189 protein-coding genes and 1 riboswitch (2 of these 190 only partly in view) are annotated in these 230,686 nt (G+C 34.9%); of the genes, 87 read left to right on the top strand and 102 right to left on the bottom strand.

The window, feature by feature from the left end; translation table 11 throughout:
* Positions 1-889, top strand: the 3' portion of a protein-coding gene (locus HYN56_RS15295; protein ID WP_109192968.1) for an efflux RND transporter periplasmic adaptor subunit. The gene continues 383 nt to the left of window position 1, outside the view; the window shows 889 of its 1,272 coding nt (coding positions 384-1,272); the start codon falls outside the window, past its left edge; the stop codon is at positions 887-889.
* A gap of 278 nt (positions 890-1,167) precedes the next feature.
* Here HYN56_RS15295 and HYN56_RS15300 read toward each other — a convergent pair whose 3' ends face one another.
* From HYN56_RS15300 to HYN56_RS15310, 3 genes are all read right to left on the bottom strand, one after another.
* Positions 1,168-2,229, bottom strand: a complete 1,062-nt coding sequence (locus tag HYN56_RS15300) for a hypothetical protein (protein ID WP_109192969.1) — start codon at positions 2,227-2,229, stop codon at positions 1,168-1,170.
* Between the two features lie 64 nt (positions 2,230-2,293).
* On the bottom strand, positions 2,294-3,370 hold the full coding sequence (locus HYN56_RS15305; protein WP_146194596.1) for a hypothetical protein: 1,077 nt from the start codon (positions 3,368-3,370) through the stop codon (positions 2,294-2,296).
* 50 nt (positions 3,371-3,420) lie between these two features.
* A complete protein-coding gene (locus HYN56_RS15310) occupies positions 3,421-4,485 on the bottom strand; it encodes a hypothetical protein (RefSeq protein ID WP_109192971.1) in 1,065 nt (354 codons plus the stop codon).
* 581 nt (positions 4,486-5,066) lie between these two features.
* Here HYN56_RS15310 and HYN56_RS15315 point away from each other — a divergent pair.
* On the top strand, positions 5,067-7,064 hold the full coding sequence (locus tag HYN56_RS15315; protein WP_109192972.1) for a heavy metal translocating P-type ATPase: 1,998 nt from the start codon (positions 5,067-5,069) through the stop codon (positions 7,062-7,064).
* Between the two features lie 54 nt (positions 7,065-7,118).
* Here HYN56_RS15315 and HYN56_RS15320 read toward each other — a convergent pair whose 3' ends face one another.
* From HYN56_RS15320 to HYN56_RS15385, 14 genes are all read right to left on the bottom strand, one after another.
* Positions 7,119-7,517: a tautomerase family protein gene (locus HYN56_RS15320; RefSeq protein ID WP_109192973.1), complete on the bottom strand. Its 399-nt coding sequence runs from the start codon at positions 7,515-7,517 to the stop codon at positions 7,119-7,121.
* 61 nt (positions 7,518-7,578) lie between these two features.
* Entirely contained in the window at positions 7,579-8,229 is a 651-nt protein-coding gene (locus HYN56_RS15325; RefSeq protein ID WP_109194822.1) for a VOC family protein, read from the bottom strand.
* A gap of 223 nt (positions 8,230-8,452) precedes the next feature.
* On the bottom strand, positions 8,453-9,595 hold the full coding sequence (locus HYN56_RS15330) for a cytochrome-c peroxidase (RefSeq protein WP_109192974.1): 1,143 nt from the start codon (positions 9,593-9,595) through the stop codon (positions 8,453-8,455).
* Between the two features lie 209 nt (positions 9,596-9,804).
* A complete protein-coding gene (locus HYN56_RS15335; RefSeq protein ID WP_109192975.1) occupies positions 9,805-11,289 on the bottom strand; it encodes a hypothetical protein in 1,485 nt (494 codons plus the stop codon).
* Positions 11,258-12,715, bottom strand: a complete 1,458-nt coding sequence (locus HYN56_RS15340; RefSeq protein WP_240622562.1) for a RagB/SusD family nutrient uptake outer membrane protein — start codon at positions 12,713-12,715, stop codon at positions 11,258-11,260. The genes HYN56_RS15335 and HYN56_RS15340 overlap by 32 nt, the downstream gene beginning before the upstream one ends.
* Positions 12,716-12,719: 4 nt before the next feature.
* The gene (locus HYN56_RS15345) at positions 12,720-16,073 is read right to left on the bottom strand and encodes a SusC/RagA family TonB-linked outer membrane protein (RefSeq protein ID WP_240622563.1); all 3,354 of its coding nucleotides are present in this window, start codon (positions 16,071-16,073) and stop codon (positions 12,720-12,722) included.
* A 16-nt stretch (positions 16,074-16,089) separates the two neighbouring features.
* Positions 16,090-17,196, bottom strand: coding sequence for a FecR family protein (locus HYN56_RS15350; protein ID WP_109192978.1), 1,107 nt, complete (start codon positions 17,194-17,196; stop codon positions 16,090-16,092).
* Between the two features lie 67 nt (positions 17,197-17,263).
* The gene (locus tag HYN56_RS15355) at positions 17,264-17,863 is read right to left on the bottom strand and encodes an RNA polymerase sigma-70 factor (protein ID WP_109192979.1); all 600 of its coding nucleotides are present in this window, start codon (positions 17,861-17,863) and stop codon (positions 17,264-17,266) included.
* 855 nt (positions 17,864-18,718) lie between these two features.
* Positions 18,719-20,071, bottom strand: a complete 1,353-nt coding sequence (locus HYN56_RS15360; RefSeq protein WP_109192980.1) for a DUF3526 domain-containing protein — start codon at positions 20,069-20,071, stop codon at positions 18,719-18,721.
* A gap of 2 nt (positions 20,072-20,073) precedes the next feature.
* Positions 20,074-21,516 (bottom strand): ABC transporter permease, encoded by a 1,443-nt coding sequence (locus HYN56_RS15365; RefSeq protein ID WP_109192981.1) that lies wholly within the window; start codon positions 21,514-21,516, stop codon positions 20,074-20,076.
* A gap of 5 nt (positions 21,517-21,521) precedes the next feature.
* On the bottom strand, positions 21,522-23,819 hold the full coding sequence (locus HYN56_RS15370) for a TonB-dependent siderophore receptor (protein WP_109192982.1): 2,298 nt from the start codon (positions 23,817-23,819) through the stop codon (positions 21,522-21,524).
* A gap of 6 nt (positions 23,820-23,825) precedes the next feature.
* On the bottom strand, positions 23,826-24,521 hold the full coding sequence (locus tag HYN56_RS15375; RefSeq protein ID WP_109192983.1) for an ABC transporter ATP-binding protein: 696 nt from the start codon (positions 24,519-24,521) through the stop codon (positions 23,826-23,828).
* 186 nt (positions 24,522-24,707) lie between these two features.
* Complete coding sequence (locus tag HYN56_RS15380) at positions 24,708-25,025, bottom strand: hypothetical protein (RefSeq protein ID WP_240622564.1); 318 nt, start codon at positions 25,023-25,025, stop codon at positions 24,708-24,710.
* 171 nt (positions 25,026-25,196) lie between these two features.
* Positions 25,197-25,628, bottom strand: a complete 432-nt coding sequence (locus tag HYN56_RS15385; protein ID WP_109192985.1) for a DUF1810 domain-containing protein — start codon at positions 25,626-25,628, stop codon at positions 25,197-25,199.
* Positions 25,629-26,023: 395 nt separating this feature from the next.
* Between HYN56_RS15385 and HYN56_RS15390 the strand changes: the two genes are divergently transcribed.
* Entirely contained in the window at positions 26,024-26,773 is a 750-nt protein-coding gene (locus HYN56_RS15390; RefSeq protein ID WP_109194823.1) for a 4-hydroxy-tetrahydrodipicolinate reductase, read from the top strand.
* Between the two features lie 257 nt (positions 26,774-27,030).
* Here HYN56_RS15390 and HYN56_RS15395 read toward each other — a convergent pair whose 3' ends face one another.
* From HYN56_RS15395 to HYN56_RS15405, 3 genes are all read right to left on the bottom strand, one after another.
* Complete coding sequence (locus HYN56_RS15395) at positions 27,031-27,777, bottom strand: succinate dehydrogenase/fumarate reductase iron-sulfur subunit (RefSeq protein ID WP_109192986.1); 747 nt, start codon at positions 27,775-27,777, stop codon at positions 27,031-27,033.
* Positions 27,778-27,836: 59 nt separating this feature from the next.
* Complete coding sequence (locus tag HYN56_RS15400) at positions 27,837-29,747, bottom strand: fumarate reductase/succinate dehydrogenase flavoprotein subunit (protein WP_109192987.1); 1,911 nt, start codon at positions 29,745-29,747, stop codon at positions 27,837-27,839.
* Positions 29,748-30,022: 275 nt separating this feature from the next.
* Positions 30,023-31,300, bottom strand: coding sequence for an acetyl-CoA C-acetyltransferase (locus HYN56_RS15405; RefSeq protein WP_109192988.1), 1,278 nt, complete (start codon positions 31,298-31,300; stop codon positions 30,023-30,025).
* Positions 31,301-31,542: 242 nt separating this feature from the next.
* On the opposite strand from HYN56_RS15405, the gene HYN56_RS15410 reads away from it, so the two are divergent.
* The gene (locus HYN56_RS15410) at positions 31,543-33,942 is read left to right on the top strand and encodes a TonB-dependent receptor (RefSeq protein WP_109192989.1); all 2,400 of its coding nucleotides are present in this window, start codon (positions 31,543-31,545) and stop codon (positions 33,940-33,942) included.
* A 300-nt stretch (positions 33,943-34,242) separates the two neighbouring features.
* Here the strand turns inward: HYN56_RS15410 and HYN56_RS15415 are convergent, their stop codons facing one another.
* The 8 genes from HYN56_RS15415 to HYN56_RS15450 all read right to left on the bottom strand — a co-directional run bounded on the left by HYN56_RS15415 (position 34,243) and on the right by HYN56_RS15450 (position 40,862).
* Positions 34,243-35,265, bottom strand: coding sequence for an LLM class flavin-dependent oxidoreductase (locus HYN56_RS15415; RefSeq protein ID WP_109192990.1), 1,023 nt, complete (start codon positions 35,263-35,265; stop codon positions 34,243-34,245).
* 77 nt (positions 35,266-35,342) lie between these two features.
* Positions 35,343-35,750, bottom strand: a complete 408-nt coding sequence (locus HYN56_RS15420; RefSeq protein ID WP_109192991.1) for a DUF1634 domain-containing protein — start codon at positions 35,748-35,750, stop codon at positions 35,343-35,345.
* Entirely contained in the window at positions 35,737-36,573 is an 837-nt protein-coding gene (locus tag HYN56_RS15425; RefSeq protein ID WP_109192992.1) for a sulfite exporter TauE/SafE family protein, read from the bottom strand. Before HYN56_RS15425 ends, HYN56_RS15420 begins: the two co-directional genes overlap by 14 nt.
* Before the next feature lie 169 nt (positions 36,574-36,742).
* A complete protein-coding gene (locus HYN56_RS15430) occupies positions 36,743-37,177 on the bottom strand; it encodes a DoxX family membrane protein (RefSeq protein ID WP_109192993.1) in 435 nt (144 codons plus the stop codon).
* Between the two features lie 626 nt (positions 37,178-37,803).
* Positions 37,804-38,853: an alpha/beta hydrolase gene (locus tag HYN56_RS15435; RefSeq protein ID WP_109192994.1), complete on the bottom strand. Its 1,050-nt coding sequence runs from the start codon at positions 38,851-38,853 to the stop codon at positions 37,804-37,806.
* A 32-nt stretch (positions 38,854-38,885) separates the two neighbouring features.
* On the bottom strand, positions 38,886-39,299 hold the full coding sequence (locus HYN56_RS15440) for an OsmC family protein (RefSeq protein WP_109192995.1): 414 nt from the start codon (positions 39,297-39,299) through the stop codon (positions 38,886-38,888).
* A 77-nt stretch (positions 39,300-39,376) separates the two neighbouring features.
* Positions 39,377-40,249: a helix-turn-helix domain-containing protein gene (locus HYN56_RS15445; protein ID WP_109192996.1), complete on the bottom strand. Its 873-nt coding sequence runs from the start codon at positions 40,247-40,249 to the stop codon at positions 39,377-39,379.
* 52 nt (positions 40,250-40,301) lie between these two features.
* Positions 40,302-40,862 (bottom strand): GNAT family N-acetyltransferase, encoded by a 561-nt coding sequence (locus HYN56_RS15450; RefSeq protein ID WP_109192997.1) that lies wholly within the window; start codon positions 40,860-40,862, stop codon positions 40,302-40,304.
* 446 nt (positions 40,863-41,308) lie between these two features.
* Between HYN56_RS15450 and HYN56_RS15455 the strand changes: the two genes are divergently transcribed.
* The 5 genes from HYN56_RS15455 to HYN56_RS15475 all read left to right on the top strand — a co-directional run bounded on the left by HYN56_RS15455 (position 41,309) and on the right by HYN56_RS15475 (position 46,245).
* Positions 41,309-42,322 carry a zinc-binding alcohol dehydrogenase family protein gene (locus HYN56_RS15455; RefSeq protein ID WP_109192998.1) on the top strand — a complete coding sequence of 338 codons (1,014 nt, stop codon included), beginning with the start codon at positions 41,309-41,311 and terminating at the stop codon, positions 42,320-42,322.
* A 330-nt stretch (positions 42,323-42,652) separates the two neighbouring features.
* On the top strand, positions 42,653-43,039 hold the full coding sequence (locus HYN56_RS15460) for a DoxX family protein (protein ID WP_109192999.1): 387 nt from the start codon (positions 42,653-42,655) through the stop codon (positions 43,037-43,039).
* A gap of 312 nt (positions 43,040-43,351) precedes the next feature.
* Positions 43,352-44,089, top strand: coding sequence for a CPBP family intramembrane glutamic endopeptidase (locus tag HYN56_RS15465; RefSeq protein WP_109193000.1), 738 nt, complete (start codon positions 43,352-43,354; stop codon positions 44,087-44,089).
* Positions 44,090-44,368: 279 nt separating this feature from the next.
* Positions 44,369-45,538, top strand: coding sequence for a sensor histidine kinase (locus tag HYN56_RS15470; protein WP_109193001.1), 1,170 nt, complete (start codon positions 44,369-44,371; stop codon positions 45,536-45,538).
* Positions 45,538-46,245: a LytR/AlgR family response regulator transcription factor gene (locus HYN56_RS15475; protein WP_109193002.1), complete on the top strand. Its 708-nt coding sequence runs from the start codon at positions 45,538-45,540 to the stop codon at positions 46,243-46,245. The genes HYN56_RS15470 and HYN56_RS15475 overlap by 1 nt, the downstream gene beginning before the upstream one ends.
* Before the next feature lie 288 nt (positions 46,246-46,533).
* Here HYN56_RS15475 and HYN56_RS15480 read toward each other — a convergent pair whose 3' ends face one another.
* Positions 46,534-50,460 carry a hybrid sensor histidine kinase/response regulator transcription factor gene (locus tag HYN56_RS15480; protein WP_109193003.1) on the bottom strand — a complete coding sequence of 1,309 codons (3,927 nt, stop codon included), beginning with the start codon at positions 50,458-50,460 and terminating at the stop codon, positions 46,534-46,536.
* Positions 50,461-50,852: 392 nt separating this feature from the next.
* On the opposite strand from HYN56_RS15480, the gene HYN56_RS15485 reads away from it, so the two are divergent.
* From HYN56_RS15485 to HYN56_RS15535, 11 genes are all read left to right on the top strand, one after another.
* Entirely contained in the window at positions 50,853-53,858 is a 3,006-nt protein-coding gene (locus HYN56_RS15485; RefSeq protein WP_109194824.1) for a SusC/RagA family TonB-linked outer membrane protein, read from the top strand.
* Between the two features lie 16 nt (positions 53,859-53,874).
* The gene (locus HYN56_RS15490; protein ID WP_109193004.1) at positions 53,875-55,398 is read left to right on the top strand and encodes a RagB/SusD family nutrient uptake outer membrane protein; all 1,524 of its coding nucleotides are present in this window, start codon (positions 53,875-53,877) and stop codon (positions 55,396-55,398) included.
* Between the two features lie 82 nt (positions 55,399-55,480).
* Positions 55,481-56,653 (top strand): glycoside hydrolase 5 family protein, encoded by a 1,173-nt coding sequence (locus HYN56_RS15495; protein ID WP_109194825.1) that lies wholly within the window; start codon positions 55,481-55,483, stop codon positions 56,651-56,653.
* 445 nt (positions 56,654-57,098) lie between these two features.
* Positions 57,099-58,073 (top strand): IS110 family RNA-guided transposase, encoded by a 975-nt coding sequence (locus HYN56_RS15500; RefSeq protein WP_240622557.1) that lies wholly within the window; start codon positions 57,099-57,101, stop codon positions 58,071-58,073.
* Positions 58,074-58,238: 165 nt separating this feature from the next.
* Entirely contained in the window at positions 58,239-59,279 is a 1,041-nt protein-coding gene (locus HYN56_RS15505; RefSeq protein WP_109193005.1) for a glycoside hydrolase family 43 protein, read from the top strand.
* Positions 59,280-59,553: 274 nt separating this feature from the next.
* Positions 59,554-61,368, top strand: coding sequence for a glycoside hydrolase family 2 protein (locus tag HYN56_RS15510; protein WP_109193006.1), 1,815 nt, complete (start codon positions 59,554-59,556; stop codon positions 61,366-61,368).
* 93 nt (positions 61,369-61,461) lie between these two features.
* A complete protein-coding gene (locus HYN56_RS15515) occupies positions 61,462-62,484 on the top strand; it encodes a glycoside hydrolase family 43 protein (RefSeq protein WP_109194826.1) in 1,023 nt (340 codons plus the stop codon).
* Between the two features lie 24 nt (positions 62,485-62,508).
* Positions 62,509-63,687 (top strand): aldose epimerase family protein, encoded by a 1,179-nt coding sequence (locus HYN56_RS15520; protein WP_109193007.1) that lies wholly within the window; start codon positions 62,509-62,511, stop codon positions 63,685-63,687.
* Between the two features lie 204 nt (positions 63,688-63,891).
* Positions 63,892-64,875: a glycoside hydrolase family 43 protein gene (locus HYN56_RS15525; RefSeq protein WP_109193008.1), complete on the top strand. Its 984-nt coding sequence runs from the start codon at positions 63,892-63,894 to the stop codon at positions 64,873-64,875.
* A gap of 148 nt (positions 64,876-65,023) precedes the next feature.
* On the top strand, positions 65,024-65,437 hold the full coding sequence (locus HYN56_RS15530; protein ID WP_091495036.1) for a 3-hydroxyacyl-ACP dehydratase FabZ family protein: 414 nt from the start codon (positions 65,024-65,026) through the stop codon (positions 65,435-65,437).
* An 8-nt stretch (positions 65,438-65,445) separates the two neighbouring features.
* Positions 65,446-65,871, top strand: coding sequence for an MgtC/SapB family protein (locus HYN56_RS15535; protein ID WP_109193009.1), 426 nt, complete (start codon positions 65,446-65,448; stop codon positions 65,869-65,871).
* A gap of 108 nt (positions 65,872-65,979) precedes the next feature.
* On the opposite strand, the gene HYN56_RS15540 is transcribed toward HYN56_RS15535, so the two are convergent.
* From HYN56_RS15540 to HYN56_RS15550, 3 genes are read right to left on the bottom strand one after another with little or no spacing between them, the layout of a single operon-like run.
* Complete coding sequence (locus HYN56_RS15540) at positions 65,980-67,908, bottom strand: OmpA family protein (RefSeq protein ID WP_109193010.1); 1,929 nt, start codon at positions 67,906-67,908, stop codon at positions 65,980-65,982.
* A gap of 12 nt (positions 67,909-67,920) precedes the next feature.
* Positions 67,921-68,844: a PorP/SprF family type IX secretion system membrane protein gene (locus HYN56_RS15545; protein WP_109193011.1), complete on the bottom strand. Its 924-nt coding sequence runs from the start codon at positions 68,842-68,844 to the stop codon at positions 67,921-67,923.
* Between the two features lie 54 nt (positions 68,845-68,898).
* The gene (locus HYN56_RS15550; RefSeq protein ID WP_109193012.1) at positions 68,899-80,478 is read right to left on the bottom strand and encodes a PKD domain-containing protein; all 11,580 of its coding nucleotides are present in this window, start codon (positions 80,476-80,478) and stop codon (positions 68,899-68,901) included.
* 370 nt (positions 80,479-80,848) lie between these two features.
* Between HYN56_RS15550 and HYN56_RS15555 the strand changes: the two genes are divergently transcribed.
* On the top strand, positions 80,849-81,235 hold the full coding sequence (locus HYN56_RS15555; protein ID WP_109193013.1) for a DoxX family protein: 387 nt from the start codon (positions 80,849-80,851) through the stop codon (positions 81,233-81,235).
* A 168-nt stretch (positions 81,236-81,403) separates the two neighbouring features.
* Here the strand turns inward: HYN56_RS15555 and HYN56_RS15560 are convergent, their stop codons facing one another.
* The 3 genes from HYN56_RS15560 to HYN56_RS15570 form a co-directional block, all read right to left on the bottom strand.
* Positions 81,404-82,468 (bottom strand): BamA/TamA family outer membrane protein, encoded by a 1,065-nt coding sequence (locus HYN56_RS15560; RefSeq protein ID WP_109193014.1) that lies wholly within the window; start codon positions 82,466-82,468, stop codon positions 81,404-81,406.
* Positions 82,469-82,582: 114 nt separating this feature from the next.
* Positions 82,583-83,785 (bottom strand): FAD-dependent oxidoreductase, encoded by a 1,203-nt coding sequence (locus HYN56_RS15565; RefSeq protein ID WP_109193015.1) that lies wholly within the window; start codon positions 83,783-83,785, stop codon positions 82,583-82,585.
* Positions 83,786-83,815: 30 nt separating this feature from the next.
* A complete protein-coding gene (locus tag HYN56_RS15570; protein WP_109193016.1) occupies positions 83,816-84,574 on the bottom strand; it encodes a DUF6597 domain-containing transcriptional factor in 759 nt (252 codons plus the stop codon).
* A 310-nt stretch (positions 84,575-84,884) separates the two neighbouring features.
* Here HYN56_RS15570 and HYN56_RS25165 point away from each other — a divergent pair, with 310 nt between their 5' ends.
* Positions 84,885-85,424 (top strand): hypothetical protein, encoded by a 540-nt coding sequence (locus tag HYN56_RS25165; protein ID WP_205727617.1) that lies wholly within the window; start codon positions 84,885-84,887, stop codon positions 85,422-85,424.
* A 46-nt stretch (positions 85,425-85,470) separates the two neighbouring features.
* On the opposite strand, the gene HYN56_RS15585 is transcribed toward HYN56_RS25165, so the two are convergent.
* The 3 genes from HYN56_RS15585 to HYN56_RS15595 form a co-directional block, all read right to left on the bottom strand.
* Positions 85,471-85,935, bottom strand: coding sequence for a transposase (locus tag HYN56_RS15585; RefSeq protein ID WP_109193018.1), 465 nt, complete (start codon positions 85,933-85,935; stop codon positions 85,471-85,473).
* 126 nt (positions 85,936-86,061) lie between these two features.
* Entirely contained in the window at positions 86,062-86,439 is a 378-nt protein-coding gene (locus HYN56_RS15590) for a hypothetical protein (RefSeq protein ID WP_109193019.1), read from the bottom strand.
* 270 nt (positions 86,440-86,709) lie between these two features.
* Positions 86,710-87,342 carry an NAD(P)H-dependent oxidoreductase gene (locus tag HYN56_RS15595; RefSeq protein WP_109193020.1) on the bottom strand — a complete coding sequence of 211 codons (633 nt, stop codon included), beginning with the start codon at positions 87,340-87,342 and terminating at the stop codon, positions 86,710-86,712.
* Positions 87,343-87,450: 108 nt separating this feature from the next.
* On the opposite strand from HYN56_RS15595, the gene HYN56_RS15600 reads away from it, so the two are divergent.
* On the top strand, positions 87,451-87,807 hold the full coding sequence (locus HYN56_RS15600; protein WP_167398319.1) for a winged helix-turn-helix transcriptional regulator: 357 nt from the start codon (positions 87,451-87,453) through the stop codon (positions 87,805-87,807).
* A 136-nt stretch (positions 87,808-87,943) separates the two neighbouring features.
* On the opposite strand, the gene HYN56_RS15605 is transcribed toward HYN56_RS15600, so the two are convergent.
* From HYN56_RS15605 to HYN56_RS15615, 3 genes are all read right to left on the bottom strand, one after another.
* Positions 87,944-88,417 carry a MarR family winged helix-turn-helix transcriptional regulator gene (locus HYN56_RS15605; protein ID WP_109193021.1) on the bottom strand — a complete coding sequence of 158 codons (474 nt, stop codon included), beginning with the start codon at positions 88,415-88,417 and terminating at the stop codon, positions 87,944-87,946.
* On the bottom strand, positions 88,414-88,905 hold the full coding sequence (locus HYN56_RS15610; protein WP_109193022.1) for a GNAT family N-acetyltransferase: 492 nt from the start codon (positions 88,903-88,905) through the stop codon (positions 88,414-88,416). The genes HYN56_RS15605 and HYN56_RS15610 overlap by 4 nt, the downstream gene beginning before the upstream one ends.
* A gap of 188 nt (positions 88,906-89,093) precedes the next feature.
* Positions 89,094-89,687, bottom strand: coding sequence for a hypothetical protein (locus tag HYN56_RS15615; RefSeq protein WP_109193023.1), 594 nt, complete (start codon positions 89,685-89,687; stop codon positions 89,094-89,096).
* A 219-nt stretch (positions 89,688-89,906) separates the two neighbouring features.
* On the opposite strand from HYN56_RS15615, the gene HYN56_RS15620 reads away from it, so the two are divergent.
* Positions 89,907-90,800 (top strand): YybH family protein, encoded by an 894-nt coding sequence (locus tag HYN56_RS15620; protein WP_109193024.1) that lies wholly within the window; start codon positions 89,907-89,909, stop codon positions 90,798-90,800.
* A gap of 308 nt (positions 90,801-91,108) precedes the next feature.
* Here the strand turns inward: HYN56_RS15620 and HYN56_RS15625 are convergent, their stop codons facing one another.
* From HYN56_RS15625 to HYN56_RS15650, 6 genes are all read right to left on the bottom strand, one after another.
* Entirely contained in the window at positions 91,109-92,125 is a 1,017-nt protein-coding gene (locus tag HYN56_RS15625) for a toll/interleukin-1 receptor domain-containing protein (protein WP_109193025.1), read from the bottom strand.
* 22 nt (positions 92,126-92,147) lie between these two features.
* Positions 92,148-92,654, bottom strand: coding sequence for a hypothetical protein (locus HYN56_RS15630; protein ID WP_109193026.1), 507 nt, complete (start codon positions 92,652-92,654; stop codon positions 92,148-92,150).
* Complete coding sequence (locus HYN56_RS15635) at positions 92,651-92,905, bottom strand: hypothetical protein (RefSeq protein ID WP_109193027.1); 255 nt, start codon at positions 92,903-92,905, stop codon at positions 92,651-92,653. Before HYN56_RS15635 ends, HYN56_RS15630 begins: the two co-directional genes overlap by 4 nt.
* A 384-nt stretch (positions 92,906-93,289) precedes the next feature.
* A complete protein-coding gene (locus tag HYN56_RS15640; RefSeq protein WP_109193028.1) occupies positions 93,290-93,709 on the bottom strand; it encodes an arsenate reductase ArsC in 420 nt (139 codons plus the stop codon).
* A gap of 132 nt (positions 93,710-93,841) precedes the next feature.
* Positions 93,842-94,312, bottom strand: coding sequence for a DUF6428 family protein (locus tag HYN56_RS15645; protein ID WP_109193029.1), 471 nt, complete (start codon positions 94,310-94,312; stop codon positions 93,842-93,844).
* Between the two features lie 58 nt (positions 94,313-94,370).
* Entirely contained in the window at positions 94,371-94,697 is a 327-nt protein-coding gene (locus tag HYN56_RS15650; protein WP_109193030.1) for an ArsR/SmtB family transcription factor, read from the bottom strand.
* A gap of 134 nt (positions 94,698-94,831) precedes the next feature.
* On the opposite strand from HYN56_RS15650, the gene HYN56_RS15655 reads away from it, so the two are divergent.
* The 15 genes from HYN56_RS15655 to HYN56_RS15725 all read left to right on the top strand — a co-directional run bounded on the left by HYN56_RS15655 (position 94,832) and on the right by HYN56_RS15725 (position 111,367).
* Positions 94,832-95,017: a hypothetical protein gene (locus HYN56_RS15655; protein WP_109193031.1), complete on the top strand. Its 186-nt coding sequence runs from the start codon at positions 94,832-94,834 to the stop codon at positions 95,015-95,017.
* Positions 95,007-96,137: a hypothetical protein gene (locus tag HYN56_RS15660; RefSeq protein ID WP_109193032.1), complete on the top strand. Its 1,131-nt coding sequence runs from the start codon at positions 95,007-95,009 to the stop codon at positions 96,135-96,137. Before HYN56_RS15655 ends, HYN56_RS15660 begins: the two co-directional genes overlap by 11 nt.
* An 85-nt stretch (positions 96,138-96,222) precedes the next feature.
* A riboswitch (cobalamin riboswitch) is annotated at positions 96,223-96,424 on the top strand.
* 114 nt (positions 96,425-96,538) lie between these two features.
* The gene (locus tag HYN56_RS15665) at positions 96,539-98,587 is read left to right on the top strand and encodes a TonB-dependent receptor (RefSeq protein ID WP_109193033.1); all 2,049 of its coding nucleotides are present in this window, start codon (positions 96,539-96,541) and stop codon (positions 98,585-98,587) included.
* On the top strand, positions 98,584-99,729 hold the full coding sequence (locus HYN56_RS15670; protein ID WP_109193034.1) for a YncE family protein: 1,146 nt from the start codon (positions 98,584-98,586) through the stop codon (positions 99,727-99,729). The genes HYN56_RS15665 and HYN56_RS15670 overlap by 4 nt, the downstream gene beginning before the upstream one ends.
* 4 nt (positions 99,730-99,733) lie before the next feature.
* The gene (locus tag HYN56_RS15675) at positions 99,734-101,017 is read left to right on the top strand and encodes a cell surface protein (RefSeq protein ID WP_109193035.1); all 1,284 of its coding nucleotides are present in this window, start codon (positions 99,734-99,736) and stop codon (positions 101,015-101,017) included.
* A gap of 38 nt (positions 101,018-101,055) precedes the next feature.
* A complete protein-coding gene (locus HYN56_RS15680) occupies positions 101,056-102,294 on the top strand; it encodes a PKD domain-containing protein (protein WP_109193036.1) in 1,239 nt (412 codons plus the stop codon).
* A 4-nt stretch (positions 102,295-102,298) separates the two neighbouring features.
* Complete coding sequence (locus HYN56_RS15685) at positions 102,299-103,510, top strand: hypothetical protein (protein WP_109193037.1); 1,212 nt, start codon at positions 102,299-102,301, stop codon at positions 103,508-103,510.
* A gap of 34 nt (positions 103,511-103,544) precedes the next feature.
* Complete coding sequence (locus HYN56_RS15690; protein ID WP_109193038.1) at positions 103,545-103,937, top strand: hypothetical protein; 393 nt, start codon at positions 103,545-103,547, stop codon at positions 103,935-103,937.
* Positions 103,938-104,492: a DUF4465 domain-containing protein gene (locus HYN56_RS15695; protein ID WP_109193039.1), complete on the top strand. Its 555-nt coding sequence runs from the start codon at positions 103,938-103,940 to the stop codon at positions 104,490-104,492.
* 97 nt (positions 104,493-104,589) lie between these two features.
* On the top strand, positions 104,590-105,228 hold the full coding sequence (locus HYN56_RS15700; protein WP_109193040.1) for an NAD(P)H-binding protein: 639 nt from the start codon (positions 104,590-104,592) through the stop codon (positions 105,226-105,228).
* 233 nt (positions 105,229-105,461) lie between these two features.
* The gene (locus HYN56_RS15705; RefSeq protein ID WP_109193041.1) at positions 105,462-107,444 is read left to right on the top strand and encodes a GAF domain-containing hybrid sensor histidine kinase/response regulator; all 1,983 of its coding nucleotides are present in this window, start codon (positions 105,462-105,464) and stop codon (positions 107,442-107,444) included.
* A gap of 78 nt (positions 107,445-107,522) precedes the next feature.
* Positions 107,523-107,888 (top strand): response regulator transcription factor, encoded by a 366-nt coding sequence (locus tag HYN56_RS15710; RefSeq protein WP_109193042.1) that lies wholly within the window; start codon positions 107,523-107,525, stop codon positions 107,886-107,888.
* Positions 107,888-109,102, top strand: coding sequence for a YaiO family outer membrane beta-barrel protein (locus tag HYN56_RS15715; protein WP_109193043.1), 1,215 nt, complete (start codon positions 107,888-107,890; stop codon positions 109,100-109,102). Before HYN56_RS15710 ends, HYN56_RS15715 begins: the two co-directional genes overlap by 1 nt.
* A gap of 1 nt (position 109,103) precedes the next feature.
* Positions 109,104-109,925 carry a hypothetical protein gene (locus HYN56_RS15720; RefSeq protein ID WP_109193044.1) on the top strand — a complete coding sequence of 274 codons (822 nt, stop codon included), beginning with the start codon at positions 109,104-109,106 and terminating at the stop codon, positions 109,923-109,925.
* An 11-nt stretch (positions 109,926-109,936) separates the two neighbouring features.
* Positions 109,937-111,367: a glycosyltransferase family 2 protein gene (locus HYN56_RS15725; RefSeq protein ID WP_109193045.1), complete on the top strand. Its 1,431-nt coding sequence runs from the start codon at positions 109,937-109,939 to the stop codon at positions 111,365-111,367.
* Between the two features lie 334 nt (positions 111,368-111,701).
* On the opposite strand, the gene HYN56_RS15730 is transcribed toward HYN56_RS15725, so the two are convergent.
* From HYN56_RS15730 to HYN56_RS15740, 3 genes are read right to left on the bottom strand one after another with little or no spacing between them, the layout of a single operon-like run.
* On the bottom strand, positions 111,702-114,125 hold the full coding sequence (locus HYN56_RS15730; protein ID WP_109193046.1) for an ABC transporter permease: 2,424 nt from the start codon (positions 114,123-114,125) through the stop codon (positions 111,702-111,704).
* 1 nt (position 114,126) lies between these two features.
* Positions 114,127-116,562, bottom strand: coding sequence for an ABC transporter permease (locus tag HYN56_RS15735; RefSeq protein WP_109193047.1), 2,436 nt, complete (start codon positions 116,560-116,562; stop codon positions 114,127-114,129).
* Between the two features lie 4 nt (positions 116,563-116,566).
* Positions 116,567-117,277, bottom strand: a complete 711-nt coding sequence (locus tag HYN56_RS15740) for an ABC transporter ATP-binding protein (protein WP_109193048.1) — start codon at positions 117,275-117,277, stop codon at positions 116,567-116,569.
* Between the two features lie 284 nt (positions 117,278-117,561).
* Here HYN56_RS15740 and HYN56_RS15745 point away from each other — a divergent pair, with 284 nt between their 5' ends.
* Together HYN56_RS15745 and HYN56_RS15750 are read left to right on the top strand one after the other, a co-directional pair.
* Entirely contained in the window at positions 117,562-118,911 is a 1,350-nt protein-coding gene (locus HYN56_RS15745; protein WP_109193049.1) for a sigma-54-dependent transcriptional regulator, read from the top strand.
* A 1-nt stretch (position 118,912) separates the two neighbouring features.
* Positions 118,913-120,253: a sensor histidine kinase gene (locus HYN56_RS15750; RefSeq protein ID WP_109193050.1), complete on the top strand. Its 1,341-nt coding sequence runs from the start codon at positions 118,913-118,915 to the stop codon at positions 120,251-120,253.
* A gap of 169 nt (positions 120,254-120,422) precedes the next feature.
* On the opposite strand, the gene ilvD is transcribed toward HYN56_RS15750, so the two are convergent.
* Positions 120,423-122,114: a dihydroxy-acid dehydratase gene (gene ilvD / locus HYN56_RS15755; protein ID WP_109193051.1), complete on the bottom strand. Its 1,692-nt coding sequence runs from the start codon at positions 122,112-122,114 to the stop codon at positions 120,423-120,425.
* A 53-nt stretch (positions 122,115-122,167) separates the two neighbouring features.
* Positions 122,168-122,737 (bottom strand): Crp/Fnr family transcriptional regulator, encoded by a 570-nt coding sequence (locus HYN56_RS15760; protein WP_109193052.1) that lies wholly within the window; start codon positions 122,735-122,737, stop codon positions 122,168-122,170.
* 197 nt (positions 122,738-122,934) lie between these two features.
* On the opposite strand from HYN56_RS15760, the gene HYN56_RS15765 reads away from it, so the two are divergent.
* Positions 122,935-123,531: a biliverdin-producing heme oxygenase gene (locus tag HYN56_RS15765; protein WP_109193053.1), complete on the top strand. Its 597-nt coding sequence runs from the start codon at positions 122,935-122,937 to the stop codon at positions 123,529-123,531.
* Positions 123,532-123,536: 5 nt separating this feature from the next.
* Positions 123,537-125,813 (top strand): ATP-binding protein, encoded by a 2,277-nt coding sequence (locus HYN56_RS15770; protein ID WP_109193054.1) that lies wholly within the window; start codon positions 123,537-123,539, stop codon positions 125,811-125,813.
* A 108-nt stretch (positions 125,814-125,921) separates the two neighbouring features.
* Here HYN56_RS15770 and HYN56_RS15775 read toward each other — a convergent pair whose 3' ends face one another.
* Both HYN56_RS15775 and HYN56_RS15780 read right to left on the bottom strand, forming a co-directional pair.
* Complete coding sequence (locus HYN56_RS15775) at positions 125,922-126,809, bottom strand: DMT family transporter (RefSeq protein WP_109193055.1); 888 nt, start codon at positions 126,807-126,809, stop codon at positions 125,922-125,924.
* A 275-nt stretch (positions 126,810-127,084) separates the two neighbouring features.
* A complete protein-coding gene (locus tag HYN56_RS15780; RefSeq protein WP_109193056.1) occupies positions 127,085-127,603 on the bottom strand; it encodes a GNAT family N-acetyltransferase in 519 nt (172 codons plus the stop codon).
* A gap of 256 nt (positions 127,604-127,859) precedes the next feature.
* Between HYN56_RS15780 and HYN56_RS15785 the strand changes: the two genes are divergently transcribed.
* On the top strand, positions 127,860-128,723 hold the full coding sequence (locus tag HYN56_RS15785; protein WP_109193057.1) for a LysR family transcriptional regulator: 864 nt from the start codon (positions 127,860-127,862) through the stop codon (positions 128,721-128,723).
* A 3-nt stretch (positions 128,724-128,726) separates the two neighbouring features.
* Here HYN56_RS15785 and HYN56_RS15790 read toward each other — a convergent pair whose 3' ends face one another.
* From HYN56_RS15790 to HYN56_RS15825, 9 genes are all read right to left on the bottom strand, one after another.
* On the bottom strand, positions 128,727-129,173 hold the full coding sequence (locus HYN56_RS15790; protein ID WP_109193058.1) for a GNAT family N-acetyltransferase: 447 nt from the start codon (positions 129,171-129,173) through the stop codon (positions 128,727-128,729).
* A gap of 382 nt (positions 129,174-129,555) precedes the next feature.
* A complete protein-coding gene (locus HYN56_RS15795; protein WP_109193059.1) occupies positions 129,556-129,882 on the bottom strand; it encodes a DMT family transporter in 327 nt (108 codons plus the stop codon).
* A 254-nt stretch (positions 129,883-130,136) separates the two neighbouring features.
* Positions 130,137-130,697 carry a Crp/Fnr family transcriptional regulator gene (locus HYN56_RS15800; protein ID WP_109193060.1) on the bottom strand — a complete coding sequence of 187 codons (561 nt, stop codon included), beginning with the start codon at positions 130,695-130,697 and terminating at the stop codon, positions 130,137-130,139.
* A 163-nt stretch (positions 130,698-130,860) separates the two neighbouring features.
* Positions 130,861-132,339 (bottom strand): TolC family protein, encoded by a 1,479-nt coding sequence (locus tag HYN56_RS15805; protein WP_109193061.1) that lies wholly within the window; start codon positions 132,337-132,339, stop codon positions 130,861-130,863.
* A 154-nt stretch (positions 132,340-132,493) separates the two neighbouring features.
* Positions 132,494-135,610: an efflux RND transporter permease subunit gene (locus HYN56_RS15810; protein WP_109193062.1), complete on the bottom strand. Its 3,117-nt coding sequence runs from the start codon at positions 135,608-135,610 to the stop codon at positions 132,494-132,496.
* A gap of 49 nt (positions 135,611-135,659) precedes the next feature.
* Positions 135,660-136,751, bottom strand: a complete 1,092-nt coding sequence (locus tag HYN56_RS15815) for an efflux RND transporter periplasmic adaptor subunit (RefSeq protein ID WP_109193063.1) — start codon at positions 136,749-136,751, stop codon at positions 135,660-135,662.
* Positions 136,738-136,893 carry a hypothetical protein gene (locus HYN56_RS25085; protein WP_167398320.1) on the bottom strand — a complete coding sequence of 52 codons (156 nt, stop codon included), beginning with the start codon at positions 136,891-136,893 and terminating at the stop codon, positions 136,738-136,740. The genes HYN56_RS15815 and HYN56_RS25085 overlap by 14 nt, the downstream gene beginning before the upstream one ends.
* 79 nt (positions 136,894-136,972) lie before the next feature.
* Entirely contained in the window at positions 136,973-137,332 is a 360-nt protein-coding gene (locus HYN56_RS15820) for a hypothetical protein (protein WP_109193064.1), read from the bottom strand.
* Positions 137,333-137,568: 236 nt separating this feature from the next.
* Positions 137,569-137,880, bottom strand: a complete 312-nt coding sequence (locus tag HYN56_RS15825; protein WP_167398321.1) for a helix-turn-helix domain-containing protein — start codon at positions 137,878-137,880, stop codon at positions 137,569-137,571.
* A 161-nt stretch (positions 137,881-138,041) separates the two neighbouring features.
* On the opposite strand from HYN56_RS15825, the gene HYN56_RS15830 reads away from it, so the two are divergent.
* The 13 genes from HYN56_RS15830 (at position 138,042) to HYN56_RS15890 (ending at position 151,967) form a co-directional block, all read left to right on the top strand.
* Positions 138,042-138,491: a T9SS type A sorting domain-containing protein gene (locus tag HYN56_RS15830; protein ID WP_109193066.1), complete on the top strand. Its 450-nt coding sequence runs from the start codon at positions 138,042-138,044 to the stop codon at positions 138,489-138,491.
* 5 nt (positions 138,492-138,496) lie between these two features.
* Complete coding sequence (locus HYN56_RS15835) at positions 138,497-145,294, top strand: RHS repeat-associated core domain-containing protein (protein WP_109193067.1); 6,798 nt, start codon at positions 138,497-138,499, stop codon at positions 145,292-145,294.
* Positions 145,295-145,305: 11 nt separating this feature from the next.
* Positions 145,306-145,968, top strand: coding sequence for a hypothetical protein (locus HYN56_RS15840; RefSeq protein ID WP_109193068.1), 663 nt, complete (start codon positions 145,306-145,308; stop codon positions 145,966-145,968).
* A gap of 305 nt (positions 145,969-146,273) precedes the next feature.
* Positions 146,274-146,744 (top strand): hypothetical protein, encoded by a 471-nt coding sequence (locus HYN56_RS15845; protein ID WP_146194597.1) that lies wholly within the window; start codon positions 146,274-146,276, stop codon positions 146,742-146,744.
* A 9-nt stretch (positions 146,745-146,753) separates the two neighbouring features.
* Entirely contained in the window at positions 146,754-147,599 is an 846-nt protein-coding gene (locus HYN56_RS15850) for a hypothetical protein (RefSeq protein WP_109193070.1), read from the top strand.
* Entirely contained in the window at positions 147,596-148,084 is a 489-nt protein-coding gene (locus tag HYN56_RS15855) for a hypothetical protein (RefSeq protein ID WP_109193071.1), read from the top strand. The genes HYN56_RS15850 and HYN56_RS15855 overlap by 4 nt, the downstream gene beginning before the upstream one ends.
* Positions 148,085-148,343: 259 nt before the next feature.
* Entirely contained in the window at positions 148,344-148,667 is a 324-nt protein-coding gene (locus HYN56_RS15860) for a hypothetical protein (RefSeq protein ID WP_109193072.1), read from the top strand.
* A gap of 70 nt (positions 148,668-148,737) precedes the next feature.
* Positions 148,738-148,965, top strand: coding sequence for a hypothetical protein (locus tag HYN56_RS15865; protein WP_109193073.1), 228 nt, complete (start codon positions 148,738-148,740; stop codon positions 148,963-148,965).
* 19 nt (positions 148,966-148,984) lie between these two features.
* Positions 148,985-149,410, top strand: a complete 426-nt coding sequence (locus HYN56_RS15870; protein WP_109193074.1) for a hypothetical protein — start codon at positions 148,985-148,987, stop codon at positions 149,408-149,410.
* Between the two features lie 77 nt (positions 149,411-149,487).
* Positions 149,488-150,015, top strand: coding sequence for a hypothetical protein (locus tag HYN56_RS15875; protein ID WP_146194598.1), 528 nt, complete (start codon positions 149,488-149,490; stop codon positions 150,013-150,015).
* A 456-nt stretch (positions 150,016-150,471) separates the two neighbouring features.
* Positions 150,472-150,936: a hypothetical protein gene (locus tag HYN56_RS15880; RefSeq protein WP_109193076.1), complete on the top strand. Its 465-nt coding sequence runs from the start codon at positions 150,472-150,474 to the stop codon at positions 150,934-150,936.
* Between the two features lie 89 nt (positions 150,937-151,025).
* The gene (locus HYN56_RS15885) at positions 151,026-151,457 is read left to right on the top strand and encodes a guanylate kinase (RefSeq protein WP_109193077.1); all 432 of its coding nucleotides are present in this window, start codon (positions 151,026-151,028) and stop codon (positions 151,455-151,457) included.
* Positions 151,458-151,607: 150 nt separating this feature from the next.
* On the top strand, positions 151,608-151,967 hold the full coding sequence (locus HYN56_RS15890; RefSeq protein WP_109193078.1) for a nuclear transport factor 2 family protein: 360 nt from the start codon (positions 151,608-151,610) through the stop codon (positions 151,965-151,967).
* A gap of 30 nt (positions 151,968-151,997) precedes the next feature.
* Here the strand turns inward: HYN56_RS15890 and HYN56_RS15895 are convergent, their stop codons facing one another.
* From HYN56_RS15895 to kaiC, 11 genes are all read right to left on the bottom strand, one after another.
* A complete protein-coding gene (locus HYN56_RS15895) occupies positions 151,998-153,725 on the bottom strand; it encodes a tetratricopeptide repeat protein (protein WP_109193079.1) in 1,728 nt (575 codons plus the stop codon).
* Between the two features lie 331 nt (positions 153,726-154,056).
* Positions 154,057-154,773, bottom strand: a complete 717-nt coding sequence (pgl, locus tag HYN56_RS15900) for a 6-phosphogluconolactonase (RefSeq protein WP_109193080.1) — start codon at positions 154,771-154,773, stop codon at positions 154,057-154,059.
* The gene (gene zwf, locus HYN56_RS15905) at positions 154,754-156,292 is read right to left on the bottom strand and encodes a glucose-6-phosphate dehydrogenase (RefSeq protein ID WP_109193081.1); all 1,539 of its coding nucleotides are present in this window, start codon (positions 156,290-156,292) and stop codon (positions 154,754-154,756) included. Before zwf ends, pgl begins: the two co-directional genes overlap by 20 nt.
* Positions 156,293-156,324: 32 nt before the next feature.
* Positions 156,325-157,734: an NADP-dependent phosphogluconate dehydrogenase gene (gndA, locus tag HYN56_RS15910; protein WP_109194829.1), complete on the bottom strand. Its 1,410-nt coding sequence runs from the start codon at positions 157,732-157,734 to the stop codon at positions 156,325-156,327.
* Positions 157,735-158,311: 577 nt separating this feature from the next.
* A complete protein-coding gene (locus HYN56_RS15915) occupies positions 158,312-159,388 on the bottom strand; it encodes a calcium:proton antiporter (protein WP_109193082.1) in 1,077 nt (358 codons plus the stop codon).
* A 321-nt stretch (positions 159,389-159,709) separates the two neighbouring features.
* On the bottom strand, positions 159,710-160,045 hold the full coding sequence (locus HYN56_RS15920; protein WP_109193083.1) for a winged helix-turn-helix transcriptional regulator: 336 nt from the start codon (positions 160,043-160,045) through the stop codon (positions 159,710-159,712).
* Between the two features lie 94 nt (positions 160,046-160,139).
* Positions 160,140-160,544: a response regulator gene (locus HYN56_RS15925; RefSeq protein ID WP_109193084.1), complete on the bottom strand. Its 405-nt coding sequence runs from the start codon at positions 160,542-160,544 to the stop codon at positions 160,140-160,142.
* Between the two features lies 1 nt (position 160,545).
* Entirely contained in the window at positions 160,546-161,802 is a 1,257-nt protein-coding gene (locus HYN56_RS15930) for a sensor histidine kinase (RefSeq protein ID WP_109193085.1), read from the bottom strand.
* 1 nt (position 161,803) lies between these two features.
* Complete coding sequence (locus HYN56_RS15935; protein WP_109193086.1) at positions 161,804-162,103, bottom strand: circadian clock KaiB family protein; 300 nt, start codon at positions 162,101-162,103, stop codon at positions 161,804-161,806.
* 2 nt (positions 162,104-162,105) lie between these two features.
* The gene (locus HYN56_RS15940) at positions 162,106-162,399 is read right to left on the bottom strand and encodes a circadian clock KaiB family protein (RefSeq protein WP_095927489.1); all 294 of its coding nucleotides are present in this window, start codon (positions 162,397-162,399) and stop codon (positions 162,106-162,108) included.
* A gap of 5 nt (positions 162,400-162,404) precedes the next feature.
* The gene (kaiC, locus tag HYN56_RS15945) at positions 162,405-164,078 is read right to left on the bottom strand and encodes a circadian clock protein KaiC (RefSeq protein ID WP_109193087.1); all 1,674 of its coding nucleotides are present in this window, start codon (positions 164,076-164,078) and stop codon (positions 162,405-162,407) included.
* A 326-nt stretch (positions 164,079-164,404) separates the two neighbouring features.
* Between kaiC and HYN56_RS15950 the strand changes: the two genes are divergently transcribed.
* Positions 164,405-165,148 (top strand): SDR family oxidoreductase, encoded by a 744-nt coding sequence (locus tag HYN56_RS15950; protein WP_109193088.1) that lies wholly within the window; start codon positions 164,405-164,407, stop codon positions 165,146-165,148.
* Positions 165,149-165,501: 353 nt separating this feature from the next.
* A complete protein-coding gene (locus HYN56_RS15955; RefSeq protein WP_109193089.1) occupies positions 165,502-166,470 on the top strand; it encodes a hydrogen peroxide-inducible genes activator in 969 nt (322 codons plus the stop codon).
* A 112-nt stretch (positions 166,471-166,582) separates the two neighbouring features.
* Here the strand turns inward: HYN56_RS15955 and HYN56_RS15960 are convergent, their stop codons facing one another.
* The 5 genes from HYN56_RS15960 to HYN56_RS15985 form a co-directional block, all read right to left on the bottom strand.
* Positions 166,583-167,356 carry an alpha/beta hydrolase gene (locus tag HYN56_RS15960; protein WP_109193090.1) on the bottom strand — a complete coding sequence of 258 codons (774 nt, stop codon included), beginning with the start codon at positions 167,354-167,356 and terminating at the stop codon, positions 166,583-166,585.
* 181 nt (positions 167,357-167,537) lie between these two features.
* Complete coding sequence (locus tag HYN56_RS15965; RefSeq protein WP_109194830.1) at positions 167,538-167,954, bottom strand: OsmC family protein; 417 nt, start codon at positions 167,952-167,954, stop codon at positions 167,538-167,540.
* Positions 167,955-168,317: 363 nt separating this feature from the next.
* Positions 168,318-169,121 (bottom strand): ImmA/IrrE family metallo-endopeptidase, encoded by an 804-nt coding sequence (locus tag HYN56_RS15975; RefSeq protein WP_109193092.1) that lies wholly within the window; start codon positions 169,119-169,121, stop codon positions 168,318-168,320.
* Positions 169,114-169,410, bottom strand: a complete 297-nt coding sequence (locus HYN56_RS15980; RefSeq protein ID WP_109193093.1) for a hypothetical protein — start codon at positions 169,408-169,410, stop codon at positions 169,114-169,116. The genes HYN56_RS15975 and HYN56_RS15980 overlap by 8 nt, the downstream gene beginning before the upstream one ends.
* A complete protein-coding gene (locus HYN56_RS15985; protein WP_109193094.1) occupies positions 169,407-170,066 on the bottom strand; it encodes an RNA polymerase sigma factor in 660 nt (219 codons plus the stop codon). The genes HYN56_RS15980 and HYN56_RS15985 overlap by 4 nt, the downstream gene beginning before the upstream one ends.
* A gap of 146 nt (positions 170,067-170,212) precedes the next feature.
* On the opposite strand from HYN56_RS15985, the gene HYN56_RS25245 reads away from it, so the two are divergent.
* On the top strand, positions 170,213-170,341 hold the full coding sequence (locus tag HYN56_RS25245) for a hypothetical protein (RefSeq protein WP_262510123.1): 129 nt from the start codon (positions 170,213-170,215) through the stop codon (positions 170,339-170,341).
* Between the two features lie 69 nt (positions 170,342-170,410).
* Positions 170,411-171,331, top strand: coding sequence for a hypothetical protein (locus tag HYN56_RS15990; protein ID WP_109193095.1), 921 nt, complete (start codon positions 170,411-170,413; stop codon positions 171,329-171,331).
* Positions 171,332-171,392: 61 nt separating this feature from the next.
* Here HYN56_RS15990 and HYN56_RS15995 read toward each other — a convergent pair whose 3' ends face one another.
* The 4 genes from HYN56_RS15995 to HYN56_RS16010 form a co-directional block, all read right to left on the bottom strand.
* Positions 171,393-172,004: a dual OB domain-containing protein gene (locus HYN56_RS15995; RefSeq protein ID WP_109193096.1), complete on the bottom strand. Its 612-nt coding sequence runs from the start codon at positions 172,002-172,004 to the stop codon at positions 171,393-171,395.
* Between the two features lie 3 nt (positions 172,005-172,007).
* Positions 172,008-172,487: a DUF488 domain-containing protein gene (locus HYN56_RS16000; protein WP_109193097.1), complete on the bottom strand. Its 480-nt coding sequence runs from the start codon at positions 172,485-172,487 to the stop codon at positions 172,008-172,010.
* Between the two features lie 5 nt (positions 172,488-172,492).
* Positions 172,493-173,038 carry a DUF488 domain-containing protein gene (locus HYN56_RS16005; RefSeq protein ID WP_167398322.1) on the bottom strand — a complete coding sequence of 182 codons (546 nt, stop codon included), beginning with the start codon at positions 173,036-173,038 and terminating at the stop codon, positions 172,493-172,495.
* Positions 173,039-173,326: 288 nt separating this feature from the next.
* The gene (locus tag HYN56_RS16010; protein WP_095931884.1) at positions 173,327-173,560 is read right to left on the bottom strand and encodes a hypothetical protein; all 234 of its coding nucleotides are present in this window, start codon (positions 173,558-173,560) and stop codon (positions 173,327-173,329) included.
* A 520-nt stretch (positions 173,561-174,080) separates the two neighbouring features.
* Between HYN56_RS16010 and HYN56_RS16015 the strand changes: the two genes are divergently transcribed.
* From HYN56_RS16015 to HYN56_RS16045, 7 genes are all read left to right on the top strand, one after another.
* Positions 174,081-176,597 (top strand): hypothetical protein, encoded by a 2,517-nt coding sequence (locus HYN56_RS16015; protein WP_109193099.1) that lies wholly within the window; start codon positions 174,081-174,083, stop codon positions 176,595-176,597.
* Between the two features lie 427 nt (positions 176,598-177,024).
* Entirely contained in the window at positions 177,025-177,435 is a 411-nt protein-coding gene (locus HYN56_RS16020) for a cupin domain-containing protein (protein ID WP_109194831.1), read from the top strand.
* Between the two features lie 396 nt (positions 177,436-177,831).
* Entirely contained in the window at positions 177,832-178,818 is a 987-nt protein-coding gene (locus HYN56_RS16025) for an alpha/beta fold hydrolase (protein WP_109193100.1), read from the top strand.
* Positions 178,819-178,936: 118 nt separating this feature from the next.
* The gene (locus tag HYN56_RS16030; RefSeq protein ID WP_109193101.1) at positions 178,937-179,347 is read left to right on the top strand and encodes an organic hydroperoxide resistance protein; all 411 of its coding nucleotides are present in this window, start codon (positions 178,937-178,939) and stop codon (positions 179,345-179,347) included.
* 118 nt (positions 179,348-179,465) lie between these two features.
* Positions 179,466-180,203 (top strand): DUF1223 domain-containing protein, encoded by a 738-nt coding sequence (locus tag HYN56_RS16035; protein ID WP_109193102.1) that lies wholly within the window; start codon positions 179,466-179,468, stop codon positions 180,201-180,203.
* Between the two features lie 323 nt (positions 180,204-180,526).
* Complete coding sequence (locus HYN56_RS16040) at positions 180,527-181,546, top strand: sensor histidine kinase (protein WP_109193103.1); 1,020 nt, start codon at positions 180,527-180,529, stop codon at positions 181,544-181,546.
* Positions 181,527-182,294, top strand: a complete 768-nt coding sequence (locus HYN56_RS16045) for a LytR/AlgR family response regulator transcription factor (RefSeq protein ID WP_109193104.1) — start codon at positions 181,527-181,529, stop codon at positions 182,292-182,294. The genes HYN56_RS16040 and HYN56_RS16045 overlap by 20 nt, the downstream gene beginning before the upstream one ends.
* A gap of 439 nt (positions 182,295-182,733) precedes the next feature.
* Here the strand turns inward: HYN56_RS16045 and HYN56_RS16050 are convergent, their stop codons facing one another.
* The 7 genes from HYN56_RS16050 to HYN56_RS16080 all read right to left on the bottom strand — a co-directional run bounded on the left by HYN56_RS16050 (position 182,734) and on the right by HYN56_RS16080 (position 187,243).
* Complete coding sequence (locus HYN56_RS16050) at positions 182,734-183,123, bottom strand: DoxX family protein (RefSeq protein ID WP_109193105.1); 390 nt, start codon at positions 183,121-183,123, stop codon at positions 182,734-182,736.
* Between the two features lie 460 nt (positions 183,124-183,583).
* Positions 183,584-184,645, bottom strand: coding sequence for an NAD(P)H-dependent flavin oxidoreductase (locus tag HYN56_RS16055; RefSeq protein WP_109193106.1), 1,062 nt, complete (start codon positions 184,643-184,645; stop codon positions 183,584-183,586).
* A gap of 6 nt (positions 184,646-184,651) precedes the next feature.
* A complete protein-coding gene (locus HYN56_RS16060) occupies positions 184,652-185,026 on the bottom strand; it encodes a nuclear transport factor 2 family protein (protein ID WP_109193107.1) in 375 nt (124 codons plus the stop codon).
* 18 nt (positions 185,027-185,044) lie between these two features.
* Positions 185,045-185,785: an SDR family NAD(P)-dependent oxidoreductase gene (locus HYN56_RS16065; protein ID WP_109193108.1), complete on the bottom strand. Its 741-nt coding sequence runs from the start codon at positions 185,783-185,785 to the stop codon at positions 185,045-185,047.
* Between the two features lie 19 nt (positions 185,786-185,804).
* A complete protein-coding gene (locus HYN56_RS16070) occupies positions 185,805-186,026 on the bottom strand; it encodes a tautomerase family protein (protein WP_109193109.1) in 222 nt (73 codons plus the stop codon).
* Positions 186,027-186,038: 12 nt separating this feature from the next.
* Positions 186,039-186,572, bottom strand: a complete 534-nt coding sequence (locus tag HYN56_RS16075; RefSeq protein ID WP_109193110.1) for a YceI family protein — start codon at positions 186,570-186,572, stop codon at positions 186,039-186,041.
* An 86-nt stretch (positions 186,573-186,658) separates the two neighbouring features.
* Positions 186,659-187,243, bottom strand: coding sequence for a Crp/Fnr family transcriptional regulator (locus HYN56_RS16080; protein WP_109193111.1), 585 nt, complete (start codon positions 187,241-187,243; stop codon positions 186,659-186,661).
* Positions 187,244-187,463: 220 nt separating this feature from the next.
* Here HYN56_RS16080 and HYN56_RS16085 point away from each other — a divergent pair, with 220 nt between their 5' ends.
* From HYN56_RS16085 to HYN56_RS16130, 10 genes are all read left to right on the top strand, one after another.
* Positions 187,464-188,297 carry a universal stress protein gene (locus HYN56_RS16085; protein WP_109193112.1) on the top strand — a complete coding sequence of 278 codons (834 nt, stop codon included), beginning with the start codon at positions 187,464-187,466 and terminating at the stop codon, positions 188,295-188,297.
* A 621-nt stretch (positions 188,298-188,918) separates the two neighbouring features.
* On the top strand, positions 188,919-189,962 hold the full coding sequence (locus HYN56_RS16090) for a beta-ketoacyl-ACP synthase III (protein WP_109193113.1): 1,044 nt from the start codon (positions 188,919-188,921) through the stop codon (positions 189,960-189,962).
* A 41-nt stretch (positions 189,963-190,003) separates the two neighbouring features.
* Positions 190,004-191,107: a sensor histidine kinase gene (locus tag HYN56_RS16095; protein WP_109193114.1), complete on the top strand. Its 1,104-nt coding sequence runs from the start codon at positions 190,004-190,006 to the stop codon at positions 191,105-191,107.
* Positions 191,104-191,865 (top strand): LytR/AlgR family response regulator transcription factor, encoded by a 762-nt coding sequence (locus HYN56_RS16100; protein ID WP_109193115.1) that lies wholly within the window; start codon positions 191,104-191,106, stop codon positions 191,863-191,865. Before HYN56_RS16095 ends, HYN56_RS16100 begins: the two co-directional genes overlap by 4 nt.
* Positions 191,866-192,325: 460 nt before the next feature.
* Positions 192,326-193,300, top strand: a complete 975-nt coding sequence (locus tag HYN56_RS16105) for an IS110 family RNA-guided transposase (protein ID WP_240622557.1) — start codon at positions 192,326-192,328, stop codon at positions 193,298-193,300.
* Positions 193,301-193,804: 504 nt separating this feature from the next.
* Positions 193,805-194,950, top strand: a complete 1,146-nt coding sequence (locus tag HYN56_RS16110) for an efflux RND transporter periplasmic adaptor subunit (RefSeq protein ID WP_240622565.1) — start codon at positions 193,805-193,807, stop codon at positions 194,948-194,950.
* Positions 194,951-194,981: 31 nt separating this feature from the next.
* Positions 194,982-198,137, top strand: a complete 3,156-nt coding sequence (locus HYN56_RS16115; RefSeq protein ID WP_109193116.1) for an efflux RND transporter permease subunit — start codon at positions 194,982-194,984, stop codon at positions 198,135-198,137.
* A 2-nt stretch (positions 198,138-198,139) separates the two neighbouring features.
* The gene (locus HYN56_RS16120; RefSeq protein WP_109193117.1) at positions 198,140-199,549 is read left to right on the top strand and encodes an efflux transporter outer membrane subunit; all 1,410 of its coding nucleotides are present in this window, start codon (positions 198,140-198,142) and stop codon (positions 199,547-199,549) included.
* A gap of 88 nt (positions 199,550-199,637) precedes the next feature.
* Positions 199,638-199,940, top strand: a complete 303-nt coding sequence (locus tag HYN56_RS16125; RefSeq protein ID WP_109193118.1) for a hypothetical protein — start codon at positions 199,638-199,640, stop codon at positions 199,938-199,940.
* 35 nt (positions 199,941-199,975) lie between these two features.
* Complete coding sequence (locus HYN56_RS16130; protein WP_109193119.1) at positions 199,976-200,419, top strand: hypothetical protein; 444 nt, start codon at positions 199,976-199,978, stop codon at positions 200,417-200,419.
* Positions 200,420-200,461: 42 nt separating this feature from the next.
* Here HYN56_RS16130 and HYN56_RS16135 read toward each other — a convergent pair whose 3' ends face one another.
* The 10 genes from HYN56_RS16135 to HYN56_RS16185 form a co-directional block, all read right to left on the bottom strand.
* A complete protein-coding gene (locus HYN56_RS16135; RefSeq protein WP_109193120.1) occupies positions 200,462-200,968 on the bottom strand; it encodes a hypothetical protein in 507 nt (168 codons plus the stop codon).
* Between the two features lie 94 nt (positions 200,969-201,062).
* Complete coding sequence (locus HYN56_RS16140; protein ID WP_109193121.1) at positions 201,063-201,920, bottom strand: helix-turn-helix domain-containing protein; 858 nt, start codon at positions 201,918-201,920, stop codon at positions 201,063-201,065.
* 989 nt (positions 201,921-202,909) lie between these two features.
* Positions 202,910-205,705 carry a M16 family metallopeptidase gene (locus tag HYN56_RS16150; protein ID WP_109193123.1) on the bottom strand — a complete coding sequence of 932 codons (2,796 nt, stop codon included), beginning with the start codon at positions 205,703-205,705 and terminating at the stop codon, positions 202,910-202,912.
* 226 nt (positions 205,706-205,931) lie between these two features.
* Positions 205,932-208,529 carry an alpha/beta hydrolase family protein gene (locus HYN56_RS16155; RefSeq protein ID WP_146194599.1) on the bottom strand — a complete coding sequence of 866 codons (2,598 nt, stop codon included), beginning with the start codon at positions 208,527-208,529 and terminating at the stop codon, positions 205,932-205,934.
* Between the two features lie 24 nt (positions 208,530-208,553).
* Positions 208,554-210,530: a TlpA family protein disulfide reductase gene (locus HYN56_RS16160; RefSeq protein WP_109193125.1), complete on the bottom strand. Its 1,977-nt coding sequence runs from the start codon at positions 210,528-210,530 to the stop codon at positions 208,554-208,556.
* A gap of 12 nt (positions 210,531-210,542) precedes the next feature.
* Complete coding sequence (locus HYN56_RS16165; protein WP_146194600.1) at positions 210,543-211,898, bottom strand: RagB/SusD family nutrient uptake outer membrane protein; 1,356 nt, start codon at positions 211,896-211,898, stop codon at positions 210,543-210,545.
* A gap of 17 nt (positions 211,899-211,915) precedes the next feature.
* The gene (locus tag HYN56_RS16170; RefSeq protein ID WP_167398323.1) at positions 211,916-215,416 is read right to left on the bottom strand and encodes a SusC/RagA family TonB-linked outer membrane protein; all 3,501 of its coding nucleotides are present in this window, start codon (positions 215,414-215,416) and stop codon (positions 211,916-211,918) included.
* A gap of 245 nt (positions 215,417-215,661) precedes the next feature.
* A complete protein-coding gene (locus HYN56_RS16175; RefSeq protein ID WP_109193128.1) occupies positions 215,662-216,714 on the bottom strand; it encodes a FecR family protein in 1,053 nt (350 codons plus the stop codon).
* A 75-nt stretch (positions 216,715-216,789) separates the two neighbouring features.
* Positions 216,790-217,335: an RNA polymerase sigma factor gene (locus HYN56_RS16180; RefSeq protein WP_109193129.1), complete on the bottom strand. Its 546-nt coding sequence runs from the start codon at positions 217,333-217,335 to the stop codon at positions 216,790-216,792.
* Positions 217,336-217,629: 294 nt separating this feature from the next.
* On the bottom strand, positions 217,630-219,168 hold the full coding sequence (locus HYN56_RS16185; RefSeq protein ID WP_109193130.1) for a tetratricopeptide repeat protein: 1,539 nt from the start codon (positions 219,166-219,168) through the stop codon (positions 217,630-217,632).
* Positions 219,169-219,772: 604 nt separating this feature from the next.
* Here HYN56_RS16185 and HYN56_RS16190 point away from each other — a divergent pair.
* Entirely contained in the window at positions 219,773-220,228 is a 456-nt protein-coding gene (locus HYN56_RS16190; protein ID WP_109193131.1) for an isochorismatase family protein, read from the top strand.
* 48 nt (positions 220,229-220,276) lie between these two features.
* On the opposite strand, the gene HYN56_RS16195 is transcribed toward HYN56_RS16190, so the two are convergent.
* Positions 220,277-220,465 carry a hypothetical protein gene (locus HYN56_RS16195; protein WP_109193132.1) on the bottom strand — a complete coding sequence of 63 codons (189 nt, stop codon included), beginning with the start codon at positions 220,463-220,465 and terminating at the stop codon, positions 220,277-220,279.
* A gap of 263 nt (positions 220,466-220,728) precedes the next feature.
* Here HYN56_RS16195 and HYN56_RS16200 point away from each other — a divergent pair, with 263 nt between their 5' ends.
* The 8 genes from HYN56_RS16200 to HYN56_RS16235 all read left to right on the top strand — a co-directional run bounded on the left by HYN56_RS16200 (position 220,729) and on the right by HYN56_RS16235 (position 230,243).
* Complete coding sequence (locus HYN56_RS16200; protein ID WP_240622566.1) at positions 220,729-221,100, top strand: hypothetical protein; 372 nt, start codon at positions 220,729-220,731, stop codon at positions 221,098-221,100.
* Between the two features lie 305 nt (positions 221,101-221,405).
* The gene (locus HYN56_RS16205; protein WP_109193134.1) at positions 221,406-222,326 is read left to right on the top strand and encodes a hypothetical protein; all 921 of its coding nucleotides are present in this window, start codon (positions 221,406-221,408) and stop codon (positions 222,324-222,326) included.
* Between the two features lie 4 nt (positions 222,327-222,330).
* Positions 222,331-224,310, top strand: a complete 1,980-nt coding sequence (locus HYN56_RS16210) for a TonB-dependent receptor plug domain-containing protein (RefSeq protein WP_109194833.1) — start codon at positions 222,331-222,333, stop codon at positions 224,308-224,310.
* A gap of 4 nt (positions 224,311-224,314) precedes the next feature.
* Positions 224,315-224,752 carry a hypothetical protein gene (locus HYN56_RS16215; RefSeq protein ID WP_109193135.1) on the top strand — a complete coding sequence of 146 codons (438 nt, stop codon included), beginning with the start codon at positions 224,315-224,317 and terminating at the stop codon, positions 224,750-224,752.
* A gap of 34 nt (positions 224,753-224,786) precedes the next feature.
* Positions 224,787-225,662, top strand: coding sequence for an MbnP family protein (locus tag HYN56_RS16220; RefSeq protein ID WP_109193136.1), 876 nt, complete (start codon positions 224,787-224,789; stop codon positions 225,660-225,662).
* Between the two features lie 162 nt (positions 225,663-225,824).
* Positions 225,825-226,841, top strand: a complete 1,017-nt coding sequence (locus tag HYN56_RS16225; RefSeq protein WP_109193137.1) for a cytochrome-c peroxidase — start codon at positions 225,825-225,827, stop codon at positions 226,839-226,841.
* A 193-nt stretch (positions 226,842-227,034) separates the two neighbouring features.
* Positions 227,035-228,519 carry a DUF1254 domain-containing protein gene (locus HYN56_RS16230; RefSeq protein WP_109193138.1) on the top strand — a complete coding sequence of 495 codons (1,485 nt, stop codon included), beginning with the start codon at positions 227,035-227,037 and terminating at the stop codon, positions 228,517-228,519.
* Positions 228,520-228,623: 104 nt separating this feature from the next.
* A complete protein-coding gene (locus HYN56_RS16235) occupies positions 228,624-230,243 on the top strand; it encodes an arylsulfatase (protein ID WP_109193139.1) in 1,620 nt (539 codons plus the stop codon).
* Positions 230,244-230,314: 71 nt separating this feature from the next.
* On the opposite strand, the gene HYN56_RS16240 is transcribed toward HYN56_RS16235, so the two are convergent.
* Positions 230,315-230,686: the final stretch of a class I SAM-dependent methyltransferase gene (locus HYN56_RS16240; protein ID WP_109193140.1), read on the bottom strand. Its footprint extends 1,233 nt past the window's final position; only the last 372 of its 1,605 coding nucleotides appear in the window; the start codon falls outside the window, past its right edge — the gene reads right to left on this strand; the stop codon is at positions 230,315-230,317.

The raw sequence follows: 230,686 nt of genomic DNA on the forward strand, positions 1-230,686 counted from the left end.
AGTTTTGGCAACAATCCAAAATCTGGAAGTGATCGAAATGCAGGAAGAATATCAGTCGGCAACGGCCAATGTTGAATATTTGCAGTTGGAATACAATCGCCAAAAGACGCTGAGCGACGAAAATGTAAATCCAAGAAAGATATTTCAGGAGGTAAAAGCCAAGTTAGCAGCCGAAAGAGCACGTGCTCAGGCAGCAAAAAATAAACTCGATGCTTTGCATGTTCCGGCAAAAGGGAAAACATCTTTGGTTCCAATTGTAGCACCTATAAATGGTTATGTAGGGAAAATAAATATTGCCAAAGGCGCTTTTGCCAATACGGGAGTTTCTTTGTTTGAAGTGGTTGACAACAGTCAGATGCATTTGGATTTAAATGTCTATGAAAAAGATCTGGCATCTATTTCTATTGGTCAGGTAATTGATTTTGTATTGACGAATCAGTCCAATAAATCCATTAAAGGAAAGATTTTCGGAATCAATAAATCTTTTTCTAACGAAAGTAAAACGGTAGCCGTACACGCCAAAATTGACCCAGCCGATGCCAAAGGACTAATTCCAGGAATGTATGTTTCGGCCAATATTAATATTACCAATGCAACAGTTCCGGCACTTCCTAAAGATGCCGTTGTAAAAAATGCCGATAAATATTTTGTTTTTGTTCAGGAAGAAGGACACGCAGAAGAAAAACACGAACATAAGGAAGGCGAAAAAGAAGAAGCCCACGAAAAAGAAATTCATTTTAAAGCTGTTGAAATAATTCCGGGAACTACAGATTTAGGTTTTACAGAAATTAAGTTTGTGGATAAGATAGACCCGCAGGCGAAAATTGTTACTAAAGGCGCTTTTTATTTGTTGTCTGCTATGAAGGGCGGGGGAGAGCATTCGCATTAGAAAGTGGTTTACCACTAAGGCGCTAAGACGCTAAGTTTTTATTGAATAATTTCACAAAGGATTGTAGTTTTTGCTCATAGAACTTAGCAAATTATTGCCAGATTGTAACATAGCACTATGATGCAATATATTCACTTTATGTTTCCCGTGGTTAAAACCACGGATTATGTTTAGAGCCTTAGAGATCAGCTGATTTTAGAACGAACAGAAAGCTAAATTTTTAAACATAAAAAAAGCTGTAAATTTTTAGTTTACAGCTTTTTTTATGTTTAAAAATCTTAAGGAATATTTTTATACCAAATATAATCCTCTGGCCAGCCGCCTCCAAATTTACTCAATCCAGAGCCAGTTAAATTACGTCCGGTCATTTTTACAATAAAATAGTAGGTTTTATTAACCGTGCCACTATTTTGAATTATAAGATTATCATTCATTAGTCCATTCTTTGCATTTGGATAAAGTGCAGCTCCCATTAAATTACCGCTTGTTAAAATATCGGTAGTTGGTGCCATCGTAGTACTGCTATTGCTGAAAGTAGCATTTGTCCATAAAAACTCATCTGTATTTGCGAAGGCAGGAGTTCCGCTTCTACTTAATAACATATGTACTGTAATAAGCCATTTTCCTGGTGGTAATGTTATACTGCTTTTTGTATAATACCACGTGTTAAGTGATGTAATAGGTATATTGACTCCTGTAGAAGACAATGTCGCGACGTTCATTTTACTAGTAGGCATTTGCCAAGATCCAACTCCATTAGCATCTGAAGTAAGAATATAGTTTAAGTTTTCTGTGCCGTCCTGAAGCTGTAATGCTCCTGAAGTACTTTTGTTAAGAATTAATTTAGCGGTAGAGCCTCCTGTGGGTACATCAGTAGTCCCAACTAATAATTTGCCATCAGCAGTAACTCTGTTTTTTTCTGCACCATATAATATGGTAACAAAATCGTTATTATCTGTAGTACCAATAAAATTGGTTGCGGCATTTGTATTTGCATTGCCAGAAGTTAACCAAGCCTGATCAGGAGAATTTAATGAATACCAACGACTACCGTCATTATAATATATTCCCTCAGTAACCTTTGTATCACCACTTCCTAGAGTATTAGTGTTGTACACAAACATTCCAGCGGTATGTGCTGTTAATGGTGAAGGATTGTCAGTAGATAATAGGACTACTCTAGGTAGTAATAAACCTTTATTTGTATTTTCTGTTCCAGTTGTATTTAAATCTAATACGGCATCCTGGAGAGGGCTGTTTGTTGGCATACCTACCTGAGTCTTACCTTCCATAATAGACAGCAGTGTAAAAAGGATTGCCAATACGACATTTTTTTTCATACTTTAATTTTTAGTTCAGAACTATTTTTGTTTTCAAAAAAAATTTAGATAGTTTAAAAAGGGATTAGTTTATTTTTTGAATTATAATATAGCTATAACTACTACTAGAAATACCAGAAATATAGTTAGTTGTTGAAACATTATTATTAGTCATATTGCCAATACAGAAATAATAATCCTTATTCACGTTTGATGTGTTTTGAATTATTAAATCTCCCAGTAGATTATAATCATGAGACAGAGCGGTTGATATTCCTGAGACATAAGGGGAGCTAGAAAGAACATCTGCACTTGGAGCTATCGTAGTACTGCTGTCGCTAAATATTCCCCTTAACCAGTTCGTTTCATTAGTGCCCATCCAACTAAATGGGCTAACAAGAAAATTTACATTTAAAAGCCATTTACCAGGAGGAAGTGTTATCTTATTATTAGTATAAGCCCAGGATGAAGTCATGGTACTAGGGAATATTTTTGGATTTGGCTCCATTGTGGGTAAAACATTCGAAAGATAAAGTGACGGGGCAGTCCATTTACCTATACCATTTGCATCAGAGGTAAACACTTTACCTTCATTCATTAAACCTAGCCCTTCTGTAGCATCTTTTATCATCAAACCACCAGCTACAGTACCGTTATTAATAATCAATTTTGCATTAGAGCCACCTGAGGGTGTAACGGCTGTATTAATTAAAAGCTTGCCAGTTGTAGTTACACGTAATCTTTCTATATTGTTAGTTCTGGTCACAAAATCTGTATTATCAGTTGTTCCAATAAAATTTAAAGAATTTGTATTGGAATTACCTGTTAAACTCCAAGGTAAAAAGGCAGAACTTGAAATAAGAACCCAGTTACTACCATTGTTATAGTAAATACCTTCCACAACTTGTTTATCGCCTGAACCATTGGCGACAGTATTATATACCATCATTCCAGCAATATGAGCAGACAAAGGGGTTGCAGCATCTGTTGAACTAAGACTAACTCTGGGCAATGCCAAGCCTTGTATAGTACTCCCAGAAATATTATTTAGATCTAGTACAGCATTAGTATCAGGATTGTTGTTGGACATCCCTATTTGGGCAAATAAATTTGTTTGGCAAAAGACCAATATGATAAAAAATAATAGTAAATATGGTTTCATTATTTTTACTTTTAATGTTATAAATAATTCTTGAATTATTTTTGACGTATTTAATAAATTCGTTCTACAATAAGTTTGTTTTCGGGTCCCGCAGCAGGAAAATTGATAGTCATATTAACTCGGGAATTTGTACCATACCAAGCCCAATAATAATAAGTTTTATCACTGGCAGTTGTGTTTTCGAGTATAATATGCCCCTCTATCATTCCATATAAACTGTTAGGAGGAAACATATTCCTCATTTTTAGAATTTGTGAGGTATTGGTAGTACTCGTACTAGAAGTTGAGCTTTCAGAAAAATAAGAAACAATTGAGCCGCAGGAATCTGCAGCGGAATAAGTTCCATCTGTTTTTTTCATAATTAAGTTAAGTTTGCATAGCCATTTACCTGGTGGTAAGGTCAAACTGCAACCTGTATATACATAACCATTACCTCCAGGAACTGTATTTAGGGCAACACCGCCACCAGCAGGTACAAAATTAGGATACAATACTTCGGCAGAAGGTTTGTCCTGCCATGTAGCTAAACCATTACTATTAGAGGTTAATATCTTTCCCGTACCTTGAGTACCATCAATTAGTTGTATAGCGCCAGCAGTTCCATTTTTTACAGCCATTGCTGTCGCACTACCACCTGTTAAAGGATAACTTGTTCCTATTAAATAATTATTAAAAATACGGGTAGCTTCAACATTATTAGTTCGTGTGATAAGTGGATAAGACCAATTTAAGGAACCGATTTTGTTTGTACCAGCAACAGTACCACTATTACCAGTAGTTGACCAAAACGTATTTTCTGGGTTTTCTAAAATCCATTGGCTCCCATCATTGTAGTAAATACCAGGTATTACTTGATTTGTAGAGGATCCAGTGATTGTAGTTTTAGTAGTATTGTACACTTTCATTCCTTTAATATGTGTACTTAAAGGAGCAGGACTATTTGTAGCGGTTAAAGCTACTTTTGGCAATAACAACCCTTTTGTATTTGTCCCGTCTGAATTGTTTAAATCTAAGACCGCATCTTTGTTCGGGTTGTTAGTCGTCATCCCTACCTGAGAATATGTGACTGTTGCCGTGAACCATAAGAATAATGTCAGCATTACATGCGTTTTCATAAATTTTTAAATAAAGTTTGTTAGTAAATGTTTTATGTTTCCTAAAAAGGAAAATTTATTTGCAATTTGTTTTGATTTGGGGCAAAAAAGGCTTTCAGTTTGTTTTCTGAAGTGGTATTAGAAACAGTCTAAATAAAAGGCTTATAGTTTTTTAATTTGGTTTTGTCTTGTTTATGAGACAGATTAATTAAAACTCAATCTTATTCATGAAAATTTATTGCAAAATTAGGCGTGCAATTAGAGGGTTTTTACCCTAAAAAGTTTTATTTGTATTAACTTAAGTTTTTTTAATGTTTAAAGTATATTTTTAATATAGTGCAGCAGGAGCGAAGCCGGAACAGCAATTTGTTTTTTATTACATGTTATGCCGGAGTGGGGTAGCTGTGTGGAGTTACTTACGGCCTTCCTTACTTTGTCAGGATGAAAAATTGGAACGTTTAATTCTTTACTAAAAAAAAAACTTAGCGACTTAGCGTCTTTGTGGCATGAAACTTTACAACAAAAACTGTAAATTTAGGGCATAATTAAAACCAGGTTTCAGAGAAACATAAACCTGAAACCGGAAACCTGAAATTCTATAAATGATACATCAAGATAAAGAAGTAAAAAATATAAAAAGCAAACCCAAATCTTCCTGCTGCTGCTCTCACGATGAGCCTGTACATACTGAAAATGATGGGCACGACCACGGTCATGATCACGAACATAACACGGAAAGAAGCTGGTTTAAATTGTTTCTTCCTGCCATAATTTCCTTTGTTCTATTACTCATAGGAATCGTTTTTGATAATTATGTGCCACAGAGCTGGTTTACTGGATATGTCAGAGCGATCTGGTATGCAATTGCCTATCTTCCGGTTGGGCTTCCTGTTTTAAAAGAAGCTTACGAAAGTATTGTGAAAGGCGATGTTTTCTCTGAGTTCTTCCTAATGTGTATTGCTACAATTGGAGCTTTTGCGATTGGAGAATATCCGGAAGGTGTTGCAGTGATGCTGTTTTATACGATTGGAGAAACTTTTCAGGGAATGGCAGTTACCCGGGCAAAATCAAGTATTAAAAACTTGTTGGACCAGCGTCCGGATGAGGTACATATTTTAGAAAATAATACTGCCGTAAAAGTTAAGGCCAAAGAAGTTCAGATTGGTGCAGTTATTCAGCTGAAAGCGGGCGAAAAACTAGGTTTGGATGGTGAATTATTATCCGATTCGGCTTCGTTTAATACAGCAGCTTTAACAGGAGAAAGTAAACCCGATACGAAAAAGAAAGGCGAAACGGTTCTGGCGGGAATGATAAACGGAAATACCATTGCAGAAATAAAAGTAACTACGGCTTATAATGACAGTAAATTGTCTAAAATTCTGGAACTGGTTCAAAATGCCACAACCAAAAAAGCGCCTGCGGAATTGTTTATTCGAAAGTTTGCTAAAATCTATACGCCAATTGTAGTATATCTGGCGATTGCCATTTGCCTGGTTCCCATGCTTTTTGTAGATCATTATGTCTTTTCAGACTGGTTGTACAGAGCTTTGGTTTTTCTGGTAATTTCCTGTCCTTGTGCGTTGGTGATCAGTATTCCGTTAGGTTATTTTGGCGGAATTGGAGCTGCGAGTAAAAACGGAATTCTGTTTAAAGGCAGTAATTTTCTAGACAGTATTTCAACGATTCAGAATGTGGTGGTGGACAAAACGGGAACCATGACCGAAGGTGTTTTTAAAGTCCAGGAAGTTGTTGTAAAACCGGAGTTTGATAAAGAAGAAATACTGAAACTGGTGAATGCTTTAGAAAGCCGAAGCACACATCCTGTTGCTACTGCAATTCATAATCATGTAGGACAAATTGATCCTTCGGTAGAACTGAAAGACATTGAAGAAATTTCCGGACACGGATTAAAAGCTTCTTATAATGGAAAAGATTTGCATGTTGGGAATTTTAAACTTCTCGATAAATTTAATATTCCATATAATATTGATCCTTCGTCAATAGTTTACACCACGATTGCCATTGCGTATGATGGAAAATTTGCAGGTTATTTAACCATTGCAGACGAAATTAAAGAAGATGCAAAAGAAACCGTTTCTAAACTGAAATCGTTGGGAGTAAAATTAACGATGTTGAGCGGAGATAAAACCAATGTGGTTCAGTTTGTAGCTGATAAACTAGGAATAACAAAAGCTTTTGGAGATTTGCTTCCGGAAGATAAAGTCAAGAAAGTAAACGAAATTAAAGCAAAAAACGAAACGATTGCTTTTGTGGGTGATGGCGTAAACGATGCACCGGTAATTGCTTTAAGTACCGTTGGGATTGCCATGGGAGGTTTAGGAAGCGACGCCGCAATCGAAACCGCCGATGTCGTAATTCAGGACGATAAACCAAGTAAAATTGCCATGGCGATTAACATTGGAAAACAAACCAAAAAGATTGTCTGGCAGAATATTATTCTGGCTTTTGTCGTAAAAGCTTTTGTATTAATTCTAGGTGCCGGCGGACTTGCCACAATGTGGGAAGCTGTTTTTGCAGACGTTGGTGTGGCGTTGTTGGCGATTTTGAATGCGGTTAGAATTCAGAAGATGAGGTTTTAAAATATAGATGCCCAATTCAAATAAATGAATTGGGCTTTATTTTTCAAGTCTGGTTTATTTTTTCAAATGTTTCTGCTCTTGAATTTCTCCATTTCCAAAAGACCAATTTTCAAGACCGTTATTCTCCAAAAGGATAATAATGACATTGTTGATTGGAATTGGTGTAGTCGAGGCAATTCTTATCGCAATTTGATGGTACAATTTCTTCTTTTGTTCTAAAGTTCTTCCTTGTCCTGCAGTTATCTGAACATAGATTATTTCATCAGAATGTGGAATTCCAAGGTAATTTTCAGGATATTTTATTTGATGGTTTTCTAATTCTTCAATTACATGAAAATAATCGGCTAAAGGAATATTAAATTCCTGGATTAAAGACTGATGAACGGATTCTGAAATGTTATTTTTTGTTTCCAGTGAAAGTTTTTTCGGAAGACTGATACGTACGAATGGCATTTTGGCTATTTTTAAATTAGTTGTTTAACGGAGGGCAATCTTTCAATAAAAATAAGAAATTTTAAAACTTTAGATCAAAACTATTTCCATTGTTTTGTAATCGAATTTCGGTTTTGTTGCTCTCAGAAGGCGTTTGTGTTGGATACCAATTTCGATTAGGCCTTACCATAATCAATAGACCTTCATCGTTGCCAATTGCTGCAAAAGCTTCACTATTGGTGTTTTTAGAAAAGAAATTTAGCCCATGTTTTTCAATTAATTGTTTTCCTAATTCTAATGGATTTTCATTTACGATTCCGATTTCACTTATATTTAAAATAGATTTAGAACTGAATGCTGAGGTCTCCGAATTATGGAGATCATGTCTGGCAATGAATTCTAATAAATTCCCGTTGTTATCATAAAAATAGATAGCATGGGCATTCCAGTTCTCAAAATTGGTTATAACATTTTGATCTTCAATTACAATTAAATCTGTTTTGTTACGACACCATTCAATGGCTTCATCCAGTTTGTTTTCCGGAATATTAAAGGCGAAATGATAAATAGATTTGAAATCCGGTTCTTCAATGAATTTCAGGATGGAATTTCCTGCCTGGATACTAACTGAATTTATGGTTTTTTCTATGACGGGCAGCTCCAGAATATCCTGATAAAAAGCAGTTGTTTTTTGAATATTGGGGGTCTGAATCTGTATGTGTTCTAATTTCATAATGTTTATTTTTTTTGAAGAATGAATACTTCTGTTTGTTTCAGACAAATTTAAAAAAGGAAGGCTTTCTTTGGATTGCTAATGAATTCTAAGCTTCAATAAAAGTATAATGAAAAAGTATGGAAGAATTTTACTTTATAAAAAAAAGCCCTTTTCAAAAATGAAAAGGGCTTGCATGATTTGCAAAATAATTGTGGCAAAATATAAATTATTTTTAACTAAACTATTTCGGCATTTCCGGAATGATGATTCTTCTTGTCGGCGTACTTAAAGTTTCTATGAAAGCCAATAAATCACTGATTTCTTCTTTACTCAAATCTAATTTTCTAAGCATCGGATCTGATTTTGGAATCAAAGAATCTCTGGCAGTTCCCAGATATTTTTTCTGAACAGGAGAAGGATTACCTAAATTGTACAATTCCACCACATCCAATAAAGTAGGGAAGTGTCCGTGATGCATCCAGGGTTTTGTATTTACTACTTCTCGTAAAGTGGGTGTTCTGAATTTGCCGATATCTTTTACATCTTTAGTCACATTATAACGGCCGAAATCTTCATTTTTGGTTCCGAATAAAGTCTGCCCGTCGTTATGAAACTGATTATCGCTAAAATATGGCGTGTTATGACAGTTGATGCATTGCGCTTTGGTTCTGAATAAATGAAGTCCTTTTACCTGCTGATCGGTATAAATCTCTGATTTTCCGCTTACAAACTGGTCAAATTTACTTTTCGGACTATTGATTGATCTTTCGAAAGTGGCAATAGCATATTGAATTCTTTCTAAAGTCACTTTTTTATCTCCAAAAGCGGCCGTAAACAACGAATTGTAGCCTTTAATTTTGGCAATTTTATCCACAGCAATCGTCAATTTTTCATTCATTTCTAACGGATCAGCAACAGGAAACTGCGCCTGATCTTCAAGACTTGAAGCGCGCCCATCCCAAAATAGGGAAGTGGCATAAGCCGAATTTAGAATTGTCATAGAATTACGTTTTCCCGTCTGGCGATCGTGTCCAAATGAACGCGTTAAATTATCTGTCCATCCCAATTCTGGATTATGACAGGAAGCGCAGGCAATTTGGCCGCTTCGCGATAGTCTTGGGTCAAAAAACAAAATCTTACCCAGACTCTCTTTTTCCTTGGAATAGGGATTATAAGCAGGATAAGGCACCGCAGGAAGTACGCCAATATCCTGAAATTTAGATTTATCAATACTTTCATGCAGTTCAGCGGCTGGCCATTTTGAAGCATCTCCGCTGGAATACAGTTTTCGTAACTCTTGAATATCAATATAATCGGAGCCTTCGGCTGTTTTGTACGCCGATAATCCGAGCAGGAATAAGATTGGTAAGATTAATTTTTTCAACTCTTTTGTTTTTTTGTTTTTTTGATTTGTTTGAAGTTTCAGGTTTCAGGTTTAAAGTTGCAGCAGAACGTGAAACCTGAAACTTGAAACTTGAAACCTGAAACATTTTTTTTATGCCAAAAGCTTTGTCAAAGTTTAAAACTTTGACAAAGCTTGAAAAGTTCCAGACTGTCAACTGCGACTGAACACTAAAATCTGTACACTGAACACTAAAGCGTAACTTCTTTAGGACATGAAATACTTAAAGCAGCCGGTTTAGGATATGTTCTATTATTATACATTCTATATTGCGTAGAAACAGTTCCTCCAAACAGTTTGTCGTTTGTTAATTTTAATTCAAATGAGATTTCATACAAACCAGCACTGATTTCTTTATAGGTTCCTTCTCCTGAAATAGCTATGACATGAGTATTTGTAGCACTAGATCCAATTGTAATATCCTGCGGAATTACTAATACAGTTCCTTCAGTTTTGCTTGTTCCGTTTGCTGGGAAAAATTCTAAAGCCGAAGTGATATTAAATCCAGGCGAAATGGCTGCCGAGTTACTTTCGTTAGAAAACCATCTTTTTAAACCAAAAGAATTTACAGTATTGGTTCCGGTTGCGACATTAAATCCAATTTTAAATGCATCATGATACACATCATCATTTGGATTTGCCGTTCCTTTATCGCTGTACAAAATAGCATTTTCATTGTCTTTTGTTACTACAACTGGAAAAGTCAAAGCATTAAAAGTCTGCCAAGAACAAGCACCGTTGACACTGAACCAATGTTCACCATAAGTTAAGTAAAAAGCATTTGTTGGATCTGTAAATTTAGATGCCGGGTTTGCTTGAATATCTCTTGGTGATTTTATTGGTTTAACGATAGTTAGGTTGATACTTCCTGTTGCATTGTAATTAGGCGTATTTACTAAGGTAATTTTAGATTCATAACGTGCATCATCATTTTGAATATCTTCTAGTAAAGTTAAATGATAGGTAATTGAGCTTCTGTTATCTCCATAATCGTCATGAGTCAAAGAATACTCGAAACCATTTTGAAATTTAAAGATCGAGACTTTTTCAATTTCTTCAGGAAAGAATCCATTTGGGAAATTCACTTTAAAATCGATAGTTTCGCCAACTTCACCTTTTACAATAAGCTGGTTTACAGGGAATGTATAGTTTGTTGTAATTGCTGCCAAATCAATTTTGAAAGTATCATTTGGATATGCCGAATTCTGATTTCCAATATGAATATCCGGATCAGATACAGTTTCCAATTTTAAACTAATACTTTGATTTGCAGACCATCTTTTATCAAAAGAAACAAAAATGGTATCAGTTAATTTACTTCCTTCAAATACTAATTGATTTACTGGATTTACAGTAAAACTTTCGTTATCTCCAGTTGAAGAAACCGCACTGAAATTTGCGGTTACCGGACTTTTTAACGCACGAGTAGTTAAAGCAACCGGAATTTTTAGTGTTTTTACAGAACTATTTGTATATGTGGACTGAGGTACTAAAACAGAATTTACCATAGGATATTCTAACGGAATATTATTGCTGTTTACCAAGAAGTTAAATCTTAAATACGGGTCAATCTCAGAGCCAAGTTTGTAATCATCTTTTGAGCAAGAAGCCAAAAGTAATGTTGCTGATAATATGCTGAATATCTTAATAGGATTCATTTTGCTGTAAGTTTTCATTAAGATTAATATTGGATTGTGGTATTGGAAGTACAAATTTTAGAGATGGATATGTCATACCGCAGTTTGTAGAAATACACCCGTCATTTCTTGAAATATCTTTGTGATTACGAATTAGATCAAAAAACAAGTGTCCTTCAAAACAAAGTTCTTTTCTTCTTTCTAAAAGTATTTCTTCTTTTAGGTTTGAAGTGTTTGTAAGTAAAGTGGCATTAGCACGCGCACGAATTGTATTGATGTCTTGCATTGCAATTGCAGACTGATTGTTTTCTAGCGCTGCTTCGGCACGAATTAAATACATTTCGCTAAGTCTAAATGCTACATAACCAGCATTATCTTGAAATTTTCTTGTAAAATTGTATGGACGAGGAGTTAACAGCCCATTTCCTAAAGTTTGAAGATTAACCGTTAGAAATAATTGCTTTCTGATGTCATTATTCTCATAAAGGTTTACAAGATCATTTGAAGCAACATATTTTGCGTAAGTGTTTGAATTGTAACCAAAATAATTTGACATTGAAGTTGATGCTGTATTTTCGGCATCTTTTGGAATTGAAAACTCTAGCAAAGCCTCAGAAACGGGAAGATCTGGCTGCGCCCATTGTGCAATATAATTTTCAGAACTCATTAATTGAAATCCCGAATTTGTAATTACATCATTTGCTGTTTCATAGGCATTTGTCCAGTCTCTTTTGTACAAATAAACTCTAGCTAATAGTGCTTTTGTATTGTTTCTGTTAAAATAAGAATAAGTCGGTCCAGCCATTGAAGGATTATCGGAGTAATTGTCTATAGCCGATTTAAGGTCTTCAATAATAAGTGAATAAGTAACCGAAAGCGTTTCTCTCTTTGGATATTTGAGTCCCGCTTTTATGGATTCTTTATTATACACAATACCCAAATGTGAAGCATCTGAAGTATAAGAATAGTTTTGGCAATAAACTTGCGATAACAAAAAGTGGGCATAAGCCCTTATGGTTAAAGCTTCAGCTATTATCTGTTTTTTTTCGGAATCAGTTGCATCACTTAATTTAGGCGTATATTCTAAAAGTAAATTAGCCTGATTAATGATACTGTAATTGCCACTGTAAAAACTAACAAAATTACTTGTTTCTGCAGTATCTTCAAAAGAATATACTTCTCTTATGTTTACTCCTGATGTAATCTGTCCAGCACTATTTCCAGATGAGGTAGGCGTAAATTTTAGATTTCCGCCTTGTAAATCAGAATAAACAGCAAAACGTTCCCCTCTCACATTGGCTTCTACATCGCGGTAAAGTCCTTTTAAAGCGATTAAAACCCCTTCTTTATTTTGCAGAAGTTCATCTATGGATGTTTGTGTTCCTGGCTCTTGTTCCAGAAAATCACTACAGCTTTGTAATGAAAAAATCAGAATTATTATTGTTATGTATTTTAAATATTTCATCGTTTTAAAATTTTGCATTTACACCAAGCGAAATTGTTCTTGCCTGTGGATAGATAAAACTAAACTCTCGAATTCCATTCATTCCTTTTGGACTTTTTTCTTTGTACCAGTACAATACATTTGTAGCATCAGCAAAAACGGCAAGTGAGTCTAGAAAGATATTTTTGATGGGTACATTATAACTCAAGTTAATATTGCTTAATCTTACATAAGTAGCATCATAAACATATTTACTCAAATTTGCGGTAACAGGTACAATCGTTACAGCAGCGTATGGAACTACATCTCCTGGATTTCTCCAGTGACTATATGCATTTACTGAAAGATTTCTGTTTGAAGTATTCGAATATTTATCAATTACAGCATCTGATGCAAAGAAATCACCCCCTAATTGAAAATCTCCTCTAAAAGTTAATGCAAGATTTTTGTAAAAAGTAAAGCTATTATAGAATCCGCCATAAGCTTTTGCTTGAGTATCTCCAATTGGTTCCCAATCAGCTATAGTAAATAAAGATTTGTAAGTTGCAAGATCATAAACTTGTCCATTTTTTGTAACTAAATCTCTTCCTGTTGCAGGATCAACGCCTACCCAGTTTATTCCCCAAACTGTAGTTGAACTGTAGCCAATTTTTTGGGCTAAAGCTAGTTCGGCTGTAGAAAAATCGCTTCCTAAACCTTTTAAGGCAGTCACTTTACTATCAACAGTAGAAATATTAAAAGCGGTAGTCCACTTGAAATTATCATTTTTTATCCATTTAATTCGAGTTTGAAATTCTAATCCTTGATTATACATGCTTGCAGCATTTAATTGCATAGAATTGTAACCAGTTTCAGTAGGAATATCTCTTGTAGTAATCATATCGCTTTTGTTGTCACGATAGTATTCAAGTGTAAATTCAATTCTGTTAAAGATATTGAAGTCAATTCCAGCATTGAATTTTGTGTTCTTTTCCCAACCTAAATTTCCGTTTGGTGCGTAACCTGGAGTTGCGCCTGTACCGCCATTATAGTTGTTTTGAACATAATTGTATAATCCTTTTGAACGATATGAACCAATTCTAGAATTTCCTGTTGTACCGTAGCTTGTTTTTAATTTTAAGAAATTCACCCAGCAATTATTGTTAAAAAAGCTTTCATTACTTATAATCCAGCTTGCTCCGGCGCCTCCATTATTGGCTACATCATTATCATCTCCAAAAACAGAACTTTGGTCACGGCGGAAATTAACTAACAAATAGTAACGTTTTTTATAATTATAATTGACTTGTGAAAACAAAGAAACTCTTGAATTATAACTAATTTCATTTCCATAAGTTTGGTTGCTTGTAGATTCATCCACATTAGGAGTTAGCGGATTATCATCTCGCATTGCATTAGAGACAGGATTTATAACATTTGGATTTACGAAACCTATTCCAGATTGATAGTGAAAATCGGTTTTATCTTCAGAAAGTTCAAAACCAACAACACCGTCAATGGTATGATTTTCATTAAGTTGTTTATCAAATAAAGCTTGGCCCTGCCAGTTCCATTTCGTTGCATTTCTTTGATTCAAAAGACGTCGTCCCCATCTTGGATAAGTAATATTATCTAAGACAAAAGTTCCTGTAAATTGACCGCTTTCGTTCTCAGCAGAAAAATAACGATCCTGGTCTTTATCAACATAATCCATTCCGAAAAGAGTAGAGAATTTCAAGAAATTATTCAGCTTATACGAAATACCAAGACTTCCTAAAATACCATACGTATTGGCTACATTTTTATTTTGCTCTATTGCCGCTAAAGGATTTCCTCTCGTCATACCGCTGACTCCTAGATAAGAATAAGAACCATCAGCGTTGTACGGAGACAGAGTAGGGAGGTAAGCAAAAGAATAAAAAATATTTGGAGCATCTTTCTGGATATAACTAGGGTTCAGCATTAAACTAATATCTAATTTTCCAGAGCTATATCCTAGATTAATTCCCGCATTCAATTGTTTGGTACTGTTTCCCATTTGCGGTTCATCAATTTTTGTATAGCTGATATTGGTTCGGTATGAAATTTTTGATGTAGAACCAGAAACATTAAAATTATATTTATTAAAAATCCCTGACTTGTTTAAAAGTCCAAACCAATCTGTATTTACACCATTATAAGTAAGCGGCGCAGTTCCTGGAGAAGTATTTTTCAAAAATTCATTTCGTAGCTCTGTGTACTGCTCGCCATTAAGATATTTAATCTGGTTAATTGCAGAAGAAATCCCCAGCTGATTAGAGAAACCAAATTGAGTTTTTCCTTTTTTCCCTTTTTTAGTGGTAATTAAAATTACTCCATTTGCTCCGTCTGCACCATAAATTCCAACGGCGGCGGCATCTTTAAGAACCGATATTGTTTCGATAGTTTCTGGCGCAATTTTCATTAAAGGATTTCCGAAGCTTTCAGTAAAATCTCCGTTACCACTAAAATAGGCACTGTCAATACCATATTCTTCGCCCATAATTACTCCATCAATAATGATAAGAGGCTGACTAGAAGTTCCTGTACGAGCTCCTGTTAAAGAAGGTAAAGTACCCTGTCCGCGGATGTTAATTTTGACTGGCCCACCAACTCCAGAAGTATTTTCTACCATAACACCTGCAATCTGTCCCGTAATCATTTTGTCTACACTTTCGGAAGCTTGTTCAACAGCAATGTCTTTAGCTTGCAAAGTTGAGATACTGCCCACAATTTCTTCTTTCAGTTTTTTAGTTCCGTATGAAGAAGTGATTACAACCTGATCCAATTCGTCACTAACTTCCTTAAGATAAAAAACAAAATCTTTTTTATAACCAGCGGTTTGAGTCTGCGTTTCCATTCCTAAAAAGCCAACTTCAAGAACCTGATCTTTAATGTTATTTCCTTTTAGTTCATAAGCAAATTTCCCGTTATAGTCCGTTATAGCGCCCATTCCGGTGCCTTTTATGCGAATTGTTGCTCCCGGAAGCGGCTGTCTGTCTTTTGCGCTGTAAACGGTTCCTTTTATAATTCGATCGGTTTCCTGAACATCCGAATTAGATTGGTCAACGGGCGTTGCATCTGTCAATAAAACCTGCTTTTTCTGAATATAGTAGGAGATATTCGTGCCTTTTAATAACTTTTTTAGAGTAGTTTCTAACGAAGCATTATCAACATCTATATCGGTTAACTGCTCTGCATCTATTTTTTTAGCATTATAAATGATTCTAAAATCAGATTGCGCTTCAATAGATTTGATAATTTGGCTTATAGGTTTGTTTTTGACATGTAATGTAATGGTTTTGTTTTGCGCAAAACCTTTAAAACTGGATATAAGGAGGGCTAAGAAAAACAGAATTTTTCTTAAGTTATTGGGTATCATTAAAGTCATGTTTTATTTAGTTGTGGAAAATAGGTGTAATGGTAATTGTTTTTTGTTCAATAGAATAATTAAAAGGCGTGTCACGTTTTAGAAGATCTAAAATGTTCTCGACACTAGACTCACTGATTTTAATTGAGCCGGTAAAATTCTGTTTGGCCAAAACAGCATTTTCGTTGATGATTTCAACGTCGTAGGTGCGCTCAATTATTTTTGTAATCGTAGAAAATGGGGTGTTGTTGAAGGCAAGTTCACCTTGTGTCCAGGCTTCGTAAAAAGAAGTATCAACGTTTTTCGTTGTAATTTTCTTAGACTGATTCTGCCATATAGCCATTTGGGAAGGCTTTAGCAAAACAGTGTTTAAAGGATTTTCTTTTTCAGACATTTTAATGCTTCCTTCGACCAAAACACTGCTCAAGGTTTTGTCTTCAGGGTAAGCACTTACATTGAAACGCGTTCCAAGAACTTCAATTTCAACCTGATCTGAATGTACAATAAACGGATGCTGCTTGTCTTTAGCAACTTCAAAAAATGCTTCACCGGTTAAATAAACATTTCTTTTTCCGTTTATTCCAAATTGTTCGGGATATCGTAAAGTAGTTCCTGAATTTAAACTTACCAGAGTTCCGTCTGAAAGTTTAAGTTTGAATGTTTTTCCGTACGGAACTTTTAGGGTATTGTATAAAACGTCTTTGTCTTGAACTTTTCCAAAATAAACAATCTGATCCGGAAATTTTCTGGCAACCAGTTCTCCTTTATCATTTACTAATGTATTCAGATTTTTTTTGGTGAAAAATTCCAAACGTCCATCGCCTAATTCCAGAACAACTTCTTTTGAAACAGCTGTTCTTTCATTAAAATAAAAAGCCAGTTTTCCTAAACCAAATAAAACAACAAGAATGGCCGCGTATTTAAAATACGTTCTTATTTTATTTTTTGGTTTTAATGCCACTACTGGAACTTCACGTGAAATAGTTCCGGAAAGCGCGGTTAAGGCCCAGGTCTTTTTTAAAGATATAAATTGCTTTTTGTTTTCTTCTGAGGCTTCAATCCATTCAAAAAGTTGCTGTACTTCTTGTTCTGAAGCTTCATTAGATAAGTATTTATAAATTATTTCCGATGTCATAAATGCGTTTTTATACTTCTCGCTATTGTTAGTACACTTCAGAATTAAAATACCCTACCTTTTATTCTTAATTATTATAAATAAGGATAAAAATTAAAAATAAATAATCGGATAATTTGGTCTTCAAAATCTTTAAAGCCTTTGTCATATGGGCTTCTACGGCTTTTAAAGTCACTTCCATTTCTTCTGCGATTTCTGCATTTTTTTTATTCTCGAAGCGTTTTTTTATAAAAACTTCGCGGGTTTTTGGAGGCAGTTCGCTGATGGATTCCTGAATAATGCGTTCTAATTCTGTTAATTCCAGAGTGTCAAATTGAAGAGAATTTAAAACTTCAATATCCAATTCTCTTTCTTTGTGGTTAAGGAGGTCATTCCTGAATTTATCTTTCACTTTATTGTGGCGAATTAAATTCAGGCATTTAGATTTGGCGTAGGTAAACAAGAAAGCCTGAATTCCATTAAGAGATTCAACATTTTCTTTGTTCTGCCATAAGTGGAGCAGGGCTTCCTGAGCTAGATTTTCAGCTTCGTCCTGATCATAAATAAACTGAACGCTGAAAGATTGGATTCTCCTAAAGTATTTGTCGTAAAAAAAAGTATAAGCAGTCTCGTCGCCTTCCTTAAAGGAATGGAAAAGATTTAATTCGAAACTGTTATTTTGGTTCATTAAACGAAATTTACTTAGAAAAAGCAATATTAAGTAAATTTTAAAAACTACTTGTATCTGCTAAGAAAGCGGCAAATATAAAAGTTTATTTATATTAATTCTAAATAAAATAAAATTAATGAATGTTTGAAGAAATTTTATTCAGAATAGGTTTATTTTAGAGTAATTCGTATGATACGTTGGGCTGATTTTACCGCAAAGGTCGCAAGGTTTTTTTGATAAGGTGGATGTTCTCTAAACGCAAAAGTTCGCAAAGCTTTATGTAGAAACTTTGCGAACTTTGTATTTGAAGAATATAATTTAAAAACTTAGTGACCTTTGCGTAAACCTTTGCGCTCTTTGCGGTTAAAAAAAACTTTCGAACTTATTTTTTTGCTACAGATTAAAAGGATTAAAAATGATTTAAACCTGTGCTAATCTGTGAAATCTGTGACTAAATAAATTTAAAATGCAGATTGAAATTCATTGTGTTGATTTTACCGCAAAGAGCGCAAGGTTTTTTGATATGCTGGGTTTTATAGGAATGCAAAAGTTCGCAAAGCTTTGTGTAAAACTTTGCGAACTTAATTTTTAGCCACAGATTAATGGATTAAAATGATTTAAATCTGTGCTAATCTGTGAAATCTGTGGCTAAAAAAATAGACAGGACATAAATTCATTGTGTTGATTTTACCGCAAAGTTCGCAAGGTTTTTTGACAAGCTGAGGTTTATAAAAACACAAAAGTTCGCAAAGCTTTGTGTGAAAAACTTTGCGAACTTTCATAACAAAGTTTATCCGTGTAGCTTTAAAAAAAAAACTTTGCGACCTTTGCGTTAACCTTTGCGACCTTTGCGGTTAAAAAAAAACTTTGCGGTTAAAAATAAGCTTTGTTGTTAAAATTCCTCCATCCAAAGCCAATCAATATTAAAATAAAAAGTAATAACGGTAAAAATGCTTTTAAAAAGCTGATTTCGGTCGAATCTTTAAATGTTTCAATTTTATAATTCTCCCATTTTTGTTGATCAACGGCTTCGTTATCAAATATTTTAGGATAAAAATGCAGACGAAGTTTTTCATGAAATTGCGTTGTTTCTTTTAAAAACAAAAGCTGGTTACGTAAATCCGATTTCGCAATATCGTTTAACTGAATCTGAGTATGAAGCGTTGGAATAAATTGTGCAATCAATTCGCTGGCACGGTTTCGCTGTTCCAATTTAGCGTACAATTCCTTAGACTGCACTGCCGATTCGTCGTCGCCCATTTGCTGCATGGCAAAATACCAAAGCCAGCAGAATTCTTTATCTGCTGGAATCTTATACTCCCGAAACTGAGGATAATGTTTATAAAATTTTTCCATCGTTTCATTTTTATCCATGTCCCACTTTTCATGATAGGCATTTCGCTGTTGTATAGTGAGCTCCAGCGCTTCAGGAATTTTATATTTATTTACAATAAATGCATTAATTCCGGCAGGAACAATAATGATTAAAAACAGCCAAATTGTAAGTAGTGAAACGGCATTAAAATTAGAATGCATTTGCAGGGAAACAATGAAAAAACAAACCGCAAACCAAAATAATATGTATAGAATTCCAATTCCGTAGAAAATAAAAAAAGACTGATCCAACGGAATATTTAAGAACAAAACAGCAGTAAATAGCAAAACCGTAAACAAAGCCATCAAACTCAAAATCCTTACATAAAATAACTGCAAGATGTATTTGAAAGTATTCTGACTCTGTGTTGCCACAATTTTCCAAGTACCGCTTTCTTTTTCTTCTGAAATTACATTATAAGAGAAAGCAATAATCAGAAGCGGAAATAAATAAACCAGTACAAAACTAAAATCAATATTTCCGGACAAAAGATTGTTTGGATTATTGAGTTCTGCATCGTATTTCTGACCTTCTAAACCGCGAATCGTCACATTTTGAATAGAAGGATTAACATCGCGTTGGCCAATGGCTAAACTGTTTATAGGTAATGTATTATTGACCAAAGAAAACTTGATATAATACAATAAAAGACCGATTTCGTCTTTATGAAACGCCGCATTTCTGGCAATATGTTCTTTTTGATAAATGGCAGCTTCCTGAATGTTCTTTTCTTGTTTATCCTGAAACTGGTTTCCAATTAAAAGACTGATAAAACCGATACATAACAGAAAAAGCAATCCAATTTTAGTCCCTTTTGATCGAATGAAATTTTTAAATAATAATGATAACATAATTAGATGGCTTTAAGTTTATGTGATGCGATTCTAATCAAAATAAAAAGCACCGCAATCCAGAGCAGAATTGAAATGATAGAGACGATTTCGTTTTTAAGAACCGTTCCGATTTTTTCAGGTTCATAATGAAATTCTTCTACTTCAGCCCAATGTTCTTTTCCAATAATTTTTGGCTCATCCGATTTTGTATTGCTGATATATTTGATCTGCAAAGCGTTCATTTTCTGTGCCATTGCGTAACGATAATCTTCGGCTTGTTTCTGAAAATCAATGTACGATTCGTAATCGGTATTCGACAATCCCATTGATAAATTTTTGATGGCGATATAAGGATTTAGAAAAGAAACCGTCTTAGAAAAGCTATTTTGTTTTTTGTAAATCTTTAAAAGTTCGGCTAAATGTTCGTTGTAAATTCTGGAACTTATTTTTTCGCCTTCGGTCATAATGTATCCCGAATAATTGAACGGAAGTTTCTGTACCGAATCGACTTTATAAGCCAAAAGCAAAGAATCTTTGATTTTTTTATAATGCGGATCATTTGGGTTATGACTGTCGCCTTCTTTTAAAATATCTTTTTCGATATCACTGGTAAACTGGATTTTAGAAGGCGCTTCATAAATATAAGCACCAATTGCCTGCGTCGTTCTTGGCAGAATAATAGTAAATAACAGCCAAATTCCAATAAGCGTAATTAATGCTTTTTTGGAAGTTTTGCTTACCGCAGAAATCAAAACCGCAATCACACAGAAGAATAGGAGATAAGCCAAATGAAAAAAGATAAACAAAAGCATTTTTATCGTTTCGTCTGCCGTAATAGAAAAGTTTTGTAAAAAGAGCCAGACCAAAACTAAAATAATAATGGTTGGAACAAAAAGAAGCATAATAACGCTTGCAATTCCTAAAGTTTTTCCAATTAAAAGCTGTTTCCAATTGATTCCCTGAGTTAATAGAATTTTTAAAGTGCCGTTTTCACGTTCGTAAGCAATGGCATTAAAACCTAAAAAGAAAATAAGAAGCGGTAATAAAACCTGTAGAACCATAGCAATACTGATTTCTCCAAAACGAAGCATACTGTTTGAAAAACCAGCTTCAGAGAAATTGGCAGTATTTTGTTTGTGCGCTTCAAGAAAAATAGCATTTCCAAAGAAAGGTTCCATTCCGAATTCGAAAACACTCAAAGGCGTACTTTTTCTAAAGGCAAAATTGCCGTAATGTGCCATTCTATGCGGATTTTTATCTGGATTTTTTAACCAGTCTTCTCTCGATTCATGCTGGTATTTTTCGCTCGTTTCATTTTGGGTTTTGTAATTGTCCCAGCCTGTAAAAGCCGCATATAAAAGCAAAATGCCAATGATAGCCGTTATGATATAGATAGCAGAATTTTTAAAAATAGATTTTCTAAAATGTCTGGCTATCAGTATTTCTGATTGTAATATTTTCATATCAATTAAAATCTATAAGTTACGGTAAGATTTACGTTTCGCGGACTTCCCGGAAACAATCTCAAATAATTTTGTGCGCCCAGCCAGTAGGTTTTATTTAGAAGATTTCCAGCGTTTAAGGCAATCTGCATATTGCTTCCGTTTGGTTTGTAATAAATAGCGGCATCAAAAATGGTAAAATCTGGAAGCGTAAAATCTCTAGTAAACCAAGGTACTTTACTGCTTTGATACTGTATTCCAAAACCAATTCCAAAATCATCTAAAACAGAATCTGAATTAAAGTTGTAGCGTGTCCAAAGATTAGCGCTGTTTTTTGGCGTATTTTGCTTTCTCTGTCCAATTAATGCAGCATTGGCGTCATTGGTAATTTCGGCATCAATATAACTGTAAGAAGCATTTACCTGCCAGTCTGGAGTAATATATCCTGCCAGATCACATTCAAAACCACGGCTTCTTTCAGAACCTCTTGTAACCAGTAAGTCAGGGTTTACAGGATCATTGGCATTCATCAAAATATTACGCTGATTGATTTCGTAAACCGCAGCGTTAAAACTTACGGAATTATTTAGAAAAACCGCTTTTACTCCAAACTCTTTTAAATCACTTTCCAGCGGTTTAAACAAACTTCCGCCGGGCAGACTTCCCGTTTGAGGCATTAAAGTAACAGTATTAGACTGTGGTTGATAACCTTCAAGATAAGTAGTGTAAACATTTATGGCATCGTTCACGGTATACGTAATGCCGATTCTAGGAAGTAATGCTGTCTTTTTAACTGTTAATTCATTATTGGTTTCATAATTTGTAATGTCTTCAAACCATTCGTTTCTTAATCCCAACAAAAAAATGAATTTATTCCACTGAATCTGATCCTGAATATAAATGGCATTTGTTGTCGTTAATGCCGACGGAAGCGCCGTACGAACATTTAAAACATAGTCCTGCGTATTTCTTAAAGCATACGACGGATTGTTTAAATCGAAGAAATTGACGTTTGGTTTGGGTAAAACAATACCATTTACAGTTACCGTTTGATAATTAGAAGAATTTGCAGGAACAAAAGTATTTGCAACAGTTCCATCATTTAACAAATAACCTCTCGCTGCATTTTGTCCGCCTCCTTTGTTTTTATTCCAGCTGCTGAGATCGTAACCTGTCAATAGTTTGTGATTGAGTTTTCCGGTTTTGAAATCAAAATTAAAATAGGTGCTTAGATTATCTATGTCCCAATATTGCTGGCGCTGTACATATTGCATCATAGCAAGACTTGTCACAGGCTGATTATTCATATCAACTGCAAAAGTATTCGTGGTGCGGTGTTCCTGAAGATCTTCTGTCCAGGTCTGTTTCATATACGAAACGTTGAATCCCACTTTCGAAGAAAACTTATGAGCAAAATTGGTCATCAAAATCATTTCTTTTGATTTGAAAAAATCTCCTGAAGCTCCTAAATTTAGACTGATTGGTGTTTTGTTTAAATCCGTTTTTCCGGCAACAGCGCCAAAAATAGGCTGTCCGCGGTCTAAAACTCCAGTCATGTTACTCAAAATCAATTCGGTATTGATTGCCGTTTTTTCATTTGGAATATAACTGAAGGAAGGCGAAAACAGGAACGATTTATTGTTCACCAAATCACGATACGATTTTGCTTCCTGGTACGCTCCGTTTACACGATATAAAAGCGTTTTGGATTCGTTTAAAGGCCCTGTAAAATCTAAGGTCCCGCGTAAAGTGCTAAAACTTCCAACAGAAAAACTGACTTCTTTTCGATCTGTTGCCAAAGGTTTTTTTGTCACCATATTGATACTTCCACCTGGATCAACAGATGAAAATGTGGCACTAGAGGGGCCTTTGATTACTTCAACACGTTCAATATTACTCGTTAAGGGCTGTAGAAAATAATATTGTCTGGTTCGCATTCCGTTGATAATCTGGCCTTCTTCGTTCTGGCTGATGCCTCGAATGGTATATTGATTATAATAACTAGCCGGAATTACGCCACTTGCCATTTTTACGACATCTGCGAGATAAATAGCTCCTTTGTCAGCAATTAACTCTTTGGTAATGCTGGAAGTAGACTGCGGAATATCTTTGTTTAATGTCGCCGTTTTAGTTGCTGAAAAGGAATAGTCGCTGTTATACTTTCGCGTTGAGCGACCAATAATTTCAACAGTCTGTAATTCATTTCTTTTAGATTCCAATTCCAAAGAATCCTTAGAAATGCTGTCTCTTACTTTTCCGCCGTTTTGTGCTTTTACAACAGAAATGGTACTTACTATAAACAGTAAAGAAAGTGTATTTTTCATTTGATTCTAAACGGTTTGTAAATACAAATCTTCCAGTTCGTTAGCCGAAATTTTATCTGCTTCGATCACTGTTACAAGATTTCCCTGTTTCATAATTCCGATATGCGAAGCGACTTCCCGCGCTCTGAAAATATCGTGGGTTGCCATTAAAATAGCCGTTCCGTCTGCCGAAAGTTCTTTTAAAATCTGAGAGAATTCGTTGGAAGCTTTTGGATCTAAACCGCTTGTAGGTTCGTCCAGTAAAAGCACTTTGGCTTTTTTTGCAATAGCAATCGCAATTCCCACTTTTTGACGCATTCCTTTAGAGTATCCGCCTAAATTTTGATCGTGCGCTTTAACTTGCAAACCCGCTTTGTTCAGGAAATAAGTCAGTTCTCCTTTAGAATATTTAAAGCCGGCAAGTGAAGAGAAAAATTTAAGGTTTTCTAAACCTGTTAAATTGGGGTAAAGCATTACAGTTTCTGGAATGTAAGCGACAAATTCTTTAGTCGTTTTTGCGTTTAAAGTAACCGGAATATTATTGATGGTTAAAGTTCCTTCGGAAGGTTCTATAAAACCTAGAAATAAATTAATTGTAGTCGTTTTTCCAGCGCCATTTTGCCCTAAAAGAGCAAATATTTCGCCTTCTTTAATCGTTAAATTTAGGGCATTCAAAGCAGTATAATCACCATATTTTTTGGTGAGGTTTTCAGCTGTCAACATATTTTTGTATTTGGATTTAAGTTTTAATAAAAGGGGTTCTTGAAGCGTTTTAGTGCATCAAAAGAATTTGAGATATAAAATTGAGGTTTACAGCGGTCTATTCGCGAAAGCGTAAATACATTGCTTTCCCTTTTCAATCAAACAGAATGAAAAGAGAGCTTTTAAAATGAAAAACTCAAAGTAAACTTAGAATAGAACAGGAGGCGCCCTTAAAGCAAATAAACTGCCTTTAAAGAAAGTTGAAACCGATTTGGTATAAACAAATACAGGTTTGATTTCAATTTGTATTTTCTGAAAAATAACAGCGTCAAATGTATTTGGAATGTAAGTGCTGAATGTAAAATGACAAATATGGCATTTGGTATCTACATCGTGGCTGTGGGTAATTTCCTTTTGATTGGCACTGGTGTGATGCTCGCAGGGCTTTTCTGAAAGCTCTTTAAAAACATGTTCATACGAATGTACAGTCTGAAATAGCATTGCGGACAATACTATAATAGACATTAGGAAATTGATAATTAAAAATCTCTTCTTCATTCCAAATAAACAGCTGATTTTTTAGTGATATTAAAAACGCAACAGTGTTGCAAAGATAGATATCTCATTTTGAAATACTGTAAAACCAACTTTATTTTTTTGGAAAGTTTATTCGTAAACCCTTATTTTACGCCCGTTTTACAGGTTACTGTATAACAATTGTAAAGTGTGAAAGTCAGAAGAACCGTCGAAATATTTATGCAAAACTTCCTGAAAAATCGGTTCGACATTCTGTACACTCGCAAATAAAGTCATCGAAGATTTTAGGTTTTCGATATCATCATTCACAAATATTTCGTCGACTGTTTCTTCTTTTTTGATTAATTCGGATGTGATTTCAACCAAATGTTTTCCTAAAATAGGATGTTCCAGAAAAGCAATTGCTTCATCGGCATTTTTGATTTCGTAGAATTTAGAAGTATCACTGGAACCCATTCCTTTTATTTGAGGAAATACAAACCACATCCAGGGAGATTCCTTTTTACCATTTTTAATTTCGTCCAGAGCAGTCAGATATAATTTGTTCTGCGCATCTAAAAAACGAAGCAGTTCATTGTTGTTGTAGGCCATTACTTACTGATATTTTTGGGGGCTATCAGGTGATAAATCTACTGAAAATATATTTACTTGTATAGTATGAAATTCTTTTTTTTAACAGTGTTTTCAACCAAAAAGTTACAAAAGAATTATGGGGAATTTGAGGCTAAATTCTAACAAAATAGATTATATATTATAAGAGCAGTTTTTCGATAATAATTATGCTTTAACAGAAAAAATCGTACTAATAATTGATTTTTATGTTATAAAATATAGTTTTAATTCGTAATTCTGTTATGATTTTCCTATTTTTACTTAAAGAGCATTCATGGAATTGCTAAATTAAATTAAAATTTGAGTTGATATTCAATACTTTAATATCAATTTTTCTAACGAGCAAAATTCGCTCACTTAAAAAACAAATGCTTATGAAAATAGGATTAATCGGATTCGGAAAAACTGGAAAATCAGTAGCTTCAATATTATTAGAAAATAAAAATTTCTGTTTGGAATGGGTTTTAAGACAAAGTACCGTTTTAGAACACAGATCGGTTCCGGAATTTTTTGGAGTACAGTCAGACGAACCCGGCTTAATCTATTCTAGTTCCAAAACTTCTGTAGATGAATTACTGGAAAAACATCCTGTTGACGTTATTATTGATTTTTCGTCTAGTGAAGGGATTTATACTTATGGAGAAGTGGCAGCGAAAAAAAATGTCAAAATCATTTCGGCTATTTCGCATTATAAAGACAAGGAATTGGAGTTTTTGAAGAAACTGTCTAAGAAAACAACCGTATTTTGGTCGCCTAATATTACTTTAGGCGTTAATTTTTTATTATTTGCTTCTAAATTTTTAAAGAAAATAGCGCCTTGGGTTGATATTGAAGTAAATGAAGAACATTTTAAAACTAAACAGGGAACTTCTGGAACGGCTGTAAAAATTGCGGAAGCTTTGGATGTGGATAAAGAAAATATCAATTCAGTTAGAGCGGGCGGAATTGTCGGAAAACATGAAGTTATTTTCGGATTTCCTTTTCAGACCGTGCGTTTAATTCACGAATCGATTTCGAGAGAAGCTTTTGGAAACGGAGTTATTTTTGTAGCTGAAAACATTAAAGAGAAGGAAAAGGGATTGTACAATTTTGAAGATATTTTGACGCCTTATTTTACTGTTTAATTTGCCAGAAAGACGCTAAGACGCAAAGTTTTTTTTCTCTGAAAGAGTGTAAATGGTTGTCTTCCTGAGCGAAGTCGAAGGATATGCACAACTTAGAATCTCGCAAAGACGCAAAGTCGCAAAGTTTTTAATAAAAATAAACCATATAAGTTATATAAGTTCAATTAAGCCAAAACTTAAAATTACTTATATAACTTATATGGTTTAAAAGACTTTGCGACTTTGCGTCTTTGCGAGAAATTCTCTCCGAATAATTATTATTTCCTAAAAGTCAAAGCTTTCATATATTCCAAATTCATTCTGGCAATAGAGAGAACCGAAATTCCCTGTGGACATTCAATTTCACAGGCTCTTGTATCGGAACAATTACCAAAACCTTGAAGATCCATTTGTTTGACCATGTTAAGAGCACGTTTGGGAGCTTCTACTTTTCCTTGTGGAAGCAATGCTAAATGCGTAATTTTTGCACCTACAAACAAAGCAGCACTGGCATTTTTACAGGAAGCTACGCAGGCGCCGCATCCAATACAGGCGGCAGCATCGAAAGCTTCTTCTGCGGTTTCATAAGAAATAGGAATACTGTTGGCTTCGGGTGCTTGTCCGGTCGAAGCTCCAATAAAACCTCCCGAAGCGATAATAGTATCAAAAGCTTTTCGGTCAATTTTTAAATCGCGTAAAACTGGAAAAGCTTTGGCACGAAAGGGTTCAATATAAATCGTATCACCATCTTTAAAACTTCGCATATGAAGCTGACAGGTTGTGGTATTTCTTAAAGGGCCATGTGCTCTTCCGTTAATCATAACACCGCATTGCCCGCAGATTCCTTCCCGGCAATCGTGATCGAATTCGATAACTCGTTCGCCTTGCTGAATTAGATTTTCGTTTAAGAGATCCAACATTTCAAGAAAAGACATATGTTCTGAAACTCCATCAATTTCATAATCTGTCATTTCTCCTTTTGATGAAGCGTCAAACTGCCGCCAAATTTTTAGATAAAGTTTCATGGTACTTATGTTTGTTGTTGCCCTTAGTTCTTTATAACTCTTAATCCTTAACTCCTAACTTATTTATAACTTCTAACCGCAAGTTCCACCGCTTCGAAGACTAGAGGTTCTTTATGGAGTTCCGGTTCTTTATTTTGTCCTTTCCATTCCCAAGCCGAGACGTAACAGAATTCTTCATCATTTCTTACGGCTTCTCCATCTGGAGTTTGGTATTCTTCTCTGAAATGGGCACCGCAGGATTCTTCACGTTGTAAGGCATCATAGCACATTAATTCGGCTAATTCTATGTAATCGGCAATTCTTCCGGCTTTTTCCAGTTCACTGTTTAAAGTATTATCGCCTGTAATTCTGAGGTCTTTTTCAAATGAAGCTTTTAATTCTCTAATTTCAATTATGGCTTCTTCAAGATTTTTTCTGCTTCTGGAAAGACCGCATTTTTCGTAGAGAAGGCGACCGATTTTTTTATGAAAGTAATCTGCAGAAAGTGTTCCGTTAGTATGTAGAAAACGATCCAATTGTCTTCTAACAGCATTTTCAGCTTCTTCAAAAGCGTGATGATCTATATCAAATTTTGTGGCATTTAATTCGCCGGCCAAATAATTTGGAATCGTGTAAGGAGCAATAAAATAACCGTCAACACAAGCTTGAAGCAGTGAATTTGCCCCAAGACGATTGGCGCCGTGATCGGCAAAATTAGCTTCTCCTAAAGCAAATAAACCTGGAATTGTGGTCATTAATTCATAATCGACCCAAAGTCCGCCCATTGTAAAATGTGCAGAAGGAGAAATAAGCATAGGTTCTTTATAAGCATTTATTCCTGTAATCTTTTCATACATGGTAAAAAGATTACTGTATTTGGCTTCAATTGTATCTTTTCCCTGCGCTTTGATAGCATCTGAAAAATCTAAATAAATAGCATTTTTCATTGGTCCAACGCCATGTCCGGCATCGATTCTTTCTTTGGCGGCACGGGAAGAAATATCTCTTGGCGCCAGATTTCCAAACGAAGGATAACGACGTTCTAAATAATAATCTCGTTCTTCTTCGGGGATCGAATTGGCATTTCTGTCATCATTTGCTCTTTTTGGAACCCAGATGCGTCCGTCATTTCGAAGCGATTCCGACATTAAAGTCAATTTGGACTGATTTTCTCCATGTTGCGGAAGTGAAGTAGGATGAAACTGAATCCAGCTCACACCAGCCATAAAAGCCCCTTTTTTGTGCGCTCTCCAGACGGCAGAACTGTTGCAGCCCATGGCGAGAGTAGATAAATAATATACTTTTCCGTAACCACCCGAAGCCAGTACAACAGCATCGGCAGAATGACGTTCTAGTTTTCCTGTTTCGAGATTTCGTGCGATTATACCTTTGGCTTTGCCATCAATAACAACTAATTCCAGCATTTCATGGCGAGTGTAAAGCTTTATTTTCCCTAAGGAAACCTGTCTTTCAAGAGCCTGATAAGCTCCTAATAAAAGCTGTTGTCCCGTTTGACCACGAGCATAAAAAGTTCTGGAAACCTGAACCCCACCAAAAGAACGATTGTTGAGATAACCTGCATATTCTCTCGCAAAAGGAACACCTTGTGCAACTGCATGATCGATAAGATGGGCTGAACATTCGGCTAGACGATAAACATTGGCTTCTCTGGATCTAAAATCGCCACCTTTAATGGTATCGTAAAACATTCTGAAAGTGCTGTCTCCGTCGTTTTTATAGTTTTTAGCAGCATTTACACCGCCTTGTGCAGCGACAGAATGTGCGCGTCTGGGAGAGTCCTGAAAACAAAAAGACTTAATATTATAACCTTGTTCTGCCAGGGATGCCGCGCATGAAGCGCCTGCAAGACCTGTACCAACGACTATAATATTAAGTTTTTTTCGATTTGCCGGATTTACCAGTTTAGCTTTCGCTTTATAAGTATTCCATTTTTCTGAAAGTGGTCCTTCGGGTATTTTTGATTCCATCATTTTTATTGTTTTTAAAATGAATTGATACAAAACTTTAAAAGAAAACTAAATTTAATATAAAATATTGATAATTAGTTGTTTTTGTATGATTTTATTTAGCCTAAAATGAACTTTAAGTATATTTTAGTTGTTTGCAGTAAAACCAGTTTTAACTAATAGGCATAAAAAAAATCTGCGGTATCTGCCAAATCTGCGAGCAAAATTTACTCCCGCAGATTTGGCAGATACCGCAGATTTATAAAATTAAATCGAAATGCTTTGAAAAGTATAGAGAATTATTTCTCGATTATCATTGTAACACCTTGTCCGCCTGCGGCACAGATTGAGATTAGGCCTTTCCCAGATCCTTTTTCGTTAAGAAGTTTTGCCATTACCCCAATAATTCTTCCTCCGGTGGCTGCAAACGGATGCGCGGCTGCAAGGCTGCTTCCTTTTACATTTAGTTTTTCTCTGTCAATAGCGCCTAAAGTTTTCTTTAAACCAATAGATTCGCTTAGTTTTGGGCTTTCCCATATTTTTAAAGTGGCTAAAACCTGAGCGGCAAAAGCTTCGTGAATTTCATAATAGTCAAAATCCTGAAGATTTAAACCTGCTTTTTCGAGCATTCTGGAAACGGCAAACAAAGGAGCCAATAAAAGATTTTGCTGATTTTTAACGTATTCAATTGCTGCAATTTCTGCAAATGTAATGTACGCCAGAATAGGAAGTCCGTTTTCTTTTGCCCATTCTTCACTGGCTAAAAGGATGCACGAAGCGCCATCTGTAAGAGGAGTAGAGTTTCCTGCTGTCAAAGTACCGTTAACTTTGTCGAAAGCGGGTTTTAGCTTGGCTAATTTTTCTATTGTAGAATCTCTTCTCAGATTATTATCTTTTTCTAATCCGTTAAAAGGAGTAATCATATCATCAAAGAAACCTTCGTCATACGCTTTTGCCATATTCAGATGACTTTTTAATGCGAATTCGTCTTGTTCCTCTCTTGAGATTTTATAGTGTTTTGCAGTAATTTCAGTGTGTCCACCCATTGAAAGTCCGGTTTGAGATTCTTCATTTTTAGGAACCAGTGGACTTAAATCTGATGGACGAAGTTTTAAAAAAGTTTTAATCTTTCCGCCTAAAGATTTGGCTTGTCTGGCTTCTAATAAAATTTTTCGAAGTTTTTCACTTACCGCAATTGGCATATCACTGATAGAATCTACACCGCCTGCAATTCCAGAATCAATTTGTCCTAAAGCAATTTTATTAGCAATATAAACAGCGCTTTCAATTCCGGTATCACACGCCTGTTGTAAATCACAGGCTGGAGTTGCAGGATCTAGGCTCGTTTTCATTACGCATTCGCGGATTAAGTTATTGTCGTAAGTATGTTTTATTACAGCACCGCCGGCAACTTCGCCTAATAATTTTCCTTTTAAATGGTATTTATCAATAAGACCATTTAAGGCAGCTGTCATCATTTCTTTGTTTCCAACATTGGCGTAAGCGGTATTGGCACGGGCAAAAGGAATTCTATTATAGCCTACGATAGCTACTTTTCTTATGGTATCAGATTTCATATCAGTAATTTATTGGATTAATCTGTTTTTGGTTTTTTGAGATATAAAGATAGAAAGAGAATTTTGTTTAGAAGTTAATATAGATTAATATTATCAGGAAATGACTTAGAAATAGTATGGCAACTTATTATTTTCTGGTTAATTAATTTCAAATTGTTATATTTATTTAGAATGATTAAGAATAATTTGGAAAACCGAATATTTGAATTTACTTTTGCGCAGCAATTTAAAATCAAACCAAAATGAAAATAATTTTTAGTAAGAGAGTTTACTTTTTTGCTCTTCTTTTGTGTTCCTTAAACATGATGGCGCAGGAGTTTGGAAAAGTAGCCGGAAAAATTTCTTTAAGTGGTAACACTGCCGCAGAAAATATTTCTGTAACTCTAAAAGGAACAAAATATTCAGATGTTACAACCGTTTCAGGACAATATGAAATTACAAGAGTAAAACCGGGTAGTTATACCATTGTAGTTCGTGCAGTTGGAATTTCTCCGGTTGAAGCGAATATTGTTGTAACGGCAAAACAAACTACAACCAAAAACTTTGCTTTAAACGAAAGTCAGGAGGATCTTCAGGAAGTTGTCATTACAAAAAACAAATACAAGCAGGATAAACCTTCGATGTCATTGCGTCTTCAGACTCCGGTTTTAGAGATTCCTCAAAACGTGCAGATTGTAAGTGGACAAACCTTAAAAGATCAACAGATTACAAGTATGAGTGACGGAGTTATTCGTAACGTGAGTGGTGCTGTACGTCTGGAACACTGGGGCGATTTATATACTAATATTACAATGCGTGGTTCTCAAATTCAGGCTTTTAGAAATGGTTTTAATGTAGTTTCTTCTTACTGGGGACCATTAACAGAAGATATGAGTTTTGTAGATCATATAGAGTTTGTAAAAGGACCGGCAGGTTTTATGCTTTCCAGCGGAGATCCAAGCGGATTGTATAATGTGGTAACTAAAAAGCCAACAGGAGTGACAAAAGGTGAGGTGAGTGCTATAGTAGGAAGCTACGATTTCTATAGGGTAAGTTTAGATCTTGATGGGAAATTAGACAAAAAAGGAAAATTATTATATCGTTTTAACGGAGCTGCACAAAAGAAAGGTTCGTTCCGTCCTTACGAACATAATGACCGCTATGTAATTGCACCGGTAATTTCATACCAATTTGATGACAAAACAAAATTGACATTTGAATACAACTTTCAATATGCAAATATGACTGAGGTTGGTTCTTATTATGTATTTGGACCAAAAGCAGGCGGATATGCTACTATGCCACGTAATTTCACTATGACAGCGCCAGGTTTGCCGGATACCAATATTCAGGATCATAGTGGTTATTTACAATTTGAACACAAATTTGATGACAACTGGAAATTGACAGCTCAGACTTCTTATTTCAAATACATCCAGCAAGGATACAGTTCGTGGCCATCTGCTGTAGGTCCGTCAACAACGGCTAATGGACCTATTGGTAATGGAGATATTATTAGAAATGTAGGTATCTGGGATGCAGATAGTAATATGTTTTTAGGGCAGATTTTTGTAAACGGTAAATTTAATACAGGATCTGTAAGTCATAAAATTTTAGGAGGAATAGATTTGGGAGATAAAGATTATATGGCAGATTGGGGACAATCTCATGACCTTGATACCGCTGCTAATCCTTTTAATATTTTTAATCCAAATTACGGAACTCCTTCGAATGGTTTCCCGCAATTTGATCATGATACGCCTCTTAGTCAAAGAGCAGGAGGACTTTATGGGTCAGAATATGCTGCTGGTTATATTCAGGATGAGCTTGGATTTTTTCAAAACAGATTAAGAGTAACACTTGCAGCACGATATACCTGGATTAAAATGACCAGCAGTTATCAAGATCCTCAAGAAGACAGTCATATTACTCCTCGTGCAGGTGTTAGTTATTCTATTACTAAAGACTTCGCAGTTTACGGATTGTATGATCAGGCTTTTTTACCTCAATCTGCCGAAGTTACAAATGGTAAATTGAGACCGTTAACTGGTAATAATTTAGAATTTGGTGTCAAAAAAGATTGGTTTGACGGTGCATGGAATACGAGTTTATCAGCTTATAGAATTATAAAGAAAAATGAATTAACAGCAGATCCAAATAGTACTCCTCAAAAACCGTTATCTATGATTTTGGGAGAAAAAAGAGCTCAGGGTATTGAATTTGACTTAAGAGGAAAAATATTTGACGGACTTAATCTTATAGCAAATTACGCCTTTACTGAATCTGTTGTAACCGAATCTAATGTAACTGGTATTAATGTGGGAGCTATTGTTCCCGGATATTCAAAACATACAGCAAATGCGTGGCTGAATTACACTGTTCAATCTGGTAAAGTAAAAGGATTAGGAGCTTCAATTGGGGGAACTTTCCTTGACGGACGCCAAACTGATACATGGGGTGAAGGTCTTGAAAAATTACCAACTTATTTTAAATTGGACGGAGGTCTATCTTACGAAATCGGAAAGGTAAAAGTTACAGCAAATGTATTTAATATTCTGGATAAATATCTTTACAGTGGTTCTTACTACGAGTGGCTGCAAGCTTATTACTGGCAGGCAGAAGCAGGTAGAAACTTTAGAGTGGGTGTGACTTACAAATTCTAGTTTTTTTTAGTTACAAAGTTGCAAAGAAACAAAGGTTCAGAGTTTTTTTTTGAATTACCTCCAGTTTTAACTGAAGGTGACCAATAAAGATTGAAAAAGGCTTTAGTCAAACTTTATTAGTTTGGCTAAAGCCTTTTCTATTTTCTTCTCTTTTTTTCATCCGGCTAAAGCTGGACGCTATTCGATTGTTGAGATAATAAAGAATCATTTTGAATCTGCGTGAAAAATTTAATTACAAACATTATTAAAATTGAAATAAATAAAAAAATCCTTTTAATCTGTGTAATCTGTGGCAAAAGACTATCCCTTTCTAATCAGTGGAATCAATTTTGTTCCAATTAATTCTATGGCGCTCATCAATTGTTTATGTGTTAGTCCTGCGTTGTCCATTTGAAAAGTAAAACGATCCACACCTCCAAGGGCTTCACTGTGACGAAGGATTTTCTCAGCGGCTCGTTCTGGGCTTCCGACAATTAAAACTCCTAAATCATCTATTAATCCGTCAAATTTGCCTTTTGTTACCGGCGGCCAGCCTCTTTCGTATCCTAGTTTCGTCCACAATTCGGCATAACCGGGATAGTATTCTTCGACTGCTTTTTCTGTCGTTGTTCCGACATATCCAGGTGAATGCAATCCGACTTTTAATTCGTTCGGTTTAAAGCCAGCGGCTTTTCCGGCTTCCCGATATAAATCTATCAAAGGTTTAAATCGATGTGTTTGTCCACCTATGACAGCAACCATCAACGGAAGACCAAGCGAACCTGCTCTTATAAAAGATTCCGGAGTACCGCCAACACCAAGCCAAATCGGTAATTTCTCTTGTAGTGCTCTTGGATAAACAGGAAGATCATTTAGTTCCGGACGGAATTTACCTTTCCAGGTTACAAATTCATTATCTCTAATTTGAAGAAGCAATTCTAGTTTTTCTTTAAAAAGAGCATCATAATCTCTCAAATCATATCCAAAAAGCGGATAGGCTTCAATAGCAGAACCTCTTCCGACAACAATTTCGGTTCTTCCTTTAGAAATCAAATCCAAAGTCGCAAAACTTTGATAAACGCGGACAGGATCTGCTGCGCTTAAAACGGTTACAGCACTTGATAAACGTATGCTTTTTGTTCTAGCTGCAGCTGCGCTCAAAATAACAGCTGTAGCAGAATCCAGAAACTCTTTTTTATGATGTTCTCCAATTCCGAAAACATCAAGACCAGCCTGATCTGCAAATTCGATTCTTTGCAATAACTGCTCCATAGCATCAACACTACTAAGAGTATTGTTGTCGCCGTACATTGCCGAAGCAAAACTGTCTATTCCTATTTCCATGTTTTAAATTTCAATGTCAATATCAATTTCAATGTCAAAGTTTAAATCTAAAATCTACATTCTAAAATCTAAAATTACTAATGTGAAAAGCCGAATGAAATACTAATAATTATAATAATGATTACAATCAATGTAATCCCAACATATAAATAATCTTTCTCCAGTAAAAATGAAAAAAGAGATAGTAAAACACGTAAGACCGGAGTTAAGAAAAGGAAAATAATTCCGGTAAAAATTAGCGATGCTCCATCTCCGCTAATGGTTCCGTTATAAACTGCAGCGATTACTTCAAATATATTTCGGTCATTTTCTGTAAAAACAGAATAATCTTCAATTTGGCTTCCGTGGTTCATTAGATAAACGATTCCACCGATAAAAGCGACTGATAACGAAATCCAGACACCATAGCGAAGTAAATTCCCGATGATGGTTTGAAAGTCTTTTTCTCCAAATTTTTCTTCTTGTACCATATTAGATTTTTCCATTTAGTCCGTTATAAATCATATTTACAGCCAAAACAAAAATCAGGCACGCAAAAAATATTCTCAATTTCTTCGGGTTTGTTCGCACTAATATTTTGGCACCAGCCATAGCTCCAAACAAAACGCCAATTACGACAGGCATACAGATTCCAGGCTCGATATATCCTTTTTGAATATAAATTACAGAACTTGCCATTGCGGTAACTCCCATCATAAAATTACTGGTTGTTGTAGATACTTTAAACGGAACTCGCATAATGTTATCCATCGCAATTACTTTAAAAGCACCGGAACCAATTCCGAGTAAACCCGACATCATTCCCGCAACGCCCATCATACTGAAACCTCCAATTACATTTTTGGTTCCGTATTTTACAACTTCGCCGTCGTGAGTAGGGTAAGTTCCTTCTAATTTTAATTTTTTAGCCAATGGACTTGACTCTAAAACGATATGTTCTTCTTTTTTACGAAGAGAATTGATTGCCGAGAAAATCAAGGTTAGTCCAAATAAAACTGCAATAAACGAAGTAGGAGCAATGGTAGAAAGTAGAGCACCGCAAACCGCACCAATTGTAGTTGCGATTTCGAGAAAAATTCCCATTCTCATATTAGTAATTCCTTCTTTAACGTAAGCAGCAGCGGAGCCGGAAGAAGTTGCAATTACCGAAACCAAAGCGGCTCCAATAGCATAATGAATATCGACTCCAAGAATAATAGTAAGAAGCGGAATAATTATAATTCCACCTCCTAAGCCTGATAATGAACCGATAAAGCCTGCAAGAAAGGCTCCCAAAATCATAATCAGGGTAAAGGTAAGTATTGTCATTTAAAGTGTGTTTTTGTATTTGCTAATTTACGAATACAAATTTGTTCGAAACAGCTTTATGACCTTAAATATACCTTAAAAATATTTTGTTGTTTTGGGTTTATGTTTTTTAGTTGACTGGAAACTTTGTCAAAGTTTAAAACTTTGACAAAGTTAAGTAGAGCAAAAATTAGATGCGATTGTCAACCGCGAAAGCTGTTTTTCCAATATTAGCAAGCAAAAGTGCCGCAGCAACGCTAGTCCAGACTGAATAATCAAAAGGTGCTTTTACAGAAACAGAAACGGCCATTGCGAAACCGAAAAAGAATAATAAAAAAGCGGTTCCTAAGGCGGCAATTCGGGTTTTAAAGCCAAATAATAATAGCAGACTTAATATAACTTCAAAAAAAGTTGCAGCGGCACCCAGAATTTCAGCAGTAGATTTGTTTGTATAAGGATTTAAAGTGTTGGTGTAAACTACAAAATTTTCCCAATTTCCCCAAGCGACTCCGTTTGAGCCTGGTGCTCCCCAGATTCCAAATCGATCAGCTACAGCTGAAAGCATGGTGATCGCTAATACTATTCTTAAAATTAAACCTGCTTCTAATATTGTTATGTTTTTCATTCTGATTTATACTTTTTATTTCAATTTTCTCCAGCAAATTTTCTCCAAAAGAGATAGAAATTGCGGAGTTATTTTTTTATAACGACAGAATTATCGTCAAATTGTTTAAAATATCCGATAAAATGTATAAAAAAGGAATGTGTCAAAAAACAGCTCTTTAGATTATATAGAAATTTATAAAGATTGTTTTATCAGCAGTGCCCCAGCGGGGCAGAATATTTATAGAATATCAATATAACAAATGACAAAAGCTCCGGAGGAGTGACATTTTTTTATACGATCCATAATAGATGTCGCTCCTCCGGAGCTTATTGTTGTAGCCGTTTATTCTTCTCTATAAATATGTCGCTCCTCCGGAGCTTTGCATTTGATCTTTTATTGTTTTCTATAAATATGTCGCTTCTCTGAAGCTTACTAAAAAGAGCTCTTGGGATTTGGAAATTTATAAAGATTATTTTATCAGCAGTGCCCCAGCGGGGCAAAATATTTATAGAATTTCAATATAACAAATGATAAAAGCTCCAGAGGAGCGACATATATTATAGAAATATGTCGCTTCTCTAAAGCTTACAAAAAAAGAAGCTTTCCTTTTGAGAAAACTTCTTTTTCAATTTGTTTTGAAATTCTTATTTAAGTGTCGTTTTGATCACAATTGCGGCTTGTTGTACAGCTGTCTGAATAGCAGGTACATTTGCTATCGGGTTTAAAAGTCCGTAATCGTGAATCAAACCGTTGTATCTTGTTAAGGTAACAGGAACTCCAGCTTCATTAAGCTTTCTGGCATAAGCTTCGCCTTCGTCTCTTAAAACATCATTTTCAGCAGTTTGTACCAGAGCAGGAGGTAAGTCTTTTAATTCTGCTAAACTAGCTTGTAATGGAGAAGCATATTTTTCTGTTCTTTTAGCAGTATCAGGTAAATAGTTGTCCCAAAACCATTTCATCATGTTTTTAGTTAAGAAACGTCCGTTGGCATATAAATTATAAGATTCAGTTTCAAAATTAGCATCGGTTACAGGCCATAATAAAACTTGTAATTTAATATGTGGGCCTTTTTTATCTTTAGCCATTAAAGTAATCGCAGCCGTCATGTTGCCGCCCACGCTGTTTCCAACAACCGCAAGGTTTTTACTGTCTACGCCAATTTCTTTTCCGTTTTCGGCTACCCATTGTGTTGCAGCATAAATTTCGTTAATCGCAACTGGATATTTAGCTTCTGGAGAAGGAGTATAATCTGGGAAAACTGCCACTGCACCGCTTTCTACAACCAAATCTCTTACTAATCTTCTATGTGTTGGATAATCTCCTAAAACCCATCCGCCACCGTGAATAAAGATAAATACTGGGGCATTTGCTTTTGCTCCTTTAGGTTTTGTAATATGAATTTTTACTTTTAAGCCGTTTTGAGAAATTACTTTTTCAGTTTCTTCGATGCCAGAATAGTCTACTTCAACCGATTTCTGAGCGCCAACTAAAACATTTCTTGCATCTGCTACAGATAACTGTTCTAATGGTTTTCCGTCACCTGAATTTAATGCATTTAAAAAGCTGCGGACCTCTGTAAAGATTTCTGGGTCATTTTGTCCTTTATATGGTCTTTCTTGTGCCATAGCTATTGTATTTAGAGTTAATAATGTAACTATAAATATACCTCTTTGTATTGATTGTATTGTTTTCATAATGTATGTTATTTGTTATAAGATTTTGATGTTTAGTTGATTAAATTTGCCTGTAAAACAATTTCGAAAGAAAAAGCCTGACTCACCGGACACGTTTTTTCGGCGCCCTGAGCGATTTTTAAAAACTCTTCTTCAGAAATTCCCGGAACTTTAGCGTTTAGCACTAAAAGAGATTGCGTAATCTTTCCGTCGTTTAAAGTAATAGTAGATTGAGTAGCTAATTCGTCAACTGTGAAACCTGCTGTAGTTAAGTCTAAGCTTAATTTCATAGTAAAACAGCCAGCGTGGGCAGCGGCTAATAATTCTTCAGGATTAGTTCCGATACCGTCTGAGAAACGGCTGTTGAAAGAATATTGAGTTTGATTTAATACGGTACTGTCTGTGGTAAGAGTTCCTTTTCCGGTTTTAATGTCACCGTTCCAAACGGCTTGTGCTTTACGTTTCATATCTTTATTGTTTTATCATTTATAATTTGATAGGACAAAGATATTGCGGTAATAAGCCTATGAAAATGGATAAAAGTCTATTCTAATTGTACATTTTTCCCTTGAAGGTATTTTTTCTTGAAATTCGATGGAGTGTCGCCGACTTTATTGGTAAAAAGTCGGTTAAAATAGGCCGGATCTTCGTATCCGAGTTGGTAGGCAATCTCTTTTACGCTTAATGCAGAATAACCTAAAAGCCTTTTAGCTTCCAGAATAATACGGTCTTTTATAATATCGTTAGGCTGTGTCAGCTCTAAACGATTGAATTTATTTGAAAGTGTTTTCGGAGCAACGCCCAAAATATCGGCATAATCGGCAACGGTATGTTTGGTTCTGAAATGAATTTCGACCAATCGGCTAAAATCCCTGAAGAAATCCATTTCTTTTGAAGGTTCATCATTTAAAATACCCAATTGCTGAATTTTCCAGATTCGGGTTGCTTTAATAATAAGTTGTTTCAAATACGTTCGAATCATTTCTTCCTGCGAAGAATCGGGAGAAACAAACTCTTCCTGAATCTGATTGAAAATGCCTTCAATAAATAAAACCTCTTTATCTGGCAAAGTGGTCATCGGCATTTCGAATATATTATTGAATAACAATCCGTCGCAGGCTACTTCGGCATCGTGAATTTGTACGCAATAAAAATCACGATTGTAGTACATAAAATAACCCTGCTTTTTTCCTTCCTCATTAATCTGCAGATATTGATTGCTGTTGATGAAAAAAAGGGAAGGACTTTTGGTTTGGTATTGTTTAAAATCAATTGTAACCAAGTAATCTTCCGGAAGATATAATACCTTAATGTAGGCTTTGTATTCGTCACTATTAATTTCTTCTACGGTTTCCGCATCCAGAGTCAGAAATCCCAGTTTTTTATAATTAGATTCAAATACAGTATTAAGGCTCATTGTAGTTTGTTTTGGATTTTAAATTTAATGATTTTCTTTAGCGAAAGCAGAATTATGAATTACCAATTTGAAGATGTTCCAGTTTTTTGCCAACCAGAGTTTTTTCGCCCACAATTTTAAATCCGAGTTTCAGATAAAGATTCTTTGCCAGCGGATTATCTTCTTCTACTAATAATCCTAAAGTTTGTTTGTTTTGATGTACATATTCATTAATGAGAAAAACCAGCAGTTTAGAACCAATTCCTTTTCCCTGATGATTTGGATTTACGCCTAATGAATCAATGTAAAATTCTCCCGCTCGTGTTTCAAACTCGGGATTAAATTCCGGATTATAATGTGCCCTGACATATTCTACAATTGGATTTCGTAAAGCTTCTATATCAGAACCATTGTAAATATTAACTGCTCCAATGATTTCGCTATTTTCCTCAGCCACAAAACAATTTTGATAAGAGTATTGATTGTTTTCTCTTTCGATGAAATATTCCAGAAAGTCTTTAGCGGAAGCGTAATCTTTCTTAGCCAAAAACTTATAGACAATATCTTCCATTGCTAATAATAATATAGGTGCAATATATTTGGAATCTGATTTTTTGGCTTTTCTGATATTCATATTTGGAAATTTTGATAAAACAAATTTAGAGTTTTATTTAAACACATAGAAGCTTAGCTTTCACCATTGCTGTTTTACTCTCAATCTTGTCATCCTGACGAAGGAAGGATCTTCGTAAGTAGCTCCACATAGTGAATCGCCAATCTTTGTAGAGTTTCTTGCGGAGATCCTTCCTTCGTCAGGATGACAAACTGTGCGGGTTTTGTGTGAAAATCTAGTTGGTTAATATATTTTTCACGCAGATTTTGCAGATTTCAGCAGATTAAAAAAAGATCTGCTAAAATCCTTTTAAATCTGCGTGAACCAAAAAAAACTTAGCCTCTCAGCAACTTAGCCTCTTAGTATCTTTGAAAAAAATATACAAATTTAGTCCCAATATATACCAACATTAAGACCGGGACAGCAATTATCTTTGTTACTATATTTTAAACCAAAATTTAAAAGAGATGAAAGCAATAGGATTTAAAACCTCATTATCTATAGAAGAAAAAGACAGTTTTATTGAATTTGAAACTGCGAAACCAATACCCGGAGCACACGATTTATTAGTGAAAATCGATGCCATTTCAGTAAATCCGGTTGATTTTAAAATTCGCCAGAGCGCTGCAAAAGATACCGTTTTGGAAACTCCGAAAATTATCGGCTGGGATGCAGTCGGAATCGTGCAGTCGGTAGGGGAGAAAGTCACTTTGTTTGAAGTAGGTGACTTGGTGTATTATGCCGGAGATATTACCAAACAAGGAAGTAATGCTGAATATCAGATTATTGACGAACGAATTGTCGGCAGAAAACCAAAATCATTGAGCGTTGAAGAATCGGCAGTAATTCCGTTAACGGCTTTAACTGCCTGGGAAATTTTGTTTGACCGAATCAGAATTAATGCAGAGAAAGACAAAGGAAAATCCATCTTAATTATTGGAGGTGCAGGCGGAGTAGGTTCGATTGCGATTCAGCTGGCGAAGAAAATCGCAGGATTAACGGTTATTGCAACTGCATCGCGCCCTGAAACTATTGATTGGTGTAAACAACAGGGAGCTGATTTTGTTGTAAATCATAAAGATTTAGTGACTTCGGTAAGAGAAGCAGGTTTCCAAAATGTTGATTTTATTCTGGATTTTGTTGATACCAATGCGTATTGGGATACAATGGTTGAACTGATTAAACCACAGGGACATATCGCTTCAATTACCGGAAGTGCTGAACCTGTTGTTTTAAATAAACTGAAAAGCAAAAGCGTTTCTTTTTCTTGGGAATTGATGTACACACGTTCCATGTACCAAACAGAAGATATGATTGAACAACATAATATTCTCAATATTGTTGCTGATTTGTTGGACGATGGTTTATTGAAAACGACCTTGAATTTAACGTTAGATGGACTTACAGCTAATAATCTAAAGAAAGCACATCAACTTTTAGAATCAGGAAAAACGATTGGAAAAATTGCTGTTAAATTCTAAAAAGTTCTCTTTTTAAGGTTTTCTATTTGTTGAAAAATGCATTGAATGTAATTTAAAACACATAGAAACATAGTCTTAGCAATTGTGTAAAGGCATTTTATTTGCATTAATACACATAGCAAACTATGTGTTAGAAACTAGTTTCTTTCTCTATCCTTTTTTTAGACAAACAAATAACTATGTTTCTATGTGTTTAAATATATTTTACATTCAATTAATTATTTAGAATAATTTTAAATAGTATTATTTGAATCACAACAATTTTTGTATTTTAGCCGAATTACAAGCCTAATTTGTATTTCATTTTTTTAAACCCAAAACAAAATTGTTATGATTTCAAAAAACACAGACCTTGGATTATTACTAATAAGAATCAGCATTGGAGGCTTAATGCTTTTCCACGGTATTGCAAAACTGATGCACGGAATTTCTTTCCTTGTAGACAATATGGGCGCATTTGGATATGCTGTTTATATTGGCGAAGTTTTAGCTCCAATTGCTATTTTACTAGGTTTCCGTACCAGAATTGCAGCGGTTCTTCTTGCTATTACCTGTATTGTAGCGATTGCAGTGGCACACGCTCAGGATATTTTTTCGATTAGCGAACACGGAGGATATGCTTTAGAATTATTAATGCTTTACTTTTTTGGTGCCGTTGCTCTGTTTTTTACAGGGGCAGGAAAATATGCTGTTTCTAAAAATAATAAATGGGACTAGTTTAATTCATTTTACAAATAACAAAAGCTCTAAATTTCGATTTAGAGCTTTTTTGTTTCAAGCGTGAAAAATTGTATTATAAAGATTTATACACAAAATTGAGAATCTTTGCGAACTTTAAAATAAAATGAACTACCTAAACCTTGCGTCCTTTGCGAAAATCTTTTGCGAACTTTGCGTTACAAAAAAGTAACTTCTATCGGATAAAATCACATTTTCACCGAGCAGATACTATGTTCTGCCGATCACAATTTTAATTAATATACTCCCGATATACTTTTGGTTCAAATTAAAACCTTAAAAATCAAAAATATGTCACCATTATCACCGCTTATCTGGATTTTAGTTATTTCGCCACTTTTAGTATTGGCCCATTTTAAAACCGAAAAATCAAACCTTAAATACGTTGCTTTTTTTATTCTTTATTTTCTTGGCGATATATATTTACAGCAATACGGAAAGATATTATTACCGCTCGAATCGCTTGGTTTAAAGTTCAATTGGTCGGGAAAAATCCTGAGTTTAGTTTTAGGTTTGATTATTATCTTTTCAGTTTCCAAAGAAGAAAGAATTAATATTGGATTTACATCTAAAACCAATTCAAAAGCACGATTAAAGTTTGGATTACTGTTTTTTCTGGGATTTACCTTATTTGATGTTATTTTTAAAATGATCTTATTTCCAAAAGGCGAATCGTTCGATTTAGAAACTTTCCTTTTTCAGGCTACAATGCCAGGATTAACAGAAGAAATTGCTTTTAGAGGAATTTTGTTATGGCTTTTAAACAAAGCTTTTGCACCAAAATGGAATTATCGCGGAATCGAATTCGGCTGGTCGTTTGTTATTGTAACTGTTTTATTTGGAGTAGGACACGGAATGGTTTTAGACCAGGATTTGCATTTAAAGTTTGACCTTGTCACGATCATTTATCTTACACTGATTTCGTCTTTAAGCGTAGGTGTTTTGAGATGTTTTTCAGGGAATCTGATTTATTCTATTTTGGGGCATAACGCCATTAATTTGATCAACGCTTTAATTAGAATTTTATAATTTTTGTGTGGATCATTTTTAAACACATAGAAACATAGTCATTTGTTTGTCTAAAAAAGAATAGAGAAAGAAACTAGTTTTTCACACATAGATGCACTTAAAGATAATGAAGCTTTGTCAAAGTTTAAAACTTTGACAAAGCTCTGTACGCAATACTATGTGTATTTTAAACAAGTGAAACGCTTTTAACCTAAAAGAAAACTATGTTTCTATGTGTTTAATATTATACCAACAAGAAAAAAATAAATTATATTTGAAACTGCTTTACAATTGTACTACATGCCAAATACCACAACTGCCTCGGGCTATTTTTTAGATAAAGTAGCGTCCTTAAACTTTGATCAGTTTTTGACCAAAAGAAATCGGGTTTTACTGCACATTTTAATGTGGCTTGGATTTTCTGTTTTACTGTTTTTGAGTTATGTAATCGGTTATCATTTGGTGTATTTTGATGCTCTTTTACTTACTGTCAGAATGGCTTTGGTCAATATTATTGTTTTTTATATGCTGTTTTATCTTTTGCTTCCAAAGATTTTCTCGGGAAGCAAAACCAGAATTATAGTGTTTTTAATATTGGTTTTTCCGATTTCGATTTTTGTATGGATGGCTTCTACGTACTTTATTTCCCTTTTGTATTATGCTTTGGGACTTGAAGTTGATTTTGGAGAATTAAAAGGCGTTATCAAAATGAGTGCAGAACAGACTTTTCTTGAAGCTGTTTCTTTAAAAAGAATGCTTTCGCAGACAATCATTATTATTTCATTGCTTTCTCCTTTTTGTTTTGCTAAAATTTTGGTTGAAATTGTAAAACTGTACCACAAGAAATTTCAGGTAGAGAAAGAAAAGATGGCATTGGAAATTCAGAATATTCAAATGGAAAAAGATTTTCTAAAGGCACAGTTAAACCCGCATTTTTTATTCAATACACTAAATAATCTTTATGGTTTGACGGTTAGAAAAGACAATCTCGCTCCGGAAATTATTCTGAACCTTTCGGATATTATGAGTTATACTTTGTATGAATCGAATACTGAAATCGTTCGTTTAGAAAAAGAGCTGGATTTTATTAAAAATTACATCGCATTAGAAAAAATGCGTTATGCTGATGAAGCCAATATTCAGGTTGATATTGAAGGAGAAAATCAAACTGCAGGACTTTTTATCGCACCGTTATTGACTTTTACTTTCATAGAAAATGCCTTTAAGTACGGATTAAAAAGTACTCAAAATGCTTTTGTGAAACTCGATATTAAAATTAAAAACAACACCTTTTGGTTCAGTTTAGAGAATGATTTTGATGAAAGTTTCACAACGGATAATTTCGGCGGAATAGGAGTAGAGAACGCTCGTAAACGTTTGGAATTATTGTACCCAAATCAATATGAATTAGAAATTAAAAGACTGGAAAAATCCTTTAAAGTCGATCTAAAAATAGTTTTAAGAAAGTAATGGAAAAGTTGAAATGCATAATCGTTGATGACGAACCAATTGCAAGAGATATTATCGAATCTTTTATTGCCGAAGTTCCGTTTTTAGAATTAAAAGCTTCTTTTGGAGAACCTGCAAAAGCTTTAATGTACTTGCACGAAAATACAATTGATATTGTGTTTAGCGATATTGAAATGCCTAAATTCACTGGTTTAGAACTGGTACAATCACTTACGAATCCACCTGTGATTATTTTTATAACGGCGCACCGCAATTTTGCTTTAGAAGGATTTGAAACAGGCGCATCAGATTATCTTTTAAAACCCGTTCGTTTTGATCGTTTTTTGAAAGCGGTAAATCGTGCCAAAGAATATCTTTCGCTAAAGAAAACGACTTCTGTACACCAAATCAATCCAGACCGTATTTTTATTAAATCGGAAGGAAAACTGATTAAGATTTTATTAAATGAAATCCTTTATGTAGAAGCGCAGGGCGATTATCTGAAATTTGTTATTAACGGAGGATCTTACACTACTTTAGGAACACTTAAATCAATGGAAGAGGTATTGAAACTCCCAATGTTCTTTCGCGTTCAACGTTCTTTTATTCTAAATCTGGAAGCGGTCAGAAGCTTAAATGGAAATATGATTGAATTGATTGATGGTAAAAATATTTCTGTGGCTTTGAATAAAAAGGAGGAATTGTATTTGTTGTTGGGAATTAGATAATTTTTTTTAACCGCAATCCCGATAACTATCGGGAGCAAAGGATTTTAGCAAAGAAACGCAGGTTTTTTGAGTTATATTTTATTTTAAAGGTTACGGAGAGGTAACTAAAAAGTCCTATTTTCAAACATAGCCCGCGGTTTCAACCGCGTGGACGTCCAGCATTACGTTGTGTGATATGCGTTGTGTTCCTGCGGTTGAAACCGCAGGCTATATTTATAAAAGACTCTCGAATTAGTCAATTGATCAATTACTCTCATTATCTAATTTTCTAATTGACACATTATCCCATTATCTATTCGTTTGAATATAATCCGATGGCGACATATTAAAATGCTTTTGGAAATTTCGACCAAAACTCGTTTGTGATTTGTAACCTACCATTTCTGCTATTTCGTACATTTTATAATTTTCATTCAATAATAATTCCGCGGCACGTTTTAAGCGTACGATATTGATGAGTTCGTTCGGACTTAGATTCGTGATATCTTTGATTTTTCGGTATAAGGTCGAACGGCTCATATTCATGATTTCGGCAAGCGATTCTACACTCAAATCCTGATCGGTAATGTTTTTCAGGATTTCGTCGTCGAGTTTTTTCAGGAATTTTTCATCCGTTTTATTGTGTGCGATGCTTTTAATGTGTGAAAGCGGTGAACTTGCATAATAATTCATAATCTGTCTTCGGTTTTCGATCAGATTATTGGCCTGCACTTTTAAGTAATCCATAGAAAATGGTTTCGCGATATAAGCATCGGCACCCACTTCAAGTCCGTCAATTTGTGATTTCAGTGAGTTTTTAGCCGTCAATAAAATAACCGGAATATGACTCGTTTCCAGATTGGTTTTGATGGTTTTACACATCGTAATTCCGTCCATAACGGGCATCGAAACATCGGAAATTACGAGTTGAATGTTTTCGTTATGAATAATTTTTAGTGCTTCTTCGCCGTTTTCAGCCTTTAAAATAGCGTAAGTTCCAGCCAATTCAGTAGTAATAAAACTCAAAAGATCTTCATTATCTTCTACAACTAAAATCTGTGCTTTTTCGTTTTTGACTTCAACAGTCTCTTTTGGGATTTCGGTTTCTTCTTCCTCTTTTTTAGAATAGGCATAAAGCATAAATTCCTGTTCCTGATGTAAGGGAACGGTCAATTCAAAAATGTTATAATCTAAATCTTCAACTAATTTCAAATTTCCGTTATGCAATTGTGCCAGCGAATGCGCTAGCGAAAGCCCAATTCCAGTTCCCGAAGCTGTACTGCTGTCATCCACTCTAAAGAAAGGCTCGAAAATTTTATCTTTTAAATGAATCGGAATCACATTTCCGTCATTTTTTACAATTAGAGTCAGTTTCTTTTCATCTCGAAACAAAGAAATGATGACTTTTTCGTTTGAGTATTTGATAGCATTATTGATGAGATTGCTCAAAATCTTTTTGAAAGCTTCTTTGTCTACAAAAGCAAAAATATCTTTTTCGCCCAATTCCAATTCAAACTGAAGTCCCCGTTCTTCAATTAACTGACTGAATCTTAGATGAAAATTTCGAACCATCGACGAAATATTGGCCTCGACAAAAGTCAGTTTCAATCCGCCAATTTCCGATTTCCTAAAATCAAGTAATTCGTTAACCAATTTCAATAAGCGGGAAGTATTTTTTTTCATAATCGAAAGATGCTGAGGTACTTCTTTCGATTCGTATTCCATGCCTAAAAGTTTTTCTAAAGGTCCTTTTATTAAAGTCAAAGGCGTTCTGATCTCATGTGCTACATTCGTAAAAAAATCAATTTTAGCCTGATAGATTTCTTTTTCTTTTTCGTCATTCAGATGTTTGATTTTGCGATTATTCTTAATCTGAGTCAGATTTTGAGAATAACGAATGATGTAATAAAACCCGGCACAGATTAATATGAAATAAAGAATATAAGCCAAAGTACTGGCATAAAACGGCGGTAGAATCGTGATTTTCAATTTTACTTCTTTGCTCCAAACGCCAAAACTATTCAGCGATTTCACTTTAAAAACATAATCGCCAGGCGCCAGTTCTGTAAAGAAAACTTTATTGTTTCTACCCAAATAAACCCAGTCATTATTGACATTTTCCAGCTGATACCAATATTCGGTCAATTCGGGAGCAGTATAATTTAGTGAAGCAAACTCTAGATTAAAAGACGACTGACTGTTATTTAGCTTTAATTCATCAAGAAACGAAATAGACTGTTCAATAGGCGAGTCGGGACTATTTACTTCAATGTCCTTATTGTTAATTTGAAGATTCGTGATGTATATAAAAGGAGTGTATTTGTTCTTTGTAAAATGCTTCGGATTAAAACTGATCATTCCGTTGAGGTTTCCAAAATACATATCGCCGTTTGCATCTTTAAAAGCCGAATTGTAATTGAACTGATCGCTCAATAAACCATTTGCAGTGGTAAAAATCTTGATAGTTTTATGGTCCGGGCCAAATTTTACTAAACCTTTAGAAGTTGTCAGCCATAAATTCTTAGCATCGTCTTCTAAAATGGAATAGAAAACGTTGCTCGGCATTCCGTTTTTGGTGGTAAACTTGGTAAAAGTATGTTTTTTACGATCCACCAGATTTAAACCGTTTTCAGTCGCAATCCATAAATTTTTGGAACTGTCTTCAAAAATAGCATTCATGGTATTGTTGCTGATTCCGTTTGGATTTTTATAATCATACGTAAAAACCTCTTTCTTTTTGGTCTTCGGATTATAAAACAATAAACCATCGCGATAACTTCCTGCCCAAAGATTACCGTCGCTGTCTTCTTTAAAATTGGTATAATGAAAAGTTTCAGGGAAGAATTTCAGGATTTCAAAATTATCGGCCTGTTCATTATATCGGTAAAGGCCAGATGTAGTCACGACAATCAGATCGTTATTTTTCATTTCATAAAAAGAAAAAATAAAGTTGCTGTGCAGACCGCTTCCGTCATTAGCACTGTAATGTTTCAAAACTCTGCCGGAATTTCGATCCAAAACATCTAAACCATGCTCAAAAGTTCCGATCCAGATTTTGTCTTTTCTGGGCATTAAAGCATGAATATTATAATAAGAAACCGGATAAAAAGTAAATTGCTGTGTTTTTGGATTAAAGCGATTTACGCCCGCATCTTCTGTTCCAATCCATAAATCGCCATGATCGTCTTTATGAATTTCCCTGACAGCGCTTCCACTAATGGAATTTTGGCCTTTCTGCGGAAAGTATTTTTTAAACTGTGTATATTGTTTTTGATGATAATTGACACCGCCAAAATAAGTTCCAATCCAAACGCCGTTTTCCTTATCAATCAGAATAGAGTAGGCCGCATTATCTGAAATTGCGTATGGATCGTTGTAATTCTTTTTAAGATTTACAGCCGTTTTTGTTTTTAAATTGTAAACATAAACCCCGGATTCGCTGGCAATCCAAAGTTCATCATTTCCTCTTTTCTTAAACTGACGTACAAAAACGGGATCTTTAATATCAAATTTTAACTCGTTTGTTGTTTTGTCTTTTCGATTGTAAATCAGAACACCGTCATCCTGTGTTCCAATTACGATGTTTTCCGGATCAACAGCATAAATTACCGTAATTCTGAAATTAGCTTTATTGGCAGGAGGAATGAGTGTGATATTTTCAAAAGAATGATTTTCTTCTGAATAATGATAGATTTTATTTAAGGAAGAAGCCCAGATTTCGCCTTTGTAATCTCTCGTAATAGAAGTAGAAACAAAATATTTGTTCGGATTAAAAGTGGTCGTTTCTTTACTATTTGGTGCATATCGATACAAAATGTTGCCGGAAATGAACCAAATGTTGCCTTTTTGATCGTGATTGATATCATTGATACGATCATTAATAGCCTCATTTAGTATAGAATAGCGATCCTGCTTTTTATCATAATGGTACAAACCTTTATCAGTCCCAACCCAAATCGTACCATTATTTTCATGAAGAGACTGAATATAATTGCTCCCAAGGCTGTGAATCGGATCTCCGTTACTTCTGTACGTTTTAAAGCGATACCCATCAAAACGGTTTAAACCATCTTTAGTTCCAAACCACATAAAACCGTCATCATCTTGTAATGAGGTTAGTACAGTATTGTTAGAAAGTCCTTCTTCGACCTGAAAATGTTTAAAATAATATTCCTGAGCATTCGAAAAATGTATCGAAAAAATGCTCAAAAATAAAAAAAGAAAGAATTTACGCATAAGGTTGTTTTTTAGACTAAAATCAATGTTTCTGCATATCGTCTCAATATTCTACAAAATGTTGCAAGGCTTGTTAATATTGACCTTTTTTGTACAATTTGAATCATTTGCGAGAGATATTGACACAAATGAAGCATTTTATTTTGAATAAAAAGCGCCTAATTTGAATTTTCAAATAAACGATATTGATAAAATTTTAAGGTTAAAAATATACTATCAATAAAATAAAGTTTGAAAAACCTAACCATTAACAATTTTGAAACAAAATGAACAATTTATTACGAGAAGACAATATTGATTCTTTACTTGTTCGGCTTCCGGACGATTAAAAAAACAATATTTCATCAACCAAACCACAAAAAGAAATAAAACTATCTAAAATGCAAAAATCAATGAAAACAAAGCTCACTCACTTTTTAACGAAGAGATATTACCTCTTAGTTTTCTTTAGTTTATTACTGCAGCCCGCTTTTGCCCAACAGATTACTGTTACGGGAAAAGTAACAGCCGCATCGGGAGAATCGATTCCTTTTGCAAATGTTTTAATAAAAGGAACACAAAATGGTACCGCTACAGATTTTGACGGAAGCTTCAAAATTGCAGTCGGCGGGAATCAAACATTAGTTTTCAGCTCGCAAGGCTACAAAACGACAGAAGTTGCAGTTAACAATAGAACTTCAATCAATATTACTTTAGAAGAAGATGCCATGAAACTCAACGAGATTGTTGTGGTAGGTTATGGATCTCAGCAAAAGAAAGACCTTACCGGAGCTGTTTCCTTGGTTAAACCGGAAGAAATTCAAAAACGTCAGGTTACTACAGTGGCAGACGGATTGCAAGGTTTAGTTACAGGGGTTAAAGTTCGCGGTGGCGGACGTCCCGGGCAGGAAGCGAATATAGAGATTCGTGGACTTAAAAATCTTCAAAGTACTAATCCGCTTTATGTAATTGATGGATTAGTTACTACTGCCAACAGAGATTTTAACCCAAATGATATTGAAAGTATTCAGGTTTTAAAAGATGCTTCGGCAGCCGCTATCTACGGTTCAAGAGCTGCAAATGGTGTAATTATTATTACTACTAAAAAAGGGAAAAAAGGACCGCTGCAAGTTGAAGTTTCTGCAAAAAGCAGTTTTCAAATCATGCCTCGTTACGATTTAATGGGAACGGAGGAGTTTGCCAAATGGAACAATATGGCGTATGATAACGCTGGATTACCAAGACAGAACTTAAACATGGCAGTAAATACGGATTGGCAGGATGCTACATTCAGAACTGGAATGATTCAGGACTATAACGCTAGTTTTTCTGGAGGAAACGAAAATTCTACTTTCTTTATGTCTGGAAATTATTTTGGAAATGAGGGAACTGTTGTGGGAACCGATTTTGACAGAATTTCATTCCGTGTCAATTCAAGCGGTACAAAGGGAATTTTCAGTATTGGAGAAAATTTAGCGATCAGTAATTCTAAAACAGATGAAATGTCTGGAAACCCAATTATTGATGTTTATAGAATGACGCCTACAATTCCGCTTTACGATCCTTCAAATCCAGGAGGATATGGTTACGGGAAACAAGGTGTTGCAGACACTTTTGGTACAAATCCTTTGGCAATTGCTGACTTTGCTAACACTACAAACGAAAACTTCAGAATTAGAGGAAACATCTGGTCTGAATTAAAATTTGCTCCTTGGCTGAAATATCGTTTCAATTTTGGTTACGAGACCAGTTTTGATTCTTATAAATTCATGAGAAAAGTTGGGAACTGGACTTTAAACCAACCGATCGATCCATCTCAGACAGATCAGAATAAAGGAAGATCACAGACTACATTGTTCGAAAATACTTTGACTTTCAAAAAAGAATTTGGAAAACATGATGTAACAGTTTTAGTTGGTCAGACTTTTCAAAAGGACAGGTACGATCAGATTTATGGAACAAAGAGAAATCTCCCAATGAATTCCGGAACTGGACAGTATTATGAAGTTTTAAATCAGGGAGATTCGCCGGTAGTTGGTGGTTTTATCAACGAAGCTGCTCTTGCATCTTATTTAGGAAGAATTGAATATAACTATGACAATCGCTATTTATTAAATGCTGTTTTAAGACGTGACGGATCATCAAGATTTAGTGATGCAAATAAATGGGGTAATTTTCCTTCTGTTTCAGCAGGATGGAGAGTAAGCAACGAATCTTTCTTTAAATCTGAATTCATTAAAGATTTAAAATTGAGAGCGAGTTATGGAGAATTAGGTTCTGGAAATATTGGGTACTATGAGTACAAAAGCTTCGTAAACAATTTTGGAGCTATTGTGTTAGGTAACGATCAGAATTTGTTTTCTTCTGCTGCTCAGGTGAAATTATCGAATTCACAGCTGCGTTGGGAAAAATTAAAACAAACCAATTTTGGATTAGATTTAGCGGTTTTAAATAATGATTTACGTTTTACAGCTGATTATTTTATTGCCAGGACAGATGATGTATTGTTTGGTTTCCCAATTTTATTGACAACAGGAAATGATGGCGGAAATCCAATTTCTAATGCCGCAACTGTGGAAAATAAAGGTCTTGAATTGGAATTGGCTTACAGCAAAAAAATCAACGATTTTTCTTTTAATGCTTCAATCAACTTTACCAAAGTAAATAACAAACTGGTTTCGTTAGGAAATGGTCAAAATGAAAACATTTCCGGAAACACTATCACAAGAGCAGGAATGCCAGTAGGAATGTGGTATGTATTGCAGACAGATGGATTATTTCAAAACCAGCAGGAGATTGATAATTACAAAAATGCTAATGGTCAGGTGATTATGCCAAATGCTGTTCCTGGAGATATTCGTTTTAAGGATGTAAATGGAGACGGGCAAATTACAAGTACAGATAAAGCTATTGTGGGAAGTCCGTGGCCGGAATTTGAAATGGGTTTAAATGCAGGAGCAGAATACAAAGGTTTTGACTTTTCTATGAACTGGATCGCTTCACACGGTGCAACGGTTTACAATGGATTTAGAAGTGTTGTCGACAGATTTGATGATAACAGTAATTATAGAGCTGGTATTCAGCCTTGGACACCAGAAAATCCTAATACCGATTTTCCTAGAGTAACAAAAGGTTCTACACTAAATTCAAGAGGAGACAGTGATCGTTTCTTAGAAAACGGAGATTTTATCAGATTAAAATACATCGGATTTGGATATAATTTGCCTGAAAGTGTCTTAAAGAATTCAGGTATTACAAGAGCGAGATTGACGTTATCAGCGCAAAACATTCTTACCATTACAAAATACAAAGGTTTAGATCCTGAATTTACAAATGGTAATATTTTCGAAAGAGGTGTAGATAATGGTGCTTTCCCAAATCTTAAAACGTACTCACTTGGTGTTGATTTTAGCTTTTAATTAAAAAAATAGCATAATGAAAAAAATAATTATACTAACCGCAGCTTTTCTAGGTCTTGTTTTTACTGCTTGTGAAAACGAACTAGACCTGAACAGCCCTAATGATATAACAGTTGACCAATATTGGAAAACTGAAAGTGATGCACAAGCTGGTGTAAACTCCATTTATGCCATGTTTTACAAAGATGGTCTTTGGGCAAGATGGATGTATTTTCGTTTAGACCTGACTTCTGATGAAGGTTATAGTGTGAGTCCGTGGACGGAATTGGCAGACTGGACGAGATTCAATTATATCAATTATAATTTTTGGGAAGGAAATGCTGTAACATGGAGAGACAGCTATAAAGCGATTTTTAGATGCAACCAAGTTTTAGCGAATGTTCCAAATATCACTTTCCAAAATGAAGATGATAAAAAGAAAATCATTGCTCAGGCTAAGTTTTTCAGAGCCTTACATTACTATTATTTAGCAGTGATCTGGGAAGATGTTCCATTGGTTTTAGATCCTTCCACACCAGCAGATTTGCCACAGCAAAAAAAGGTGGATGAAATCTGGGCTCAGGTTGAAAAAGATTTAAATGAGTCTTTTGAAGATTTACCAGCAAAATGGGGAGCAGATCAGACAGGAAGACCTGATAAAGGAGCCGCAAAAGCATTTTTAGCAAAATTATACATGCAACAAAGAAAATGGTCTGATGCGAAAACAGCTCTTGAATATTTAATAACAGGCCCTGGAGCAAGATACAGTTTGGTGGCTAACTACAGAGACAATTTTACAGACGTTAATGAAAACAACAGCGAATCTGTTTTTGAAATCCAGTTTGGAGATCAAAGAAAAGGAGGAACTGACGAAGCACAAAATGCAGCAGTTTCCAGTAACCGTTGTCAGTTTTTTGCGCCAAGAGGAATTGGATGGTCTGATGGACAAGCTCGTTTTTGGTTAGTAAATGCTTTCAAAGAAGAAAAAAATAAAGATGGCAATCTGGACATTCGTTTGAGATGGACATTGTACTACCCGCAGTTATTGGCTGATTTTGGAGACAAAACCTATAACAGAAACTGGGAATGGAACAATAATGAAGCCTGGTTCAGAAAAGGAAGCCGTGATTATTACAGAGATAATGAAGACTACTACAGCCAGGTAAATTACAGATTGGTTCGTTATGGTGATATTTTATTGCGCTATGCCGAAGTTTTAAACGAATTAGGAAGTACTGCCGAAGCTTATCAATATGTTGATCAGGTAAGAGCTCGTGTAAATATGAATCCTTTAGCAACAGCGCATCCTGAAATTGGAAATGATCATGACAAGTTTCTGGAGCGTTTGAAAATGGAAAGAGTTTTAGAATTATGTGGAGAGAGTGTTCGCTGGGAAGATCTAAAACGTTGGGGAGATTTAAATACTCAGGCTGCTGTTGATAAAATTGCGCTTCGTGATTCAGATTTTAAAAACTTCAAAGTGGGGAAAAATCACAGAATGCCAATTCCGCAAAGCGATGTAGATAATAATCCAAATCTGGAGCAAAACTCAGGATATTAAAAAAGAATTTTTGAGGGAATCAGATTCGAAAGTCTGATTCCCTTATCATAAAGAACGATTGTTCAAAAAAAACAAAATTGTAATGAAGAAAGTAAAATTGGGTCTGACAGTATTGTTGGCAGGATTGGTATTGCTAAGCTGCAACAACAAAAAGAATACTTCTGAAGAAAGTAAAAAAGAAACCACTTCGGTTGAAAAAAGAGAAATCTGGACAAAAGATCAGGCCAATAAATGGTATGCAGAACAGCCTTGGTTGGTTGGGGCAAATTATTCTCCCAGCACAGCTATAAATCAGTTAGAGATGTGGCAGGAAGGTACTTTTGATCCCAAAAGAATTGACCAGGAGTTAGGCTGGGCAGAAAATTTAGGCATGAATGTTATGCGTGTCTATCTGCACGACTTATTGCATGAACAAGATGCAGAAGGGCTTTATAAACGTATGGACCAATTTTTAGAAATTGCAGATAAACATCATATCAAAACGCTTTTCGTATTATTTGATTCCTGCTGGGATCCGTTTCCTGTTTTAGGAAAACAAAGAGCTCCAAAACCGCACACGCACAATTCGGGCTGGGTGCAGGCTCCGGGACAAAAAGCGCTTCAGGATAAAACTCAATATCCTCGTTTAGAGAAATATGTAAAAGAAACGGTAGCTCATTTTAAAGATGACAACCGTATTTTAGGCTGGGATGTGTGGAATGAGCCGGATAATATGACAGGGCCTTCGTATGAAAAAGTAGAAATCAAAAACAAAGTCGATTTGATTCTGCCACTTTTAAAAGATGTTTTTGCCTGGGCGAGAGAAAGCAATCCGTCACAGCCATTAACTTCAGGAGTTTGGGTTGGAGACTGGAGCGACGAAGCTAAAATGAAACCAATGCACAAAATGCAGATTGAGCAGTCGGATATTGTTTCTTTCCACAATTACGATAAACCAGCAGATTTTGAAAGAGTGGTAAAACAATTACAGCGTTACGGAAAACCATTGATTTGTACAGAATACATGGCTAGACCAAACGGAAGCACCTTCGAAGGATTTTTACCATTGGCTAGAAAATACAATGTCGGTATGATCAACTGGGGATTTGTTGATGGAAAAACACAAACCAAATACGCTTGGGACAGCTGGACAAAAACATACACAGCAGAACCAAAATTATGGTTTCACGATGTTTTGCATACAGACGGAACGCCATATATTCAAGCAGAAACAGATTTGATTAAGAAAATGACTGCTGAGGCGAATAAAAAATAGTTTTAAGCCACAGATTGCACAGATTAAAAGGATTAAGTCCGTGTTAAAAAAATCAAACACATATAAACATAGATTTTGAAATTATTAAAAAGAATGTAAAAGAAACTAGTTTCTACACATAGTTCTCGCGTATTTTGTCATTCCGAGGAACGAGGAATCTCCGCAAGTAACTCCGTAGCGAATTTCCAATCTTTGTCGAATCCCTAGTGTGATTTCTCGTTCCTCCTTTAGATTTGTTTTTTGAAATTTAAGTAGATTTATGATTGAGAAAGGAAGCAAAAGTAAACTATTCGTTCCTCTGAGCTTGAGACTCATATCCTGATTAAGACTTTAGCTTCCCTTTCATCAAAGACTCAGATAGAAATTTGGGCTTGAGACCCGTTATTAAGGAGTTGAGCTTATGATGAATTTCTCAAATCATTTGTTGAATCGTAAAAACAAAGTTATGAAAAACATTATTATCGGAATTGATATCAGCAAAAAGACTTTAGATATCTGCGTAAAAGAAGAGGCTATTAATTATTTTACTATTGAAAATGAAATTAATGACATTACTCGTTTTTTTAAAAGATATGCTAAAGAAAATGTAATTCTGGCAATGGAAAATACAGGCAGATACAACTGGAATATCTTTGAAGCATTGGAAAAATTTAACTTTAAGGTTTATGTTATATCAGCTCTGCATATCAAAAAAAGCATTGGTCTTGTCAGAGGGAAAAATGATAAAATCGATGCACTGCGTATCTGCAGTTTCATTGAGAAAAATTATCAGGAGAACAGAGAATGGAAGCCGAGCTCCTCTTCTATAAAAAAAATAAAAATACTATTGACAGAAAGAGCTTTAAGAATAAAAATCAAAAAACAGCTTATGGTTCAGCAGCATGACTACAAATTAATGAAAGGTATTGGGCTGGATAAAGAGTTAAAAAACTTAAACATCAAACTTATTAAAAGTATTGAGGCACAAATTATGATTATTGAAAATGATATTGAAGCTATAATCCTAAAGAATGAAAATCTAAACCACCAGCAGAAATTGATAAAATCTGTTCCTGGAGTGGGTCAAGTTTTATCTTGGACATTATTATCTAAAACAGAAGGTTTTACAGTTATAACTGATCCAAGAAAAATGGCATGCTACAGCGGAGTTGTGCCTTTTGATTTTCAATCTGGAACATCATTAAAAAAAAGGCCCGGAGTATCAATGCTTGCTGATAAAAACCTAAAGACTGTTTTACACATGGCCGCAATGAGTGCAATTAGACTTGATAATGACTTAAGAAAATATTACATCCGAAAAGTTGATGAAGGAAAAAACAAAATGAGTGTTTTAAACGCTGTGAGAAACAAAATAATTCATCGAGTTTTTGCGGTAATAAAAAATCAAACCTCTTATCAAAAAGATTTGGTTTTATCATAGAAATCGGAATGACAAGATTGTGAAAACTATGTTTATTAATGCAAGTGAAACGCCTTTACGGGCAAAGTAAATCTATATTTCTATGTGTTTAAATTTTAAGCACAAAGATTAAATCATTTCTAATCCTTTTAATCTGTGGCAAAAACATTTTAAATTTTTAGCAACATGAAAAAAAATACAATAAAAAAGCTTTTCCTGACGATGGCAATTGTTGTTGGGTTTTCAGCAAATGCCCAACAACCAGACCCACCTGGACAAGTTAAAGGAAACGAAAAACCAAAAAACGAAGCCTATTTGTTTGCTCACATGACGCATAACGATTACGGCAGATTGTATTATTCTGTAAGTTTGGATGGATTGCATTGGGAAAACCTAAACAATGGAAAACGCGTTTTTGAAGAATACAAAGGACATCCTGATATCTGCAAAGGCCCAGACGGAAAATATTACATCGCAGGAAATACAGGGGACGATGCGAAAAGCATCAATATCTGGGTTTCGGATGATTTAATTACCTGGAAAAAACATTCCGATTATACGCCTGATTTAAAAAGCACGCCGGATTATTCGAATGCTTTACAACGAATTGGAGCGCCAAAATTATATTACGACAAAGATTCTCAAAAGTTCCTTATGACATGGCATACACCACATTTGGAAGGAACCAAAGAAGATGGTGAACGTTATTGGGCAAGTCAGCGAACATTGTATGTTTTGTCTAAAGATTTAAAAACTTTCGAGGGGCCACCAAACCGTTTATTTGATTGGGATATGGGAACCATCGATGTTTTTATTCGTAAAGTCGGCGATTCCTACTACGCCGTAATTAAAGATGAAACGTATCCAACTTTGTATTGGACAACAGGTAAAACTATTAGAATTGCCAAATCCAAAAATCTTTTAGGACCTTATTCTTTGCCCCAGCAATCTATCAGTCCAAACTTCAGAGAAGCGCCAATGTTGATTCCTTCTCCTGATGATAAAATATGGTATATGTATTACGAACAATATCCGGGAGTTTCGTACGGATTATCTATCGCAGATAACCTAAACGGACCTTGGTTTCAAGCCTCAGGCTACACTTTTTTCTCGGATTGGGACAAATACAGCCTCCCGGAAAAAGTGCGCCACGGCTGCATGATTACAATCTCTAAAAAAGAATACGACAGTTTGGTGAAGAAATTCGGCCTTACGAAGAAGTTATAAGTTATAAGTTAAGGGTTAAGAGTTAGAGGTTGGGTGAGATAATTTATTCTTTTTTCATTAAAAAAAAGAATAACAATTTTTAGTTGGCGTATAACGCATAACGCATAACGCATAACGCATAACAAATAACTCTTAACTCAAAAATACGGTTAGTTAAGTTAGTTTAGTTCAGTAATTATCGGGCTTATGTGGAGATGAGCCCGGTAATTCATTTTCAAATTAGAAAACACTACGGCATCATTTTCAATTGAAAAGTGTCTAAAATATATACAGCATGAAAAGAAAAAGTATCGTTTTTATAGCCTTATTATCTGTTTTGATGGTAAACGCGCAATGGAAACCACAAGGCGATAAAATCAAAACGAAATGGGCAGAGCAGGTTGACCCGAATAAAACGCTGCCAGAATATCCCCGTCCGATTATGGAGCGAAACCAATGGAGGAATCTGAATGGTTTGTGGAATTACAGCATTCAGGAATTTGGCAAAACAGCGCCTTCAAAATATGACGGGCAAATTTTGGTTCCGTTTGCGGCTGAATCAAGCCTTTCTGGGGTAATGAAAGAAGTTGGTTCTAAAAATGAACTTTGGTACGGAACCAGTTTTTCTATAGAATCGGGTTGGAATGGCAAAAACATTCTTTTGCATTTTGGCGCTGTGGACTGGAAAACAGAAGTTTTTGTGAATGATGTAAAAGTCGGTTCGCATACTGGAGGTTATACGCCGTTTTCATTTGACATTACACCATTTATTCAGAAAGGAAAAAATCAAAAATTAGTTGTGAAAGTTTGGGATCCATCAAATGACGGGCCTCAGCCAAGAGGAAAACAGGTTAAAAATCCGGAAGGAATCTGGTACACTCCTGTTACCGGAATCTGGCAGACAGTTTGGATTGAGCCTGTAAATGCTAAAAATATTACGGAATTAAAAACAACTCCAAATATCGATCAAAATACCATCAGTATTAAAGCTGAGGTTAGCGGAGCAGAAAAAGGAGATTTAGTAGAAATTTCTGTTTTTGATAACGGAAAAGAAATTGCCAAAGAAAAAGCGGTTGTGGGCGAAAGTAATGATATTGTTTTGAATGCACCAAAATTATGGTCGCCGGAAAATCCGTTTTTGTATCAGACTAAAATTCGTTTAATCAGCAAAAATAAGATTGTCGATGAGGTAAAAAGTTACTTCGCAATGCGAAAAATTTCATCTAAAAGAGATGAAAACGGAATCATGAGAATGCAGCTAAACAACAAAGATTATTTCCAGTTCGGACCTTTAGACCAAGGCTGGTGGCCTGACGGATTATATACAGCGCCAACCGATGAAGCTTTGAAATATGATATTGTTAAAACCAAAGAATTAGGTTTTAATATGATTCGCAAACATGTAAAAGTAGAGCCGGAACGCTGGTACACCCATTGTGATCAGTTGGGAATTTTGGTTTGGCAGGATATGCCAAGCGGAGACGATCAGCCGGTTTGGCAGAATAGAAAGTATTTTGAAGGAACAGAATTACAGCGTTCAGCAAAGTCCGAAGAAATCTACAGAAAAGAATGGAGAGAGATTATGGGTCATTTGTATTCTTATCCAAGTATTGTGGTTTGGGTTCCGTTTAACGAAGCCTGGGGACAATTTAAAACCGTTGAAATAACAGAATGGACAAAGAATCATGATCCAAGCCGTTTGATAAATTCGGCGAGTGGAGGAAATCATTTCCAAACTGGAGATATTTTGGATTTGCATAATTATCCGGGACCAGAAATGTATTTGTATGATGCCAGAAGAGTTACGGTGCTGGGAGAATACGGCGGAATCGGTTTGCCGCTTGAAGGGCATCTTTGGAGAGCAAATGACAATTGGGGTTACATCAAATTTAAAAATGCAGGTGAAGTTACCGCCGAATACATAAAGTACGCGGAAATGCTTCGAAAATACGTTAAAACGGGATTCTCGGCGGCAGTCTACACTCAAACAACCGATGTTGAAGGCGAAGTAAACGGTTTTATGACTTACGATCGTAAAGTTGACAAAATGGATTTCAAGGCTGTAAATAAAGTCAATACAGAAGTTATAAATGCTTTGAATCAAAAATGATTTTTCCCTCTCGCAGATTTGGCAGATTTAGCGGATAAAATAATCTGCACGATCTGCCAAATCTGCGGGAAAAATTCAAATAAAAAAACTAAAATGAAAAAATACCTATTTCTTTTCCTGTTCACGACAATAAGTTTTGCGCAGCAAAAAACATTTACAAACCCAATACTGCCATCGGGAGCAGATCCTTACAGTACATACTATAAGGGCTATTATTACTACACTAATACCTTGGGAAATAAACTCGTTTTATGGAAAACAAAAGACTTGTCGGATATTAAAAATGCCGAAAGCAAAGTAATTTGGACGCCACCAAAAAATACGAATTACTCAGCAGAAATCTGGGCTCCGGAGTTTCATGTCATTAACGGGAAATGGTATTGTTATTTTGCGGCAGATAATGGCGATAACAACAATCACAGGATGTATGTTCTGGAAAACAAGTCTTCAGATCCGTTTAAAGGAAATTTTGAATTTAAAGGCAAAATCGCAGCCAAAACCGATAAATGGGCAATTGACGGAAATGTTTTTGAATATAAAAAACAATTGTACATGATTTGGGCAGGCTGGGAAGGGGACACCAACGGCCAGCAGAATATTTACATTGCTAAGATGAAAAATCCGCTGGAAATTGACGGTGACCGAGTTATGATTTCTACACCAACATTTGGCTGGGAAACGCACGGTGCTTTGCATGATGATGTGAATCCGCCTCAGGTAAATGTGAACGAAGGTCCGCAGTTTTTAGAAAGAAATGGTAAAATTTTCATTGTATTTTCTGCAAGCGGATGTTGGACAGATTTCTACGCTTTGGGATTATTAACGTTTAATGACGGAGATAATTTATTAGATCCAAATTCCTGGAAAAAATCACCTGAGCCCATCTTCAGGCAATCAGAGAAGAATAAAGTTTATGCACCGGGACATAATTCATTTTTTAAATCTCCGGACGGAAAAGAAGACTGGATTTTATATCACGCCAATTCCAATTCGGGAGAAGGTTGCGGCAATAAAAGATCGCCAAGAATGCAGAAAATAAGCTGGGATGCCAATGGTTTTCCGGTTTTAGGGGAACCGGTAAGCGCAGAAACAAAACTGGCAATTCCGTCAAAGTAATAGCAACCTTTTAAAATTCGATAAATGAAAAATATTCAGATTGCTGCAGTTGCAATACTAGCACTTTTGCAATTCAATTGTAAAGACAATAAAAAAGAAAATCCATTTTCAAAAGAAACCTCTGAAATTACCACAGATTCAGTTAAAACAGTTTTAGAAACTAAAAATTTTGACACCATAATCGATGGTAAAAAAGTCGGTTTATACTGGATCGAAAACAAAGGAATAAAAGCGGCTTTTACCAACTATGGCGGGCGATTGGTAGGTTTATGGGTTAATGATAAAAACGGAAAACCAACTGATGTCGTGGTTGGAATGAATAGTGTAAAAGGCTTTAAAACGTCAACTGAGCCTTATTTTGGCGCTACAATCGGAAGAGTAGGCAACAGAGTTGCATTAGGGAGGTTTACACTGGAAGGAAAGCAATATCAAATTCCGTTAAACAATGGAAAAAATGCGTTACACGGCGGTGTGAAGGGATTTCAGGATGTAGTTTGGAATGCCGAAAAGACAAACGAAAATACTTTGGTTTTTACTTATGTTTCGCCAGACGGTGAGCAGGGTTTTCCCGGAAATTTAAATGTAAAAGTAACTTATACGCTTACAGACGATAATGCCGTAAGAATGGAATACGAAGCGACAACGGATAAAACTACCATTGTGAACTTAACCAATCATGCCTTTTTTAACTTAAACGGAGAAGGAAGCGGCACAATTTTAAATCACGAATTGCAGATTTACGGAGATAAATTTACACCAGTTGACGAAGGTTTAATTCCGAGCGGAGAACTAAAATTGGTAAAAAATACTCCTTTTGATTTTACTGCTAAGCATACAATTGGTGAAAGAATAGAAACTAAAGACGAACAATTGAAATTTGGGAAAGGCTATGATCATAATTATGTCCTTAACTCTAATAAAAAGAACGGATTTGTTCACGCCGCAACAATTAAAGGAGATATTTCAGGTGTTACTTTAGATGTTTATACAAAAGAGCCTGGACTACAGTTTTATAGCGGAAATTTCATGCAGTGTAAAAACATCTTTAAATCAGGTGCTAAAGACGACTTTAGAACTGCCTTTGCTCTTGAAACACAGCATTTTCCAGATGCTCCAAATCAACCGAAATTCCCTCAAATCACATTGAAAGCAGGAGAGAAGTATCATACGGTATCTTTGTATCAATTTTCATCTCAAAAGTGATAATTTGGGAGTTAAAATTCAGGAGTTAAAAACCTTTTTTAAAGGAAAATTTTAGAACTCCTTTTTTCGAAATGAAATACATTTTTTTTTGGGATAAAATGTTAATTTTTGTGTGAATTTCTATTATAGAGGTTTTCTATAGTTAACTATTAACTAATTGATTTTTAGTTTTTAAATTAAATTAATTAAATAAAAAGTTTAATAATGATAATGAAAAAATATTTTAGCTTATTTGCACTGCTTTGTGTCTTTGTTTGTTGTTCTCAGGAGAAAGAAACAAGCAAAAAAGCAGGTTCAAAAGAGTCTCCGATTCTGTTAGCAGATCCGACTATTTTTTTCGATAACGGAATTTATTATTTGTACGGAACCACAACCGGAGAAACCCCGTTAAACGGAGAAGGATTTTTGGTCTACACTTCAACCGATTTAAAAAAATGGAAAGGTCTCGTTGGTGCACAAAATGGTTTGGCGTTGAAAAAAGGAGATGCTTTTGGAACTAAAGGTTTTTGGGCGCCACAGGTTTTTAAATACAACAATAAATTCTATATGATTTACACTGCCGATGAAAATATTGCTATAGCAAGCAGTGAAAATCCGTTAGGGCCATTTAAAAGCGATTTAAAGGCTCCAATGTTTGATTTGGGGAATCAGATCGATCCGTTTGTTTTCGTTGATCAGGACGGCAAAAAATACCTTTATCACGTGCGTTTGATTAATGGTAATCGAATCTTTGTTGCAGAATTGAAAGATGACCTGTCAGGAATTAAAGAAGAGACACTAAAAGAATGTATTTCCGGTATGCTCCCTTGGGAAAATACTCAGAATGTATCCTGGCCAGTTACAGAAGGCCCCACGGTACTAAAACACAACGATTTGTATTACATGATTTATTCAGCAAACGATTTTAGAAATCCGGATTATGCAGTAGGTTATGCAACTGCGAAAAGTCCTTATGGTCCTTGGGAGAAAGCAGCAGATAGTCCAATCATTAGTAAAAAAGACGTTGGAATAAATGGAGTAGGTCACGGTGATGTTTTTTATGATAAAAATGGAAAAATGAAATATGTTTTGCATACTCATTTTAGCAATAATGGTGTTTCTCCAAGAAAAGCAGGAATTATCGATATTGATTTTGAAGGAACTAAAATCAAAGCAAACGCTAAAAGTTTTGTTTTGCTGCAAGAATAAAAGCTTTGTGATTTTAGTAGTTAATAACGCGAAAAGAGATGCCAAAAGCATCTCTTTTTTATTGCAGAACAAAGGGTTTTAAAAGAGATCTCATTTTAAGTATTGTCTATCTCGGCTCAGATTCGTACATTGTTCAAAAATAAAAATCATGAGTCAGAAGATAGAAGATTTAATTCCGCACAGAGCCCCATTCTTGTTTGTGGATGAAATTATCTCGTATACAACCGAAACAATCGTTGGTTTAAAGACGTTTACAGAAAAAGATGTCTGGCTTCAGGGAAGCTTTCCCGAATTTAGTTTTGTTCCGGGAACTATTTTAATTGAGGCTATGGCGCAAGTCGGCGGTGCGGGAGTGAAGCTTTTGGGTGTTGCCGACGGTGTTTTTGGTTTAGTAAGCTTAGATAACGTTGAGTTTTTTGCCGGAGTTGAATTCAAAAAACTGGTAAAATTTGTGGTAAAAAATATTCGCTTAAGCGAGAAAATTATCAAACAGGCAGGAGAAGCTTTTGTTGATGATAAATTGGTTCTAAAAGGCGAATGGTTGTGTGTTAAACTTCAATAAGTAGAAAATTGAGTACGATCGAATTCATAACAAGACTTGTAGTAGCTGCAATTGCGGGCTTAATAATTGGTTTTGAAAGACAATGGCATCACAAAGAAACGGGATTAAAAACCAATACACTTGTAGCCATTGGTGCAGCTGCTTTTGTACTGCTTTCAATCAAAGTTGCAGAAACTGAAGCGAATATTGACGTTACCCGTATTACTGCTCAGGTGGTAATGGGAGTTGGATTTTTAGGTGCGGGAGTTATCTTTCGCGAAGGCGATAATGTACACGGACTAAATTCGGCGGCTACAATATGGTGCAGTGCTGCAATTGGAAGTATTGCGGCTTCAGGTTATTTTCTGGAAGCTTTAATTTGTACATTGTTGGTAATAGCAATTAATACCATTATAGAACCTATTGAAAATTGGCTGAAAAACAGAAAAGGTTAGATTTTTTAAAATCTCAATACTGAAATTCCAAATTCCAATACTAAAATTATTTCATCTGTTCTCTCGAGTCCAAATTCTAAATTCATTTTTAGATTATAAAATCTGAAGTTACATCTTCGTGATGATGAATTCGCTTCTTCGGTTCATTTGATGTTGTGTATATGTACAAGGAACTCCGTTTGAGCAATTATTGATTAGTTGTGTTTCTCCGTAACCAATGGCGCTTTCGATTCTTTCTGCTGCAACTCCCTGCGAAATTAGATAATCTCTTGTGGCTTTTGCTCTTCTGTCAGACAGTTCTAAGTTGTATTGATCGTTGGCTCGGGAATCTGTATGAGATTCAATTTTGATGACTACATTGTTGTACTGATGCATTAAGAGAACGACTTTATTTAGTTCTATTGCAGCATCATAGCGAATATCTGATTTGTCTAAATCAAAGAAAATAATGCCGATTTTTATTTTTAAGACACCATTTTCACGAGCGATTAAAGCTGGATCTAAACCAATTAAGGCTTCGGTTTTTCCGGAACTGTTTGCTGTTACAATAGCCTTAGTATTGCTGTTATAATTCTCTTTTGAGACTTCAACGGTATAAGCAGTATTACAATTTACATTGTTGTTAAAATCGTATTTTCCGTCCAGCTGCGAAACAGTTTCGGCTACTTTTATTCCGTTGGCATTTTTTAAAGTTACCATTGCACCAGAAATTCTATTGTTGGAAATAGCATCAAAAACATAACCGCTTATAGCTTGGTTGCACGATCTTTCGAAAGCGTAAATATCATCATCGCCTTTTCCTGTTTTTCTGTTGGAACAAACAAAACCTTTATTGGTTGCTTCGTTAACGATATAACCAAAATCGTCCCGATTACTGTTTAATGGCGCGCCTAAGTTTGCAGGAATATCAAAAATACCATCATTTATTCGACTTTCAAAAACATCGAGACCTCCTAAACCCAAAAATCCATCAGATGAAAAATAGAGTGCCTGATCGGTAATGTAGGGAAACATTTCGCGTCCGGTTGTGTTTATTTTCTCTCCCAAATTTTTTGGCGTTGAAAATTGATTATTGCCTAAAATATCTACTACGAAAATATCTGTAGAACCAATTGTACCCGGCATATCCGAAACAAAATAGAGCTTTTTACCATCTTTACTTACCGAAGGATGTCCAACAGAATAATTATCGCTGTTAAAAGGCAGTTCTTTTATGTCTTTCCAGGAAACCGTACCATTACTGTTTTCTGTTGCTGTAGCAGAAAAAATTTTGAGATTATTGATGCCTTTGCTGTCGCGTTTTAGTTTTCCGTTGTAATTGTTTCGGGTAAAATAAATCGTTTTTTCATCGGGAGAAAAGGCAATACAGGCTTCATGATACTTTGTGGTAATATCTTTTCCAAAACGCTCTTTAAAAGTAACATTAGACTGTGTTTCGCTTATTTTTCCCAATTGCATATTTAAGTATGGCTGATCATTCCATCCGTATTTATTTGTTTTCCAATACGAAGAATCGACAGTAGTAGAGTAGACCAGATCGCCTTTGTAATACATCGGACCAAAATCAGAATAGGCAGAATTGATTTCGAGATTTTCAAGAAGAAAAGAAGGTTTTATATTTTCGATATCTTCTAAAGTGACATTTTTAAGAGAAAAGTTTTTTGCTCTCGCATCGGTTGATTTTTGTTTTTCGGCGAAAGCCTTCATCCATTTTTTTGCCAGTTCATAGTTTTGAATTCCCTGTAAGGACTGTGCATAACGAAATAGATATTCGGCAGAAACCTCGTTTGGATATTCAGCAATCAGTTTTCCATACCATTTTGAGGCACTTGTCATTTTGGTATTAAAATAATAGGCATCTCCAAGACGCTGCATTATTTCTTTTGAAGTATCTCCATTGCTGATTGAAAGCTCATAGGATTTTGAAGCTTCAACATAATACATCTTATCAAAAAGAGCATCGGCAGTTTTGTTTTTGGTTTGTGAATAAATCAGCTGTACAACCAATAATGCGAGTATAGTAATTGTTCTTTTCATAGACTATCCGTATTAGAAGAATCTTGGTGATTTTAATCCTTTTTTGCGTGAAACCAGTTCAAAACGAAGCATGATTTCATGCGTGCCACTGTTGTAGTTCTGCAATGCTGTTGTGGTATAATCATAAGCATATCCAGCCATAATCATTGGAGTGATTTGGATTCCAATAAGTCCGCTTACCGAATCCGAAGTACGGTAAGAAGCTCCCAGTGTTAATGCATTGTTGAACATAAAATTGGCAGAGAAATCGGCAATAAGAGGAGCGCCGGCAACATATTTGACCAAAACGGCAGGTTTAAATTTAGTATGTGCGGAAAGATCAAAAACAATTCCTCCAATAAGATACAAGTGCATTCTTTCGTTAACCAGATCATCGGCAATATCATCGTAAGTATAACGCTCTCGGGTCATAAAATTAGGAACAGAAAGTCCGATATAATCTCGTTCGCCGTGCCAGTATAATCCGGCTCCGACAACGGGAAGGAATTTGTTCGTAATATTTTCGCGAAATTGTACATCGGGATCTTTATGGCTTCCTTTGGACCAATCGATATTGATCACGCGTCCGCCTCCTTTTATTCCAAATGAAAGTTTATGAGATTCACCGGATTTTATGGTATAAGAGAAATTGGCATCTAAGTATTGTTCTTCTGTTGGTCCGATTTCTTCATTTACAATCGAAATTCCAAGGCCGACATTTTTGCCGACCGGCGTATCCAGTGTAAAACTTTGAGTATCTGGCGCGCCTTCAAGACCAACCCATTGTGTTCTGTAAATTCCTGTTATTGCCAAGTGCCCCAGCGACCCCGCATAAGCAGAGTTTACCGTGAGTGTATTGTACATGTACTGCGTATATTGCGGGTCTTGCTGTGCAAAGGCTCCATATACCGAGAATAGAGTGAGTAGCGCGAAAACCTTTTTTATATTTTTAATCATAGCCAATTTATTTTGGTTAATCCTATTCTTAAATTTTTGTTTTTCCGTATGAATTTATTTCAGATAAAGCCATCCGGAGGTTTTTTTAGATCCATCTCCTAAATCAAGAATATAGAAATAGGTGCCTTCAGGAAGTGTTTTTGAAGAATTTTCTTCTTTACCATCCCAGGTATTATTGTAGCCTTTTTTATAGTAAACCAGATTACCCCAACGGTTAAAGATCTCGAGTTGATTGTCTGGATATCTGTCAATGCAATCAATGTAGAAGAAGTCGTTCTGACCGTCATCATTTGGTGAAAACTCGTTGTAAATTTTCAGACAGTTTGGTGAAACAGTAGCGCTGTCCTGATTATTTGTCGAATTGGTATCAATCTGATCCAGTTTTGTTAAATGAGCTGTATTCAGATAATCATTAAAATCAATAACCTTGACAGTAAGAGTCAGTGTTTGTAAAGTTCCGGTGTTGATCGACGGAATATTCCAAATTCCTGTTTTAGGATCATACGTTCCTGATGTTACAGTTGAACTTACGAATGAATATCCTTTTGGCAACACATCCTGAACTTCTACATTTGTGGCAGTTAAATTACCGAGATTTTCAGCAGTTATCGTAAAAGTTACCTGAGTATCCATTGGAACATCTGTTTTATCTACTTCTTTGTTGATGGCAATATCAGTAGAAGGGATGTTGATGGATTCAGAATCTTCGTCGTCTTCACTTTGATCTCCATTATCGTTATTTGGCGTTGAATCCGGATCAAACTGGTTGCTCGCTGTAACCTGGGTTATATTGACATAATCGACACTTTCCAGCCCAAGCGGATTGGCAACAGTGGCTTGATAAGTCAATGTGATTCCGCCTACAGGAACGGTTAAGTTTACCCATTTGATGGTATTCAGACTAAAAATACCGCCATTGTTAATGCTCGAAATATTCTTGTAACCAAGCGGAATAATGTCCTCAACTGCTACTCCTGTTGCGGTACTTGGTCCTTCATTGTTAAGCTGTAGCGTAAATGTTACGACTTCATTTACGTTTGCGTTTTTATTGCTGACCGTTTTTTCCAGACTTAAATCGGCTACGGCAACATTGATGGTTAAGCTGTCGTAATCGTCTTCTGTTATAACACCGTTATTTGGAGTTGAATCCGGATCGGGCAGGTTGCTGGCAATGACTTCAGTTACATTTGTATATTCATTTGCAGTTCCCGATGGCGGATTGACGCGAGTGTAGATATCAACCGACTGATCGGTTCCGTTAGCAATATTACCAACATTCCAAACTCCTGTAATATAATTATACAAACCGCTGGTTGGACTGCTGGTTAAATAAGTAAATCCGGCCGGAAGCAAATCTTTAACCATCACGCCACTTGCATTGGCAGGACCATCATTTTTGACTGTAACAGTAAAAATAACGGTTGCTCCAACATCATAAACATTATTTTGGTTTAATGCCGTTTTAGTGATCGATAAATCTGCCATCACGATAACTGGCGTAACCGAAATACTATCATAATCATCTTCTGTAGTCACTCCATTTCCAGGAGTACTATCAGGGTCAAATTGATCCGAAGTCATCACCTCGGCAATATTTAAGTATTCATCTGGTGTACCGGTTGGGCTTTTGACGTTAACATTTAGCAATAAGGTATGACTGTTTCCAGGCAGAATAATTCCCGGATTCCATTCGCCGGTGGCACGGTCATAGGCTCCCGAAGTAGAATTATAAAATATATATTCATATCCGGAAGGAAGAATATCTTTTACCGTAACTCCTGTAGCAATACTCGGACCTGAGTTGGTTACTGTAATAGAAAATGTAATTTGTGATCCCACGTTTGGTGTTAGAATATTGTTAATTACTCTTTTTTCAATAGAAAGGTCAGCTACAGCAGGGACAGGAGTTAACAGTACAGAACTAATATCGTCTTCTCCGCTAACATTATTATTTGGCGTTGAATCGGGATCCAGTTCATTTGAAGCATAAACTTCAGCTACATTTTGATAAACTCCGGTCGTATTAACTTTTGCGCCTATCAATAAAGATTCTGAAGCTCCGTTTGGAATGGTTCCAATATCCCAAATTCCTGTTGTATTATAGTATTGTCCGGCTGTCGAACTGTAAACTACATATTCGTAACCGCTTGGTAAAAGGTCTTTAACCTGTACACCTGTCGCGTTTTGCGGACCGCTGTTTGTTACGGTAATTTCAAAAGTAATTGTAGCTCCAAATATTGGACTCAAATTACCTCCAACGACGGCTTTTACCAGAGAGAGATCGGCCATAGGGACTACTGGTGAAGTTGAAACACTTGCATAATCGTCTTCTGTAGTAACTCCGTTATTTGGTGTTGAATTTGGATCCGGAAGACTGCTGGCAGTAACTTCTGCAGTATTTAAGTAATTTCCAGTCGCATTTACAATAGCGGTTAACTGTAGTGTCTGAGAATCTCCATTTACTAAAGAACCAATAATCCACTTTCCTGTAGTGTTGTTGTAAGTTCCTTTTGTTGCCGTAAAACCACTAAAGGTATATCCAGATGGCAATAAATCGGTAACTTCAACTCCAGTAGCATTTTGTGGACCATTATTAGAAATGACAATCTCAAAAGTTACCGATGAGCCTATTAACGGTGTAGCATTATTTACTGTTTTAGTTAAAGATAAATCTGCCGATTGTCCTAAAGGAGCTGTTGTAGCTGTTCCGTAATCGTTCTCAGTTGGAACTCCATTGTTTGGTGTTGAGTTTGGATCCGGTAAACTGCTGGCGGTTACTTCGGCAGTATTTACGTAATTTCCTGTCGGATTCACAATAGCAGTTATTCTTAAGACTTGCGAATCTCCATTTAAGAACGAACCAATTGTCCATTTTCCGGTTACGGCATTGTAAAGACCTTTTGTTGCGCTGTAATTCACAAAAGTATATCCAGTAGGAAGTAAGTCTGTTATTTCAACTCCGGTTGTGTTCTGCGGACCATTATTAGTTGTAATTATTTCAAAAATAACAGGAGAACCGACTAATGGTGTTGGATTATTTACTGTTTTAGTTAAAGCTAAATCTGCTGCCTGAGCATTTGCAGTAACTGTTGCTGTTGCATAATCATCTTCTGTAGTAACACCGTTGTTTGGAGTCGAGTCAGGATCGGGTAGTGCGCTTGCGGTTACTTCTGCTACGTTTAGATAATTCCCTGTTGGATTTACTACTGCGAAAATTTGTAATGTTTCTGATTTTCCGTTAATCAAATTACCAATCGTCCATAAACCTGTTGTTGGATTATAAGTTCCTGTAGAAATAGTAAAATTCGAATAGGTATAACCGTTTGGAAGTAAATCGGTAACAGTTACACCTGAAGTATCCTGTGGACCGTTATTGGTTACAACTACTTCAAAAGTAATCAATGAACCAACCAACGGATTAGCATTGTTAACGGTTTTAGTTAAAGATAAATCTGCGGATTGTGCTGTTGGTGTTATCGTAGCTGTTGCATAATCATTTTCTGTAGGAACACCATTGTTTGGAGTTGAGTTTGGATCAGGAAGATTCGCTGCGGTAACTTCTGCAATATTTAAATAATCTCCTGAGGCATTTACTAACGCAGTAACTTGTAAGGTTTCGGATTCTCCATTAGCCAAATTGCCAATATTCCATAAACCTGTTATTGAATTATAAGTTCCCGTAGAAACAGTGAAGCTGCTAAAGGTATAACCAGAAGGCAATAAATCGGTTATTTGAACACCTGTGTTGTCTTGCGGTCCATTATTGGTTACAACAACTGCAAAAGTCACAGGAGATCCGGCTAATGGAGTACTATTGTTTACTGTTTTAGTCAATGACAGGTCAGAGGATTGCGCTGTAGGCGTTGTAGTAACTTCTGCATAATCGTCTTCTGTTGTGATTCCGTTATTAGGAGTAGAATCAGGATCAGGCTGACTGCTGGCTGTTATTTCGGCGCTATTCGTATAATTTCCTGTTGCATTGACTAAGGCTGTTATCTGTAAAGTATGATTTGATGCAATTGGCATGTTTCCAATTGTCCAAATTCCTGTTACCGCATCATAACTTCCGGCTGTTGCCGTGTAAGATACATAATTGTAACCGGTAGGAAGTAAATCAGTTACTGCTACATTATCAGTTGCTTGCGGCCCGGCGTTGTTTATCTGAAGACTAAAAGTTACCTGAGAGCCTACAAGCGGAGTAGTATTATTTACAGTTTTAGTTAATGATAAATCGGACGAGGTTGCAATTGGTGTTGTTGTAGCTTCAGCGTAGTCGTCTTCTGTTGTGATTCCGTTATTAGGAGTAGAATCAGGATCAGGCTGACTGCTGGCTGTTATTTCGGCAGTATTGGTATAATTTCCTGTTGCATTGACTAAGGCAGTAATTTGTAAAGTATGATTTGATGCAATTGGCATACTTCCGATAGTCCAAACTCCTGTTGCTACATCATAACTTCCGGCTGTTGCCGTGTAAGATTGATAAGTGTAGCCTGAAGGTAATAAATCGGTCACTGCAACATTGTCTGTTGCTTGTGGTCCCGCATTGTTTACCTGAAGGTTGAAAATTACTTGTGAACCTACAAGTGGAGTAGCATTATTTACTGTTTTAGTTAATGATAAATCGGATGAGGTTGCAATTGGTGTTGTTGTAGCTTCAGCGTAGTCGTCTTCTGTTGTGATTCCGTTATTAGGAGTAGAATCAGGATCAGGCTGACTGCTGGCTGTTATTTCGGCGCTATTCGTATAATTTCCTGTTGCATTGACTAAGGCTGTTATCTGTAAAGTATAAGAATCTGAAATCGGCATGTTTCCAACATCCCAAATTCCGTTTGCAGGAATATAACTTCCTGTTGTTGCGCTGTACGACACATAAGTATAGCCCGAAGGAAGTAAGTCGGTAACAATAACGCCGTTTGCTTCCTGAGGTCCAGAGTTTGTTACCTGAATACTAAATGTTACTAAAGAACCTACAAGCGGCGTCGGATTGCTTACTGTTTTAGTTAAAGATAAATCAGCTGAGGTTGGAACCGGAACTGTTGTAGCTTCCGCGTAATCATCTTCTGTTGTGATTCCGTTATTTGGAGTAGAATTCGGATCCGGAAGATTTGCTCCCGTAATTTCAGCAGTATTAGTGTAATCACCAGTTGGATTTACTCTTGCTACAATTTGTAGTGTTTCTGAATCACCGGTTACTAAATTACCCACATTCCAAATTCCCGTCGTAGTGTCGTAAGTTCCTGTAGAAACTGTAAAGCCTGTAAAAGTATAGCCTGACGGAAGAACATCTGTTGCCTGAACGCCAAAGTTATCCTGTGGGCCATTATTGGTTACAACAATTTCAAAAGTAACAAGTGAACCTACCAAAGGAGCTGAAGTATTCACCGTTTTAGTCAAAGACAAATCTGAAGATTGCTGGATAGGAATAGTGGTAGCGGTTCCATAATCATCTTCTGTCGGAATTCCGTTGTTTGGAGTCGAATCAGGATCAGGATTATCACTATTGGTCACTTCAGCAACATTGTTGTAATCACCAGTAGGGTTTACAATTGCATTGATTTGTAATGTTTCAGATTCACTACTTTCTAATATATCTAAAGTCCATAAACCGGTAGTACTGTCATAAGTTCCACTTGTTGCATTAAAGCTGGTAAAAGTATAACCGGAAGGTAATAAATCGGTTACCTGAACAAGAGCAGTATCCTGAGGCCCGCTATTTGTGGTTATAATGGTAAATGTTACGATAGAACCAACTAATGGAGCAGGATTACTGACTGTTTTAGTCAAAGATAAGTCTGCGGATGGAGGTATAGGAGTTACAACAGCATTATCTTCATCATCTTCACTCTGATCTCCGTCATCATTGTTTGGCGTACTGTCGGGATCAGGAAGATTACTGGCTGTAACTTGTGTTACATTGAGATAATCGCCTGAAGGAAGTACTTTAACATCCAAAATAAGAGATTCTGAAACCCCAACATCAACTGTACCAACATTCCAGACTCCTGTAGTACTGTCGTATAAACCGGCAGAAGAACTGTAATTTACATATTGAAAACCAGAAGGCAGTAAATCGGTTACCTGAACTCCTGTTGCATTGTTAGGTCCGTCATTTTTAATGATAAGTTCAAAGGAAATCTGACTACCTACTACAGGACTGGTATTGCCTGCCACAACATTTTTAACTAATGATAAGTCAGCAGAAGGGCCTATAAAAGTGATTTCGGCATTATCCTGATCATCTTCAGAAGCTACATTGTTGTTTGGAGTAGAATCCGGGTCTGGTAAATCACTGGCTGTTATTTGTGCAATGTTCAGATAATTTCCCAACGGATTAACAAGTGCACTGAAAGTTAAGTTAATATTTGAGTTTGCCGGCAAGTATAAATCTTTCCATTCTAAAGTAGCAGTTGCAACCTGATAAGTACCTCCGGTTGAAACTGATCCCGGAATGAGTGTGTAGCCAACCGGAATTACATCCTGAACATCAACACCGGTTGCATTTCCGGGGCCTCTGTTTAATACATTTAAAGTGAAATCTACTTGTTGTCCAGCTGCAGCAGAAGTTGGCGTTACGCTTTTTGTTAGTTCTAAATCAGCTTGTTTTAGCGAAACAGTTGCACTGGCCATGTCATCTTCTGGTAATCCGTTTCCGGGTGTACTGTCAGGATCAAGCTGTTTTGCAGTTTCGACTTCTGCGATATTGATGTAGTCATTTACGTTTGAAACAACATTCACTTTGGCTGTAATCTGTAAGGCAAGCGAATTTCCGTTATTCAGATTTCCAACATTCCAGATTCCTGTAGTACTATTGTATTTTCCGGCGCCATTATCACTTACATAAGTATAGCCTGGAGGCAATTGATCTGAAACTGTAATTCCTGTGGCATTATTAGGTCCGCTATTGGTAACTCTAATGGTAAATATAACATTATCGTTAATACTTACTGTTGCAGGGGAAACTGTTTTTTGTAAAGATAAATCGGCAACGTCTAATATTATTGACGCATCGTCCTGATCGTCTTCAGTAGCTATGTTATTGTTTGGCGTGCTATCAGGATCAAATTGGTCAGAAGCAATGATTTCGGCATTATTTACATAGTTTCCTGTAGTTTTGATAACAGCCTGAAAAGTCAGATTTACTCTGCCTCCAACAGGAACGGTAAGATTGTTCCACGTTACAGTATTGTCACCTACATTGTAAATTCCAGCGAGATTCACAGATCCCGGTACTATAGTATAGCCCGACGGAATATAATCACGGACAGAAACTCCTGTAGCATTTACAGTGCCGCCTAAAGAGTTATTATTGAAAATTTGAAGGTTGAATGTTACTACATCTCCGGCGCTTCCTGTAACAGGATTAACTGTTTTAGTCAATTCAAGATCGGCCACAGATAAAATGGTTAAATTCATAGTGTCTGATGAAACGGCGCAATTTCCGTTACTTACTGTCCATTCTAAAACATATATTCCGGAAACTGTTCCCGTTACTGTAGTAGTTGGAGATGTTGCATCTGTAAAACCTACAATACTTGGCCCCGAAACCTGAGTCCATTCTCCTGTACCAACTATAGGTGTACTGGCGTTCATATTTACAGGTGAGAATTGAGGAATAATCTGATTAGGACCTGCATTTGCCGTAGAAGGTAAATCATAAATAGTAATAATAACCCTATCCTCAGAAATACATCCCGTTGTTGCAATAGTCCAGCTAAACTCATAAGTTCCGGCGATTAATTGTAATATTAATGAATTTGGATTGTTTGGTGATGCTATTGTAGCAGTATTTGGTCCCGAAATCTGAGTCCATGTTCCTATACCAATAACTGGTGCATTGGCAGCCATAGTTACAGAAGCTGTATCACATAATTCCTGATCAGGTCCTGCATTTGCTACAGTTGGAGGATCATCGTTAAAAGTTATATCTACAGTATCTGAAGAAGGCTGGCATAGAGATGGACTCGTAAAAGGGCCATTTGTAACCGTCCATGCTAAAGTATAAGTTCCTAAAACAGTAACATTTGAAAGCGTTGTAACCGGACTGTTAGGGCTATCTATTACAGCCGAGGCTCCCGCAGGCTGGTTAGTAATAGTCCATGTTCCAATTCCAACAGTTGGAGCTGTTGCTGCTGTCTGATAAGTAGTTTGACAGGCCACAGCATCATCTGGTCCTGCGTTGGCAGTGCTTGGCGCTTCATTCATTACAATTCGAACCACATCTGATAATGTTCTGCAAGACTGACTTTCGAAAACCCATTCTAAAACATAAAGACCTGGAACAGTTAAGTTTGACAGCGTGCTTGTTGGTGAATTGGGAGTATTGATTGTTGCTACACTTCCTGTAGGTTGATAAACAAATCGCCATTCTGCTGTTGTTACATCTACTGGCGGACTATTTCCAGCTAAAGTGGTGGTTCCTGCAACATCAGAAATGCAAAGTGTTTGGTCTGGCCCTGCATCGGGATCAATACTTGCACCGCTGAAAATAGAAATATTTACCAAATCAGATGAACCAGGACAAGTACTGCCATCAGGAAATGTTGTAGAAGTCGTGGTATAAGTAAAAACATAATTGTTCCCAGGAACTACAGTAGCATTTGCAATATAACTGTTGGAAGGTGATTGCGTTATGGTCACATCTGCAGGATTTCCGGTAGTACTGGTAAGTGTCCAGGTTCCGGTTGAGTTTTCATTTCCTTTTAATTGAACACTGCTTACATCGCAATAAGACTGATCTGTTCCCGCATTTGCAGTTGGAGTTACGACAACAATCATATCATCAAAAGAACCTGAACATAAAAAGATACTTTTAGCTGTTATCGTCCATCTAAAAGTGTAAGTACCGGTTACAAGTCCATTAATTACAGTATTAGGATTAGAAGGATCGACAATTGTTGGCTGGTTTGGCGCACCTGTCAAAACAGACCATTGACCTGCTTCAAAAAAACTATCATAAGTACTTCCTGCCATTGTTACACTTGTATTATTACATACATTTTGATCGGGTCCTGCAACAGCCTGATGAGGTGGAATTCCTATTGTTAAATTGACATCATCAAAAGCTTCACCGCAGACTTCCGCATCTACCGTCCATCTAAATATATAATAACCGCTATAGGTAAAGGTAAATACAGCATTGGGATCATGTATATCGCTAATAGTATAGCTTCCAACGCCCGAAATTCTGGTCCAGGTTCCAACAGCACCGCTGCTTGCCGTTGCGGCCATTGTTATTGTATTGCCGCAAATTTCCTGGTCTGGGCCTGCGTTTGCCGCTGGTGGCGTATCAGCAATGGTAACAGATACGTCACTTGTATTTGGTGCGCAAAGCCTGGTTATGGATTGAATAGCCCAGGTAAAAACATAAGTTCCATTGCCTGGGACAGTTACTAAAGTATTAGGATCACTGGAATCTGCGAAAACGACTCCGGCAGATGGAGTAACAGACCATAGACCAATTTCAAAAACCCCCGGAGTATTACCACTGAGATTAAAAGATATAGTACCGGCAGGATAACAAGCATCCGAACCTGCATCGGACGTCGATGAGGCTGTAGAATTGTTGGTTATAATGGTGACTGTGTCTGATATTGCCGAACTACAAGATGGGCCAGGATGCAGGTAGGATACAGTCCATTGTAATTCATATTGAGATGTATTTGTAATAAAACCTGTTGCTACAGCATTGGGATCATTCACATTTGAAAATGAAATCGTATTAGGTCCCGAAATCTGGCTCCAAGTACCAATTTCACCGCTCTGAACAGGTGTTGCAGCAAGTGTTACTTGAGAATTTGCGCAAACGACTTCATTGGGGCCTGCATCTGTTGTTCCCAAAGTGCTGTCAGAAACATAAATAGTGACGGTTGAAATAGAAAAACCACAAGTAGCACCACCGCCTTTTGTAATATATTCAAAAACATAAGTTCCCGGAATGAGACCTGTTACCTGAGTATCTACGGCAAAATTATCGGCAATTGTTGCCTCATTCGGACCACTAAGCTGACTCCAAAAATGCATTCCGTCTCCAGTGATAACACCGGATAACATTGTACTCGTATCACCGCAGGGTAAACTAACGTCGGATCCTGCATTTGAAGGTGTCGGATCTCCTGAAACTATAATATTTAAGGTATCAAAACCATAATCACAACCAATGGGAAGTGTTCCGTTTTGACTTCTGATAAATTCAACCGTATATTCCCCCGATTCGGTAAGGGTTAAGGTTAATGAATTGCCGACATTTTGCAATGCAGTTGGAAAAGGTGCCAATGGAGAAGTACTTGGACCACTTACGATTCGATATTGATTTACTCCTGTTCCAGTAACGGTAAGCGGAATTGTAAACACCGTTGCGTTACAGCTTCCTGCAATATCATTACCATTATTGGCTATAATAGTTCTGGTCGCCCCATTGTACTGAATATTGTAATCTTTGGTAAAAACACAGCCTGTGTTACTGTTGGTTAGCGTATATCTGAATTTATAAGGATCACCAGAATCTGAAATACCAGTTATTAATGTTGTCGGATTTGTGGGTGATACGATTGTCGCAGTAGCTCCGCTAATTTGTGTCCATTGAACGGTTTCTCCTGCATACAAAGGAGTTTGCGCTACTAAAGTGACTTGAGTAATGGTATTATCGCAAAAGAAAATATCTTCATCACCACCAGGAAGAGTTGTCACATCCTGCGTTGCAGCAGGAACATTAATAACAACTAAATCATTGCCCGAGGCACAAGGCCCTGTAACAGTCCATCTAAAGGTATAAGTTCCCTGAACAAGGTTAGAAACCTGTGTATTGTTTGAACCCGGACTTCCAATCGTTGGTGTGTTGGGGCCACTTACAAAGGTCCATTGACCATTTTGTCCGTTAAGACCGCAACCTCCATAAGCTCCGGTAAGATTCGTAGATTGTGTTGTGGTATAACAATTACTTAAAGTTTGATCCGGGCCTGCAGAAACTGGCGTAACACCACCATAATTCGTTACTGTAATTTGAGAAGTTGTTCTACAACGTTGTCCCGGAGCATATTCGGGACCTTCAATAACCCATTGCAAGGTAGTGGTTCCGCAGCTTGTTGCCGGAAGATTTATAGTTGAGGTTGGTAAATTAGGAAAATTAATAACAACTCCGGCATTATTAGCGCCCACTATTTCCCAATAGCCTGTTTCTCCTGTGTTTTGAGGAGCATTTGCGGTAATAGACAGATTTCCGGAACTGTTTGGACAACTCGTAATATTTCCGCCTGCGTTGGCAATTGTAATGGGTTGCACATTGACAACCTTATCCTGATAGGCTAAAATTCCGTCACCACAGGTTGCGCTATATCTAAAGATATAGGTGTTTCCTCCTGTATAGCCAGTTATAATGGTGCTTGGACTATTTGGAGTATCAATAACAACTGCCGGGCCTGAAATTTGTGTCCATAATACATTGCCTATAATAGGAGAAGGATTATTTCCGGTTAAAACCAATGCATCGGTTTCGCAAATGGTGACGTTAAGTACTCCGGCATTTACGGTACAATTTTGAGCACCTATTTTACTAATATGTAAAACCAATAAAATAAATGCTAAAAAGAGCTTTTTGGAAAAATTTCTAAAAATCGGGGAAACGTAAAATTGAGCCATAAGCAATCAGAATAAAAAAGGTGGATGCTGATATTTTTGAAAGCAACCTTATATTAATAAATTGGGTTATGTATTAATTCGGAGTGAGGTTAAGAAAAAACTATGGGGTACTTCAAAATTAACGAATGTAGGCTATAAGGTTAGCTGTTTCGATGTTGCATATTATAAAATGAAACAAGAAAACAGGTATTGAAACATATTAAAAGTAAGAAATAACGCATGTTTAAATATTCCAGATAGCATTTCGTCGATTTTAAATGAAGATTCGTTTAAAATGGTTTTAAATAAAAATGCAGGACAATAGTATTATTTTGTAGCTTAGTATCATTACAAAACCTAATTAGTATATTAATCTTAAAACTAGAATGTTATGATTTCAAAAAACACAGACTTTGGATTGTTAGTATTGCGTATTAGTATTGGAGGCTTAATGCTTTTTCATGGCGTATCAAAAATTTTGCACGGAATTTCATTTCTTGTCGAAAATATGGGAGCATTTGCGTATGCTGTTTATATTGGAGAAGTTTTGGCACCGTTAGCCATTTTATTAGGATGGAGAACCAGAATCGCATCGGTTATTTTAGCAATCAATTGTATTGTGGCCATTGCTGTGGCGCATTCACAAACCATTTTTTCAATCGGAGAACAAGGCGGTTATGCAAATGAGTTAATAACACTTTATCTTTTAGGTGCAATTGCGTTATTTTTTACAGGCGCCGGAAAATATGCAATCTCAAGTAGTAATAAATGGGATTGATTCTAATATAAAATGAAACAAAAAGCTCTAAATCTGTTGATTTAGAGCTTTTTTAAAATAATATATTTTTAACAGAAGACTTCTCTGTGTTTTATTAGAAGTGAAACGCCTTTCTGAACAAAGCAAAAATATGTTTCCATGTGTTTAAAAAATCAGTTTCAAAGAAAATTAAAAAGCTTCGCCAATTCTAAAATAAACGCCCCAGTCTCCTTTACCAACCGCGCCGTCCAGTCCTACATTAAATTTTGATTTTTTAAAAGGATTATAACGATAACCAATTCCGGCGCCGGGATACATTTTCCAATCAAAACTTGGAGTATCTGAACCGTATAGTGTAGCAAGACCGGCAAAACCAACCAAACCCATTTTGCCAAAGTTATAACGATATTCTCCCTGAATATCCATTAAACCTGCACCTCTGTATTTTCCTTCGGAATAACCACGAATATCTACGCCACCAATAGTGCTCTGTTGTTCGAAAGCTACATTTCCGAGTCCGAATTTTCCATAAAAACGAGCAGCAATAACATCCTTGTTATTACGGGTTGGGAAATAGGTATTGGCTTGAAAAGCAATTCTGTTCGAAGCCAGTTCATTGTCTAAAAAACTGGGATAAGTAGACCAGTCCAGTTTTATTTTATATCCTCTTGTCGGATAATAGACGGCATCTCGGGTATCATATAATAAATTTACAACCAAAGCATTACTGTGCGAAACCGAAGAAGGAGAAATGTCCTCTTCATAAGTGGTATTGTAATGAGCAAAAGTATAAGACAAGCCACCATAAAATTTTCCGATTATTTTTCGCTGACCACCAATGCTTAAAATAGTGGTTTTGGTTCCGTAGTCATAAAAATCAGGCTGATCAGTATCGTCAACATAGAATTGGGAATTCTGATTTCCGTTAAAAAAGAAGAGTTTCAACCGCCATTTGTCCTGATCCAAATACCATTTATTAAAGAAAGCCAAAACATAAGACTTATTAGTGGTGGAAATAGCCGACATTCCGGATAATGATTTAGGAGAAATGCTGTCGCTTTGATTGACTTTATACATCATCATCGGAATTGCACCAAACATAAATTCGAGATTTCGATTATAACTAAGGTAAGGCATTACCCGTAATTCTATTTTCTTTTCTTTTGCTTTCTTCGAAACAGAATCGTTAGCTTTTTGCCCGAAAGTAAAAGATATAAATCCAGATAAAAAGAATAGGAGTAGAGAATGCTTCATTTTGTATTTTTTTGAGTGAAACTTTTATTCAGGCTCTAAAATATCTGAAATCATCTTTTTCGATACTCGTAAATTTAATTAAAATAAGTGTAAGTTGTTGAAAATAAGTTGCTTTTAGTTTTGGATGTTCTTTTGGAAGATTAAAACCAATCTTTCCAGCGCTTCTTCAGCATGCAATTGTTCGCTATTTTCCAAAGTTTCTTTTGTAGCTTTTGAAGCTCTTTCCAGCATTCGTCTTTCAAAAGCTGAAATAGCAGTTTTGAGATCATTAAATTGATTACTGGTTAGAAAATCTGCCAGTTCAAGAGCATCAAATAGGGCCAAATTAGCGCCTTTACCTGCAAAAGGAGGCATTCTGTGTGCAGCATCACCAATCATAGTCACATTATTTTGAGTTTTCCAGAACTGATTCACTGGAAAATAATATTGCGGACGTGGTATAAAATGCAATTCATTTGCCGTAAAAAGTTCGTCCCACTGTAAATTCCAGTCTTTATAAACTTTCTTAAACCATTCAAAAACCGCTTCTTTATTCTTAAAATCTAAATTTCCTTCCAAAATCCACCTTTCGGGAATTTTACTACTCAGCAGAAACATTAATGAACCGTCGCCTTTACTGCCATACATTAAAGTTTGCTCATTGCCAAAAGCGAGTACTTTTCCACCCTTGGAAAATTCGAAAAGATTTGGAGCATTTTCTTTAGCATTATAAATAGTGCCTTCAATTAAAGTAATTCCCGAATAAATTGGTTTTTCAGTACTTATATAAGGACGAACTTTAGAATTTGCTCCATCGGCAGCAATGACTAAATCCGCAAAAGCTGTTGAACCGTTTTTAAAATGAAGCCTCCAGCCAGTGTTTTCTTTCTCCATAAAATCAAACTGACTGTTCCAAACTATTGTTTCACTCAAAAGTGAGTTTAAGAGAATATTTCTAAGTTCAGATCGATCAATTTCCGGTCGTGGTTTTGAGATTGCGTCAAGCGAATTTCTAGCAGTAGTTGAAGCTTTCGGTATTTTCTTTTCTTGAACAGCGTGCTCATCAAATAGTAATTCAAAATCTTTACTTACAATTCGGGCTTTGCTGGCATTCTGTCGAACATTCGCATAAAATTCGTCAAGTAAATCAGCTTTTATAATAGCTTTCAAACCTGAATCCTCATGCAGATCAAGCGGAGATCCTTGTACACGAACTTCTTTATTAACGTCTCTTTCATAAACCTTTATATCGATGTTTTTTATCTGTAAAAGTCGGGCTAAGGTTAAACCTCCCATTCCGCCGCCAATAACGGCGACTTGTTTATTTTGTAAAAGCATAGTTTTTATTTTTAAATCTATGCAGTAAAATTATTTTGATGAAAGAGCAGATAATAGTATAAATCGGTCGTTTTTGTTCTGAAACAATTCTTTTGGAAGTGAACCTGAGATTTTCTTGACTTCTTTAATAAAATGAGTCTGATCAGAAAAGTTTTCTTCGGGAAACAATTTTCCTTTCGCAATATGTTCCAGTGAAGCCCTAAAACGAAGAATAGAACAAAACGTTTTTAACGAAATCCCGAAATACTGATTAAAATAACGGTTAATTTGTCGGCTGCTCCAGCCTGAATGTTCTGCCAATTCATTGACAGTCATTGCTCCATTGGTTTCGTAGATGAGGTTGAATAGTTTCTGTTTTCGGTTATCGATTTCTTTGACTAATAAGGATTCTATCTTTAGTGAAGCTTTTTCGCAGAACAATTCAAAATTTTCTAAATCCTTTGCTTTAAAATCCCAAAAATCATTTTCAAGTCTTTTTACTTCATTTAAGAGTGTTGCAATAGATTCCTGAAAAACATATTCTACTGCAGGAAGTTTAAAGCTAATAACAAAAGTTTTACTTCTGGCAGGAATTTTTCCTTTTTCGTATTGATGGGTTCCTAAACCTAAAAGTCTAATGCTAAAACAATCTTCCTCAGATTGAAATAAAGATAGATCAATTCTCCCGTCCGGAAGACCAATTGTTTCTATAGTTTCATCCGATTTATTGTGCATACACCAAAAACTATCTACAAATGCAGAAAGTTTTTTGCTTGGCTGTTTTGATTTGTATGCTAAATCGGTATGCATTTTCAATTATTTAAAGTTAAATTATACAAATTAAAAAACATTTTTTAAAGTTTGATTGTGCTTAAAAAGCTTGTAATAGCATTTTTAAATGTAGTAAAAATCGTGATTAAAAACTTAACATTGGGTAATTGTTTGATTTTTAAACGTTTATGTTTTGTTTTTAAGGCAGATGAAAAACTTAACATTGGCGAATGTGTTTTTCAGTTTATCTTTGTTTATTATTTTTTGATGTTAATTTAATGATTTAATAACATTAAAAATTAGTTTATTACAAAGTAAATTTAATCAATTTCTTAAAATTAACAGAATAATGGCAAAAGAAGTGCTTACTAATGAAGTCGATCAAGAGGTGGAAGTTGCTCCGGTAATCTCTACTGATGAAAACGAACAAATTGATGCTCCAGTTTCAGAGACAGAATCAGCTGTGACTGATGCTCCGGAATCAAAACCAAAACCAAAAAGAGCTCCAAGAAAAACAGTCGAAAAAGAGACTGTTGTTGTTGAGGAACAAGAAAAAACAGAAGAAGTTGAAGAGATTGTTTCGTCTGAAATAGAAGAAGAGACAGTGGAAGAGGATAAAGAGGAATCTAAAAAGAAAAGTAAAAAGATGAAAGAAAAAGAAAAAAAGCAATTAGCTGAGAAAAAAGAAAAACTGAAAAAGAAAAAAGCAGTAGCTAAGAGAAAAGAAAAGGCGAAAGACAAAAAGAAAGAGAAAGCGAAAAAAGCGAAACTTAAAGCAAAAGCAAAGAAAAAAGACAAAGCTAAAAAAGCAAAAGACAAAGCAAAAGCGAAAAAAATTGCTAAGAAAAAAGCAAAAAGAGCTAAAGCAAAAAAGAATAAGAAAAAATAGTTTACAATTAAATAGGATAACAAAACTATTTATAACAAAAGTGCCTCTAACTGGAGGCACTTTTTGTTTTTCTCTTTATCATGAGCATGTCGATTTTTTGAAGAAATTCAGGATCAAACTGAGAATAGGCTCTCAATCTGTATTTTTCATCTCTCATTTTCATAACCAAACGTATTTTCTGCACCATCAGCCAAATAGGTTCGTATCTTTTGTGGCCAAGTAAATATTGAATTTTAAGAATAGACATTTTTCGATGCGATAAAGTCATCAATTCTATACAAATCATCCAGTATCTGATTGGCAGATTTGAATTTTCCATTACGGTTCCGGATCGTAAACTAATACGGTTGCGGCATTTTCGACACTGAAATTTTAAATCGTTTTGTCTAAAAGAATGGGTATCATGACCACACTTTTTACAAATGATTCCATTTTGTATGCGTTGATTTTTCAGCTCTTCAATACAAGTAGCTTCGTCATGATATTTTTCGAAATACGCGCGTAATTCCATCGGGTGATTTGGGGGATCATTTGTTTGTCGAAATATAAAATATTTTTAAATAAATGAAACCCTTTTGTCTAAAAAAATAAAGAGGAATATTCAATTTGAATATTCCTCTTTAAGGGGCAAAATCTATTATAATTTTGCGACAATTTCTTTTTTGTATTTATTTAAAATAGATTTTGTCATACCTAAATTTGCTTTAGTTGAATCTACTGCTAAATAAATAAAGTATTCCTGGTTGTCTGACACATCGATAATATGAATTTGAGAACTTAATGTAATCATGATATTATCAATCACTTGCCCGTCTAATTTTAATGCCTTAATAGCATTCATTTTTGCTTTTACTACTTCCAGATTGTAAGCTGATGCTAATTCTGGGTCAAAATCTGCAACAGCAGACTGCGAATAATAAGACATACCGCTTGCAATTTCGGCTACCGAAACCGCGATGAACCCCGGAACGTTCTTTTTTAGGTCTTCACCAAATTGAGTTAAAAAATCAGACATAGTGTTAGAATTTTAATGTGTTGTAAATAGTATTGAATTGTTTTGGATTCTACAAAATTAGTTATACAATATTATTTAATTATCCGCTTTTTATACCTTTTTTTTAGGTAGACACTAAAATTAACAATCTCAGATTTGAATCCTGTTTTGGTTTTTTTGAATTTGGATTAATTACTGGTTCAAAATGAAATATTTAAAAGAAAAATGCCTCTGAAAAGCTTATTCAGCAATTTCAGAAGCATTTTTAACAAAGTGAAAAAATATAATTTTTTACTTGATTTCTGTTATAAATTCGTCTTGCGGTGTTCTTACTTTTTTCAAGTTTACCAACCAGTCGCCTGCTTCGTCTCTGTAACCAAGAGGAAGAATTAGAACACTTTTAAGTCCTTGCTCGTTTAATCCTAAAAGTTTGTCTACTTCTGCCGGAACAAAACCTTCCATTGGAGTTGCATCTACTTTTTGCTCGGCAGCAGCAGCAACTGCAGTTCCTAATGAGATATAAGCTTGTCTCGCGGCGTGATTGGCATGCCATTCCTGGCCAAGAGGTTCGTACATCCCCCAAAGTCTTTGTTTGTATTCGTCCATTGCGCTTGCAGGAATTCCTCTTTCTGCAGTTGTTCTTTCAAATACAGCAGAAATTCTTTCTAAACTGTAACCATCCCAAGCCGCCCAAATCAAAACGTGAGAAGCATCAGTAATTTGACTTTGGTCAAAACTTACCGCTCTAATTTTCTCTTTTAAATCCTGATTTGTAACAACAAAAATTTTATAAGGCTGTAATCCGGACGAAGACGGAGCTAGTTTTGCAGCTTCCAGAATATAATCAACTTTTTCCTGCGGAACTACTTGTCCATTCATTTTTTTTGTAGCGTAACGCCAATTTAGTGCTTCTATTAAGGCCATTTTTTTCTATTGATTAAAATTATAATTCAAATGTAAAAACTTTAAGTGTATTTTTGTCATCCAATTACCAAAAGTAACTGTAACATCGAGGTAACTAACAGACACAGTATGATAAAAGAGGCTTTACACGATAAAAACACATGCAATCAAAGATTATTGGCAGTTCAGGATGCGATGGATGTGCTAAACGGAAGATGGAAAATTGCCATAATCGCTTCGTTATGTTTTAATACTTTAAGATTCACAGATCTTTTACGCGAAGTGGAAGGAATTTCGGGTAAAATGCTGAGCAGGGAATTAAAGAATCTGGAAGAAAACCAATTGGTTACGAGAACAGTTTTAAATACACAGCCCATTACCGTTGAGTATGAGCTTACCGAATACGGACATACCTTAAAAGAAGTAATAGATTCTCTGGCTAAATGGGGAACAAACCACCGAAAAAAGATTACTGGCAGAGAGTAAATTGAAAAAAGGTTTTAATTTTAATATACACAGTTAGATTTTAAAATCTCATTTTATCTGCTAATCTGCTAAATCTGCGAGCTAAAAATTTTTCCCGCAGATTTTGCTGATTCGGCGGATATTTTAAAAGCTAAACTTAGCCTTTCAATTCTAAGGCCCTTTGAAAAAAGCCTTGACGCGTTAGGTTTTCTTCAGCCTCTTCAATGGCTTTTAAGAGATTGTTCTGAGTATTCGTAATTTCATTAAGCGCTTTGGACATAATTTCCCAAACCGGCTGCATTTTTACTACTAATTCTTTCCCTTTTGCCGTTAACACAATCAGTCTTTTGCGTTCATCGAGTTTGTCTTTTTTAGAACTGGTGATTTTTTGCTTTTCTAATTCCTTTAATAAACTGATTGTGGAAGGATGGCTGTAACCAATTTCATTGGCAATTTCGACCACACCCAGCATTTCTTTTACATGCAAAGTATAAATTACAGGAAACCATTTTGGTTCAAAATCAATATTATTATAAGCATAAATCTGCGCGCCGTCTTTGCGTAACTGTTCGCTCAAACGCTGCAATCGGGTAGATATGGCAAGTATGCCGATTTCGTCAATTATATTCATTTTGTTGGTTTTAAAGTCAATTGGCAGAATACATTATCAGGTTTCATTAATGGAAAATCATTTGGAAGTGCCTCTTTTGGAATTGTGATGAAACCATTCTTTTCATAAAAACGCAATGCTGCCTGTAAGATAGAAACCGTTCCTAAATATAAGTTTTTAACTCCGTTTTTCTGGCTGTAAGCAATCAATTCTTCCAGTAATTTCTGGGCAATACCAAATTCTTTTCCTCTAAATTCTTTCCTGACAAACATTTTTCTAATAGCACCAGCTTCATCGTTAAATTTAACCAAAGCAATAGTTCCCACTAATTTATCGTCTATAAATGCGCCGAGAAAAGTCCCGCCAGGTTTAAAATAGAAATTCTCAATATCCAATAAATCCGGCTGGTCTTCTAAAGTCACAGGAACATTAAATTCTTTTTGCTGAATGTTTAATATTAAGTCTACAATCTCTTTTTCGTACTCGTTTTGTATAGGCTGAATTTGCATTTTATTTCTAATAATTAAATATGAGTACAAAACTACGTAGTTGACTACATATATCCAAATAAAAAACTGCTGAAGACAGCAGTTTTAAGTGTTTTTTATGATTTTTAAAGTTTAGCTATGTGTTTTATTAAAAATGAAACGCCTTCTATAAAGCTATAAAATCTATGTTTCTATGTGTTTAAAAAAGATTATTCTTTAACCAAAACAATAACAGCCTTATAACCAGTTCCTACATTCCATTCGCTTGACGAAATAACATTGCCTTTGTCATCATAAACCTTAAATTCGGCTGTGTTTGGAGAAGCAAAACCTTCGTTTAACGCTTCAATATCAATCTTGTTGATTCCTTTTTCGAGATTTATTTTCACGCTTTTAAAATCGCCAGTTAGAAAAACTTCTGGTTCAATTACTTTATCATTTAAATATACTTTTACTTTATCGCCATCAACAAAAGCAGCATCACGATACATAATAGTAGAAGTAACCGCAGTAGTGTTGAAGTTTCCTAAAAACTGGTTTCTTCTGTAAAAAATGCCTTCAACATTTGCTTCCTGTTTGTATCTATTGGTGTCTTTAAAAAGATCATCCGGATTCACCTGCAACGGTGCTGGTTTTTCTACAGGTGCCGGCGGATTTTCTTTCGGAGCTGTTTCTTTAGGTGGCACAACTTCTTTTTTTTCAGCATCTTTTGGTGGAATGGCTTTGAATTTATTGTTTAATTCCTGAGCGTAAATCTGCGCTGAGAAACAAGTAATGGCAGTTATCAAAAATATTTTTTTCATGTTTTATATTATTAATCTAGGGATATTGATTTTTAAAAAGATTAGACTTATTCGATCTTTATATATAAACATTTTATAAAAGCAATTATTGCCTTCTTAAGTATTTTTTGTCTAAAAATTAACGTATTTGATTGGTTTTTGTAAATTGATTTTTTGTTTTTAAAATAATGATTTTCAATGTTTTATATTTATATTTGAATAGATAAAAAACAAATTGTTATGAAATTGAGTGTTACCTTTTTTCTTCTGGCAATTGGCATGTTTGCTCAGGAAAGCAGAATCAATACTAATCTTCGTAAAAAGATTGAAGATTATAATACTTCTTTTGCCGCTTCTTTCATTAACGGAAAAACAGAAGATTTGTTAAAAGCATATACAGACGAATCGATTTTGATGCCGGAACACAGCAGGCAGAGAATCGGCAAAAAAGAGATTGTTGATTTTTATAAGCAATGGAAAACTCAGGCCGTCATTACTTCCTATCAAAAAGAAATTGTTGACCTGCAAGATTTTGGAAATTATATTCTTGAAATTGGAACTTTTAATGAAGATCTCAATGTTAAAGAACAAAAGCCTTATAGCTATTCTGGAAAATATATGGTTTTGTGGAAGAAATCTTCCATGACAATTGCGTCGGAAATATGGGGATCCAACACTTATTTTGACGATAAACTGATTCCGGAAATTGATGATAGTGCCGTTTCTCCAACTCAGGAAGATACAGCTTCGGATAAGCTTACACTGGAAGTAAAAGAACGAAATAATAAAATTAAAGAAATGGTTCAAAAAAGGCTAGGAGAGGAGCATGCTAAAATGTTCCTGCCAAATGCGATGTATTTAACGTATTACACGCCAATCCTTTCAGGAGAAAAAGAGATAACGCCTTATTTTGCAGAACATGAAAAGCCTGGAACTTTAGTCATTGAAGAGATTTCAATTAAAACATCAGGAATTATTTTTGCACAAAAAGCAATTGTAGAATTCGGTTTTTACAGCGTAGATTGGAAAGATGGTGACAGCAAAGGCAATGTAAAAGGAAAAAGCATGAATGTCTGGCAAAAGAATGATAGTGGAGAATTAATGCTTTTTAGACAAATGGTAAATCATGATTAATTGAAATAAGTAATATCAAAAGTTTAGTTTTTTGATTAAGAGATATTTGTAAAAAGAAATAGATAATAATATACCCAGTGTACCAAATGAAAATCTTCCAATACACAAATGGATAATTGTTTAATTATATATAAACTATAATTCTAAACAAAGATATCATGAAAACTTGTCAAGTCACATTCAGGAAAGTTTTGCTTCTGCAAAGGAAAATCAGGAAACAATTGTAGAAAATAAAATTGAGAACATATAAGAAGTTGTTAACAAAGATAAATCTGAACAAAAAGAAAAACCGTCTGAATAAGACGGTTTTATCGAAACTTTTTAGATTTATCTTCGTTTTGGTAATGAGCTAAAACAGAAAACACTTCATGAACTAAACTTTCTGAAGTGAATGTTTCCTGTTTGGTTTTCCAAACAATATTTTTCTCAGTATCAAAATCAAATTTACATTTATAACTTTTAAATCTTTTCGGTTCCTCCCCAGGAAAATATCCGCCATTGTGATTGAGATATCCTTTAAAAAATTCTAATTCTACTTCACCGTGTTTTGCCGTATTACTGTAATTTCCTATTATTGATAATCTTGCCGCAAATCCATTACAGTTAACAATTATAGAATCTCTATAAGGTCCGGTATGAGTGAAATTGAAAAAAGTATTTTCGTTATAAAATTCAATTTTTTCTTTTATAGAATCATAAATTTTCCCAATCTCACTCTTAAAAATTTGAGCACCTTCGCGAGAATCTAATAATCTGTCTAATTCATTATTTAAAGATTCCTTTCTTTCTAATTCTTTTGCTAAATCTAATATTGGATCAATGTTAATGTTGTTTTCGAAGTCCGGGATTTCTCCTAACTTAGGTTTTTCAATTAAAGGTTTTCCATATATGATTTTTGACAATTCATACAATTTATTAATGTATTCTTTATCATTAACCATGTCATGGTATAACTTAGATTTCAAATGAATAGGAGAAGATATCTGCAAATTTCCTTCTCTTAAGATAGGAATGAATTTTATTTGTGAAATTGGTGAAGCGAAAATCTCTTGTGATATAATTGAAGTTTCGAATCCAACTCCTCTTTCTCTATTTTCTGCTTTTAATTTATAATTTGGTGTAAGAATGACAAGAACTTTATCAGCTTCTGTAATTGATGTTTCCATAAAATGAGTCAACTCCTTTCCAGCGCTTAATTCATATTGGTCTAGTATTACATCAACTCCAAACTTAGACATCAAATCATTCGCTAATGTTTGTACCCAATCTTGATGCTCTTGACCATCCCAAGAATACGATATAAATACTTTTTCTCTCTTTGACATGATTCAAATTAAATTACATTGGTTATTCATTTTTCCACTTTTCATAAAGTTTTTTCGTGTTCCAAAATCTAGATGAAACACCAAAACATTCACTATAATTATCTACAGCATCGAATAAAATATCCCTGTATTCTGTTTTCCAATCTCTGTCTGAAAGATAATTATGAATAATACAATATGACAAGCGGTCTAATGCGTTTAAATAGTTTTCACGAGCAACTTTTATCTTATCTTGAAATAATTCTAATGTGTCTTCACTTAGTTGTTTCTCTGAAGAATTTATATCTATTCCATATTGACGTAAATCAAAATTACAGCGATCTAAGTTTTCTTTACGCCTATTCATTTCACTTTCTAATTCCAAAACAGTCATTAAAGTGCTATTTTTTTGACCTTCTGCAAGATTTTTAAGTTGGAGCTTTACTTGTTTAATTTGATACCACGCAACCCATAAAACACCTCCAGAAATAAAAGCGGAGAACATTGCTGATATTGCGCTGATCCAGTCTGTAATTGAAGGATAAATCATTTATTCAATTTTGCCATTAATAATTCCATAACTACTTTAGCTTTATTTGAATTAGAAATAGAGTTTTGATGATCTTGAGATTTTGTTTCATAATCATTCTGATGCATTTTAAAGTAAGTCATCATTTCAGGAATTGACACACCTGATAACTTTAAAATTGGAATAATTTGATCTAGAATAGAATTTATTTCTATTGGAGAATCGGCTGATTTAAGTTTTTCAAAATACTGACGAATAATATCTTCTTTCATATAAAAGGAAATTTTTAAAAAGCAATTTAAGATTAAAAATGTCTCAATTATTAATCAATTTATAAGAGTTTTCAACAAAATTATAACCATATAATAGTTACATTAAAATGTAGCCAGCAAAAATAACCGCCTCAAATAAGACGGTTATATTATTATCAAGAAATATTAGCAAAAGCCCCAGAGGGGGCAAAATATTTATAGAATTCCAATGAGACAAATGAAAAAAGCTCCAGCGGAGCGACATATATTATAAATTGTAAAAAATATGTCGCTCCGCTGGAGCTTTAGATTGTGGATGTCTATTTTTTTCTATAAATATTTCGCTTCTCCGAAGATTGAAAAAAAAATATATCTTTTGAGACTGTCTTTCTTCTGAAGATCTTTTTAATTTAGATTATTGTCAGCAAAATTCTTGCAATATTCTTTTATAAGATTTCTAACGTTTCTAAATTGTTCTTCTATTTCAGAATCTGTTCCCGTTGCTTTGGCAGGATCGGGAAAATTGTAATGAAATTTTTGTGCCTTAGTTGGAAAAAACGGACATCTTTCTTTGGCATTGTCACAAACCGTAATAACATAATCAAAATCAATATTATAGTATTCGTCAATGTTATTTGAAGTGTGATTCAAAATGTCAATTCCGTCTTCTTTCATGATAGCAATTGCTTTCGGATTTACACCATGAGTTTCTACTCCGGCACTGTAAACGATTGCTTTATTACCTGCAAAATGTTTCATATAACCTTCTGCAATCTGGCTTCTGCAACTATTTCCTGTGCATAATATTAGTATTTTCTTTTCCATAATTTAAACGAACAGCCAAATGATATTGATGATGCAGAATTTTGGATCGAATCCAAAAATAAGCTGTAAGACCATAACAGAGCTGGTAATAATAATTGGTTTTTTATATTGAATAATTTTGGCTTTCATTGCTTAACAGCATCCTGAATCTGGCGTACAGCAAGAACTGTTATTTTCCAGTCCTCTGAGAACTATTTTTTGTTTTTCAGCTGGAATCCCACATGAATCCTGGGCTAAACAAGCTGTTGTTTTGTTTTTAAGAACAAAGTTTTTTCCGTTAAAATCCAAATCATATTTCCCGATGGTTTGGTTTTGGTATTCCACTTCGATTTCAAGATTTTTAATACCCAGTTTATCTTCAGAAAGCTGAATAATATGAAGTAATTTATTCGGTTTTAAACGATGTTCAAAATCGTCAGCATTCCAAAGCTGAAAGTTTACCACTTCTTCATTCCTAATTACACCACCGCAATCAATAAAATTTTTAGTAATCATTCCGACTTCCGTTACATGGAAATGTTCCGGGACAAAAGTTCCATTTTCCAATTGAAATTCAACATTCTCTAATGTTGGTAAAATCTGTTTTATTTCTGCTAATTTCATGTTCTTTTATTTATTTGTTAATTGCAATATTACGATATATGTTTTCAAAAAAAATGCCTTAACAGCATTCTGATTTTGAAAGAGTTTGGGTGATGTTTAAAAAATAAGCATTTAAAATTTCTATAGCTTTTTCATCAATACAGTAACATATAGAATTCCCTGAAATATTTCCTTTAATGATTCCGGCATTTTTAAGTTCTTTTAAATGCTGGGAAACGGTTGGCTGTGCCAGTGGAAGTTCGTTTACGATATCACCGCAAATGCATTCGTTTACTTTAAGCAAATATTCTAAAATGGCAATTCTAGCTGGATGGCCTAAAGCTTTAGCAATAATTGCGATCTGGTTTTGTGCATCTGTAAAATGTTCTGTTTTAGTAGCTCCCATTTTTTATTAATTTAATATTGCAATATTACGATTATGTATTTAATAACACATATTATTTAAGTTAAATTTTTGCTATTGGAAATTAATGTACTATCAATATATTTGTATACTAACTCTATAGGATAAATATTTAAATGCTTTCAAAAGACATTATTAGAACATTTTCATTCTTATTTATTTTTGCTGGATTAGGCAATCCTGCAAAAGCACAGCATAGTGACACTATATCAAAGCAGTTTTTAATGAATATAGAAATTCGTCCAAGAGCAGAATATACTTCAAACTATATATTACCCCCTAACGATTCCATTGATCCTTAATTTCTACATCACACAGCGAAATAGAATTTCTCTTCAATATTCCCAAGAAAAATGGCTTGTAAAATCGGATTTGCAGGAAATTCATCTTTGGGATCAAGAAAATGCCAATTCTAAAGTGGGCAGTATTAATTTTTATCAGTTGTTTTTAGAAACCAAATTTAGAGGTGTAAATTTTCGTTTAGGAAGGCAAAGTATTTTATTAGATAATGGCAGATTATTTTCTGATGCACCTTGGGCACAACAAGGAAGAGCACACGAAGGAATACGAATCATGAAATATTCGAAACACTTTGCTAATGATCTATTTTTGTTGTTTACACGAAATTACAATACCAGTTTTGAAGTAGCTTATTCTCCAGTTGCTTCAAACAGATATAAGTATATGCTCATGTATAATTTTAGTTATAATTCGAATAAAAATTTCTCTTTCAATTCGGTAAATACAATCGATTTCTTAGAAAAAGCAAATTCAGAAACCTTGTATGCACGTGCAACAGCAGGAGGAAGAGTCGAATTTAAAAAGAATCATTGGTATTATACCTTAAACAGCTATTTACAATTGGGACAAAATCTGAAAGGACAGCATTTGCTGGCGTATTATTTTCAGCCTGAAGTTAAATTGTCTTTACAAAATTCGACTTGGCGTTTAGGAGCGGAAATAATTAGTGGTAGCAATACCAAATTAGCTCCTGACTGCTCAGGAGATTTTGATGTTTTATATGGTGTAACTTGGAAATTTAACGGAAATATGAATTTCTTTACCCGTTTTCCAGCAGATGTTGGCGGAAAAGGTTTATTAAATCCTTATTTATTTGCAACATTTCCATTGAATGCAAGATTATCAGTTCGTTCAGATTTTCATCTTTTTTATACGCAATATCCATTAATGAGGCTTAATCAAGAAATGTCAAGATTCCTCGGATTTGAAAATGATTTTTCTTTAAAATATGCTCCTATAAAAGAATTGGAAATTAATACAGCATTTTCTTTTTATAAATCTACAGATTCTATGAAGCTTCTTCCGAAAGTGCAGGATGATAATAAGTTATCTTTTTGGAGTTATGTAATGATTTCTTACTCTTTTAATGCAGTTAATTGGAGAAAAGGAAGAAAAGAATGACTTAAAAAACGTTATTTTAAAAGACTTAAAATTTCATGAAAATCCAAATACAATAAATTAAACCCATTTTTATAAAGATAGTTATATCTTTGCGACTGATTTTGGTCTGTTTTTTCATCAGAAAAAATAGTTAAAAGGGAATCAGGTGCAAATCCTGAACAGACCCGCTACTGTAAGTTCTACACAAAGTCTTTAAATATTACTAATGCCATTGTTCGTTGTTTCGGATGAGAAGGCCGTTTAAAGATAGAATAAGTCAGGAGACCTGCCACGATCACATAGTTTAAAACTTTCGTGGTATGAAGTTGATGACAAAGATAATGACCAGCTGTTTTGCAGCGGGGTCAATTCTACGTTTATGTAATTACTACATCACAGAAAGTTGATTTAATTCAATTGTGATGTATAATTTGAAAAAAACTTTACTAACTGTTTTTATTTTAAGTCTTCCTTTTTGGCTTCATGCACAAACGGAGAAAGATAGCTCGCGTGTTTTAAAAGAAGTTATTTTAAAAGGAAAACCGTATCAGGAAGTGATTCCTGTGCAAAGTCTCTCGGGCGTTCTGCTCGAAAAAATGGCGAGTCATAATGTGGCCGATGCGCTTCGTTATTTTGCCGGAACTCAAATTAAAGATTATGGTGGCGTCGGCGGACTTAAAACGGTGGATGTTCGTAATATGGGAACACATCATGTCGGTGTTTTTTATGACGGAATCCAGCTTGGAAATGCCCAAAACGGAGTTACGGATCTTGGAAAATATTCGCTTGACGATATGGAATCGCTTACGATGTACAATGGTCAAAAAAGCGAAATTTTCCAGTCTGCTAAAGATTTTGCTTCGGCTTCAGCCATTTACTTAAAAACAAAACGTCCTGTTTTTGCTGGCGATAAAAAGACAAATTTATTGGTTCGGTATAAAACGATGTCCATCAATTATCACGATCCGAGTTTTAGATGGGAACAGAAACTGAGCGACAAGGTGAGTATGAGTGTGAGTTCAGAATACATCAAATCTAACGGGCAGTATAAATTTAGATACAAAAGAAAAAATCTGGACGGATCAACTGCTTACGATACCACAGCCACAAGATGGAACAGCGATATTGAAGCACTTCGGTTTGAATCTGGTGTTTACGGAAAAATCAACAATGGCTCCTGGGATGCGAAAGTGTATTATTATGATTCGGAAAGAGGTGCGCCCGGAGCTATTGTAGAAAACAAATTCAGAGACGGTTTCCGGCAGTTTGACAAGAATTTTTTCGGACAGGCATTTTTAGTAAAAGACGTTTCGGAAAAGTATAAATTTCAATTAAAAGGAAAATTTGCTTACGATTACACGCATTACATTGCAAGAGATACAACGAATGTTTTAGGAGAAACTGTAACGGAAGGTGTTCAGTCTGATGACAGCTATTACCAGCAGGAAACTTATTTTTCGGCAGTCAATATGTACAGCATTTTACCTACTTGGGATGTTTCGCTTTCAACCGATTTTCAATACAATAAATTAAACGCAACGAGAAGAGGAATCCAGACACAGTTTTCTTTTCCAGAGCGTTATACCGCATTGGTTTCTTTGGCAACGTCCTATCGATATGAAGGTTTTAAAGTTTTAGGAAATGTACTCGCAACAAGAGTTATCGAAGAAGTAAAATACAACGCCAAAGCGCCCAACAAAACTGAATTTACTCCCGCATTATTCCTCGGTTATACTCCTTTCAAAAAATACGATTTTAATCTGAGAGCGTTTGCCAAACGTATTTTCAGAATGCCCACTTTTAATGATTTGTATTATACGATGGTTGGTTCAAGTACTTTACGACCAGAATATATGAATCAGTACGATGTTGGTTTTACTTATAATTTTCCTGTAAAAGAAAGTTTTCTGGATAAATTTTCGATTCAGGCAGATGGCTATTATACGTATACAAAAGATAAAATTGTTGCGGCGCCTACAGGAAATTTATTCCGCTGGATGATGACGAATATTGGTCAGGTAAAAGGAAAAGGAATTGAAACCGTTGTAAATTTAGGTACACATATCCACAAAGTAAATCTGGATGCCAATTTGACTTATACCTATTCTCAAAGTCAGGATTTTACAAAGGTTTCGGGTTTACAAATGTCTTCTTACGGCGATCAGATTCCATACACGCCTTGGCACAGCGGATCTGGAATTCTGAATGCGGGTTATGAATCGTGGAATTTCAATTACAGTTTTATATACGTTGGAAAACGCTACAACGGAAACGTCAACAATATCAAAGTAAACGAAGTACAGCCTTGGTACACACACGATCTGGCGGTTCAAAAATCTTTCCTCCTCAATAAATACAAATTAAATGCAACGGTAGAAGTCAATAATGCCTTCAATCAGCAATACGAAGTGATTTACAATTATCCAATGCCGGGCAGAACGTTCAAATTTATAATTGGTTTTGAGTTATGAAAAAGGGTTTTATAAAAATAATAATTAGCTTATTTACAGCTATAGTATTGGTTTCCTGCAGGGAAGATGAAACAATATTTCTGTCTTCAGATACCAATGTTGCCGTGCCGACAACTGATGGCAATATTGAAGGTTTTTATCTGCTGAATGAAGGGAATATGGGAATGAACCGCGCCAGCATCGACGTTTTCAATTACAGAACAGGAAATTATACCACCGATGTTTATTCAGAACGAAATCCTTCAGTTGTAAAAGAATTAGGCGATGTTGGAAACGATATTCAAATCTATGGCAATAAGGTTTATGCGGTCATCAATGTCTCCAACAAAGTAGAAGTTTTAGAAAAATGGACGGCAAAAAGAATCAAAAAAATTGATATTCCAAACTGTCGTTATGTTACTTTTTACAAAGACAAGGCTTATGTAAGTTCCTATTCAGGCCCGGTTGCCATTAATCCGAATGCAGAAATTGGTTTTGTTGCCGAAATCGATACGACTTCTTTAGAAATAAAAAGAAAAGTGACTGTTGGTTATCAACCGGAACAAATGGTGGTGCATAACGGAAAATTGTATGTAGCGAATTCAGGCGGTTATCGTGTTCCAAATTACGATCGAACCGTTTCGGTAATTGATTTAGAGACTTTCACAGAAATCAAAAAAATAGATGTCGGTATTAATTTGTACAGCATGGAGATTGACAGCCGTGGCGATATTTATGTGAGTTCACGAGGCGATTATTACAATACACAGCCCAATCTTTTTGTGATTGATACCAAAACAGACGAAAAGAAAATGCAACTCGATATTCCGGCTTTGGGAATGTGTCTGGTTGATGATCTGCTTTATTATTATAGTGTTTCGTGGAGTTATCTCACGAACAGCAATAAGATTACGTACGGAATTTTAGATACTAAAACCAAAAAGATAATCAGCGATAAAATCATTACGGATGGAACCGAGAAAAAAATCATGATTCCGTATGGACTTCAGGTTAATCCCGAAACCAAAGAAATCTATATAACCGATGCTCAAAATTATGTCGTAACAGGCTACATCTACTGTTTTACGCCGGACGGCCGATTAAAATGGAAAACTACAGCAGGAAATATTCCTGCGCATATTGCTTTTATAACCAAAAAATAAAGATATGAATCAGAGATTTTTAAAGTATTGTCATGTATTAACGCTCGCTTTTTTTGTCATTTCACTTGCAAATTGTTCAGGCGGAGATAATGACAATCCGGATTCTGGAGGAGAATCGGTAACGAACGAATTTAAAACCACGCGTTTTTCAATTATTAGTTTGAGTGCTAAAGCAACTGTCAGTGCAGAAGCCTTGTACAATTGGACAGTTGAAAATGTTTCTTCAGAAAATTATTCTTTGGTCAATACAACTTCGAAAGAAGCTTTATTTGCTTCAACTGCTGAAGGAAAGTATGAATTTAAAGTTGTTATTACAGATAAAGGAACAACTAAGACTCAAAAAGTGACTGTAATTGTGACTGCTGAAAGTAAAGAATTAAAAACGTTTATTTCTAAAGTATTCGAATTTAAACCAGCTCCGGGACAATTTGTAAATGATCTTCCTGTGGCTAATGACGGAGACTCGGCTGATAGAATTTTGACAAGAGCCAATTCGTATTTGGCAAAGAAAAACGGTGATCTTATTTCGCTTGGCGCTTTTGGCGGTTATGTTGTTTTTGGTTTTGACCATAGTATTGTAAACCTAAAAGGGAAACGTGATTTTAGGGTTTTGGGAAATGCTTTTTGGGCAGATGCCAATCCGAATCCGAATGCGGAATTGCGTGGCGGAAGCAGTGAAGCGGGAATTATAATGGTTTCTTATGATAAAAACAAAAACGGACTTCCGGATGACGAATGGTACGAAATTGAAGGCGCAGGCCACAAAATGGAAAAAACAATTCGCAACTATGAAATAACGTATTACAGACCAGATCCTAATAAAATTCCAGTTCCGGGCGGTGGAACGGGAACGGTAACTTTTACCGATTTGGAATACATCTACTGGAAAGACAATCAAGGGAAAGATGGTTATCTGGCGCAGAATAATGCTTACAATCATTCTTTAGAATATTGGCCAAAATGGCTGAAAGGTGAAGCTTCAATTACTTTCAAAGGAACAAGATTACCAGACAATGCCGTGGATGAAAGCGGTAATGGAAGCTATTTTGTACAATATGCTTTTTTATACGGTTATGCCGATAATGCCCCAAATAATGATGACGACTCTGCAATCGATATTGATTGGGCAATAGACAGCGCGGGAAAAAAAGTACAGCTTCCGGCAATAGATTTTGTAAAAGTGTATAACGGACTCAATCAGCAGGCGGGCTGGCTCGGCGAAACTTCAACCGAAATCATGGGAGCAACTGATCTGCATCTTTCAGGAGAAAATATTCCAACGAGATAATTTTAACTAGTATCAAATCAAATTATTATAATCAATTTATGAAAAAAAATGTTACCCGATTTTTATTGCTGGCATTTGCGTTCACCTTTATTGGATGCAGCAGTGATGACAAAGATGAGAACGCTAACGTAATCGACATTACGCTTCAGGAAAAATATGAAACGTCAACCTTTACGGTTTTAGATATCACAGCTTCGGATGCCGGTGCGACTGCTAAATACGAATGGATTATGACAAAAAATCCAGTAAATCAGGTAACGGATTCGATTGTTGGAACTGCCAAAGATCTTCGATTTACAGCTATTTATGCTGGTTCTTATGAATTTACATTGAACGTAACAGCAGAAAACAAAAAAGGAAGTAAAAGTACAATTGTAACAGTTGTTAACGAGGCTTCAAATTTCAATCCGTACATCACCCGAATTTTTGATTTTGATCCTGCACCGGGAATGTTTGCCAATGATATTTATAAAGACGGAAATACTAAAGAAGAGGTAGTAAAAACAGCTTTAGGAAGAATCAACGAAACCAATGTGGGTTATTTATTAGACTTAGGCGGTTTTGGAGGCTCTATTACTGTTGGGTTTGACCATACGGTTGTGAATGTTCCGGGAACAAGTGATTTTAGAGTATATGGAGGAGATGTTTCAAATCCGACAGCTACAAAAGCCAATCCGCCGGCACCGGGATTAATTTTTGTGGCTTACGATAAAAATAAAAACGGAAAACCAGATGCAGACGAATGGTACGAAATAGCAGGAAGTCAGCATGCAAAATCGACTACAGTTAAAAACTTCAAAGTTACTTATAACAAAAAAGCGGCCGGGGAACCTTTGGTAACTTCAAGTGCTCTTTGGACAGATTATGAACACGTTTATTGCGAAAACAGTAAAGGAGATAAATATTATCTGGCAAGACCAAGAGGTAAAAAAGAGTTTTATCCGTTATGGGCAACTCAAACTTCAGTGAGTTATGAAGGATTAAAATTGGATGTGGATTTTAAAACAGCACGTGCAGGTCAAACAACTTTATGGTATTCAACACCTCCGGAATGGGGTTACGTAAATGCCGTAAATCCGGATATCGATATTGACTGGGCGGTAGATAAAAACGGAAATAAAGCCAATCTTCCAGGGATTGATTTTATAAAAGTAGTGAACTGCGTAAGCGAGCCAATGGGACTTTGCCAGCAGCAATCTTCTATGGCAACGGTATTTGCGGGTGCAGGTGACCTTCATATCTTAAAAAAATACAATCTAAAACAAGCTAATAAATAAGACCATGAAAAAGTATTTAAAGTATAGTTTGTTGCTAATCACTCTTGTTAGCTTTTTTTCCTGCAGCAGCGACGATTCAAAACAAGAAGAAGTTACAGAACCAGTTAAAGATCCTGTTATTACAATTAAACTGGCTTCAGAATTTGCGATACAGCAATATAATGTGGGAGAAATTGCTCCGGAAGTAACTATTGAAAACGCAGAAGGAAAAACTCCTGTTTATCAATGGTCTATTAAAGTAACGGGTAAAGATGGTGTAACAAAAGATTCTATCATTGGCGACAGCAAAAACTTATTATTTATCACACCAAAAACTGCTAATTGTGTAGTGGATTTTAAAGTAACAGTAGATAAAATTGTGAAAGAAGCTTCAGCTAAAGTTACGGTTTCAGGAACTGGAAAAACGTATACTGCAAAAGCCTTAAAGCTAATAGATTATTTGCCTGCACCAAATTATGCTATGGGAAGTTACGCAACAAAAGAGGAATCTTTACAAGCAACTCAAACAAGTTTAAATGAAGGTGGCTCTGTTAATTTGGGGACTTTCGGCGGTTATATCATTACCACTTTTGATCATACCGTGGTGAATACTTATGGAAAACGTGATTTTACGGTTTTAATGGCAGCCGGAACTGCTTCAGTTAAATATTCTCCAGTAAGTATTGCGGTAGCTTATGATGCCAATAAAAACGGAATTGCAGATGAAAATGAATGGTATGAAATTGCAGGAAGTGAATACTATAAATCTACAACAGTTAAAAATTATGAGCTAACATACAAGAAGCCTAATGAAGCTGCAATTCCAGTAACGGGAACATTAAGCTGGCAGTACGACACTGCTTATCTTCCTTGGACGGATAACAAAAATGCTTCTGGTAACATTACAAGAACCAATACTAGAAGAAGAAATAATTACTATCCGGCATGGGTTGGCGACTCTTACACTTTGAAAGGAACAAAAATATTTATACCAACAAAAGATGTAAGCGATGGGGCTGGTACAAGTTACAATGTCGGCACTTTTGATTGGGGTTACGGCGGTATCAAAGATCCTTCAATAGATATTTCCTGGGCTGTAGATAAAGACGGTAAAAAAGTGCATCTGCCCGGAGTTGATTTTGTAAAAGTGTATGTACCAACATTTACTGCTTTAGGATCAAGTGATTTGTTGATCAGTATTTTTCAAGAAGTTTCAGATTTGAATTTTCCGAAATAATAAAAAGGAATATTAACCCTAAATTTTATAAATAATGAAAAAAGTAGTTTATTTTTTGACCTTGGGTCTTGCACTCGGATTTTCATCCTGTAGCAACGATGATGTTATTTTAAGCGACGAAAGAGCTAATTTGGTAGTTAGCAATTCTTCAAAAACAGCCAAAACCGCTGTAACTGATCCTTCTATTGGAACCACCACAACGCTTAATCTAACTAGTACTTTGTTAAACAGCGGTATTACAACAACTGGCGGAAAATATTGGGAAAACACTTATGTGGCAAACACGAATCTAAATGTAGATATTTTTACATTTTCGCATACTGGGACATCTGCGGGTTACAATTACTGGGACGGATTTATTGTTTCTAACGTAAATGATATTACAGATTACGGTTCTGGTTCTGGTCCTGGCGGATCAGATGGCTAGGTGCCTCACCAATGGGGAACTATGGCAGGAAGCGGTTTTGCAACTTCTACGACAACTACGCCTGGAACTCCGGGAACTTCCGGTGATCCTTATATTGTAGCGTATTGGTCAAGTTATTTGGATCCTGTTTCTCCGGAAGGAACAACTTTTAGTGAATCTGGTTTTTCTAACTGGATTAAAATTGGAGATACTGGAATATATTCAGTTGAAGGCTTGAAAATCAATATGCATCCATGGCCGTATTACGGTTGTTTAAATGGAGACGGATTTGCACAGCCTTTTGCTTCAGGAGATCATTTTGAATTGTTAATTTATGGTGTTGACGAAAATGGAATCATTACAGATCCGGTAACACAAACTTTAGCAGATTATACAGGATCTTCTTTGGTTATGCCAACGGGCTGGGTAAGTGTTGCAGCAAATAAACTTCAGGCTTTAGGAAATGTTCAGTATTTGGTTTTCCAAATGGCTTCAACAGATTCTGATCCAATGTACGGGATGAATACTGCTGCGTATTTCTGTTTGGATAAACTTTCTGTTAAGAGAGTTTACTAACTTCTAAAAGTGTAATAAAAAAGAAAACCCCTTTGCTATTCTGCAGAGGGGTTTTTGCTTAAAAGTTCCTTATATTTACTCGTTAAACAATTGAATTATGAAAGCATTGGTAATTGGCGCAACAGGCTCTACAGGAAAAGAGCTGGTTGATAAACTTTTAGAAGATCAGGATTATACTTCGGTTTCTGTTTTTGTGAGACGTTCTTTTGGAAAATCCCATCCAAAGCTTACGGAACACATTGTAGATTTTTCAGATCCAAATTCATTTCAAAATTTAATTACCGGAGATGTACTTTTTTCCTGCATCGGAACAACCTTAAAAGATGCCGGTTCAAAAGAAAAACAATGGAAGATTGATTATGATATTCCTGCCGATTTTTCAGAAATTGCCGTTAAAAATCAGGTTAAATCTCTTGTTTTGGTTTCTTCTTATGGCGCTTCAGCTAAAAGCAATGTTTTTTATTCTAAAATGAAAGGAGAACTCGAAGAATATTTAGCGAAACTGAATTTTCCTCAATATATTATTTTCAGGCCTGGACCTTTAATTCGGGAAAATACAGATCGTTTGGGAGAAAAAATCTCCATTAAAATTATTAAAGTCTTTAATTCCGTCGGGCTTTTTAAAAATTTAAAACCTATAACAACTGAATTTCTGGCAGAAAAATTGGCGAAAGCACCGAAAGTAATTTCGTCGGGAACTACAAGATTAGAACTTAAAAGTATTTTAAAACTTTAGAAAACAATAATCAAAAAACAACTCTATAAAACTTAGATTGTTGTGTTTTTTCTTTATAACATCAAAAGTTATAATTCAGGTTCTACTTCTGAATAAACCTTGATCTAAATATTATCAATCCAAACTGTAATAATTAAGTCACATTTGGCATAATAATACAATAAACTCAGGGTGTTTTAAGGGCTTTTATATCAAATTAGCTTAACTTTGCACACTTTCTCCAAATTGACAAAATGAATAGTAATTTCCCAGTTCCAGAAAACGAATTACAACGTTTAGCTGCTCTAAAACGTTACAATATACTCGATACTCTTCCTGATAACGCCTTTGATGATGCTACAAAATTAGTTTCGTTCATCTGTGGTGTTCCAATTGCTCATATTTCCTTTATTGATGAAAGCAGACAATGGTTTAAATCGGAAATTGGAATCGGCGTGACTGAAGTACCGAGAGAAATTAGTTTCTGTCAATATACGATTATGGAATCGGAAATGGTTGAAATCAATGACACACATTTAAACGAAAGATTTAAAGATGATCCAAACGTTACAGGAGGGTTTAATGTGAGATTCTATGCAGGAGTTCCGCTTACGACACCGGACGGATTTAATATTGGAACGCTATGTGCAATAGATCATATTTCTAAAGAACTTAATGAAAGCCAAAGAAACGCACTTTCTCTTGTTGCTAAACACGTTATGGCGCAATTGGAAATTGGAACAAAAAATATTCAGTTAGATGCCCAAAGAAAAATTGCAGAAAAAGCAGTTATGGCACGTGATAGTTTCCTGGCTAATATGAGTCACGAAATCAGAACGCCTTTAAATGCAATAATTGGTTTTACAGATCTTTTGGCACAAACTCAATTAGATGATGTACAGAAAGATTATATTGATAGTGTTCAGATTGCCGGCGAAAACCTGTTGTTGATTGTAAATGATATTCTGGATCTTTCCAAATTGGAATCAGGAAGTTTGGCAATTGAGGCAGAACCTTTTAATCTAAAAAAGACCTTAAAACACGTTTATAATCTACTAAAAGTAAAAGTGCAGAAAGAGGTTGAGTTCAACTTATTTCTAGATGCAGAACTGCCAGATATGGTTATTGGTGATCAAGGAAGGTTGAATCAGATTTTAGTAAATCTTATTGGAAACTCTCTCAAATTTACAAGCGAAGGTGAAGTAATCGTCGCGGTAAAAAAGATGGAAGAAACGGAAGATGATATCACTTTCAAATTTTTTGTCAGAGATACGGGAATTGGAATCGAAAAGAGCAAACATAAAACGGTTTTTGAACGTTTTACGCAAGGAGAAGAAAGTACTACCAGAACCTATGGAGGAACTGGTTTAGGATTGAATATTGTAAAAGAATTGGTAGAGTTACAGAATGGTGAAATTCATTTAAAAAGTGAATTAAACAAAGGTTCTGAGTTTTATTTTATACTTAAATATAAAAAATCTAAGGCTGTAGAATCTTCTGCCAAACCGCTTTCACAAAATAACTTAGGAAAACTTAAGATTTTGCTTTGTGAAGACAATGTACTGAATCAGAAATTAGCTAAAAGTGTGATAAGCAGTTTTGGTTTTGATTTGGATATCGCTCAAAATGGAGACGAAGGCATCGAGCTTTTATCTCAAAACGAATATGATTTGGTTCTAATGGATTTGCAAATGCCTGTAAAAGACGGTTACCAGACAACAGAATATATTCGCAACGAAATGAATTCTAACATTCCAATTATCGCTATGACAGCGCATTCTTTAGTAGGAGAGCAGGAGCGTTGTTATAAAGTAGGCATGAATGCTTACGTACCAAAACCTTTTAAACAAGTCACTCTTTTAAAAACAATTAAAACAGTATTGAATCAGGATAATGATACTCCGAAACGATATATTGATATGTCTTTTCTGGACGAAATGTCCTCTGGTGATCAGGAATTTAAGAAAGAGATGACCAATCTTTTTATAGAAAAAATTCCGGTTCAGGTTGAGCAATTAGAAAAGGCATTTAAGGTTGAAAATCATGATGCAGTAAAAAAGATTGCCCATAATATGAAATCAAGCTTAGATATTTTTATGCTGGAAGATCTTAGTGAATATGCTACTGTTATCGAAGAACAAGCCTCGACTGGAAAATTTACAAGCGAAACGGCAGATAAAGTCAATCTGCTGCATTGCGGAGTGATTGAGGTAGTAAAAATTCTAAAAGAGCTATGATAAAAGAGAAATAAGCCCTAGCTTTACATATATATGCAATAATTAAAGTTTGCCCCCCCAAGTTAAAATTTTAAAAAAATGAGAATTATTTTAGCCGAAGATAATGATATCCTACGCAAATCGTTATCTTTTTTCTTAGAATCAAAAGGATTTACAGTTGATCAGTTTTCTGATGGAAAAGATGCCTTAGATGCAATCGAAACCAATAATTACGATTTAATTCTCACGGATATCAATATGCCGGGTAAAAGTGGCATGGAAATTACCCAATATGTGAGACAAACCATTAATTCGGAAACTCCGATTATTATACTGACTTCTTCGGGGGTTGAACAAACAGAACTGGACTCTTTTGATATTGGTGCAAATGAATTTATTGCAAAGCCTGTAAGTCCTGCCGTGCTTTTAGTACGAATTAATAAACTACTAAAAACACAGTTCTGATGAAGTATATCTATTATTCCATAGTATTGCTGTTTATTTCTTCCATTGCTATTGGACAGGAAGTTAATGCAGAAGAAATTTTAGCTAACACAAAACGTGAGGTTGAAAAAGGAAATTACGATAAAGCCTTATCCTTGATTGAACCTTTGCGTGCTAAATTTCCTCAGGATGAAGATATCCAAACTTATACAGCTCGCATTTACAGCTGGAAAAAAGACTATAAAACGGCGATAAAGATTTTGTCTCCAATGACAGACAGAGTGAATCCAAATCAGGAAGCTTTACAGGCAATCATCAATGTTTATTTTTGGACGGAACAATATGAAAAATGTGTCGTTTATTGTGATAAATATTTGGTGTTGGATGCAAAATCTCTTGAAGTTTTAAAAATAAAAGCAACTTGTCTTGAAAAACTAAACCGTGATCAGGAAGCTTTGGAATTAATAGAAAAATCTGCTTATATAGATAACAGCACACAAGCTTTTAAAGGAATTCGAACGCTTATTGGACACAAATCTAAAAATGCGGTATCGGTTTCTTATTTAAATGTTTCGACTTCAGAACCGGGACAATCTCCGTTTCATTATGGTTATGTGGAGTATTCTCATAAATTCAATAAATCTGCCATTGTAGGTCGTGCCAATGTAGGAAATGTGAGTAACGATACACAAGCCTTATTTGAAGCCGATTTCTATCAGACCTTTTCTAACAAAAGTTATTTGTATGCAAACGGAGGTATTTCTACAGGAGAAACAATATTTCCTGTCGCAAAAGCAGGTTTGGAATACTATTTCAAACCACATAAAAAGTTTGATTATTCGCTTGGTGCACGTTTTATGCATTTTGAATCAGATGATATTACACTGCTTACAGGACAATTGGCTTATACAGCAGGAACATATACCGTTGCTTACAGACCGTATTACGATACCTCAAACGAATTATTTTCTCATGTTTTAAGTCTTCAGAAAGTAAACGAAGAAAAAGAAAGTCTGATACGATTTGAACTTCAATACGGAAATGTTCCGTATTTGTATCTCTACAATAATTTTACGACTCCATTAAAAGCCTATAGAGCCGGAATTCAATATCAGCATCGTCTTGGAGAATCTTTTTTTGTACGTCCAATATTCCTTTATGAAAGAGAGGAATACATACCGGGTGAATACAGAAACAGATTCAATGTTCAGTTAATTGTGACCAAACGTTTTTAATATGGAAGAAATTTGGGAACTCTATAAAAACGGTAAGTGGGTAGTTTCTTTTCTTACATTCTCGATCTACTTTTTCGTAGCGGCTTCTTTTACTCTGTATTTATACATTGTAGCAAGTCGAAGTAGAAAAATCAGAAAAGAAAGACTTCGAATTGAATACAATACAGAGATTGAAAGACTAATGGCATCGGTTATTTTTGAAGATGCTTCATTTTCAGACATCAAAAAAAACAAAAATTTCCTCGTATTATTTGATACTTCATTTTTTAGAGAAGTCTTGACAGAATCTCTGATCAATCTACATAAAAATTATGAAGGAGTGTATGCGCAGAAGCTGGAACAGTTTTATAATGAATCAGGATTGATACAGGATTCTTTCAAAAAACTAAAAAGTATAAAATGGGAAGTGAAATGCAAAGGGATTACAGAACTTGCAGAATTTAATATTTCCAATGCTTTTGATAGTATAATTGCTTATTCTAAAGCAAGAAATAAAACTTTAAAAATTACAGCCATAAATGCTTGCATTAAGCTTGCCGGAACTCAGAGTATTGTGTATCTCATAGAACATTCTGATCCAATTGATGACTGGACTCAGCTTAATATTATCGGGGCTTTTAAAAAACACGACATTGGCGACACGGAGGGAGTTGAGCTATTATTAGAATCAAAAAATACAACCGTTGTCACACTTGGATTAAAGCTGATAAAAGAATTGAAACTGACGCAGAAAATTCCTTTTGTAGCACAATTGATTGCCAAAGCTCCCAATACTACAATAAAGTACGAAGCGCAAAGTATTTTGCAGACTCTAACAGTTTAATTTATTAAGGAATGACTTTTTTTACTGACGAATTAATATGGTTTCTGGACGCTTACATACTCCTTATTTTGGGGTATGCCATACTCATTATGTCTTCCTATTTAGTACTGGCTTATCTTTCTACAAAAGAGTTAAGAGGGTATCTGAAGAAAAACAGTTTTGTAGATTATGATGTACTCTTAACGAGCGAATTTGCGCCAAAACTTTCACTAATAGCGCCTGCTTATAACGAAGGTTTAACGATTGAAGAAAATGTAAAATCGTTATTGTCTCTTAATTACAATAATTACCAGGCGATTGTGGTGAATGATGGAAGTAAGGATAATTCGATGGAAATCCTGATAAATACGTACGATTTGGTTTTGTCTCAACGTGAATTTCATCCTCAAATTGAAACCAAAAAGATAAAAGGAATTTATGTTTCGAGAAATGCCGCATACAAAAAACTGATTGTTGTCGATAAAGAAAATGGAGGTAAAGCCGATGCACTGAATGTGGGACTTAATATTGCCGAAAATCCCTTTGTAGTTTGCATTGACGTAGATTGTATTCTGGATAAAGATTCTCTTTTAAAACTGGCTAAACCCTTTTTAGAATCTCACGGAAAACGCATTATAGCGACGGGTGGAGTAGTTAGAATAGCCAATCAGTGTATTATCAAAAACGGTCGTTTGGTTGAGGTTAATATTCCGGATCGCATGCTGCCGAGAATTCAGGTTTTAGAGTACCTGAGAGCTTTTCTTTTAGGAAGAATGGCCTGGGGAAGGTTGGACGGATTGCTATTAATCAGTGGAGCTTTTGGTGCATTTGATAAAGAAATCGCCATATTGGCTGGCGGATACAGCACAAAAACCGTGGGTGAAGATATGGAGCTTATCGTAAGAATGAGACGCTATATGCTTGAAAATAAATTACCGTATGCTGTAAGTTATATACCGGATCCGCTTTGCTGGACAGAAGCTCCTGAAGATTTTAAAATTTTTAAGAAGCAACGTAGTCGCTGGATGAGAGGAACTATTGAGACTTTGAGTTTCCATAAAAAGATGTTTATGAATCCAAAATATAAACTATTGGGAATGCTGAGCGTTCCATATTGGACTTTGTTTGAATTCCTGGCGCCCGGAATCGAATTTATTGGTCTGGTAATAACAATTTTATTTATAATATTTGGTTTACTCAATTGGCATTTCTTTATATTGCTCTTATTGTTTGTTTACACTTTTGCCGTTTTCTTTTCGGTTATCGCTTTGTTCAGCGAAGAGAAAACCTATCATAAATACCCAAAACAAGCCGATTTCTTTAAACTTTTAATGGCGGCTTTTATCGAGCCTATTTATTTTCATCCGCTAACGGTTTATGCTGCTTTAGTGGGATACAAAGAAAAAATCATGGGAACCAAAGGCTGGGGCGAAATGACCAGAAAAGGATTTACCAAGAAGTAGGTGGGAAGTTAGAAGTTAAAAGTTAAAAGTTAGAAGTTAAAAGTTAGAAGTTAAAAGTTAAAAGTTAAAAGTTAGAAGTTAAAAGTTAGAAGTTAAAAGTTAAAAGTTAGAAGTTAAAAGTTAGAAGTTAAAAGTTAGAAGTTAAAAGTTAGAAGTTAAAAGTTAAAAGTTAGAAGTTATGAGTTAGAAGTTAAAAGTTAGAAGTTATGAGTTAGGAGTTTGACATTGACATTGACATTGATTTTTGACACTGACATTGACATTGATTTTTGAAAAATATAAAAAAAGCGTTCGCAACATCGAACGCTTTTTTAGTTTTAATCCTTTTAAAAATTTACTCGTATTTTAAATAACGTAAAACATCTACTTTTGTGGCATGATAAGCTCGCGAAAGAACTACTGCCAGCGTTAAAACTAATAAAGCAGTAAAGCCAATTAGAAACGGAGAAATAGAAATAGAAACCCTGTAAGCAAAATTCTCCAGCCATTTGCTTAACAGATAATAGGCAGGAAATAAAGCAATAACAAATCCTAAAACACTAAAAAGAACATACTGTTTGCAAAGTTCTTTCAACAAAACAATGGTTTCGGCACCAAGCGTTTTTCGAATAGCAATTTCTTTCATACGTCTTTCGATCGAGTAAGAAGCCAGAGCAAATAATCCAATAAGAGCTATAATAATAACAATGGCGTTTAGTAACGAGAAAAGATTTTTTTGTTTTACATAACTGCTATACGATCTTTCGTATTGTTTGTCTGCAAAATCATATTCAAAAGGATAATCCGGATCAATTTTCTTTGTCCATAAATTCTCTATTGAAGCAATAGTCTCAGGCATAGTTTTGGAATCAGCTGTGACATAAATATTGTTCACAAGACTGCTGAACCATTTCACACTTTTAAAATGAAATATGGTTACAGGAGGTATCGCTTCGCCGGGATTTCCAATATTAAAATCTTTTACAACTCCTACTATAATGGCTTCTTTCCCGTCCCAGTTTATTTTTTTTCCTATTGGATCTTTTTCATTCATTAATTTTAAAGCAGTTTCATTGATCAGCATAGAACTAATCGTATCTTGAGCATATTGAGGATTTAAGTAGCGTCCTTTTACCAGTTTTATTTTAAGCATTTCAAGAAGTCCAAAATCTACAGGAATATTATTGCCATCGATATTGATATCTTTATAATGATATGAAATGACAGATTTTGCGCCACCTCCCATAACAAAACCGCCGCCAGCGACTTGTTTAACGCCTTTTATGCGGAGCAATTGATTTTTGATAACATCGTACTTATCACACTGATTTTTGGTGCTAATTTTTTCACCGTAAATATTTCGATAAGAAATACTTAGGATTTGGTTTCCATTAAAGCCTAAATCCTTCGAATTCATATAATCAATCTGCTGATTTACAATATAAGATCCAATAATAAAGAAAGCAGCCACAGCAAATTGAAATATCAGCATTCCGTTTCTAAGCCATACACCATTTTTACTTCGCGCAAAATTGCCTCTTAAGACTTTTAAAACCTCAAAATTGGCAACATAATACGCCGGAAATATCCCCGCAACAATTACAGTTACAATAAAAATACCAATTAACTGTAAATAGAATTGTCCGCTTTGTAATTCTAGTTGTTTTTCTAAAAAAACATTATAATACGGAAGTGAAAGTTCGACAATGACTAACGATATGAGAATTGAAAACAATAAAATTATGGCTGTTTCCAGAATAAACTGCTGGATGATATTCCCTTTGGATGCACCAATAACTTTTCGAACTCCTATTTCTTTAGCTCTTTTTACCGCATTTGCCGTAGCAGAATTAACATAATTGACGATAGAAAGTATCAGAATTAAGACAGACAAACCTACAAAAATTAACAAAAGCTGATAATTTCCATTACTTTCTACAAGACCTCCGGTTTTGGTATGCAAACGAATGGAAGATAAAGGTTCTAAATGTGGTTTTACTTCTCCGAATTTCTTAATAAGTTCCTCTGGTGTAATGCCTTGAAATTTGGCATGGGGAACCGTCATATTATCATAGTAAACCTGAGAAAGAGTTTTAGTAACTAAAGCAGCATCAGTTGGATTTTTTAGCTTTAGCAAAAGAATAAGTTGAAAATTTCCCCATTGCTGAATGGTATTTTTAATTCTTACATCCATAAAATTGACTACACAGGAAGGATTAAAAATCGATTTTTTATCCAGTTTGTAAACGCCCCGAACAATCAAAATCTGGTCTTTCATAAATATTTTTTTTCCTAGTGCACTTTCTTTCCCAAAAAGCTGTACAGCAAGATCTTCAGACAAGGAAATACTGTTTCCGTCGGCTAAACTTGTTTTAGGGTTTCCTTCTGTAAATTGATAAGGGAAATAGTCAAAAAAGTTTCCTTGTGCGATAAGGACTTTGTCATTTTGTATTTTTTTATCATTAAAACGAATGATTTCATTGTCGTAATTTCCGTTAACATAACAAAAAGAAGTGACTTCCGGACTTGCATTTTTTATGGCAGCGCCAATTGGTGCGGAGCTGGAAGCCCAGTAAGTTGTAGGATCCATTTGATTGGCAACCAGAAAAACATTGTCTTTATTTGGATTCCACTGATCATAAGAATGTTCATCATTCCAATATAAAACCGCAAAAATTAAACCTGCGATTCCAATACTCAAACCTAAAACATTCAAAGCCGTAAAGAACTTGTTGTTTTTGATATGGTATATAAATATGTTGATATAGTTTTTAAGCATATTATTCGGTTTTTAGATATTGTAAAACATCAACTTTTGTAGCCTGATAGGTTCTGGATAAGACTACAATTAAGGTTAAGAATAATAAAACGGCGAAGCCAATTAAGAACGGATAAATTGAAATATCAATTCTAAAAACGAAGTCTTCGAGCCATTTATTCAATAAATAGTAAGCAGGAAACAATGCCAGCAAGAAACCGATTAAACAAAATATAACATATTGTTTAGAAAGTTCTTTCAGTAAAACATGCGTTTCTGCGCCTAGTGTTTTTCGGATAGCGATTTCCTTCATTCTGCTTTGAATGGAGTAGGAAGCTAAAGCGAAAAGTCCGAACAATGCAATCAGAATAACGATCACATTTAACAAAGAAAAAAGGTTTCTCTGATTGATAAAATCTTTATAGGTTCTGGCGTAAGCCTTGTCTACAAAATCATACTTAAAAGGGAAATCGGCGTCTATATTTTTTCTCCAGAATTTTTCAAGATTCGGAATCGTATTGGCCATTTCGACCGGATTTACTTTAACAAAAATTCGGGAAACATTAATATTCATCCAGTCTATAGTTTTCAGATGAAAAAAGAGCATTGGCGGAATTTTGGCTTTTGGTCCCCAGAGATTGAAATCTTTTACAATTCCAATAATTTTTAATTTACGGTCATTCCAGTTTACAATTTTCCCAATCGGATTTTTATCGTTGATTATTTTCAACGCCGTTTCATTAATTAAAACAGAACTTATAGTATCTGAGGCAATTTTTTTATCAAAATAGCGGCCTTCAGTCAACTTGATTTTCAGCATTTCGAGCATTCCGTAATCAATAGCCATATTCTGGCTTTGAATGTTTTTATCATGATAATTAAAGGTCGAAGACGAAGTTCCGCCACCATCAAAAGAAAAAGCACCTGTACTTACTTCTGAAACTCCTTTAATCTTAACGATTTCCTGTTTAAGCGTTTCATATTTGGTATATAGGCTTTTAAGGGCTATAGTGTCATTAAAGTCTATCTGTGGTTTTTTATAATTTATTTCCAAAACCTGATCACCTTTAAAACCTAAATCTCTATTGTTTAAAAATTGTACCTGATCGTAAACGATATAAGATCCTATGATAAAAAAAGAAGCAATAGAAAATTGTAAAATTAACATTCCGTTTCGGAGCCAGATGCCACTTTTACTTCTTTCAAAGTTTCCTTTCAATACCTTTGAAGCTTCAAAATTAGAAACGTATAGCGCCGGAAGTATTCCTGCAACAATTACAGTCACAATAAAAATAATCAAGAGCTCACAAAAAAAGGAAGTTCCGCTAAGGCTCAGTTGTTTCTCAAGAAAATTGTTGTAAAAAGGCAGTGATAATTCGACAATAACCAGAGATAATAATATAGAAAAAGTGGTGATGATAAAAGTCTCAAAAATAAACTGCCATACAATATTACTTTTTGATGCTCCCGCAATTTTTCTAATGCCGACTTCCTTAGCTCTTTTAATGGCATTTGCCGTTGCGAGATTGATGTAATTAAAAAGCGATAAGATTAAAATCAGTACCGATAATCCCATCATGATTAGCAAAAAATCATAATTGCCTTCGCCTTCCGCATAACCATCAACAAGTCCATGTAACCTTGCATCTTTAAGCGGATCTAAAAATATTTTCATATTTTCGGCCCCATTTTTTTTCTCCCATTGAGCAATGGTCAAACCTTCTTCTCTTGCCCATCGCACTGTACGGTTTTTGTACAACAGATCGCTCATTTTGGCAGCGACTTTATCTTTGTCAGCAGGATTTTTTAGCTTTAATAATAAGCCTAAATTAAAATTACTCCAGTTATCCCTTTCCTTAGGAATTCTTTCTGCTATAAAATTGATAACAGCTTCCGGTGCCATTGAAGATTTTCCGGGAATAGTGTAAACGCCCATTACGATAAGTTTTCTGTCCTGATATCGAATGGTTTTTCCGAGTACATTTACATTTCCAAATAGTTTTAGAGCTGTTTCTTTAGATATTGCAATACAAGTTTCGTCTTTTATGGCCGTTTTAGCATTTCCTTTAATAAAATGAAAAGGAAACATATCAAAGAACGCCTTTTGAGCATCAATTACATTAAAAATGGCTTTTTTGTCGTTGCATTGCAGTAATTTCTGAGCATACCACATATCCAGATAACAATAACTTTCCAGTTCTTTAAAATCGGTTTTAAAATAATCTTCAAAGGTTAAGACATTCGTTACCCATAAATTGGTTTCGCTGACCTTGCTTAAAGATTGAAAAACGACTTCTTTATTAGGATTCCATTCATTGTAACTTTGTTCGTCGTTCCAATACAAAATGGAAAAGATCAAACCGGCAATTCCTATACTGAGGCCTAAAATATTCAAGCCTGTAAAAAGTTTGTTGTTCTTTAGATGAAAAATAAAAGTATTAATCCAGTTTTGCAGCATAATTCTAGTTTTTAGCCGTTACCAGAACATCAACATTTCTGTGGTTTACTTTTTCAGAAAGGATCATTCCGTCTTTCATTAAAATAGTTTTTTGTGAAAATGAAGCGTCGTAATCAGAATGCGTGACCATTAGAATTGTCGAACCGCTGGCATGAAGATCCGTTAGCAATTCCATAACCTCATTTCCGTTTTTGCTGTCCAGATTTCCGGTAGGTTCATCGGCCAGAATAATTTTGGGATTATTGATTAAGGCTCTCGCAACAGCCACACGTTGTTGTTGACCACCCGAAAGTTGTTGTGGAAAATGTTTCAGGCGATGAGAGATTCCTAATATTTTGGCAATTTCGTTTACTCTGGATTTTCTTTCAGCAGACGGAACATTACTGTAAATCAAAGGAAGTTCAATATTGTCGAAAACCGATAATTCATCAATCAGATTGAAATTTTGAAAAATGAATCCGATGTTTTCTTTTCTCGCTGCTGATTTTGCTTTTTCTTTTAAACCAACCATTTCCTGATCGAGCAGTTTATAACTTCCGTCCGAAGCACTGTCCAGAAGTCCGATAATGTTCAATAAAGTTGATTTCCCGCTTCCCGAAGGTCCCATAATCGAAACAAAATCGCCTTGATTGATAGTTAATGAGATTTCGCTTAAAGCTCTTGTTTCTAATTCTTCAGTTCTAAATACTTTTGAAAGTTTTTGAATTGTAATCATAATTTGACTGTTTGTTTTTTGATTGATTTTCTTTTTAAAATTTTATGCCTTCGGAAATGAAAGAAACAAGTCTGAAAATTAAGATAATTTCGATGTAATTTGTACTTAATTATTTTGTTATTTTTACTTCCAAAAGGCTTTAATAATTAATGATTTACCAGTTCTAATGTGATTTTCGTGCCAGTAATTTAAAGACTGTAAAAGCTTAATTTTTAATGATTTATTTATCGAAAAAATATTCGACTGTCCATTAATGGACACCTTTCGTCCAAAACCGAACAACAATGAAAAAAACAAACGCATCGATTTTAATCATAGACGATCAGGAAGACATTCTTTTTGCGTCGAAAGTGTACCTGAAAAAGTATTTTGAAAACATTTTTACGCTCAATAATCCGAAAAATATTGTCGAATTACTGGCAAAAAATACCATCGATGTCGTTTTGTTGGATATGAATTACAGAATTGGTTTTGAAGATGGGAGAGAAGGTTTGTATTTATTAAAAGAAATTAAAACGCTTTCGCCAAAAACGGTTGTGATTTTAATGACAGCTTTTGGAAAAGTAGAAACTGCCGTTGAAGGGTTAAAATCGGGTGCTTTTGATTATATATTAAAACCCTGGGAAAACAAAAAACTTCTGGAATCGGTAAAACAAGCTGTTGACAAAGCCCGAAAAGAACAGAAAAAGGTTAAAGAAGTTGAAATTAAAAATGACTTTTTTATCGGAAATTCTGAAGCCATTAAAAAAGCCTATTCTCTTGCCGACAAAGTTGCCAAAACAGATGCGAATGTTTTAATTCTGGGTGAAAACGGAACAGGAAAGTTTGTTTTGGCACATCATATTTATTCGCAGTCCGAACGAAAAGAAAAGCCTTTTATCGCAGTCGATTTAGGATCTTTAAATGCTAATATTTTCGAAAGCGAATTATTCGGTTATGCCAAAGGCGCTTTTACAGATGCGAAAATTGATACACCGGGACGTTTTGAAATGGCGCAGAACGGAACTATTTTTTTGGATGAAATCGGAAATGTACCGCTTCAATTGCAATCCAAACTCCTTCAGGTTATTCAGACCAAAACCGTAACAAGATTAGGAGAAACCAAAATCAGACCTTTAAATGTTCGCATTCTAACCGCAACCAATCTGAATCTGAAAGAAGAAGTAGCCGATAAAAACTTCCGTGAAGACTTGTATTATCGCATTAATACGATGGAAATTGTTTTGCCTCCTTTACGTGAAAGAAATGAAGATAAAATTCCGCTGGCAGAATATCTTCTGGATAAAATGATTGAAAAATACGGAAGAGATGAAATTACATTTGATTCTAAAGTATTGGAACAACTAGAAAAACACGCCTGGAACGGAAATATCCGCGAAATGGAAAATAAAATAGAACGCGCTGTGATTCTGTGTGAAAACAATAAAATCACAGTTTCTGATCTGGATTTGGAGATCGTTACACCTTATGAAGACAGTTCTGATGATATTCAGCTTAGTGCCGTCGAAAAGTCAACGGTCGAAAAAGCACTTCTTAAAAACAATAATAATATTAGTAAAACGGCAGAAGAACTGGGACTTTCCAGAGGAGCCTTGTACCGCCGTTTAGAAAAATACAATATCAACATCAGCTAATATGTTTAAGACATTACAAACTTATAAACTGCTTTTTCTGCGCTTAATACTCATTGTTGCAGGAATTGAACTTTCGATTTATTTCTTTAAAATCAGATTATTGTTTACAGGCATTTTCGGACTCTGTATCGTTTTTCTGATTGTTCGCGAGATGTATTTTTATGTTCGGAATTTTGTTCTGATTTACGATAAAACGATTGCTTCGATTTTGCAGAACGATTTTTCTTCTGATTTTTCGAAGCACAGATTCAATAGAAGTTATAATGATTTATTTCAGTTGTATGAAACTTTGAAAAATAAGGAAAACGAGCAAATTTCTAAAGACATTATTTATCGTTCGATTTTAAATAATATCGAAACAGCAGTTGTTATTTTACAAAAACAGGAAAATGAATGGAGCATATTTTTAATGAACGATTATTTTTCCAATCATTTTAATGTGCCGAAAGTTTCCAAATGGAAATATTTAAAAAATCAATTGCCTGCTTTATGCGAAATTATAGAAGAAGATGATTTTCATGAAGTTAAAACCTCTATAGATATTAGTATTAACAAGCAAAGCAGACAGACATTTGTTTTGCAGGCTTCACGTACCGAAATTTTTGAACAGGATTATTTTATTGTTTTATTAGATTCGATTCAGAATGTGGTGGAGAAAAAAGAAAAAGATGCCTGGATTAATTTGATGAAAGTAATCTCGCATGAGCTTTTAAATTCTATAACGCCAATTCGTTCTATTTGTCAGAACCTGCAGGATTTGGTAGAGCAGGATTCACTTTCAACGGAAGATCTGGAAGACATCAAAACCAGTGTCGAAACAATGTTGAGACGAAGCGATCATTTACAGAAATTTGTAGAAGGATATCGAAAACTTGCCATGCTTCCATCTCCAAAAAAGGAAAAAATTGAACTGCAGTATTTGATAGAAAATGTACTTCAAATCATGAATCCACTATTGCGAAAAGATAATATTGAAGTCATAAATTCAATTACACATAATTACTTAATCAATGTCGATCAACAACAACTGGAACAAGTACTAATTAATTTACTGACGAATTCCATTAATGCATTGAGTCAAAACGATCAGAAACAGATTTTTATTTCGGCTGAAGCCAAAGAAAACCGTTTCTTTATAAAGATTACCGACAACGGAAAAGGAATAGAAAAAGAGATTGAAGACAAAATTTTCCTTCCCTTTTTTACCACTCGAAATGAAGGTGCGGGAATTGGTTTAACGCTTTCTAAAAACATTGTAGAAGCGCACGGAGGTTATATTCTCAACAAAAATGAAAAAGGGAAAACTACTTTTGAGATTTGTTTGGTTGAGGATATAAATTAGGAAAACTTAAAATTTTTAAACACATAGGAACATAGATTTTAGAACGGTAAAAGGCGTTTCACTTGCATAAATGCACATAGGCTATGTGTTAATGACTAGTCATTTTCTTTTATTCTTAGCAAGTAAAGCAAGGACAAAAAATCTATGTTTCTATGTGTTTAAAAAAAAATTAATCCAAATCGGTTTTCAAAACCGCACCGGTACTGGCATTAGTTACAAGAGCACGATATTGACCAAGCCATTTTGAATTTAAAGGTTTTTTCAAAGGTTTGAAAGCTTCTTTTCTGGCTTTGATTTCTTCATCGGTCAAATTAACAGACAAAATATACTGATCCACATCGATATGAATTTCGTCTCCATCTTTAACCAGACCAATCATTCCGCCTTCGGCAGCTTCTGGCGAAACGTGTCCTATAGAAGCGCCTCTGGTTGCACCGCTGAATCTTCCGTCGGTAATTAACGCTACAGAACTTCCTAATCCCATTCCCATAATTAAACTGGTAGGAGAGAGCATTTCCTGCATTCCGGGTCCGCCTTTTGGTCCTTCGTAACGAATAACGACTACATTTCCCGCTTTGACTTTTCCCATCATAATTCCGGCAATCGCATCGGCCTGACCGTCAAAACAAACGGCTTTTCCGGTAAAAACTCTTCCGCCTGTAAGTCCGGCGGTCTTAATAACGGCACCTTGTTCGGCAAGATTTCCGTATAGAATTGCCAGTCCGCCCACATTACTGTACGGATTGTCTATTGTATGAATGATGTTGGTATCTTTGATTTCGGCATTAGCAATTTTCTCCAATATTGTTTCTCCGCTTATCGTTAAATTATCCAATAAAACACCAGAACCTCTTTTGTTCATTTCTTTCATAACTGCATTTACACCACCGGCTCGATTGATATCTTCCATGTGAACCGTGCTTAAACTTGGCGAAATTTTGGCAATATGAGAAATGTTTCCGGAAATCGTATTAATGTCTTTCAGCTTAAAATCGACATTCGCTTCGTTTGCAATCGCAAGCATGTGTAAAACGGTATTACTGCTTCCGCCCATTGCCATATCAACAGCAAAAGCATTTCTTACGGCATTTTCGTTTAAGATGTTTTTCAGTTTGAATTTCTCAATTTCCTGCTGATCTTTTGCAATAGCACAAATTCTTCTCGCAGCTTCACGATACAATTGTTCACGTTCCGGAGTTTGTGCCAAAATAGTTCCGTTTCCGGGTAGCGCAATTCCCATCGCTTCCATCAATGTATTCATGGAGTTTGCTGTAAACATTCCGGAACAGCTTCCACCGCTTGGGCAGGCATTACATTCAATATCGTACAATTCTTCGTCTGATATTTTTCCAGCTTCGTGTTTTCCAACTGCTTCAAAAGCAGTAGCCAAATCGATTGCCGTACCATTTTTGGTGTAGCCTTTTGACATTGGCCCGCCACTCACAAAAATTGTTGGAACATCAACTCTAAGCGCGCCCATGATCATTCCAGGAACAATTTTATCACAATTTGGAATAGCAATCATAGCATCCAGTTTGTGTGCATTCATAACGCTTTCGATTGAATTGGCGATAATTTCACGACTCGGAAGCGAATAAAGCATTCCGTCGTGTCCCATTGCAATTCCGTCATCAATTCCGATCGTATTAAATTCGAATGGAACACAACCATTGGCACGAATTTCTTCTTTAATAATTTCGGATACTTTGTTTAGGAAAAAATGTCCAGGAATAATTTCGATAAAAGAATTGGCAACGCCGATAAATGGTTTCCCAAAATCTTCATTTTTTAAGCCTGTAGCACGCAATAAGGATCTGTGAGGAGTTCGCTGAACCCCTTTTTTTACTTCATCACTTCTCATGATAAAAATGTTTTTTAATAGTTTTTTTTTTTTTGATAGTTAACAGATCATAATTAAATCTGTGATTTTATTCTGCTTAAGGTTTCGGGAGAAACGTTAAGGTAGGCCGCAAGATTGGCGTTTGATAATCTTTGGACGAGTTCGGGGTTGTTTTTAAGAAGATTTCTATAACGTTCAGCAGCATTTTGAGTGAGTAAACTGCTGAGTTTAGAAGTGATAACGGTCAGACCGTATTCCAGAATATAGATATACATTTTATCCCATTGCGGAATAGTGTTTCTAAGTCTGAAAAAATCATCATAAGCAATCGCCAGAAGTTCTGAGTTTTCTACGGTTTCTATGTATTCTGCACTGGGCTCTCGTGAAATAAAACTTACGATTGAGGTTAAAAAAGTGCCTTCAAAAGCCATAAAACGGGTTGCAATGCTATGGTCTTCAGTACTATAATATAAACGCAGACATCCTTTTTTAATAAAAAATATTTTGTCTGCAACGGCACCTCTTTTCAGCAGTTGTTCATTTTTCTTTACTTGTATTAATTTAAAGCAGGAAAGAATGGTTTCAAGCTCCTCATTTCTTAATTCTATTTTGCTTTTAATTAAAGTCTCAAGTTCACTTATCATCGTTCCTTTTTTAATCAAATTCAAAATTAAAGTTAATCTCTCAGAAAAACATTGACGAATGTCAAAATCGTATAAATTAAGCAGACTTTAACTTAAAATGTTAAGGGCTATTTTTTATTTTAGAACTACTGTTTTTTGTTTAAATTTGTGAAAAGAGCTTTAGCAAATAAGGCTCATAAACCACACAACATTTTACAATGAGTACACATACGAATTCTGCAATAGCTTCAGATTTTCTTCATAATCTAAAAACACAAACCGCTGATTCTCATCAAAAACTGGAAGAGCTTTCGGTATCAAAATCGATTATGTCTCCGGATATGAAGCTGGAAGAATATACCCATTATTTAAGTTTAATGCACGATGTTCATAACGATACTGAGGCCGTTATTTTTCCTTTTTTTGCGGATCTTTTGGAAGACTTAGAACAAAGAAGAAAGAAACATCTTATAGAAGACGACCTTTTATTTTTAAATTATAAAAAAGCAGATTTTGCTAAAATTTTTCATAAACAGGAAATGTCAGTTCCTTTTGCACTTGGCGTTTTGTACGTTGTAGAAGGCTCCACTTTAGGCGGAAGATTTATTCTGAAAAACGTTTCAAAATACCCAGAACTTTCAGGCGAAAAAGGTGTTTCTTATTTTAATGGTTATGGTGAAAAAACAGGAAGTTTCTGGAAAGCTTTCCTAAGTTTTCTATCAGAATACGAACAAAAGCACGAATGCGGAGAGGAGATTATTGAAGGAGCAGTATTTGCTTTTGATAGTATTTATAAACATTTTGAGGACAGGTAAAGACAATGAAGATTAGGGACATAGTTAACCGTGATATCGTTACGCTAACCAACTGCGAACATGAACCTATCCATATACCAGGGCAAATTCAGCCTCATGGTTTTTTATTGGGTATAACACAGGAGTGGAAAATAGATTTCTGTACAGAAAATATTGCCTCATATTTTGATGTTACCCATAATCAGGTTTTAGGAAAAGATTTTTCTGCAGTTTTTGGCTTAATTGCTGAACAAGAAATATTAGCGTATATCAAAGGTGATGAAGTTCAGGATGCCTTTCCCCTTGAGATAGAACTGCTTGGAAAACTTTTTCAAATTAATATTCATCTAAGCGATGGCATTTATGTTCTTGAAGCTGAATTGTTGTTTGCTGATCAGGAAAAATTGGCAGATGCTTACAAACAGACCATCCAGTTTGTGAGTCAGATGAACAAAACCAAATCGCTTAAGGATTTGTGCGCACTTGTAGCGCAGGGTACTCGTGAGATTACAGGTTACGATCGTGTAATGATTTATCGTTTTGACGAGCAATATAACGGAGAAGTATTTGCTGAAGATTGCCGTGATGATTTAGAACCATTTTTAGGATTGCACTATCCTCATACCGATATTCCTGCTCAGGCTCGTGATTTGTATATCAAAAATCAGCTTCGATTGATTGTTGATATCAATTATGTGCCGGTTCCCATTTTTACAGTAGACGATAAGGAAGGAAAAAATCTGGATTTAAGCCTTTCGATTTTAAGAAGTACTTCGCCAATTCATGTCGAATATCTTAAAAATATTGGTGTTGGTGCAACATTGACAATATCACTCATTCATCACGGCAAATTATGGGGATTAATTGCCTGTCATCATTACTGTGAAAAAAATATTTCGCCGGAAATCAGATTGGCAGCCAAACTACAAGGACAGTTTATTACTTCTCAAATTGATATCAGACAGTCGAATGATGAGTATATCAATGCGCAGAAAACCATTTTAGCATTAGAACAATTAACAAGTATTGATCTTCCTGTCGTTAAAGAATCTTTAGAGAGAATTATTGAGACACCGCAATTATTAGAGATTTCTAATGCTTCTGGTGTTGCAATACTATCTAGAAATAAAATTTTTAAAACTGGCATAACACCAGCTGATAAAGAGATTTTAAGTCTGATTGAAAAAATAATAAATAAGACTAAATCTGAAATTTTCTATAGTAATAAAATCAGCGACCATTTTCCAGAGTTTGCCGAAAATACTAATTTAGCTGGAATTATTTATCATTCACTTGGCAATAATGGCCACGTTTTGTGGTTCAGACCTGAAACCGTTTCGGAAATAAACTGGGGTGGAGATCCAGAAAAAAGCATTATCAAAGACAGTAACGGACTTCATCCAAGAAATTCTTTCAACATCTGGAAACAGATCGTCAAAAATCAAAGCAGTCCTTGGAAACAGTACGAAATTAATGCTGCTTCACAGTATGCACATACTTTGCAAAGCCAGCTGATTTTAATTATGCTTAGTGAAGAAGAAGAAAAATACCGTAATCAAAGTGAATTGTTGAAGGAAACCAACTCGGAACTAGAAAATATCAATTGGATTAGTACACATGATTTGCAGGAACCGCTGCGTAAAATTCAGCTGATTACTTCTAAAATGCTTGGTGAACTTGATGCAATTTCTAAAGAATCTATTTCTAATTCTTTACATCGTGTCTCAAAATCGGCTAATCGAATGAGCGGTTTATTGGAAGATATTCTGAAATATACCCGCATAAAAAATACAAGAGATACATTGCATGAAGTAGATTTAAATAAAATTTTGAAATCTACGATTAAAGAAATGCACGAAAGCATCACAGAAAGTAATGCCACAATTGAGTATGAAAATCTTCCCGAAGTTCATGCCATTGACTTTTTAATGCGACAGCTGTTTATTAATATCATTCAGAATTCATTAAAATATGCTTCACCCGACAGAAAGCCAAAGATTATTATAACGGCTTCTCAGGAGCCTGTTTTAATACACGATAGATATAAAGTATATTGCCATTGGGTTCGTTTTTCGGATAACGGTATTGGTTTTGAACCTCAATACGCTGAATCCATCTTTAAAGTTTTTACCAGACTTCATCCGCAGGAACAATACACCGGTTCGGGTATTGGATTGGCATTATGTAAAAAAATTATGCAGGCAGTAGGTGGTGATATTTGTGCAGAAGGAAAACCAAATCAAGGAACAGATATTATCATCTATTTTCCTTGCGATCCTGAAGATACGCTTACTACTTTGTAGATTTTTTTTTACGCAGATTCAGCAGATTTAAGCAGATATGTTCGATTTTTATTTTTATTGAATCTACTAAATCCGCTTAAATCTGCTAGAATCTGCGTGAAATATATTTCAACTCCTTTTAGTCAAAATCCTAAGTTTAGGACTTTTAAAATTGACTTCAGAAATAATTGTTCCTGCAAAAATAAGGCTTCCGCCCAAAAGCAAACGCCACGAAAGATCTTCTCCCAGTATAAAAAAAGCACCGATTGCTCCAAAAACAGGTTCAAATAAATAAATCACTGCAACACGTTCTGCAGATAAATAACGCTGTGAAATATTAGAAACAGTATACATATAAGCTGTAGAAAACAAAGCGCAGTAAATAACGCCCATCCAAAACGTGTCATTTTGCGGCAGCCAAACTGCTTTTGAATCTGTAAGTGCAATACAAAAAGTAAATAAAGCACAAAACGCAAACATAGGAACAATAGAATATAAAAGGTTTTTTGTAGCTGAATGTTTTTCAACAGCAATCAAATAAACCGCAAAACCAAACGATCCTGCAATAGTAAACAAATCACCAACGTTTACAGTAAATTTATCTTGTATGGCGATAACAAATAAACCCGTTAAAGCGGTAAAAGCGGCAATCCAGATTTTTAGAGAAGCATTGGTCTTATAAATTCCCAATTTCATTAACGGAATAATAATAACGGTCAATCCTGCAATAAAAGAACACTGTGAAGCATCAGTATATTTAAGTCCGATTGTTTGTAAATGAATACCTAAAAACATCGGGACAGCTAAAATAAATCCAGTCTTAACAGCTTGTAGATTGGTGTCCTTAACGTATTTCCAAAAAATAATAGAAAGTACAATTACAGCCAGTAAGAAACGGTAGAATAGGAAAGTGGCAGGAGAATAATTTCCAATCGCCAGTTTAGTAACTGAATAGGAAATACCCCAAAAGGCTGTTCCTATGATTAATAAGATTAGTAAAAGCTGTTTTTGTTTCATTTGGATTTATGTGGCTTTTTGTTATTATTTTTAAAATTTTCCTCAATCTTGTCATTCTGACGAAGGAAGAATCTTCACAAGAAACTCCGCAATCAGGATCGACAATCTTTGTAGAGCCACTTACGGAGATTCTTCCTTCGTCAGAATGACAAGATTGTGGGGACTGTGTGTAAAAAAATGATTTCAATAGTTTTGTCAAAGTTTCAAACTTTGACAAAGTTCTGCGGATAGTTTGTCATTCCTGTAAACTACACGCTTAAATTTAGTTGCATAGTTTATAAAACCTTTTTCATCAATAAATCAGTTTGTTCATCGTCGCCCAGACGGAAGATGTGTGTATCAAATTGAATGAAACCATTTTTAGTGTAAAAGCTCACCGCTCTAAAATTCTTTTCCCAAACCCCTAGCCAGATGTAAGTTGGTTTCAGTTCTTTTGCTGTTTCTAATGCTTGTGCATAAAGTGCCTGTGCCACCTTTTTACCATGAAATTCTTTCGCAACATAAATACGTTCAATTTCAAGCGCATCATCAGCTTGTTTCTCAGTTTGCGCGTTGCTGGTATTTAGTTTTAAATAACCAATCACTTTATTTTCTAAAACAGCTAAATAGAAATATGAATTTGGATTATTCAGTTCTGCTGTTAGTTTTTCATCAGCGAAACTTTCTTCCAGGTATTTAATCATATTTTCTTCGCTGTTCACTTCTGCGAATGTTTCTGAAAAAGTTTGTCTTCCAATTACTTGAAGTTCATTTAAATCTTTTACAGTAGCTTTTTTTATTTCTAATGAATTCATTTTTTATTCTTTAATGAATGAGAACTTATTTTTCTCTGCTATGTTATGCGCAATTAATTTTAAACACATAGAAACATAGATTTTACTGACGTTAAAAGGCGTTTCACTTGTTTTAAATTCACATAGTTTAGCTATGTGTGGCAACTTGTTTCTTTTGATTTCTTTTTAGACACAAAAAAACTATGTTTTTATGTGCTTAATTTTTTTGATGCTTTTAATAGGTTTTTGTCTTCTAATAAATGCGTAAATTGCATCAATGGATTTACAGCAAATTAAATATTTTTTAGCCTTATCTCGTGAACTTCATTTTTGGAACACTGCCGGAAAAATGAATATCACACAGTCAGCCTTGAGCCGTCAGATTCAGTCTTTGGAGAATCAGCTTGGTATTCAGTTGTTTGAACGAAACAAACGTAATGTCAAACTCACAGCTGCCGGCCAGTTTCTAAAAGAAAAATGGGAAGTAGAACTCAACAAACTGGAGTTCATTCATCAATCGGCGCGACAGATTCAGTTGGGCGAGAGCGGTACGATTACCATTGCACATCCAGATTCTATATCTGCTTCGCTTATGCCTGATATTTTATCCCGTATTTCTGATGCTTTTCCTAAACTGAAAATCAAACTGGTTCAGGTATTGTATGAAAATCAGCAGGAATATCTTCGCAATTATAAAATTGATTTAGCGATTACCAGAGATATTAATACTGCAAAAGATATTCATTCTGAAAAAATCCATACCGATCATCTGGCTATTGTTGTACCCGAAAATCATCCGTATCGTACACCTGAAGATCTGACAAAAGAAACTCTTGCTTCGCAGAAATTCATATTGCCAACAAACGATGAAGGCAGCAGTTACAGCGATTTGATTCAGCGGTTATTCAATTCTTTTGAAGACGCTCCAGAGGTTTATCTTCACTCTGAATTTGGATCAGCTATTATTGCTTTGGTTCGAAAAGGCCTCGGAATTGCTATTCTTCCAGATTCTTACGTTTACCATGAAATTTTAGGAATCCGATTTATCAAATTACCATTAGAAACCGATTTGTATATTAATTGGAGAATAGAAGACCATAATCCTGTATTAGCCAATGTTTTAAAACTGATTATTCCATAATCTCTAAGCTCTCAACATAGAGATATGCGGTATTCCATCTTCATCATACACTTCTCCTTGTTCTGCAAATCCCAATGACTGATAGAATTTGGATAAATGATACTGTGCACTAATCCGAATCGGTCCTTTTCCAAATTTTTCTTCACAGCCGGCAATCGAAGCTTCCATTAATTTTACTCCTAAACCTAATCCACGATGCGTTTGGGCAATTACAACTCTTCCTATCGAAATTTCTTCATAAGATATGCCTTTAGGGAGCAAGCGGGTAACGCCTGCCAATTCATTATCAACATAATATAGTAAATGAAAACCTTTCTGGTCTTTGTTATCTAAATCCTGATAAGGACAGTTTTGTTCTACCACAAAAACTTCGCTTCTTAAACGAAGCATAGCATACATTTCGTGATTGGTTAATTCGTCAAATGATTTAATGGAATGGCTGAATGTCATGTTTTAATTAATCTTTATTTGATGACAAAGATAGAAGAGAGAATAATGTGATAAAATGCTATTTTTTTATCATGTGATGCTTAAAGTGCATTAAAAGGTTGGCGGGTTTTCCGTGCAGTTTGTCATTCTGAGGAACGAAGAATCACACTAGAAACTCCGCAAAGAAAATCGCCAATCTTTGTCGAATCCCGAGTCTGATTTGCTTCACCTATTCGCTATCGCTCGGGTCTCGTTCCTCGGAATGACAAACTGTGTGGCGATTATAAGTTAAACATACAGAAACAGAAAAAAAAATAGGTGTGAAAACTTGTTTTCTTGGCCTTCTTTTTTAAGTTTCTTCTATTAAAAAAAGTCTATGTTTCTATGTGTTTAAAAGAAAAAATCAATGAGAAACCGCCTTTAATCCCACAATAGAACCAACCAAAGTAGCTAAGAAGAACAATCTCCAGAAAGCAGCAGGTTCTTTAAAGATAAAAATGCCAACTAAGACTGTTCCAACAGCTCCAATTCCTGTCCAGACTGCATAAGCCGTTCCTAGTGGCAATGTTTCAGTCGCTTTCATTAATAAAAGCATACTAACAGTTAGCGATATGAAGAAACCAATATACCAATAGTACATTTCGGTTCCTGTAGTTGTTTTTGCTTTTCCAAGACATGATGCGAAGGCTACTTCAAAAAGCCCTGCAATGATTAGAATAATCCAGTTCATAGAGTTAAATTTTATCGTGCAAAGTTCCTCTTTGAAACGCAGAAAAAATTTAACAAATGATAAAAAATGAGATTATTTTAATCTGCTTTGGTCAACAGATAAATCTACTTTAATCTGCTTGAATCTGTGCAAATCTGCGTGAAAAAAAAATTAACTCAAAAATGTTTCACGCAGATTTTAAAAGATTTAAGCAGATTTGTTCAGATTGTAATATAGTCTAAAAGGGGGGAATTAAAAGAAGGTTCTCAAAAAGGTTATTTCAATTCTGCACGAATTCTGCTGAGGCTGACTTGAGTAATACCAAGATAAGAGGCAATATGTCCTAACTGAACTCTTTGAAGCAGTTCAGGATGATCTTTCATCAATTCCAGGTAACGTTCGGAAGCATTTTTGAATTGTTTCGAAATCAGTCGCTCTTCTGTTTTAATTAATTCTTTTTCGGCAAATTTTCTGCCCCAGTTGGCAATATGAACGTCTTGTTCGAATAGTTTTCGAAGATTCTCTGTTTTTAATTCATACAATTCGCAGTCTTCCAAAAGTTCTATGCTTTCATATCCTGGCTGTTCCTCCACATAACTTTTCATCGAAAGTACTGTTTCACCTTCTTTTCCAAACCAAAATGTAACTTCGTTATCACGATCTACAAATGCTCTTACTAATCCTTTTTTTATGAGATAAATATTCGATTCTACTTTATTGGCTTTTAGTAAAATATGTCCTTTCGGGAAAGCAATTTCTATGACATTGTTTTGCAGCGCAAGTCGGGATTGTTCTGGCAGTTTATAGATGTTGTCAAGAATAGTGGAAATATCCATCTGAGCTATTTTAGGAATTTGGAATAAAGGTAAGTGTTGTAATGCGGAACAGAAAATTTCATTCAAAAAAAAATCCCATCCGTTGGGGGCGGATGGGATATAAAATTGTCAGCAGAAAGAGTTGAATTAAAAAGATGCAAACAATTTTTGACCAATATATAAACTAATTAATTCCGCCTCCTAAAGCTTTGTAAAGCAACACCTGAGAGTTTGCATTTTTCAGCTGAATATCTACAAAATCAAGTTCTGCCTGCAGTTTGTTTTTCTGTGCATTAATGATTTCAAGATAATTGGCATAACCACTTAAATACAAATCGTTCGAAACATTTACTGCAATTTCTAAATGATCAATTTCGTTGGTTTTATATTTCAAAACCTCTTCAAATGCTTCATTTCTATGCAGTAAAGCGCTCAATTCGTTATAAGCTGTCGTCACCGCATTTTGATATTGAAGAAAAGAAATCTCTTGTTTTCTGTTCGAAACGTAATATTCTTGTTTGATTTGTCCTTTATTAAAAACGGGAGCCGTTAATCCGCCCAGAATTTGCCAGGCAAAAGATCCTGCATCAAAAATAGTATTGAAAGAAAATGAGTTGAAACCTGCATAACCGCCCAAATTTACAGTAGGAAAGAAAGCTGCTCTTGCAGATTTTGCATCGGCATTGCTGGCTAATAATTCGAAATATGCTTCAGAAACATCCGGTCTTTTGTGAATAATTGAATCCACGCTTATTTTCTGATTTAAAACATCCAAATGTCCGGCTAAGAAATCACTGCTTCTGTCGATTTTACCGCCATATTGTCCCAAAAGTGTCAATAAAGCTTTTTCCGTTTGATCAATGCTTAATTTTAGTTCCGAAGCTTCGGCATGAATATTATTATTCTGTGCATTAAACTGTTGTACAGCCAATTCTGTAGCCTTTCCGACAGATCTTTGAGCAGAAACAATGTCTAATGCTCTTTCCTGAGTTTTTAGATTGTCTTCATAAATTGCTGCTTGTTTGTCTAAAGCGATTAATTTAAAATACAAATCGGCAATATCACTTAAAAGTCTGGTCTGTAAAAGTCTCATTCCTTGTTGTGAAGCAAAGAAACGTTGCTGCGCGGCTTTTTTACGATTGCTAAGTTTTCCCCAGATATCAGCTTCCCAAGACACTTTTCCGCCTAAGAATAGGTTAGGAGTGACGTCTTCATTGATTCTTTGTTTTTCGGTAATATTCTGCGAAAAGTTGGTATCGTAATTTCCAACACCGTCCATCGTATATTTTCCGTAATGCGTTCCCGAAACGTCAGCTGCAAGATCTAAAGAGGGAAGAAGAGCCATTTTCGCTACTTTTAAATGTGAATTGGCGATTAGAATTCTTTCCTGCATAATTAAATAATCAGGATTTTGAGCTACGGCTTTTTTTAATAACTGATCCAGTTTTGGGTCCTTAAAATAGGTTTCCGCTTTCAGCGGAATAAAAGGTTTTGAAGTATCAGAAGTTCGTTTAGCATCAAATTGCTCCGGTAGTTTTGCAGCAGTCAGCTTATCACTGACTTTAGGTGCAGAACATGCCGTTAAAAGAAGCGTTCCTGTTAGAACCAAAGCACTAATCTTATTCTGATTTAAAATTTTATATGGATTTAATATCTCTTTCATTGTTTAAATTTATTTATCAATCCTTGATGTGAAATTTTTATGAAACACATAGAAACATAGATTTTTCTTTCTGGAAAAGGGAGTAGAAAGAAACTAGTTTCTAATACATAGTCCCGATAGCTATCATGATTCTATGTGTTTAAAAAATTACGCATTAAGATTTGCTCATTCGTTTTTCAAGTTTGGCAAATACGATGTAAAGTCCCGGAATAATCACCAAACCAAACACAGTTCCAATCAGCATTCCGCCCGCAGCGGCCGTACCAATAGAACGGTTACCCACGGCACCTGCACCTGTGGCGATACATAACGGAATCAATCCTGAAATAAAAGCAAAAGAAGTCATCAAAATAGGTCTGAAACGAAGTCTTGCTCCTTCAATTGCTGCCTCGACAATATCACGTCCGATTTTGTTCTGAGCCATTGCAAATTCTACAATCAGAATGGCATTTTTGGCTAGCAGACCAATCAGCATGACGAGTGCAACCTGAGCATAAATATTGTTGTCTAAACCAACGGCAACTAATGCCAGATAGGAACCAAAAACTCCCACAGGAAGACTTAATAATACTGGGAAAGGAAGCAGTAAACTTTCATATTGTGCCGCAAGCAATAAGTATACAAAGAGTATACAAAGCGCAAAAATGTAAATCGTTTGGTTACCAGACAGAATCTCTTCACGCGTCATACCGGACCATTCGACTTCAAAACGGCTTGGGAGTTTTTCGGCTGCAATTCTTTCTACAGCCGCAATAGCTTCTCCAGAGCTAAAACCTTCGGCTGGTTCTCCATTAATCATAGCCGACATGTACATATTGTAACGCGTTAAAACCTCAGGCCCGTAAACTCTTTCTAAACGAATAAAGGTAGAGAACGGAACCATTTCGCCAGCTTCATTTTTTAGATACATATCCAAAATGCTTTCCGGATTTCTTCTAAATTGCGGACTGGCCTGAACCATTACTTTATACATCTGTGAGAAACGAATAAAATTGGTTGCATAAAAGGAACCCAGCATGGTTTGTAAAGTTGACATTGCATTATCTACAGAAATTCCTTTTTTAGCAGCCAAATCATAATCAATATGAATTAAATACTGTGGGAAAGTGGCATCAAAGCTGGTAAAAGAGTTCTGTATTTCTGGCGAAGCATTTAATTCTTTAATGAAGTTTTTAGTCACTTCATCCGTATTCGTAATACTTCCTCCGGATTTATCCAATAATCGAAGCTCAAAACCGCTTGTATTACCAAAACCAGGAACGGTTGGCGGTGCAAAAATCTCGATTTGAGCATCGGTAATTCCTTTTGTTTTTTCGCCAAGCTGAGCGATAAAATCGTTTACTGATATATCACGATCACTCCAGTCTTTTAAGTTGATCATTCCCATACCGTACGATGCTCCGGCAATTTCAGTTACAATGCTGTATCCGGCAAGAGTCGTAACATTATCAACTCCTTTAATTCCTTTTGCAATTTTGGTTACTTCGTCTAAGACTTTTTCGGTACGTTCAACAGTTGCTCCTTGTGGCGTTGTAACACTCACATAAACCATTCCCTGATCTTCAGACGGAATAAATCCTGAAGGCAAAAACTTGCTTGTTCCCCAAGTCAGAAAACAAAACAGCACTAATAATCCAATAGTTACAGACCCTCGGTCAGCAAATTTTACTAATACTTTAATGTATTTTGAAGTAACATTATCAAACCAATGATTGAATCTGTGGAAGAAACGATCGATTAACGATTTCTTTTCTTTGTTTGGATTATGTGCTTTCAGCATAATGGCACAAAGGGCAGGAGTAAGTGTTAGCGCGTTAACTCCCGAAATCACGATACTAATGGCCATTGTTAAAGAGAATTGCCTGTAGAAAACCCCAACTGGGCCACTCAAAAACGCTACCGGAATAAATACCGCAGCCATTACAATGGTAATTGCAATAACAGCTCCTGTGATTTCTTTCATGGCGCTGATTGTAGCGTCCATTGGCGACATATGTTCTTCGGAAATTTTAACGTGAACGGCTTCAACGACGACAATGGCGTTATCGACTACAATTCCGATAGAAAGTACTAAGGCGAAAAGTGTCAATAAGTTGATCGAGAATCCCATCATCGACATAAAAGTAAATGAACCAATAAGCGCGACAGGAACTGCTAATACTGGAATTAATGTCGATCTCCAATCCTGCAGGAAGATGAAAACCACAAAGGCTACCAGAATAAAAGCTTCAATTAATGTTCGGATTACTTCATGAATAGAAGCGTCAAGAAAACGCGAAACGTCATAAGCAATATTAAATTCCATTCCCGGAGGAAAAGATGAATCTTTCAATTCAGCCATTTTTGCTTTTACGCTTGCAATTACTTCAGAGGCGTTAGAGCCCGGACGCTGTTTCAACATGATCGAAGCAGAAGGTTTTCCGTCGGTTTTAGAAACCATTCCGTAGCTCATGGCACCGAATTCGATTACCGCAATGTCTTTCAATCTTAAAATTGTTCCGTCTGAATTAGCTCTTAAAGTGATTTCTTCGTATTGTTTAGGATCGAAGAATTTTCCGCCATACTTAATCACATATTGCAACTGATTATTCAATTGTCCCGAACCTTCGCCGACTTTACCCGGCGCGGCAGAAATATTTTGTTTTTGAAGCGAACTAATTACTTCGTTTGCTGAAATATTGTACGAAAGCATCTTTTGCGGATCCAGCCAGACACGCATCGAATATTCTTTTTGTCCCATGATTTCGGCACGACCGACACCATCAATACGTTTTAATTCCTGAAGAATATTAATATCCGTAAAGTTGAAGATAAACTGCTCGTCCTGAGTTTTGTCGGTACTTGTAATATTTAAGTACATCAACATACTGTTTACCTCTTTTTCTGTAGTAACTCCGGCACGAATTACCTCTTCGGGAAGTTCATCTAAAATTGTTGTTACACGATTCTGAACGTTTACGGCTGCCAGATCGGGATCGGTTCCTACTTCAAAGAAAACCTGAATAAGTGTTAAACCATCATTGGAAGTTACGGTTGACATATACGTCATTCCCGGTACACCATTAATAGCTCTTTCTAATGGAAGTGCAACGGCATCTGCTGAAACTTCTGCGTTGGCACCTGTATATTTTGCTGTTACAGTAACAGACGGTGGTACAATGTCGGGGAATTGTGTTATGGGAAGCTGGAACAACGCCAGTAATCCCAAAAGTACTATCATAACCGAGATGATTAATGACAATATTTTTCTTTTGATAAATAACTCTATCATTGGATTTTTTTTAGATAAATAATTAAATAACTGATGATTAGCCTAAAATCTACATTTGTTTAATGTTGATTTTATCTCCATCTCTCAACGATTGAGTTCCTTCTTGTACAATTAGGTCGTTTGATTTCAACCCTTCGTCAAGAATATAAACATCGTCCAAAGTGCTGGAAATGGTAATGTTTGTCATTTTAACTACTCCATCTTTATTTACACGATAAACGTATTGTTTATCCTGAATAGAAAATACCGCTTTTTGTGGTATAAGAATAACATCTTTTTTAGGCTCTGTAATAATTAGTTTTCCAGATGTCCCGTGTTTGATAAATCCTTGCGGATTATGAAATTTTGCTTTGTACTGAATTGAACCGGTTTGTCTGTCGATTTCTCCGTCGGCAGTTCTCAGTTCTCCTTTTTGATCGTAAACCATTCCATTTGGTAATACCAGTTTGATATCTCCTTGCTGGTTAAGGGTTTTATCCTCCATCATTTGGAAGTAAGTATTCTCAGGTATAGAGAAGTAAGCGTAAACATCGTCCAACTGAGAAACGGTGGTAAGTAAAGAACCGTTTTCAATAAGGCTGCCTTCTTTAAAAGGAATTCTATCAATTGTACCATCAAATGGTGCACGAATGGTAGTAAAGTTAATCTGCTGATCGATGGCTTTTTTTTCTGCCGCAGCATGAGCCAATTTTGCAGAAGCGGCCTCATGTTTGGCTTTAGATAATTCTAATTCTTTGTCGGCAATTACTTTTTTATTAAAGAGGGTTTGAGCTTGTTCCAATTCTACAGTTGCGATTCTTAAATCGGCTTTTGCACTTTTAAAAACGGCTTCGGCTTTTAGGAGTTGTATCTGAAGTTCGACATCGCTTATTTTAAATAAGATTTGTCCTTTTTTTACTTTTTGTCCTTCGCTTACATACACTTTGTCTAGTAAACCAGGAATTCTCACATGTATTTCTACATTATTTTTGGCATGTACGTCGGCAACAAATTTGCTCGAAACTACAGTGTCTTTTAGGGTAACTTTATAAACAGGAAGTGTTTTAATATCTCCTGAATTCTTTTTTGATTTATCGCCGCACGAGACCAAAACGAACAGAGATAAAGAAAACAATAGGAATGTATTTTTATAGATATTCATAATTAGATTTGTAAAATTTAGATAAAATTGGTGTTCTTCCTTGTGTATTTACAGGAAGTTTGAATGATTTTGGATAAAATAAACAGAAATGTTTTTGGAGACTTTCTGTTTTTGAAGCATCGTTTTTAGGGAATGTTTTCATAACCGAATCCCTCATTTAGGCAAACGAAAGATTCGTTCAGAATGATTCTGAAAACATAAAAACACTAATAAATTACAATCTAGAATAATTGATACAAATGGAGATGGGTATGTCTTTGTATCTGGTATATCGAAGCTATACCATAGATTAAGCTCTTTTTATAAAGCTTGAAGTTGATTAAATTACTAAAATAAGGAGCCCTGATGGTACTTTGTTCTAAAGTAGTAGCTCTTCCTTTAATCTTCTTTTTAACTATACAATGAAGATCAATAGTTTTTGAAGTCGAAAAATCCGAAGAAAAGTGCAAAACATCATCTGCCTCCACACTATCCAGCGTAATACAAGGATTCAGTTCAGTAGGTAGCGTATACGTTTCGGTGCCTCTGAAAAAACAAAGCAGCGAAAGTAAAACGATATATATGAACTTACCAGGTTTCATTTACAGTCAAACAGTGATTAATTTTGTTGCCCTAAAAATTTAGGTTTAAACTTGTGTATAGTGCGTCAAATATACTATTTTGAAAAGTAAGGATTCTTAAAATTTTCTAAAAACAGCTTAAAATTAAAGGTTTGTTAATTATCGAAGTTGATTTTTAGGGTTTTGATTTTTTAAGAGGTTTATAATTAGACTTTGTAAATGGAGATTTGATATTTTATAAAAATTTACTACCAGTTTTATTCAGTATCATTTAATTTCTTCTTGTATTCGTTTGATATTCTGCTTAATTCATCCAGAATTTTTTCAGTTGAAATATCTATATTAAAGTTGTCCAGAATTTTTGCCGGATCATGCTTCTCCTGAAAATAAACAAAATCTTTATTAAAAAAAGCGCAGACTTTCCCCATTAAATGAAAATCGATTTTTTTGGCTTTTCCATTTTCAATTTTTGACAATTCGCTTTGTGAAATGTCTAATTCTACAGCCAATTGGTCTTGTGTTAAATTTCTTGACTCTCTTAATTTTTTGATTTTGAATCCGATATCCATAATGAACATGTTTTAAAAGGCGATTAGTTAAAAACGAATATATAATATTTTGTTTTAATTAACAATATTAAACTTATATAAATATGTTTGTTTGGTGAAAAAATCTTTCATTTTAAAATAAAAATGGTGATAATAAATACTAAAAAAATAACTGTTTAATTATGAAAAAGATAGTCTTAATATTATTGTTTTTGCCTTTTTGTATTCAGGCACAAAGCAAAGTTTTGTTTACTTATGATACTGCAGGAAATCAAATTGTCAGACAAATTTGTATTAATTGTTTAACAGGAAAGAAGGATCTGTCTCAAGAAGAAATAATAGCTTTAAAAGAAGAGAATAGAGAAAAGTTGTCACCCGAAGAAAATTTTTCCTTTTATCCAAACCCAGTTCAGGAAGAACTTTATTTATTCTGGACTCCAACAACTTCTGATACTCCAAATTCCATTCAGGTATATTCCATTAATGGACAATTACTTTATACTACAACTGCTATTTTGAACAATAGTAGCTACCATATCATTCCTTTTAGTAATTATTCTACTGGTGTTTACCTGGTGCGTATAAATTATCCTTTAAAATCTTCAAGATCTATCAAAATAATTAAAAACTAAATTTTATGAAGCAATATTATTCTTATCTGTTTTTATTGATTTTTAATATAGTATTAGGGCAGAATTTTACTGATACTAAAGGAGAATTACAAATTTCGGATTCTGGTACAGCAGTGTATAATTTAGCAATTGCTATGCCTCCTTCAATTCAGAATGTTGCGCCTGTCATAAATTTGACATACAGCAGTGGAGTGAGAGGGGGCATAGCTGGACAGGGCTGGAGTATCAACAGTATTTCTGCAATTTCAAGAATAGCAACACGTGTTGATATTGATGGGTTTGTAGATGGTGTTGATTTTGATTCTAACGATAAGTTAGCACTTGACGGACAACGTTTACTTTTAAAAACAGGAGTATACTGGGCAAACGGGTCAACTTATGAAACGGAATTTAAAAGTAATTTAAGAATTGAGCTTAAAATTGAAAATGGCTTTCTGTTTTTTGTTGTTACTGCCCCTGATGGCTCCCGTACATGGTATGCCAGCAGAGGGGCAGGAACTTACGAAAATGCAGTTTCGGTAAATGCCTGGTATATTGTTCATTTTGAAGATGCAAATGGAAATGAAATTAACTATAATTACAGTAATGTAACTTATAATGGCACTAATCAGCTTTACATTAAAACAATAGATTTTAGCGGAAATTCATCAGCAGGAATCGCTTTTCAAAATCAAATAGAGTTTAACTATAAAGGCAGTAGTAGGATAGAAAGAGACTTTATTAAAGGTTCTGCTATTTATGCTACACAAATTCTTGATAATGTAATGGTTCGTACCAACGGCAATCTTTTCAGGAAATACCAGTTGCAACATCAGACCGATTCAAGTTTAGGTTATCAGCGAATAAGTAGTATTCAGGAAATCAATGGTTCAGGTGAGTTATCAAATCCGGTTACCTTTACTTATAACAATACGGCAGAAACTTTAACCAGAATAGAAAAAGAGTACACTAGTACATTAGCTTTTGATAAGGCCAATATAGCAGGAGATTTTGATGGAGATGGGAGATTGGACTTTGTTGCGGACAAAAAAATTTATACAAACTTGTTTACAGGCAACACAGGCAACACAGGTATAAATTTCCCAACAATTAGACCAACTCTAATATTTCCGGCAACCATAAAGCAAGACTACAAAATAAATCAATTTCAGTCCATTATCGAGCCTGTTGCAAGCAATACACAAATTCAGTTTATAGCATATAACATTGTTGATAGTAATTTAAATTATACAGGTTTAACTTCTTCCATTATCCAAACAATTGCTTTTGATAATACTATCTTTATTGATCCTTCGTATATGGATGAAGATGATAGTTACGTTCCTCCCATAGCCCCTCCACAAGCCTTTAGAAACAATGAATATTTACCAGGGGATTTTGACGGAGATGGCATTTCAGAAGTATTGATATTATCTAAGGATGAACGGTTAGTTTGGGAAATATATATTAATTCAAGCGGTTATTCTGAGGGGGGGTATTGGAGGCTTTATTCCAATACAGATAGCGATTATAGGAGGGAGGTCAGATTGGCTTATCTCTCTACAGGTGCGTCAAAGGTGTTGGAGGGAGATTCCTATTATATCCGTGCAACAGGAAAACGATATGTTGCTGATTTCAATGGCGATGGAAAATCGGATATCATAAATATAAATCAGTATGGACAGTATTCTATTGTTGAAATAAATAAGCTGTCAACAGGAGGAACAGAAGTAAATAGAATTGGCTATGGAACTCTTTCCAATTATTCCCATACAAAGCAAATCCTTTTTGGAGACTTTAATGGTGACGGTAAAACAGATATTATGCTGCCGACCTCAGAAGGGGCTGAAGGGCAAACCGAATGGAATATTTATTATGCGAATCCGAAACCAAACGGCGGGGATTTTTTCTTTAAAGAAACATTAAATATTGTAGAATACAGGCCAGATACAGGTTCCTATTATAATACTCAAAGACATTGGAGCAATTATTATGCAATTGACATCAATGGAGATGGTAAATCTGATTTGGTAAGGGTTTGGCGCAAATATTTTAAGGCAAGCTGGACTATTAACAATCATGATACCCAGTGGAGAGTTACTGGCTTTACAAATAATATTGGTAAAACTGGTGCATCTGGTTTTCCATTAACATATGATTCGGGACAGTATGAATCGAATTCACCAGACATTCCTATTCCAATCGTCTCAAATTACAAGTATGAAGGTAGTAACAGTGAATTGGTTGTTGTTCGAGGTCATTACAACAAAATTGAATATTACCAATTCGGCAAAAACGTGGATACTGATAACCGATTAAAGTCAGTATCGGAGGCTGGAGGTAATGTAGTACAGGCTATTGATTATCTGCCTATGGTGGCATCAAATGGAGGTATAAGTAATAACTCTGCAGATTTTTATTCTGCCTCATCATATGGTTTAAGTTATCCATTTATCACATTAATAAAAAATGAAAACAGTTATTTGGTTTCTCGCTTAACTGCAACTACAAATGGAATTTCTAAATATCAGGAGTTTAAATATAGAAATTATGTTTCGAATTACAATTGTGGAACTATTGGATTTGAACAAACAGCACGTAGCAGTTGGTATTTAAGTCCGTCTGATACTAAAATATGGTCAATTAATACATATGGATCTGGAAGTAAAGGATATATTTATTCTACCTTTACTCATACGGATAATAATAATATTTTTAGTTTTTTACCAAGTATATTTATTTCAGAAAAATATTATAATTATACGGATTATAGTGATGGATACATTATCAATTATCGTTTAGATGATGTCTATACTTATGACAAAATTTCTGGTGTTTATACTTTCGAAAATTTTTTATATGACCCTAATGATTATGGTTTGGTAACAACCAAAACCTCTGAATCATTTCTAAATAATACGCTTCAAAGTAAAACAATCACAAACACTTCTTATGATAATAATCCTAATGGAACGGGAACGAATTATTATATTGGACGTCCTAATGAAATCAGTACATCCACAACTTATGGTGGTGAAATGCGAACTTCTGAAGAAAAATTGTTCTACACAAATGGAAATGTAACACATACTGAGAAAAAAGGAAATAATACCTATGCTGTTGTAGAGGATATGACTTATGATGCAGTTGGCAATTTGTTAACCAAGACTATTAGTGCTCCAAATGCTCCAGTCGTTCCAACACCCAGAACGATTACTGACGAATATGATACCTCGAAAAGGTTTGTAATCAAAAAGACCGATCATCAAGGATATGTTTCATATTTAAACTATAATGCCTTAGGGCAGGTAACTTACAGTAAAAACCACTTAAATGTTATCAGTACTACTGGTTATGACAATTGGGGGAAATTAATAAGTGTGTCGACGGAAAATACTTCGGCTACACCAATTACTTCAAATATTGTTTATTCAAAATTATCTAATGGAGGTTATACTGTCACATCTACAAATAATCTGGGTGAAAAAACAATAACGGAATATGATGTTTTGGGTAGAAAAGTGGTAAACTCAGTTCAGGGATTTGCGACAAACAGTTTATTGTCAACCAAAATCGTTTACGATGCTTTAGGCAGAAAAAAACAGGAAAGTGAACCATACGCCACTTCTCCGACTTTATGGACAACTTATCAATATGATTATTTAAACCGCCCCGTTTCCATTACATCACCTACAGGAAAGATACAAAGTTTTACCTATTCTGGAGTTACTACAACTTCTGATGATGATGGTAAAAGTACTACTGTTACTGTAGATGCTGTTGGTAATAAGGTGCAGACTACTGATGAAGGGGGGACAGTTAGTTTCACTTATTTTGCTAATGGAAGTCTGAAAGAATCTAATTTTGAAGGTCATAAAATAACCAATACAATTGATGGTTGGGGGAATAAGACTTCAACAACAGATCCTAATGCAGGAACTTATACCTACTCGTACGATGCTTTTGGGCAAATGTTGCAGCAAACAACACCTAAAGGTACGACAACATACACATATGATAACACAGGAAGATTATTAGAGAAAAAAGAATTAGGTGATTATACTAATAGTACACTAACTTATTCTTATGATATGGCTACAAATTTAGTTACGTCAACCACTTTTGTGAATGCTCAGGAAAATAATACAACCACTACTAATACTTTTTCTTATGATAACTACCATCGATTAACCACTAAAACAGAATCTAATTCGTATGCTACCTTTGTTAGTTCCTGCTCTTATGATAATCTTGGAAGATTGGATACCGAGACGAAAAGTGCTAGTGCAGGAGGTAAAAGCAGTGCTCGTACTACCCGTAACACCTACCAAAATGGTTATCATTGGCAAATTATCGACGTATCAACCGCACAAATACTTTGGCAGGCCAATTCATTCAATGAAAGAGGACAGTTACTTACTGCCAGTTTAGGAAACGGAATAGGTATATCTAACAGTTATGATCAATATGGTTACGTAACTCATAATAGATTTGATAAAACGGGGTCTTCTCCAATAAACATCCTGACTTTAACAAATGATTTTGAGCCTAAACGTGGTAATTTAAACAGTCGTTCCAATTCATTATATGGATGGAGCGAAACGTTTTCTTATGATAATTTAGATCGCTTGATTAGCAATAGTATAACCGATTCATTCCTGAAAAATAGTTTTGATACGACCGATACAGAAGGTTATGTTTCTGTTGGAGGTTCAACAGTTAGTTCATCAGGAGGTACTTTGTCTGTAGTGGGTGCAGCCCAGGATTCAGGTGTAAAGAAAGAACTGATAACGGGTGCCAGAACAGGAAATCAAGTTTTCTTAAATTTAAGTATCGTTAGAGCTGTTGGTGCAGATATATTAAATGTTTATATAGAAGAAGTAAACCCGACAACGGGAGCAGCGACCAAATATTTAAAGACAACAAATGCTGCAAGTGGCACGATTAATATTTCGCATACAGTAGTTCAAAACGGAATGGTTAATTTAAAAATTGAAAAAACGACCAATTCTGCAATGAATGTCTTTTTACTTGACAATGTAACGGCTACCAAAAAATATACAGTAGCACAACAGTATGACAATAAAGGACGTATTACCGCAAACCAAACAGGAACTTATCAATATGGTGATACCAACAAAAAATACCAAAACACGGCAATTACCATTCAAGATGATTATTTGGCATATTACACGAATAGATTTAACCAAAATATTCAATACAATGCCTTTAAAGCACCTTATGAAATAGAAGAAACGGGTATCGATAAAATTCATTTTGCATACAATCAGGATAATAATCGTTCGATGATGTTTTATGGTAGTCTGGATACAAACATACACTTGCGCCCTTTGCGCAAATATTATTCGGCAGATGGTTCTATGGAAGTAAAACAAAACCTCACAACTGGTGCTGTAGAGTTTATTACCTATATTGGTGGAGATGGATATACTGCTCCTGTCATACTAAAAAGCGATGGTAACACACAGAATTTTTTATATTTACATCGTGATTATCAGGGCAGTATTTTAGCGATTACCGATAATAACGGGACAGTTCTCGAAAAACGTTTGTTTGATGCCTGGGGATTGGCATTAAAAGTACAAAATGGAAGTGGTCAGGCTATAGCGCAAGGTTCATGGCTTTTGGATAGAGGCTATACAGGTCACGAGCACTTACAAAGTGTTGGATTAATAAATATGAACGGAAGGATTTACGATCCTTTACTGCATCGTTTCTTACAGCCGGACAATTTTGTACAGCAACCCGATAATACCCAAAATTACAACCGTTATGCATACGTTCTTAATAACCCTTTAAAATACACAGATCCGACTGGAGAAGCTTATGAATTAGGGATTGCGGTTGGTATTGGAGTTGCTATAGCAGCATTAACTTACACTCTTACCGCCGTACTTGCTGATGTTCCTTTTACACTGGGAGGACTTGCAAAAGCTACTTTTATAGGGGCCGCCAGCTCTGCCGTAACTTTTGGTATTGGTAGTGCAGTTGGAACCATTGGTAACTTTTATGTAAGGACGGCTGTTGGAGCCTTGGCACATGGCACTTTCCAAGGTAGTATGACTGCGATTTCAGGAGGCAAGTTTTGGAGTGGCTTTGCTGCTGGAGCTTTGAGTAGTATTGCAGCTAGTGCGTGGAGTGGTGGCGGAGAAAATAGTAATTATCATGGAGCTGGCAGATTTGCTAATTCAGATGTAGGTATGATTGCATTCGGCACAGTTTCAGGTGGTGTTGGTGCACGACTTACGGGAGGAAATTTTTGGCAGGGAGCTGTTACAGGTCTTGTTGTTTCTGGATTGAATCATTACATGCATAAGATAAAGGAAAGTAGAACTTTACGACAAAAGATCGAAAAGGGTGGACTAAATCCAGATGCTAAACCAGAAATGACTTCTGAATTTATTACTGAAACATTGAATCTAAAAGTGGATGGTCTTCAGGCTTCTTATGAGGCAGGTGGTAAACCAAGTTTTATATTTTCTGATGGAAATAGTGAGAATGTAGCCGAACATAATTTGTCAAGTAGTAATAGAATAACTATATATGAAAAAAATGCTAAATCGATATATCGTTTGGCAAGTTCATTATTTCATGAGTACAGACATGCTTACCAAATTGTGACTAATTTTTATTCAAGAGCTCAAAGTATTTATGGACCCTTGGGACCAGAAGGTACTTATTCTAAATTGAGGTCTTTAATAGAATGGGATGCATACAATTATCAAATAAATGTTGGTGGTGAAGTTGATGGTTTTATTTTTGGACAGAGAGATCAAATGAAAAAATATTTTGAAGGTAAATAAATTTAATTAATATGAGACCATACTTTATTTTTCTAATTTTGTTTATTTATTCTTGTTCCAATAGCGAAAATAATGTTGAATTAGAAATAGTTTCTACCAAAATAGTGTTTTCAAAACTTGACAATGGCAAGAAAAAAAATATTATTAGTTATAAAATTACCAATAATACTTCCTGCGATTATTATTTTAATGCATACAGCCTTTCAAAGTTAACATGGAAGATAAAAGGTTTACAGCCCAGTAATGTTTTCTTTCAAATTATGGATGAAAACGGTAATCATGCTGAATATAACCACAAGGAATATTTGCCGGCTGAAGAATTTATTGCCTGTAAACAAATAAATTATAACAGAGAAGAGAAGGAGATAAAAGAATTAAACTATTCGATTTCTCCAGATTATAAAAATTTAATAGACAAAAATAATTTTTTACTCAAACAAGGCGAATCTAAATATTTTGAAATTCTGTACTATTTTCCAGATTCAAATTATTCATCAGTAAATCTTGACAAGAACAAAAGATATCTTTTTAAAATATTGATTTATAGTGATAGCACAAATTATAAGAAGTTTTTATCTAGACCAATACTTAAAACAATTGATGAAAATGATTATAAAGTTTATCACGGAATAATTGAAAGTAAGAATACTGTCCCTATAGAGTTTGTTGAATGATATTCTTATTATAAATGAAGGTAGGTATTATATAATATTATAAGTTAGTTATCATTCCCACATGAATATCCCGGCTCCCGCACGAATCCTTTCGTGTGGCATTATGGAATTGAGTCGATGTTTAAAATGACTTAATGCTTAAAAAAAATGAGCAGGAATTACAAACTTTATAATTCTGTCTGTTTAACCAGAACGTACCACACGAAAGGATTCGTGCGGTAGCGGGGGGAGGAAATTTTTGGCAAGGGGCGGTAACAGGTCTTGTTGTTTCTGGGTTGAATCATTATGTTCATAAAATTGAAGACATGTATGCAAAACGTAAGTTTGATAAAGAGATTGATAATGTATACGGCAGTAAAGCAGATACTGCGGCACCCGCAAATAATACAACATTGGAAGAAATGAAAAATAGTTTGCCTACTTTGAAAAACTTACACGCAAAAACTGGATATGCTAAATTAGAATCATCAGAACTTTACAGTGTTGGTGCAGCAGAAGCAAAAACATTTGCATATGATACAGATAATTATACAAAAGCAAATTCCGTTTTTTACAGATCTTCTTTTAGTTCATATAGAAACTTGGCTCACAATATGCTTCACGAATTTGGACACGGTGTTCATTATTTTAATGGAGATTATTATAGATATTTGAAGGGTGGTAATCGTACTGATAAACAATTGCAAAATTGGAAAGAGCAATATGCATTCAAATTTGCTTTTGACAATGGTGGGCTTCCTTATCAAAATAACGCTTGGTATCTAATAAACAAATAAAACTCCATTATGAAAAATATAAAAACAACCTTCATCTTGATGCTTTTGGGTTTTAAACTATTTGCTCAAATAGATTTTCCCCAAGATGTTATCACAAAAAACAGTATAGTTAAGGCCTCGAAATATTTAGTCATATCAAAAAATAATCCAAATTATTATAAAAAACCTGTTGGGTTAATGCTACAGTCAGAAAGTCTATTTAACATTAAAGGTCAACTCATTAGTACTTTTAGTCAAAATGGTGCTGATGCATCCCATTCAGATCCAAAAGATTTAAGGCAATATTATTTTTATAAAGATGATAAAATTGTAAGAATGTCTAGAGTTGATTTTGATTCAACATCAGTCGAATATTTATATTTTGATAAAAGGAATTTAATCTTGAAAACTAAGACTAATGATAAAAATGAAAGAATCGGATTGGAACTAATTTACAATGATGCTAATAATGCTAAAGAGTTAAAAAAAATAGAAATTGATTTTCACAATACAACTGAGTTAAATAATTCTCTTTATATATACAAATCAAATATTACTTATTCTAAAAACATAAAGAAATCAAAAGACTCAAGAAAATTATTTACCATATCAAAAGAGCAATTAAATATTTTAAAAACCTCAATCGAAATAGAAAAAATTGAAAATGAATTGCGTGCAATTGAAAAAAGTTCCGCTATTGGTGTTGTGAATTTTGAAACATTATATATTTACAACCAACAAAAGCAATTAATTAAAGAAGTGTCGAGAGACAGTAAAATAGAATATACTTATAATAAAAATGGATTACTAATAAGTTGTAATAATAAGAATAAACAATATAGTTTTATTTCAAAGTTTGTTTATTCTAAGGAGTGAAAGATGATTTGATAGTTTCTGGGATGAATCATTTCGCTCATCAAATGGATAATAACAATATGTTTGATGATGATTACCAACAAGGGAAATCTATGGAGGAGATGTTAAGTAAAAAACTTGTTGGCATGAAGATAGGCAGTTCTATAAAAGGAGATGAGTTAGATTTTTTGGACAAAAATGCTTCAATAGGTATAAAGTCTATAACAAGAGTGTCAGAAATTAAATTTACTATAAAAGCTACAACTATAGGAAGCTGGAAAGGTATAGAAGATAACGCATATCTAACTATAGAACCTAATAAAACAATAACAGGTAAATATTTTGATAGAGGTGTAAAGACAATAAAAGGTTATAAAGTAACGCAATATAATACACCGCCAATGCAGATAGGAAATAGCAAAACAAATTCTTATATTATTAATGGAAATAACGCTTATTATCAAAAAACTTCTAATACTATTTCATCATGGGATTTAAGGAAATGATTAACAGGTATATATTGATTGTAATTATTCCAATATTTACTGTCGTTTTATATTATACATTTATATATTCAGGACTATTTTTAATTTTAGATAGTTTATCAAATATTTTATCAGAGTTGATATTTAAAAGGAAAGATAAACCGTTTACTATTTTTGATAGTATAATAATTAATTATATTACAACTGCTATATTCTTTATTCTCATCTTAATATTTTGTATTTATAAGTATAGAAATGAAAAGAAAATGTTTATTGGTTTTTGGCTTTCGGTTTTTTTAATGATTGTTTTGTTATTAAAATACCTATTACTTTTATTGTAGTTAGTAACTTTTGGCACGGTGCCATTGCGGGATTATTTATTTCTGGGTTGAATCATGTTGCGCATAAAGCTAAAAGTACATTTAAGGTTTATGACGATGATGGGGATTATATCGGTAAAATTAAGGTATTGAAATATAATTTAGACGAAAATGGACTTGAAATAGAATTAGGTTTTAAAAGTGCTTCATCTAAATATTCAGATTATAATTGGGTCCAAACAGTTAGTACAAATTACAATGGTGATTTAGGGAGGATATGGTAAGTGGAGGTATAATGATCCGACTGGACTTGATAAAGATGATAATTCACCTTTCTACTACATAAAATCAGAAATGAGTGGCGTTAAAAATGTCGATGGATATTCACTAACATTTTACGACCATCCAAATAGAATTCCAAGAGGGTTTAATATTTACTGGAGAGCGGAACTTTCTTTAGCAGGTAAAATAGGAGGAGTATATCACGAAATCACTACATTAAAGTATGGATTTAATGTGTCTGCAGCAGGAAGTTATAGTATTCAGCCATTGTTTATCAATTCCTTATCACAACACTTATAAATGGTTAAAAAAATAACATATGAAAATTTTATTATATATCAAATTAGTTTTTTTGCTTTTGATTGCTTGTAATAATAATTCTAAAAAAACAGAAGAGATGGAAAAATTTAATATAAAAATTACTTTTATAGGCGATATTGACAAGTCTTTGCCTATTTTGAATTTTTTCGATTCTTGTGAAGAAACTTTTAAGTTATCTAATTACAATTATAAACTAAATTATGATTCCTATCTTGAGTTAAAAAAGGAAATTCAAAAGCAAGATTCGAAAATAAAAGAAAACACTTCTTTAATTTATATTTTATTTAATAAAAAACAATATTATTTAGATAAGGAAAGTAGTATTCAATTTATTTCTAAACTTTTAGATGTTACAATGTATAAGAATAATGAACAACTAAAGAACCAACTTAATCTTTACTTAAAGGTTCTTAAAAGGAGCTAAATTTTTAAGATTTTAGATTATCAAGCCAATTATTTATCGGCTTGATAATATCTGGGTTGAATCATTTTATGCATAAAATGAGCGAAGAGAGAGTTGATAGTGAAGTAGATGTTTTACTTGATACAGAAGGAGCTTTAGGACATGGACACATGGCCATGCTTGCTGGGAATGACGAAAAAGGTTGGAGATTTGTGTCAAAAGAAGGTAGAGCAGTAGATAATAGTGCTGATGGTCAAGATGGAAATATGTATATAGGGGGTAAATCAGCTGTCTTAGACCTTCCATACCCAACAAAAGCTCTAGTTCTTTCAGAGCACCCTGTTTATGACAGACTTTTAACTTATAAGACTACTTATAGTAATGCAATGAGAGCAATTAATGAAACCTATCGATCTGCAAATTCTTATTATCATGTTATTTTAGCTAACTGCGGACATGCTGTGGCAGATGGATTAAGTGCTATAGGTTATTATTCAGGATCTGCGATGGAGCCGAAAGTAAGATACGAACAAATATTAAGATACAACAACAACAACAACAACAATCATACCCCCTGCTCCCGCACGAATCCTTTCGTGTGGCATTATGGAATGAGTTGGAGTTAGTATCACTAAACGTTAAAAAGTATGAGGAAAATTGTAAATTTCGTAATACTGTTTGATGTTAACTAAGACTCCATCAAAAAAGGATACTTGTGGGAGTTGGGATAAAATATATTTGTACTCTTCTCCAAAATAAAGACAGTTATTTGACTGTCTTTATTGTTTTTTAGGATTTTAGAAAGAATGGAGTATTTTAAGGTTAAGAAATACAATTTTGTCTTATAGTTTTTAAAATAAAACTTTTAAGGTTTTTTGTTTTAGATAAAAAGATGCATTTTTAAAATAATTATCAGAAGACTCAAAAAAGGAACAAAGATATTTGATTCAAAATTAACAGGATGTTGTAAAGGCTACAGATAGTATAATTTAAAATTAGCTCATTTCTAATAAACTGATTTATTTAGATCGAAAATGAAAACAATTTAAACACACAAAAATATAATGACAAAACTAAATTTCATGAAAAAAATAAGTATTACATTCATGTTTATGCTTTCTCTGGCTGCATTTTCGCAACAATTAACCTATAAAAATGGTCGCATTTTTAATTCTGAGAATAAAAAATTATCCAATGCTGAAATAAAAGAATTATTAGCTCCGACTCCTGAACTTTTATCTGAATATAAGTCTGGAAGAAGCAAGGCTTCGGTAGGAGGTTTTATGTTAGGGCTTGGTCTTGGTTTTATTGTCGCTGATTTGGCAACAGGAGCAACACAAGATAAAGTATATCCTTCAGCTTTTACTTATTTGGGAGTAGCTTCAACATTAATTTCAATTCCGGTAATATCTGGTCATTCTAAAAAAATTAAATCTGCAGTAGATGGTTATAATGAATCTTTACAGGTAAAAAAAACAGTATTTACTATTGAGAGTATAAACATTCTTACAAATCAAAATGGGGTCGGTTTGTGCGCTTCATTTTAAATTACTATAATTTTGCTTTATATAGTTCCTTGATTACCTGTTCCTGCACGAACCCTTTTCTGTGGCACTATTTATAAAAACAGTTAGAAATGATAAGAAATGGGTTATATGCCAGGCATAAGAAAATATACTGCAAATTTTGGGAAGCAGATAATATGTATGTTTTACAAACGGATTATAATGAGGAACTATTAAGTAAAGGTTTTAAAAAATATGATGATATAGAATTAAAAAATAAAGTATATAAAGAAGTCACTTTTAATGATATCGAAAGTGCTTTTGAAGTAAGTACATATTGTACATACAAAGGTTTTAAATTTTTCATTGAGGATATATTAGATACAGGATTTTATAGAATTAGACCATTAGCAGAAGCACAAATTCATTTTAAAGATTATGATCGTCATGGCTATGATCCTGTTTATGAGGTTGAAGAAATTGAACTGGAAGAAAAATGGGAAGAAAGAACACCCATAGATGAATTTGTTTTTGATGTAGAACCAATTGTTATATTAAAATAATTCGGCATGTAGACCTTCCGGCTCTTGCATTTTCTTAATGGCTGCCAACAAGACATATTTAGAGGAAGAATTTTTAATTTTTTTTAGAATATCTGTTTTGAGAAGAAATATCTCTACTTTAGTTAAACAGAAAATACAAAATCAGAAAAGATGTTAAATCATTATAAAGAAGTTATTGCAAAGGCCTACAATGCTTTCAACGAAAGAAATATAGAAAACTGTTTATCTACAATGCAGGAAGATGTACAATGGTCGAAAGCCTGGGAAGGCGGTTATATTAGCGGTCATGAAGAAATCAGACAATACTGGACCAGACAATGGGCTGAAATTAATGCAAAAGTTGAACCTGTTGGTTTTGTAGAAAGAGACAACGGAAGTCTGGAAGTTCTGGTACAGCAAAATGTAAAAGATCTTCAAGGAAGTTTAATCTTTGACGGATTGGTAAAACATGTTTATACTTTTGAAGATGGTTTGATAAAGACAATGAATATTGAGTTGGTAGAGAATTGATTGCATAAAAGATTTTATATCTGAATAATTCTAATCCACAATACTAGCTGAAGACTTAATCTGTAAATCAGCATGTTGCCAAGCATTATCAAAATCAGTTTTAATTTTTAAAGCCTCTTTTTGTTTTTTTTGCAAAGTTAAAGCATTATAAAGTCCGATTAATGCAAAACCATTTTTGGGTAAAGTTTTTAAATCTTGTTTGTAGATTTTTTCAGCTTCATTGTATTTTCCGGCATTAAGTAAAACAGCACCTAAATAATGTCTCACAGAGAAAAACCAGTCAGGCGGTTCGTTGTAATTTAGATGATCTTCGATTTCTATAGCTTTATTTAAAAATGAAATGGATTGCTCTAAATTATTCTTTTTCGCTTCAATTGCGCCCGAAAGTACATTGGATGCAATCTGAACAAGATCGTATGTTGTATTGATATTCCAGATAGTAATTTCTTTCAAAGATTTATCTTGGACTAAAATGTTGAGCGAAGTCAGTTGCTTTTCGGCATTAGCCAAATCATTTTTTCCCAAATAAGCCATTCCTTTTGCATAATGCCAGATTACCTTTGGATAAACAATATCGTCTTTAGGTTCCGGAAGCGCCATAATCTTGTCCCACATGGAGAATTTTACCGCTATGTAATACGGAATGCTGTAATAATGTTGTAAGGTTCCCCAGCCAGACTCCCGCATGATTTTTGGCGAAATATGTTCTTGCAGTTTCAACGCCGATTCCCAAGCCAATTTTGACTTTCCTTCTAAAGCTGCGGTTGCCGTTAAAAAATGATAATTATGCGGATAATAAGCAAGAGGATATGCGCCTTGTGCATGACAGACAGTGGTGTAAAGACTATCAACTCTAATGGCTTCAATGTTTGAAAGTGTTCCCTCATGATAATCTCCCGTGCGAATGTATATATGTGAAGGCATATGAACCAAATGACCGGAACCCGGAACCAGAGTTTCCAGTAATTTAGCGCTTTGCATAGCTTTTTCAGGATAGGCAGAAGATTCTAAAGCATGTACTAAATAGTGATGTGCTCCTGGATGTTTCGGATTTTTTTTAATGAGTTCGTTTAAAACCATAAGTATTTCCGGAGTCCATTTTTTTGGTATTTCTGTATCTTTTTCATACAAATCCCAAGGATGTAAATTCATTAAAGATTCGGCATAAAGCGTTCCGATATCCGGATCTGAAGGAAATTGATTGTAAACTTTTTTCATCGCTTCGGAGTAAGCAATATCAAGAGGCTTTCTGTCAGATGGAGGCTTGGCTGCGTATCGTACCGTTAACGCATCTATCATTGCTTTTTCTTTTGGGGAACATTTGGCAGAAAGTTTTTTTGCTTTTTGAACTGCCTCATATGCTCTTTGGAAATTATCTTCTTCCATTCCGCCATTATAATTTGGACCTAAAACATAAGCAAATCCCCAATAAGCCATGGCACAATTTGGGTCTAAACGACTTGCTTCATAAAAAGACCGCGCGGCCTCGGCATGATTAAATCCATACGCAAGCATTAATCCTTGATTGAAATATTCCTGCACTTCTGGATTATTGGTGGAAATTTTAAAAGACACACCTTCTAAGCCTTTAAATTTAGGTGCTTTTTTGTTTTGTGTGTACCAATCTTTATCATTGGTTTGGGGTACAAAACAGCTTTTTACGGCATTTACTTTATCAACTGATTTGGGTTCAGTGTTTTTATCTTTACAACAAGTCAAAAGAAGAAAAACAGCTATTAGAGAGTAATTATATTTCATTGCAAAATGGATTTGAAATTATATAATCAGTGTAAAAGCTTTTAAGAACAAAATGGAGGTGTATAGTATAAGATGCTGAATAGGAGTATATTAAAAACAAAATTAAATAAAAAAGAATTATGTTTTGTAAATAATTGCTTTTCAGTACTATACACTTTTTTGAACAAGATTTTAGATTTCACGCAGATTTTGCAGATTTAAACAGATTTAAGTAGATTATATTATAGAAAATCTGCTGAATCTGCCTAAATCTTTTTTAAATCTGCGTGAAAAAAATTAAGGTCTATACTTTTCAGCATAGACCTTATGGATATTTTATAAAAACAATTTCTTAGTTTGTTCCAGCAGCCACTTTATCTACCAAAAACAATAATTCACCCGAAACCGGTTTAATCAATTGCATTGGATATAAAGTCGGATTGTATTCGCCAGTTGTAACCTCTTTTAAAGCGTTGATTTTCTTTTCTCCAAAAGCGACTACAACAATTTTTTCGGCTTTGTTGATTAACGGAGCCGTAAGCGTAATACGATACATTTTCTGCGGAGCTAAATAATAAGCATCAACCCATTTGGTTTGCTCTTGCAAAACTGCTTCGCCCGGAAAAAGAGAAGCCGTATGTCCGTCGTCTCCCATGCCTAATAAAATCAAATCAAATTTACCTTCTTCGCCTAAAACAGTTTTGATAGACTTTTCGTATTCCACTGCATAAGCTTCCGGTGTAACGCCATCTTTGTACATTTCAAAAATGTTTTCCTGCGGAATAGGAACGTGGCTTAATAAAGTCGAATAAGACATTTTAGCATTGCTTAAATCATCATTAAGTGGAACCCAGCGTTCATCACCCCAAAAAATATAAACTTTGCTCCAGTCGATTTTATTTTTGTAAGCATCAGAAGCCAATAATTTATAGATTCCTGCCGGAGAAGAGCCTCCTGTAAGAACTGCTGTAAATTTGCCTTTAGAAGCAATGGCTTTCTGAGCCAATTCTGTAAAAAGATCTGCTGCTTTAGTATTTATTTCGTCTGTGTTATTGTATACTTGTACCATTTAAAACTTCTTCTTTTTTAACATTTTGTGTGTTCGGAATCCATTTGTGTCCCTGACGGGCCAATAATTCATCAGCTTCTTCGGGTCCCCAGCTTCCCGCTTTGTAATTAGGGAAATTAGTTGGTGCAGTTGTTTTCCATACTTGTTGAATTGTATCAATTGCATCCCATGCTTCTTCTACCTGATCCCAACGCATAAATAGAGTAGGATCGCCTAGTAGAGCATCTGCCAATAAGGTTTCATAAGCTTCGGGCGACATTGTTGAACAAGCAAAATAGTCAAATACCATTTCTGCTGGTCTTAACGACATTGATAAACCAGGTTTTTTGGTCATAAACTGCAGTTTAATGTCCATCGAAGGCTGGATATTGATAATTAATCTGTTTGGTGTGCTTCCTTCTTTTCCATAAGAAAATGAAGAATGCGGAACCGGTTTAAACTGGATAATAATAGAAGATTGTTTTTCTTCCATTCTTTTTCCGGAACGCAAGTAGAACGGAATTCCCTGCCATCTCCAGTTGTCCAGATAAATTTTCATTGCGACATATGTTTCTGTATTAGAATCCGGTGCAATTCCTTTATCCTGACGGTAGCCTGGTACTGGTTTCCCGTTAATTGTTCCCGCATCGTACTGACCTCTTACAATGTAGTGATCTACTTCTTCAGGTTTGATTCGGCGAATTGATTTTAAAACATCTGCTTTACGATTTCTAATGTCGTCCGCTGCTAACGAAGCAGGCGCTTCCATAGCTGTCATACATAGAATCTGAAACAAATGGTTCTGGATCATATCTTTTAAGGCTCCGACACCTTCATAGAATCCGCCTCGTTCTTCAACGCCGACTTCTTCTGCTACGGTAATCTGAACAAAATCAATGAAATTGCGACTCCATAATGGCTCGAACATAGAATTTCCAAAACGGAAAGCCAAAATATTCTGAACGGTTTCTTTTCCTAAATAGTGATCGATTCTGTAAATCTGCTCTTCTTTGAAAGTCTGCGAAAGCATTTCATTCAGCCCAATTGCAGAGGCTTTATCGTAACCAAATGGTTTTTCAATAATAATTCGGTCTTGTTTAGCATTTGCCGCAAGGCCGATTTTTTTAATATTGCTCGAAATCGTTGAAATAAACGAAGGCGTAATCGAAAGATAGAAAAGACGATTGGCACGTTCACCAAAAGCCAGATCAAAATTGTTGATTTTTTCGTTTAACCCAATGTATGATTCTTCTTTGTCAATATCCAGACTGTGATAGGTTATGTGATTAAGAAACTTTTCTGTTTCTGCATCTGACATCCCTTTTTTTCTGGAAAAAGTATTTAGGTTTTCTAAAACATAACTGCGGAATTCTTCATCGCTTTTTTGAGCTCTACCAAGCGCAATAATCTGAAACTTCTCAGACATACGGCCATCGAGGTACAGATTTTGAAATGCGGGAAAGAGCTTTCTTTTGGCTAAGTCTCCGGTTCCTCCAAAAATTACAATAATAGTTGGATTCATTTTTTTATTTTTAGTCATTGTGTGTGGTTGTGTTGTTTTTTTTAGTTTGCTTATTCAGCCCATTGTGTATGGAAAACGCCTTCTTTATCGATACGCTCATAAGTATGCGCACCAAAGAAATCACGTTGTGCCTGAATTAAATTGGTTGGCAAATTAGCAGATCTGTAAGCATCAAAATAAGCCAGCGAGTTCATTAATCCTGAAATTGGTAATCCTTTTTGCACCGCAAATTGAATCACGGCACGCATTCCTGCCTGGTTTTGGGTTAATTTTGAAGCAATTCCATTGTCCAGTAATAAGTTTGGTAAATCTGATTTTGCTACATATGCCTTTCTGAAATCTTCTAAAATAGTCGCACGAATAATGCATCCGCCACGCCAGATTTTAGCAACCGTTTCCAGATTTAATCCATAGTTGTATTCTTTAGAAGCCGTGTGAAGCTGAGCTAAACCTTGAGCGTAAGTAACTACAATAGAAAAGTATAAAGCCGATTTCAAAGCAGCAATTGCTTCGCTTGTATTAATATCGCTAGGATTAGATTCCCAAACTAATTTTTGAGCAGCTTCAATTCTTTCCGGTTTGGTTTTAGACATATCGCGCATGTTAACCGCTGCGTCGATAGTTGGAACGGGAACTTGTAAATCCATTGCATTTTGCGAAGTCCATTTTCCTGTACCTTTTGATCTTGCCCAATCCGAAATTTTATTGATAAGAAGGCTTCCGTCTTCGTCTTGTTGTTTCAGGATTTTTCCGGTGATTTCAATCAAATAAGATCTTAAATCATCGGTTTGGTTCCATTCTTCAAAAGTTTTCTGAATCGTTTCATCATCCAAGTTATAACCTCTTTTCATTAAGTCATAAATCTCAGAAATCAACTGCATGATTCCGTATTCGATTCCGTTGTGAACCATTTTTACATAGTTACCTGCCGAACCGTTTCCTAAATATTCAACGCAAGGTTCACCTTCCACTTTTGCAGCAATTGCTTCAAAAATTGGACGCAGTCTTTCGTATGCTTTTTGATCTCCTCCCGGCATCATAGCAGGACCGAAACGAGCTCCTTTTTCTCCTCCGGAAATTCCCATTCCGAAGAAGTGGATTCCTTTTTCAGACAATTCTAAGAATCTTCTGTCTGTATCTGTAAAATAAGTGTTTCCACCGTCGATTATGATGTCTCCTTTATCTAAATGAGGCAGTAAGCTTGCAATAGCGCTGTCAACTGGTTTTCCCGCAGGAACCAATATCATAATCGCTCTTGGCTGTTGAATAAGCTCCACAAAATGTTTTACATCTGTTGTAGCTTCAATAGTGTGATTGGCATCGGCTTCTTGTTGAAGAGAGTTGACTTTTTCTGTGTCTAAGTCTAAACCTGCAGCCGCAAAGTTATGGCTGGCGATATTTAAAAGTAAGTTACGGCCCATTACACCGAGTCCTACAATTCCAAAATCAAATTTGCTCATAGTTTTCAATTAACTAAATTATTAGAAGAAATGTTTTGCAGCAAAAAGTAAGAGAAAGTATGGTAATTCTTTTTCATTCAATGTTTTGCAACAAAACAATGGTTATTTTAATCTTACATTTCAAAATGTAGACCGCTAAGTTAGAGAAAAATGATGAAAAACGAGGGGTAAAATCGTTCACTTTTGGTGTTTATTGTGATACTTTTATAGGTGTTGAAAATACACTTATAAGACTGTTTTTGAACTATATCGTTGTAATTGATGAAATGGTTTTTTCAATTCCAGAGTGCCTTAAACTTTGTCAAAGTTTCGAACTTTGACAAAGTTGAATTCGTGGAGAATATTTTTTAAATACATAGTCACGAAGCTTCGGGATAGTTTTTTGGAACGCTTAAAAAAGGCATTTCATTTTTAATAATTAACATCGTCTCAATCTTTACCAAAGTTTTGAACTTTGACAAAGGTTAATTTATGACTGTTTATATTTCTCTCGCAGATTTTGCAGATCAAAAAAATCTGCTTTATCAGCTAAATCTGCGAGAGGATATTTTAAACGCAAACTTATGTATTAAAAAAATCAAGGATAAATCATCAAAAACATAAAAGCAAACAAATTCACTAAAAGCACAACGCCATAGACAATATTCGATTTTCCTTTGCTAAGAGAAAGCATTACGGTAAAAACAGATAAAGCCAAAAGTACAATAGATTTTATATCGAGTCCCAATACAATGGGCATTCCCATAATAATACAAACTGTGGCAACACTCGGAATTGTTAATCCGATACTGGCCAGGGCAGAACCTAAAGCTAAATTCAAACTTGTCTGCAATCTGTTTTTTCTGGCCGCAATAATAGCCGCAATGGCTTCGGGTAATAAAATGATAATCGCGATAATAACTCCAACTAATGATTTAGGAAGATTATAGCCTATAATAATAGTTTCAATTGTAGGCGAGAGCGTTTTGGCTAATAAAACCACAATTCCTAAACTGACTAAAAGAAAAACAAGACTGGTATAAAATGTTTTATTATTGATTTCTATTGGATGTGTTTTCGATTCATCTTCATTCGTTCCGTTCGTTAGAAAATATTGACGGTAACCTTTTGTCTGTGCAAATAAAAAAGAGCCGTAAATAACCAGACAGGCAATAGAAGCAAAGATTAATTGAGGTGTTGAGTAATAAGAACCGTGAACACTTTCGGTAAATGTAGGAAACACTAAAGTAAAGACAATAATAGAAATCAATGAAACCAAACCAATAGTTACCGAGGAAGTGGAGAAATTCTGTTCGTAATGTTTGATACTTCCAATAAGAAGACACAATCCGATAATACCATTTAAAATCAGCATTGTCGCAGCATAAACGGTATCTCTGGCTAAAGAAGCAGCTTCAGAACCTTCAGAAAGCATTAAAGAGACAATTATAGAAACTTCAATTACAGTAATAGAAATAGCCAAAATTATGGTTCCGTAAGGTTCTCCCACGCGTTCTGCAATGATTTCAGAATGATGAACGGCTGACATTACACTAAGAATAAGCAATATACTCGCAGCAATTTGAAAAACAGTGCTGTCTTTTATCAGTCCGCTAAATAGGAGAGCCCATGATAGGATAGGGATAATGATGGTCCATTGTAATAATTGTTTCATTTTTTGTAGTTTTTAAAATTGATAACCATAATGCCGATAGGGCCAACAGAATCGGCTTTTGTCTTTTCTGTAAGATAGGATTTTTATAGCTAAAAATCATAAAAAACTACATTTTTAAGCACTTTTTAAGTTTTTTACATTATGCTTTTATTATTCTTTAGTCAAAATGTTGTTGTGCTTTTAAGAGCTCTCGATGATTTAATTTTGGTGCTAATTTTTTAATTGAGGCTATGTGTATTTCTCCCGCAGATTCAGCTGATCAAGCAGATTTTTTTTGACTTGTATAATCTGCAAAATCTGCGAAATCTGCAGGAGAATATTTTAAGAGTTTCGAATTATTTCTTCGCGATGCGATTTTCCCCATTTTATCATTTCTTCGATTACAGGACCAAAAGATTTACAATATGGTGTTGATTCGTATTTAACCTGAATTTCAGCATCGCGGTCTTCAGTTCTTTTAATGAGCATATTGAGTTCCATTTCTTTCAATTCTCTCGAAAGCATGCGCGTTGTAATTCCAGGAATACTGCGTTCGATTTCCCTGAAACGATTGTTTCCGTTGCAAATGGAGTTTATAATCGGCAGTCGCCATTTACCGCCCAAAACATGTAAAGTGTCCTGAAGTGCCTGTACTTCTTCTTTCTGGTTTCTTTCCATAACAAAACAGCATTAGTTAGAAAAATTTTCTGGTTACAAAGTTATACCATAAATCTAAAATAATGAAAAAAAAGAGTTTAATATGAAACGAAATCTAAGCTTGAATAATGCTTAGGATAGTTTTCGGAATTTCAGCAAAAGCTTCAAATGAATACGGTTTAATCAGATACGCTTTTACACCCAGATCATCGCATTTTTCTTTATAAGACGGATTAATGCTTGTTGAATACACAAAACACGGAATGTTTTTTAATTCATTAGTATTCAAAATCTGTTGTAAAGCTTCGATACCGTCAATAATAGGCATATTGATATCGGTAAGAATAACATCGGGATTTTCGTTAGAAGGATTTTTGAGATAATTCAGCAATTCTTCGCCATTGGCAACAAGGCTGACTTTGCTAAAATTGGGATTATTGGTAAAAGTTTCTGTGATAACATCGGCGTCGTCCATGTCATCTTCGGCAATTATGATATGTAAGTTGTACTTTTGTGGCATTTTATACGATTGGGAAGTAAAGGTTAAATGTTGTGCCTTCGTTCAATGTGCTTTCAACGGTAATGATTCCGGAATGGTTTTCCATAATCTTTTTACAGATTGCGAGACCAATACCGTTTCCTGAATATTCATTTCGGGCATGCAGACGCTGAAAAATGATAAAGATTTTGAGCAAGTGGTTTTCTTCCATTCCAATACCATTATCTTTAATCTGCACTTTTACAAATTTAGCGTTTTGATTTGGTATTTCAGCATCTAAATTTTCTTCCTGCGAAATTTCTATCATGGGAGCAATATTGGCTTTGCTGTATTTGATCGCATTTGAAATAAGATTCGAAAAAAGCTGTCTCATCTGTACTCTGGAAGCTTTGATTATGGGTAGTTTTCCAGTTTTGATATGTGCTTTTTTATCTGCTATTACAACTTCAAAATCCTCAATAACCTGAGCAATTATAGTTTCCAGATTTATTTCGGTACGTTCTTCCTGCGCCGTATGGGACGAATATTGAACCAAATCATCGACAAGTGAATTCAAACGCAAGGCCGATAATTTCATGACGTTAATGGCTTTTGCGTCGGCTTCTTTAAAATAACTTCCGTCAATCCTGCTGGTGTTCATTACGATTTTCCGCAGCGGTTCTTTTAAATCGTGCGAGATCACATGAATAAATTCTTCCAGATTGCGATTGGTTTTATTCAACTCATGTATTTTTTCTTCTAGTTCTTTCTGATGGCGAATTAAAGCTTCTTCGTGCTTTTTCTTCTCCGTCAAATCTGTAATTACAATACCAATTGCTTCTACGGCAGGTTCAAGGTCAGTTAAGGCAATATAAGCTGGAAAAGTCTGTTTTTCGTTCTCCGATTTAAAAAGAATTTCATGCGTTGTGATGCCGTATCGTAATGCTTCAATTAACGAAACAAACTGTTCAGGATTCACAAAATATTCATTCAGGTAATTCCCTATTATTTTTTCTGATTGAATGCCGACTAGTTTCGAAAAATATTCATTGCAATACAGTATAAGTCCCTTTCTGGTAATACTTAATGCGCCCTGGCCAAATTTTTCAATAAGAAGACGATAGGTGTAATCGGCAGTTTCCAGAGAATAAATCTCGGGAACTCCGTTACTGCTTACCACAAGCGCATCTACATCTCCTTGTTTTATGGCATTAACAATGCTGTTTGATTCATAAAGTTCTTCCTTTAATGATTCAATTTCTGCTAATAAATCGGCTATATCTTTTTTATTCTCCTTCAAATTACTGGCTTAAATTAAGTATGTATAATACTTTTTCTTTGTCTGATAAATCGCCCAGAATAATCCTTTTAGGTTCCGGCTGTGTTTTTATCAATGTCGGAATGGCTACAATTTGATGAATTACAGCTTGTTCTTTATCACGACTGATATCGACAATTTCTAATTCATAATTGTCCGTGAGATAGGTGTCGCAGATTTTGCGTATATTTTCGATTGCATGTCCTGATTTAACAGACATACCGGAAACAAAAAGTGTAAACTTATGTTTGGTTGTACTAGTGCCATCAGATGAATCTTCCATGATTAAGAGTTTATAGGTTTGATGTTAAGCCCTACAAGCACTCTTTCTTCATTAGAAAGGTCACCTATAATTTTACGAATAGGCTCGGGAAATTTACGCACCAAAGTAGGTACGGCCAAAATCTGATCGCCTTCTGCCAATTGCGGATTCTTCAGTAAATCGATAATCTCGATGCTGTATTTTCCTTTTAAATGTTCCTCGGCATACTTCTTTATGTTTTCGAGTGCCTTGATCGATTTTGGCGTTTGCCCTGCTATATAAAGCAATAATTGCCATTCGGCTACTTCTTTTTTCATTTGATTTATTTTTTCTTAGAAGACAGTTTTTCCTGCAATTCTTCTGTTGCTTTAAGGATACTCAGTTCTTCTTCTGCCGATTCAAATTCATTTCTTAAAGCTTCAATATTAGCTTCAAGAACTTTGCGTTTACGTTCAATTTCCCTGTCTTTTCTGCTGATTTCGTTTTGAAGCTTAATGTCAGACATGGTTTTTTTGAATTGATAAGATTGTCTTGCGGCACCAGTTAAAATCCCTTGTGGGCCTAATTCTACATCCAGTAATTCAATTCCGTTACTTGTTATGATAAATTCTCTCACTTGGTTAGAATGTCCCATTCCGCGGGCTTTAATAATAAAAATTCCGCGGTTTCTTTCGCCAATTCCCTCCATATCACGAACTGTAATCCAGGTATCAACCAATGACGAAACCGATTCTTCTGCCAGATCTGGTCTAAAATTATCCGTCTGTTTGTTTAATGACGTAAACATAGCCGTAATATTATTGGCTTTCAGCATATCGATTAATCGAACCAGCATAGAGCGGACTTCATGTTCGCTTCCTACGGAAATAAGATTACTGATCGGGTCAATAATAATTGTAGTAGGCTCAAACTCTTTGATTAATTTTCTAAGCGTAAGCAAATGCAGTTCCAGACCATTCAATGACGGACGGGAAGAATGAATTTGCAAAATGCCTTTCTTGATGTGTTTTTCCAGATCAATTCCGATTGATCTCATGTTGCGCACCAATTGATGTGGTGATTCCTCAAAAGCGAAATAAATCGTTCTTTCGTTCTTTTCGCATTGTTCATTGGCAAAATAACAGGCAACTGTTGTTTTAGCCGTTCCTGCCGTTCCGGAAACCAAAATGTTGCTGCCGCGATAAAACCCGCCGCCATGAAACATTTCGTTGAGTCCGGGAACACCTGTAGAAATAATATCTGACGAAACTTCGTTATCCAATTTCAAAGAAGTAATCGGAAGTACGGAAATTCCATCTTCATCAATTAAAAACGGATATTCGTTCGTTCCATGTGTTGAACCTCGGTATTTTACAATTCGAAGCCTTCTGGTGGAAACCTGTTCAATGACACGATGATCGAGAACGATTACACAGTCCGAAACGTATTCTTCCAAGCCTTGACGGGTTAGTGTAGCCTCGCCGCGTTCTCCCGTAATAACGGCAGTTACGCCTTTGGTTTTAAGCCAATGGAATAATCTTCGTAATTCTGCCCGTAAAATAGCCTGATTGTCCAAACCAGCAAACAGCGATTCAATGGTATCCAATACAACACGAGTGGCTTTTATAGAATCGATGGCGTGTCCTAAACGAATAAATAAGCCGTCCAGATCATATTCGCCTGCTTCTTCAATTTCCGATCTTTCCACACGGACGTGATCTACAACCAGTTTTTTATCTTTTTTAAGCTGTTCTAAATCAAAGCCTAATGATTTAACATTTAGCGTAAGATCGTCCGAAGGTTCTTCAAAAGACATGAAAACTCCAGGTTCGTCATATTCTGTAATCCCTTTAATAAGGAATTGCATCGATAATAATGTTTTGCCGCATCCAGCGCCACCGCAGATTAAGGTTGGTCGTCCTTGCGGAAATCCTCCTTCCGTAATCTCGTCTAGTCCGTCGACTCCAGTAGGAGTTTTTGGAAATATAAAACTATGTGATTTTGTTTTTTCTTGCACGATAATAAAATTCAGTATTACTCAAATATACCTTTTTCTTCAGAATTTTCAATGAATTCTTATTAAGATTTAACAGGCGTTTAATGAAGTTTTAAAAATAAATTAAGAAAAATGAGTTGTAAATCTGAATAAATCGAAGAATTTTAACTAAAAAAACAAAAAATACGAACTTTATATTTAACATAAAAAACTAGCTTTTGCATAAAACTGATTTTTGGGTACCTTTTTAATGTTAAAATGTACTTCTGGTATACTCTGTGATACTGGTTACAAAGTTATACCATTTTGGATTTACCTTTGTCTCATTAATTTAAAAAACATATAAAATGGACGATTTAAAAAATAAAGTGGCAGTCATAACGGGCGGCAACAGCGGAATAGGATATGCTACAGCCCAATTATTAAAAGAGCAAGGTGCTAACGTAATTATTACAGGAAGAAGGAAAGAAGCCATAGAAAAAGCTGCTTTAGGACTAGGCGTTACAGCCATTACAGCAGATCAATCAAATATTTCGGATATCGAAAAACTGGCAGAACAAGTAAAAACCGATTTTGGTTCAGTTGATATTTTGTTTATTAATGCCGGAATTGCGGGCTTGGGAACAATTGAACAAACTACAGAAGAGTTGTACGACAATATTATGAATGTGAACTTAAAAGGCGCTTTTTTCACTTTAAGCAAATTCATCCCGATTCTGAAAGAGGGTGCTTCGGTGGTATTTCTTTCTTCGAATACTGCGAGTATGCCGGGGCCGGGATCTTCGGTTTATTCGGCGAGTAAAACCGCTTTGAATTCGTTTATGAGATCGGCAGCTTTAGAATTAGCGCCAAGAAAGATTCGTGTGAATTCCGTTAGTCCGGGGCCAACTCAAACCGAAGTCATGAACAAAGTTGGTTTGGACGAAACCACCGTAAAAGGCATTATGGATGTTGTAGTAGAAAAAGTGCCACTAAAACAAATGGGAAGGGCAGAAGATGTGGCAAAAATGGTTTCGAATTTAAGCAGTGAAGCTGCAGTTTTTATGACCGGTGCTGATGTTATTATGGATGGCGGAATGGTTTTGGCTTAAATCAAAATCAACTCTTAATTAAGTAAAAAGAAAAAGCGATCGGTTAGGTGATCGCTTTTTTGTTTCAAATTAGTTTACTTTGAAAAAAACTTCATTTAGGAATGATAAACTCAATATGCTCCAAAAACTACTCCATTTGAATTTACAGCATTCCCTTAATCCATTTTGTTAATGTACGATAAATTGTATAGTATGGATTCAATTTTCTATGAAAAAGATGATAATTATTTTCATTCTAAATAATTTACGCTTTTAGAGCACTTTGTCAAATTTTCAAACTTTGACAAAGTTTTCACTGTAAAAACTCAACAACTTAGTACCTTAGCATCTAAGTATCTTAGCACCTCAAAAGAATGACCATTCAACAGTTAAAATATATTGTTGCTTTAGACGAAGAACGCCATTTTGCAAGAGCGGCCGAAGTTTGTATGGTAACACAGCCAGGCCTTACGATTCAGTTAAAAAATCTGGAAGAAGAAATCGGAATCAAGATTTTTGATCGAAACAGAGTTCCGTTAACGCCAACTGTTTTAGGAATTGAAATTATCAATAAAGCCAAAAAGATTCTTCGTGAAGTCGATGAAATTCGTGATTTTGTAATCAACGAAAAAAATCTTTTGGAAGGAGAGTTGAAACTTGGCATTATTTCCACTTTGTCACCTTATTTGATTCCGCTTTTTATTCAGGCTATGAAAGAAGCGGCGCCAAAAGTGCATTTTATTATTAAAGAAGGTTATACCGGACATTTAATGAAAGATCTGGAAACAGGTGCTATCGATGTAGCGATTATGGCAACCCCAACAGGAAATCCAAATTTAATTGAGCATGTTGTTTTTAAAGAGCCTTTTGTAGCCTATTTAAATCAGACGCATCCAATGGCGAATGAAGAATTTTACGAAATGCAGCCCGGCGACAAAACCGAATTATTGCTCCTGCATCACGAATACTGCTACAACGCGCAATTGCTCGATATCTGCGGACTAAAAACATCCGACAAAATAAAAGAGCAGTTTACCTACGATATCAATTCTATAGAAACCTTAAAAAATCTGGTTCGCGCCCATTTAGGATTTGCGATTATTCCAAAGCTTTCTACTTTAAACGAAACGGGCGCACTTTTTAAACCTTTTAAAGAACCCGTTCCCGTAAGAGAAATCAGCCTAGTAGTTTCGGATTCTTTCTCTAAGAAATTATTGCTCGAAAAAATGAACGAAGCTATCTGGAACTGCCTTCCCGAATCGCTCAAAAAAGATTTTAGTTACAGAAAAATCCGCTGGAACGATTCTCCTTATTTTATTAAAGAGGTTAGCAAGTATCGTTAAAAATTCCAATATTAAAAATTCCAAATTCCAAGTTATACAGTAATTGGAATTTGGAATTTTTATTTGAAATTTCTCCTAATTCATTGGAATTTGGAATTTAAAATATTGGAATTTAATTTTTAGATGCTTCAACAATCACATTGGCAACTTTCTCCGGCTGAGAAATAAACACCACATGGCTTCCTTTAATTTCAGTGATTTTAGTGTTCGAACGTTTGTACATTGCGTGCTGAATGCTCGGAACAATACTTTTATCCTCAGTTGCTACAATTCCGTACGAAGGTTTAGTTCTCCAGGCTGCTTTTGTAATTGGAGTTAAAAAACCTTGAGCATAAAAAGCACCTTGCGAAGCAAACATAAAGTCAGCATCTTCTTTGCTTAAATCTCCTGCAAAACCAGCGTGGAATTTTGCTTTATCATAATACGCGATTCCTTTATCGTCTGGATTCAATACGCCATTTTCAGGAGCTGGAGGTGCAGTTTGCAACCATTGAACCGAATTTTCGCCATTATCAGGCTGTAAAGCCGCAACGTAAACCAATGCCGCTACTTTCGGGTGATTTCCCGCTTCAGTGATTACAGTTCCTCCCCAAGAATGTCCAACTAAAATTGTTGGTCCGTCTTGTTTGTCCAAAGCCAAATTGGTTGCTTTTACATCATCTTCCAAAGAGCTCAACGGATTCTGAACGATCGTTACATTATAGCCTTTTTTAGTTAGAGCCTGATACAAACCTTTCCACCCCGAACCGTCTGCAAAAGCACCGTGTACCAATACTACGTTTTTAATTTTTGGAGCTGTTTTTTGTGCGTTTACCTGAACTGATGTCAATAATAAACTAAAGATCATTGCTGCGAATGCTAAATAGCTTTTATATAGTGTTTTCATTTTTATTTTAGATTATAGATTATAGATTTTAGAATTAAAACAAATTCCAATTTTGAAATCCCAAATTCCAATTTTCCACCGAGAGTTGGAATTTGGACTCGAGCGATAGCAAACAGGGGAAGCAATTCTCCGCAAGAAACTCCACAAAGATTTGGAATTTGGAATTTAAAAGAATTGGAATTTAACTAAGTGTAACAGATAAAGTAATCTCCGTATTCAGCAATTTAGAAATAGGACAAATTTCTTTTGCTTTTTGAGCAGTTTGCTGAAAATCTTCTGCAGAAATTCCAGGAACTTTTCCTGTAAGTTCTAAAGCAATTAAAGTGATAGTTCCGTCTTCAAAAGTTACTTTAGCGGTTGTGTCTAAATCTTCTGGAACAAAACCAGCTTCAGACAATAAAAAGCTTAACTGCATGGTAAAACAGCCAGAATGTGCTGCTGCGATTAATTCTTCAGGGTTGGTTCCAACACCTTGCTCAAAACGTGTTTTAAAAGACAATTGTGCATTATCTAAAGTGGTGCTTTGTGTACTAATGGTTCCTTTTCCTTCCATTCCTGTACCTTTCCAGTTTGCGTTTGCTCTTCTTGTAAATTTCATGATTGCTAATTTTTTAAAGTTATTTTTTAAGATGTTCAAATCGTTTCTTTGATTTTGATGAGACAAAGGTATAGGGAAGGTATTTATTAATCAAATTAATAATTTTTAGTAGTTATAAAAATAATTTATAATTATTGATTGAGATAGGTGTATGATATAAAAGGTCGTCTAAGAATAAAATGGGAAACAAGAGATCATGCTAAAATGTTTTCCTATTTAAGACTTTATACTGCCGTTTTATGGTGGGAACCGATATTATTATGGACAGGGAATAAACTTTGGATGATCGTTATAGTTACTTTGAAAATAAAAAAAGCTTGCTGGAAATGCAGGCTCTTTATTTTGATTTCTTAGGAATTATATTTATTCTTCCCAGATAATACTTAAAGCTTGATTTTTATAAGGTATACAATGTTCTAAAAATTTTCTATTTGTATCGGAATTTGATACATTCTGAAACCAATCTATAGCCCATACTTCTTGAGTTTTTTCATATCTCTTTTGTTTGTTGAAATATTCTCCCATTGCAGTTTGTTCTGGAATTTTATACTTATTGTAAAGAATTGATTTAAAAGGAAAATCCTCACTAGTCCAATACCATTTTATCTTATTGTCTTCTCCAAAGATTATTAAAATAGGATGAGTTCCAATATCAGCAAATTTAATAGCTGTAGATGTTAAACTTGTTTGGTATTTTTTTGCCAATTGATCTAATAATAAAAAACTAAATTTTTTCTTAAAACAATCTTTTCGAAAACGTTCTTTTGGCATAAGTAAAGAAGAGGCAAAATAATCAGCTTCCCATTCTACATATTTGTCTGATGAAAAATTAGTAAAAGAACTATGAGCTGGCACTAAACCAGATGAAAGGGCATTTCGATGTTCATCAATAAAATAATGCCCTAGCTCATGTGCAAATGTAAACCTACATCGAACAGTATGAGAATGTTTTAATCTATCTATATTCAAATAAATATGAAACTTACTGTTTAGATGTTCAATCATTCCATCGAAATATTGCTCATAATTTCCATAACAGAAAGAAATAGAATTTTTAGTTGCGATATATTCAGGATTTATTACATTATCTGGACAATAAGAATTTGCAATAAATTCTGCTAAATCTGATAATTCCTTTTTTCGATGTAGCGATAAATATTTATTCATTATTTTTTCTATCTTCTCGCATTTTTTTTAATATTTCTGAAGACAATTGTTTTCCATCTCTGGCAGCTTGGGCTAAATTATCAGAATATGGATTTTTCTCCTGTAAAATATCTATTTTGTTTATAATCCCTTTTTTAAGAATATTAATAGGATCGTCCCATTCTTTTGGTTGGATGGCCTCAATATCCTTTTTGTATTTTTTTTCAAATTCAATTACACTTTCCTCATCAGTTGGGAATATATATCCTTGAGATCGAATTACTTTTATTAATTTATTATGTTTGCTCATTTAGAGATTGTGTTTGCGTTTCCCAGTTTGCTATTAAAATGCTCAATTATTTTTTTTGTACATCTACTTTTAATAGCTTTAATATTATCTCTAGTGGTATTATGAACTTTGCAAAGCCAATCCAAAGTTTCAGAAGGGGTATTTTTTCCTTCTTCATAAAATTCATAGAGAGTAAGTAAAATAGCCTTGTCTCTTTCTTTGAATGAATTTAGTACTTCATCCAAGATTGTTCTCATTTGAGAAAGTTCGACATTTTCTTCAATTTCAATTTCGGGCGGATTAAAAATTTGTTCTTCATCATCAATAATTTTTAAATGATTTTCTTTTATTTCTATTTTTAGTAAGTCTTTCAGATTATTTTTTGCAATAGTAGCTAAGTAAGCTTTAAAACGAGCATCAGTAATAATATCTGTGTGAGAGTCATCTATTTGGAACAACAACGGATTCTCATAGATTTTCAGAAAGGTATTATTTACAATATCATCAATAATATCATCTCTTAAAAAAGTATATTTTTTCTTTGCTTCAAACACCACCTTATATAGGTATTTTGAATATTCTCTATAAAATGTCACAAATGAATTTTGCGCATCTGATGGAAACTCCCCTTTATAAGAGAAATTCATAAGCATATCTTCTATTTCACTTTTTCTCAATTTATTGAATGTTTATATTAATATATACTTAAAACAGTGACAGTATTCAGCAATTTTTAATTTAGATAATGCTTTGTCACTGAATCTTGTATATGTAAATATAAGAAGTTTAATAATACAAAATATTAGAAAGGAGGTGTAAAATCATGGCTAAAGACTCAGACGGAAAGAAATTCAATAGAATTCCTGCATATACGAAAGTTGTTGACGGGAAAAAGATAGAGGTTAAAGAACATATTAGAAGTAACAGAAGTGATAGTAAAGGTAAGAAATAGAGCTATCAAACATAACCAATAATTCCACTCCGATTTTGTAAGGAGTGGAATTATAAAAAATTAAATAAAATGAAAAAATATAAGAAAAATTTTAATGGACATTTTAATGTCACAAAATCAACAGAACACGTAAATATTTTATTGGGAAGTGATTTGGAGCTTTTTATTGACCCATACAATATTGCTAATAATTTGCAGAATAAAGTAGCTAAAAAAGTATACTTAAGAAGTAAGTCATTTTTAGAGAATTTGAATAGAACTTACATTGTTCCTAATGATAGAATAAATGGACTTGCTTTTCTATCACATTTGCAGGAAGCAAATGAGTATGGATTTGGATATTCTAAGACTAATAAAGGAAAGGGAATTGGGTTCACTAAGGCTGAAGTAATTTTCGATTCATTAAGTAATAATCTTTTCGCAAGAGGAGGGGCATCTATAACAAATGAAGCGCATAATGTTTTGTTATTGGTGAAAGGAATTGGAGCTGATAATATGTCTGATACCTTGGCAAATGTTTGCAGAGATATTTTTGCTGATTTCACTTATGAGCAATGTATATTACATAACATTCCAACTTCAAAAGTTCAAATTGAATATTTTGATTCCACTAGAAATTGTTGGATGTTTAAAGACGCTAATCTTCCATCATTCGCAGGAAAAAAAATCATATTGGTTCCTAAATTTTTGATAGGAGGAGAAAGAGCTTACACTAATGCATTTAATTGGTTTATATCTAGTAATTATTTGTCTAAAGAAATTCTAGCAGGAACATTAAGGGTTAATGGCTCAAAAGGATTCATAAATAGACTAAAAAATGGTACCAGAAGAGCGATTATTAAAAATATTAATAAACATTTCAAAAAACCTAAAGGAGAGTTGGTTGATTTCGTTAAAAAATATAATGGTTCTCTTTTAGAATTTCAAACTCACATTAAAAATAATTTCCCAAATATTAGCGATGAACAATTATTACTAATGTTAAGTTAATTTGGATATGTTCAAAGAAGTTAATATTTAAAAAGTCCAACATTTTAGTATGTTGGACTTTTTAATACCATCCAGAAAGTTGAAGATAGCATCTTTTTTCCATCATAGGATTGTCAGGTGGATTCCACCATTTTGCTAGAGACAGTCTTATTAATGTCCCAGCAGGAATATTACCAATAGGGGGAACTTCTCCTTTATAAGGCATTTTTTTATTTCTTTTTAAAAAGCTATTATAATTGTAATTATAACAAGGCTTTCCAAAATTATCTCCTAAAATTAAATCTTTATCAGTTTGCCAAAAACCAACACTGTTTATGGGAAGATCATTAGGATCATTTAAGAAACCTCTTCCATTGTTCCATTTTAATTTAAAATCGTAAACATCATTTAGATCACCTTTCCAGATTTTACAATTATTTAAAATATACTGATTTGGGTTCACCGTATCAATATGTGTTTTGGAAATAACTTGAACATCTTCTATATGTGGAGGTACACCAGGAGTTGGTTTGTATGTAATGTTCCAAATCTGACCAACCTTAAAAGGAGTGTTAAATGGTTGATAGCCACCATTTAAATCCATAAGACGTAAATATTTATTTGTGGTAATTTCAATTCCTCCTATGCAGAAGTAGTCTCCCCATTTTGTTTTTGCCACGATTAGTACATTCATACATTACAAGTGATTAATAATTAAGTTAAATTCATTTTTTATTTTTTCTGTAATTAAAGATCTATGACAAGCACTTGAGTTTTCTTCTACACAAAACAAAACTATTTTTGAAGAATTTTGTTCTTGAAGATTGTTTATAAAGTGTTGGAAATCAAACTTGTTTAAGACTGTGCTTTTGTATGCATTTTTAAAAGAGCTGTCGAGTTCTTCACGACTTTGTTTTAGCTCATTTTTTTTTAGATCAGCTTTCTTTTGTAAATTCCTAATTTCATTAGTTGGAGCTAAATCTAATTGATGAATATATTTTATTTTTAATAAGGATAATTTTTCTTGTAATTTATTGCTATTGACAAATGAATACTTTGAACCTCTGACACCTCTTCTTTGTCTTACATCAATAAAAGTATCAATTTTATTTTCAATAAGTTTTTTAAAGAAAATATCTTCAGTTGAATTGTAAACACCAATAGTATAAATTTTCATAAGTTTTAATATTTCTTTTTAGATGTTAAAGGTTCATCTCCAAATAGATTTGTTAAATTTTTACCTTGCATGAATTCGTTCATCACTTTTGCTTGATCTTTAATTAAACTCGAATCAATAATATGATTAACAGAAATATTGTATTTTAATAATTCTTGACCTATCAATTTACTTCTGTGACAGGTTTCAGGCTTAGTTTCACTACACATTAATGCTATTATCATTTTTTCATGATTTGCTTCAACTATTGTATTTATTCCTGTTTTAAAAAAATCCTTTTCTTTTACTTTTTCGTAATCGACCTTTCCTTTTACGTAGCAAGTTATATCATTAGGAAGCCCACCTAAAAAATCACCAGCATATATATATGTTACACCATTCTGTGTAAGTTCAGCTTCTAATGAATCCTTATTGAAATGCGGATTAAATTTAGAATATGGTTTCGATCTTACATCGAATAAAAACTCTATTTTATAGGCGAGTAACTCTTCGATGAATTTTTTCAAAGTTTTGTTTCCATGTCCAATAGAATATATTGTGCTGCGGTTCATATTATTTCTAATTAAATTGAATATCACAAATATAAAAACCATTATTGTGATGTTCAGTTAAATTAATCTTTAATTTGAATACATATCATAAGTTTCATTTTTAATCCCAAAGCAAATATTATTTTTTAGTAAATAATATTTTTATGGAAATCCGTAATTTTTAAATAAAAATATTTAAGGCAAGTATATTGTTATTTAAATAAATAAAAAAGAGTATTTATACGGATAATAAAAAACAAAACCCTCAATCTCCAAAAAGACCAAGGGTTTTAATTTTTCAAAAAAGACTTACTCCAAATCCAGATAAGGATCTAAAATTTCGGCTAGTTCATTGAGCCAATAGAAGCTGTCTCCAAGTTTGGCAGCGTTTAGCTGAATGTTTTCTTGATCGTTTAGAACGCCCAATGCGAGGGTTAGATTTACCTGTCTAATGGCTCTCGCCATATCGAGTGGGTCAATTCTGTCGTTGAAGAAATTCATTAGACCGATTTCGGCTTCTTTTGAAAGGGTTTTGGTACTCATAACTCTGTAATTTAGGAAATATAAAACCCATGTAGCTTAGGTGTCCTACGCTTACAGAAGCGTTACGGTTGTTTCCAATGCCGCCACCATACCACATGGGCAAGAAGTTTTTTAAGTATCATATTTCTGTAATTTAGGAAGCGCAAATATATTAAAAAACAACTTGGTTTTATAATCTAAAAAGTAATACAATTCTTAAATATTAATTTCCCGAAAACTTCCTTTTGAAACCGAGTGCCTTAGCCCCGATAGTAGCGGCATCCTTTTGTGGTGGGGTTCACCACAAAAGATATAGCGGATAGCGGGAATCAGCTCCTTATTAATATCAATACTTCATTTTAGCTCACTTTAATTATGACAGAATAGAATCTTAAATCAGGAAAAGAAGAATCATTGAGGTATTTATTTGGTTTCAAATTATAATGTGAAACAAAGTAAGCGGCTGATTTTTAGTTTTATTTATGCGTTGAATTTAATTTTATACGAACAATTTAATAAGACGATCGAATAAAAGTTTTCAATGAATAATCTAACCTTAAAATTTATGAGAAATGCTTTTCTACTACTTGCAGTTTGTTTGAGTACGGTTTTGTTCTCCTGCAAAAAAGATAAAGAGACAGAGCAGTCGGGTTCTGAAGCTGTAAAGTCTGATACTGCCGATACGACCTTAATTGCAGATCGTGGTTGGCCTCGTGAAGCCGAAAATAATAGTACAAAACTGGTTTATTATCAGCCTCAGGTTGACGACTGGAAAGATTTTAAAGAGATTACCGCTAGAGTGGCTTTTTCGCTGACTCCAAAAGACGGAAAACAGGTTTTGGGCGTGGCTTCTCTAAAAGCGGAAACGTTGGTAGACAAAGACAACCGAAGCGCTTTTATTAAAAATCTTCAGGTAACCGATATCCGTTTTCCTGCTCTGGACAAAAAGAAAGTGCCAGAAATGGAAAAGCTCTTTAAAGAAACATTGCCTAAAAGCGGAGATCCTATTTCGGTAGATCGTATTTTGGCAGATTTGAGTCATACCAAAAGTCCGTCTAAGGGAATCGCGTCTAAAAATGATCCTCCGACCATTTTTTACAGTACAAACCCAGCTATTTTGCTTATTGTGCAGGGAGAACCGGTTTTGGTGCCTGTAGAAAAAACGGATATTCAATATGTGGTCAATACCAATTGGGATTTGTTTTTGGATAAAACTACAAAAGATTATTACCTGTTGGTAGAGAATATTTGGCTGACTTCGAAAGATGTGGCAGGCAAATGGACAAAAACAACCAAGTTACCTTCGGGGTTAAGCAACCTGCCTTCGGGACAGAATTTTGATGATGTTAAAAAAATGATTCCGCCTCCATCTTCTGGCGTAGCTCCAGAGATTTTCTACAGCAATAAACCGGCTGAATTGATTGCCGTAAATGGAAGTCCGAAATTTGAGAAAATTCCGGGAACGAAATTGTTATACATAGACAACACCGAAAATGACGTTTTTGCCGACGAAAATAAAGGGCAGTATTATGTGTTATTGTCCGGAAGATGGTTTAAGTCTAAAGATTTGACAGGGCCTTGGTCGTATGCAGGAAATAGTCTTCCGGCTGATTTTGCTAAAATTCCGAAAGATTCTCCGCGTGCCAATGTATTGTCGTCGGTGCCTGGAACACAGGAAGCGAATGATGCTGTAATGCTGGCACAAGTTCCAACAACGGCTATTTTGAAGAAATCGGACGCTGAAGCCAAAGTAAAAGTATCGTATGATGGCGGAACACCTCAGTTTAAACCTATTGAGGGAACGAAAATGCAATATGCAAGCAATACGCAAGAAAAGATTATAAAAGTGGGCGATTTGTATTATTTGTGTTTTCAGGCGGTTTGGTTTATGTCGACAAGTCCGAACGGGCCTTGGAAAACCTGCGATTCTGTTCCGAAAGAAATTTATACGATTCCGCCAAGTTCGCCGGTGTATAATGTTACGTATGTTACGCAAACCACAACCGATACAACTGTTGAAAGCAGTTCGACAGCGGGTTATTTGGGCGCTTTTATTATTGGTGCTACGTTTGGCGCTATATTATCGTATGGTACAGGATGGTATTATCCGCCTTATATGTATTACGGCGGACTGTATCCAATTTATCGTCCGTGGCCTTATGCATACGGAGGCGGTGCAGTTTACAATCCGTGGACGGGCGGTTATGCTGCAGGAAGACGTGTTTACGGACCTTATGGTGCAGCGGGAACTTCGGCTTGGTATAATCCTGCAACAGGAAGATACGGACGTTCTGCAAGTGTGCAAGGCTGGTATGGCGGGCGCACGGCAGCAAGCACATATAATCCGTGGACGGGAAATTATGCGAGAACCAATCAAGGGCATAATGCGTATGCACAATGGGGACATTCGGCTGCGACAAACGGAAATCAATGGGCACAGACAGGACATATCACAACCCGACGCGGAACGGCAATTGGTTATGAAACTTCGGGCGGAAATAAAGGTGTAATCACCCACAGAAGAGGCGGAGGAACTACAATTCATACCAATAATAATGTTTATGCCGGTCACGACGGACATATTTATAAAAAAGATGCGAACGGAAACTGGAGCCATTACAATAACGGAAACGGCGGCTGGACACAAGCGGGAACTCTAGGTTCGTCCAAAAAATCGGGTGAGGGAATTCAGAATAGAGCTAACCAAGGACTTGGGACTAATGGATCTGGAGAACGAATTCAGCGCGATAATAAAGGTCTTGGTGCAAATGGAGCAGGAGAACGTATGCAGCGCGACAATCAAAATTTAGGTGGTGAAACCCGAATGGGTGACGGAATGCGAGATAATTTCCCTAAAGCAGATCAAACGCTTGGACAACCTAATAAACCGCTTGGTGAAGCTGGACGTCCAGATGTTACAAGAGACCTCGATCGCTCGGCTATTTCCAGAGATCGCGGTGAAATGCAAACCCGAAATTTCCAAAATATCCAAAGAAGCGGCGGTGGATTTAACGGTGGCGGTTTCAGAGGCGGCGGAGGCTTTAGAGGAAGAAGATAAAAGCGAAGGTTATTTTTAATTCAAAAGATCAGGATGGTGTAAAATGCTAATCCTGATTTTTTTTTGCTCGTTTTTTGCCACAAGGCGCTAAGGCACCAAGTTTTCTTTTTAAAGTTTTGCGAATTTTTATTTTTTTGCCAAAGATTTCACAGATTAAAAAATCCTTTTAATCCTTATAATCTGTGGCAAAAAATAAACACAAAGCTTTGCGTTCTTTGCGTTTTTATAAAGATCCTGTAAGCAAAAAAACTTGCGTGCTTTGCGGTTAAACCTCAAACATTTTACCTCTCACAAATCACAACTCACGTGCTGTCCAGTTCACCTTAGAGTTTGTCCGTTTCACCTATTTTCTGATTTCGTAAGAAGGGTTATCGAAATACTTTTGACTAAGAAATTAACAGAAAACAACTATTTAAAACTAGAAATTATGGAAACGAAAAAACAAAAAACATGGGTTATAGTCGCAATTATCGTTTTAGGAATCATTGCCTTTTTGGTTCCGAATCAGATTGCGGCGCAAGGAGTAAAACGCATCGATTTGCAAAAACATGATTTAAGTACTTCGGGAAAAGAAATGGTGCAAGCAAGAATCGATTTTGACGGACATTCGGCTTTTGGGAAACATTCTCATCCAGGCGAAGAAGTCATTTACGTCGTTGAAGGTTCGCTGGAATATCAGATCGAAGGCGAAAAACCTGTAACACTAAAAGCAGGCGAGGTACTTTTTATTCCAGCAGGTGTGGTGCACTCGGCTAAAAATAATACCAATGCTAAGGCTTCGGAACTGGCAACTTATATCGTTGAAAAAGGAAAACCTATTTTGACTATGAAGAAATAGTTTCAAGTTGAAATGCGGGTAGTTTTTTAACGCAAAGAGTGCAAAGGATTCGCAGAGAACACAAAGATTCTTTTGAGTTGAAACTAAGTTTCTTTTAAGTTCACAAAGCTGTATAAATAAAACTTTGCGACTTCGCGACTTTGCGCGATTAAAAAGCCCAAGATTAACACAAAGCTTTGCGAACTTAATGTCTATCGACATTCTCCTTAAACAAAACTTCTTGTTCTCTGCGAATCCTTTGCGCTCTTTGCGTTAAAAATGATCTCAAATTAAAGCCTGTCCATTTCACCCTCAACTTTGTCCACTTCACCTTTTTTTGCCTTTTAAAACAGGCGTTGTCAAGATACCTTTGACAAAGAAATTAACTGATAATCAACTAATCAAAAAATAAAAATTATGAAAACACTATTCAATATTCTAATCGCTATTCTTTTTATGAATGTAGCTTTCACTCAAGCTCAAACTTCACAACAAAAAACAATTGAAGTAAGCAGCTCTTTAGGAACTTTAAAACAAATTAATGCTGGATTATTAAACGTGGGGTATACAGAAGCAGGTCCGTCAAACGGAACTCCGGTAATCTTGCTTCACGGCTGGCCTTACGATATTCACAGTTACAATGAAGTTGTTCCGATTTTGGTTTCAAAAGGCTATCACGTTTTTACGCCTTACCTACGCGGATTTGGAACAACAACTTTCCTTTCAAAAGATACTTTCAGAAACGGTCAGCAGGCGGCTTTGGCGAGTGATATTATTGCTTTTATGGATGCGCTGAAAATTGATAAAGCTGTTATTGGCGGATTTGATTGGGGAGCGAGAACGGCTGTGGCAGTATCGGCGCTTTGGCCGGAACGTGTAAAAGGTTTGGTTTCGGTAAGCGGTTATATCGTAGTGAATTTGGAAGCGAACTTAAAACCGCTTTCGCCAACGGCTGAATTAGGATGGTGGTACCAATATTATTTCGCAACCGAAAGAGGAAAACAAGGTTACGCTCAAAACACCTACGATTTTAATAGACTAATCTGGAAAATAGCTTCTCCGTTATGGAACTTCGATAAAGCAACTTACGATCAAACAGCGCAATCTTTTGACAATCCCGATCATGTAGCAATTGTGATTCACAATTACAGATGGAGACAATCGCTTGAAGCAGGTGAAACAAAATACGATAATTTGGAAAAACGTTTGGCGTCAAGACCAGAAATTAAAGTTCCAAGCATTACAATAGGAAGTGATTTTGACGGCGCTTTCGCGGATGGAAAAGCTTATGCAAGCAAATTCACAGGGAAATACGAGCACAGAATTTTAAAAGGAATTGGGCACAACGTGCCACAGGAAGATCCAAAAGCATTTGCTCAGGCAATAATAGATGTATCTAAATAAATTCCAAATTCCAAATTCCAAAATTCAAAATTCAAAATTCAATATCAATTACAATATCAATATCAAAAATCAATATCAATTAAAATAATTAAAAATCAACAATTTAAAATTTGAAAACATGAACACAAAAGTTTTATACACAGGAAAAACACATACGACAGGTGGTAGAGAAGGAGCTTCTCAAAGTTCGGATGAACAATTGAATATTAAATTAAGTTCGCCGGGATCTTCGCGTACGGGGACAAATCCGGAGCAGTTGTTTGCTGCGGGATGGTCGGCTTGTTTTATTGGAGCTTTAGGGCTTGCTGCTGCTAAATTCGGTGTGAGAATTCCAGCTGAAACTGCTGTAGATGCAGAGGTAGATTTATGTGTCGAAGAGGGAGAATATTTTCTTCAGGCAAGACTAAATATCAGTCTTCCGGGCTTGGATTTGGAAACTGCTGAGAAACTGGCTTCTCAGGCGCATCAGACTTGTCCTTATTCTAAAATGACAAGAGGGAATATAAACGTTGAGATTAACATTCTTTAATTTCTAAATTGCTTAACCTGCAAGGTTTTCCAAACCTTGTAGGTTTATTATAGGTTAAAATATTTAAAAAAAATACCTACAAGGTTTGGAAAACTTTGCAGGAGAGAAAATAGAAATTATGAAAAAGATAAAATTATTAACTGGTTTTTTAATGCTGTTTCTTTTGGTTGGAAATGGTGTTTTCAGTCAGAACGCAGATAAAAAAGGTTTTGCGCTTTTGGAGTTGTATACTTCAGAAGGCTGTTCGAGTTGTCCACCAGCAGATGAATTGCTGGGAAAAATTCAGAGCGAATACCATGATAAAAACGTTTTTGTATTGGCCTATCACGTTGATTATTGGGATAAACAGGGTTGGAAAGATATTTTTAGCAATGCCGATTTTACCAAAAGACAATACGATTATGCTCAGTTTATGGGAAAAGAACCAATTTATACGCCTCAGGTGATCATTAACGGAAAAACAGATTATATCGGTTCGCAGGAAACGAGTTTACGAAACGGAATTAAATCGGCACTTTCGAAACCTGCTTTGGTTGATTTGAGTTTAGAAACTGCTCAAAACTCCAATATACTTTCAGTACAGTACAATGTGGAAAGCGCTTCAAAAAATAGCCGTTTATTGCTTGCAATTGTGCAGAAAGAAGCAAAAAGCAATGTTAGAAGAGGGGAGAATGCGAATCGGGTTTTATCGCATTATCAAATTGTACGTCAATTGCAGACTGTTAGTTTGAATAAAGCTAAGAAAGGAACGGTTACAATTTCTCTTCCTAAAAATTATAATGCACAAGGATTTGAGGTTATTGGCTTCGTTCAAGATGCGGATTCCGGTGTTGTTTTGGGAGTTAAAAGGGCTTGATTTTTTTGTTTCACGCAGATTTGAAAAGGATTTTAGCAGATTTTGCAGATTTTTTTTAATCTCGCAATCCCGATAGCTATCGGGAGCAGAGGCGCCAAGTTTTTATTCTCATTTTTTGTCATTTCGAGGAACGAGAAATCACACTAGAAATTCCACACAGTACGTCGCCAATCTTTGTCGAATCCCGAGTGTGATTTCTCGTTCGAAAATGACAAACTGTACGGGAACTGGAACAATAAAATCTGCGCGCATCTGCTAAAATCCTATAAAATCTGCGTGAAATCTTTTTCAAATAAACCTATCTTTGACTATAAACTACAACTATGGAAAAACCAAAACGTTTTCAGGTTTCGCTCAAAGTAATTTGGGGGAGTTCGATTGCTCTGGCGATTCTGGCTTCGATTCCTAAATTATTCGATGCCGGATCAACACCTGGAGATATTGTGATAAATTCTTCAATTACACTGTTGTTTTCCCTATTTATATGGTATTACAACATTTACAGTTTACCGAAATTTTCTTCGAACAAAACAACCAAAAGTCTCTTTAACTGGAAACTTTTACTGAGTGTCGTATTAGGAATTTTATTAATGGTAATTCTGGTTATCGCGCATCAGGAATTGTTTCAGGTTTCTAAAATGGATGCGCCGATTATGTTCGAACTTCGCGGAGTTTTGATTAATTTGATTGTGTATATGTTTTTGCATCTGCTTTTTCAAAACTATCAAACACAACAAATGGGAGTTGAATTGGAACGCACAAAAGCCGTTAATCTTGGCGCTCAGTACGAATTGCTGAAACAGCAGATCAATCCACATTTTCTTTTTAATAGTTTGAATACTTTAAAATCGATGGTGGATATGAACGACGAAAATAGTTCCGATTTTATTCTGAAATTATCCGATTTTTACCGATTTACCTTAGAAAGCCGAAAATTGGATTTGATTCCGCTTCGAGAAGAAATTCAGATTCTCGATTCGTATGTTTATCTTTTAAAAGCCCGTTTTGAAGACGGTTTTGTTTTGGAAAATGAAATCGAAGAAAAACAATACGAATCGGTTATTCCGCCTTTTGCTTTGCAGTTGTTGATAGAAAACTGCATCAAACACAATGTCGTTTCTCTAGACAAACCTTTAAAAATTAAGCTTTACAGTGAAAAAGATTTTCTGGTAATCGAAAATCCGATTCAGTTGAAGAGAGGTGCTATAGTTTCTACAGGCGTTGGACTGGATAATATCAACCAGCGTTTTATGCATTTGGTGCACAAAGAAATCGAAATTGACAAAAACGAAACCACTTTTAAAGTAAAAATACCACTTATTTATGACCATCGTAATAATTGAAGATGAAGTAAAAACGGCCAAAGCCCTTGGCCAGCTTATTCTGAGCATCAGACCTGATGTTCAGATTTTGTCGTATATACAAAGTATTGACGGTGCTGTGAGTTATCTTTTAGAAAACGATCAGCCCGATTTGATTTTTATGGATATACAGCTTGCAGACGGCCAATGTTTTGAGATTTTTAAGAATGTTGAGGTTTTGTCACCTGTTATTTTCTGCACCGCTTTTGATGATTATGCGATTGAAGCCTTTAAGTCAAACGGAATTGATTATGTTTTAAAACCTTTTTCGAGAGAAAGTATTTCGCAAGCTTTGAAGAAAGCAGGAGAACTGAAAAACTTCTTCCAAAGAAATAAAAAAGCAATGCCTGACTTTGATTATTTGCTGACGCGAAATGGCGAAAATAAAGGGAAAAGCAGTTTTTTGGTTTTCAAAAACAATAAATATCAAACGGTTTTAACGGAGAATATTGCGTTTTTTTATATCAAAAATGAAACGCCAACAATTATGACCTTAGATAAAAATGAATATCCGTTAACGCAGTCTTTAGATGATATTCATAAGCTTTTATCACCAATTCAGTTTTTTAGGGTTAACAGACAGTATTTGGTTAATTTTTCGGCTATAAGAGAAGCAGAACATTATTTCTCGAGAAAGATATTGGTAAAATTAAGTGTTTCCACGGAAGAAAAAATATTGGTCGGAAAAGAAAAAGCAACAGCATTTTTGAGCTGGCTGGAAAATAGGTAGTAGAAAATAGAAAATAGAAAATAGAGAATAGAGAATAGAGAATAGAGAATAGAGAAGTATAGCCAATTAATTCATCGTTATTCAGATAAATTAATTGGCTTGATTTTATAATCCTGGAAACATAAAACAGCTAATAAAAAACAAAGCTGATAAAATAAAACAGAGAATGAGAATGACTTTTTTCATTGGAGATATTTAAAGTGAAATAAATTTGTAAAAGAGCTGTCTCAAAAAGGACAGCTTTTTTTGTAAGCTTCAGAGAAGCGAAATATTTATAGAGAAAACAAATACGACGTTTGTAATGTAAAGCTTCGGAGAAGCGAAATATTTATAGCAATGAATAAACATTTACAATATAAAGCTCCGGAGGAGTGACATATTTATATTATATTCCCCGCTGGAGCTTTTGTATTTGTTTTTATTGGAGTTCTATAAATATTTATTCCGCTGGAATATATGTTGCAGTATATAATTTCCTATACAAAGCATAAGTAACGCTGACCATTACAAAGGCAATTATAGCATCAGTTGCAGCGCCAAAACCTAAGACTGCTATTTTTGAAAAGAAAGCAAAAATGATGTCGAAAAATACGCCTGCGAAAACCCATTCTTTCAATCGCAATAATTTATTCGGAATTAAAAGTGTAATTACTCCAGCTACTTTAAAAACGCCTAAGATGTAGATAAAATGTGCAGGATAACCCAATTGTTGTGTAATTCCCCAAACCAATGGATTATTTGTTAATTCGAAGAAACCGCTTGCGCCAAACCATAAAGAAGTTAATACTGCGCCTGTCCAATAGATAATTTTTGTTGTTTTTGAGTTCATAATTTTGATATTTAAAGTTATTTAACGGTACAAATGTGCGTTGAAAGCCTTAAAAACGAAATCAGAAACTTGTTGAAACGGACAAACTTTGAGGCGAACTGGACAGGTTGCGGGGCGGTGTTTTTTAACGTAAAGTGCGCTAGGGTTTTTTTATATAAATGCTGGACATTTTAAGTTCGCAAAGCTTTGTCTTTTATAACCTCGCAAAGTCGCGGAGTCGCAAAGGATTTTATTTTTAAAGCCACAGATTATTAGGATTAAAAGGATTTTGTTTCACGCAGATTTAGCAGATTTCATTTTAATTATTTAAAAATCTGCACCGATCTGCTTAAATCATTTTAAATCTGCGTGAAATAGAACTTTGCGAGATTAATAAACTACAATATTAGCACACAACGCTTTGCGAACTTAAAAACACAATCTAAGGAAAAAAAACTTAGCGCACTTTGCGTTAAAAAAACTAAGCACACATTTCAGCAATTAAAGCCTGCATGAGTTCACTAGCTTTATGATGTTGCAAATTACCAGTGTTTTGTCCAGACCAAAAACTCACCATATCGGTTCTTCCTTGTGCGAGTGCAGCCACTTTTAAAGGTGCAATTAATTTGGTTTGAAGCGGAAATGGCAATACTTCGGTTTCAAAAGGGACAGCGTCGGAAATGGTATTGCTGATCATTCTGCCCATTCTTCCTGTCAATGACTTAGAAACTGTTGTAGGTACATTTGGATTAGTGAAAAGCATTTCTTTATGAATGGGAGCGGCACCAGATTCATCCGTTACCATAAAAGCGGTTCCCAATTGTACCGCATCGGCTCCTAGAGTCATAGCAGCTTTTATCCCTTTTGCGTCAATAATTCCTCCTGCGGCGATTATTGGCGTTTTGGTTTTGGCTTTTAATTGTTGTAGAAGAGTGAATAAACCTGTAAAAGAATCTTGAGCTGGCTTTAAGAATGATGGTCTATGACCTCCGGCTTCAAATCCTGCAGCGATAATGGCGTCCACTTTGGCATCTTCAAGAGCAAGCGCTTCTTCTAAAGTTGTTGCAGCTCCAATCGTTTTGATTCCGAGTTTTCGGCTTTCTTGAAGTATTTCTTTGGAAGGAATTCCGAAAATGAAACTAAAAACAGCGGGCTTCAATTCAAATAAAACTTCTACCTGTTTTTCGAATTTAGAAGGAATATCAGAAGAAAGATCAGGAAGCGGAATTCCCAGTTCATCAAAATAAGGTTTAAAAAGCAGTTTGATTTTTTCCAGTTTTTCAGGAGCATAATTAATCAGGCTTTTATCGACATCATTTACCCATAAATTGATGTTATATGGTTTAGATGTGGCTTTTTTGATTTCTTTTCCTGCTTCGCAAATTTCGTCTGGAGTTAAGGTATAAGCGCCATAACTTCCTAATCCGCCGGCATTACTTACGGCAGCCAATAAAGCGGCAGTTGAAAAACCGCCGCCCATCGGACCTTGTAAAATTGGATACTCAATACCTAGTAATTTCGTTATTTTGGTTGAATTCCACATTGTATATTAATTTACTTTAGTTGCTAATTTATTACTGATAACCCATTTACCATCAACAACAATAAGGCTTAATAAATCATAGTAGTCAAATTCAAATATCGGAACCTGAACTTTTGCTACAGCCGTATTATTGATAATTTCTAAAGATAAAATTTTCATTTTAAATTCTTCTCCAAGTTCTTTTGGACTTTTACGATTTTTTACTCCTTCCAGATATTGGTTTACCGTTTTAAAATGGGTTTCACCATTTAGATCGAAACCAACAATTGCCTGCGGATGAAAAACACTTTGCAGTAAAGGAACATCTCCGTTGTAAATTCCGTTAAAGTAATTCATGAGTACAGCTGTAATCAGTGGTGCATTTGTACCGAAACTTTCCATGATTTAATTTCTTTATGATTATTGAATGCTGTGTCCGGCAACGTGACCGCCATCTAAATTAATGATTTCTCCTGTTACAAAATTGCTTTCGGCCAAATAAAACGCCAATTGTGCGACATCGCTGGTTTCTCCAATACGATTTAATAAATGAAGTCCTGCTAAACTGTCGGCATCATCTACACCCGTTTTAGCCTGAAGCGGAGTTCTAATGATTCCGGGAGCTATGGCATTTACCCGAATATTATTTTTACCAAATTCTGCTGCCAGTTGTTTAGTAAGAGCGTGAATGCCACCTTTACTGGAAATAGGTGCAGTAGCAGGAAATCCTTCAATTGCGTGATCTACTAAAACTGTTCCGATGTTGATGATGGAACCTTCGCCTTGTCGCAACATTTGTTTTACTGCTGCTTGACTGGTAAAAAAAGTTCCTTTTAAATTAATGTTTAAAAAACGATCCAAGTCTTCTTCTTCGACCTCTACGAATGATTTTGGCTGAAAAATTCCTGCGTTGTTTATTAAAACATCTACACTTCCAAAACGTTCTAAGGCAGTTTCGACTAATTTTTTTCCTGTTGCAATAAGACTGACATCGCCGTGTACCATTGCCAATTGGTTTTTATGACCTAATTCGTCAAAAGTTTTTTGCAGATTGCCCAGATTAGCTGAGTTGATGACTACATTGTAGCCTTTTTCTAAAAATAATTGAGCGGTTGTTTTACCGATACCTGTAGAGGCACCGGTAATTATAATTGTTTTCATTTTTTCTGATTCTTAAAAGTTATTTTTTTCTTTGAGCGGTAATGCCTTTTTCACGCAATACCGAAACCTGTTCTCCTGCAAATCCCCAATCGTCTAATTCTATTTCCTGAATGACAATATGTGTCAGATTGGGATCTTTGTCTAAAACTTCAGTGATGAGTTCTGTAATACCAGAAATCAACTGTTGTTTTTGTTCTCTGGTAACGCCTTCTCTCGTTAATTCAATTTTTACGTATGGCATAATTTCTAAGTATTAAGCAAGTTTTGCTGCAAGGTTAACGTCAAGTTCAAATTCGTTGTAGATTAAAGTATCACCTAGATTGGTGAAGAAATTTCCAGAACGGAATTTCATATCGTATTTAGTGCGGTCAATAATGATTTTACCAGAAGCTTTCAATTCATCGTTATTGGTTTTTACTTTTAAATTGAAACCAATTGGATGTGTAATCGCTTTAATCGTAAGATTGCCTTCAATAAAATAATCTGATTCCGTTTGTTTAGAAACAGTTGTAATGTCCAAAAATGCGGTTTGAAATTTGTCTGTAGAAAAGAAATCATCAGAAGCCAAATGCCCTGCAAACTGCTGATTGGTTGCTGGATCTGTAACGTCCAGAATTGCAATAGAAGTAGTGTCAATTACGACATTTCCTCCAATCAATTCATCATTAGAAAAAGTAAAATTGCCTTCTTTAATATTGATTGTTCCGTTGTGTTGTCCGGTAACTTTTTTTCCAATCCAGTTTACTTGACTTTGTGTGTTTGAAATTTTAAAATTTTGAGTTTCCATTATGTTGTACTTTTAAATTGTTATTAATTTACAGTACAAAGTAATGGCGGTTTTAGAAGTTCATTACGTGATGTAGATCACATTCGTTAATGTGGTTTGGAAGCGTTATATAATCGACTTAAAGTTTCTCTCGAAACACCGAGATAAGCCGCAATTAAATGTTTGGGAACAGTATTGTATAAAGCAGGGTAGAGAGCCAGCAGTTCTTCGTATCTCGTTTTGGTATTATTATTCATAAAAGAAAGCAGTCTTTTCTGAGAAGCCACATAGCCGCGATTGGTTCTCCATCTAAAAAAATGTTCTACTTCGTGTATTTCTCTACAGATTTTCTCTCGATCATTATTGGAAAGAGAAAGAATTTCGACATCCGTAATGCAATCTACATTAATTGTTGCTTTGGTTTTGTTGTAAAGTGCCGCGTAATCAGATGCCCACCAGGTTGGCATTGCAAACTGCAGAATGTACATTTTTACTTCATCATTCACATAAAAAGATTTTAGACAGCCCGAAACCACAAAATATTCTTTATCGACCTGTTGTTCTTCACTAATAATGGTTTGTCCTTTTTTGTACGTTTCTGTTTTAAAATGCGAAAAGAAATACTCAAACTGCTCATCAGTCAGGGTGGCAATTTTAGAGACGTGTTCTTTTAAAAGGTTTTTAGCATCCATTTAGTAAAGATTTTATGGAAAGTAAAAATACTAAATATTGAAAAGATGGAAATGCTATAATTTGGAATGGTTTTAAAATACTAAAGAAATAAGTAAAGCCTGTTTTTTCAGTAATGAAATTTTACGGTTGAGTGCTAAAAAATGATCTTTCGGTGATTTAAAAATTTAAACAGCTGTTTAATTTGCCAATTTTGCCCAAACAAAGTTTAATTACTATTATATGATTTCACAACTAACTATAATCGCCGCGACCAATTTTTCTGCAATTGCCAACAATGCTGTAAATTATGCTGCCGGACTTGCAAAAGCGACAGGTGCAAAACTGGTTTTGTTTAATTCTTTCTCTTTGAGTGTGCATAGTGCAAACTCGCATATAACTGCAGATGCTATGCAGAAACAAATTGAAAAAGCAATTTTCAGACTGGAAAGCTTAGCTAAAGAAACAGCCAGTTCTTTTAAAATTGAAACATCTGCCATTTGTACTTATTCTTTTTTGGAAGATGAATTGCCAAGAATTATTGAACAGACAAAAGCAGATGTTGTAGTGATGGGAATGGCGGAACGTTCTTTTGAGCAGGAATTATTGGGAAATTCGACTACAACAGCAATTAAAAATCTTCATATTCCCGTATTGGCAGTTCCTCAAAATGCAAGTTTTCTAAATATAAAAAAGGTATTGTATGCCTGTGACAGCTTAAGTTTTTCAGCAATTAAAAAATTCAGCTGGATTAAAAATGCTTTGGGTGATTTTGGATCTGAAATCGAATTTTTCAGTGTAGACGAAAAATTGGATGACCTGAGAGAAGAGCAACACAGAATTTTAATGAATTCGAATATTGAAAAAGAATTTGAAGATGTTAAATATTTGTATAAAAGTGTAAGATCGAATGCTGTAATTAACGAAATAAAGAAAGAAATTAAAAACTATGAAGCCGATCTTTTGATTATGGTGCCGCAAAAATATGGTTTTTGGGATTCTTTAGTCCACAGAAGTAAAACAAGAATTCTGGCAGCCGGACTTGATATTCCTTTATTGTCGTTTCCGAATTATTAGAAATTAATTTGATTTTAAAAATATGATATAAAAATTACAAGGTTTTTTTGAAGAAATTTTATCAAAATAAATTTTAACAGATTTTTTTTGATTTTAGGGATTCTACAATTTTTAGCGCTTGTTGCCCGATATCAGAATTATATTTTAACATTTTAGCCAGTTTTGTTAATTATTCTTAATTACCTGCTTGTTTAAGATATTTTTAAATTAATTTTGTGGCACTCTAAAAACTTAAATGAAGATAATTTTTTTATCCAAAAGGCAACAGCTTTAATTGGGAATTATATACAAACTTAAACGCATTGTATGATTTTAAAAGTAAAATAAATTAAGATTTTATACTAGGTAACACCGAGAAAAACTTTGTGTGGGATTTTAATTTATTTTAATTGGATTTTATATAATGGTTGAGTTTGTTAGGTTTTTTAAACCATAATTGCTCAAAAAAGGGTATTGTCAGGCAGATTTAATCCGCTTTTTAATGGTTGCTGTTATAGTTTCCTGGTTTCAGTTCTTTAAAGTATTTTGTAAGTTCAGGATATGATGAAGAATTGTTTAAAAGAAGAAAAAAGTATAAGCATTGGGTTCTAAGAGAACAAAGCTTAAAAAAACAAAAAAAAAATGAGCGCAGTAATTACAGCTATAGGTGGTTTCGTACCATCCTCAATCCTGACGAATAAAAAGATTTCAGAAACGGTTGATACATCGGAGGAATGGATCATCAAAAGAACTGGAATTAAAGAACGAAGAATCGCAGACGACGATACGGCAACTTCTGATCTTGCCGCTGCTGCGATTGAAAACCTAATCGAAAATTATAATGTAGACCGCGGAGAAATTGAAGCTTTGCTTGTAGCAACAGCAACTCCCGATCATATTTTGGCACCGACAGCCAGTATTGTATGCGAGAAAAGCAGACTTACAAATGCCTTCGGAATTGACATGAATGCAGCCTGCAGCGGATTTTTATACGCGCTGGAAATGGGAGCAAACATGATCGAAAGTGGCCGCTATAAAAAACTAATCATCGTTGGAGCAGATAAAATGAGCTCCATCGTAGATTATGAAGATCGTAATACCTGTATTCTTTTTGGAGACGGTGCAGGAGCCGTTTTATTAGAAAAAACAGAATCTGATTACGGTTTGATGAAAACCATTCTGAAAACAGACGGAAGCGGTGTTTCTTCTTTGGCTGTACCAGCCGGAGGTTCCAGAAATCCAACTTCAATGCAAAGTCTTTTACACAGAACACATTATTTAAAACAAGACGGAGCCTTTGTATTTAAAAGAGCCGTTGCAGCTATGAGTCAGGTTTCTCAGGATGCTTTGACGAAAAATGAATTAGAAGCTGACCAAATTGACTGGGTAGTTCCGCATCAGGCTAATTTGAGAATTATTACCGCTGTAGGCGAAAGCTTAGGTATTGATTTTGAAAAAGTAAAAGTAAATATTGATCGTTACGGAAATACAACCTCTGCGACAGTTCCTTTATGTTTATGGGATTTCAAAGATGATTTTAAAGAAGGTCAAAATTTATTGATTACCACTTTTGGTGCAGGATTTTCGTGGGGAGCTACTTGTTTGAAATGGGGAGTCATGCGCGAAAAAAAAACAGTTCAAAAAACTAAAGATTCGAAAGTAGAAGAAGTTCTGGTTGCACACTAAATTGGACCGTGCAGATTTTCGATTCGGAATAGAGATGATTAATGGGAAGACAGAAACACAATAAAAAATCAGGGAAGAACTTTTTCTACAAATATTACAGAGTTATAGTAATTCCTGCGGTTTTTTTAGTGTATTTGTCTTCTTATTACTTCTTAAATCCATATAGGAATTTTGAAGAAGAAAGTTTACTGGATTTGGATCAGACTTTTGATATTTTTATCATTTTACTGTACTGCGCCATACTTACAGAGCTGACCCTTTTTGTTGGCAGAAAATTAAACAACTATATACGCTGGGAACAAAATCCCTTTTTTAGAGCAATTGCACAGTTTATTTGTTTAATTGCCGGAAACATACTTTTAAATTACTTTTTTTCCTGGCTTTGGGATTATTTATATCCTTGTACAGCCTTAGAAGAAAATGATTTAGTTACCATTTGGCAGTCCAAAATTATGGCTGCCATTATTTCTCTCTTTATTAGTGCCATACATACCGGTATATTTCTGTTAAACCGTTGGCGTTTAAATTCAATAGAAACAGCCGAATTGAAAATTAAAGCTTCTGAACTTCAGGAAGCTGTTACCCGTTCCAAACTGGAATCCTTAAAAATGCAGTTAGATCCGCATTTTGTTTTCAATAATTTCAGTACGCTGACAGAGTTGATTTATGAAGATCAAAAAGAAGCCGCTTCGTTTTTGGAAAATATTACCAGAGTGTATCGTTACATGATTTCAAATTCGAATAAAGATACTATCACAGTAAAAGAAGAAATTGAATTTCTAAACGCTTATTTTTATTTACTAAAGAAAAGACTGGGAGATAAAATTGACTTAAAAATTGATATTGATTCTTCTAGTTTATCACTGCATTTACCGCCTTTAACGTTGCAGTTATTGGTCGAAAATGCGGTAAAACACAATATGGCTACTTTGGCCAATCCGCTTACTATTTCTGTTTTTTCTGATTCAAAAGACATTATTGTCAGAAACAATCTCCAACGAACAGCTGGAAAGAGTCTGGTTTCTACCGGAATTGGGAATAAAAATATTGAATTTCGTTATAAAATTTTATCGGAAAGAATGCCGGTTTTTAAAGAAACAAACGGCTCTTATGAAGTACGTCTACCATTAATTGAAGTATTATGAAAATTTTAATTGTAGAAGATGAAAGTATTAATGCCAGCCGTTTAAAAAGACTGCTGGAAGAGCTGGAACCCAATTGTGAAATCTTAGCGATTATAGATACCGTTGTTGATACGGTTGCATGGCTGAAATCGAATCCTGCGCCTGATTTAATTACACTGGATATTCGTTTAGCAGACGGACTAAGCTTTTCTATTTTTGATGAAATCAATATTAGCTGTCCGGTTATTTTTACTACGGCTTATGACGAATATGCTATTCGTGCGTTCAAAGTCAATAGTATTGATTATTTGATGAAACCCATTGATAAAGGGGAATTGGAATTTGCTTTAACAAAATTCAAATCTTTATCTAAAAATGAAGCTGAAAGCAGTGTAACCAACTTAACCGGAATTTTAAAAGAACTTATTCATAAACCCATTTACAGATTACGTTTCTTAGTAACCTATCGAGATGGTTATAAAAGTGTAGATGTTTCTGATATTGACTTCATTTATTCGGAGTTTAAAACCAGTAATTTATTTCTAAAATCGGGTACAATTATCTCGATTCCACAAACGATGGAAGAACTGGAGCAGGAATTAGATCCTAATATCTTTTTCAGAGCCAACAGACAATTCTTCATTCGTGCAGAGAGCATTAAATCTATTGCGAACTACTTCAACGCAAAACTAAAAATCCAACTTAAACTAGATCCCGAACGCGAAGTGATCATTAGTCGCGAGAAGACACCGTTTTTCAAACAGTGGATGGATAGATGAAAAGATGCTAAGGTTCTGAGATGCTAAGATGCTAAGTTTTTTAGATAAAGGGACAAAGTAACAAAGGGACATAGGTTTTTTCTTTTCTGGCGAAAAAACTATATAGACTATTTGTGAAAATTCATTCCTATTTTTTTAAGTCTAGTATGTTATTTCGACCGTAGGGAGAAATCTCCGCAAGTAGCTCTACAAAGTTCGGCAATTCAGTTTGCGGAGTTTCTTGAAGATCCTTCCTTCGTCCTTTAGATTTGTTTTTTGAAATTTAAGTAGATTTATGATTGAGAAAGGAAGCAAAAGTAAACTATTCGTTCCTCTGAGCTTGAGACTCATATCCTGATTAAGACTTTAGCTTCCCTTTCATCAAAGACTCAGATAGAAATTTGGGCTTGAGACCCGTTATTAAGGAGTTGAGCTTATGATGAATTTCTCAAATCATTTGTTGAATCGTAAAAACAAAGTTATGAAAAACATTATTATCGGAATTGATATCAGCAAAAAGACTTTAGATATCTGCGTAAAAGAAGAGGCTATTAATTATTTTACTATTGAAAATGAAATTAATGACATTACTCGTTTTTTTAAAAGATATGCTAAAGAAAATGTAATTCTGGCAATGGAAAATACAGGCAGATACAACTGGAATATCTTTGAAGCATTGGAAAAATTTAACTTTAAGGTTTATGTTATATCAGCTCTGCATATCAAAAAAAGCATTGGTCTTGTCAGAGGGAAAAATGATAAAATCGATGCACTGCGTATCTGCAGTTTCATTGAGAAAAATTATCAGGAGAACAGAGAATGGAAGCCGAGCTCCTCTTCTATAAAAAAAATAAAAATACTATTGACAGAAAGAGCTTTAAGAATAAAAATCAAAAAACAGCTTATGGTTCAGCAGCATGACTACAAATTAATGAAAGGTATTGGGCTGGATAAAGAGTTAAAAAACTTAAACATCAAACTTATTAAAAGTATTGAGGCACAAATTATGATTATTGAAAATGATATTGAAGCTATAATCCTAAAGAATGAAAATCTAAACCACCAGCAGAAATTGATAAAATCTGTTCCTGGAGTGGGTCAAGTTTTATCTTGGACATTATTATCTAAAACAGAAGGTTTTACAGTTATAACTGATCCAAGAAAAATGGCATGCTACAGCGGAGTTGTGCCTTTTGATTTTCAATCTGGAACATCATTAAAAAAAAGGCCCGGAGTATCAATGCTTGCTGATAAAAACCTAAAGACTGTTTTACACATGGCCGCAATGAGTGCAATTAGACTTGATAATGACTTAAGAAAATATTACATCCGAAAAGTTGATGAAGGAAAAAACAAAATGAGTGTTTTAAACGCTGTGAGAAACAAAATAATTCATCGAGTTTTTGCGGTAATAAAAAATCAAACCTCTTATCAAAAAGATTTGGTTTTATCATAGAAATCAGGATGACAAACAGTGCGTAAAAAATCCTTTTTAATCCTTTAATCTGTGGCAAAAAAACTTTGTAGAGCTGCTTGCGGAGATCCTTCCTCCGTCAGGATGACAAACAGTGCGTAAAAAATCCTTTTTAATCCTTTAATCTGTGGCAAAAAAACTTTGTAGAGCTGCTTGCGGAGATCCTTCCTCCGTCAGGATGACAAACCGTGCGTAAAATTAATCTGTAGCAAAAAAAAACTTTGCGACTCTGTGCCTTTGCGAGATTAAATCTGCACAATCTGCAAGAAAAAAAATCTTTTTTAATTCTTTATAATCAGTGGCAGAAAATTTAATTAGCGAAAATTCGTGAATTCGTGGCTAAAAAACTTCGTGCCCTAGCGTCTTTGCGGCAAAAACACCCCGTACGTTTCAGTATCAAAAAATGTCGTTTGGGTAAGATTCTCCAAAAAAAAAGCGGTTTTGAGCTGTTATTTTGCGCCCAAATATGAGGTAATTCATTTAAAAATGAAAAGTAAAATGACAAAACAGTTTTTTCAAAATAACGCAGCAATTGGCAGGATTGCAGTTTTATTGATTATAATTTCTTTTTCTTCCTGCGGGAAAAGTGCCGATGCGCAAATGGCGCCTCCAAAACCGGAAGTTGACTTTCTACAAACCAATTCAGCTGACGGAGCAGTAGAGAAAAAATATCCCGGAACAGTCGAAGGTACTGTAAACGTTGATATAAAAGCTCAGGTATCAGGATATCTTGAAGCCATTTATGTTAAAGAAGGAGAATATGTAAATAAAGGACAATCTCTTTTTAAAATCAAAGGCGATGTGTATACAGAACAAGTAAACAACAGCCGTGCAGCTTACAAAAGTGCTTTGGCAAACTTAGCCAATGCTAAACTGGAAGTAGAAAAAATTAAACCGCTTGTGGATGGAAAAGTTTTTTCGGACATGCAGTTAAAAACAGCGCAGGCCAATTACGAAGCCGCAACCGCACAAGTAGCACAGGCTAAAGCCGCTTTAGGATCATCTCAGTTAAATGCCGATTTCTCTTTGATTAAAGCTCCTGTAAGCGGCTATATTAGCCGTATTCCGAATCGTATCGGAAACTTAGTTACCCCAAACGACGCTGTTCCCTTAACTACGCTTTCTGAAATCAACAACGTATTTGTGTATTTCTCATTAACAGAAGCTGATTATTTAGCTTTTTCTAAAGATTCAAAAGCCAATCAAACCGTAAGTTTAATTATGGCAGATGACAGCGAATACGATCAAAAAGGAAAACTGGAGGTAGCGAGTGGAAACATTGATCGTTCGACCGGAACAATTGCTTTAAAAGCCATTTTTCCAAATCCGAAAAAAATATTGCGTTCAGGCGGTTCTGCCCGAATTGTATTAAACAAAAGTTTATCTTCTGTAATGACAGTTCCAATGGCTAGCGTAAAAGATATTCAGGATAAATTCTTTGTTTTTGTTTTGAAAGACGGCAATAAAGTCGCTATGGTTCCAATTGAAATTGCAGGAAGCGCCGGAGCAGATTACTTTGTGAAATCAGGCTTGAAATCGGGTGACAAAGTGGCTTTGAATTCTATCGATGTACTTTATGATAGTATGGAAGTCGTTCCAAAAATCGCTGCTAAAAACTTAAGCAGCAAATAATTTTTGATTTTTAATATAAATAACATTTTCCATGTTAAAAAATATAATAGACAGGCCGGTATTGGCCACAGTTATCTCTATTGTACTGGTAATATTGGGGATCATTGGTCTTACAAGATTATCGGTAACAAGATTTCCAGATATTTCGCCTCCAACGGTTATGGTGAGCGGTTCCTATCCGGGAGGAAACAGTGAAACCGTTATTCGTTCGGTGGTTACGCCATTGGAAGAACAGATTAACGGAGTTGAGAATATGCAGTACATTAAATCGACTGCGAGTAATGACGGATCTTTTTCAATCAGCGTTATTTTTAAGCAGGGTATAGATCCGGATCAGGCTGCGGTAAACGTGCAGAACAGAGTACAGCAGGCAACACCGAAACTGCCTCAGGAAGTAGTTCGTATGGGACTTACGACTTCCAAGCAGCAGAATAGCATGATCGTTATTTTCAACTTATATACAGATGATAATAGCAAATATGACGAGCTGTTTTTACAGAATTATGCGAATATCAATCTTGTACCACAGATGAAACGTGTTCCAGGTGTTGGACAGGTTCAAATTTTTGGTCAGAAAGATTATTCGATGCGTATCTGGCTGGATCCTCGAAAAATGGCGAATGCAGGTTTAGTTCCTTCAGATGTGACACAGGCGATTGCAGAACAAAGTTTAGAATCGGCTCCAGGGAAATTGGGAGAAGAATCAAAAGCAGCTTTAGAATATGTAATTCGTTACAAAGGAAAAAAGAACAAACCGGAACAGTATGAAAATATTGTGGTTAAAAATAACGGAAGTAATGTTCTAAGATTAAAAGATGTTGCGAGAGTTGAATTTGGTTCAATTTCTTATAGCGGAGACAACAAATCGAATAGTAAAAATGCGGTTACGATGGCAATTTTACAGACTTCGGGTTCCAATGCAAACGATATTGAAATCGGAATCAACAAAGAAGTGGAAAGATTATCTAAATCTTTTCCTCCGGGTATTAAATACGTTAATGTAATGAGTACCAAAGAAAGATTGGACGAAGCAACAGGACAGGTAAAGTCGACTTTGTTTGAAGCTTTTATTCTGGTATTTATTGTCGTATTTATATTCCTTCAGGACATTCGCTCAACGATTATTCCAGCAATTGCAGTGCCGGTAGCCATTGTGGGAACGTTTTTCTTTTTATTGGTTTTTGGATTCACCATTAATATTTTAACGCTTTTTGCTTTGGTACTGGCCATTGGAATTGTGGTCGATGATGCGATTGTGGTCGTCGAAGCCGTTCACAGTAAAATGGAAGAAGACGAAGGAATTTCGGCTAAAGAAGCTACTCACGGCGCAATGGCAGAAATTACAGGAGCGGTTATTTCGATCACTTTGGTGATGTCGGCGGTATTTATTCCAATTGGATTTATGACCGGATCTTCGGGGATTTTCTACAAACAATTTGCTTATACATTAGCTATTGCGATTATTATTTCGGCTGTAAATGCCCTGACGTTAACTCCTGCATTATGTGCGCTTTTGCTAAAGAATCACGGAGATAAACATGGCAATCATGACCATAAAACGAGTTTTAAGGACCGATTTTTCGTTGGTTTTAATACGAGTTTCAACAACTTAACAGGAAGATACATTAAAGGGGTTCGTTTCCTTATTGGAAGAAAATGGATTGCAGCAGGATTGGTTACAGGAATATCAGCTTTAGCGGTTTACATGATGATGTCTACTCCAAAAAGTTTCGTTCCGTTAGAAGATGACGGATTTATGGTGTACAGTTTATCAATGCCACCAGGAACAGCTTTGGACAGAACAACCGCTGTAATTCAAAGAATGGAAAAAGAATTATCCGGAATTGAAGCTATTGATGTTAATACCAGTATTACCGGTTTCAACATATTAAGCAACAGTGCGAGTACGGCTTACGGTTTAGGATTTATCAAATTAAAACCTAAAAAAGTAAGAGGCCCTGTAAAGGATATTGAAGAAATCATGAATATCGTAAACGGCAAATTAGCTAAAATCAAAGAAGGTTCAATCATGGTTTTCAGAATGCCTCCTGTTGAAGGATTTGGTGTAACGAGTGGTGCCGAAATTGTGTTACAAGACAGAATGGCGAGAAGTCCGGAAGCTTTAAAAGCAATGTCGGATAAAGTAATAGGACAAATTATGCAGCAGCCGGGAGTGCAGTATGCCTATACTACTTTTAGAGCCGATTATCCACAATTGGAATTAGAAGTTGATGAAGATAAAGCCCGTCAAATGGGAGTAAATATCAAAGAACTTTTAGGTAATATCCAAACGTATTTTGCCGGAGATCAGTCGTCAGATTTTACCCGATTTGGTAAGTTTTACAGAGTGAATGTAAAAGCAGACGGAATTTTTAGAATGGATCAGGATGCGTTTAACGAAATTTTTGTTCGAAATAATGAAATGCAGATGGTTCCTGTAAAATCAATCGTGAAATTCCATAAAGTATACGGTCCGGAATCGGTAAACCGATATAACCTTTATAATTCTGTTAATATTACAGCAATGGCATTACCGGGTTACAGTAATGGTCAGATTATGGGGAATTTAGAAACCATGTTAGACAAACTTCCGGCTGATTATAGTTACGAATGGACAGGTTTAAGTTTGGAAGAAAAAGCCGGAGGAAACCAAACGGTTGCCATTTTCGGATTATGTCTCTTGTTTGTATTCTTTTTACTGGCAGCACAATACGAAAGTTACTTATTGCCATTAGCAGTATTGCTTTCTATTCCGGCAGGTATTTTAGGTGCATTTGCCGGAGTTAAAGCCGTTGGTTTGGATAATAACATTTACGTTCAGGTTGGTTTAATCATGCTCGTTGGATTGCTCGCTAAAAATGCCATTTTGATTGTGGAATTTGCGCTTCAAAGACGTTTAGCCGGATTAAGCATTGTCGAAGCCGCGATTGAGGGGGCAAGATCAAGGTTACGACCAATTATCATGACTTCATTGGCCTTTATTGTCGGAATGATTCCGTTGATGTTTGCTTCGGGAGGAACTGCAGTTGGTAACCGATCTATTAGTGTCAGCGCAGCTGTAGGAATGTTAAGCGGTGTTATTTTGGGAATTTTTGTAATTCCGCTGCTGTTTATTGTGTTCCAGTATTTACAAGAAAAAGTATCTGGAAAGAAGATTGCAGCACAAGTTCAAACTATAAAAGAATAATAATGAAAATACTATATAAGATTGGAATTGTTTTACTTATCGGAACGATCATGACATCGTGTGTGGTAGGAAAAAAATATTCCCGTGAAGATTTAAAAGCTCCGGAAAAATACCGTGAAGAAATTGCGGTTACCGGAGATACGATTTTACTTCCGTGGAAAAGCTATTATAAAGATCCTTTGTTGGTTAATTTGATTGAAAAAGCCCTCGTTAAAAACAACGAGGTGCTTATTGCAATGAAAAGTATGGAACAACTTGACCTTAGTTACAAACAAGCCAAGTTGTCCTTACTTCCAACACTTGATTTTGATGCAGGAGCCAGCCGCGCTTATCAATCCAAAAACTCTTTAAACGGCTCGTTAAGTGCTCAGTTTATCGGGAAAGATTATATGGACGATTACAGCGCTAACCTTCGTATGTCTTGGGAAGTAGATATTTGGGGAAAAGCAGCCATGCAGAAACGTGATGCAAAAGCAGCTTATTTTGCTCAGAAAGAAAACCTTTCGGCATTAAAAACCCGAATTATTGTTCAGGTAGCACAAGCTTATTATAATCTTTTAGGTTTGGATGAACAGCTGAAAATTGCAGAGAAAAACATCGAATTGAGCACAAGTACTTTAGATATGATGAAATTGCAGTACAATTCGGGATCTATTAGTTCTTTGGCTGTAAACCAAACGGAAGCTCAGAAAAAAACGGCTGAATTATTAGTACCATTAGCGAAAGCGAATATTGCCGTTCAGGAAAATGCTTTACAGATTTTATGCGGTGAATATCCAAACAGTATAGAACGTGCCGGAAATATTGATGCTGCAGAAATAAATGTAGTGTTTCCAACAGGAATTCCGGTTTCACTTTTAAGCCGAAGACCAGATGTAAAAGCCAGCGAATATGCGGTAATGTCTGCAACAGCAAAAACGGGCTTGGCAAAAGCAGCCATGTATCCGACTTTAAGCTTAAATCCGTCAATTGGAGTGAATTCATTTGAATTTGATAAATGGTTTGATTTTCCGGGATCGGTCACCAAAAATATCGCTGCAAACCTTGCTCAGCCAATTTTTAGAAAAAAAGCATTGAGTACAGCTTACAAAGTAGCAGTTTTAGAGCAGGAAAAAGCAGAAGTTCAGTTTAAACAGTCTTTTATAACAGCTGTCGGAGAAGTAAACGATGCGATGTCGAGACTGAAATATACTGATGAAAGAATTGTTTTAGCCAAAGAAAAAGCACAATCTCTGGACAAAGCCACTTCTGATGCATCTTTACTTTACAAAAGTGGTATGGCCAATTATTTAGAAGTCATAACGGCTCAGAATAGTTCACTTCAAAATGATTTGGATGTGGTAACTATAAAACTCGAAAAACTAAATGCAGCCATTAATCTTTATCGCGCCTTAGGAGGCGGAGTAGAGTAAAAACTCCTGATTTATTACAATTCGCCATCACTGTAAGGAAACTTCAGAGGTGGTGAATTTGTATTTTAATTGATTTTGAATTAGTGAAATGGACAAAATTACTTTTACCCGTTCAGAACTTTATGGTTTAGTTTGGAAGTTCCCACTTGTACAAATTGCAAAACACTATGAAATTTCTACGATGGGAATAAAAAATGCCTGTGCTAAACTGGAAATTCCGCTGCCCAAAAACAAACATTGGACTAGGCCGGAATACAAACGTATGAATATTCCAAAATTGGCTTTCAATTATAAAGTACACAATGAAATCAGTATTTTAAAAAAAAGATACGAGATGCAGTTTAGAACTGCTTCCAAACCAACACCTTTGCAAGAACTGGCTGGAAAATAAAAAGTGATGAGAACGCACCTTTGCAAGTTCCTAAAATGCTGAAAAAGCCTGTTGCTATTGTAACAGCAACAGAAAAGCATTGGATTAACAAAGCCTTAAACGATGGAATTTATGAACCTAAATCTAAAGTTTTGGACTTAAATGTTTCTGTTGATAGTGTAAACAGGGCTTTGCTATTTATGGATGCTTTTATAAAATTGATAGAATACCGTGGTCATAAATTTGGAAAAAGTGAAGACGGTTTTGATACTGTTTTTTTCAGCAACGGAATTGAAATTAAAGTAGATTTAAGAGAAGCTTTAAAACGAATTACAGCAAACGGTTTAAGAGAAACTACAGAATATGTTTTTACAGGCGATTTTATTTTTAGAGTTTCAAGAGAATCGGATAAAAAAGAATGGCGAGACGGACGTATTTCTTTAGAAGATAATCTGGCAATCATTACAGCCAAATTAGAATTAATGGCAATGGAAGAATAATATAACCTGCTGAAATTAATCACATTCAGCAGGTTTTTTTATTTAATTGATTTCCTTTTTTAAAAACAGTTGTTTTGCAGGAAGATTTTCAGCTACAGTTCCAGAATAATTAAATGCTGAATATCCCATTTCAATTAAATTTTCTCTCAAAATCAAGTCAGATTCAAAGATTTTTACCCAAATAAAATCGTGTTTTCTTTGTCTGGCGATTTCTTCAACGCGATTAAAAAGAAGCTGAATTTCTTCAGCACTAAAATGTACGATATGTTCAATGCAGATTGGTTTTGAAGCTTCGATTTTTTCATTAAATATTCGGTTGGAATTCAATTGAAGAAAAGAAGACGGAATTTCATTTTCATGAATCCTTAAAACTTCTATATTAAAATCATTTTGGACTTTAAAAAGTTCCGGAATAGAAAGATATTCAGAAACATATTGTTCTCCGATAATTTTCGAAAGAAATAAATCAGAGTAGAATTTTTTGGCTTTAGCTTCCATATCGGTAGCTGTATCCAGTATTATAACTACAAATTGTGCTTTTTTAGACATGTTTTCAGGTATTGAATTTCCATACAAAGCTGCGGTTATTTGTTTGGTAAGAAAAGGGAAAGAAGTCTGAAATGTTGGTCAGAAAGTCGGTTTTCTAGATACTGTTTCGATATTCTAAAGGAGAAATTTGTGTATAATTTTTAAAGAATTTTCCAAAAACAGACTGGTTGGAAAAATGTAAAGTATCGCTTATTTGATTAATGGTTAAAGATTTATTCTGAAGCAGTACTTTGGCTTCTAAAATAATCATTTCGTCAATCCATTCACGAGTCGTTTTACCGCTGTTGTTTTTAATCACTTCTGAAAGGTATTTTCGTGTCACATTTAGGTTTTCTGCATAATACGACGGAGAACGATGTTGGATAAAATCTTTTACCAAAAGTTCTTTAAATCTTTCAAACAGCGGATTCTGACTTTCCTTTTGCGGCAGATTTTGTTTCATCGAATCCAGTTCGAATATCAAAACATACAAATAACTTCGAAGAATAGAAGCCTGATGAAAATGATCTGTTCGAAGATTTTCCTGAATTAAACTAAAAAGTTGTTCGAATTTGGTTCTGTTTTTTTTCTCCAAAGGAAATACATGCATTTCGCTGTTTTCGAAAAAATCATATTGAGAAAGAAAAAAGACATTCGTTTGGGTTTCGAGAAAAAACTTTGGTTTAAAAAAGATAATATCCATTAAAATTTCCTCGCTGTTTTTGCTGAAACTTCGAATCACATTTGGCCCAAGTGCGAGCATTGCCGGAGCTTCAATTACAATTTTATCCAATCGCGTCTGTAATACAATGCTACCTTTTTTTAGAAATTCAATGGCATAACTTTCAGCCCGATACGGAATATCAATGTACGGATGTTCTTCGATCTGTACATAAAAATAATCTTTGTGATCATTTTCGTCTGTAAACAGACTTTTATGATGCTCGAGTGAATAAGTATCGATTTTGCTCATTTTCTATGGAGCTTTTTTGGAAGTTTAATTTCTCAAATATAAGGAAAATTACGTGTTTTATGGAGAAATGAGCCGTTCCGATGGAACTCATTTGATTGCGTTCAATTTATTTCAACGGATTGAAATCCGTTGCTACAATATTGTTCATTCCTACGGAATTCTTTTGATTTTGGATAATTCATTTCAATGGATTCCACCGTTACCATATTTTCCAATCTACGGAATTTGGTTAAATAGTTTTCCAGTTTTTAATTAAGAATCTAAAAGAGCCGTTAGGCTCGAGCCATTTTGTAGGGCTGGATTTTAATCCAGTTAAAACAAAGTATGTCCCAAATATAAAGAGCCGTAGGTTCGATACATATTTTGCAGTTGTTACAATATTTTTCCATTCCTACGGAATTCATTTCCACAAAAGCCAGTTTGTTTTTACGATCATTTGTTCCGTAGGAACATTTCATCGGTAGAATAAATGATGGTGATGATTGTTTTACGTTCCGTAGGAACGTTTGAAATTTTGTAAAAAAACGTATAAATTAAACGTTCCTACGGAACGAAAATCTGGGATGTCTATATTTTTTTCTACCAACGAAACATTCCTACGGAATGATGATTGGAATTAGAAATGATAAATTTTAATTAGTGATAAATGTAAATGATTAAAGTTGCTACACTATTTTTTTCATTCCTACTGAATTTGATTAAACCATTCAATTAGATTTTAAATAGATACATAAAGAGCCTTTAGGCTCGAACCATTTTGTAGGGCTGGATTTTAATCCAGTTAAAACAAATTATGTCCCAAATATAAAGAGCCGTAGGTTCGATTCATAGTTTACAAAGCATTTCAATAAAGCTCATTAAAGTATTGTGTAAAAGCAATAAAGGCTGTCTTGTGGACAGCCTTTAAAAACTAATTAAAATAAAAAAAATAAAAAAATCGATAAGAATATTTTAAACCCTGAAACTAAAAATGGATTTAAAATTGATTCTTACTTTGCTTTCATAAGCACTTGTACGCTGTTGGATTTTTTCAAAGCATTTACTGTAAATTCTTTTAAATCTTTTGCAGTAATGGTGCTTAGTGTATTTTTAAGAAGTTCAATATCAAGAGGTGTTTCGTCATTACGAACATAAGAAGTCAACGCACTCAGCCAGTAACTATTCTCTTTAATTTGTTCCTGATGATTTTTGATTATAGATTGTTTAATGTCTTCCAGCATATTCGCAGGAATGTTTTCTGTTTGTACTCTTGTTAGTTCTGTATGAACAATTTTTACCAATGCATCTGCTTTATCTGGATTACAGTCAAAATTGATTTCTAATGAAAATAATGGAGTAGGAGACTGTGATAAGTTTGCTCCAACCTGAACACCGTAACTGCCGCCTTCTTCTTCACGAATGGTTTCCAGATAACGTTTGGTCAGCCATTCTGAAACCATATAACTTAAGATTTTGTTCTTTTTAGAATAGGTTACGTCTTTGTTTTCCAAATGAAGATAAACCGTTGTTTTTGGCGTATCCATTGTTCTGAAGATTGTTTTGTCCGTTTTTCCGTCTTTCATAAAAATTTTATGATCAACATATTTTTCTATTTGTTGAGTTGACGGAAGATTTCCTAAATAGGTATTAATTAAAGCGATGTCTTTTTCTGAAATATTTCCAACAAATAAGAAAGTAAAATCTCCTGCATTAGAAAAACGTTCGGTATAGAATTTCTTCGCTTTATTCAGATCAAAAGCATTGATGAAATCCTGATTCAATAACCAATTGCGTTTGCTGTAATTGGTGTTTAAAACCGAAATCGTATCGCTTAACGCTTTTTCGTTGCTGTTGTGAGCATTATTCAGTTTGTTTTGGTACTGTTCTTTGATTTTATCAAAAGTATTCGCATCAAATCTCGGATGCTGGAAATAAAGATAAGTCAGCTGCAATAAAGTCGTTAAAGATTCTTTGTTACTGCTTCCGTTAAAACCTTCGTACAAAGCTCCAATATACGGACTCACACTAGCCGTTTGACCAGCCAGTTTCTTTTTTAAATCGGTAAACTTATAATCGCCTAAACCAGAATAAGACGCTACAGCCGTTGCAATTTGTGTTGAAGGAAGATCCTGCCACTCAGCTAAGGAATTTCCTCCTGCACTGTAAGCAGAAAACAAAATCTGGTCTTTGCTTAAGGTTGTTGGATAAATAATCACTTTTGCTCCGTTTGCCAAAGTATATTGTTTCGCATTCGCGAATGCTTTAATGTCGCTTGTTTTTGCAATTGCCTTTTCCTTCAAATCATCTTTCACTAAAGAAGCCGTTAATTCTTCTTCTTTGTAAGGTTCTAATTTGCTGTTTGAAATGGTTTTCATCGCATTCCAATAGTCGTTTGCTTCAGGAAATTTCGTTGCAGCATCTTCCGGAGCAGAAACCGATAAGATTAAGTTTTGTTTTGGTTCCAAAGCTCTAAAAGCAGTATTAATTTGTTGTAATGTTACTTTATCTAAGAAACTGTTCATCCATTTGTATTCCTCATCCATTGTCATAACGGGATTGGCTTCTAAGAAATACATTTGAAATTGTTCTGCCCAGGATCCGTTGCTGATTTTGTCTTTATTTGCCAGACGATTGTCATAACTGCTGCGCATTTTGGTTTTCAAACGATCTAGTTCCTGTTGTGTAAATCCGTTTTGAATGGCTCTTTCATATTCTTTGTAGGCTTCTGAAAAAGCTTCTAAAAATTTGCCTTTTTTAGGTGTGATATTCAATGAAAATTTACTGTCTAATCTGGAAAGATTATTGTTTGAAACTCCAAAAGATAAACCAGCCGTTTCATTGTTGATGATGTATTCTCCAAAACGAGTATTCATTAACTGCATCGCAAGACTTTCCTGCATGCTTTTGGTCATTTCAGCTTCATCTTGCACCAAAGGTTTTGGAATAGTGTACGAAAGTGAAATCCCCGAACGCTGTAATTCTTTATCCGTTGCGAGAACATAACGGTTTTCTTTTTGTACCGGAATTTTTTCGTATTCTCTTTTGTTGATTTTCTTTGGAGTAGGTATCGAACCGAAAATCTCTTTAACCCTTTTCTCAATTGAAACCACATCGATATCCCCGACAATCACGACAGCCTGATTTTGTGGTTGATACCATTTTTTATAATAATCTCTTAAAACCTGATATTTGAAATTATTGATAACATTCAAATCTCCAATTACATTTCGTTTTGCATATTTAGAACCTTGAAAAACTACTTTGTCAATTTTTTCTCCTGCTCTGTAATCTGCATTTCTTCTGGTGCGCCATTCTTCACGAATAACGCCTCTTTCTGCATCAATTTCATTATTTGCTAAAAGCAGAGAACCTGACCAATCATGTAATACATACATGCAAGAATCTAATAAAGTTTTGTTGTCAGCCGGAACATTACTGATGTTGTAAACGGTTTCGTCATAAGCGGTGTAAGCATTGATGTCTTTTCCGAAAGAAACACCTTGCTTTTCCAACATATTGATGATTCCTTTTCCTTTAAAGTGTTCTGTCCCGTTAAAAGCCATGTGTTCCAGAAAATGCGCTAATCCGTCCTGATCATCATTTTCCAAAATGGCTCCAACATTTTGTACGAAATAAAAATCGGCTCTGTCTTTTGGCCATTCGTTGTGAAGGATAAAGTATTGCATTCCGTTAGGAAGCGTTCCGTGTGCCACTTCTTTGGGCAATGGAAAAGTAGTTTTAAACTGCGCCGAAACCTGAGTTAAACCCAAGAGAAGAAAATGTGCTAAAATTAATTTTACTTTCATTTTTGATCGTTATTGTTCTTTTTTTGATTGAATTTTAGTTGGAATAGGGTATAAGAAGTCCCTGCTGTTCATTTGAAAATATTCAAAAACAGTTGTGATGGAACACGGATAAAACTGATTCGCCTTGCGAAAACGCGGATTTACACAGATTTAAAAAAAATCCGTTTTATCCGTGTCTTCGCGATAGCGAATCAGTAAAATCCGCGTCTAATTTTTAAGTGTTAAATTACATCCAGTCTGGTTTTGCTGCACCTTTTAAGTAGTAATCAAAATACTGTTGCATTTTGAGTGTCCAGTCTTTTCTGTTGGCGGTATCGTCTAAAGTATGTCCTTCTTTTTTGTAGTTGACCAACAAAGCAGGTTTTCCTAAGCGGCGAAGCGCAAAGAATAAAGATTGTCCTTCCTGATAAGGAACTGCGCGGTCATTATCATTATGGAAAATCAAAATTGGTGTTTTGATGTTTTTCGCAGAAAATAAAGGCGAATTTTTGATGTATCCGTCCAAATTATCATGCATTGAACTTCCCATACGGTATTGATCGGCTTCGTATTTAAACATGGTCGAAATACCATTCGATCTCATAACAGGATAGTTGGCAGTAAAGTTGCTTACGCCTGAACCTACAATTGCACAAGTGAAAAGATCTGTTTTAGTGGTTAAGAAAGAAGTTTCGTAACCGCCAAAACTATGTCCCTGAATTCCGATTTTACCTTTTTCAGTAATACCGTTTGCGATTAAATATTCAACACCGCTCATAACATCGTTGTAAACACTATTGCCGACATCGCCGTAAACATAATGCACGTCTGGTTGAAAAACGATATAACCTTGACTTAAATAACTTGGAATATTAATATTCGAAGAACTTACTTCCGGTTGTTGATAGGTAGTAAAATCTGTAGTGTGTTTTTCATAAAAATGAACAATTACAGGATATGTTTTTTTGCTGTCGTAATGGTCCGGAAGATATAAGTTTCCTTGATTTTCTTTTCCGTTAAAGCTTTTCCAGGTCAATACTTTTGCAGTTCCCCAAGCATAGTCTTTCTGTTGTGGATTAATATCTGTCATTTTAGATTGTGATCCAAAAGTAGAAGTTCCCCACCATAAATCCGGGAAAATGGTGTAGCTTGATTTTGAAAATAAAACACTTGAATTATCTCCGGAAACGGCTTCAATTCGTACGCTATAATCTGGATTTGCAAATATTTTTGCTACCGAATTATTGTTATTTAATTGGAAAACTCCGTTGGATTTGTGATCGAAATCAAAACCAACTAAAGTAACTGTTTTTTTCTGATCCAAATTGCCTATAAAACCTTGTTCTCCGTATCGAAGTTCCACTTTGTTTTTTCTTCCGTAACCTTGTGTCAGCGAATAAGCCTTTTTTTGATTCGTAAGATCAATAGCCCACAAATCAAACTGATCATACAAAACAACTGTATTTCCGTTGTTTAACCAGCCCGCAATTCCATAAGCTGTATTAGCCGATTTCATGTCTACATTATCATCTGAAATTGGGAAAGGAATCTGTGAACTGATGTTTTTAAACTGCATAGAAGCAGGGTCAAAAACAGTCCATACTTTTTCTTTTTCGTCATAATAAACAGCAAAACTTCCCTGTGGATTCCAAGTTGGATTTCCAAAAACGCCAGTCAGTACTTTGGTCGATTTTCCTGTTGTGGCATCAATCCAATATATATCGTTGCGTTCGTTAAAAGTCCAGTCGGTTTCTACTGCATACGGTTTTTTATCAATCGCAAAAACACCTTTGTAATTTCCGGATTCCGGAATTAAAACCTGATCAAATTCGCCTGTTGACGCAACTTTAATCACTTTTTTGTCTTGGATATCATAAATGAATTTCTGTTCGCTCGGAAGCGTTTTAGAACTTCTCAAAAGTTCCTGTCTGCGTTCCATAGTTCCCTGATTGGATCTCCAAATTTCTACATTTGATTTTGCAATCTGAGTATTTTCAGGACGTTTATTTGAGTTTACTAATAACGTAATAAAACGAGTATTTTCGTTTAAACCATAAGCCGTTTTTGAAATCGAAAAATTAGAATCGTTTAGAGCAATTTCATCATAATTGAATACGACTTTGGTTGAATTGTTATTCAGATTAAAATAATAAACGATATTAAAATCGGAGCTGTTGTTTCCTTTTAAAGTAAAACTACCGCCGTTTTCTTTATCATTTAATTGAAAATCGCCAAAATCAGAAGCTTTTCCGCTGTAAATAGTTTCTTGTTTTCCGCCAATTGCTCCGTGTTTTAGAAAAACCTGATCTTTTTCAATTTGCACATAAACAATCGATTTGTTTTTTAAAAAACGAGAAGATTTGATATTGTTTACAAAAGTACTGTCGTTGCTTTCTAAATTATAACAAACCAAACGCTGTAAAAAGATTGCTCCTTTTGGTGATTCAGGACGAGTGTAATATAAGAAGTCGGTTCCTTCAAGTGGATTGGTGTAATGCTTGCTTTTCCAAAGTTTTTTAACTCCTGTTTTTAAATTTTGCAAAAGCGTACTATCATTTTTACTGTACTGAATCCAGTCTTTTTTTCCGATGAATTTTAAATCATTAATGTCATTTAAAACCAAACGTTTTCCCTTTGGAGTTTCCTGAATAAAGATCTGTTTTTTGTTTTCTTTTTCCTCATCCTGAAAAACGGTGCTGTAAGACATCCATTTTCCGTTATATGATAAAGCTTTGCTGTTGATTCTTTGCCAGGATTGGTAAGCCGATTCGTCTACTGCTTTTTTCTGTGCAGATAAACTATGTACACTCAAAGCGAGTGTACATAGTAAAACTATTTTTTTCATATTTTTTTGATTTTCAAAAAGCAATTATTCGTTTTTCAAAGTATTGATAACGTTGGTAAGTTCGTCCACTAATTGTCCTGGATTTCCAGAATATCCTTCAGATGTAAAACGGATTTTTCCATCTTTGATCACTACTTTTCTAGGGATACCGCTTGAATTAAAAATTTTAGCATATTGGCTGAAAGAAGCATTGTTTGTACCACCTCCTTTTTTGACTAAATCAAAGTGGGTATTGATTTTTAATCCTTTTTCTTTTAGATAAGCCAAAGCTTCTTTTTTGTAGCCTTCTTTCGTTTCCTGAGTGCTGATAAAATAAATTTCAACTTGTTTGTCTTCTTTGAAGTTGTTTACCAATTGCTGCATAGCCGGAAATGCTTTTTTACAAGGCCCGCACCAGGTTGCCCAGAAATCAATTACGATAATTTTACCGCTGTTTAAAGCCAAATCTTTAGTTTTTCCGTCAGCTGATTGCACTTTAATTGCAGGAGCAGCGATGTCAATCAGGGCGATTTTTTCTTCCGCTTTCTTTTCTTTTTTCAATTGCTCTAAATAAGCAGGGAAATCAGCTTCTTTTTTGCCTTCTTTTAAAAAGATTTCTTTTAGTTTAGCTGTTGCACCTTCTGATAGAGTATTGGCTCTTGCCGCATTTTTCAAAACTTCAATAATTGGTTTGTTGAATGCCTCTAAAGCTTTGATGTGAATATCGTTGATACTTGCTTTTTCGTAACGTTTTTCAAATGGCAGTAAAGCAAATGTTTCCAAAACTTCTTTATACTTTTTCAAAATATCGTACATACGAATCTGAATTACCAATTCGTTATTAAGCTGCGTTTTTGCATTTTCTGTTGCCTGATTTGGCGACCAGTAAAGTTCGGACATATAAGACATGTCGTTTACTTTTTGCTGCATCTGCTCAATCATTGGCACTGCCATAGTTTCGATTATGGCAGGATCAACTACTTTTAAGTATAATGCTTTCGAAATATTCTGGTGGTAAGCATCATTTAAATTAGCAAAATTCATTGTTGGAATTATAGCTAAAATACTTTTGTAATCTTTCGTTTCGAAATAGTAGCCAAACTGTATTTTTACTATGTTATCGTAAAAATATTTTTGATGTGGCGGTACTTCTGAATTGTTAGGGAAATCAGCTAAAAACTGGTTCATTATTTTGTTTCTTTCCGTTGCATCTGCAGTTGGCATAATTTTTTGGTACGCTTTGAATCTTACATGGCTTCCTTTGGGAAATTGTTTTTCGATTACTGCTTCAAGAGAATCTGCCTTTGTTTTATTTTTTAAATCGAACAAATAAATGTGGTGCACTTTTGTGTACACTTCTTCAGGAAGTCCCTTCATATTCTTTGTAAAGTCGGCTAAAAATTTGCTTCCCAATTCCTGAAACTTTTCAGGTTTTTGTTTTTTCAATACATCGAAGTACGTGTCAAAAAACTCAGGAAATCGGTCTCCATGATCTTTTACTTCTTTTTTAAGCCAATATTCTGTAGCATCTCCATCAATAGAAAAATCTTTGAAGTAACCGCCAAACTGACCGTTAAAGTCTTTGTTTCTAAAAGTTGCCCAAGCTAAATCTGCACCCGGCATTTTTACTTTTGGTTCTTTAAAAGCCACCAGCATATATCCTGTATCCTGATTAGTATCGGTAACTAATCCATTTTCGGTATTACCGTAGAATTTGAAAGCCATAAAAGCACAGTTTTTTGGAACTGTAAAATCGGCGCTGTAAACAGCGCCATTTTTTTTCATTTTAAGGTCTTCAATTTCCCATCTGTAATCATTGAAAACATAAGCATAACCGCTGATATTTTTCACGTTTTCTAATGGTCCGCCTTTTGGATCATACGTCATGCTGAAAGATGCTCCAGGAATCGGAATGTCCACCATTCCTTGTAACCTGGATTTAACTTCCTGACTGGTAACCTGTAAGGTAAAGGCGCAGAACGCCAATACCAATAATTTGATATTTTTAATTTTTGTAAACATTGTACGTTTTTTTTATTTCCCTAACTCAGGGTTTAGATCGATATAATTTTGATTGATTGGGAATACATAACCGTCACTGTTTGGTGCAAGAGTATAAGTTTGTCCTTTAAAAACTCGGGTATATGTTTTTTGATAGGCAGGATCCAGATTTAATCTTCTTTGATCGAACCAGCGGAATCCTCTTCCGATTAATTCTTTTTGTCTTTCTGTTAAAACTAAATCTAAAGCCTCTTTGTTTGTTGTCGCGCTAACAGTATACGCTGTTCCCGATTTAAAACGTTTTGCTCTAAGAATATTTAGATAATTAACTGCTTCAGTAATTTTTCCAGATCTTGCGTAACATTCCGCTGCAATTAAATACATTTCAGGAACAGAGACACCAACATTAATTCCGTTTGTGGGGCTATAAGTATTCATCGCATAAGCTCTTCCTGTGAAAGTAGGATAGAAGCTGGTTCCAGGAACAGTATAATAATTGTAGCGTAAATCATCAGTTCCAAAACTATTTAAAAGTTCTGTTGATAATGGTGCACCGTTATAACCAAAAAGCAACGTTTTTGAAAATATAACCTCAGGATTCTGAATCAAAACAGGGTAGCTATATGCTGTGGCTAATGATTTAAAATCAATTAAGCCATTTTGCATTTGCAGCGCTTTTTCTGCATTTTCAAGACTTAAATTATATTGTCCCATTAATAGATAGGTTCTGGCAAGCAACGCGTAAACAGCTCTTTTAGATGGTAATACATTGAAATCCGGAGAATCCTGAATATTATTTTCCAACGCGCTTTTTAAATCAGCTATAATCTGATCGTAAACTTGCCCAACTGTACTTCTGTCCAGAGATGAAAACAATTCAGGTTTTAATAATAGCGGAACTGCTTTTTCTGAATTAGCAGAAGTCGGATCAAACTGCGGTCCATAAGTGTTTACCAGTTGTAAATAAGCGAATGCTCTGTGAACAAAAGCTTCAGCATAGATTTCTTTTTTTTCTGCTTCGGTTCCTTTTTCACTAGCCATTACCCCCTCTAGAATTACATTACTGTAATATACTGTTTTATATAATCCTATCCAGTCTGAATCGCCTTGTGAAGGATCATAAATTCTGTCCTGCCAAGTATAACTGTTAGCCCAAATGGTATTAACTCCATTTTGATATGTTGTTGGAAATTCGACATCAGCATTTGCTAAAAGGTAAATTCCTCCGGATGCTGTCAAGTTTGTATAATTATTAGCCAGGCCTCTGTAATCAGAAGTGTATTTTAAAACTCTGTTGTTTCCAACTGGCTCTACTTCAACATAATCTCTACATGAGTTTAATAAAAGTAGCGGAAGCAATATATATATAGTGGATTTAAGAAATTTCATAAGTCTATTTTTTAAAATTAAAAACTGCAATTAAACTGTAAAGTATAGTTACGCTGCGGTGGAAGCGTATTATAGTTATTGTTTGACAGATATTGCGGATCGATTCCTAAATCATTTTTAACCCATAATAATCCTAAATTTCGAGCTGCAAAATTGAAGTTTAACGACTTTATAAACGTGTTTTCAATCCATTTTGACGGAACATTGTAACCCAAAGAGATTTGCTGTAATCTAATATTGTCTGCAGGAAGTACGTTTATGTCTGCCATTTGATAACGATTTAAACTATTATAATTGATGTTTGCAAGTCCAGGAACATTTGTAGAAACTTCATCGCCAGCTTGTCTCCATCTTTGAGCCACCAATTCGTCTTTAGCAACCGCTCCATATTGAAGTCCAGAATAAGAAGGGTAATTTTGTAAAACGGTATTTCTAAATACATGACCAGCATAGTACGTAATTTGAACACCTAATCTGAAGTTTTTATATGAGAAATCATTCATAAATCCTCCAAAATAAGGCGCAAAAGTAGTTCCCATTTTTTTCAGGTCATGTATATCAATATTAGCGATACCTTGTGATGAACTTACCGTTGTACCATCTTTTTTATACACAGTAGATTGTCCTGTCGCATCTAAACCGGCCCAATGGTATGCGTAGATAGTTCCAATTGAATTTCCTAAAATAGGCTGCGAACCTAAATATTGATTGGCAGTCGTAACAGTATAGCGAGAATCAGTTACTTCATTTGTATTATAAGAGAAGTTTAAACTGCTGTTCCATTTAAATGCTGTGTTTACAATTGCTCCAGACAAACTAACATCAACACCATGTCCTTTTAGTGAAGCGGTATTATAATTCAAATAAGCCCAGCCTGTCGTTGGATTAAAAGGTACGTTGGCTAAAATGTTATCTGTTTTTTTAGAATAAAAATCAACAGCACCTCTTAAACGATTATTAAAAAATCCGTAGTCTAAAGCAAAGTTTAAAGTTTTAGTTATTTCCCACGTAATATCTGGATTTTGTGGTAATGAAATAGAAGCTGTTGGTAAGTTCGTATTATAATCTATTGAACCTACGCTGATTATAGCACTTTTACTTCCAAAACCTCCACCTGGAGCAGTTCCTCCTATACCGTATGTAACTCTAAATGCTAAGTCGCTTAACCAATTGGCATTTCTTAAGAAAGATTCTTTATTAATATCCCATTTTCCACCTACAGACCAGAAAGGCTTGGCTCTGTCTTTTCTTGAAGCTCCTAATAAATTAACATCATCAAAACGAGCACTTCCTGAAATATGATATCGGTTCATAAAATCATAAGAAGCTAAACTGTAGTAAGACAAAAAGCGGTCTCTATATCTACTGATACTATTATCCGAGCTTCCTATCATGCTTTGCCATCCGTAGATAGTAGTATAATATACTGTTGGATTTACTGTTGCTCCAGAATTTGTATCTAAATCATAACCGTAATATCTCTGCGTAGAACCTTCTCTGCGTTCTTCTCTGGTCTCACCACCAGCAAGGAAGTGCAAGCTATTATTATCATTAAAGTTCTTATTGATATTCATTTGAAAACGCATACTTACCGATTCATTTGATGAAGTGGTGTTGTATAAATAAGAACCAACCGGTATTCCATAAACTAATTTGCCAGCCGTATTAGAAGAGGTGGCCATATTAATCATGTTTCTCGTATAGTAGCTGTCTAACTCACTCAATGACTTCGTTTTATTTCCTATTGAAGTATACACTCCAGAAGCTTCGAAGTTTAACCAATCGGTAGCTTTTGCTATTAAACTAGCGTTCAATCGGATGTTTCCTCCTTTGGTTACTACATTAGAGTAGTTTAACTCATCTAAGTAGTTGTAAGTCCATGGTAAATAACCTTTTGCTTCATATTTTTGTGCCACATTAGGTCTGAAGGCAATATAACGATCAATACCATTCCCGTTACCATCAGCAATCATATCATAAGGACGTAAAGCAAATTCTGATACATTAGATAATGCTTCATTCGCTGTATTGTTTACCTGAAAATTGGAGTTTACGTAGTTTACTCCCGTGTTTAATTTCAAAAAGCTTTTAAGCTGAAAAGAATTATTTAAAGTTAAATTATACGATTCAGATTTATTGCCTCTCATTGCCGCTTCATCGTTATTATAACCTAAAGACAAATAATAAGTACTTTTATCAGACCCTCCGCTTACAGACAAATCATATTGTCTGGTAATGGAGCTTCTTAATAAATATTTATTGATTTGTCCTAAATTATCATTTTGTGCCAGCTGGTTTAATAATTGATCTCTTTGCGCCAAAGAAATTTCACCTCTTTGCTGTCTGAACATAATTTCCTGAGCAGCACTAGGATTTTTATCATTACCGGAACCAATGGAATTATTAATATTATCTGCTACAAATCCTCCTGTTACTAAATCTTTTTCATAATCAATATATTGAGCAGTATTCATAACACGAAGTTTGCTTAAATCGATTCTTTCACCAATAGAAGTACTGCTGTTGAAATTGATAATTGGATCTCCTTTTTTACCTTTTTTAGTTATGACCACAATTACACCGTTGGCAGCACGCGCACCCCAAATTGAAGATGCTGCTGCATCTTTTAAAACAGTGATACTTTCTACGTCATCAGGATTTACATAACTTAAGATAGAAGATCCAGGCACGCCTCTTTTACTAAAAGCAAAATCTTCAGGCTGAGGAAAACCATCAATTACAACTAATGGCTGTCCCGTACCACCGTAATTATTAGTTCCTCGTACAGAAATAGAACCTGTTCTGGGATCAACTCGTACGCCGGCCATTTTTCCTTCTATTCTGGACTGAATGTCAACTGTTGGAACTTCTGCCAGTTCTTTGGCACCAATCACTTCAAAAGATCCTGTAACTCTTTCTTTTGGAAGGTCGGTATATCCGTTAGAAGCTACAATTTCTACAGAATGAAGTTCCATTACATCCGGAACAAGTGTTATATCAATTACTCTTTTATTGTTGACTGCAACTGTAACGGTTTTGAAACCTAACGAACTGAAAACAATAGTATCATTTGGAGCAACTCTCATTCGGTAATCACCTTCTTTTCTGGTGATATCCCAGGTTTGTTTTCCTCTTAAGACAACGTTTACACCAATAAGTGGTGCACCTTTTTTATCGGTTACTTTACCGGTTAATTCGTATTCCAGTTGTTCTGCTTTCTTTTTATTTTTTTTGACAACAACTTGTTTATCAATAATATCAAAAGTAAGATTGTTGCTTCTTAAAGCATTATTTAAAATTTCTTCTAAAGTCGCATCTTTGTCCAATGTAATCGTATTGGCCGATTTTAGCACATCATCATTATAGAAGAAGACATAGTTAGTCTGTTTTTCTAAAGTAGAAAATACCTCGGTTAGTGGCGTGTTCTTGAAACGAACATGTATTTTATTTTGTCCTAAAGAAGGGTTCGCATATAAACTACACATACTTATCCAAATAAATGCAGTAACAGATCTCATAAGCAGCAGATATAGGTAATAGTGGTATCGTCCAGAAAAATACTTTTCTGAATTATGTTTTTTATTCATAATTTTGTTTTGAATTTAAGAGATAGTCAATTAGCGTTGACTACAGTTCTACAATGCCAAAAGATGGTTCCAACATCTTTTGGTTTTTTTTTGGTTAGTTTTTACAAATAAGGTTGATATGTTTATTTCTGGTCTTATATCATAGGCTTTGGTGGTTTTAGAATTGATTTTTTTATTTATTTAATTGTAATAGTTCTTTGGTTTGCGTTAACAGTACAGTTGTTGTTGGTAATACTCGCTAAAGTACTTGCCAGATTATTTAAATTTTCATTTAAAGCAAAAGATCCGGAATAATTAGCGTCGAGGTTTAAATCGGATCCTTTGATAAATTCAATTTTATAATATTTTGAAAGTTTGCCTAAAATGGTATTCAAAGACTGGCTTTTGAAAGTAAAATAACCTTCTCTCCAGGATAAGATAGAAGCAACATCTTTTCGTTCTACTTTAAGCTGTTTTTGATCTTTATTGATGGTAGCAATCATTCCAGGCGTTAAATCTTCCTGAATTTCTTTATTGCTTAACAATCCTTTTTTGTTGTAGGTAATTCGAACTTTTCCTTGTAATAAAGCAGTTTGAACCGTTTCGTCTTCAGGATATGAACTCACATTGAAAACAGTTCCCAGTACTCGAACATTACATTCTTTTGTTTTTACGAAAAAAGGCTTGGCTTTGTTATGCGCAACATCAAAAGCCGCTTCACCAGTTAAATAAACTTCACGAATCGATCCGTCAAATTGAGTAGGATAGATTAAGGACGAACCCGAATTCAGCCAAACGGTTGTCCCGTCGGTTAAAACGATTTGTGTTCTTTTTCCGTAAGGAACCCTAACCGTATTAAAAGAAGCGCTGTTGGAGTTGGTATTGATAGCTTGTTCTCCAACCGTAACTTTTTGGCCATTTTTTCCGTAACTAATGATTGAGCTGTCTTGTACAGCAATAGTCTTCTGATCTTGCAGCACAAGAGAGATATCCTCTAAGTCTGCATTAGATTCTGTTGTTAATCCTTTTTCAGCAAAAAGCTCTAAATCGGTTTTAGGTTTGCTTACTGGAGTTCGGTTCAGAAACAATCCGGCTAAAAGTGCAACGCTCGCAGCAGCAGAAAAGGCGATTAATCTTTTCTTTTTTCGGCGTCCGGCTTCTTTTTGTTCCAGCTCGATTAAACCATGACGAATTTGACTCTTTAAAGAATCTTTTTCATCGTTCGATATTTTATTAAAATTAATTTGCAAGGCGATGTTTTTATGGGGTATATAATACTAAGAGAACCACTCTTGTAAAACATAGACATAAAAAATAACCTTTTTTTAAAGTTTTTTTCGAAGTTCTTTCAAACACCTGTATATCAGTGTTCTGCAGGACTCGATAGAAATACCTAAAATAGATGCAATTTCTTCATAAGGTTTGTCTTCGTTAAATCTGTAGAATAAAGCTTTGCGCTGTTTATCGGTAAGTTCTTCCATTGCAAAAGCCAGTCTGGAGTTCAGCGCTTGATGGTTTTCTTCCTCAATTAAAGTGTCTTCAAAAGAAAGTTCTTTTAGTATAACCGAATCATAGTCAGTACTTAAAGAGAATGTTTTTTGTGCAGATTTATGCTTTTTTAAAACATTTCGCTGTGTGATTTTAAACAAATACGATTTTACATTTACGCTTTCGGCAAGACCGCTTCGGTATTTGTAAATGTCTAAAAAGACGTCATGAATAGCGTCTTTAGCAATAGAAGTTTCGTTAGTATATTGTAAAGCAAAAGTAAGCAAAACATCAGCGTAACTATCATACAGCTTTTCAAAGGCGGAAATATCACCTTTTTTAATCTGCTGCCATAATAAAATATCTGATGTGGTATTCTCCATTTAAGGAATAAAATTGTTGTTGATTTTTGAGCAAATCTATAACTTTTATCAGTTGATTAAATAATATTTCGAATATTTCGCATCATTTTGAAGATTTTGGTCAAAATAATGGCGATAATTTTGTTAAAATAAGTTTAGGGAAATAGTGTTAATATTTGCTTGAAAGAAAAAGAGTTCATCCTAACAAATAATCTTTTTCTTAACATTTCTACAAAGTAAAAATAAACTCAAAACCAGTCCAACACATTCAATATCTTTAAACTAAATACCTTTAAATTAAAAAAGTATAAGCCTTTACGCTACTTCATTATTATTTTGAAGATAAGTAATAAAAGCCAAAGGAGAGACACCTGTAATTTTTTTGAATGTAATCGTAAATCGGCTGTGTGATGCAAAACCTGCCTGATCGGCAAGATAACTAATTTTATATTTCAAATAAGCAGGATCATTTTTTAAACGGTCCACGATATAATCGATTCGTAACTCATTAATATAGCCAGCAAAATCTTTTGATTTATGTTTGTTTATAACATAAGAAAGATAACGATGGTTGATATTCAATTCTGAAGCGACTGAATTAAGCGACAACGTTTTGTTAAGATAAGAAAGGGAACTTTCAAATTCTTTTATTTTTTCTAAAATAGCTTTTTCAGTTGCTTCAGGCATGTATTCTTTTGAAGCATCTTTTTTGATTTCTGTCTCATTTTCTTCAATTGTGTCGACTTTGCTGTTTTTTATAAAAGCTTTGATTTTTTTATGATCCTGTTTTCTTTTATAGGCATAAAGTGCGACGGTAATAAACACTGTAAACAGACAAATACCAATAATAATCAGTTTATGTTTTTGATACTCAGACTGACTCTGCAAATGACTTTTTCGTATAGATCGGATTAAATCATCAGCAATCACTTTTTTATTGTCATTATCAGCTTTGGTTAGTTTTAAGTTCTTTTCATTATAAGAAATGTACTTTTTAGAATCGGTCTTTTTGTAAAACTCCATAAAAGAATTGTAAACCTCTTGTTTCAGGGCTGAGTAATCTGATTTTTCTGCAACCTCTTCGGCTTTTTTATAATAGGATAAAGCCTTCTTGTAATTTTTCATTTCAACATACACATTTGCTATTCCATTATAAATAAACCCCTTTAACGGATTGTCATAAGACAAAGATTCCTGAAGTTCTTTTTCGGCTTTTTCATAATGATACAAAGCAGAATCTCCCTTTTTCAGTTCCAGATAATTTCGGGCTATCAGTTCGTCATTGATCGCAATTTGATAATTTTTATCACTAACAGAAGCCGCTTTTTCAAATAACTGAATTCCTTTTTTAAGATGTAAAATCGCTTTTGAATAGTTAGAATCCAGCAACTCATAACAAGCCAGTTCCTGAGATAAATTTCCCTGAAATCGGTACATTTCGCTTTCGTCTTTGATTTTTTTACTGATAGAAACGGCTTTATTCAGGTAGATTTTTCCGGTTTCATATATTTCACTTTCACGATAAAGTGAAGCCATGAAGCCATATATTTTAGCCAAAGTCGCAAAGTCTTTCCCTTTAAGTGCTAAACTATCCGCTTGTTTTAGGGCGTTAATAGCCTCGTTATTAATTCCATACTGATATAAAATATGCGCTTTGAGCATACGGGTTTTTATTTTATCCGGATTGTTTTTGGCAAGAGTATATAAATAATCGGTATTGCTTAATGCCTTTTTTGGATTGGAACTCAATAAAACCTGATAGGTTTCAGTATAAATACGGTCAAAAGCATCTTGGGAATGACCAAAATAAAAAGAAAGAAAAAAGGTAAGGAGGAGAGTATTTTTGAGTTGCATGTGGTATTTAGTGATAATTTAGAACGATCAGTTTTATATTAAAAATATATATACTGCTCTTTTAATATAATTTTAGTATAGTAAAAGGGAAATGTAGGTATAATTTTTCAAAATCCGGTTGGGTATTTGTTTTCTTAACAACATTAAATTTTTATGTGTGATTAGTCTTTAATATTTGCATCAAATAGATGAAGTTTGACCTGTAAGCGGGATTTTAAATCTCCAAAACCGGATTGCTTTTTAAAGCGTTTTAATTCAGTTTGTTATGTCTTTTTTGTTGGAGAAATATTTTACTTATTGCGTAATTGGTAAAGAAATCTGGCATTTTTCCCTCTTTCAAATGACTAGTTTCGCTTCTAAGTTTTTGAATACAAAAGTTTAATTTTTGTTGTGAAACTTTTTTTGTTGGGCTGCTGGTTTCGTTAAAGGCTGCACAATTTCCCTCATTTTTTATTTCCTTAAATACATTAAGACAATCCTGTCATGGCAGGCTCTAGAGGGGTCCGGAGTTTATTTGCTTTTAATGTATAAAATCGATTTGAGTAGAACTTGAGCATCTGAAACCAGCAGTTTAAAAAAAATGATATAAAAGTAATTTACCGTAATGAAAAGAAAATATACAAAATCGGCATTATTGTTAATAGACATACAAAATGATTACTTCTATAAAGGAAAAATGGAATTTAAAGGAAGTTATGAAGTTGTTGCAAGAGCTAAGAAAATTTTGGATTCTTTTAGAAAGAAAAGAAAAACCGTTATTCATATACAGCATATAGCAGTCAAAAAGAATGCGACCCACTTTATTTCGGGAACTTATGGGGCAGAAATATATGAAGAAGTAACCCCGAAAGAGAACGAAACGATAATTGTAAAAAATACTCCCAACGGGTTTATTGATACCGGTTTATTTGAATACTTAAAAAACAATCAGATCGAAAATCTGACCATTGTTGGAATGCTGGACAATATGTCAAATGATCCCACAGTAAGAACCGCAAAAGATTTAGGCTTTAACGTTCAGTTGTGGGAAGATCAAAAAGCAAATCTTAGCGTTGTTTAAATAACGCCGGATATTGGAACAAACTTTTTTTGAAAGGTAAAAGTGCTGTTATTCAGTTTCAAAATGATCCAATTCATAAGTATCTGATTCAGGATTGGTTTCTTCAATTTTATCATCCCAGTGTCCCCAGTCTCCCTGATACGATTTTACAAATATAAGTTCATCATTTTCTCCTTTGTGTACGCGTGTTGTACATAAAAAAGTTTTAGCAGTTTTAATTGTTGCAGGAGTTTCCATGGTCGTAAAGTTATTAAGTTAAGTAATTTCAAAAGTAAAGAAGGACTAATCAAACCAGTTATATAATAAAAGCAAAATGTTGTTGAATTATCATGTAACCGGTTTATTATCAATTTATTTGTGAAGTTGTGTTTACTGTTTTTTTGACTTTATACTGCTTTCAAAATGAAAATTTTATGTGTGATATGGATATAAAAACTAAGTTTTAGTTAAAAGAAATATAAAAATGATGTACTTTTGCCCTCAAAATAATTAACAAGCAGTTGAAAAGGTTAATCATCATAGTACTTTCCATTTTAATTTTGTCGCCATCATTTGGCAGCTTGTTCGTTTATGCTTCCTTCAAAATCAATCAGGAAGAAATTGCAAAAACGATTTGTGTACAACGCAAACAAGTCTTTAATAACTGTAACGGTCGATGCGAACTTCAAAAAAGCATCAAAAAATATTCTGATAACGAAAAGAAAATGCAGGACAGCCTAAAAGAAAAATTAGAGCTTGTTTATGTGCAGAATACTGCTGAAGTTGTTATTAATGCACTTCCAGTTATCGAATCAAAAGAAAATACTTCTGTTTTGTTTGAAAAGAAACCAATCCGGGCTTCTAATCTTACTTTTCATCCTCCGCTCGTATAATTCGGGATCACTTTTCTGTTTTTAAATCTGATGGCATTGTTCTTTTTTTGAATGATGCAAATAGGGTGTGATATTTTTATATTACCTAAATATTTTGAATATCCCGAAAATTACCTTCAGACAATTGGATAAGGTTTCTTATCAGCACTTTTTTCATACAGAAAAGTTGATCTTACTGCTGTAATTGAGATGCTGTAAACACATTTTCAATTTAAAACACCATTAAAATTTCACGGCATTTGAACTTTCCTGAACGGATTGTTTTGTGCTGCATTTTAAAACGTTTTTTCTAACATTCATTACAAATGAAATCTTTTAAAATTTTAGCTGTTGCACTATTGGGTGTAATTGCTTCCTGTACAATTGACAAGACAGATTATGAAGCTGAGATTGGTTCTCAGGTTCCGGAATATTACGAGTTCAAAGAAGCCGTTTCCTTAACCAGCGGCAACTATAAAATTAGCATCGAAGCTTTAAACGGAACATTCTATAAAGGCTATAATGAACTTCATTTTAAAGTGATCAATACACAAAACAATCAAAGTGTAAATGCCTCTGAAGTTACTTTTTTGCCAATATTAAGCACTAACGGAAATACAAGTTCTTGTCCGCATGAATACAATGTTTCCTATGATGCGACTAATAAATATTTCACCGGCTACAGTGTTTTTACCAGCGAAACAGCAGTTTCAAACAGCTGGAAATTATATATAAGTTTTAAAGTAGACAATCAGAAATATGAAATCAATAAAGATATTTTGGTTGAAAAACAGAGCAATAAAAACCTAAATATGACCACTTTTACAGGAAAAGATAACGAACAATATGTAATTGCGTTAATTTCTCCGCAGAAACCAAAAGTGGCCGAAAATCCATTGGTCGCAGGTATTTACAAATACAATAAACCAACCACTCCGGCAGGAACTTTTCCGGATCCTGCTCAGTTTTCGTATTCAGAAGTAAGTGGTTACACTTTAAAATTGGATCCAAGAATGCCGGAACCTTCAATGGGAAATCATTCTTCGCCAAACAATCAGGATTTGACACAGCAAAATGATGGTTTGTATCATGGTGTTGTCAATTATACCATGACAGGAAACTGGACTTTGAATTTAATCCTAATGAATCAAAACGGATTGATTTTAAAGGGAACTGTTGTTCCAACCGATTTTACGCCCGGAGTAGAAGGTGTGAAAAGTGAATTATTTATTGATACTTTATTCTAACAGCATGAAATATATCATAATGTTTCTTTTTTTAGGAATGTCGATAATGGCTCAAAATCATCATGCACATCACGACAGCATTAAAAATTTAGAAGAAGTTCAGGTAAAAAACGCAACCAAGAAGAAAATTGAAACCCAAATGAAAATGGCGGTTTCAGTTGATGAATTTTTGTCGTCGGCAGATAATATCAGTTTTATTAAACGCGGTGCGTATGCATGGGAACCGCTGTTGAACAATATGAGTACAGAACGTTCTACAGTGACCATCGACGGAATGCACATTTTTGGCGCTTGTACCGATAAAATGGATCCGATTACATCTTATGTAGAGAGTAATAATCTTGCGGCAATTGATATAAAATCGGGGCAGGAAGGAAGTTTACACGGTTCTACGATTGCCGGAAGTATCGATTTAAAAAGAAAAAGCACAGCGTTTGGTCTGGCAAAAAAATGGAACGGCGCTTACCAAAGCGGTTTCGAATTCAATAATAAACAATTTTTCAATCTTGGAAACGTAGCTTATTCTGGTGAAAAATTTGTTGCTGAGGGAAGTATTTCGTACCGAAAAGCAGCTGATTATTTTGATGGAAATGATAATGAGGTAAAACATTCGCAATATAAAAAGTTCAATACATCATTAGGGTTTGCTTATAAAACAAGTGATTTATCTGCTGTAAGAGTAGACGCGATTTTTGATATGGCAAAAGATGTAGGTTATCCGGCTTTGCCAATGGATTTATCGCTTTCACGTGCCTTAATTACTTCAGCTTCGTACAAACAATTATTCGAAGACGGATTGGTAAAAGTGATTGATTCTAAGATTTATTTCAATGCAATCGAACATTATATGGACGATACGACGCGACCAGAAAATCTGGTTCACATGGATATGCCGGGCTGGAGCACCACTTACGGTCTGGTTTCGAAAGCCAATTTGAAAAAGAATAGTTATTCCTCAGAAATACAATTGAATGCTTATGATAATTTATCGATTGCAGAAATGAGAATGTATCCGCAGGACAGAAACGAAAGAACCATGTTTGCTTACAGCTGGCCGTGGGTTACGACTCGTTTTGCGGGACTTTCGATGAATAACTCCTGGGAGCTTTCAGAGATAAGTCAGGTCAATGTAGGCGGTTCTTTGGGAATCAATTACAATTATTCCAAATATGTAGAATTCAACTGGATTTTTCATCCCGGAGCATCTCAGGAAAAAACGAGATTTCTGCCAAGCTTACACGCAGGTTATAATCTAAATATCGATCAGTTTAATTTTTCTGTCGGAACAGGTTACGGGCACAGAGCGCCTTCTGTTTCTGAAGGTTACGGTTATTACATTTACAATAGTTTTGACCGTTACGATTATATCGGAAATCCTGATTTGAAAAATGAAATTTCGTATGAAGGAAATGCATCGGCAGGTTTTAAAAACGAAAGATTAAGCATTCAGGGTAAACTGAATTATTTCTATATCGAAAACTATATTATTGGTAGAATCCTAAGTATGGGAAGTCCGATGAATTATCAGTCGGTTGGTGTAAAAGGATATACATCATTAGATTATGCAACACTTTTAAATATGTCGATGAATGTGAGTTACGATATTTTAGAGCATTTGCATTGGAATGGTACTGTAACATACGCTCGCGGAATGGATAATAACGGAGGAAATCTGCCTTTTATTCGTCCGTTGAGTTATTTGACATCCCTTCATTTCATGCACAAAAATTTTGGAATCCAGACTTCTGTAAATGGCGATTTCGAACAGCTTAATTATAGTCCGGAATACGGAGAAGACCAAACACCGGCGTATGTAATCTGGAATCTTTCAGCCAATTATTCTTTTAAAATCAATAAAGTAAAAGCTGTGATTCAGGCCGGAGCCGAGAATTTATTAAATGAATATTACAGCACTTATGCAGACTGGGGAAATATTCCAAGAATGGGTCGTAATATTTTTACTTCTTTAAAATTGAATTTCTAAGAAAATGAAAAAGGTTTTTAGTTTCACAATGATAATGCTGCTACTGCTGGTTTCTTTCCAGCAGGCATTGATTATTGTACACTTTAAACTCAATCAGAAAAGTATAGAAAAAGAATTTTGCGTCAATAAGGCAAAACCCGAATTACAATGTCACGGGAAATGTCATTTAAAGAAAGAACTTGAAAAATCGGATCCTAACAGTGATTTAGAATTAACGAGTATCAGTAAAAACATTGACATTATTTTGAATTCGGAAATTGAATTTACAATCAATATCGTAAAAGAAATAAATTCCAAAAAAGTATTGATTTATAAAGAAACAGGGCAAACAGAACCTTGTATCGAAATTTTTGTACCGCCGCCTATTTTGTTGATTGATTCCCCTCAATTAAAATTATTTACAGTTAGAATGGAAAAAGATGTACCAAAATCATCTTTTTAGGCATAATTAATTACAAAAATTTAAATATCACAAAATGCAAAATTTGAAAAAATACCTTTTATTATCAATTACCGCTTTGGCTTTTGTATCATGTTCAGACAATGATGACAATCCGGTTGCGAACAATGTAACGTTGGAATTCAATAATACATTCAAAAATACCACGATTGTTTTAGGAAATGCGGCTTCGACTTCGGCTACGACTAATACTTCGGCTGCAGGACAAGTACACCATTTTTCGGAACTGAAATATGTAATCAGTAATATTCGTTTGGTAAAAGACAATGGAGATGAAGTACCATACAATGTAAACGATTTGGACAAAGGCGCAACAGTAATCGACCAGGCTAAAACAGCTTCTTTGAGTTATGTTTTAAGCAATGTGCCTTCTGCAACTTACAAGCAGATTAAATTTGGTTTAGGAATCAAAGCGGAGCAAAATACTTTAGATCAGGTTAGATTTCCTAATTTCTATGCTTTAGCTGGTGCAAATGATACTGCCATGATGTGGGAATGGGGAAGCGGTTACCGTTTTACCAAAATTGAAGGTTTTTATGATACTGATAATAAAACCATGTCAATCCATACAGGAAGTACAGTTGAAGGGACTAAAGATGTTCCGTCAAGTTATACGCAGGGAGTAAACGCTTATAGAGATATTACTTTAAACCTGACTACAAATGCTGTTGTTGGAAGTAAAGCTCCAAAAATCAAAATTCAGGCAGATTTTGACAAAATGTTAAGCGGAAAATCAAATACCATTACGTTATCAACAGGAACAGGAATGAACGATAATGCAACTCCAAACGTTCATACGGCTGCTCAAATGGTAAAATTTGTAGATAATTTGGGAGGAAACGGATCAAGCGATATTACAGGAATGTTTTCTGTGACTGCTGTAGAAAACTAAAAAATGGCACGCAGATAAAACGGATTTACTTCGTAAAGCCACGGATAAATACAGATTATTTTAAAATCCGTTCAAATCCGCGTTTTCGCGATAGCGAATCCGTTTAATCCGTGTCCTATTTACAGAGCTGTTTAAACGGTTCAATTTTAAAATTCATTTAAAATGAAAAAAATACTAGGTTTCGTAATAGCAATATTGTTTCTGACTTCCTGTAATAGCGAAGATTCGGAAATGCTGGCTATTGAAAATCCTGAAATTGATTTGAATATTCCGTCTGGTTTTCCTGAACTAAACGCTTTTGTAAGTCAGAACAAACCGACTCAATACGGAGTGGAATTAGGAGGAAAACTGTTTTCGGATAAACGATTCAGTGCAGACAATACGATTTCGTGTTCCAGCTGTCATATTCAGGAAAATGCTTTTACAGATCAGAAAATACAGGCAGTCGGAATTGAAGGCAGAATCGGACTTCGAAATACACCGTCGATTCAGAATTTGGCTTTTATGAAGTTTTACAATTGGGATGGAAGCAAATTACAGCTTGAAAATCAGCCTTTAGTACCCATTATCACGCATGAAGAAATGGATTCCTCGATTTTAGAAGTAATGGGTAAAATTAAGGATGATGCTGTTTATAAAGATTTGTTCAGAAAAGCTTTTGGAGATGAAACCATTACACCTGAAAGAATCTACAAAAGTATTGCACAGTTTGAATATACGCTGATTTCTGCCAACAGTAAATACGATAAAGTAAAACGTAAAGAAGTTTCTTTTTCAGAAAGTGAATTAAAAGGCTATCAAACTTTTCAGCAGAAATGTGCAAGCTGTCATGCAGGAGAATTGTTTACCGATCAGAGTTTTAGAAATATTGGTTTTCCCCTAAATACAGATACCAACGAAGCCGGACGCGCCAGAGTAACAGGAATTGTTGCCGATTTTATGAGTTTCCGAGTTCCAACTTTAAGAAACATTGAATACACAGCTCCGTATGGAAGTTTTGGACAGTTTCCAACTTTGAAATCTGTTTTGGATTATTTTGATAATGGCGTTTTAGACGCTGATAATTTGGATCCGATTTTGAAAGAGAATGGAAAAAGAATTCCGTTGACAGAAGAGGAAAAAGTAAATCTGATTGCTTTTATGAAGACCTTGAGCGATATACAATTTGTAAAGAAATAAAAAAACATATTTCTAAAATGAAATTGACAAAAGCTAAACTGGAAAGTTTAGCTTTTTTTTTGCCTTTTAGATTAAAAGTTTGTTGCAGATTATAATTTGAAACCTAATTGTTACCATAAAAAGATTGGGATTTGCAGATGCATTATAAATTTGAGTATCGTTTTATAAGTATAATCATCTAATAATCAATTTTATGAAAAAAATAGTTTTATACCATGTTTTATTATTGTTCATAATTAGTGGATGCAAAAAAGATTCTGAAACAAAAGAAAATACGAACACGGAAACTGTTTCTAATTCTGAACAATATGAATTTGTTGGTGGTTATCCGACAGAAGCTACAATCAAAAAAGCCTATGATGATGCTGATCTTACGCGTGCCATACAAGCTTATAAATTTTTCTACCCAACTGTTTCAGGAGAAGGATTAGTTAAAGGAAATGATAGTATTAAGATTAAGCCCAACAGCTCATTTGGTACTTTGGATACCAAACCAGGACAAATTGGATTTACCTTGAATTCAGACACACCTTACGGACCAATTCCAATTGATTTGTCAAAGGGACCAATGGTAATTGATATTCCGAAAGGTCCGCTGATTGTTGTTGCCATGGATGTTAACCAGCGATGGGTAGCAGATATGGGGATTCCAGGACCTGATGCAGGAAATGGAGGAAAACATTTGCTCCTTTTACCAGATTATAAAGGCGTTGTACCTGCTTCCGGATATCATGTCTGGAAATCATCTTCAAATAACTTAACTGTTGGAATTCGTTCACTTCCAGTTGGCGGTGATGTTAAAGCGGCTATGGATCGAATTAAGACGGTAAAAGTATATCCATTAAATAAACCTGCAGACTGGAAAGAACCAAACTGGCTTGAATTAACCGATAAGCCTCAAAATACAACACCTGTTGCGTGGGAGAACAATTTCAAATATTGGGAAAATCTAAACGATGTCATTCAGCGTGAACCAGTTTTTGAAGGCTATAGAAATTATTACGGAGAACTTGCCGTGTTAGGAATAAAAAAAGGACAGCCTTTTAAACCTGATACAAGAATGAAAGCAATTCTTGAAAAAGCAGCAAAAATTGCCAATGCTCAAATGAGAGTACAATCTTTTGCCGATCGCCGTCCAGACCGAATTGTATGGAAAGACCGTCAATGGGAATGGGTAGCACTTCGATTTGAGGATGGAGATTTTAACACTACTGACTATGTAGATCTCGACGGTCGTGAAACTTGGTTTTATCAGGCAATTGGGGCTTCTCCTTCAATGTTTAGAAGAAAAGAAGGTTTTGGATCCTTATACTGGCTTGGACTTAAAGATAATACAGGTAAATATGTAGATGGAGGGAAAAACTATAAGTTGACTATTCCAACACCAGTTCCTGCCAAATTATTCTGGTCTATTACTATCTATGATGCAGAAACCCGCAGTCAAGTTCTTACAGATCAAAACAAAGCCGCTTTACGTTCACTATTTGAATTAAAAGATAAAATAGGTGGAAAAAGCATTGATTTATTTTTTGGTCCAAAAGCTCCTGCAGGTAAAGAAGGGCAATGGATAAAAACACTGCCAAACAAAGGCTGGTTTGCTTATATCCGTATTTATGGACCAGAGGTTGCTGCTTTTAACGGAACCTGGAAACCAGGTGATTTTGAAGAAGTAAAATAATTTGTTTATTCTTTACGACGCACAAAAAAATCCCCATCTATACGCCTGCAAAGTTTTATATGCCATTTTTCAACTCATTTTTTAATCAATTAAATTTAAAAATCATGAAAAAAAATGTCTTACAATTAATTTTTGCGTGTTTGTTTTGCCTGAGTTTTATTGGCTTAATGAATGCCCAAACAAAGAAGAAACCAAATATCATTATGGTAATCTCAGATGATACAGGATGGGGAGATTTAGGCGTATATGGCGGTGGCGTAGGTCGTGGAATGCCAACTCCAAACTTAGATCGAATGGCCAAGGAAGGAATGCAGTTCTGGTCTTTTTATGGACAGCCAAGCTGTACGCCAGGAAGAGCCGCCATGATTACAGGAAGAATTCCGAATCGAAGCGGAATGACAACAGTTGCTTTTCAAGGGCAAGGTGGCGGACTTCCAGCTGCTGAATGGACTTTGGCTTCTGTATTAAAAAAAGCAAATTACAAAACCTATTTTTCAGGAAAATGGCATTTAGGAGAAGCAGATTACGCCATGCCGATTGCGCACGGTTTTGATAAAATGCAGAATGTTGTTCTCTATCATTTAAATGCTTACACTTATTGTTTTCCTTCGTGGAATCCAGATATGGCTCCAGAAATATCTGCTTTTATCAAGAAATCAACAAAAGGGATTTTAGAAGGAGAAGCTGGGAAACCAGCACGTGACACAGGTCCAGTTACAGAAGAAAATATTGCGGAGCTGGATATTAATATGGTGGATAATAATTTAAAACAGCTTGATGAATATGGTAAATCAAAAGATCCGTTTTTTATGTGCATCAATTTTGCTAAAAACCATCAGCCAAATTTACCATCCAAACAATTTGCAGGGAAATCACCAGCAAAAAGTAAATATGGTGATGCCGTTGTAGAAATGGATTATAATGTAGGCCGCATTATGGATAAAATTCGCTCACTTGGAATTGCAGATAATACAATTGTGATTTATACAGTTGATAATGGAGCTTGGCAAGATGTGCATCCAGATGCGGGATATACCCCTTTTAGAGGTTCTAAAGGAACGGATAGAGAAGGTGGCAGCCGAGTTCCTGCTATTGCTTGGTGGCCGGGACAAATTGAAGCAGGAAGCGTGAGCCATGATATTGTAGGTGGTTTGGATTTGATGGCAACATTTGCAGCTCTTGCAGGTGTAGAATTGCCTAAAAATGATAGAGAAGGAAAACCTATGGTTTTTGACAGCTACGATATGTCGAATGTTTTATTCAAAAAAGGAAAACCACTTCGTGACAGATGGTTTTATTTTACAGAAAACGAACTATCTCCTGGGGCAGTACGCATAGGAAAATGGAAAGCTGTATTTAATACAAGAGGTGATAATGGAGCGCAGGCAGGAAGCGATACACCAGGACAACAATTAGGTTGGAGAGGCGATCAGACTTATATAGCAACTGTTCCTGCGGTTTATGATTTATGGCAGGATCCACAGGAACGTTATGATCTTTTCATGAATAGTTTTACAGAGAAAACGTGGACGATGGTTGTTTTCGATCAAGTTATTATGGAACTTATGAAAACTTATGCAGCAACTCCTCCAAGACCACAGCAAAGTGGTTCTTATGGCGGACCAATGGAAATTGGAAGATATAGAACTATCGAGCAGGCGAAACAATTACTAAACAGTAAAGAATTGACACTGCCTCCTTTGAGTGTCGATCCTAAACAATAGAAATAAGTGTTTTAAATTTAGTAAGCTGAAAACCCCTAAAATTATTTGATTTTTAGGGGTTTTCTTGTGAGTTAATTACCTCTCAATAAATTAATGCTGACCGTTGCAGTATCCGCATCTGGAAATCGTTTAAAAACCGATTGATCGGGAAACAATCCAGCTTCTGAAGCGATTTTATTAAAAACATCAATCTCAACAATATATTGATCAGAAAAACCATGAGTAGCATCGTAAGCCGTAGCGGCAGTTTTTCCTAAATTTTCGGCAGTTAATTTTGGATTTATGGTATGTAGTTCTATTAATAACAATCCAAATTTATGTACATAAGGTGACCATTTTTTCAAATGCTCTAACAAATTATCTTCAACCAAATTATTGCTGATTCTTTTTCCTTTTGATGCAAAAGCGCCACTAGAAGTACTGATTCTGTCTTGGTTAATAAT

This window comes from Flavobacterium crocinum (assembly GCF_003122385.1).
Classification (GTDB): domain Bacteria; phylum Bacteroidota; class Bacteroidia; order Flavobacteriales; family Flavobacteriaceae; genus Flavobacterium; species Flavobacterium crocinum.

What these genes read in the sequence shown, in the direction of transcription:
- HYN56_RS15300 (WP_109192969.1), bottom strand. Translation starts at nt 2,229, where the DNA reads ATGAAAAAAAATGTCGTATTGGCAATCCTTTTTACACTGCTGTCTATT.
- HYN56_RS15305 (WP_146194596.1), bottom strand. Translation starts at nt 3,370, where the DNA reads ATGAAACCATATTTACTATTATTTTTTATCATATTGGTCTTTTGCCAA.
- HYN56_RS15310 (WP_109192971.1), bottom strand. Translation starts at nt 4,485, where the DNA reads ATGAAAACGCATGTAATGCTGACATTATTCTTATGGTTCACGGCAACA.
- HYN56_RS15315 (WP_109192972.1), top strand. Translation starts at nt 5,067, where the DNA reads ATGATACATCAAGATAAAGAAGTAAAAAATATAAAAAGCAAACCCAAA.
- HYN56_RS15320 (WP_109192973.1), bottom strand. Translation starts at nt 7,517, where the DNA reads ATGCCATTCGTACGTATCAGTCTTCCGAAAAAACTTTCACTGGAAACA.
- HYN56_RS15325 (WP_109194822.1), bottom strand. Translation starts at nt 8,229, where the DNA reads ATGAAATTAGAACACATACAGATTCAGACCCCCAATATTCAAAAAACA.
- HYN56_RS15335 (WP_109192975.1), bottom strand. Translation starts at nt 11,289, where the DNA reads ATGAAAACTTACAGCAAAATGAATCCTATTAAGATATTCAGCATATTA.
- HYN56_RS15340 (WP_240622562.1), bottom strand. Translation starts at nt 12,715, where the DNA reads ATGAAATATTTAAAATACATAACAATAATAATTCTGATTTTTTCATTA.
- HYN56_RS15345 (WP_240622563.1), bottom strand. Translation starts at nt 16,073, where the DNA reads ATGATACCCAATAACTTAAGAAAAATTCTGTTTTTCTTAGCCCTCCTT.
- HYN56_RS15350 (WP_109192978.1), bottom strand. Translation starts at nt 17,196, where the DNA reads ATGACATCGGAAATAATTTATAAATACTTATCTAATGAAGCTTCAGAA.
- HYN56_RS15355 (WP_109192979.1), bottom strand. Translation starts at nt 17,863, where the DNA reads ATGAACCAAAATAACAGTTTCGAATTAAATCTTTTCCATTCCTTTAAG.
- HYN56_RS15360 (WP_109192980.1), bottom strand. Translation starts at nt 20,071, where the DNA reads ATGTTATCATTATTATTTAAAAATTTCATTCGATCAAAAGGGACTAAA.
- HYN56_RS15365 (WP_109192981.1), bottom strand. Translation starts at nt 21,516, where the DNA reads ATGAAAATATTACAATCAGAAATACTGATAGCCAGACATTTTAGAAAA.
- HYN56_RS15370 (WP_109192982.1), bottom strand. Translation starts at nt 23,819, where the DNA reads ATGAAAAATACACTTTCTTTACTGTTTATAGTAAGTACCATTTCTGTT.
- HYN56_RS15375 (WP_109192983.1), bottom strand. Translation starts at nt 24,521, where the DNA reads ATGTTGACAGCTGAAAACCTCACCAAAAAATATGGTGATTATACTGCT.
- HYN56_RS15380 (WP_240622564.1), bottom strand. Translation starts at nt 25,025, where the DNA reads ATGTCTATTATAGTATTGTCCGCAATGCTATTTCAGACTGTACATTCG.
- HYN56_RS15385 (WP_109192985.1), bottom strand. Translation starts at nt 25,628, where the DNA reads ATGGCCTACAACAACAATGAACTGCTTCGTTTTTTAGATGCGCAGAAC.
- HYN56_RS15390 (WP_109194823.1), top strand. Translation starts at nt 26,024, where the DNA reads ATGAAAATAGGATTAATCGGATTCGGAAAAACTGGAAAATCAGTAGCT.
- HYN56_RS15395 (WP_109192986.1), bottom strand. Translation starts at nt 27,777, where the DNA reads ATGAAACTTTATCTAAAAATTTGGCGGCAGTTTGACGCTTCATCAAAA.
- HYN56_RS15400 (WP_109192987.1), bottom strand. Translation starts at nt 29,747, where the DNA reads ATGATGGAATCAAAAATACCCGAAGGACCACTTTCAGAAAAATGGAAT.
- HYN56_RS15405 (WP_109192988.1), bottom strand. Translation starts at nt 31,300, where the DNA reads ATGAAATCTGATACCATAAGAAAAGTAGCTATCGTAGGCTATAATAGA.
- HYN56_RS15410 (WP_109192989.1), top strand. Translation starts at nt 31,543, where the DNA reads ATGAAAATAATTTTTAGTAAGAGAGTTTACTTTTTTGCTCTTCTTTTG.
- HYN56_RS15415 (WP_109192990.1), bottom strand. Translation starts at nt 35,265, where the DNA reads ATGGAAATAGGAATAGACAGTTTTGCTTCGGCAATGTACGGCGACAAC.
- HYN56_RS15420 (WP_109192991.1), bottom strand. Translation starts at nt 35,750, where the DNA reads ATGGAAAAATCTAATATGGTACAAGAAGAAAAATTTGGAGAAAAAGAC.
- HYN56_RS15425 (WP_109192992.1), bottom strand. Translation starts at nt 36,573, where the DNA reads ATGACAATACTTACCTTTACCCTGATTATGATTTTGGGAGCCTTTCTT.
- HYN56_RS15430 (WP_109192993.1), bottom strand. Translation starts at nt 37,177, where the DNA reads ATGAAAAACATAACAATATTAGAAGCAGGTTTAATTTTAAGAATAGTA.
- HYN56_RS15435 (WP_109192994.1), bottom strand. Translation starts at nt 38,853, where the DNA reads ATGAAAACAATACAATCAATACAAAGAGGTATATTTATAGTTACATTA.
- HYN56_RS15440 (WP_109192995.1), bottom strand. Translation starts at nt 39,299, where the DNA reads ATGAAACGTAAAGCACAAGCCGTTTGGAACGGTGACATTAAAACCGGA.
- HYN56_RS15445 (WP_109192996.1), bottom strand. Translation starts at nt 40,249, where the DNA reads ATGAGCCTTAATACTGTATTTGAATCTAATTATAAAAAACTGGGATTT.
- HYN56_RS15450 (WP_109192997.1), bottom strand. Translation starts at nt 40,862, where the DNA reads ATGAATATCAGAAAAGCCAAAAAATCAGATTCCAAATATATTGCACCT.
- HYN56_RS15455 (WP_109192998.1), top strand. Translation starts at nt 41,309, where the DNA reads ATGAAAGCAATAGGATTTAAAACCTCATTATCTATAGAAGAAAAAGAC.
- HYN56_RS15460 (WP_109192999.1), top strand. Translation starts at nt 42,653, where the DNA reads ATGATTTCAAAAAACACAGACCTTGGATTATTACTAATAAGAATCAGC.
- HYN56_RS15465 (WP_109193000.1), top strand. Translation starts at nt 43,352, where the DNA reads ATGTCACCATTATCACCGCTTATCTGGATTTTAGTTATTTCGCCACTT.
- HYN56_RS15470 (WP_109193001.1), top strand. Translation starts at nt 44,369, where the DNA reads ATGCCAAATACCACAACTGCCTCGGGCTATTTTTTAGATAAAGTAGCG.
- HYN56_RS15475 (WP_109193002.1), top strand. Translation starts at nt 45,538, where the DNA reads ATGGAAAAGTTGAAATGCATAATCGTTGATGACGAACCAATTGCAAGA.
- HYN56_RS15480 (WP_109193003.1), bottom strand. Translation starts at nt 50,460, where the DNA reads ATGCGTAAATTCTTTCTTTTTTTATTTTTGAGCATTTTTTCGATACAT.
- HYN56_RS15485 (WP_109194824.1), top strand. Translation starts at nt 50,853, where the DNA reads ATGAAAACAAAGCTCACTCACTTTTTAACGAAGAGATATTACCTCTTA.
- HYN56_RS15490 (WP_109193004.1), top strand. Translation starts at nt 53,875, where the DNA reads ATGAAAAAAATAATTATACTAACCGCAGCTTTTCTAGGTCTTGTTTTT.
- HYN56_RS15495 (WP_109194825.1), top strand. Translation starts at nt 55,481, where the DNA reads ATGAAGAAAGTAAAATTGGGTCTGACAGTATTGTTGGCAGGATTGGTA.
- HYN56_RS15500 (WP_240622557.1), top strand. Translation starts at nt 57,099, where the DNA reads ATGAAAAACATTATTATCGGAATTGATATCAGCAAAAAGACTTTAGAT.
- HYN56_RS15505 (WP_109193005.1), top strand. Translation starts at nt 58,239, where the DNA reads ATGAAAAAAAATACAATAAAAAAGCTTTTCCTGACGATGGCAATTGTT.
- HYN56_RS15510 (WP_109193006.1), top strand. Translation starts at nt 59,554, where the DNA reads ATGAAAAGAAAAAGTATCGTTTTTATAGCCTTATTATCTGTTTTGATG.
- HYN56_RS15515 (WP_109194826.1), top strand. Translation starts at nt 61,462, where the DNA reads ATGAAAAAATACCTATTTCTTTTCCTGTTCACGACAATAAGTTTTGCG.
- HYN56_RS15520 (WP_109193007.1), top strand. Translation starts at nt 62,509, where the DNA reads ATGAAAAATATTCAGATTGCTGCAGTTGCAATACTAGCACTTTTGCAA.
- HYN56_RS15525 (WP_109193008.1), top strand. Translation starts at nt 63,892, where the DNA reads ATGATAATGAAAAAATATTTTAGCTTATTTGCACTGCTTTGTGTCTTT.
- HYN56_RS15530 (WP_091495036.1), top strand. Translation starts at nt 65,024, where the DNA reads ATGAGTCAGAAGATAGAAGATTTAATTCCGCACAGAGCCCCATTCTTG.
- HYN56_RS15540 (WP_109193010.1), bottom strand. Translation starts at nt 67,908, where the DNA reads ATGAAAAGAACAATTACTATACTCGCATTATTGGTTGTACAGCTGATT.
- HYN56_RS15545 (WP_109193011.1), bottom strand. Translation starts at nt 68,844, where the DNA reads ATGATTAAAAATATAAAAAAGGTTTTCGCGCTACTCACTCTATTCTCG.
- HYN56_RS15550 (WP_109193012.1), bottom strand. Translation starts at nt 80,478, where the DNA reads ATGGCTCAATTTTACGTTTCCCCGATTTTTAGAAATTTTTCCAAAAAG.
- HYN56_RS15555 (WP_109193013.1), top strand. Translation starts at nt 80,849, where the DNA reads ATGATTTCAAAAAACACAGACTTTGGATTGTTAGTATTGCGTATTAGT.
- HYN56_RS15560 (WP_109193014.1), bottom strand. Translation starts at nt 82,468, where the DNA reads ATGAAGCATTCTCTACTCCTATTCTTTTTATCTGGATTTATATCTTTT.
- HYN56_RS15565 (WP_109193015.1), bottom strand. Translation starts at nt 83,785, where the DNA reads ATGCTTTTACAAAATAAACAAGTCGCCGTTATTGGCGGCGGAATGGGA.
- HYN56_RS15570 (WP_109193016.1), bottom strand. Translation starts at nt 84,574, where the DNA reads ATGCATACCGATTTAGCATACAAATCAAAACAGCCAAGCAAAAAACTT.
- HYN56_RS25165 (WP_205727617.1), top strand. Translation starts at nt 84,885, where the DNA reads ATGGCAAAAGAAGTGCTTACTAATGAAGTCGATCAAGAGGTGGAAGTT.
- HYN56_RS15585 (WP_109193018.1), bottom strand. Translation starts at nt 85,935, where the DNA reads ATGGAATTACGCGCGTATTTCGAAAAATATCATGACGAAGCTACTTGT.
- HYN56_RS15590 (WP_109193019.1), bottom strand. Translation starts at nt 86,439, where the DNA reads ATGTCTGATTTTTTAACTCAATTTGGTGAAGACCTAAAAAAGAACGTT.
- HYN56_RS15595 (WP_109193020.1), bottom strand. Translation starts at nt 87,342, where the DNA reads ATGGCCTTAATAGAAGCACTAAATTGGCGTTACGCTACAAAAAAAATG.
- HYN56_RS15600 (WP_167398319.1), top strand. Translation starts at nt 87,451, where the DNA reads ATGATAAAAGAGGCTTTACACGATAAAAACACATGCAATCAAAGATTA.
- HYN56_RS15605 (WP_109193021.1), bottom strand. Translation starts at nt 88,417, where the DNA reads ATGAATATAATTGACGAAATCGGCATACTTGCCATATCTACCCGATTG.
- HYN56_RS15610 (WP_109193022.1), bottom strand. Translation starts at nt 88,905, where the DNA reads ATGCAAATTCAGCCTATACAAAACGAGTACGAAAAAGAGATTGTAGAC.
- HYN56_RS15615 (WP_109193023.1), bottom strand. Translation starts at nt 89,687, where the DNA reads ATGAAAAAAATATTTTTGATAACTGCCATTACTTGTTTCTCAGCGCAG.
- HYN56_RS15620 (WP_109193024.1), top strand. Translation starts at nt 89,907, where the DNA reads ATGAAATTGAGTGTTACCTTTTTTCTTCTGGCAATTGGCATGTTTGCT.
- HYN56_RS15625 (WP_109193025.1), bottom strand. Translation starts at nt 92,125, where the DNA reads ATGTCAAAGAGAGAAAAAGTATTTATATCGTATTCTTGGGATGGTCAA.
- HYN56_RS15630 (WP_109193026.1), bottom strand. Translation starts at nt 92,654, where the DNA reads ATGATTTATCCTTCAATTACAGACTGGATCAGCGCAATATCAGCAATG.
- HYN56_RS15635 (WP_109193027.1), bottom strand. Translation starts at nt 92,905, where the DNA reads ATGAAAGAAGATATTATTCGTCAGTATTTTGAAAAACTTAAATCAGCC.
- HYN56_RS15640 (WP_109193028.1), bottom strand. Translation starts at nt 93,709, where the DNA reads ATGGAAAAGAAAATACTAATATTATGCACAGGAAATAGTTGCAGAAGC.
- HYN56_RS15645 (WP_109193029.1), bottom strand. Translation starts at nt 94,312, where the DNA reads ATGAAATTAGCAGAAATAAAACAGATTTTACCAACATTAGAGAATGTT.
- HYN56_RS15650 (WP_109193030.1), bottom strand. Translation starts at nt 94,697, where the DNA reads ATGGGAGCTACTAAAACAGAACATTTTACAGATGCACAAAACCAGATC.
- HYN56_RS15655 (WP_109193031.1), top strand. Translation starts at nt 94,832, where the DNA reads ATGCTTTCAAAAGACATTATTAGAACATTTTCATTCTTATTTATTTTT.
- HYN56_RS15665 (WP_109193033.1), top strand. Translation starts at nt 96,539, where the DNA reads ATGTATAATTTGAAAAAAACTTTACTAACTGTTTTTATTTTAAGTCTT.
- HYN56_RS15670 (WP_109193034.1), top strand. Translation starts at nt 98,584, where the DNA reads ATGAAAAAGGGTTTTATAAAAATAATAATTAGCTTATTTACAGCTATA.
- HYN56_RS15675 (WP_109193035.1), top strand. Translation starts at nt 99,734, where the DNA reads ATGAATCAGAGATTTTTAAAGTATTGTCATGTATTAACGCTCGCTTTT.
- HYN56_RS15680 (WP_109193036.1), top strand. Translation starts at nt 101,056, where the DNA reads ATGAAAAAAAATGTTACCCGATTTTTATTGCTGGCATTTGCGTTCACC.
- HYN56_RS15685 (WP_109193037.1), top strand. Translation starts at nt 102,299, where the DNA reads ATGAAAAAGTATTTAAAGTATAGTTTGTTGCTAATCACTCTTGTTAGC.
- HYN56_RS15690 (WP_109193038.1), top strand. Translation starts at nt 103,545, where the DNA reads ATGAAAAAAGTAGTTTATTTTTTGACCTTGGGTCTTGCACTCGGATTT.
- HYN56_RS15700 (WP_109193040.1), top strand. Translation starts at nt 104,590, where the DNA reads ATGAAAGCATTGGTAATTGGCGCAACAGGCTCTACAGGAAAAGAGCTG.
- HYN56_RS15705 (WP_109193041.1), top strand. Translation starts at nt 105,462, where the DNA reads ATGAATAGTAATTTCCCAGTTCCAGAAAACGAATTACAACGTTTAGCT.
- HYN56_RS15710 (WP_109193042.1), top strand. Translation starts at nt 107,523, where the DNA reads ATGAGAATTATTTTAGCCGAAGATAATGATATCCTACGCAAATCGTTA.
- HYN56_RS15715 (WP_109193043.1), top strand. Translation starts at nt 107,888, where the DNA reads ATGAAGTATATCTATTATTCCATAGTATTGCTGTTTATTTCTTCCATT.
- HYN56_RS15720 (WP_109193044.1), top strand. Translation starts at nt 109,104, where the DNA reads ATGGAAGAAATTTGGGAACTCTATAAAAACGGTAAGTGGGTAGTTTCT.
- HYN56_RS15725 (WP_109193045.1), top strand. Translation starts at nt 109,937, where the DNA reads ATGACTTTTTTTACTGACGAATTAATATGGTTTCTGGACGCTTACATA.
- HYN56_RS15730 (WP_109193046.1), bottom strand. Translation starts at nt 114,125, where the DNA reads ATGCTTAAAAACTATATCAACATATTTATATACCATATCAAAAACAAC.
- HYN56_RS15735 (WP_109193047.1), bottom strand. Translation starts at nt 116,562, where the DNA reads ATGCTGCAAAACTGGATTAATACTTTTATTTTTCATCTAAAGAACAAC.
- HYN56_RS15740 (WP_109193048.1), bottom strand. Translation starts at nt 117,277, where the DNA reads ATGATTACAATTCAAAAACTTTCAAAAGTATTTAGAACTGAAGAATTA.
- HYN56_RS15745 (WP_109193049.1), top strand. Translation starts at nt 117,562, where the DNA reads ATGAAAAAAACAAACGCATCGATTTTAATCATAGACGATCAGGAAGAC.
- HYN56_RS15750 (WP_109193050.1), top strand. Translation starts at nt 118,913, where the DNA reads ATGTTTAAGACATTACAAACTTATAAACTGCTTTTTCTGCGCTTAATA.
- ilvD (WP_109193051.1), bottom strand. Translation starts at nt 122,114, where the DNA reads ATGAGAAGTGATGAAGTAAAAAAAGGGGTTCAGCGAACTCCTCACAGA.
- HYN56_RS15760 (WP_109193052.1), bottom strand. Translation starts at nt 122,737, where the DNA reads ATGATAAGTGAACTTGAGACTTTAATTAAAAGCAAAATAGAATTAAGA.
- HYN56_RS15765 (WP_109193053.1), top strand. Translation starts at nt 122,935, where the DNA reads ATGAGTACACATACGAATTCTGCAATAGCTTCAGATTTTCTTCATAAT.
- HYN56_RS15770 (WP_109193054.1), top strand. Translation starts at nt 123,537, where the DNA reads ATGAAGATTAGGGACATAGTTAACCGTGATATCGTTACGCTAACCAAC.
- HYN56_RS15775 (WP_109193055.1), bottom strand. Translation starts at nt 126,809, where the DNA reads ATGAAACAAAAACAGCTTTTACTAATCTTATTAATCATAGGAACAGCC.
- HYN56_RS15780 (WP_109193056.1), bottom strand. Translation starts at nt 127,603, where the DNA reads ATGAATTCATTAGAAATAAAAAAAGCTACTGTAAAAGATTTAAATGAA.
- HYN56_RS15785 (WP_109193057.1), top strand. Translation starts at nt 127,860, where the DNA reads ATGGATTTACAGCAAATTAAATATTTTTTAGCCTTATCTCGTGAACTT.
- HYN56_RS15790 (WP_109193058.1), bottom strand. Translation starts at nt 129,173, where the DNA reads ATGACATTCAGCCATTCCATTAAATCATTTGACGAATTAACCAATCAC.
- HYN56_RS15795 (WP_109193059.1), bottom strand. Translation starts at nt 129,882, where the DNA reads ATGAACTGGATTATTCTAATCATTGCAGGGCTTTTTGAAGTAGCCTTC.
- HYN56_RS15800 (WP_109193060.1), bottom strand. Translation starts at nt 130,697, where the DNA reads ATGGATATTTCCACTATTCTTGACAACATCTATAAACTGCCAGAACAA.
- HYN56_RS15805 (WP_109193061.1), bottom strand. Translation starts at nt 132,339, where the DNA reads ATGAAAGAGATATTAAATCCATATAAAATTTTAAATCAGAATAAGATT.
- HYN56_RS15810 (WP_109193062.1), bottom strand. Translation starts at nt 135,610, where the DNA reads ATGATAGAGTTATTTATCAAAAGAAAAATATTGTCATTAATCATCTCG.
- HYN56_RS15815 (WP_109193063.1), bottom strand. Translation starts at nt 136,751, where the DNA reads ATGAATATCTATAAAAATACATTCCTATTGTTTTCTTTATCTCTGTTC.
- HYN56_RS25085 (WP_167398320.1), bottom strand. Translation starts at nt 136,893, where the DNA reads ATGAAAACATTCCCTAAAAACGATGCTTCAAAAACAGAAAGTCTCCAA.
- HYN56_RS15820 (WP_109193064.1), bottom strand. Translation starts at nt 137,332, where the DNA reads ATGAAACCTGGTAAGTTCATATATATCGTTTTACTTTCGCTGCTTTGT.
- HYN56_RS15825 (WP_167398321.1), bottom strand. Translation starts at nt 137,880, where the DNA reads ATGGATATCGGATTCAAAATCAAAAAATTAAGAGAGTCAAGAAATTTA.
- HYN56_RS15830 (WP_109193066.1), top strand. Translation starts at nt 138,042, where the DNA reads ATGAAAAAGATAGTCTTAATATTATTGTTTTTGCCTTTTTGTATTCAG.
- HYN56_RS15835 (WP_109193067.1), top strand. Translation starts at nt 138,497, where the DNA reads ATGAAGCAATATTATTCTTATCTGTTTTTATTGATTTTTAATATAGTA.
- HYN56_RS15840 (WP_109193068.1), top strand. Translation starts at nt 145,306, where the DNA reads ATGAGACCATACTTTATTTTTCTAATTTTGTTTATTTATTCTTGTTCC.
- HYN56_RS15845 (WP_146194597.1), top strand. Translation starts at nt 146,274, where the DNA reads ATGTATGCAAAACGTAAGTTTGATAAAGAGATTGATAATGTATACGGC.
- HYN56_RS15850 (WP_109193070.1), top strand. Translation starts at nt 146,754, where the DNA reads ATGAAAAATATAAAAACAACCTTCATCTTGATGCTTTTGGGTTTTAAA.
- HYN56_RS15865 (WP_109193073.1), top strand. Translation starts at nt 148,738, where the DNA reads ATGAGTGGCGTTAAAAATGTCGATGGATATTCACTAACATTTTACGAC.
- HYN56_RS15870 (WP_109193074.1), top strand. Translation starts at nt 148,985, where the DNA reads ATGAAAATTTTATTATATATCAAATTAGTTTTTTTGCTTTTGATTGCT.
- HYN56_RS15875 (WP_146194598.1), top strand. Translation starts at nt 149,488, where the DNA reads ATGAGCGAAGAGAGAGTTGATAGTGAAGTAGATGTTTTACTTGATACA.
- HYN56_RS15880 (WP_109193076.1), top strand. Translation starts at nt 150,472, where the DNA reads ATGAAAAAAATAAGTATTACATTCATGTTTATGCTTTCTCTGGCTGCA.
- HYN56_RS15885 (WP_109193077.1), top strand. Translation starts at nt 151,026, where the DNA reads ATGATAAGAAATGGGTTATATGCCAGGCATAAGAAAATATACTGCAAA.
- HYN56_RS15890 (WP_109193078.1), top strand. Translation starts at nt 151,608, where the DNA reads ATGTTAAATCATTATAAAGAAGTTATTGCAAAGGCCTACAATGCTTTC.
- HYN56_RS15895 (WP_109193079.1), bottom strand. Translation starts at nt 153,725, where the DNA reads ATGAAATATAATTACTCTCTAATAGCTGTTTTTCTTCTTTTGACTTGT.
- pgl (WP_109193080.1), bottom strand. Translation starts at nt 154,773, where the DNA reads ATGGTACAAGTATACAATAACACAGACGAAATAAATACTAAAGCAGCA.
- zwf (WP_109193081.1), bottom strand. Translation starts at nt 156,292, where the DNA reads ATGACTAAAAATAAAAAAATGAATCCAACTATTATTGTAATTTTTGGA.
- gndA (WP_109194829.1), bottom strand. Translation starts at nt 157,734, where the DNA reads ATGAGCAAATTTGATTTTGGAATTGTAGGACTCGGTGTAATGGGCCGT.
- HYN56_RS15915 (WP_109193082.1), bottom strand. Translation starts at nt 159,388, where the DNA reads ATGAAACAATTATTACAATGGACCATCATTATCCCTATCCTATCATGG.
- HYN56_RS15920 (WP_109193083.1), bottom strand. Translation starts at nt 160,045, where the DNA reads ATGGAAAGAAACCAGAAAGAAGAAGTACAGGCACTTCAGGACACTTTA.
- HYN56_RS15925 (WP_109193084.1), bottom strand. Translation starts at nt 160,544, where the DNA reads ATGCCACAAAAGTACAACTTACATATCATAATTGCCGAAGATGACATG.
- HYN56_RS15935 (WP_109193086.1), bottom strand. Translation starts at nt 162,103, where the DNA reads ATGGAAGATTCATCTGATGGCACTAGTACAACCAAACATAAGTTTACA.
- HYN56_RS15940 (WP_095927489.1), bottom strand. Translation starts at nt 162,399, where the DNA reads ATGAAAAAAGAAGTAGCCGAATGGCAATTATTGCTTTATATAGCAGGG.
- HYN56_RS15950 (WP_109193088.1), top strand. Translation starts at nt 164,405, where the DNA reads ATGGACGATTTAAAAAATAAAGTGGCAGTCATAACGGGCGGCAACAGC.
- HYN56_RS15955 (WP_109193089.1), top strand. Translation starts at nt 165,502, where the DNA reads ATGACCATTCAACAGTTAAAATATATTGTTGCTTTAGACGAAGAACGC.
- HYN56_RS15960 (WP_109193090.1), bottom strand. Translation starts at nt 167,356, where the DNA reads ATGAAAACACTATATAAAAGCTATTTAGCATTCGCAGCAATGATCTTT.
- HYN56_RS15965 (WP_109194830.1), bottom strand. Translation starts at nt 167,954, where the DNA reads ATGAAATTTACAAGAAGAGCAAACGCAAACTGGAAAGGTACAGGAATG.
- HYN56_RS15975 (WP_109193092.1), bottom strand. Translation starts at nt 169,121, where the DNA reads ATGAATAAATATTTATCGCTACATCGAAAAAAGGAATTATCAGATTTA.
- HYN56_RS15980 (WP_109193093.1), bottom strand. Translation starts at nt 169,410, where the DNA reads ATGAGCAAACATAATAAATTAATAAAAGTAATTCGATCTCAAGGATAT.
- HYN56_RS25245 (WP_262510123.1), top strand. Translation starts at nt 170,213, where the DNA reads ATGGCTAAAGACTCAGACGGAAAGAAATTCAATAGAATTCCTGCATAT.
- HYN56_RS15990 (WP_109193095.1), top strand. Translation starts at nt 170,411, where the DNA reads ATGAAAAAATATAAGAAAAATTTTAATGGACATTTTAATGTCACAAAA.
- HYN56_RS15995 (WP_109193096.1), bottom strand. Translation starts at nt 172,004, where the DNA reads ATGAATGTACTAATCGTGGCAAAAACAAAATGGGGAGACTACTTCTGC.
- HYN56_RS16000 (WP_109193097.1), bottom strand. Translation starts at nt 172,487, where the DNA reads ATGAAAATTTATACTATTGGTGTTTACAATTCAACTGAAGATATTTTC.
- HYN56_RS16005 (WP_167398322.1), bottom strand. Translation starts at nt 173,038, where the DNA reads ATGAACCGCAGCACAATATATTCTATTGGACATGGAAACAAAACTTTG.
- HYN56_RS16010 (WP_095931884.1), bottom strand. Translation starts at nt 173,560, where the DNA reads ATGAGTACCAAAACCCTTTCAAAAGAAGCCGAAATCGGTCTAATGAAT.
- HYN56_RS16015 (WP_109193099.1), top strand. Translation starts at nt 174,081, where the DNA reads ATGAATAATCTAACCTTAAAATTTATGAGAAATGCTTTTCTACTACTT.
- HYN56_RS16020 (WP_109194831.1), top strand. Translation starts at nt 177,025, where the DNA reads ATGGAAACGAAAAAACAAAAAACATGGGTTATAGTCGCAATTATCGTT.
- HYN56_RS16025 (WP_109193100.1), top strand. Translation starts at nt 177,832, where the DNA reads ATGAAAACACTATTCAATATTCTAATCGCTATTCTTTTTATGAATGTA.
- HYN56_RS16030 (WP_109193101.1), top strand. Translation starts at nt 178,937, where the DNA reads ATGAACACAAAAGTTTTATACACAGGAAAAACACATACGACAGGTGGT.
- HYN56_RS16035 (WP_109193102.1), top strand. Translation starts at nt 179,466, where the DNA reads ATGAAAAAGATAAAATTATTAACTGGTTTTTTAATGCTGTTTCTTTTG.
- HYN56_RS16040 (WP_109193103.1), top strand. Translation starts at nt 180,527, where the DNA reads ATGGAAAAACCAAAACGTTTTCAGGTTTCGCTCAAAGTAATTTGGGGG.
- HYN56_RS16045 (WP_109193104.1), top strand. Translation starts at nt 181,527, where the DNA reads ATGACCATCGTAATAATTGAAGATGAAGTAAAAACGGCCAAAGCCCTT.
- HYN56_RS16050 (WP_109193105.1), bottom strand. Translation starts at nt 183,123, where the DNA reads ATGAACTCAAAAACAACAAAAATTATCTATTGGACAGGCGCAGTATTA.
- HYN56_RS16055 (WP_109193106.1), bottom strand. Translation starts at nt 184,645, where the DNA reads ATGTGGAATTCAACCAAAATAACGAAATTACTAGGTATTGAGTATCCA.
- HYN56_RS16060 (WP_109193107.1), bottom strand. Translation starts at nt 185,026, where the DNA reads ATGGAAAGTTTCGGTACAAATGCACCACTGATTACAGCTGTACTCATG.
- HYN56_RS16065 (WP_109193108.1), bottom strand. Translation starts at nt 185,785, where the DNA reads ATGAAAACAATTATAATTACCGGTGCCTCTACAGGTATCGGTAAAACA.
- HYN56_RS16070 (WP_109193109.1), bottom strand. Translation starts at nt 186,026, where the DNA reads ATGCCATACGTAAAAATTGAATTAACGAGAGAAGGCGTTACCAGAGAA.
- HYN56_RS16075 (WP_109193110.1), bottom strand. Translation starts at nt 186,572, where the DNA reads ATGGAAACTCAAAATTTTAAAATTTCAAACACACAAAGTCAAGTAAAC.
- HYN56_RS16080 (WP_109193111.1), bottom strand. Translation starts at nt 187,243, where the DNA reads ATGGATGCTAAAAACCTTTTAAAAGAACACGTCTCTAAAATTGCCACC.
- HYN56_RS16085 (WP_109193112.1), top strand. Translation starts at nt 187,464, where the DNA reads ATGATTTCACAACTAACTATAATCGCCGCGACCAATTTTTCTGCAATT.
- HYN56_RS16090 (WP_109193113.1), top strand. Translation starts at nt 188,919, where the DNA reads ATGAGCGCAGTAATTACAGCTATAGGTGGTTTCGTACCATCCTCAATC.
- HYN56_RS16095 (WP_109193114.1), top strand. Translation starts at nt 190,004, where the DNA reads ATGGGAAGACAGAAACACAATAAAAAATCAGGGAAGAACTTTTTCTAC.
- HYN56_RS16100 (WP_109193115.1), top strand. Translation starts at nt 191,104, where the DNA reads ATGAAAATTTTAATTGTAGAAGATGAAAGTATTAATGCCAGCCGTTTA.
- HYN56_RS16105 (WP_240622557.1), top strand. Translation starts at nt 192,326, where the DNA reads ATGAAAAACATTATTATCGGAATTGATATCAGCAAAAAGACTTTAGAT.
- HYN56_RS16110 (WP_240622565.1), top strand. Translation starts at nt 193,805, where the DNA reads ATGAAAAGTAAAATGACAAAACAGTTTTTTCAAAATAACGCAGCAATT.
- HYN56_RS16115 (WP_109193116.1), top strand. Translation starts at nt 194,982, where the DNA reads ATGTTAAAAAATATAATAGACAGGCCGGTATTGGCCACAGTTATCTCT.
- HYN56_RS16120 (WP_109193117.1), top strand. Translation starts at nt 198,140, where the DNA reads ATGAAAATACTATATAAGATTGGAATTGTTTTACTTATCGGAACGATC.
- HYN56_RS16125 (WP_109193118.1), top strand. Translation starts at nt 199,638, where the DNA reads ATGGACAAAATTACTTTTACCCGTTCAGAACTTTATGGTTTAGTTTGG.
- HYN56_RS16130 (WP_109193119.1), top strand. Translation starts at nt 199,976, where the DNA reads ATGCTGAAAAAGCCTGTTGCTATTGTAACAGCAACAGAAAAGCATTGG.
- HYN56_RS16135 (WP_109193120.1), bottom strand. Translation starts at nt 200,968, where the DNA reads ATGTCTAAAAAAGCACAATTTGTAGTTATAATACTGGATACAGCTACC.
- HYN56_RS16140 (WP_109193121.1), bottom strand. Translation starts at nt 201,920, where the DNA reads ATGAGCAAAATCGATACTTATTCACTCGAGCATCATAAAAGTCTGTTT.
- HYN56_RS16150 (WP_109193123.1), bottom strand. Translation starts at nt 205,705, where the DNA reads ATGAAAGTAAAATTAATTTTAGCACATTTTCTTCTCTTGGGTTTAACT.
- HYN56_RS16155 (WP_146194599.1), bottom strand. Translation starts at nt 208,529, where the DNA reads ATGAAAAAAATAGTTTTACTATGTACACTCGCTTTGAGTGTACATAGT.
- HYN56_RS16160 (WP_109193125.1), bottom strand. Translation starts at nt 210,530, where the DNA reads ATGTTTACAAAAATTAAAAATATCAAATTATTGGTATTGGCGTTCTGC.
- HYN56_RS16165 (WP_146194600.1), bottom strand. Translation starts at nt 211,898, where the DNA reads ATGAAATTTCTTAAATCCACTATATATATATTGCTTCCGCTACTTTTA.
- HYN56_RS16170 (WP_167398323.1), bottom strand. Translation starts at nt 215,416, where the DNA reads ATGAGATCTGTTACTGCATTTATTTGGATAAGTATGTGTAGTTTATAT.
- HYN56_RS16180 (WP_109193129.1), bottom strand. Translation starts at nt 217,335, where the DNA reads ATGGAGAATACCACATCAGATATTTTATTATGGCAGCAGATTAAAAAA.
- HYN56_RS16185 (WP_109193130.1), bottom strand. Translation starts at nt 219,168, where the DNA reads ATGCAACTCAAAAATACTCTCCTCCTTACCTTTTTTCTTTCTTTTTAT.
- HYN56_RS16190 (WP_109193131.1), top strand. Translation starts at nt 219,773, where the DNA reads ATGAAAAGAAAATATACAAAATCGGCATTATTGTTAATAGACATACAA.
- HYN56_RS16195 (WP_109193132.1), bottom strand. Translation starts at nt 220,465, where the DNA reads ATGGAAACTCCTGCAACAATTAAAACTGCTAAAACTTTTTTATGTACA.
- HYN56_RS16205 (WP_109193134.1), top strand. Translation starts at nt 221,406, where the DNA reads ATGAAATCTTTTAAAATTTTAGCTGTTGCACTATTGGGTGTAATTGCT.
- HYN56_RS16210 (WP_109194833.1), top strand. Translation starts at nt 222,331, where the DNA reads ATGAAATATATCATAATGTTTCTTTTTTTAGGAATGTCGATAATGGCT.
- HYN56_RS16215 (WP_109193135.1), top strand. Translation starts at nt 224,315, where the DNA reads ATGAAAAAGGTTTTTAGTTTCACAATGATAATGCTGCTACTGCTGGTT.
- HYN56_RS16220 (WP_109193136.1), top strand. Translation starts at nt 224,787, where the DNA reads ATGCAAAATTTGAAAAAATACCTTTTATTATCAATTACCGCTTTGGCT.
- HYN56_RS16225 (WP_109193137.1), top strand. Translation starts at nt 225,825, where the DNA reads ATGAAAAAAATACTAGGTTTCGTAATAGCAATATTGTTTCTGACTTCC.
- HYN56_RS16230 (WP_109193138.1), top strand. Translation starts at nt 227,035, where the DNA reads ATGAAAAAAATAGTTTTATACCATGTTTTATTATTGTTCATAATTAGT.
- HYN56_RS16235 (WP_109193139.1), top strand. Translation starts at nt 228,624, where the DNA reads ATGAAAAAAAATGTCTTACAATTAATTTTTGCGTGTTTGTTTTGCCTG.